This is a genomic window from Natronincola ferrireducens, assembly GCF_900100845.1.
In the GTDB taxonomy this organism is placed as follows: Bacteria; Bacillota; Clostridia; order Peptostreptococcales; family Natronincolaceae; genus Natronincola_B; species Natronincola_B ferrireducens.
On record NZ_FNFP01000002.1, the window covers coordinates 346,029 to 550,443 of the forward strand.

Genomic DNA, 204,415 nt, shown 5'->3' on the forward strand with positions numbered 1-204,415 from the left:
ATAGAAAAAAGTAGCAGCATAGGGTCACAACAAAGATTTTTATAATTTTATTCATCCACATCACATCCTAGGGTACTATGTTAATAATCAGGTCCATCAATGATACTAAGATTGGAACTGCCATAACCATAATTAAGATTTTCCCTGCAAACTCTATTTTTGATGCAATCAAACCTTCTCCTGCATCCTTGCAAACCTGGGCTCCGAATTCAGCTATATATGCAATTCCAACAATTTTTAGTATCGTAGATAAATAAATATCATCGATGTTGATTTTATTTGCCATTTGATTAAGAATTTCAATCACCGATTGCAGTTTCGTTGCCACCATGATGAAGATAATAATTCCAGTGGCTAAGGCTATGTACATACCAATTTCTGGTTTTTGATTTTTTACAACAACTGATAAGACTGCAGCCACTAGGCCTAAAGCTACAATTTGAAAAATATCCATTTTATCACACCCTTAATACAGTTGGAACATAGTTTTAACTGTATCAAACAAATCACTTACTAGACTAATCACTATCATCAAAACTACAATTATTCCAGCTAATGTCGTCATCATTGCCTGTTCCTCTCTGCCAGCCCTCAATAATACTTGATTCAGTACAGAAACTAAGATTCCGATAGCTGCAATTTTAAAAATTAAATCAACACTTATAATCATTTATTTTTCCCCCTTAAAGTTAGATTAGAAGAATACAATCACAATAGTAACCCCCAGCAAAAACCCTAAGTTTCTATAAAGCTTGACACTTTTACCTTGGTCTACAATAGCCATTTCATAATTTCTTTTTATTTCTTCCTTTGTCAATCTTATGTGCTTTACTTGGTCATTACTATCGGATATACCTAAGTTGTTTCCTAAAGCCAACAGTACTTCAATATCCTCTTTATGAAAAGCAGTTTTTGTCGTCTCCTGCTCTATAGCTATTCTCCAAGCTTCAGAAAATATATAACCTTCTTTTTTATACAATATTTCAGCTGTAGCTTCTAATATATTGCCAATTTCTCCTTTACTCTTTTTAGCCACCTTTCCCAGCAACTGAGGTAAGGGTGTAGCACTATATATAATCTCTGTTTCAAGCATTTGTAGCGTTGATAACATACTTGCTAAGAGCTTGGTTCTTTCTATAAAACCATTGGCATAGATATTACCTATTAAAGAACTAGATGCTATAATAATTAAAGAAAAAATTAATCGTAATACCATATCATCCTACCACCTTATTTTCTATAGGTTTTCCAAGCAAATCTTCAAAGGAATGACCATCTAATACCTTTTCTATTGTCCCCACACCTTTTCTATTAGACATGAGGATCAATCTTTCAAAAACCCCTTCCTTTACCAGCTGGCCTATTACTTTCCTCGATAGGATATCCTCTAAGGAGCTTCCATGAACGGTTGTAATTAACTTTATTCCCGCCAGTAGAGCTTCTTGAATTGCCCTGCTATCCTCCTCCTTGCCAATTTCATCGGTTGCTATTACTTCTGGAGACATGGCCCTGATTAACATCATCATTCCTTGAGGCTTTGGACAAGCATCTAGGATATCTGTTCTATTCCCTAAATCGTTTTGAGGTATCCCTTGGAAGCAGGCGGCTATCTCAGAACGCTCATCTACCAGACCTACCTTCAACCCCTTTAATTTTAAAGTAGTAACCCCATTACTTAAATTTTTGATAATATCCCTCAAAAGTGTTGTTTTTCCACATTGGGGTGGGGATATAATAAGAGTATTCATAAACTCCCCTTTAGAATTGATAAGAAACCTTAGAACAGAAGAAGCCACACCCAGTTTCTCCCTTGAAATCCTTATGTTCAACCCTGTTATGTCTTTAATGGTTTTGATACCATAGTTGTCATAAAGAACCTTCCCTACCACACCTACTCTATGTCCTCCTTCAATAGTAATGTACCCCCGTTTCAACTCCTCCTCCACTGAATAGACAGAATAATTCGTAATGAATTGTAAGGTGTTTTCAATATTTCTTCTTGTTATTTTATGGCTGCCCTTTATCTCTTTTAATAACTGTCCATTTCTATTTATAAAAAAATCTTCGTTATTTCCATAAATCATGAGAGGTCGATCCACTCTTAACCTTATTTCCTCCAATGTATCCTTTACATCCTGTGGAATCCTGCCAATAATCTCTCTGATTTCAGGACACAAATAACCTTCTAGGTTTGCAACAGCGTTTTTATACATATAAGCTTTGTGTTGAGTATTTATTATCACAACATGTCCCCCCTTATATATAATAGATATTTACATTGTAGGGTAATTATTCTTAAAACAAAAAAAAAAGAAAAACCAAAGCCATAAACTTTGGTTTTTCAATCATATTTAATATTTATTGATTTTATTCGTGGTGATGACCGCATCCATTATGGCCACAGCCACAGTCTGTATCTATCTTAATTACCTCATTACATTTAGGACACACTACTTCTGGATCTTCATCATAAAATAAGTCTTCATCTACATAGATTTCTTCATCACAGTTAGGACAATTGACCTCCATAAAATCTATATCATCATCTTCTTCTTCTTCAAACAATTCATCTTCTACATCAGCTAAGTCTTCATCTAAAGCTTCTACATACTCTGTCAAATCCTCTTGATCTTCATTCATCATGACAATTGCTTCGGCAAAATCGTCTAAAGCATCTATAATATGTAGTAAAACCTTACCCTCCTTAGAAGACTCTTCAATACTTAACCCTTCAGCTAATCCCTTCAAATATGCTACCTTTTCAAATAAATGGTTCATCATAATTCCTCCTTTGACTTGTATTAAATCTATTATTTAGTGTTTACCAAAATATGCTTATTTATACCCTAGACATATATTCTCCTGTTCTAGTATCTATTCGAACAATATCACCTTCATTGACAAATAGAGGTACGTGAACAACTGCTCCAGTTTCTAATGTTGCAGATTTAGTAACATTAGAAGCTGTATCACCCTTCACTCCAGGATCTGCCTCTGTTACCTTTAACTCAACAAAGTTTGGAGGATCCACCTGAAAGGCTTTTCCTTGATAAAATTTTATTGTAGCATTATCATTTTCCTTTAAAAACTTAATAGCATCCTCTACTTCATCAAAAGTTAAAGGTATTTGCTCATAGCTTTCATTATCCATGAAGTAGTAGAACTCTCCATCACTGTAAAGATACTGCATCTCTTTAGTTTCTATATGAGCCCTAGGAAACTTATCAGAAGGGTTGAAGGCCTCTTCACGGGTAGCTCCTGTTTTTAAGTTTTTATATTTTGTTCTAACAAAGGCTGCACCTTTACCAGGCTTTACGTGTTGAAAGTCCAAAATTACAAAAGGCTGTCCATTCATTTCAAAAGTTACACCTTTTCTAAAATCTCCTGCTGAAATCATAAAATCCCTCCATCATTATTTAACTATATTTTAATTTCAAGCAACTCTTTAGAAGTTTTTGATAAAACGTGATATCCATCATCCGTCACTACAACTAAGTCCTCGATTCTTACACCACCAAACCCAGGGATATAGATACCTGGTTCTATAGTGATCACCATACCTGGTTTCATTGGAACATCTCCCATAGTATTAACATGGGGTAGCTCATGGATCTCTAACCCCACACCATGACCCAAGCCATGACCAAAATAATCGCCATAGCCCTTTTCTTTAATAACATTTCTAGCTATTTCATCTAACTCTTTTCCTGTAATGCCTGGCTTCACCTGTTGTAGAGCTGTTTTTTGAGCCTTTAGTACAACCTCATAAATTTCCTTTTGTCTATCATTAGCTTCTCCAATAACAACTGTTCTAGTCATATCAGAGCAATACCCATTATAAATACAACCATAGTCTAATGTAACAAAATCTCCTTTTTCAAGGACCTTATTTGATGCTACCCCATGGGGTAAAGAAGATCTTATCCCCGAAGCTACAATAAAGCTAAAACTAGCTCCAGCAGCACCATGTCTTCGCATGAAAAATTCCAGTTCTAAGGCTATATCTGCCTCAACTGTACCAGGCTTTAGAAAATCTAAAATATATTGGAAGGCTTCATCGGCTATAGAAGCGGCTCTTTCAATATACTTAAGCTCTTCTTGACATTTAATAGAACGTATTTTTGTCAAGGCTCCTTTAAGAGGCACCAATTCAAGGTCAGCTAGATGTTCCTGTAAGTCTAAAGTATGTCCATAGGTAAAGAACTCTTCTTCTACACCTAATGCTTTTATATGTAGATTTTTAATCACATTGACAAGGGGTTCATATCTGGTGTTCTCAACAATATCATAACCCTTACACTGCTCATTTGCCTGTTGAATATAACGAAAATCCGTAATAAACTTTGCCTCTGTTTTGGTAATGATAATAAAACCAGTCGTTCCAGTAAACCCTGAAAAATACCTTCTATTTTCAGGCTTATAGATTAACACACCATCTAAGTTCTTGTCATATAATATATCCCTAACCTTACTTATCTTAGTATTCATTTTCAACCCCCCCTATTATACAATATCAAGATCTATTATGTTGGATTAATGCATACAACCCTAAGATATAACTATAATAACCAAAACCACTGATTTGTCCAATACAGACAGAAGCCGTAACCGACTTTGCTCTAAATTCTTCCCTACTATGAATATTACTAAGATGTACTTCTACAGTAGGAATAGCTACAGCTTTTATAGCATCATGAATTGCAATACTATAATGACTATAGGCGGCTGGGTTGATAATAATACCATCAACATCCCTATTGCCATGAAGAAAATCAATGATCTCCCCTTCGTTATTACTTTGAAGTATGTCCAACTTTACATTATGTTTTGCAGCTTCTGCCAATAATATTTCATTTATCTGCTGCAACGTCATTGTACCATAAATCCCTGGCTCTCGCATACCAAGGAGGTTTAAATTAGGCCCATGGACTACTAAATACTTTTCCACAACTGCTAAACACTTCCTTTACATAAAATTCTATACTATCATACCATATTTTAAAAAATTTGAATAGTTTTTTGACTTTATTTTGACCCATTAGATGAAAAGCTAGTCTACTCTCTAATGTCTAGGATGCTTTTTTACTTTATCAATAGCTTGTATAATGGCATTGGTTACGTCTGCTTCAAATTGTATAGATAAAGCATTTATCTTGGAATAAACCTCTCCAAACTCTGTAGCTATATATTTAGGAGGCAGCATATTTAAGGCTATTGCCTTTATATCAGCTACACACCTTTCGCAGCTACATGACTCCTCCTGGCACTTCAAAATATTTGGCAATAGATTATTGACTACCACTTCCATATAATTTTTTATCTTCATAATAACCCTCCTTTTATTTGCTTGTATCTTCATATCCTCCGTAGGTTTGATAGGATGAAATCATTTCTAGGGAAACAACCTCAACCTGAGGAAGATTATACCTATCCTTGACCTTGTTGTATGCTATAGGGAGTCTAGCCTCACCTCTAATAAATTTTCTAGCCTGATTATACACACCTACTACCTCAATTACAATAGTATTATGGTTGGAATCATACGTAAAGCTCCTTTTATAATAGTGATATGGGGAATAATTATGAAAGGGGTTTTCCACTATTTTGTTATAGAAAGCTAGGTTAACTAACATTCTATCCTGTAGATAGTCCCCCAATTGAGGGGGTTGATATTCATTGGGATGAACTTCTTCTTCCTTCATTTTATTAATAAAATCCATCTTATATTCCTTTAAATCCTCTAGATACTCAACAACAACATCGTCAACTAAAATCAAAATCTCATGGTAAGCCTCCTCCATTGCCGACTCAGCGAGAAAATAAGCCTTTATACTATGACTACTTGAGGCTACCCTTTGATAATCATTGGCAACAAGGGTTACTGCAGAAATCATTAAAGTAAAAATGATCAATCCAATAATAAAAACATTTACTACGATAGATCCTCTTTTATTTGTTAATCCCTTTTCCATGCTTTCTCTACCTATAATCCAAACTTAGTCGTAGTTTCACAGAATAATCTATCTTATGGGCAATTACTTCTATTTCCAACAACTCCCCTTCAACTATCTCTCTAACAAGGATGTCTCTGATACCATCTACTAATACATTATTTTCATTCTTCTTATTCACCCTTAATTCACCTCTATCCCTATAGAAATATAGCAGTGTATTAAAGCTATTTCGTCTTCTCCCACTTAAATCAATCCAAACCTTCTTTCCTTCAAAATCTCTACCTTCAATGGTCTGATTGTTACTATGATAAGTAATTTGATATTGGTCACATTCCCTTATCCTTTTTTCTATATAATTCAATGCAAATTGAACCTTTTGCTTAGCTGCTATCTCATCCACCTGTCTACTATAGCTACCTATACTATAAATAAATATTGTGGTTAAGGCCATCATCACGATAGAAATCAATGTAATAGAAACCACTATTTCTATTAATGTAACTCCTCTGTTATCATGGAGATATTGATTCAATCTAAAGCCACCTCCCTGTAGCTCTATTAATCCTTTAATCTTCCTTCAATTCTATTGAAAGCTCCTTATAGCCATTTAAATATAGGTTAATATCTCCCTTAGCATTTATATAGCTACAGAGGCTATAGCTTAGATGATGGATTTCATCCCTTACATGTAAATCAATTTGATAAAGGGGGACTTCTTTATCTAGAAAATGAATCCTCAGCTGTACCTGGTAATTGTCAACATAAAAAATCGTATCCTTATCTAAAAATTCATGAAAAATATCTCCCTCTGTTCTGTTATTTAGGGTTTTCAGTTCTTCCAAAATACTTTGGGCCATCCTGCTGATATTATAGACCTCCGTAGTCATCAAGGTCACCCTATTAACATGAAACATCAAAGAAAAAGTGATCTGTGCAATAAGACCTAATATTAATAGAGCTATTAATACTTCTACTAGGGTCATACCCCTTCTATCCATGGTAACGCCTCAATCCCCTTATTTTTGCTGTATGATTTTTGCTTTTCCTGTACCTATATCCACCTGAATCCTCATCTTCTCTTTTTTACTATTGGTAAAAACAAACTGTCCATAGGCCGTCACCCCATCACGATTATAGGTAATTCTTTCATGGGACTCAGGGGATATGGTTACTCTTTGACTTAGTTCCTTCACCAATACAACTCTACCAAATAAAACCTGCTCTCGAACCCTTAGCTTATTACCAATTAGTTCAACACAATACTCTCTAGACTCATCTATACTCAACTGCTGAGCAAGATGAAGGGCAGACTTTACTTCATTTGCCGTAGTCCTTAATAGAAACCTATCATATACATTTCGATTTATTAAAGGAACTAAAGCTATTAATATCCCCATCATCATTAAAACCAATAACAGCTCTATTAGGGTAAAACCCTTCTTATTTTTCATTACTCTAATCCTCCACCTAGAGGGATATGCTATTTTATAAATATTATAATATTTTATAATATTCTATAATATTCTTTTAAAATCCCTATTTTCCTCCCTTATTTGTGGTAAATTTATAAATATTTGTAAAAATATGTATAAATTTAAAAAGGATAATCAATTTTCTCTTAGGAGAAATCGATTATCCTTTTAAATTTTATCATAATGTATTAAAGGTGATACAACAAATATATGGCTTCAGCCTTTGTTATATAGTGACCTATATTATCTACCCCTATTGAGTGGATTCCTTTTTCCCTTAGAATTTCTTCACCAATCTGTTTCCACTGAAATCCGGGGTCCTCTAAAACCTTTCTCATTACAATTTCAACCTCTTGATAGGTAATTGGTGCCTGAGGTCTTAAAGTTTTGTCGGCATATCCTACAATAAAGCCACTATAAAACCCTTTATAGATAGCCTTTGCAATAGCATTTTCATAGTTACCAAGGTTTTCATAATCCTCAAACTTACTTAAATCCACACTTTCTTCTGGGTCTGTCCATTTAAAGACCTTATCCAAAAGTAGAAGAAACTCTCCCCTTGTCATACTGTCATCTGGGTAGTAACAATCGTCCCTATCTCCACGGATATAGTACATAGCTCCAAAGGCATCTATTTCCTCCTCTGCCCAATGGCCTTGGATATCCTCAAAGGCCTTATACCTTCTATCAATTAATAATAGAGACTCCCCAGCCTTATATATGTAATTTGCAGAACCGCCTCTTTCAGAAGAACCAGCCCTAAAAGGATTTGCCTTTTTATAATTTTGATCCAAGTACCAGTCATAAAGACCTTCAGCTTCAACATCATCAGGCAAATGATAAAAATCTAAACCAATGGTTCCAGTCAGTAATCCCTCATCTTTACTGGAGATATTGATATTATTAAAGATAATCTTTTTTTGAAAATCCCACATCTTTTTTAACAGACCATTTAAGGCTTGATAATCACCTTCATAGGCTATATTTAACCCCATAGCATCCAAAGAAGCCTCTCCTAAGGTTTCAACCCTAGGCTGGGAGAATGCCAAGGAGGATACTTGAAGTTCAGGAGCATCTAAAAAATCCTGCATCAAAAGAATTATTTCCTCCTGCTGGATGTTAGGAAAATAATTAATAGAAGCCGTCTTAACTTTTTGATTGAGTTCTTCGATTGTTTTATCCAGCTGTTCCTCTAAATTAACAGCAATATAATATTCAGCTAATTTCTCTTCTGCTTCTTCCTTTTCATATTTTGCATCCTGAAGCTTTGCCAATTGAGGGGTTAGAAGAAAATAGTAATATGCTCCTAGAAATACCACTGCCATCAGAAAAAAAACAGCCCGTTTCTCTCTCTTCGTCAGCTTCATCTTAATTCACATCCTTTACTTTGAATTGAATAGCAAAGTTATAGATGCCTTCATTTATAGTAATAGAAGGTATAAATATTTCATCAAAGGCTTGGGTTAGACGGAGATTATATTCAAATTCAGCAATGGAACCCTTATCCTTGGCGGAACCCTGTATGGTCATGGAATTTGGCGTAATACTCATAGATTGAAAAAATAGGTTTTCAGGTATCGTTCCAAAAACTCCATAAACCAATAGCTCATTAATAATATCTAAGTTTTCAATTCCCTGATCTATATTAGCCAATAGTTGTAGCTGGTTTTCCAGTGTATCTACCCTAGACTCCTTATACTCTATCCTTTGCATCTGCTCTATAACCTCAGGTCTTGCTAAAATAGCATTAATAGAAGCTATCTCCTTCTCCATATTATTTATCCTTATGAAGTTAATAGCTGGAAAGGATATAACTACCAACACCAATAGCAGTAATATACTATAGAAGACCTTTTGTTTTTTTTCTATTCCCCTTTGTTTTGCTACATAGGGTTCAAAAAAATTTAAATCCCTCATTCCTTTTTCCCCCCTATCTTCTTATCAAAGCCCCAATGTTATTGACATAGGAGGCTATATTGATATTGGTTCCGTTGTTTTCTCTATTTAGATTGCTGATAGCATTTATTTTGTAAGTAGGTATGTTGAAGGTCCCCTCCAGATAGCTAGGCATTCCTCCCAATTCACCACTACCACCATAGATATAGATTTCATCTATAACGTTTCCTGTATTTCTTGTAGTGTAGTATTTAAATACCTTTTCTATCTCACCAACCCAGTTATCAATGCTGGTTTTTACAATGTTCATCAGTCGAGAAGTAGAAGAAAAATCCTCTGTTTCCTTTTCTAAATAACCATTGGCTATTTCTTCTCCCACCCCTTCACTACCAGCAGCAGTAAAGTGATGATCACCTTCATTGATATCCTTAATTTCTTTCTTCCTGAGTCCAGCTTCTTGTAAGGAGAGATCAAGAAAATTGCAAATATTTGCATCAATATCCTTTCCCCCCACCTTTAACAAGCGATTAAACTTAAAGATACCCTTTTCAATCATGATAATATTAATCTGGGTGTGACCTAAATCAATAATTGCTATGGTTTTATTAGAAAAATCATTAACCCCATTAATCTTCACCGACCCAGCAAAAACCTTGTCTACCCCATTGGAGTGAATGTCTAAAGCTATGGGCTTTAACCCTAAGGACTCTATCAAATGAAGATAATCCCCTGCTATTTTCTTAGGAAGAGCCGTCACCAGTACCTTTGTTTTTTCCAGTTCACCGTCCTTAAAGGTTTCCAATAGCTTATATTGAATGATGTATTGATCTATTTCGATAGGAAGGTATTGTTCAATTTCAAATTCCAGCATACCCTTCATTTGCTCATACTTTACAGCCGGCATATCTATTTCCCTCGTTATGATAGAGGTACTCTCTAGGGTACATACTGTTTTGGTGGCCTTGATTCTATGGTTATGTAAAGCTCCAGCAATAGCCTCCTTTAGAGGGAGCATGTCAATTATTTCTCCATCATAAAAGGTATCAATAGGCGTTTCAATCGTTACCACTTTATTGATGGTAACGGTGTTTTTTTCATACTTTCCTACAACCATTTTTATACTGTGGCTACCGATATCAATGGAAAGCATTTCTTTTTCCCACATTTTGAAAACATTCTTTTCCAAGTCTTTTCCTCCTTTATAGGTTATTGAAAAATCGTTCTATATACCACGTTAAAATTTCCCGTTGCCAACAGATGGTGATAAAGGCGGCTAGAGCAATAAAAGGACCAAAGGGAACAGCCTCCTTTCTACTCTTTTTCTTAAAAGCCAGCAGTAAAACCGAAAGGCCTCCCCCTATGAGAAATGACAAAAGCATCATCAGTAGGGTGGTTTTCCATCCCAGCCAAAAACCCAGCACCCCCATCAACTTGATATCACCACCACCCATGCCACCATTAGAAATAATAGCAATCAGAAGAAAAAATCCTCCTCCCATTAAGAGTCCCCCTATGCTGTTAAGGAGGGGGAAGGAAGTATCATAAAGCAACATATGAACTGCTTTATAAACCAACCCTATAAGGAAGATCAAAATCACCATACCATCAGGAATAATCTGATGATAGTAATCTATCATGCTAATAGCAAGCAATATACTAGCCAGGGCTCCATAGGCCATAAATTGCAGGGATAGTCCAAATTGTATATATAATAAAACATAAAGGACACTATTAAACAACTCAATAAAGGGATAGCGGGGAGAAATTTCCTCTCGACAGTAACAACATTTCCCCCTGCAGACCATATAGCTTAATACCGGTATTAAATCCTTCGGCTTCAGAGAAGTGCTACAGCTGGGGCAATGGGATGAGGGATAGACGATGGACTCCTCCCTAGGAATACGGTAAATGCAGACATTGAGAAAAGAACCGATTAGGAGACCAACCATTATTATAATTATAATCACAATATCCTTTCCTTTCTTTAGTATTAATTGGTTTAATGTGATTTACAGACATTAATACAAAATAGTATACATAAATTTAAAAACAGTCCAACACAACAACCATAATCTTACATATATTACAATATTATACCATATTTTCACATATCGTATAATGTTGTAATAATATTTCGCTTGACAAATTAAGCCTTGTTTAGACATATACCCCCCAGTCTTAGTAAGGCTTAGTAAAAATTGTTTCTTGTTGAAATTCAACGTTTTTTAAATAGGCTATCTAGCATCACTGGTAAAAATAATCCCTATACATCCTCGGATTTCATAGAAAAACCACGATTTTTTTCCTCTATTTTTCACTAACTATGTACCAATATCCTTAAAACCCTTTCTTGTTGTACATAATTAGTGAAAAATATCCTTCATCCCCACCTATTGTTATGATATACTTGGAAATAAAAAGGGGGGTTATCCTGTGAAAAAAGAACTGCTTATTGATATTTTTAAATATCACTTTCTTGAAAAATTATCTTATCGTGAGATTGCAGCTAAGTTGAATATCGATAGAAGAACAGTAAGTAGGTATGTCCATATCATGGAAAAAAATATACAGTCCTTAAAGGATAACCCATCCCCTACAGGAAAGTCTGGTGATAAGACTACCCATGCCTATATTTTTCATGATTGGGAGGATTATATGGAAGACATCATTGCCTATAAAGCTACTAGAAAAAAGAAGGCATTAACTCCTACTACTAAAAAAGCCATTTATAGATTAACAGAAGTCCTTAATACCACTAGTCCTCAAAGAATTTATGATTTTATCTATGAAAATTATGAAGAGTTTCAAGGCACGATTGTGGATGGTCTTACCTATTCCTCTATTTGGCGAGCTTTGCAGGAGAAACAGAATGAAGATGAGTCAACCCCTAAGGATTGACCCTGAATTATTAAGAGATAAAATATAAAGCTACCCATCTAACATGCAGTACCATTATCCAAAGCTTTACAGCCGTTAATCCCATGAGGGCTTTAGATAACCACGGTATTTTAGACCTGACTTTGTATAAAAAAATCATCGCTATTCCTACATATAATACCACACCGATTATGGATAGGATCATGGATAAATGAATAAAGTAATCCATGATAGGGTTTGCCTCTTCTATAATCCCCAGTTGTAATCCTATCGACGTAAAAGCTATGTCAAAAACCGTTAGTAAAAATATACCATAGTAGATAAAACGATTTTTTTTCATAATCATACAACTCCTTATTATAAGTATATGCAACAAAAACTTGTGTGTTGTATGATAGTATTTGAAGTATTCTATTAATCCTCTCTGGTACTTAATGGCATTGTAGGGTCAGCTTCCCTATAGAAGGGTTTTTCTTGTTTTGATTACAGTCACCTAATCTACCGCGGGAATACCTACTACAGCATGGGCAGCAACATAGATATCGCCATTAAATTTATATTCTTCCCCTACCTTAAAGCCCAATTGACCAGGAGCATTGGTTAAGCGACCCCGACGGTCTGAAGGAAGCTCTTGGTTCCCAATCCATAGATGGGTTTCTTGAAGTGCATAACCACTAAATATATCATAATTTACAATCACTGTACCAGCTTTATAATCAACTATAACATTTCCAACATGAATTCCATTATCAAGATTATTTTGACCAGCACCAGCCCACAATTTCAATACATATTCACCTTCACTAATAGGTCCATTGGTCCATCCCCAGTTGTTTGCATTTAAGCCCTCAATAGATGTAAACTTTCTTGCAATATTCCCACCATAAGCCCAAGCTGTCTCTTCATAGAACATAGGCTTTTCACAATAGTAGAAAGTAATATGACTCCAGCCTGAGCCAGTATTGTTAGGATTATTAGCTGGTTGTTTTAACCCACAGTCATTGTAAACTCCCTGAGGATATTTAGGATAATAACTGTATAAGTTACCACCTTGATTTCCACCTTTTACATATACATGAAATACTGGCATAGTTGATGCCCAAGCAAATGTATCTCCATTATTTGTGATTGTTACTTGAAACTTTGAATTAAGATCTGTACTTGCAGTATCATCATCTCCGACTTTATATATGCCGTCTACTAATTCGTTTTCATCTAAATCTATTTTAAAAGCTTTTAATATACAGCCTTCTGGAGCCTCAAGGCTACTAGGAATTGGATTTGGTCCTAATATAGGGATGCTGTCATAGCTCCCCGTAGTAGGGTTGACTTTTGGACTAGTACAATCTTCAGTGCCTGCAAAAACAAATTGAACTAGTGAGAAAATAAGCATAACAGCTAGTAAAATGCTGAATAATCTCTTTTTCATAATATTCCCCTCTTTCATCTCATATAGATTCATTGTTTTATACCTTTATTAGCATATTAGCAAAACAGTTTAGATTTGATTTATCATCTGTATTAGAATAACGATTCTATAATCAGCAACCAGACTATCATAGTGGCAAAGGTATCGTTATCATACCATCTGCACCTTAGACTCTAGGCTTTGCGTCCTGTTCTTTTGAGCAGTTTGCCCTTCCTTAGGTCAGTATATCTATAAATGTATGAAAAACTAATTTAAAGCTATACCTATAGATTAACTTTACTTTTATGTCACGAGTTAGTTAATCCATACTTAATCATAAGCACTCCTCCCCTCCCCTCCCATTGATAATTTATTTACAAGAGGTCGGTTACACTACCAGCTCCATGTGACCTAAGTGTCCAAATAAAGGTCATACTTCATAGCTCCCTATTGCTTGGTAAGTAATAAATATCTTGTTATTCTATATCCTTAGGTATAAATGATACTAGCCAAAAGTAGTATAAATGTTATTCTAATGTAGTATATTCTTTGGACATTAATAATATTATAATTAGCCAAAAGTCCTATGCAAATAAATTTCGCTAGTCATTTCTGGGCAAATAATTGTTGTTATTTCAATATTTTAAAGCGTTTTTATTTATTGTTATGGTTTTATAAGAAACCCTGTTGTTCCTAGTTAAAGCTTGTAAATTATTAGCTTAAAGAAATAGTTTTTTTACTTCTTCTGCAGGGTCTATTTGTATCATTAATAGTGTCCTCCTTTATTAATAATGTTATCATTTATGATAACATTATATATGATAAATTTCATTTCCCACACTTTCAAATGATCACTTTCTTTCTAAGAAATGTTTTATCCTGAATCTTTTGGAACTTCTGACAATCTCTTTTAAGTTGAGTTCACCAAAAATTTTCTAGTGGGATTTACCTCTTTTTTCAACAAGATCGTCCCTTGTGTACATTCTTACCGAAAAATTTTGTCTGTCTTACCCCCCATTTTGGGGCATAAAAAATCCTAGGTATACTTTCCTGTCCCTAGGGGGACAAAGAGGTGTTCTTTTGGTAATCTCTAGGCTAAGTAATAGTTTTTCAGTTTTGAGTGATAGGTATTTTATTATGTTAACTGTTTTTTAAAAATTTATTTGCCATGTAATTGATGATTGCCTCCTTTAGTAATTTCTTAGGTGTAATGCCCTCAGGAATGATTAGGGAAACCGATTAGTCACTGTTTAGCAGAATTAGTGTGTTGGTGTAGTTTTCTCCACCATCCACATCCCCGTACTCTCCATACTCACTGTCTAAGATTTCTACCAGTTCTCTGACTACCTCTACTACCTTGTGTGGTAGTTCTGTTAGTCTTTTAGCTTCTTCTACATGGGCTATTTTTATCATTGATATTGTCCTCCTTTATTAATTTTATTATCATTTATCATAAGATTGGATATGATATATGTCTTTCTCCTTTGATTTTTTCCACACAAAAAGAGCCGACCTGTTAAGATTGACTTTTTTTGTTCAATAAGTTAGTAATTTAAGTGCCTGACACCCTTTTCTTCTATCTTTAATAGACTTTTTTTAGACGATAGAATGGTAAACTTATTAAATACAATTTAAAAAGATGGAGAGTGAGATAATTGAGTCATAAGGATATCATCAAACAATTAAACTATACACTGGGACTTTCTCGAAATATAGTAGGCATTAAATTTATTTTTACAAAAGAAGAATTTGATAGCTTAGATATAAAACAAGTAAACTATAAAATGTCTTATTGTAATACTGTAAAACTTGCTTCAAAAGGTAAGTCTTTCAAAGCAAATTCAGATAATTTTTTATGTAAAGCATCTTCCAGGGCCTTAGGGCTAATGGATGTAGATAATGAAGTAGTATCGGGGAGGCTTTATCATTCATTCAATATGTACAGAAGTGTTGGAATTGCAAAAAATGTGCAAAGAAATGTAACGTATGTTGATCATAAAATCTATGGTGTTGTAGTAGGACCTTTGAAAGAGATAGAAATAAAACCTGATGTGATTATCATGATTACCAATCCTTATCAAGCTATGAGGATAGTACAGGGATACTCATATGATTGTGGAATTCCTACAAATATTAAATTCACTGGTAATCAAGGGGTATGTTCAGAATGTACAGCCACGCCCTATGAAAATAATGATATAAATGTATCATTATTATGTGCAAATACGAGATTCGCAGCCAAATGGGATGATAATGAAATGGGAATAGGTATGCCCTATCACATATTTGAGACTATTGCTAATGGAATTATAAAAACATTAAATCCAAGTGAACCTAATATCAAAAAGAGAAAAATAATAGAACAAATTGGAATAGAAAACATAGCCATTCCAATAGAGCTTGGAACAAGCTATTATAAAAGTGGTAAATAATCAACTTTAAAGACCTATATAGGTCTTTTTTATTTAATAGGAAAGTCCTACTTTTCCTATTAAATAAAAAGAGCCAATCATTAAGATTGACTCAGTAGTTTTGTTTAGTAATTTCAGTTATTGAGTTGCTAAAATAAAGCTCTTTAGATTGTGGGTGTAGTTTTATAATCACAGTATGTTTTCTGTAATTCTACTTCTTTGATAAGTTATCAATAGGTTGTCACAGGTATTACTTTTAAGTACGAGTAAGTATTACCTACGGTTCCAATGATATTAGTAGTATTTTGAGGAAATATCTCCTTTTGTATCGTATGACCATCAGAAGCCTCCATCTTTACTCTGACATTTTTTCCTGATATAGAAAACTCTACTGATAAATCAGAAAGGTTTGAATTTCTAATTTTGGAAACAACCATACCCTCTTTTGACACTAAATTGCCTACAGAATCATCAGTATTAACAAATATCATTTTTCCATCAGATACATCAGCTTCTTCACTTCCGAGAAGTTCTATCCTTGTTGCAGTTCCTATTTGTTTTTCTAGATACTCAAGCATAAATCTAAACTCATTCTGAGTATTTACTCGGGTATCAACTAGCCGATAAGTTTGACTGTTGAAATGAAAAAGAGAATAGGTCAATGTCATAATTATCGATATAAGTGCTAAGACTATAATCAATTCTACAAGGGTGATGCCCTTATTAGAATTATATTTAATTTTTGTTATTATTGAACATATACTTTTCAAGTTTGATACACCCCTCTATCCATATACAGCAACGTTATAAATATTATCCACTCTAATCAGCTGTGCGGTTATATGCTCTATATACATAAATTTCTGTTTCCACGACTTCATCATTAACTGTTTCCTCTTTTTTAATGACTATTTTGTCAACATCAACTTCAGTTTCATGTATAGAAGTACCAAATTTCACTGTCAATTTGTCATCTACTCTATTATAATCAGTGATAGAGTGGGGAAAATCATTAGCAATTAGTTCATCGATTTCAGCTTGATTATAACCAGATATAGCACTTTCTGCAATAGTTGCAGCATCAGAGACATTTTTTGTTCTGCCACCAGAACGTACAGCCAACAGCACACTACTAGTGTAAACCGTTCCTATCACTACAACGATTATTCCAAGTAATGCTAATCCGACAATAATTTCAACTAAAGTCAAACCCGATTCACTTTTCTTAGGATTATTCATATTATCACTCCTAATAACTCATTTGCCAAGCTGTTATTGAGGCAACCAAAACACCTTCATTGAATCAGGTTTTGGCACTGCTACAGTAACAGAATGGTGCACAATTTGTATTGGGGTAGTTGTATCAACCCTGTTATAACCTGTGGAACCTTCTCCCCCACTACCGCCTGAGCCAGAGCTCGGGTCAATGTGAACAATTCCAATATTATTGCCACCTGATATATTTCCAGCGACAATACTACCATGAACTACAGGTTCACTGTTTTTAGTGTTTTGAAATTGAAAACTTGAATAGGGAGCATACAAGTAGCCATATAATTTGATGGAGTTTCTAACAATAATTTTATTATTTTCAACATCTCGATCATCTTCAGGTTGATCAATAATTATATAAGTTAGGGGAATTGCTCCACCAGACATATTGTCTTGAGTAAATGTAGGTTTGTTACCACTGGAAAAGGTAATACCTCCATCACTTTTACTATTATCATAGATATAAAGATAAAACTTACCTGATCCCGTTACATGAAAGCTATTGTTATTACCAAACTCAAGTCTATTAAGCATTAGGATTACATCACCTTCTGTAGTATCAACCGTAAAATGTTTGTTATGTCCTAATGCAATACTTCCATAATATCCACTATCTATCGCTCTTATTGTTGGTGGCAAGTCTGTAGTCTTTAAATCTTCAAAACGAGAATCTGTTGATATATCAACAGGTAACAATTCTTTTGGTTCTATAGGATCTGTTGGCTCGCTTTGTGAAAAATCTCCTAATTTGTTATTTCCAATATTAATTATGCCTTCATATCGTCCACTGGCTTTAGTACCATTTGACTTCGTTAAGTCAACATTGTTTCCAAGATTTACATTATTATGAGAGTAAAATGCATCTCCAAAGGATGCAGGATGATTTGCTGGAAGTTCATATTCTTCCCATGTTGATGTGGTTTCTTCAGAATTAATAAGTATCGAATAGGTTTCGTTATCTGTATCAAAATTTAGTTTTAGTGCGGCTCTAGCAGTATTCCCATTTACAGTTGCAGAAGCCTGAAGTTTATAACCACCAGAGACAGGAATAACATTAACAACTATATCACCTGTGTCAGCTCCAACTATTCCTTCAACAGTATGTGTTGTGCCACCCACTGGCAATACATGATTCCTTATAAAATCTAACCCTAAGTTGTACTCATATTGTGCATTTTGTAGATCCAGCACTGCTTGATTTAATGCTTCAAGATATTCAGCCATTTCATCTGGATCTCCACTGTCTATCTCATCAATGGCTTTACTTTTGGCCTCAACTACTGAGATTCTATCACTAATCTTTTCTTGAACTTCAATTTCTATCGCTGCCCTTACAGCATCCACTGCAGACCTAGCTACATAATAGGCTTTTGTTTGGTTTTCATCTATGATACCATGTTTTGATTCAAAATTCACTGCCGTTATTGTCACGGTAGTTAAGATAATTACAATTGCAAATAAAATTACTACAAGTGGCATTACAATGCCTTTCTTATTTCTTAAATAGTTAAACATATAGCTCATCCTCCTTGACGGAATTTTAATAAAATTTACTAACTGACTATCGATATCCTAATAAATCACACAAAGTTCTTTAATACTTCATCATTTTTCTTCAGTATACTTTAAATAAATTTATTAAAAAAGCTATGCTTTTGTTTTCTAGTTTGCAAATTTTTCAACATTATGTTTAAAACGAAGAATTAATCAAGCTATTAATCTATTATATGTTCTTTAGATTTAAAACTATTCAATAATTGATAATACTATTGAAAAGGTAAATTCACTACCCATTCAACCTTCTTCTAAACTACAACTTTAATCTGAAATTTATATTTATTTACAATACTATGTCTATAAATTTTCAATAATTAAGGCATTTAAATATTTTAAAAAGAAAATTCTTAAATGGAGGTCAATCATTTCAACTGACCCCCATTTTGTTAGGTGTTTAATTTAGATGTTCAGCACCTTTATTTCTTCAACAAAGAATCGAACACACTACAACCCTTCCCTTGACAGGGTACATTCCCTTGATTTGTATTGAACCACAGGAACCGTGACCTTGGTTGTATGATTAAACATATCTACTTGCCCGCTATTTTTACCCATCATAGTCTGAAACCTCCTAAATTTCAACGGTTTATATGCTTATATTATATCATATAATTTAAGCATTTGGTTGAATTTATTGGAAATAGCAAGGGTTTGAAGGGATAAATTTGCCTAAACCCTTACTATTGTTTGTTTATTCAAATCAATGAATTTTTATTAAATCACTAGAATTTTTCGGAGCTTTCCCTGGCACTAATCAGTTTCTGCCGTCCCCTTGGTTGTACCTTTGGTTGTTCTATTCAGTTCTAGTATTAGCACCAGCAAGTACCTTATCTTCTCCACTTTCAGTGTTACGATAAATTCCTACTCTAATTTCGTCAGGAGCACCTTCTACTGTAGTAACATCAACGACAGCTTCCAGTGGCTTATTATTTTTATCTTTAGGCCATTCATCTAAATATACATCTAGGCCATCAATGTGTTCCAACTTAGTATGAGTACCATTGGTTAATTCGATATCATTATTATCAGCTAAAGCTATTGTTATCGCATTATACAATGTTCGAGCATTTCCCGCATCTGCACTTTCTTTAGCTCTTTCTGTAAAACCCATCAATCTCGGAACCGCAATCAGAGCCAGTATACCCAAAATCGCAATAACAACAATCAGTTCAATTAGAGTGAAGCCTTTTCTGTTTTTCATTCTTTTGGTAAACATTTGAATCATTTTTGTTTCCTCCTTTTTCTTCTTTTAATTTTATTTTTTTATATACAAACCTCTATTCCCCTATCCCCTTATAATTTTACACGCCTTAGTCACTATTCACCGCCACTAGGGTGATAATGGGATGTAGGAATACAGGTTGCTATCATTAGGCTTTTTTACTGTACAGTCTGGAGCATATCAAACATCGGTAGTACCATAGCGATTACGATAAATCCGATGATGACTGCCATAACTACAATCATAATGGGCTCCAATAGGGTAGTCATCTTTCCTATGGCAAAGTCCACTTCTTCGTCATAGAAATTAGCGGTTTTATCCAGAATATCATCTAGAGTTCCTGACTCTTCACCGATACGGATCATATTGTCCAGCATAGGAGGGAAAAGTCCCGTTCTTTTAATAGGTGTGGCTATATCTACACCCTTTCGAACATCCTCTCTAGCCTTCATGATCCCCTCTGCAGCATATTTGTTACCTACAGCATTGGCCACATTTTCCAGAGACTGTAGTAAAGGTATCCCACTGGCAAGTAACGTGGACAGCGTTCTTGAAAACCTTGCTGTCACAATTTTTTGGTTTAATTGCTTGACTATAGGAAGACTAAACTTTAGCCTATCAAACCTTAGTCCCCCATCCTCCGTGGTGATGTATCGTTTTATTCCGTAGAAGAGAACTATCGCCCCTATTAAGATAATGTACCAGAAGGTCCTAAGTCCTGCACTGATGGCTAGGAGAATCTTGGTTGGTAGGGGTAAGGGTACACCACTGCCTTCAAACATCCCTAAAAAGGTTGGCATAACAAAGGTCAATAAAAAGATAACGACTGCCACAGAGACAAAGGTTAGGATAATTGGATAAATCATGGCACTTTTAATTTTGTTGTTGATTTTGTTTTCCTTCTCGTAATGGGTAGCTAGTCTATCCATGATGATATCTAAACTGCCACTTGTCTCTCCAGCTGCCACCATGTAGGTCATCAGCTGAGGAAAGACTGTTGAGTGCTTCTTTAGCGCCTCAGAAAAGGTTAACCCTTTTTGAACCTCCTCATAGACCTCTGCTACTATTTTTTTGAGTTTTTTGTTCTCCACCTGCTGTCTCAGAATATCTAGGCATTGGATGATGGTGACACCGGCATTTAGCATGGCATAGAACTGTCGGCAAAAGACAGATAAGTCCTTGGTTTTTACACTGCTAAAGATTTGCATGTCCCGAATATCCTTGGATTCAGCTTCTTTAATAGAGATGGGATAATTTTGGTTTTGCTTTAGCATCATCACGACTTCGTTTTTGGTTTTAGCTGTATAGGAGCCTTCAATGTTTTCACCATTGGTGGTGACGGCTTTGTATTCATATACCGGCATATATTCCCCTCATTTCCTGTAGGATTATTATCGCTTTAAAATACCAGCTGTTTTTTTACATAATCTATATCCAAGGCATATTGCAATGCTGTTTCCTTTGAAATGATCAGACGTTTATATAAATCAATCAGGCAAGAATCCATCGTCTGCATTCCAAACTTCATTCCAGTTTGAATGGAGGTTTGGATTTGATGGGTTTTCCCCTCCCGCACGAGATTTCGAATAGCATTGTTGGCTACCATTACCTCAAATGCAGCTACACGCCCACTTTCATCCTTCTTTGCCATCAATTGCTGTGATACAATTCCCTCCAGCACCGATGCCAGCTGGATTCGTATCTGTTGCTGCTGATAGGGAGGAAATACATCTATAATTCTATCGATGGTCTTGGCTGCCCCTAGGGTGTGGAGGGTTGACAGAACTAAATGTCCCGTTTCTGCTGCTGTTATGGCGATAGCTATGGTTTCTAGGTCCCTCATCTCACCAACTAAAATAACATCAGGGTCCTGTCTCAAGGCGGATCTTAAACCATTGGCAAAGCTAAAGGTATCTGCTCCGATCTCCCTTTGGTTGATGATACTTTTGTTGTGTTTATGTAGATATTCTATAGGGTCTTCTAGGGTTAGAATATGGCATTTTCTCTCTGCATTAATCAAGTCCAGCATAGAAGCTAGGGTTGTGGATTTTCCGCTTCCAGTTGGCCCTGTTACTAATATAAGTCCTCTATTTTTTCTGGATAAATCCTTTAGGACTGGAGGTAATCCCAGTTCCTCCATGGAGGGGATCTGGGAGTGGACCACCCTCATGGCGATAGAATAGCTTCCCCTTTGTTTATAGGCATTTACTCTAAATCTACCCCTACCTTGGGTAGAATAGGAGAGGTCTAATTCTCCCTTTTCATCTAATAGGTTTTGCTGCTTTTCTGTGAGAATTTGTTTTGACAGTTTTTCTGTATCCTCTGGACTTAGTCTAGTTTCCCCCATAGCTACTAATCGTCCGTTTAGTCTAATGGTTGGTGGAACTGCTACAGTAATATGTAGGTCTGAAGCCTTCAGCTGTAGGGTTTTATCCAATAATTCAAAAATATCCATTCCCTTATCCTCCTAATCTAGACTGTAGGTTACCTTAATAAGCTCGTCCATAGTGGTAACCCCTTTTAACACAAGGTTAGTGGCATTTTGTCTTAAGGTAACCATTCCTTGCTCTACTGCTTTTCTTTTTAATGCCTCCACCGTCTGTCTAGTATCAATTAAGGACTTGATGGCATTGTTAATAGGCATAATTTCATGTATAGAGGTCCTTCCCTTATAGCCTGTATGATTGCAAAAATTACATCCTGTTCCTTTATAAAGGATTGGATCGTGATTTAAGTCCAGTAATTTTCTTTCATTATAGCTACCCTCATAGGAAATTTTACAGTTTTCACAAATTTTTTTAACCAATCGTTGAGCAATGACCCCTACGACAGAGCTGGAGATTAAAAAGGGCTCGATTCCCATGTCTACTAATCTGGTGACGGTGGAGGCAGTATCATTGGTATGGAGGGTGCTTAATACTAAATGACCTGTTATAGCAGCCCTTACTGCAATTTGAGCGGTCTCAGCATCTCTAATCTCACCAATCATAACGATATCTGGGTCTTGTCTTAGTATCGCCCTTAAGCCATTGGCAAAGGTAAGACCTGCCTTGACATTTACCTGGGACTGATTGATGCCCTCCAGACGATATTCAACAGGGTCCTCCACAGTGATAATATTTTTATCAATTTTGTTTAGCTCCTTAAGTACAGCATAAAGGGTGGTGGTTTTTCCACTGCCGGTGGGACCTGTAACCAATATAATGCCGTGGGGGTTTTGAATGATTTTATCAAAAACCTCTAGATTTTCGTCTATGAAGCCTAATTGACTTTTGGATAGTACAACTCCGCTTCTATCTAACAAACGAATAACGATTTTTTCTCCATATACTGTTGGCAATACGGAAATCCGCATATCAATGTCTTTACCGTCTACATTGGTTTCTACCCTACCGTCTTGAGGAATTCTCTTTTCTGCTATATCCATTTTGCCCATGATTTTTATTCTTGTAACAATAGCAGAATGGCTTGTCTTTGCAAGGGTCATAATTTCCTGTAGATCTCCATCTATTCTAAAACGAATTCTTAAGCTCTTTTCCCCTGGCTCTATATGAACATCGCTGGCTGTTAGTTTAATGGCCTGGCGGATAATGGAGTTCACCAGCTTGACTACAGGGGCATTGTTGATTTGGTTGAGGGTTTTTTCATCCAAATCCTCTATAGACTCTGTGCTAAAATTTTCTTGAAATTCCTCTAGGGCTTGTTCGGCACTTTCCTTTTCGTAGTAAACCCCAATGGCATTAAGAATATCGTCCTTGGTGGCAATGACGGGCTCTACCTCAAGACCTGTTGCTATTTTAATATCATCTAAGGCAAAGATATTTAGTGGATCTACCATGGCTACCACTAGCTTTCCCCTATCCTTTTTAATAGGTATAAGGGTATGACGTCTTGCTAATTTTTCATGAATCAATCTAGGTATCTCCGGATCAATATAATAACTATCTAGAACTACATGGGGTATACCTAATTGAAATTCTAATACTTCTATAATCTCTTTTTCGCTAATGACCTTCTCTTTAATCAGTATTTCTCCTAGCTTTTCTCCTGTGGTTTTTTGCAGCTTCAAGGCTTCCTCCAGCTGCTGCTGGGTAATAAAGTGGGCATCTACTAATAGATCTCCTAGCTTTTTGTTTTTTACGCTCATTGTATACAGCTCCCTATAGGTATGTACTCATTATATAAATTATAGAGACATCACATCCCACTTGAAAACATGGTTCGTTTGCCCTATTGACATCATTTGCATGATATTTCTAGTATAAATTAAATATTCTGAAATAAATGTCGAAAAAATATGTCGTTTATAATTTTTTTTCTACAGCAAATTTCAGCATTTAACTGTTAGCTTTTTATATATTTCCAATAAAAAAGGCTAACAATATATTTTACATTGTTAGCCGGTTACGCCACTATATCCCTACAGCTTAAGGCGTCCATCTATATCTGCAGTTCATCCATTCTAAAGATTGCTTAATGACTGTCCCTATATTTATTTACTTTATTATACATTAAGGTTTTGTTGTTTGTCAATTATTTCCATTAAGTATAGGTGTTTTACATAGATGAATAACCTGTTACGGATGGAGGGATTGGTCTATAGATCAGCAGTGGATGAGGGTGTTGTTTCTAATCATGATATATTTTTGATTTTAAAAATCCTTTTAAATCTTGAAAATCTAATTTTGCATCAGTCCAAATCTCGAAGGCCAAGATTCCTTGATCTATCAGCATATCTAAGCCATGATGTATTTTGCAATTGTTTTCCTTTGCTTTTTTCAGGAGTTTGGTTTCAAAGGGTTGATAGATAATATCACTGACGATTAAATGACTATGGAGTTTTAATTGATCTTCAAAAGGTATATGATCTACATTAGGCACCATGCCTATTGGGGTACAATTAATGAGAATATCGATTTCTTCTGTATGTAATTCTTCAGGGGTTATGGCCTCATGGTTAATGGTTGCAGATTTTTTGATGGTATTGAGGACATTGATGACTTCAATGGCTTTATTGATACTTCTATTGCAGATCTTAATAGAACAATCAAAATGAATGGCCAGAGCTACTGCTATACTTTTGGCAGCACCTCCAGCCCCTAATAGTACTATTCTTTTATCATGAAGGTCTATACCCTTTCTCTTTAATCCATTTACGAAGCCTAGACCATCGGTGTTATATCCAATCAATTTTCCATTTTCATTTTTTACTGTGTTGACGGCTCCAATTAGCTGGGCTTCCTCTGTTATGTCATCTAAAAATTCCATGATTTTTATTTTATGGGGATAGGTTACATTACATCCTATATAACCTAACGCCTTAATTCCCTCTATAGCTTCCCTTAATTTTTTTTCTTCCACCTTATGATTTACATAAACACAGTTCATATTTAACTGCTGGAAGCCATAATTATGTATGATTGGTGAAAAACTATGATCTACTGGATTCCCTAATAAACATATGGTTTTTGTTTTTCCATTAATGGTATTCATTTTATTAATCCCCCCTATGATCTTTTAAAACCACCCTTAATACATGTCTTTCTATTTTTCTTACAAAGGTTGTCCACCAAAATTCTTTACTTTCAATAGGTACCACTAGAACGGTAATGAGACCCATTCGGTTCCCCCCTAAAACATCTGTAAAGATTTGATCTCCTATGACAGCTGTGTTATGAATTTGTGTTCCCATTTGTTCCATAGCCTTCTTAAAGGCTCCCCTTCTAGGCTTTACCGCCCTATGTATGGCTGGCAACTTCAATTCTTCGTTAAAGGTTACTACTCTATCCTCCGTATTATTGGAGACAAGGCATACTTCAAATCCCTCTTTTTTTAAATTTAATAGCCATTCCTTTGATTTTTCACTGGCATATTTTACATCCCATGCCACTAGCGTATTGTCAATATCAATGATTAATCCCTTGATGTTTTTTGCCTTTAATTTTTCTAGGTCTAGATGTAGTATAGATTCTACATATAAGTCTGGTGTCAAAAGCTTCATTAAATATCACCTCATTGTATTTTCATCATTTCCTTACATGATTATCTTTATAGTTATTATTTGAGAAAACTACAAAATTTAAACCAACTTATTGAGGAACTCAGGTCATATAGAGAATTTCACAATATTTTATAACTCTAGATTCCTTCTATTATAGCATATATTTTATGGAAAATATTTCACCGTTGTAAATAATTTACCATGGGGAAAGTTATTATTTTTATTATATTGCCGTGGGAATAAGTAAATTTCAACATTTTTAGCTTTTTTTTGCTTTGTTTTTCCAGTAAATCTATATTTATTATCATTTCGACAGTAAATTTTCCCAAAAAAATATCTAGACTTATAAATCTGTCTAGATGTTATAATTCCTCATTTATTAATTATGGTCAAAGGCTTTATACAGTTTTTTTATGGCTCTTTTTTCAATTCTTGAAACATAGGATCTGGATATCCCTAGCATCTTTGCTATTTCTCGCTGGGTTTTACTACCTCCATTACATATGCCGTATCTAAGCTCTAAAACCATCAGTTCCCGCTTTTTTAATACACTGGCCATTTTTTTATAGAGCTTTTTAATCTGTATTTTAAGTTCTACCTCGTTCAACACCTCATCGGGCTCTGTCCCCAAAATATCAATTAAGGAAATTTCATTGCCCTCTCGATCTACACCAATAGGATCCTGTAGGGATACTTCTGTTTTTACTTTTTTATTGGCTCGGATCGTCATGAGGATCTCATTTTCTATACATCGTGCAGCATAAGTAGCTAGTCTAGTTCCTTTGTTTCTGTTAAAGGTGGTAATCCCTTTAATTAATCCAATTGTTCCTATGGAAATTAAATCATCGGTATCACATCCGATATTCCCATACTTTTTTGCAATATGGGCTACTAATCGAAGATTTCTTTCTACAAGTATATTTCTAGCTTCCTCATCTCCTACCTCAAATCGTTCTAGGTACATTTCTTCCTCCTCCGGCGTCAGCGGTTGAGGAAAAGAAATGTTGCTGGATATATAAGACACACCTAATAGAAATGGTTTTATCATATTTGTAGCTATCTCTGTCAATAAAACCAACATATCTATCATCCCCCTTTAAAACCTATACAATAGGTCACTTTAAATAATATGTTTTAAAATGCCTATATGTGCATGTACGTTGATAAATTGGGGATGTCTGTGTCGGTCTTTTTTAAATTTTTAGTTCTGTTAAAGGCTATTGTTAGTTTTTACATTCTATGAATTCTTGAATTCTGTCGTAGTTTTATTTATACAATATCAACATCTATGTTTAACATGGCCTAATATTTTGCCATTAGTAGCCTACTGCCATCATTTTTTCTAGTATTTTCTGGAAGACAGGAACTGCCACTGCTCCTCCTGAGCCCCCCTCTTGTATAAGAACAGTTATAGCGTATTCAGGGTGAGTTGCAGGATAGTAGCCTGTAAACCATGCATGTAATACTGTATTGCCCCTTTTAGCTGCTTGAGCTGTTCCAGTTTTCCCAGCAGTAGTTTTAGCCAACTGACCTATATTTTTTCCAGTTCCCTCCATCATTACAGTCTCCATTAGCTTTTGTAATTGTTTAGCATTTTTTTGTGATAATACCCTATAACTATCTTTTGTATCAAAGGTTTCAAGGATTTCATAGTTATTTAAAATATCCTTTAATATATGGAGGTTTTTTTTCATACCGTTGTTTGCTATGATTTGTGTCATTTGATTTACTTGGAGGGGGGTAACCTCGATGGTTCCTTGTCCTATAGCTATGTTGCCAATAGCAGGTCCTAGTAAGTGATCTCCACTAGGTAAATTCCCTATTTCTTCTTCCTGCAATCCTATATCTATTTTTTCACCAAATCCAAATCTTTTAGCAGCTTCTATAATGCTTTCTGCCCCAAGCTTCTGACCTAATTGTATAAAAACGGAATTGCAGGATTCTGCAAAGGCCTTCTCAAATGTAATTTCACCATTACCATCTCTATTGTGGGCATTACATCGAATTTCTATATTCCCAATCTGTTCCGACCCTGTGCAATAAAAAGTCTCTTCTAATGCAACCATTTCCTTTTCTATCGCTGCCGCTGCTACAACAATTTTAAATATAGACCCTGGTGGAAAGGTCATTTGTATTCCTTTATTAAATAACTCATCTCCACTGCTCTCAATATGCTTAGCTATCGTATTGGGATTATAATTGGGCCTGCTAACCATAGCCAATATTTCCCCAGTTTCAACATTAGATATAATAATGGCTCCCTCTTTATGCTCTTGATCCATTACCTCCTCAGCAATTTTTTGTAGGAGATAGTCAATGGTTAATCTTATATCCTTTTGTCCTAAGGGCGAACTGACAACAGAAAATCCTTCTCCAGGCAAAAAACGTTTTCTTCCATCTAATGTAGCTGCTAAAATTTGGGTAGGGGTTCCCATTAATAGATGATCTAGAGACTTTTCAAGACCTGCCATTCCTTTCTTGTCTACTTGATTTATATAGCCGATGACATGGGTCAATACAGGATAATTTTCATAACGCTGTCTTTTGTCAACAATAAATAATCCCCTCGTATTTAAAATTCTTCTATCCTGCCAATCTATTTCTTCAGTAATTGGTATTTCGATGGGGTAACTGGCATAACCGATTCTATAACCAAGATGAACTGGATTTTCCCCAGTAATTTGGCTCAAAAAATCTAAACCCTCCTCATTTACAACAAATAATTGAGGAAAGATAACTGCAATTTTTTTGTTGTTTCTATCGGTTAAGGGAATAAAATTACGATCAAAAAGGATACCTCTGCCGCTGTTTATAGGAATATTTAATTGTCTCTGTCGATTAACTTCTTTTACATAAAAATCATGTCTCAGAACCTGTATGTAAAATAGTCTGCCTATCAGTAATAGAACAATGATAGAATAGAGAGCTCCAATAAACAATAATCTTTTTATGTAAACTTTTTCTGTCTGGTTTCTTTTTTCTTTCCTCATAAAAAACTCCCCTGCATATTTTTTAGTAGTATCACCAAATATACAGGAGATTAAACGATTACTTACTTTTACTTCTTTCATTAACAATAGATTGAATTTTTGTCACAATAATATCGATTGCTACTTGATTAAAACCACCCTCAGGAATAATGATGTCAGCATATTTTTTATTGGGCTCAACAAATTGAAGGTGGGCTGGTCTTACAGTTGTTAAGTATTGATCGATTACTGATTCTAAGGTTCTGCCCCTATCTTTTATATCTCTAACAATTCTTCTTATAATTCTTACATCAGCATCGGTATCTACAAATATTTTGATATCCAGCATACTTCTTAGTTTTGGATCTTCTAATAGCATAATTCCTTCCAATATAATAATATCCTTTGGCTCCACTAATTCTGTTTCTTTCTTTCGGGTATGCTGTTCAAAATCATAAATGGGTTTGTCTATGGATTGGTTTTTTAGTAATCTAGTTAGATGTTGAATAAGAAGTTCTGTATCAAAGGCTAAAGGATGATCATAATTTGTTGTTACTCTTTCCTCAAATGTTAGGTTGGATTGATCTTTATAATAGGAATCCTGCTGAATAATGGCAATATTTTTTTCTGGCTGACTTTTAAATATGGCTCTGGCAACAGTACTTTTTCCCGACCCTGTCCCCCCAGTAATCCCAATAAGAATCGGTCTATTCACTTTCCTCTTCCTCTCTTTCTTTTCTAAGTATATAATAGGGCTCTAGCTTCTCTTGTACTTTAAATTTAACGATTTGCTTAGGATGGGGTGCTACTTCTATTTTATTGCCTTCCTGATCCCACATCTCTTCAATGGTCATATGAATGACTTTTTCATGGGGACCTATAATTTCAATTTTATCCCCTGCAAAAAACCGATTTCTTTGCTGTATAGTAGCTATTTGGTTTTTTTCGTCATAGTCCTGTACAATCCCTATAAAATTATACCCTCTTACATAGGATTTGTCACCATAAATATGTTCTTCATGTCCGGGCTTGTCTAGATAAAACCCAGTTGTAAAGTCACGGTGACTGGCTTTTTTTATTTCCTCTAGCAATTGTTGGGAACATTGCCATCCTTCAGGATTTTTATAATAGCTGTCAATCGCCAAGCGATAAGCCCTCACGATTGTAGCTACATAATAGGTGGTCTTCATTCTACCTTCTATTTTTAAGCTGTTAATTCCAGATTTGATGATTTCAGGAATATATTCAATCATACATAGGTCTTTGGAGTTCATAATGTAGGTGCCATGTTCACCCTCTATAATAGGCATATATTCTCCAGGTCTTTTTTCCTCCACCAAATAGTAATTCCATCTACATGGATGGGCGCACTCTCCACGGTTAGCATCCCTCCCAGCCATATAATTACTTAATAAACATCTTCCAGAGTAGGATATACACATGGCTCCATGGATAAAGGCCTCTAATTCTAAGTCCTCAGGAATATTTCTCCGTATTTCTTCTATTTCATCAAAGGATAGCTCCCTTGCCAGTACAACCCGTGAGGCCCCTAAGCTATGCCAAAAATTTACCGTACTATAGTTGGTGTTGTTTGCTTGGGTGCTTATGTGGATTTCCATATTAGGGACAGTTTCCTTGACAATGGCGAAGGTCCCAGGGTCTGATACGATTACAGCATCCACCCCTATCGTTTCTATTTCCTTTAAATACTTAGGAAGCTCCTTTAAATCATCGTTATGGGGTATGATATTGGCGGTGACGAAAACCTTTACACCTCTTTGATGGGCAAAATCAATACCCTCCTTTAATTCTTCTAGGGTAAAGTTTTTCGCTGAAGCCCTTAACCCAAAGATTTGCCCTCCTACATATACAGCATCAGCACCGTAGATAACCGCCGCCTTTAATCGTTCTAAATCTCCTGCAGGAGCTAATAATTCAACCTTTTTCATCGTTATTCCTCCAACCTTCTATAACTTATGGCTACACCATCACCAATAGGGATAATGGTGGTGTCTAATTGAGGGTGATTGCATATATAATGTAGATAATCCCTCATTCTATTAACAATTGTCCTTTTCCTTCTTATAACTAGGTCATCATTGGCGACCATACCTTTAAATAATATATTATCAGAAACTAAGATGCCACCAACCTTTAGTGAATCTATACAATTGTTCAGCATTTCCTTATAATGTCCTTTAGCACCATCTAAAAAAATGAGATCATATTTACTGTCTAGGAAGTTTAAAACCTCCTGAGCATCTCCCTGTATCACTTGAATATTGTTAGTGAAATCAGCCTTTTTTATATTGTTTCTAGCCTTCTCTACCCTTTCACTATCCCGTTCTATTGTTGTAACATGACAATCCTCTCCTGCCGCTTGACAAAGGAGGATGGTGGAGTAGCCTATAGCGGTTCCAACCTCTAATATTTTTTTGCTTCTAGAGGTTTTAGTAATTACCTTTAATAGGGCTGCTACTTCCTTGTGCACAATAGGAATATGGTTTTCGATAGCATAGTGCTGTATTTCCTTTAATAACCCCTTATCTTCTGGCAATAACTCTCTAATATATTCTTCTACATATTCTTCTGTAATATTACTCACTTCTTTACAACTCCTTTGTTAACAAATAACATTTTAAAATCTATTGTTGTTTTAGGGTTTTTGCTTTCTATGTCAATGGCAGCTTGTCCATTTATTTTCTAATCTATTATATGATCCTCAACAAAAATTTACAAGGTAGCCCTAAAAGCTACCTTTTGTCATTTATTGTTCAAAACCGCTCATATCTAAATTTAGAGCTTCACCTAATATTTTGTAGATATCCCCCATCATTTGGGTTAATCTATACTCTGCACCTAACAATTCACTAATTAGAGGGTTTTCTACTAATTTATTGTATAGGCTTTGCAATTCTTGAATTTTATATTCCTCCACCTGCTGACCCAACATCTGCATTTTTTGAACTTCCAATTGATGCTTACGAAAACCATCCAGCATATTTTTAGATTGTGGATCTGATTTTACCTTTTCCTCCAGTGCTTTATATTGTTGATATTCGCTGCTTTCTTTTAAGGATCTTGCCAATTGGTGGGCATAATCATAGACATTCATACAATAATAACCTCCTATTTATTTTATATATTTAGCAACAGTATATACTTATGTTCATCTAGTTGATTCTATTTCTAAAGGCTATGTTAAAGATAGATATTGATATTATATAAATAAAACTATGACAGAATTCAAGAATTTATAGAATGGGAAAATCAACAATAGCCTTTAACAGAGCTTTTCTAAAAAAATCATAGGATCTAAGGTTTGCTATTTCAGTACTACCATTAAAGTAGGTACTAAAACAGGTACCATAGAAGATAGTATGACTCCTGTAATAAAGGATATAACAGCTATATTGCCGTCGGTGGATCTTGAAATAACCGGCAGGGCTGTATCCATAGCGGTGGCCCCTGCAGGTGCTATAGATTCCAGTTTGCCTATGTATTTTGCTACAAAGGGGATGGTTATTAAAGCAATGACTTCTCTGGTAACATTTGTAATAAAGGCCAATGCTCCTAACTCAGAACTATGCTTTGATAATTCAATAGCCGATAAGGAATACCATCCAAAGCCTGCGCCAATTGCCCCAGCTTCATTAATTGGAAGTTTAATCAATAAACCACCAGCAATGGCTCCAAGAATACTTCCCATAGCAATCATTAAAGGTATCAATAATATTTTGAAGCCTAAGTTTTTTATCTTTTTTAAAATATTTCCTTGTTTACCAATATCTATTCCAACAAAGAAAAGTACTAAACATAGCCCTATATCAATTATGATTCCCATATGGTCTCCTATACTCGGAGGAAATACAAAAAATCCTCCTGCAATTCCCAGTGCCACTGCTACCATAATTTTAACCGTCATTTTTTATCCCTTCTTTCCCCTTAAGTACTTTTCCTGTCACAAGCTTTACTGCTAAAATGCTAAAAACAATTGAAAAAGTTGCTAATACAATGGATTGATAGCCTATCACACCAAAATATTTTATAACGTCCTGATCTATACCTATATTAATCCCCATAATAAATAATAACAACAGTAAAGCATAGGTTTGGATATCCTCGATTTTTTCCATAAAAAAATTGCTTAATATATTTTTATAGCCAATGATGGCGCCTAAAACTAATATTAGCAAATAAAGTAAAATGTTCATTACTTCACCCCCTCTTAATAGAGTATACTACATCTAGATGGCTTTTTCCTACTGTCTTTTATATTTTGATGAAAATTTAACCCCGTCATCTGTGGTTAAGATGACGGGGTGTTGTTTATACCTCCATAATAACAGGTAAAATCATAGGTCTTCTCTTGGTTTTTGCATAAAGGAAATCTTTTAAAGCGTCTCTTATGGAGCTTTTTAGAATAGACCATTCTTTAATGTTTTGTTGTTCGCAATGCTCTAGAGCTCCCCTAACGATTTGTTTTGCTTCATCGATTAAGTCTTCTGATTCCCTTACATATACAAATCCTCTAGATATAATATCTGGACCTGCAGCAACCTTTCCGCCTTCTCTTGTAATGGTAACAACTACCACCATTAATCCATCTTCAGCAAGATGTTTTCGATCTCTTAAAACAATATTGCCTACATCTCCAACCCCTAATCCGTCTACTAAGACTGGTCCAGCAGGGACATTGCCTGCTAGCTTTCCATAGTCCTTGGTAATCTCTACTACATTACCATTTTGTATGGTAAATATATTTTCTTTAGGCATACCTAAGTTTTCAGCTAATTTTGCATGTTGTTTTAGATGTCTAAATTCACCATGGACTGGAATAAAATATTTGGGACTTGCTAGTTTATGCATTAATTTAAGTTCTTCTTGACAAGCATGGCCTGATACGTGTACATCTGCTAAGCTTTCATAAATGACATCAGCACCTTTTTCAAATAATTGGTTAATTACTCTGCTGACTGTTTTTTCATTTCCAGGTATGGGGGTAGCTGAAATAATTACAGTATCTCCAGCCCGAATATCCAGTTTTCGATGGTCTGAGGTTGCCATTCTAGAGAGTCCAGCCATAGTTTCTCCTTGACTTCCTGTTGTGATGATGACAATTTCATGGTCTTCATATTGATCTATATGATTTACGTCGATAATTAAACCATCGGGTATAATTAAATTCCCTAATTCTTCAGCCACTGCAACCACATTTACCATACTTCTTCCAGATACAACGATTTTTCTATTATGCTTATGGGCGGCATTAACAATTTGCTGTACCCGATGAACATTGGAGGCAAAGGTGGCCACGATAATTCTACTTCTGGTATTATTAAAAATATTTTCAAAGGTGGCTCCTACACTTCTTTCAGACATGGTTGTACCGGGTCTTTCTACATTGGTGCTATCAGCTAACATTAATAGAACGCCTTTTTTTCCTAGCTCTGCTATTCTTTGAAGATCAATCATCTGTTCATCTATAGGTGTATAGTCTATTTTAAAGTCCCCTGTATGGAGAATTACACCTAAGGATGTATGAATAGCCAAGGCACACGCATCAGGAATACTATGACTGCTTCGTATAAATTCTACTTCAAAGCCTTGGATTTGTACTGTTTCTCCTGGTTCAACTCTTTGTAAATGAACATCTGATAATAGTTTATGTTCTCTTAATTTGTTTTCTACTAGTCCTAATGTCAATCGAGTTCCGTATACAGGCACATTTATCTTTTTTAGAACATAGGGTAATGCTCCTATATGGTCCTCATGTCCATGGGTTAAAACAATGGCCTTTATTTTATCTTTGTTTTTCATGACATAGGTTATATCGGGTATAACGATATCAATCCCCAACATTTCATCCTCTGGAAAACTTAATCCACAATCGATTATAATCATTTCATCTTTATATTCAATGATTGTCATATTTTTTCCAATTTCCTTTAGCCCACCTAAAGGTATTACTCTAATTTTTGTAGGTTTTCTTCCCAAAATAAGTCACTCCTTTTTCATTTCTACATAATTTATCTTTTTTATATCATGCCCGTCCATAAACAATTTTGTTATAGGTGAACAACATATCTGTTTATTATAAAACCCACTCTTTTTTAATTCTAGGCTATGTTAAGGATAGATGTTGCTATTGTATAAATAAAACTATGACAGAATTAAAAAATTCATAGGATGAGAAAATCAACAATAGCGCTTAACAGAACCTAATTTTATATTAATATTTGATATATGTATTTTGTCCTAAAGAATGTAGTTTTAAAAGTCTAGTAAAAAATATTATAACATAGATAAAGTCTTGCAGAAATCTGCAAGACTACTTACACTTAGAACAAATGCCGAAAAATTTTACTTTGTGGTCATTTATTTGAAAATCATGGCTTCTTTCGATTTCTTCTTCTAAATGTTCTAATAGGTCAATTTCTACTTCTGTCACGCCACCACAATTTTGACATATTAAATGGTGGTGCTGATGGTCATCTTCATGGGTGTTGAATTCATATCTACTACAGCCATCATCTAAATTTATTTTTAATATTACTTGCATTTCATCAAGTAATTGCAATGTTCTATATACAGTGGCCAAACCAATATCTGGACATTTTTCCTTTACAAGGTCATATATTTCTTCAGTATTTAAATGTTTACCTCGATTATCTATAATGACGTCTAGTGTTGCTCTCCTTTGAGGTGTCAATTTATACCCTTTTTCTTTTAGTTTTTCCTTCAATGATTCCATTAGGTTTTCCATTTTGTCACCTTCGTTTCTCAAATAATAACACTTTTCATGTATAAGTATAGTATAAAACCTTATTGTTGTCAATCATTTCTATTTTTAACTGAAATTTATTTTGTACCCAGTATTTTTCTATAGAATAATTTCTAATTGGTTTTTTAACCTTAGGCTGTTTGGTGTTACATGACAGGTATAAGCATAAAATTCTACGTCTACTTTTTTTGCCAATAATACTGCCTTATAAAAGGCTTCATCCATCTCTTGATTAGGGGTAAACTTATTGGCATCATCTCTTTGAATAATAAAAAATACTGCTGTCCGAAATCCCTGTTTTTTTGCTTCTATTAGCTCTAATATATGTTTTGTTCCCCGGTCAGTTGGAGCATCAGGGAAAGAGGCTAAGTGATTTTCCTTCACCAAAGTAACACATTTTGCTTCCACTAGAACGGATTCTTTTTTGTTAGAAAGATAAAAATCAAACTTACTGTTACCAAAGGTAACCTCTCTTCTTATATCATCATATTGCTGAAAACCCTCTATATCTTTATTTAAAAAGGCCTTATGTAGAAGATTATTTGGAAGCTTAGAGTCAATATTGATTAAAGTATTGTCTTTATAAACCATCAGTAGATCGTATTGGGTTTTTCTATGGGGTTCATTCACTTTCCTAAGGATTATGTTGGCACCGTTAGTTAAAAAGTCCTTCATCCTACCTGTATTAGGAATATGGGTGATTTCCAGCTTATCATCAATTAATACTTCCCCAATAAATCGATTGAGTCTCCGTTGAAATACACCCTCTACTTTGTTACCTTCAATATTTATTTTCATAATTTTCACCTTCATTAGTTATACTAAAGCTATCTACAGTTGTTAATATTTATGTTAAAACTTTTTCTATCTTTTGTAATAATTATTACCATTTTGAGAGGGGGTAATGATTTTGAAATCCAATTATAATTTGTTTTTAAATTTGGTTCATGGTATGTTTTTAGGGTTTGTTATAGGGATGACTTTATCAGTCATAACACTTGAATTCTTACCCAAAATAGCGGCTTATATTCATCCAGCTTATATTTATCCAATATTTTCTGTTATTGGAGGGGTAGTTGGTTATCTAAAGGGTATCAACAATTATGATAAATTGCTGTCTCCTCTGTTTTCTACCGTCGGAACTATAGTTATACCTATCGTAGCCATAACCTTATTATACTACCTATTGGGGTTTGACCGATTATTAGCTCTACCTCCATTCCTCTTTAAATCTGGAATAGGATTGAGGTTTATGGATACCCGTTTAAGTGCTTATATCATGACTTTTCTAATAACCTTAGGATTTGTAGCTGCTGTAGTCTCTAGTTTTTATATTAATAAAAGAAATAGATGGACCTATTAACTGTCCATCTATTTTTTATGACTATTCTTCCTCTTCTTCGTCTTCGTCTACGATTGCTTCATAGGCTGCTACAACATTTTCGTACTCTTCATCATCTTCAATAGCCACCAATGAGTATTCTTCTTCTCCTTCGTGGATTACTTTAAAGATATAAGCGTCCTCTTCTTCATCAGCACCCACAGGTATTAGTATGGCATATTCTTTTCCCTCTACATCTAAGGTCATAAGAACTTCAAAATTCTCCTCTTTTCCATCCTCATCTACTAACGTTATAATATTTTCATTTTCTTCCATTATAAATCCTCCTTTATTTATATTAACAATGTACAGTTGTATTATATACTAAAATTTGAGAAAAAACACGTTTTTTTATCTATTTATACTATCTAAATAATTTTGCAAAATATAAGTAGCAGCTACTTTGTCAATGACAGTTTTCCTTTTTTTTCTGCTCATATCTGCTTGGATCAGAGATTTTTCTGCAGCAACTGTGGTAAGTCTCTCATCCCAGAAAATTATTTCTTTATCTGTACGTTTTTTTAGTCTTTCTGTAAACTCCAATACCTTTTCACTTTGGGGGCCTAGGGTCCCATTCATATTTTTAGGTAATCCCACAACAATTTTTTCTACTTCATTTGCTTTAATGATTTCTTCTAGTCGCTGTAGATCCTTTTTTAGATTTGTTCGCTCAACCGTCTCTAATCCTTGAGCTGTCCATCCCATTAAATCACTTAAGGCAACGCCTATTCTTTTGTCTCCTACATCTAGTCCCATAAATCTTTTCAACTTTAATAACCTCCTATATGACTTTGATACAGAAATGGGGACAACTTTTTGAGCAATAGCCACATAAAACACATTTTTCATGGTCTACTATCAACCTATCCGCTTCAATTTTTAAAGCATTATGGCTACAAATCTCTGTGCATTTTCCACATCCTTCACACCAATAATCTATTTTTAATTTTCTTTTTTTGCCCTTTATTTTTTCTAATAATTGTTTATCTATGGATTTGCCTTGAAAAATTGCAATATTTGCATCGATCTCATCCTTTGATTGCATACCTACAGCTATAGCATGTAGGCAATCTAATCCAAGGACAAAGTCAAAGCACTCTTTAAAGCTTTTTAATAAATTGCCTCCCCCCAAGGGCTTCATACCATATATACCCTTCCCCATTTGATAGGCTTCGGTTAATACCTTTAGCATTTCTTCTATCGTGCCGTCCTGTATGCCAAGGCCAGCAATATTGACAATGGGATGAAGAATTTCTATCTCCTTGATTTTTAAAGAAGCTTCTACAGCTGCAACTGTATGGGTGGATATCCCAACAGCTCTAATATAGCCTTTTTCCTTCATTTTAATAAAGTATTCTAGTGCTTCAGCATGACCCCTTAGGGTATGCTGACTTTCCTGTTCATGGAGAAGAAATAAATCCACGTAATCCGTTCCCATTTCCTTTAGTGCCTTTTTAAGACTGTTTTCAGCTGTTTCTTGGGAATAGGCATAGGATTTCGTTGCAATAACAATCTCCTCCCTCTCCCAACCCTTTAATGCATTTTTGATATGGGGGTAGGTTTCATAAAGTTCTGCAGTGTCAAGGAAATTAATTCCCCTCTCAAATCCATGTAATAATAAGTTTCCACCTTCTTGAGGAGACTTATCGGCTTGTAGGGGGCCCATTGTTAGACTTCCAAAACAAAGCTTAGAGACTTCTATGGAGGTCTGGCCCAAAATTACTTTTTCCAAATTATTCACCCTTACATCTTTTTTGTCTATAGAAAGAATCCATAATTAAATATAGTATTGTAGTTGATAAAAAGATAATAGTTGTAGCAGCAGAAACAACCCCAGAGTCATTAACAGCAAAGGATACCCCACAGGCAACAATGATACCTCCCCAGCCTATGGTCATATTAGGATAAGTGGAGGTTATCTTCTTAATAATTCCTGCAGGTCTGTAGAATAATATCCCTACTATAGCTATAGTCATTAGAAGAACTCTACTCCAAACCGTTACCCCCATTACCCGTATATTCATTGCTATTTTTCTGGTGATGATTTGGTATATGACTATGGGTCCGTTGTCAACAATCTGTTGAATAGCAGATGCTAAGTGGCTGTGGTTTTCCATAAAAAACAAATCTATTACCGCCATCACAACCACCACTGATATAACACCAATAAGTATATATATAAGCCTTTTTATATTTATTTTCTTTTGTAATAGTCTAATGGAGGTAAACAAAAACGCAAATACAGCAGTAATGGTTCCTCCTACATTTGCCCCCATTGTAGGAAATGCTATAACAATGGTTGTTAGAAGATAAAATAGAATAACAAAGTATTTATTCATATTGTATCTATCTAAAAGAGTGGTGGTAAAGATTAAAACCGCCCCTATTAATACCCCCATATATTCATTACCTATGCCATAGTATCGGGCTCCTATAATAGGATCGTACCCTAAAATGGAGTTCTTAATTAGATTTTGTCCCAATCCAATATCTAGGATCAATCCTGCCGACACTAATAAAGAGGCATATAGTATGATATTTAGAGGTTCCTTTCTCCCTAAATAGTATAGCACAATAATCAATATGCCAGTAATAATAATCAAAAATATGTAATTAAGCGTTATCGTTAAAACCCCTAATAAAGGTAAAATTAACAAGGTGAAGGGTGCCACAATCGTTCCCAATAAGCAAAATGCTACAGGATTGTACCATTTTGCTGGTATTCTTTTTCTAAATACAATTGTAAGTAACGCTGCAACAGAAGCCAACATTTGGTACACAGCAAAGCTATACAAAATTCTGTAGCGTTGTAGAGAAGTATTAACAACTCTTCTGTTTAAATACTGAATGTAGGATATCCCATCATCAGCGGCTACAGTGGTGACACCTCTACCAATCATACCGATGGGCTCTATATCAAAATAACCTAATACAGTTGGGGCTATATCCACATTTCCAATTATCCCCATTCTCCGAGTGGTTCCCGACCATAGAAGGCCACCGGGGGCTCCTTCCTCATAAATGACTACAGGGGTCAATCTCTCACCTCTGGCGGCAGCATCATCAGAAGGATAGGGTGTTACCAGCATAAGGACTGTAGGATCACCCTCAATATGCTGTAACAGTTTATCAATAAAACCATCGATATTGTCTAATGCATTGTTTTTATGCTCTATGTACATACTGTTGGTGACGTTGGTCCTGTAGCTTTCTAGTCTGTTAATATCTCCTGTTTCGATGACAAAGAAGTTCCCCTCATTATAAGCTCCTATAAAAGCCTCCAGTAATTTATCATAGTTTGTCTTCATGCCAAAGGGACTATTTATATCCTTCTGGATTAGATCACCATCTACTTGTCCTCCATGAATATAGCCTCTACTATCCATAGGGATGAAGCCAGCTGCCCTTGATAGGTAATCCTCTGTATCGCTATTACCCAATATAATGGTTTTATAGCCCTGCTGTGTTAGCATCTCTCCTAAGGCTCCTGGCATTGCACCATATTCTCCCCTTAAATTTTGTTGAAGGAGGCTGTGAATATTATAGTTGATAATACCCTTTTCTGCCACCCCCCCCTCCATACGTCTTTCATATATGGCTTTGGTATTTTTATCTAAAGGATAAAATAGTGCCGTAGAATGGGAGGCTTCTGCCCTTATCCCAGCACCTAGGGTTGCATAGGATTTAAATTCACTATTTTTCCCTGAAGCTCTAGTGTTCATTAAAGTCACAGCACCTTCATCCATTAAAGCCTTAACCCTAGGCATCCTCTGGAGATCATCAAAGTTTACACGATTTATGATGACCATAATCACTTTAGGTGTCTCAGGCTTTTCTAAAGCATAAATTGAAGGGGTGAAAAGATTTATCATACTGGCTACTATTATTAATGTTAAAAACCATTTTTTATTGATTTTCAAGCTTATTCGCTCCTATTTTTTTCTAAGTATGTTTTTAGTAATTCCTCTAATAATTCATCTCTTTCAATTTTTCTAATGATACTTCTAGCCTCATTATAGTTTGTAATATAGGTTGGATCTCCTGATAGGATATATCCTATCATCTGATTAATTGGATTATACCCTTTTTCCTCTAGGGACTTATGAACTTCTATAATAATATCCTTTACTTGTTTTTCTTTATCCTTCTCTAAGTTAAACTTCATTGTTAAGTTGAATTTATCTCCCATAATTAATCCCCTCTCTCTTTATAATTAATTACATTTTACCATATTATACCCTTTGTCTCCAATTACATTTGAAAAATGTCATTAAAACGCAAAATAATAGGGCATGAAAATCCATGCCCTATTATTTTATCCATTTAATTGTTTTTTTAATAACTCTTCTGCTTTTTCCAATGCTTCTTGAATTTTTTCTGGGTTTTTTCCTCCAGCCTGGGCCATATCTGGTCTTCCACCACCGCCGCCGCCAGTAACTTTAGCAGCTTCCTTCACTAGATTTCCAGCATGTATGCCCTTTGCTACTAGGTCTTTTGTAGCTGTTGCAATAAAGTTTACCTTTCCATCGGCTTCAGATGCCAATAGAATAACCCCTGACTGTAGTTTATCCTTTAAGGTGTCTCCCATTTTTCTGAGGTCATCCATTCCCTGAACCTCCACTTTTTCAATGATGACCTTTACATCATCGATAACTTTAGCCTTGTCAACAATTTCATCTACTGCTCCTGTGGCTAATTTTGCTTTTAATCTGTTGATTTCTCGGTCTTTTTCCTTACCTTCCCCAATAAGTGCTTCTAGTCGAGGGATGACACTGCTTACCTGTGTTTTTAATAACTCTGCAGTCATATCAACAGTTTTTTGCTGACTTTTTGCATATTTATAGGCTTCAGCTCCAGTAACAGCTTCTATTCTTCTAACTCCAGAGGCAACGCCGCCTTCATTAAGGATAAGAAAAATTCCAATTTCGCTACTGTTTTTCAAATGGGTCCCACCACATAGCTCTGTACTATAATCTCCTACCTTTATGACCCTCACTACTTCCCCGTATTTTTCACCAAATAGTGCTTCAGCTCCCATTTGTTTTGCTTGATTGGGGGTGGTTTCAAAGGATGTTACTTGTAATCCTTGAAAAATTTGATGATTTACCTTTTCCTCTATGGCTGCTATTTCTTCTGTAGTAAGACCTTCAAAGTGAGTAAAGTCAAACCTTAATCTTTCTGGAGTAACTAGGGAGCCCGCCTGCTGTACATGCTCTCCAACTACTTCTTTTAGTGCCCTATGAAGAAGATGGGTAGCGGTGTGGTTTCTAGCAGTATTTTTTCTTATGGTTTCATCTACTTGGGATGTAACTACATCTCCAACATTTATCCTTCCTTTATTTACTTTAATTGTTTGATGGATTCTATTGTTAATTCCTTTTTTTGTATCTAAAACCATGCCCTCAAAGGTTTCGTTGTAGATAATACCTACATCCCCCACCTGTCCACCACCTTCTCCATAGAAGGTGGTTTCATCTAATATAATGATTATCTCATCATTTTCATGGGCCGATGCCACTACCTGATTGTCCTTTACAATAGCTAAAACCTTGCCTTTGTTTGTCAGAGCTTCATAGCCTTTAAATTCTGTTGCTATATCTTTGCTAAGACTGGTAAATACATCCTCTTTCCATCCCTCTGTATCTTCTCCACCCCTTGCTTTTCTAGCTCTCTCTCTTTGTCTTGTCATTTCCTCTTCAAAGCCTTGAATATCTACTTTTAATCCTTTTTCCTCCACAATTTCTTTTGTCAAATCCAATGGGAATCCATAGGTGTCATATAGCTTAAAGGCATATTCTCCCTTTAATGTATCTTCTTTAGCCTCTTCTATTTCCTTCATGTAGCTGCTTAAAATATCTAATCCTTGTTGTATGGTTTCTTGGAAGCGTTCTTCTTCCACCTGAATGACTCTTTTAATATATTCTTCTTTTTCCTTCAGCTCCGTATAGGTTTCACCATACATTTTTATAACTGCGTCCACTAGATTGTGTAAAAAGCTTTTGTCTATCCCTAATATTTTACCATGACGGGCAGCTCTTCTTAAAAGTCTTCTTAAAACATAGCCTCTACCCTCATTGCTGGGGAGAATACCGTCACTAACCATGAAGGTGACAGATCGTATATGATCAGTAATAATTCGTAGAGATATGTTTTTCTCGTTATTTTCATTATACTTCGTATTGGTTAATTGACAGGCATTATTTAAAATATATTTCATGGTATCTACTTCAAAGATAGAATCTACGTCCTGCATGATGCAAGCAACCCTTTCTAAGCCCATACCTGTATCGATATTGGGATTAGGCAATAGATTATAGTTGCCTTCTTCATCCTTATCAAATTGAGTAAATACATGGTTCCAGAACTCCACATATCGATCACACTCGCATCCAGGCTTACAATCTTCAGCACCACATCCGTATTTTTCTCCACGGTCAAAATAAATCTCAGAGCAAGGACCACAGGGACCTACGCCTATCTCCCAAAAGTTGTCCTCTTTCCCCAAACGAACAATTTTGTCGGTGGAAAGACCAATCTTTTTGTGCCATATGTCAAAGGCTTCCTCATCCTCATAATAAATAGAAGCCCATAGTTTATCAACAGGCATTTTCAGATGCTCAGTGACGAACTCCCATCCCCATAGGATAGATTCTTCTTTAAAATAATCTCCAAAGGAGAAATTTCCCAGCATTTCAAAGAAGGTTGCATGTCTTGCTGTCTTTCCTACATTTTCTATATCTCCTGTTCTTATACATTTTTGACAGGTTACCATTCTTTTACTTGGGGGAGTTTCAGTTCCTGCAAAGTATGGTTTTAGAGGAGCCATACCAGCATTGATTAACAATAGACTTTTATCATTTTGTGGGACTAAGGGATAGCTGGGTCTTGCTAAATGCTCCTTTGTCTTAAAAAAGTCTAAAAATAATTTTCTAATTTCATTTAATCCTTTCTTTTCCATACATATCCTCCTTAAAATATCTTTTATCTATGTAAAAATAAAAAAACCCCCATCCTTACAAAACTATAGTAGGGACGAGGGTATTCTCGCGGTACCACCCTAATTACCGTAAATACGGTCACTCAGAGAAAAAAGTCAAAAGATAACGGATTATCCGATAATCTCTAATCTAACGAATAGTTATTTCAAGATTATAGCTCAGAGACTGCTTCATATACCCTATCTAGAGGTTTTCCAGCCAAGAACCTCCTCTCTATCAGAATCAAGTACTATTACTATTTCTCATCATAGCTTGTAGTTATTTTTAATTTATTATTTGCATTATATAGAATAACCTATATCTTGTCAATATATAACTAAAATTTTGCAACGTAGCTTATGAAATGCTTGCCTAAAACCTTAATGGTGGCAGCAGCAGGAACAGCTATTAAAAGTCCAATAACACCAAAGAACTTTCCTCCAATAATTAGGGCTAAAATCACATATACAGGATGGATTCCTACACTTTTCCCAACTACCTTTGGGGCAATAATCCCACTTTCAATTTGTTGAATGACTGTAAAGACAATTATCACCCAAAGGGCTTTGATGGGGCCATCCATTAGGGCAAATAGTACTCCTGGTACAATCCCTATGACAGGCCCAAAATAGGGAATGATATTGGCTGTTCCTGCTATTAATCCTACTAACACTGCAAATTCAACCCTTAATATGAGTAGAGATATAGTAGTCAATAGGCCTACAAAGGCTGCAACCGTCAATTGTCCTCTAATAAACCCCCCCAACACTTTATCTATATCCTCTGCTATTTTAATGACTTGATGTCTGCAGGATTTGGGAATTAGGAGGACAATACTTCTTTTGAATTTATCAACATCCTTTAAAAAATAAAAGGCTAATATGGGGATCAACACCAGGCCAATTACTTTAGAAAATACATTTAGTAGTATGTTGGTGATGGCGGTAACTGCTCCAAAGATGATAGCCTCTATTCTATCGATATTTAGTCGCAATAGTCCTTTAATTCCATCTAATTCTGGTGGAAGATTTTGTAGGTTACGATCATATTTTAAATAGACATCATATAGATAATCATAGATATCATTACTATATTGGGGCATTAGTTCAATCAATCTTTTTACTTCCTCTGTGATTCTTGGAATTAAAGTGAAGGAAAGTATTAGTATAATGCACATAATTGTTAAATATAACAGTAATACCCCCCATATTCTAGGGATGCCTTTGGTATATAAAAAGTGTACAATGGGATTTAGGATATAAGCTAGTACTATGGCAAAAACAAAAGGCCCTAATATTTGAAAAAGTAATCCCCTTATCCTAAACATAAAAATCATTAACAATAAAACAATAAAGATAAAAATAAATTGATAAATTTGTTTTTTCCCTACATTGACTTTATTGTCTTTTTCAACATACTGATTACCGATATGGATGAGATAATAAATAATAAAACATAGTAATAAAAAAAGGGCTAACTGGGTTAAAAAAGTAAAAAACTCGGTAAAACCAGCACCTTCTACCATAATTTTTATATTTCTTGATATAGTTTCAATTGCAGTAGTTTCCATTTTTTGATCCCCCATAATTGTAAATACTGTATACTTCTATTATACTCATAATTCCCCAATTATAAAAATAATTATAGAAATATTTTGTAAATTTTTTGTGTTTTTTCAAAAAAAGTCTAAAAGCAGCTTTTAGCTGCTTTTAGACTAAAAAATATTCATGCCACTCATAAGATTAACTGCCGTTGAAGCTATTTTTCTTCCTCGCTTCATCATTCTTTTTTGCTCTCTAGTACTCATATTTGAAAAAGCATACATACCTACTGTTGCTCCTATTACACCGCCAGTAATTAAACCCATCATTGTATCTCTTTTCATTTAATCACTCCTTTTGTTATGGAAGAGTTTAAAAGAGTTTTGGAGATAAAAAATTATCTCTATCATAGTTTTTGTTAAATGCTTTATTTTATCCCCAGCAATTTTTTCAAGCCTCCACCTTGGGATGAGATGGTTTCTAAATGGGTATTTCCTATGACAATATAGTCCCGTTGAAAATCTATATGGTTTACCAAGGGTAATATTGAATGTCCCTCTATTAAATCATCAATAACTCCTTCACTAATAATAAACGCCAGTATTTTTCCACTGTTTTTTTCAATAATTGTATCCCTTATAGTCCCCACTAAATTTTTTTGTTCATCATAAATATGAAAGCCTATTACCTTTATTGGTTTTTCCACTGCGCTATTAATTTCTGGTGCTTCATGGGGGAAAATAATATCTTTTTCTGCAACAATAATAATTTCTTCGTGGTTAATATCCTTTATTTTTTGGAAGGGAATAATACGATTATTTTTTTTTTGAGAATTTTTCATTTTAATAGAGAAAGCTATTACCTTTAATGGATTTTTCCCATATATGATATCTTTTGTATAGGTAAGTTTTATTTTTTTATCCTCTTTTAAAATAGGTACACCTATTAATTCACTTCCTCGAATCATTTCCATCCCTCTTTTTGGATAAGACATTTTTAACTGTACTATATTTTTGCTTTCTAGGTCTAAAAAAATACAGTCAATGGTTGGATGATTGGCTATAGTTTTCTATTTTTTAAATTTTTATAATAATAGCACGCTACTGTTTATTAGCATACTATATAAGTGAGAAAAGGAAGGAGGTGAGAAAGTCCAATGTATAACAGATGATAAATGTAAGTTTATGGTTATTCTGTTGCCTTTGTTATGATGCCTCCGCCTATAACAATTTCTCCATCGTATAAAACCACTGCTTGTCCTGGTGTTATAGCCCTTTGAGGTTCATTAAAAACCAACTTCATCTTATTGTCGTTATAGGGATAAACAATCGCCCCTTGGGCTTTAGCGTTGTAACGGACTTTTCCTTCCACCGTCATAGGAGCTTGTAGTTTATCAAAAGTTATAAAGTTTACTTCTTCAGCAATTAGTTCCTTTCCAAAAACCTCGTGCTTGTCTCCTAATACTACTTGGTTTTTTTCTGGTATAATATCAATTACAAAGGCGGGTTTGCCTAGAGCAATACCTAAACCCTTTCTTTGTCCTATGGTATAATAGATGATTCCCTTATGTCTTCCTAAAACATTTCCCTCTTTATCTATAAAATCACCTTCATGAATTTTCTTAGGACTGTTTTCCTTCACGAAATTCCCATAGTTATTATCTGGTACAAAGCATATTTCTTGGCTATCTGGTTTCATTGCCACTGGAAGTTCCAATTCTTCAGCCATTTTTCTTATTTCATCTTTATTGTAATAGCCTAAGGGCATTAAAGTATGTTTTAATTGTTCTTGAGTCATATTGTATAGGGCATAGGTTTGATCTTTTTCATCGGTAACAGATTTTTTTAGTAAATACCTTTGTACTCTATCATCATACTCTATTTTGGCATAATGACCAGTAGCTACATAATAACAACCCAATTGATGGGCTCTTCTTAAAAATTCTTCGAATTTAATATGTTTATTACAGGCAATACAAGGGTTTGGTGTTCTACCTTTTGTATATTCATCTATAAAGTAATTAATCACTTTTTCTTTGAATATCTCCTTAAAATTCATAACATAGAAGGGAATATCCAGCTTAGCTGCCACCCGTCTGGCATCCTCCACTGCCGATAAAGAACAGCAGCCTATGTCTGATTTTATTACCTCTTCATTATCCTGCCATATTTGCATGGTAACCCCTATTACCTCATATCCCTGTTTTTTTAAAAGGTAGGCGGCTACGGAGCTATCCACCCCTCCACTCATTCCTAAAAGAACTTTATTGTTTTTTTCCAAAATTTCCACCTCTTTATTGTTTGACAATAACAAACCCGAGAAAGCTCTCGGGTTGTTTTTTTAACAGTGTTCTCCTTCATGCTCTTCATGATGATGATCGTGATCTTCATTAGGATCAAAGCCCTCTAGTTCATCAAAATGTAGGTTGTGTTTTTGAGCATAATCATATATTGCAGATTTTACTGCCTGCTCTGCCAATACAGAACAATGCATTTTTACTGGAGGTAATCCATCCAATGCATCAGCTACAGCTCTATTGCTTAATGCTAATGCTTCCTTGATGGTTTTTCCCTTGATCATTTCTGTAGCCATGCTGGAGGTAGCAATCGCAGAGCCACAGCCAAAGGTTTTGAACTTTACATCTACTATTGTATCTCCCTCTATTTTTAAATACATTTTCATAATATCGCCACATTTAGGATTCCCTACCTGCCCTACTGCATCAGCATTTTCTATCATCCCAACATTTCTTGGGTTCATAAAATGCTCCATTACTTTATCACTATACATTTTTTGCTTCCTCCTTTATGTTTTCATACAAGGGTGACATTTGTCTTAATCGTTCTACAATTGGTGGTAATTTCTCTATAACATAATCAATTTCCTCTTGGGTTGTAGGATCTCCTAACGATAGTCTTAACGACCCATGGGCTATTTCATGGGTAAGTCCTATAGCCATTAGCACATGGGAGGGATCTAGGGACCCTGATGTGCAGGCTGAACCACTGGAGCCAGCAATCCCAACCATGTCCAAGCTCAGTAGTAGGGATTCTCCTTCAATAAACTCAAAGGAAATATTTACATTCCCTGGAAGTCTTTTGGTTGGATGTCCATTTAATCTGGTATAGGGTATTTTGGCCATTAGTTTATTAATTAATTGGTCTCTAAAATTCAATAATTGTTTATTATGACCTTCAAGATTCTCATGGGCCAGTTCCGCTGCCTTACCAAAACCTACAATGGCTGGAAGGTTTTCTGTTCCTGCTCTTCTTTTCTTTTCCTGTCCTCCACCATGAACCAATGGATGGAGTCTAACTCCCCTTCTGATATATAAAGCTCCTACCCCCTTTGGTCCATAAAGCTTATGGGCTGAAATAGATAATAAATCTACACCTAGCTCTTCTGTATCAATAGGTATGTTGCCATAGGCCTGTACCGCATCTGTATGAAATAAAATATTATTTTCTTTAGCTATGTCAGCAATTTCTTTTATCGGCTGTATCGTACCAATTTCATTGTTGGCATACATAATGGTAATTAATATGGTAGTATCCTTAATAGCCTTTTTTAATTCGTCTAGGCTAATCAAACCATATTCATCTACCTCTAAATAAGTAATTTCAAATCCTTCTTTTTCTAAATATTCACAGGTATGGAGCACTGCATGATGTTCAATCTTAGATGTGATAATGTGGTTTCCTTTATTTTTTAAACCATAAGCTACACCCTTTATAGCCCAGTTATCAGCCTCAGAACCACCACCTGTAAAGTATATTTCCTCTGTCTTTGCTCCTAGTGATTTAGCTACTCTGTCTCTAGCTATATCGAGGGCCTTTTTACTCTCTCTGCCAAAAGAATGAACACTTGATGGATTCCCAAAATGTTGCTGGAAATACGGTAGCATTTCTTCTAAAACATCTTTATTTACTGGGGTTGTAGCTGCGTAGTCTAAGTATACTTTCATGTAATCCTCTCCTTAATCCTAAGTTTTAATCCTGCTTATTGATTTGAACTTATATATAAAACATATAATTATCCTTATGCTTTATTTTATTATAATCCTGTAGCATATCCTCTAGTGTAATTGAATCTATCACATTATTGAAATTGTCTCGAATTTTCTCCCAAACCATCTTGGTAACACAATGTTTAGATCTCTCACAGGCCTTTGGGTCCTCCTCCATTACACATTCTGAGGGAGCTAGAGGCCCTTCTAATGTTCTGATGATATCTCCTACAGTAATATCTTTAGGATCACTGGCCAGCATATATCCACCCTGTGCACCTCTTACACTTTTAACTAATCCTGCTTTTCTCAACGTGGCAACCAATTGTTCTAAGTAATGATCTGAAATTTCTTGTTTTTCTGCGATGTTTTTCAAAGCAATCGGCCCATCTCCATAATATAAAGCCAATTCAAACATTGCCTTCAGGCCATATCTTCCTTTTGTTGAAAGCTTCAAGCGATCCTACCTCCTTTAATCCCAAGTAAAATGATTGGAATTTAATTTAATTATAGTATACCCTAGTATTTCTGTCAAGATTCTTTTGATGGATTATTATTTTGTAACAATTTTATAAAATCTTTCATAATATATAGGATACATGTAATAGGGAGGTTTTGTATTATGATTGATTTGATACTTTTTATGCTGATTATAACGTTAACAGCATTATTTATTTTTGTAGTAGCACCTATTTTTACTAAAGTAATCACTAAAAAGGATATAGATAGAATTCAATTAATTATTCATAGAACTGTTCTGTATGTAGAACAAATGCTCCCCCTAGGAAGTCCTCAAGATAAGAAGAATCTAGCACTAGATTATTCCTTTAAAATTTTTGATTTTTTAGAAATACCAGTTGATGAGAATATTGTAGAGGTGTTTATAGAATCGGAGATTTACTTATTAAAGCTGAAGAATAATCATATTGAAGGGATAGATTTAATCCCAAAAAAATAGAGTACTAAATACTCTACTTCGATAGGTAAGTCCTTAAAGCCTCCTCCCATGGAGGTAATTTTATATGAGAATTATTTTTCAAACTAGAATTTCTAGGTCTTGATATATTTTTTTCAACATCTGTTAAAGATATAGGTGCTACTTTGGCATCTATATTTTTAATTTTAAATGTTTCCTGCGCAAGATCATACCAAGAACAATGGCCTTCATTAACAAAATGGTATATGCCATAATTTCCCTTATTTATGATTAATTTTTCAATAGCTTTAGCTAAATCCTCTGTATAAGTAATACTACTTATCTGATCGATTACTACCTTTAAAATTGTATTTTTACTAACCAAATTTAGTGTAGTTTTAATAAAATTTTTTCCCTTATGACCAAATAAAGCAGCCGTTCTAATAATATAATATTTTTCCATATATTGCTGTATATATAACTCACCCTCATACTTGGTTTTCCCATAATAATTGATAGGATTTGGTGTATCATCTTCATTGTAGGGACTTCCTTTTTCACCATCAAAAACATAATCTGTACTAATATAGATTAATTTGCTATTAATTGCTTCTGCAATTTTAGCTATGTTTTCTGTGCCTTTTGCATTTACCCTATACGCAATTTCGGGCCTTTTTTCACAGGCTTCTATATCTGTATAAGCAGCAGCATGAATAATACTATCTGGCTTTATGTGATGAAGTATTTCATAGGTTTTATCTAGATTGTTTATATCAATAGTTCTTTTGTCAAAGGTAAAAATATGGTGTTCCTTGAATCGATTGAGTAATTCATCACCCAATTGACCTGAGCTCCCTAAAATACATATTTTCATTTTTCTATGCCCCCCTACTGGTTATTAAAATCATTATATGTGTATGTATTTTTTTTTAGAAATAATTTATAGAGTTAATAGGATTATTTACAACTAATTGGCAGTTGGATTTTTTATCGGTTTAACTTTATCTAATACCTATTGCTTTCAACAATTCTTCATATAATGTATAATTATTCTTTTATGTTTTTATTCCTTTTGAAAAATAAGTATTTTACTAGAGTTCCATATATTTCATATGTAACTTTATTCCAATTTGATTGAAAATAAATGCATTCTATTGTATTATAGGTTGAGTAGGTTAACATAATATCAAAGGAGTGGTAAACTATGGATAATAGGTTAAAGAAAAAATTAATGGTCCCAGTTATTACAACTGCGCTATTATTGTCAACAGTGGTGTCAGCAAGTGCTTATTCTGAGAATACAGGTATAGAAAACATAAGATTGTCATGTAATATTCAAGCAACTACTACATTTAGCAATGGATCTACATCCAGCTTTTCAAGATTTTTACAAACCTTTAAAAACAATGGATCAAATCCTATAAGAATTACTTTTAAGAATGACACTGCACAACCAGAAAATACTGAACAGCAAGAAGTACCACAAGAACCTCAGCAACAACCACAAGAGCCTCAGCAACAACCACAAGAGCCTCAGCAACAACCACAGGAGCCTCAGCAACAACCACAGGAACCTCAGCAACAACCACAGGAACCTCAACAACAACCACAGGAACCTCAACAACAACCACAGGAACCTCAACAACAACCACAACCGGTAAAGCCTGAAAACCCATCTAATGCAAGACACGCTTTAACATCTGCCGAGATTCAAATGGTCGAGTATGTAAACCAAGCAAGAACTGAAGCAGGACTTAACCCATTGACTATTGATGTAGACTTGTCTTATGTTGCAAGGGTTAAATCAAAGGATATGCAAGATAACAACTACTTCTCACATCATTCACCAACCTATGGTTCACCATTTGATATGATGAGAAGTTTTGGAATTCAATATAAAGCTGCTGGTGAAAATATTGCTATCAATTCTAGTGTGAGAGGTGCCCATAACGCCTTTATGAATTCAGAAGGTCATAGAAATAACATTCTAAACCCTAGATTTACTCATATTGGAATAGGTATTGAAAATAGACATTATACACAAATGTTTATTACAAAATAATAAGCATATTATATTATGTAGACTAAAAAACTGCCTCCAGCAGTTTTTTAGTCTTTTTTAGTGTTATAATATATTATTTGTTAATTCAAATTGTTTGGGAAAAAATTCTGGGAAGGGACTTAAATCAAAATCTTCACAAATATCGTTCATTACAAACTCTTCACAATCAGGTGGTTCTGGACAAAATCCAAATTCAGGTATTAATAATTGTACTCTCCCTATTACCTTGACAATCATAAATACGCCAATTGCAAATAATAAATGTCCATCTTCTTCCCTTGGTACAGCTAGGGTTCGCGATGCTGTTTCGATATCAATTTTGAATGTAAATTCATCTCTTGCTTCTGGTATATATACAACAATATCTTTTGATATATCTGGCAATCTTCCCACTATATTAATGGTTGCTCCTGTCCTAATACTCTTTACCCTCAAATCAAAGGTAAGTTTAGCTGTAAATCTTACACGGCTAAAGTTAGGTCTATTATGTATTGGGCTAATCACTAATGTCTCATCAATAATTTCTCCTGGATGAAAGGTAATGTCTACAAACTCAAACTCTTCTTTTTGTTGTAGGGGTATCTTTATCAATTCAAAACATTCCCTTTCCTTGTAGTGGGCATAGACTTTATCAGCTATTATGCTCACTGGTTGAAAATCAGGTACATATGTACTGTCCTTTGAATTATTTTCCATGGCTTATCTCCCCTCCCCTTTTAAAACCCTAGCTATTTTTCTATATAATATCAGCATATGCAATTACTAAAATAGTGTTACAAAATACATCCAATAAATATTGACAGTTTCTACTTTGTTAATATGAAATTTTGTTACTCTAGTATTTACTATGAAAAGAAGATGATAAGGGGGAATGTATGGAATTTATGTAACTCATAGGGTTATGAAGACATATAGTATATAAATAGAATTTTGAAAAGTAAGTACTATTGTTAACAATTACTTTATATCTAAGCTATGTTAAATATTTCTGTTGATTTCCAACTAAATAACAATCATAAGACCTTCTGAAGGTAGTGAAGGATCTTATCAGAAGTTTTTATAAAATATCAATAGTTATCTTTAACAGAGTCTATATCTAAGATAGTATTGATGCAAAATCTGTTTGCTTTAGAGCTTAGTATTTTATGCTTTAGATTTGTTTTGCTTTGTATCAAAGGAAAATATCTCAGGTAAGCTATAGGTTCGTTAATTACTTACCACCAAAACAGTCTCAAATCATATAATGAACTGAGAACAAAAGTTAGGAGGAGATATATATGAAAGCAGTTATTCTATGTGGTGGAAAAGGTTTAAGGCTGGGTGGAGATTCTAGCTTCCCTTGTAAACCTTTGGCTAAGGTCGGTGAAATGCCTATATTATGGCATATCATAAAAATATATATGCATTATGGAATTAATGAATTTATTTTTTGTTTGGGACACAATGGTGAAGCTATAAAAGAATATTTTTTGAACTTTGATTGGAAAAATAACGATTTTAAGCTGAGGATTGGTAGCAATTTAAAAGAAATAAAATTTTTTAATGAACTTGACAATTTGAATATTACCTTTATCGATACTGGTTTAGATACTATGACTGGTGGCAGAATTAAGAGAATACAAAAATATATAGATGAAGATGAATTTATGTTAACCTATGGTGATGGTGTTTCTGATATCAATTTAAATCAACTCATTAAATTTCATCGACAAAAACAAAAAATTGCTACTGTTACTGGGGTCAAACATAGATCCTCCTATGGCATTATAGATGTAAAGGATGGAATCGCTACTAGTTTTAAAGAAAAGCCTTTACAGGATGGTTGGATAAACGGAGGCTTTTTTATTTTAAGAAAAGAAGTTTTTGATTATATTGATAATGATGAGACAATTTGGGAGAATGAGCCCTTAAGAAATCTCGTCCAGGATAATCAACTGGCTGTCTATCAACATGAAGGATTTTGGCAATCTATTGATACAATTAAAGATTTGCAAATAATCAATGAACAATGGGTTAATAACGATAGACAGTGGGTTAAATGGTAAAAAATGGAGGTGGGTTCTGTGGGTGGTGCTTTTACCAATAAAAAAGTGTTAATTACTGGAGCCAATGGATTTATAGGCTCCCATCTAGTTAGAAGAATGATTAGTGAAAATGCTGAAGTTCATATTATAGTAAGAGAAGGATCAGATGTATGGAGGATTGAGGATCTAATAAAAGACATTATAATCTATAGGGCTGATACAAGGGATTCAAAAAAAATAAATATTTGTATAAATAAAGTAAAACCTGATTATGTTTTTAATATGGCGGCTTATGGTGTTGATTCACGTCAAAAAGATTATTTTATTGCTGCTAATACGAATATTATAGGTACAATGAATATCCTAAATTCTTTGATTTCTGTGGGATGCAAAAAGTTCTTAAATATAGGTACTTGTATGGAGTATGGCGATAAAAAAGAAGTAATTAAAGAGGATTGTCATTTAGAACCCTTCAATATATATGGAAGTACTAAAGCAGCTGCTACTATGCTATCCCACCAAATTGCTGGGGAGAATGATATCGATATTGTTACTCTAAGGGCTTTTGGTGTTTTTGGAGAAAACGAAGGAAGTCACAAATTTTTTCCCCATATTATCTTGTCAATTTTAAACAATGCAGATGTAAATTTAACTGGTTGTGAACAATATAGAGACTATTGTTATATTGAGAATATCATCGATGGTTTTGTTTTGGCTGCTGAAAATGATGCTATTAAAAATGAGATATTTAATATAGGTACTGGTAGGATTCACCCATTAAAGTACTATGTTGATAAGGTTTGTGCAAAAATGAAGGCTATAAAGAAGCCTAATTACGGAGTTATACCCTACAGAACAGGAGAAGTTTGGAAGCCACATCCTGACATTAGCAAAATAGAAAAGCTATTAAAGTGGACGCCTAAAATAGCTTTTGAGGAAGGTCTAGATAGAACAATACAATGGTATGAAAGAAACAAGCATAAATATAAGTGAACGGGAGGAAAAGTCATATGTTGAAGGTTAGTTCCATTATTTCAGAAGATATTCAGATCATCTATAATGATTTGAAAGACTCTTTAACGGAAATTGAAGGAAGTACATGGTTGATTAGTGGAGGAGGAGGATTTCTTGGTAGTTACTTCCTTGATTTGTTAAATTATTGTAATGAAAAGGTATTTCATAATCCATGTAAGGTTATTTGTATAGAGAATTTTCTTTCAGGTACCCCTGAAAGAATTAAACATTTACAAAACAATCAACATATTCAAATCATAAAAACTGATATTGTAAAACCAATTGAAGTATATGGTGATATAGATTATATAGTCCATGCAGCAAGTATTGCATCCCCAAGCTTTTATCGCAAATATCCTATTGAAACCATTGAGGCAAATGTACTGGGGTTAAAAAACTTATTAGACTAAGGAAAAAACAAAAATATTAAAAGCTTCTTATCTTTCTCCACAAGTGAAATTTATGGAGATCCTACCCAAGAAAATATTCCCACACCAGAAGAGTACAATGGCAATGTATCCTGTACAGGACCCCGAGCTTGTTATGATGAATCCAAAAGACTTGGAGAAACCTTAGCTATTAACTATTATCAACAATATGGTTTGCCTGTTAAAATAGTTAGACCCTTTAATGTATATGGGCCAGGATTAAAGCTGGATGACAAAAGAGTTGTACCAGATTTTTGTAGGGATGCTCTATACTCAAAAAAGATAACCCTGTTGAGTGATGGAATACCAACAAGAAGCTTTTGTTATGTAAGGGATGCTTTAAGTGGATTTATGGCTACTCTTCTTTCCAACCATCATCGAGAAGCTTTTAATATAGGAAATGATGAAATAGAAATTAGTATGATAGATTTGGCAAAATTAATAGCCCAAAATGTAGGTGATGTTGAGATTGAGCATAAGCAAAGTAATGAAGTGGATTATCTCATAGATAATCCCCAAAGAAGATGTCCTGATTTGACCAAAGCTAGAACCCTGTTGGATTACAACCCAAAGGTAAATTTAGAAGAAGGCTTGGCAAGAACGCTAAAATGGTATAAGGAAGCCTATGGCTTGTAGAGGAGGAAGGGTTCATGAAAATTTCTATAATCGGTACAGGTTATGTAGGTTTGGTGACTGGAGTATGTTTAGCCTCTAAAGGCCATGAAGTTATCTGTATCGATAAAAAGCAAGAAGTAGTTGATAAAATTAATAATATGGACTCACCTATTTATGAGCAAGGATTGGAAGAGCTTATGATCAAAGGAATAACAGCAGGAAATCTCGTTGCCACAACAGACTTAGAAAGCTCGGTGGTTAATTCAGAAATTTCTATTATAGCAGTGGGTACCCCGATTGATAATGATGAAATAGATTTAAGCTATATTAAGAAAGCTGCCCAAGATATTGGAGAAATATTGAGGGATAAAAATCACTACCATGTAGTTTGTGTAAAAAGTACGGTTATTCCAACAACAACTGATACTTTAGTTAAAGATATATTAGAGGGTGCATCGGGAAAAAAGATAGGAGAAATTGGTCTTGCTATGAATCCTGAGTTTTTAAGGGAAGGAAAAGCTGTGGAGGACTTTATGTATCCTGATAGAATTGTAATTGGTGCTTATGACCATCGTAGCTTTGAAGCAATGAAACATGTTTATGACGGTTTTTTCCATGCTCCTATCATTCATGTTAATTTGAGAACAGCTGAAATGATAAAATATACAGCTAATGCCCTTCTAGCAACTTTGATTTCTTTCTCAAATGAAATTGCATCTATATGTGAAAAAACTAAGAATATAGATATTACAGAAGTATTGGAATCTGTTACCCTTGATAAACGCTTTAACCCTAGAATTGATAATAAACTAGTTAATCCAGAGATGAATAATTACCTAAGAGCAGGTTGCGGCTTTGGAGGAAGTTGTTTTCCCAAGGATGTAAAGGCTCTAATCTCCTATAGTCAAGATATTGGTTATCAGCCACGGATTATTGATGCCACCATAAAAGTAAACAATGAACAGCCTATTAAAATAATCAATAGATTACAAGAAAGCTTACAAACATTAAAGGATAAAAAAATTGCCCTATTAGGTCTTGCCTTTAAGCCTGACACAGATGATATACGGGAGTCACCAAGCATCACTATAATCAACCGCTTGTTAGAAAAAGGGGCGCTTGTTTATGGTGTGGACCCAATAGCTGTTGAGAATATGAAAAAAAATATTCCTGAGGATAGGAAATCAATGTTCTACTCTACAGACTATAAATCTGCATTAACAGATGCTGATGCTGCTATTTTAGTAACATCATGGTCTGAGTTTATTGATATTCCTCCAGAAGATTTTAGTCAGTTAATGAAAAGACCTATCCTATTAGATGGTCGTAGAGGGCTAAATAAAAGAGCATTAGAAGATGCTGGTGTTGTGTATATTGGTATAGGATTAGCCTAGTCCTTAAAAAAATTCTTAGGAAAGAAGTGAATTCTATGGAGAGATTGTGTGATTTAATCAACATTGATCCTTATGAAGATCAAAGAGGAATGCTTAAAAAAATAATCATGAAAAGTCAGTTGCAGGATAGTGGTGAGGTGGGAGAAGTATATTTGCTTTATTCTAACCCCAATAGTGTTAGGGGCAATCATTATCACAAAAAAACCTTTGAGTATTTTACAATTGTTAGTGGGAAAGCAAAGGTGGCTTTGAAGGATTTGTCTAATGGGGTTCGGGAAGAATTTTATTTGTCTTCTAATGATAACATTGTTTTAAAGATACCTCCCTATATGGTTCATGCATTTAAAAATGAAGATCATCAACAATTAATTATTCTTGCTGTATCATCAAAAGAGTATAGTCAATCCAACCCTGACACATACGTTAAGGAAATTCTTTGACTATATCCTAAATAAATAAAAAGTTGTAGATAATTTTTCTGTGATATTAATTTAAATCTACGGCTTTTTTATTTATCCTTATATATGGAAATGAACAACTACCCATGCTTCACATATACTGTAGGATATAGATATAAAATTTAACGGAAAAGGAGTGTTAAAGTGAGACATTATTACTGTTCAACCTTTAGTAAGGACTATATTTATAAAGGATTATTATTATACAATTCTCTTTTGAAATGTGACAAAGATTTTCACTTCTTTATCATCTGTTTGCATGATGAAGTGAAGGTGCTATTAGATAAAATGAATCTAGAAAAGGCAACCCCCATAGCCTTATCAAGCATTGAGCAGGAAGACAAACACCTATTAAAAGTCAAAAGCTCCCGTAATGATAAGGAGTATATTTGGACTTCAAAGGCTTCTGCTATGCTTTATTTATTAAGGAACTATAAAGTTGATCACATCCTTTGGTTAGATGGTGACACATACTTTTACTCAAATCCTGAACCAATATTCGAGGAATGGGGTAGTTATTCAGTTATGCTAACAAAGGAAAAATGGAAAGTCACCAGCAGTAATGGTAACCAATCGAAGGGTTTATACAACACAGGATTTATGGGATTTAAAAATGATAAGCAAGCTTTACAATGTCTTAAATGGTTTAGAAAAGAATTAATTAATTGGTGCTATGATGAAGTAGAAAATGGTCTTTGGAGTGACCAGTTTTATGTCAATAACTGGAGGAAGAAGTTTCAAAATGTAGGGGTCATTAAAAACATAGGGGTGAATTTAACACCTTCCAAAATCCAAAGAAGCAAAGTTGAGAAAATTAATAACGAAATTTATGTTAATAATAAAAGATTGATTTTTTATCATAGCTTTGGATTTAGATACTATGATGGTAATGAATTTGATTTATATAGTTATATCTATACATTGAATCTTTCTAATGATGTACTAAAATGGATATATCTACCCTATATATACGAAGCTAAAGAAATTGTGAAACAGATAAATAGTATAGAAAATAACTTCTATAAAGAAGATAGACCTAAAGATAAATTTATAAGAAATTATTTTAATGTTAAACTTAATGAAGAAAATAATAGGGATTGTTATCAACTATGTACCATAATGACAAAAGATTATTTGGTACAGGGAATAGCATTATACAATTCATTGAAAAGGCATACGTCAAAATTTCACCTTTGGATCTGTTGTGTTGATAAGACTGTATACGAGCTTCTGAATAAAATGAATCTTGAAAATGTGACTCTTATCAGTTTAGAAAATATCAAAGATGAAAAATTAAATAATATTAAAAAACAAAGAAAAATCCATGAGTTTTGCTGGACTTTAAAAGCTCCATTTATTTCCTATTTGATGAAACACAACTACAATTTAAATTCAATTTTATATATTGATGCCGATGTGTTTTTCTTTGAAGATATAAAGATGATATATGAAGATTGGGGAAATGAATCGATATACTTAACCCCCCTCATGCTTAGACCTAAGCACGAGAAAAGGAAGGGCAAATACTCTGCTGGCTTAATAGGGTTTAAACGTGATGAATACGCAATGAAGTGCTTAAGGTGGTGGAAGCGTAAATGTATAAGTTGGTGTTATGATAGGTTTGAAAAAGATAAATGGAGTGATCAAAAATACCTAGATCATTGGCCTAATATAACGTCAAAAATTAAAATATCTGAAAATCTAGGAATAAATGCTGGTCCATGGTATATCAGAAGGGGTTACCAAGTTTTTGCTAAGGATAATAGAATATTTTTCAATGGTTATCAGTTAATATGTTATCATTTTAGTGGTTTGAGAATTTTTAATAAAAAAGAATATGAACTCTCTAATCGAACAAAGCTACCTGAAAGGTTACAGCTTATATATGCTATCTACGTCGATGAGCTGGCACATATAATTACTGAAATTAAAAAAATCGATGAAAACTTTATAAGTACAATTTCTTCTACTCCAAATTACGATAAACTGTATAATTATTTTACCTTAAATCAATCAACACAATGGCTGAAAAATTTAATGGATGGGATGTAAAGTGATGGATTTGCGAAGTAAAATGGAGCAATATGAAATTCTAAAGAAACATCCCCTACTATATGAATATCTACCCCATACTAATTGGTATAACCCCAAGATTCTTATGGATATGCTAAATAAATATTCAACTATATATTTAAAACCAAATAACAAGAGTCGAGGAATTGGTATAATACGTGTTAAGGTTGTTAGTAATAATGGATATGAAGTTTCTTTTGAAAAAACGTCAAAGAAAATAAATAGAAAAAATTTAGTATTGGAACTAGAACAAATAATGATTGACACAAAAAAATATATTGTTCAGCAAGGAATAGATTTGGCAACTTATCATGACCATTCATTCGATATGAGGATTGTGTTGCAAAAAGTATATAAAACCTGGCGTGTTACCTTGACCTCAGCGAAAGTAGCTTCTTCTGCAGATGCCATAATAACTAATGTGGCTCAAGGAGCTACAGACTATTTATTACACGATATCCTGCAAGAGTATGATCAAAAACAAAACCCTATGACCACATTTCGGGAGATAATCGATTTAGCCCATCAAATTGCTAATGTTTTAGGAAATAGACTACCTATAATGATTACTGGCTTAGATTTAGCTCTAGATAAATCTAATAAACTATGGTTTATAGAATCTAATGCAAAACCTGCCTGTGATAAATGTAAACTTGTGAATGATGGGTTATCAGTGGCAAAATACGAAGAAGCTAGAGAAATAATAAAAAATAGTAGGAAAATGAATAAAACTAAGGGCCAAAATAGGACGAAATACAAATTTTAAGTTTATCTATATAAGGACCACCAGTAAAATTGGTGGTCCTTATATAGAAGTGATTAGACTCTTCACTATGCTCAGAGTGATCATCCCTCACTATCTTATCATGGTTTTATTTATACAATATCAACATCTATCTTTAACATAGCCAATATTTTAATCAAAATTCTGTTAAAGCCTTAGCGTACTCAAAGGGTGTAGGAAGTATTGCTGGCAGAATCAGTGCCTCGTCTTCTGTTCTTTTTGCCTTTTTCAATCTAGCATAATTTAGCTGAACTTCAAGCAACCAAATCTTGAGGTCTTTATCTATTATTAAATCTATAGCAGCATCACCAATATGATAGTTATTATTCTCTATGATCTCTAGGGCTTTAGTACAGAGCTGAGCTATTTCATTTATTATTAAATCCACTTTATTAACATCTAAGTGGAATATTTCTTTCAATGCTCTTTCACCTGGAATTACCTTTTCTCTATTTCTTGAATTAGAGATTATACTTCCTTTGTTTGCAATTTTGGTCTCCATTCCTGAATATTTCCACTCTTTAGTATGATCTTTTTGAATGTACACTCTAAAATCTACTTTGTTGTTACCATCTTGAAAAGGGATTGCTTCTTGAATTAAATATATTGTGTTTTTATTCAACTTCTTCTGCAAAATCTTCTCTAAATCTATTTTAGTTTTTATAGTAAGTCTTCTACTAAATTCATCCTTCAATATATACCAATTTTTAAACTTCTTTAAGTACAATATCCCCCTTCCCCTGGATTTATTGAAGGGTTTTAAATAAACTTCATTATATAATTTTAATGTCTCAAATAATTTTTCTATGTCTGTATACGTTATGGTTTTTGGTAAATGATCTATTAGCTCAGTATCCTTTGATAGCATCTGCCACATACTAAGCTTATCTATATTATAGGGATAATTAAATATTTTATCTCCCATATGTTTTCTTAAATGTTCAAAGGTACCCCTTTTTATATATTTTCGAACATAAACTGCTCTCGGATAAGGAAAGACTCCTTTCACAAAAGTTTTGGTTCTCTCATTGTAATAATAACCTTGAATCGTTTTACTCCTCTTATTAATTGCTTTCTCTTGAAAAATAAATATAAGTCCTTTGATTTTATCGTAGTTTCCAAAGCACAAAGTAGTACTGTCCTGCATTCTATAATTAGAGGCTATAAGGTAACCAATTACTGGACCCAAAACCAAGTGATTTTCTTGAAAGTAAGATTCATAGGGCAAGTTGGGAATATATATTTCCTCAGTTAGCTTTTGGGGAATAATGATGGTTAATGGCTCTATATGATTGTTAACGCTAATTATAAGTTCTTTTTCTAATAAGCCAAAATGCAATATTATTTTGTCACATTTTATATTATTCTTTTTTAAGCTTTGGGCATTAATATAAATTGTATTTTTAGCTATTTTGTTATCTATTACAATTGAATACATAAATTCCCCCCTTATTATTTGAACCTATAATCTTTACTTATTCCATAAAAACTATGCTCCCTCTATTCTTTACTTTGGGTACATAAGATTATAAATGTTATTTATTTCTCCAATGTTTTTATTAATTTTTCTCTTTTTAGAAGATATTTCTTTATCCCCTCGATTTTCTTTTTTATTTTGAGTTATATATTCAGGTATCAGTTTTGGAGGTAATACTACGTCTGAACTATGGGGTCTTGGTCTTTGAAACTGATGAACAGGTCCTGCTTTTGAATATTTAGCAATGAAAGGCAACTCATGGTATAAGTATGCTTGTTCAGAATCTTTTCTTGTAGTTAAAGACAAATGTATTTTTTTAGATTTGTTTGCTTGCCCCTTAGATTTCTTACTTTTGTTCTTGGATTTTGTTGAGTTTTGTTGCTCTTCAACAGCTTTTTCTTCTGTAGCATTGTTTATTTTCTCTAGCTTCTCTTCTGCTTCTTTATAGGATTGTTTTAACTGATTTAATTCATCTTTACAGGATTTTAATTTACAAGCAATTTCCTCCAACTCTTGCTGCTCCTTAGTTAATATATCTTTACAAAGTTTTTTTTCTTTTAGGCTATCTAAAAACCTTAATGTATCGCTTTTCTCTTCATTAGATGGTTTATAGCCAAGTTCCTCCATAATACTTTTCACTAAAACATCTCCAAAACCAGTTAAAAAGCTTTCAAACCCAGTAGGTAGTGCTATTTCTAAAACCAGTGTTGGAATGTCATTGCCGAATATATAGGTCCAGTGTTTAGGGGCACATATTTTGTTCCAGCTATTAGCTATTCTATAAGTAACCTTTTTTTCTAAGAGGTTTAATTGTTTAACAAGATGTTTTGTTACAGAAATGCTTGTTTTTTGAAGATTAAATGGTAGATATACTGTTAAATCAGTTTGTTGTTCTACAACAGAAACAGCAATAACAATTTGCACATCAAGATATTCCCAAGCAGCCTTGTTTGTGAAATTTTTATCAAGTATTACTGCCGCCCCTTCTCCTATAAGTGGAACTTTTACAGATTCCATCAATGTTTTTAGTTCTTCCTGTTGGGTTAGAGATTTTAATATTAATGTTTTATTCAGTAAAGCTGGGAACAAAATTATGTTTTCATTGTCTACACTATATTTTATGCCCTCTGAGTTACAGGAAACAATTATCAAATCTTTATCAGCATCATTAAACTCTAAAATTTTCTTTTCGTTCCATACTATACTACCCATGAATTCCCCACCTTTTAAAAATATTATTATATATAATATGCTGTTAATAAAAATTTGTGTTAATTGTTTTATATAAGGATGAACTTAGTTATCTTATTGTCAACACTTTTTATCATAGGATTTTCCCAATAGTTATAGGGTTTTAAAGCACAAAAGCCTTCCAAAGTGTGTAACTTTTAATTGTTAATTTAATATACTGAAAGTATATATAATTTAACAGAAAGAGGTGAAGAAAATATGAAGCCAAAGCAAAGAATGTATATTGATGCAAGACATGAAAAATTTCAGCTTGGAAACGCAAAACAAGTAACATATGTGATAGAAGAAATAGATGAGGATTCTACCAAGCAAAAAATTTATGAGGCTATTGGTCCTTACACCTTAAAGATAGAGGTTGTTCCTAATAATAAAAAAGTAATGATAACCTATTATGAAAGTATTATTAGTCCTACTTATATGGATTATCAACTTCAATTAAAGAACTTGGTTTTTAAAAGAGAAAATGACTAAAGAAATAACTATAAACAGTGACATTATTTAAGGGGGTATATTAATTGTCTATTTATGATAAAATTCGACAGTTGGAAAATGAAAGAAGTATAACGATTCGATTGCTGGTTCCAGATATGACGACAATGGAGGATTATAGTATTATTGCTGCAGAATTGAGGAAGTACAATGGAATTCAAGCCATAGGGCCCTATACCAATAATAATATTCTTAAAATCAGCTATTCTCCATCTAGCCTTAGTTTAGATACTATTGACTATGTAATTAGTAGATTAGGTTATAGTCAAAACATAAAAAAGAAAGGGTTTTATCAAGCTGAACCTAAAAGAAAGGGAGGCTGATGTGCTAATAAACATAGCAGGTAGGTGACCTGTATATAGTTATATTTGTTAGGGGGTTTAGTATGAGTCAATATAAAGATAAGTTCAAAAATATAGGTGAAATACAGAAGGAAAAAACGTCTATGTCATCAGTTCCACCTAAGTATAAAGACTTAATAAAAAAACATGAAATATATACTGCTTCCAATGCTGTAATTACCATGCATATGACTATTACAAATCTTAATACCCAAGAAGATTATCAAAATATAGCAACAGCTTTGAAGGATATTAGAGGTGTAGAAGGTATAGGGAGTTTTCAACAAAAAAAACTTTCTGTAACCTATAATCAACATGAAACTAGTTTAGAACATATTGTCTACCACATATCAAATCTAGGTTATAGGTATATTAATCGTTTTTGAAAAAAATGCTAAGCCTGGATGGCTTACTAAACAAAAAATTAATATATTTATCAATTTGTAACACATAGGTATAGTGTTTAATAGAATATATTAGAAGTTAAAATACGTTTAACTTTATTAATAGAAACAATAAAGGAGGAAGATATACTATGTCAGAAGTTAATAATGAGCAAGTTCAAGCTGGAATCCCTACTAAACCTGCTCCGGTTCAACCTGGCCAATGCCCTATTAACCCACGAACAGGACGCCCAGAATGTCCACCACCTGATAGAATCGAATGTATTGTTGTAGATAAGGTATATGACAGTTGTTTCCAAGTGGATAATCGAAGCAGAGAAATATTTACAGATGAATTAGAATTTGGAACAGGACTTGAAGCAGGTGACACAGTTTCATGTAATTTAACTGAAGGAGCAGAAATTACATGTACAGAAATCAGTCGTACTCCTGTAGGAGATGGTTTCTTTACAATAACACTTTTAGTAAGTGTTCCCGTTACCGTCACTAATCCTGAAGCAGCAAAGGGTGAATGTAATCAATTAACAAGAATCTTTACCTTTACTAAAACAGTAACATTGTGTGCTCCTGAAGGTGTCGATTTAGACTGTACAGAGAGTGTTTTGTTATCCTGTCACTGTGTAGTAACAAATGCAAATGAATTTGAAGAAGAGGGAGAAGCTGAATATGCCATTACTTGTGAAATTCAAGTATGTTTGGTTATAAAATCTATTCTTAGGGTACAACTATTAGTTCCTAGCTACGGTTTCTGTGTGCCAGCACCATGCGTTACATTACCAGGTGTTTGTCCTCCTCTTCCACCAGAACAGTGCTTCTAATGAATTGTAAAGAGAGTCATCTAGGATGGCTCTTTTTCTATTGGTGGAAAATTCAAATAGGACAGGTTAAGTTGCATAAATTTTTTGTACATGTCATAGTATGAAATAAGTAATGATTGTGATATAATTTTAAAACTAAAAAGGAAGTGAAGCATATGCACCTAGCATTTCCACAATATTATGTCATAAAGACTGGTGAAAACTTAACCTATTATTTCTTTTCGAACAATGATAATGAGCTTTGTTATCACCTTTTTAACGAGGACAATATGTTAATAAAAAAGAAAACTCTAGTAAATGAAATCATAATAGACTTTTCTGTAGCTATTAACCCTATAAATGAAATCCATGTAATCTGTCTTACAAAGGTAGGCAATTTGCTATATTATATTGGTTCAGATGATGGATGGAATCATAGGCTTCTTTCTAAGTTAGATATAAAGTCTAATATCTATAGATACTTATCCTTATTTATTCAAAAAGATTATGTTCATATTCTTTGCGTCAAAACAAATCTTCTTAATGCCATTGTTTCCTCTATAGAACACATGTATTGGGATGATAAAAATCTCCAGCGTTCCACTGTTACCAGTTATTTGCCCGGTAAGCACCCCAGTCCTTATCAAGTACAAATAGATCCATTAAATAATATCCATATTGTTTATAAGGTTTTTTATAAAAATAATCATCAGCTTTATTATAGTAAATTTAATTTTTTAACTAAAAAATGGATTCCAGGAGAAATAATTACTGATTTAAAGGAGGATCACTCCCATCCCTATATGTTAATTGATAATAAAGAGAATTTGCATTTGGTATGGTGTACTATAGAAGAAAATAATTTTATTCTAAAATATCGCAAAAAAGCTAACATACTCAGTCAAAAATCTAAATGGTCAAATATCCAAAGCCTTTCCAATAAAAATGCTAACCATATATCACCTATTATTATTCAACAGGGAAGTTTTTTAAAGGTTTTAAGTCGTCAGAACTATCATATTAGTGAAATAGTTTCTCAGGACTATGGCAATAGTTGGACCTCTGTCAGTAAGAGTAAGCTGTATAGGACAAAAAAACCTCTTCTGATTCGGTATTTAAGTAATTTTCAAGGAGAAAAAACCATATACTGCCTTCAACATGTATATGGAGAGATTACAGATCATATCCTATTATTTGGTACAAAGCTCTATAAATTAAAGGAGAAAAACACTGGTGATCTTAGGCAGGTATCTCCTACAGCTATAGAGGTTGGAAATTTCTCTTCAACCCCTTCTATGGTTATAGAAAAAGATGGTGGAGAATTGCCACCATCTGAAGATAGTAGTATTATAAATGATAATCATCTAAATAAGTCTAATGCCGACAGTGATTTGCAACAGTTATTACATAATATAGAAAAACATATTGCCCTATTGATGATGGAACTAGAAAAATTACAAGAAATTAAAGGATTATTACAAAATAAATCCTCTGCTGAGGATGACTCTAGCACTGTAATTGACTGTCATAGCTCTAATGTTCTACTGGATAGTTTTGGTTCATTAGAAAAAAATTTTTCTGCTATTGAAAAGACTCAATCTACACTAGAGAAGGATTTTGAAGTTTTTGGAGAAAAATTAGATTCCTTAGATGAAGAAATTACACTATATAGAGAAGAACTTTTACATTTGCATGAGGGTATAAAGGAAATAACCTATAATACTGGATTTTTTAACAGAATAAAAAATCTATTTAGTTAAGATCTAATTGTTTCAAAACCCTATTTCTATCTACTCGTTTAGCTTCATAGATACTGATAATATCTTTTTTCAGTTTTTCTGCTTCTCTTGATAGAATGTGATAATCTTCCAATTCATCAAAACGTATAGAATAACTGCATCCTGCATTAAGCACACAAGGTGTAGATACTAATTGGAACTGCTTGTATCTCATTCTTTTGAGGTGCTGATATAATTGTACTGCATAATTTCTAGAATCAAATACAGCAATATAGTATATATTTTGAACATATTTTGCTCCCATTGTGGTTCCCCCTATAGTAAATTTTTGTATAGTTAAATATATGTTTTTACTATATTAGTTGTTCCTAGATATTCGGGAAGAACACTTGGTTTTAAAACACCGATGGACTATTTGCCATCGGTGTTTTGGAGAGTTTGAATATAATATTTTATCTTTTCTTCATAACCATTATCGGTGGGTTTATAATAAGACTTACCCTCTAATTGGCTGGGCATATATTGTTGTTTCACATAATTTCTATCATAGTTATGGGGATATAGATAGTCGATGCCGTGACCAAAATCTTGAGCACCCTTATAATGGGTATCCTTCAAGTGATTTGGTACCATTGTCTGAATATTTTCCACATCCTTTAGGGCTTTGTCTATAGCAATATAGGCTGCATTACTTTTGGGAGCTGTAGCCAGATAAACAGTGGCTTGAGCTAGAGGAATCCGTCCTTCCGGCATCCCAATAATTTTTAAAGCTTCATGGGCTGCTATAGCCACTTGTAATCCACTGGGATCTGCATTACCTATATCTTCTGAGGCGGCAATAATTAATCGTCTTGCAATAAACTCTGGGTCTTCTCCCGCATAAATCATTTTTGCTAGATAATGAATAGCGGCATCAGGGTCACTTCCTCGAATACTTTTTATGAAGGCAGAAATTACATCATAGTGTTGATCTCCATCTTTATCATACTGAAGGGTCCTTTTTTGGATAGATTCTTCCGCTACTTCTAAATCAATCACTATTTTTCCATCTTTGTCCAGTGGTGTACTTAACACTGCTATTTCTAAAGCGTTTAATCCCCTTCTAGCATCTCCTCCTGCGGTTTCAGCCATATGGCGAAGAGCATCTTCAGCAATCTCTATGGCAAAGTTCCCCAATCCTCTTTCTTTGTCCTTTAGGGATTTTTGTAAAATAACTAGAATATCTTCTTGATGCAATAGCTCTAATTTCAGTACAGTAGTTCTAGATAATAGGGCTTTATTTACTTGAAAATAAGGATTTTCTGTGGTTGCACCAATTAAAGTCAGTAGCCCCTTCTCCACATGAGGTAAAAGGGCATCCTGTTGATTCTTAGAAAAACGATGTATTTCATCAATAAATAAGATGGAACTTTTTTGTTGAATACTTAATAATTCATCGGCTTCCTCTACAACACCGCGGATGTCCTTAACGCCAGAGGTAACAGCATTTAACTGAAAAAAATGGGCAGCCACTTCGTTGGCAATTGCTTTAGCTATGGTGGTTTTACCGGTGCCGGGAGGACCATACAAAATTATAGATGGTATTCTCTGGGATTGAATACACCTGTACAGAAACTTTTTATCTCCCAATATATGTCCTTGACCTAAGATTTCCTTAATAGATCGTGGCCTCATTCTATCAGCCAAAGGGGCTGTAGTAGCTAGTGTATTTTCCTTTATTAACTGAAATATATCCATTTCCTATCATCCTTACTCAATAATTTGTTTAATTATAGTAATGGCATCATGAACATCCTGCTTGGTAACGTCTTTATGAGTGACAAATCTTATAACATATTGGTTCCGAGGGTTAGTTAATAACCCTCTTTCCTCAAACCTAGGAATTAACTGAGATGTAGTAAAGCCACTTTCTGTAAAGTCAACATTAATGATATTGGTATGTACCTTATCAATGTCAATGGAAATGCCAGGTATCTCCCTTAGCTTTTGAGCTAGTAGTTTAGCATGTTGATGATCAACATCTAATCTTCCTGTCATTTCCTCTAAAGCATGAATACCAGCAGCAGCTATGACCCCAGCCTGTCTCATGCCTCCACCAAGCATTTTTCTATATTTTCTAGCCCTTTGAATAAAGCCTTTGGTCCCCACCAGTAGACTGCCTATAGGGGCACAGAGACCTTTTGAAATGCAAAACATTACTGAATCCACATATTGAACAATTTCTCTAGCTTCTACTTTAAGGTAGGAGGCAGCATTAAATAATCTTGCCCCATCTAAATGGACAGGTAAATTGTTTTCTTTCGCTACTTTATAAATTTGTTTCATATTTTCTAATGGTATTGCCATACCCCCAGACATATTGTGGGTATTCTCTAAGCATATTAAACCTGTTTCAGGAAAATGTATATCTTCTTTTCTAATGACATCTTCCACTACATGGGGGTTCATTACACCATTGGTCCCTCTAATAGTTCTTGCCTGTACCCCTCCTACCCTGGCTATACCTGCAACCTCATATAGATAAATATGAGAGCTTTCCTCTAATATAATTTCCTGTCCTGGGATTGTGTGGGTCATAACAGCCAATAAGTTACCCATTGTTCCTGTTGGTACAAATAGTGCTGCTTCTTTTCCTAATATTTCTGCAGCTATTGCCTCCAATTTATTTACAGTTGCATCATCACCATAGACATCATCCCCTAGCTCAGCCTGCACCATTTTTTCCAGCATTTCCTCTGTAGGTAATGTCACCGTATCGCTTCTAAAATCAAGTTTTTTCATATCCATTTTCACTCCTTTATTTTTGCCTTGATACTATTATAAGTTATTCACTAGCTTTTTCCAATGGAATAAAAAAATCTGATGCCCTAAGACATCAGATTTTTTTATATTTTATTATTCATCATTACCTAAAGCTTCTGCCTCAAAGGTTTCATAGCTTCCTCTAGGTGGTCGGCAGGGGGGCTTTGGTGGGTGGGGTATAAATTGTTCGGTGATTTGTGGTGGGAATAGTGGTGGGAATTCTTCTACAATTGGTCTTGGAGTTGGCTCTGGCTCACAGAACCCTGTACTCAATACGCAAAGCTGTACTGGAACTTTTATTTTCTTGTCGCAGGTTACCGCTAAGGCGATTATTAGATTCACAAACAGTTCTCCAGTTACAGGATTAAAGATAATATCTCTTTGTATATTTTGTGTAGCTAATCTAGCAACAAATGCAACGTTACAAAACTCTGTAAATTGTGGTAAGAAGGCTGAATCAAAGACAGATGGCATACATAATTCAAAGAAAGTTGATAAAGTTTGATTTATAGGAACTCTTGTCTTTAAAGTAGCTACTCTAGTTACTCCCTGACCATCTAGATACTCTACATCCACTTCTAAGAATACGCTACCTGTAATTCTGATTTCTTGGGAACCAAATATTGGTGTACCTAAACCTACTTGGTCACAATCAGTGGTATCGGTGTAAATTAAATACTGTAACAAACCTGCAGGACCAGGAACAACTACTGGCTTACCCCTTTCATCTAGTACAAATTGTGCTCCAGATAGATGTGTTGTAGGTGTAATTTGTGTGTTTCTAGGATCATTAATATTCTTTGGGTTAAAAAACTTTCTAGCTCTAATATCCAGCACTCTTGTAATTCTTGATTTTGGGCCGCATCTTGATGTTGGAAGGGCTCCAAGTGGTACTTTAGAAGCAGGCTGTAAGCCTGTTAGATTGAAAACCACTGAATCATATACTTTATCGATAAATATACATTCTCCTACTACATCATCAAGTTTTCTTGGATCAAATACGCAACCAACGTCAGCTATACAACACTGATCAGTTATTAGAGCTGCTTCTACATTTTCATTAACTCTGTCACTCATTATTTATTCAACTCCTTTTTATTAATTATAATTAAGATAATTATCTTATCTCCTTACTGTACAATATGATAATCATTAGTTATACGTGCTACTGTAACAACAATTTCTTTAGAGCAGTACAGATGAAAATCATATAGATTTTTACATCTCTCTACTGTAAAATATGAATTTACAGGTCTTTAGGTGCTATTATATGTAATTTTTATTTTACCTTCGCATATATTTTAATAGAATTCATTACGAATAAAATTTTATTGTTGAATAGGATGTGATTATATGGGTTTATTAAAGGATTTTGAATTTGTTATTAGAGATACTAGGGGAAAGATTTATAATTTTTATTTAAATGAAAACAAACAAATTGAATATATTGTAACGAATAATGAGAATCAATGGGCAAAAAAAGATGTGCTATTGAAAAAAGCTATGGTCAGTTTTTCTATAGACATCGATGAAAAGGATGAAATTCATGTTGTAAGTTTTTCTTCAGAGGGTATTCTTTATTATCATCTGTTTCAGAAAAACAAGTGGCATCATCAAAAAATCGTTGATTATAGCAAGGGTTCTGGTGTTGTATATTATCCCTCTATAAAACAGTTACAGGATAAATTACATATATTCTATTATTTTGTAGAGAAAAACAATGAAAATCTTTGTAATATGGTTCATTTAACAAAATATCAGGAAAAATGGACAAAGGAAGATGTATTGGATAGTTCCTATAAAAAACTAATTAACCCTTTTAAAATTCTTACTCATGGTGAGAGTATCTATGTCTTATATGCGTCTATACATCAAAACTTTAATCAGGTGTATGTAGTTTCTTATAATAATATTTCTAACCAGTGGAGTGAACCTCTGCAAATTACTAATTCTCCTATCGATAAGCTGTATTTGTATGGTTTATTAGACGCTGAGAAAAACCTCCATATAACATGGAGTACTCATTTGGAGGAAGGTCTAACAGTAGAATATATTAAGTATCCTCTAGAAGAAATTAATGAACCTCCTATGATTTCATCTTTATCTGAAAAACTAAATTGCTCTTTTCCATTGCTACTTATCTATAATAATGCTTTATGGTGTGTATGGACACAAATGAACAAGTTATATGCTTGTTACTCAACAGATCATGGGGATTCTTGGTCTCCTCCCATGGTACGACCAGAGAGTCAAGGTATAAATTTTAAAAAATATTATTATAAAAGTAATTATGATGAAGAGGTCAAGGGTATGTTGTCTGATACTTTGTACGGAACTTTGTATCCTAAAATCCAATTTATAGGTTTTGGAGGTGAAATAACATGATGAAATACCATCAAATGGGAAATAACTTTATTCCCAAAGAACAAAAAGTTATTGCTTCATCGGACATTAAGTTACTGGAAGAACGAAATCAAATTTTACAGGATGAAAATCATAAACTTTTAGAAGTGATAGAAGAATACAAGCAACAAATCCATGATGTAACCCAGGAATACAAAGGACAAATTGGAGATATAGAAGAACAATTGCTCCATAAGGAAGGTCTAGTTATAGAGTCTGAAAAGACAATTGTTTCTTTGGAAAACGATATGAAGAAATACAGAGATTTAGAAAAGGATCTACATCATATTGATGGGCTAAAGATAAAAATCAATGGTCTTAATAGTGAAATCGACACATTGGCTAAGGAAAATATCACCCTTAAGGAAGAATTAGCATCTTATCAGCAGCAGGTCCAAATACTTTATATCATTTTATTAATTTTAGCAATTTTATAGTCTATAGTAAAACCCCTCGTAAAAGGGGTTTTATGATGAAATGATTTTTCTATACCAGCAAATCCTTCTGCTGTCATGATATTCTATATATTGATTAATAACACTTTCAATCTCTATAGGAATATCTATAATTATGGGATTGGATAGAGCATTGATGGCAAGTTCCTTTATTAGTATATGATATGCCTCCATTAGTACTTTCTTATCATACAGGTCAATGGGTCCTAGGAGTACTGTGGTGTAATAATATGTTTTGTCCTCCAATCTTTTATGTTCTTCTAATAGGTATACTTGAGTTTGATGATTGTATTGAAATTTTTTTAATTCTATAGATCCTTTGTTTTCTAGCCAATAATCATATAGATAGGCTAGAGGGTAACTACGGTTAACGGATAATACGTTTTTTAAATCTTTAATAGCTAATAAATCTATAACTTCTTCTTTGTGGGATGAAACAATGTCATATTGAATTTTCTTTTGTATTGTGCCCTTCACTTGGTTAACATTTGTAAGTTCAATAAATCCTAGTTTTTTAAAAGTTTCTCCCTTTATACTACAGCTATTTGAAGATATGTCCATATTATAAATCTTTTTCTTTTTAAGAATCAATTGCAAAAAAGAAAAAATAATTTTAAAATTTTTTAATGTATAGTAGTTTTTATTCAAATTTAAACAATAGATAAAACCGTATTCCCCATAGGGTATAGGTTCATGGTGAAAATCTAAACCAACATAACCAACAATCTTTTCTTGGTCTATAATGAGATAAAAATAATCATCCTGAAAGTGTTTCTTTTTATGAAAATCTTTTATTATTGTCTTTATACTATCCGGTAGATTATTATTAAGGTTTTTATAAGGAATACATTTTAAAACTTTATTTATGTCTTTATCAGTAGAGATATGGGACTTCTGTATCTTCATAATTAGTTTTTGTAAATCAATGGTAATGATTTTTTTTAACTGCTGAACTTGAGTTTTTGTATATTCTTTTTCCATTAATAATTCGATAATATAATGTTCTAGTGTAATATTTCTATCCTTACACTGGTTTTCTAACTTTTCATAAAGAATTTCTGGTAGTTTAATTTCTATTGTCTTATCCACTTATTCATCATCTCCCTCCCCTCTACTAGCATATTTTCACTTTGTTTTTTTATTACAAAAAAAGATTGTAACCATTAAAGGCTACAATCTCTTAAAACAAAAGCTATCTTATAATATTTTTATGAACATATTCACTGGTGGTTAGGGCCAACATAGCGCCATAGGTCACATGAAATTTCACTTCATCTCCTACTTTTAAGTCCTTCTGACAATCGGTTATATCAACCATTAAATGATCACTACTACTGCCTAATATTTCAATAGATTTGTCTACTGGAATAATTTTATGGGTGCCAAAGTCCTGTTTACCTACTGCTAGAATAGCTCTTTTTCTTATTCCCTTATCTACAAAAACCGGTATATTTCCAAAGGCATCTCTACCGATTTCTCCAACAGGTATTGAAGGCTTTTCTTTGATTTCTATAATCTCAGCTACTAAGGTAAAGATATCCTGATAATTATCAGCAATAATTTGTCCATAGGCACTTTCCGTTCCCAGCAAAATAGCTTCACCCAAACGTAAATTGTTGATGCCTTCTACTATTTTTCCTTCTTCAACTAAATAAACACTGCTGGAATTTCCACCACTAATAATTTGTAGTTTTGTATCTAATGCTTTTTCTATATATTTAGCAAATTCTACTAGTTTTCCTAGATTTTCTTGGTTAGGAATAACACCACCATAGCAGGTTAGGTTTGTACCTACCCCCACTACCTCGATATTCTCTAAGGTCTTTAGTTCTTCACATACTGTGTCAATCTCTTGATCATCAAAGATGCCTTCCCTTAAATCTCCAAGATCTATCATCAAGATGATTTTATGGGTTTTGCCAGCTTTTGATGCCCATTGATCAAGGATCTTTATGGTTTTGATCTCTGAATTCATGCTAATGTCCGCATAGCTGACTACAGCCTCTGCTTGACTTATCATAGGAAGTCTAAGGAGCATTTTTTCTATAGGGAAATCCTTTAGCTTCATGAGATTTTCTATCCTAGAGTCGGCAAAGTACTTTACTCCACCTTCAAGTATCGCCTCTGCTACCTGTGGTACAGCACAAAATCCTTTAGTAACAGCAGCAATAGTAATACCCTGCTCTTTATACTTTTTTACCATTCGATTTGCATTGTGCTTTAGTTTGTTGTAATCAATATCTATTCTTGGGTTCATGATATCACCCCCTTAATTTATTCCCATACTTTGTTTCATCAAGCTTAGGGCTGCTTCAGGATGTCTTTTGGACAATACCCCTAAGGAAGCCATAATATAATGATTATCAATCAAAATCCTAACCTCCTCTGTTGGTAACAGAAGATTTCGGTTATTTTTCTTCAGGGCAGTTCTTAGTATTTCTATGGAATTAGGTAGTCTTGTTAAAGCCCCTCCAGTACCTACAACGTATTTGATATTTGAAAGGTCTTTTCCTTCAGCTACGGTTGTTTTCCCTCCTGGGCCGTAAAGGTGTCTTAACTTTCCTGCATGTCTTTCAAGGGCTACCAGTACAGCCTCAAGGGTTAACCTTCCTACAAATTTTATTTCCTCTGGTGTCTTTGGTATTGGTGGATGATTCTCCATCAATTTTTCTATATTTAACTGTAATTCTTGCTGAAGCTTTTCTTCACCAATTTTTTCTACAATATTTCTCATATTCACATAGACACCTAAATCCCCTTCTACAGTTCTTTTAGCCAGCGGTTCAGGATTCAATAGAATTCGGTTGATCTCCTCACTACCTTCAGTAACAGAGTGAAGATCTGTTGTAGCTCCACCAACATCAAATGTAATTAAATCCCCTAATGCTTCTTCAAGAAGCTTAGATGCCTCCATCACAGCTCCAGGAGTAGGAATAATTGGACCATTTACCATTTCCCTAACCTTCTTCATGCCAGGGGCATGGATAATATGCTCTTCAAAAGCATCTTGAATGATTTTTCTAGTTGGTTCAATATTTAACTGATCAATCTTAGGATAAACATTTTCTACAATATATAATTTGTTGCCTGTCTCATAAAATATGTCTTTAATTTCTTCTTGGTTTTCTATATTACCAGCATAGATAATAGGAACCTTAATGCCAGCTTCCGCTATTTTTTCAGCATTGTAGATAGCTGTATCCCTTTCCCCGTAGTCAACGCCTCCAGCAATTAATATGATGTTGGGATTGATCTCAATAGTTTTTTTAATATCCGTCCGCTTTAATTTGCCGGCGGTAATTTGATGAATGATGGCTCCTGCTCCTAAGGCTGCTTCCTTAGCGGCCCTTACAGTCATATCATAAACTAATCCATGAACTGTCATTTTTAGTCCTCCAGCAGCACTACTGGTTGCCACCATCTCATCGTATTCAATCTTGTCTACACCTAGATTATTCCTTAAACTCTCCACAGCACCCTGGAGACCGATATTCACATCTCCCTCTATCACGGTTGTAGGGGCTTGCCCCTGCCCAATAAATTTGGGGCAGGGGCTATGAATGTCTTGAAAAGCATTAACAACGGTAGTTGTACTACCAATCTCTGCTACAAGTACATTAACCTTCATTTTGGATTTCCCTTCTTCTTTTTACTAGGAAGGTTGCCACATGAATACCTTTGCTTCCTCTTCCAAAACCAGCATCTATTCCTTGTTTAACCGCTGTTTCAGGACTAACCTGTGTGCCGCCGCAAAGAATCATAATTTTATCACGGATTCCTTTTTCTACACAAAGCTCATGAATACGTTTCATATTTTTATAATGAATATCATCATGGCTAATAATGGTGGATGCTAGAATAGCATCCGCATTTAATTCAATGGCTGCATCAACTAGTTTTTCAATAGCAACAGATGTACCTAAATAATGACATTCGATTCCATATTTCTCTATACCACCATGTTTAATATCAATGATTTCTCTAAGTCCTACCGAATGTTCATCCTCTCCAACTGTTCCTGCAACAATTTTCATCGGTTGTTTTTCAATATCTTCTCTTACCTCATCCTCTGACATAATTTCTGGTTCTGGAGGAATAACCAAATCCTTTGTATCAATGGTAAATCCTACTCTTCCTTTAAGCTCAATTCTAGTTCCTTCAGAAGGATGCATTTCTTCCTTATGAATAACCTCTACATCCTCTAAACCCATCTTTTTAGCCATTTCTATAGCTGTAAACTCGGCTACACGCTTAGGTAATGGAAGGAAAAGGTTTAGCATAATATAGCCATCTCCCATCCATTCTACTTCCGGTTTAACCTTTGTGCTTTCTCTTAAATCCTTTGTTTCATCTAATCTTACATCTACATTGTCGGTTTCATCCAGTTCATCAATGAAGATAATCTTTTCTGGTTTTTCATAGGTAGATCCGTCAATTAACTGGCTTGGATTATCCACCATGCTATCATCATACTGAGCTACGTTGTTATAACCAAAATGGGCAGTTACTGGTGCAAAGTAGTCTTCGTCTCTTTCATAAACAGTTCCAACACCAATACCACCATCTATTTTTCTTGCAATACCATCACCGTTTCTTTCAGGGTAGTAACCGGAATCTACAAAGAAACCGTCTTCAACAGCTTTGAAGTAACCTCCAACCTCTAATACTTCCTCCATAAATAGAACGGCTCTTTCCTTTAATTCTCTTGCTTTTTCTCTTAAAACACCTTCATTTTTTAATTCTATCATATCCATTAAGCCGTCCATACCTACTAGAGCCTGCTTTGCAGTGTCACAGGCCTCCATATTGTAAATATGCCATGGTACATTTCGTCCTTCATCAGGGGTAATGGTGGACTGTATGTCAGCCCTTGTTAATCTAGACATTAGTAGGTTTAATACATGGGTTACAGTAGCTTCCCTTGTGGAGGATTCCATGTATTTGGTATTCATTTGTGCTCTCATTTTATATTCTTTAAACAGTTCTCTTAATGCTACTGCATAGGGTAAATCTAATGTCATACATGGAGCAGGAGGTGCAGTAGGAGGTACAGTGGATAGGCATATATTTTCCTTCTTCATCCCTACTTTTACTGAATAGATGGAGTTTAATGCATGCTGTACCATTAATTCTGGCATTACCTTCCATGCTTCTCTAGCTGTAGCATTGGCATTATGGGCACCATCTATTTGGGCTATGTCGGCCCATACCATTGATTTTTTTGCTTCCGCTGCGTCTACAAAGGAACGAATCATGTTGATATTTCTATATAAAACGTTGTATTGAGGATCTTGGTGGGCCCCGTTTACACCTTCTTCTGCAAACATAACCGCAATTTCAGGTCCTGCAACACCACTAATATAGGAATGATAGTTAATTGGTCTGCCAACTTCTTCTTCTATCAAATCTAGAGCTTTTCTTTGGGCCCTTACTTGTTTTCTTGTTACTGGAATACCACCTATACCTTGAGGTGTTCCTTCAATCAGACCGTCAAAGTGGCTTTGTCCAGCTGTTCTTATAACCATGATATGGTCAGCGCCGTGCCAAGCTGCCATACGCATACGACGAATATCATCTTCAAATCTTCCTGAAGCAATTTCTGTTGTGATGACTGAATCAGGTTGTGGATCAATATCATTAAAATATTTAGCTGAAGGCAGTGGAGTACTCTGTTCTAAGGGTGTAGAACAGTTTTTATAGATAAAGGGTCCCATTTTTAGGTTTTCTTCCCTCTTACGCCATGTCCAGCCCCTACGTTTTGGTGTGTATTGATCTAGATCTTTTAGGATATTTTTAATATCTAGTTTTTCATTTGGTTTTAAAGCCATTATTCTACACCTCCCTTAAAGATCCCCATAACTTCATCCCAAAGCTTTCCTTCAGCTAATTGTAATCCTGCTTCTCTTACATCCATTCCCTTTTCCTTAGCAACTCTATATACGATATGACCTGCACCCTTACCCATTAATCCTCTATCCATAACACCTTCTGCAATAGCCTTAGCTTCTATACTAGAAAAACCCATACGAAGTAATACCGATCTTTCAATGGATGGTGTAGTATGTTTTTTAGCTAAATCAATCATTGGATCTACAATTTTTTCTGCCAATTGCCAAAATCTTTGTTCCAAAGCTTCGTCACTTAAATCCTTTAAGTGTTGTCTTCTTACTTGAAAATCGTCGGCTCTTTTCATGGTTTCCACCTCCAGTTTTTTATTGAATGACTATACCTAACTGTTTTAGTATACGCTCTACAAAGTCTGTAGTTGCTTTACAATCTATTGCTAAAAATTTTATGTCTTCCTTTGTAATACTTTCAATTTTATTAAATTCTATACAATTTTTAATATAGGAGGTCTTTAACTTATCCATATCCACAGCTCTCGCCTTAATCATGGAAGGATGGGATGGCAGTATAATGTTTTCTCCCTGAATCTCTTCATCAGGATTTCCAAACAGAATTTTGATACCGTTGTCCCTTGCAAAGGTTAACTGGGGTTGAATATGCTTTCCTGCCCCTGTATATTCCGTTTCTTGCACAACGATAATCTGATCCTGATCCATTTCTTGAGCCATAGCAAAGGCTGCTGCTAAGGAGGTATTGCCTGCTGGTCCTCTTTCAAGACCTTCAAGTTGAGCTAAGGCTTCAGTTATATAGAAGACTTCTCCTTGGTTTACAAGAACATAACGATCCATATATCTTAGTGGTCTTGCAGCAGACCTTGGAACATCTGAACGATCTGGCCATGTTGAAAAAGGTATGCCGAAGCCCGTATGCCCGGTTGTAAAGGATTTCTTATTAAAATGGGTGTCACTGGCCATGTGGAGACCCTTAAGGTTTACGCTGGCCCCTACAATTTGAACATCTTCTGCTCCAGCCTTCTTTAATCCCCTAGCTGTTCCTGTTAAGTTACCACCACCGGCATTGGTACATACCACTACATCAGGATCTTTACCTTCTCTTTCTCGAAATTGCATAGATAGCTCATAGCCTAAGGTTTCTACCCCTGCAATACCAAAGGGAGTATATAAAGAAGCATTAAAGTATCCTGTTTCCTCTAATAGTTTTAGGAAACTGTAGAATAGCTCTGGTCCTACTGTTAATTGGATAACCTCTGCTCCAAAGGCTTCACACTTTCTTGCCTTTTCAATAATTTCTGGCTGTCCTTTCCCAGTGCTGTCATAGCATTCCTGAATAATAATACACTTTAGTCCCCTCATAGCGGCTTGACTGGCTACAGCTGCCCCATAGTTACCGCTGGTGGCAGCTATAACCCCCTTATAGCCTAGTCTTTTGGCATGGTATACAGCGTTGGCAGCTCTTCTTGCTTTAAAGCTTCCTGAAGGGTTAGAGGCTTCATCCTTAATAAATATTCTTGCACCCTTCCCCTCTGGTGCTAATTTTCTTGCTAAAGCTGTTAGATTTTTAAGTTCAAGAAGAGGAGTATTACCTACACCTGTTTCCCCTTGAATCTGTTGCATCTCCTGTAGTGTGTATCCGGTTTCTCTCATCATTCTTTCATAGTCAAAAGAAATCCTGCCGGACTCAAAGACAGCGTAATCAATACCTACTGCCTTCTTCATAATTTCACTTCGTCGCGCCATTACTGCCTCATAGCTATAATCTTTATTCATGATCCCCACCTCCCCATAGGATTTCTTTTAATTGAATACCTATTTGCAGAAGTTCAGGAATGAACTTACCAAAGTCATGCTCGTAATATGGGTTGGCCTCTACTAAAGTTCCTACTGCTGTTCTATTTGTAATGGTCTTTACTTCTACTGTATCACCTATGTTAGCGTCTTCAAGCAAAAATCCTTTTGTCCACATCTCTAATGGCACTTTCTTTGTATCCTCTGGTATTTGAGGTGCTCTTTTTTCTGGTTTTAGTAAAATATCATGAATTTTAACCCATGTACCTTTTTCTACTCTCATTTTTATCCCCTACCTTTGTACTAAATCTCTCATGTCACCCATAATAGCTCTTGGTACTGGTAAATCTATCATTGTCTTTAAGCCAGGCAATGCATTAATTACATGGGGAATCATATTGACACACATAGCTATTGTTCCTAAACCCCCCTCAACTTCAGGCTTAATAGACATATTTACTTCTGGAGTACCCTTAATAGTTATATAGTCACCTGTAAATGTTCCTTCCATTTCAGGTTCGATTTGTTGTGGATGAATCATATTTATTTTTATTTGACCATTGACATAGCCTTGTCCCGTCATATTTACTCCTGCTACATTACCGGCGGCAGCAAAGCCATAGGGTGCCTTTCTGTCAACAGTAGTAACGATTGGTTTCATTTGTGTTTCAATTTTTTCAATTGGCCAGCCAATAGCATCTCCAATCATCCTAATTGATTCTGCAAATCCAACGTGTCCTGCTAATGTTTTATCTTCTACACCTTTATTAAATTCTTCAACAGTTATACCTACACCTTGTTCCTCCATAACTGCACGACCAAAGGGTGATAGAGAATTGACTCTTTTTGCTTCAATATGTTCAACATCCAGCATACAACCTGTTAAGGTAACTACCAATAGATCCATAATTAAGCCCGGGTTAATACCTGTACCTAAAATACTGACACCATTTTCTTTTGCTAATCTATCCATTTCCTTAGTCAACTCCGGTTCTTGGGCTTGTGGATAAGCCATCTCTTCAGCTGTAGAAATTACATTAATTTTATTTTTTACAATAAGTTTAATTTTTTCAAAAGCTGTTTTGGTGAAGGAGTCTGTTGCCAACAGTGCTATATCCACTGCTCCTTCCTTAGCCACATCTTCAATCCTATTAGAAATAATGACGGGCTTACGTTCTCCTCTTTCTATGCCAAGAACTTCATACATATCCTTACCAACTCTAGCTTTGTTTCTATCACAAACACCTACGATTTCTACCCCTTTTTTGTTTAAAAGCATCTTTGCCATACCACTTCCCATAGCACCGAATCCCCAGATAATGACTCTAATATTTTCCATCTAAATCCCTCCATATTGTTAAAATTGATTTTACCTATTAATTATATATTGCAAGATACTTGCCAAAATTATAAAATTTTCTTAAAAATCCTTCGGTCTATATTTACATATATTGTTCTATTATATAGATTGCCTTCAAAACCGTTATCATTAACGTTAATTAGCTTTATCTACTATGTGAAATCATGTATAACTAATATAGATTTTTATTTCATCCTAGTATTTAAAAAGCAATATACTAAGGACCCTCTATATATAAAAGAGCAAAATTATTTGCATATTTCCGCAAATAATTTTGCTCTTTTAGTCTTGGTTTGCATCAATTCCATATTTTTTTAGCTTATGCTGGAGGGTTTGTCTCTTAATACCTAGTTTATTTGCTGCTTGAGTAATATTGCCATTGTAATAGGCCATTGTGCTGATGATATACTGTTCTTCTATTGAATGAAGTACTTCTGGCAGTGATTTATTAGTCTCTAAGGATACAAGGGTATCCTGTTGATTATTTTTACCCTTATGAATAACAATATATTCCGGAAAAAAATCTCTACTTAGTATATGTTCATCTTGGATAAAGTTCATTGCTCCTTCAATCAGGTTTTCTAGTTCCCTGACATTTCCAGGCCATTCATAGCAAAGAAAGTCTTCTTTTACCTCTTCCGATAGCATCCATACTTGTTTATGGAGTTGGCTATTATATTTTTTAATGAAATAGTCTGTTAAAATTTCAATATCTTCTTTTCTTTCCCACAGGCTAGGTATATTAATACTAACTACCCTTAATCTATAATATAAATCCCTTCGAAATCCCCCTTTTTCTACCATATCTATTAGTTTTTTATTTGTTGTAGCAATAATCCTGACATCTATAGGAATATCCTTTAAGCCCCCTATTCTCCTCACATACCCTTCCTGTAATACCCTCAATAGTTTTGCCTGTAGCTGTAAATCCATAGAGTTAATCTCATCTAGTAATATGGTTCCTCCCGAAGCCTGTTCAAAAATTCCTGGTCTGTCGATAGCGCCTGTAAAACTTCCCTTTGTAGTTCCAAATAAGATTCCCTCTAATAAGCTTTCCGGTAATGCAGCACAGTTTTGTGCTATAAAGGGTTTATTATGTCGCTGGCTATGATAATGAATACTTTGAGCAAATAATTCTTTCCCTGTTCCTGTTTCTCCATAAATTAAGATGGTAGAGGAGGAATTAGCAGCTCTCCTGGCTAGTTGCACTGCCTTGATAAAGACTGGACTTTTTCCTATCAAATCTTCGAAGGTATAATTTTTTATTTTATTCATTTTTAAGAGGGGTCTAGATAATTCTTGATGTAATCGCATAATTTCATCAGATAAATTTTTAAATTTAGTAATATTCTTTGCTATTTCTAGAGCTCCTATTTTTTCATTTTCATAATAAAGGGGTATAGTGGTGCTAATGGTGCTAATTTGTTTGCGTTGATTATTTAGATAAGACTGGCTTTTGTTTATAATAGGCTTTTCAGTTTTTAATACCTTTAATAATGTACTGGTTTCTTGGTTAAGACTGGGAAATACATCTAAAAGACTTTCACCTAAAACCTCCTCTATAGGCATTCCTTCTAGCTCTGCCATGGCTTCATTGTATACAATAGTAACACCTTCATTATTAATAACATGTATACCTTCATCAATGGACCGCAAAATTTTTTGCAGTATTACCATAAGCATTCTTTTTGTAATTATATTAACCCCCACCTTTCCTTTGACCTTTATTTAATTATATCAATTTCATAGGCAAACCTCCATATTCCCACAGAAAAAGAGGAAGGGATTCTTCCTCTTTTTCTATTTTAAAAATTAATTAGTCGTATAGTTTAAACTCACTACAAAGCTCTGTAACCATTTGAGAAACTTCTTTAATCTTATCAGGATTGGAGATAATAGTGTCCATCATTTCTGCAATTTTAATCATGTCTTTTTCCTCCATTCCCCTTGTTGTTACAGCTGGTGTGCCAATTCTTATTCCACTGGTAACGAAGGGACTTTCAGGATCAAATGGTATAGTATTCTTATTTACTGTTATGCCTACCTCATCCAACAGCTTTTCTGCATCTTTTCCTGTAATATTTTTATTTCTCAGGTCAATCAATAAAAGGTGATTGTCAGTACCTCCTGATACTAAATTAAAGCCTCTTTTTTCTAGTTCTTCTCCTAATATTTTAGCATTTTGAACAACCTTTTGTTGATAGGCTTTAAATTCATCCGTCAGTGCTTCCTTAAAAGCCACTGCTTTAGCTGCAATAACGTGCATTAAGGGTCCTCCTTGTATACCAGGAAAAATTGCTTTATCAATCATTTTCCCATATTTTTCTTTACAAAGGATAGCTCCCCCCCTTGGTCCCCTCAGGGTTTTATGGGTTGTTGTCGTTACGAAATCCGCATAATCACAAGGATTCTCATGGAGATTAGCTGCTACTAGTCCAGCAATATGAGCCATATCTACCATAAGATATGCGCCTATCTCATCTGCAATTTCTTTGAATTTTTTAAAATTTATTTTTCTAGGATATGCACTAGCACCTGCCACAATCAGCTTTGGTTTTTCTTCCTGAGCAATCCTTCTGACTTCTTCATAATCAATTAATTGATTATGTTGGTCTACTCCATAATCTACAAAATTATAATATACTCCTGAAATATTTACTGGACTTCCATGGGTTAGATGTCCCCCATGGGACAAATTCATTCCTAATACTTTATCTCCAGGTTTTAAAATAGCAAAATATACTCCTAAATTTGCATTTGCTCCTGAATGGGGTTGTACATTGGCATATTCCGCACTAAATAATTGTTTTAGTCTATCTCTAGCTAAATTCTCTGCTACGTCTACTTCCTCGCAGCCTCCATAGTATCTTTTCCCTGGATATCCTTCTGCATACTTATTTGTTAAGTAACTGCCCATCGTCTCCATTACTGCAGTAGAAGCAAAGTTCTCCGAAGCAATTAGTTCAATATTTCCTTCTTGTCGTTTTTTTTCTTTTTCAATAACTTCTAGGATTTCTGGATCTATCTTTTTTAAAATGTCAAAGTTCATATGCAATTCTCCCTTCATTTGTAAGATTTTTTTTCTAATTTTATTATAGATTTATTAAACATATTTTACAATATTTTGCTAATAATCACATACTTATATTAGCATAACCTGTTAAAGTAGTTTTTAATATATTTTTATCAATAAATTTATTACTATAGTATAAAATATTTGGTATAATGATAGTATTTTGTAGATAAGATAACTAATCCCATAATATTCTAATAAAGATTAGCTATAAAATAATCTAGAAAGGAAAATGTATAATGAACTTCAAGGGATTTTTATTATACAAGGTGACATTATGATTTATACAAATAGAAAAAAGATTCTTGTATTAGCCCTTTATGCAGGAGAAATTATTTTAAAAAATGGTGGTGAAACCTATCGAGTTGAGGATACTATAATGAGAATATGTAAATCTAGGGGTTTCTCTTATGTTGATTCCTATGTAACACCTACAGGTATTTTTGTTTCTGTTGACAATAAAAGCGAAAACCAAGATGAAATTTTATCTTATGTTAAGCGAATCAAGTCCAGAACCATTAATTTAAATAAGGTTGCCAAAGTCAATGATTTTTCTAGAAGATTTGTTGAAACTGATATAGGCGTGGAGGAGGGTATAAAAATTTTAAAGAGCATCGATTATTTACTACCTTATCCTTACTATATCCATGCCATATTTGGGGGTCTTGCAAGTGGTTTTTTTGCACTACTGTTTGGGGCAAATTTTTTAGAGTTTCTTAGTGCTTTTCTCACTAGTATTTTAGTAACCTATACATTAAAATTTTTAGATAGCATTGAATTTCCCCCATTTCTTACACATATTTCTGCAGGTGCTGTAGCTGCTATTATGGCTATTTTATTATCTTTGCTACACCCCCTTATTAATATCGACAAGGTTATTATTGGAGCCATCATGGTGATGGTGCCTGGTGTAGCAATAACAAATGCTGTCCGAGACTCTATTGCCGGTGATTTGGTGGCAGGTTTATCTAGAGCTGCAGAAGCTCTAATTATTGCAACTTCTATTGCCTTTGGTGTAGGATTTATTCTAAGACTTTGGTTATTTATCACAGGAGGTACTTTATTATGATGTATATTAATAATTTTATCTATGCTTTTATTTGTACAGTAGGGTTTGCTATTCTCTTTAATGTGCCAAAAACTTCCTTAATCAAATCTGGCTTTGGGGGAGCCTTGGGATGGACTGTTTTTCTATTTATAAATAATTATTTTGAATCTATTGTTGTTTCTACCTTTATTGCTTCTTTTATTATAGCTTTGATAGGAGAATTTTTTGCAATTGTAGATAAAATGCCTCTTACGGTTTATATTATACCTGGTATTGTCCCTTTGGTTCCTGGATTTGGACTTTACTATACAATGCTCTCCATTTTAGAAAAAAACTATGAATTGGCTATCAATTATGGAAGTGAATCTATGTTAATTGCTATTGCTATAGGTGGAGCTTTAACAATCGTCTTATCCTTAAGCTCTTATCGAAAACAGAAAAAGAAGATCTAAAAATTTAGATCTTCTCTTGATTCACTCTTTATAGGTGACTGACACCCATTAACAGATTAGTCATCTACTTTTCGGTCATCTCATTATTAACAATAGCTGTAATGACAGGAATATATTTCGTATTAGATTTCCTGTCTTTTTCCTTTTTCTTAATACCAACAAAGGTTAATGCCATAAATATAAAGCCCATTAAAGCAGGATAAATGTCGTTTTCTCCACTTCCTAAAGCAGTTAATAGGGTACTAGTCAGTACAACACCTATAATTAATGCCGTCAAAGGGATAATATATACAATAAAGGCAGCTGCTAGAAGGTTTTGTTCTTCCATACTTACTTCTACTCTTTGTCCAACCTGTGCATTTGCTTTATTTATTGCTTCTATCTCCATTTTCATATCTTCTTTCCCCATCTTGCAAGCGTTACAACTACCACAACTTGAATGTCGCTCCATTAAGATCTTTGCCATTCCATCATTTACACTAGTAATTACACCACATTGTTTCACGCTATAGCCTCCCTTAAGAAGTATCTTCTACTAACTATATTCCCAATTTATCAAATCTCTAACAACCACTGAAGCAATAATTAACCCTACAGCAGAAGGTACAAAGGCCATACTACCAGGGATTTGATGTCTAACAGTACAGGTTCTATCTTTGTTAGGACAAATACAGTCGGTTTTGCAGTCATTATCAATTATTAGAGGAGTGATTGGTTTTTCTTGTGAGTAGACTACCTTTAAATCCTTAATACCTCTTTTTCTTAACTCTTTACGCATGACCTTTGCTAAGGGACATATAGAGGTTTTATAAATATCTTCTATAATAAATTTTGTAGGATCTAATTTATTGCCTGCTCCCATACTACTAATGATAGGGATATTTCTTTCTTTACAACGGACAACTAAGTCTAGTTTTGCTGTAACCATATCAATTGCATCAATTACATAATCATAATCCTGACACAACAATCTTTCTGCGGTTTCGCTGTTATAAAGCTCCTTATAGGTTATAACCTCTGCTTTAGGATTGATATCCTGAATCCTTTCCTTCATTACTTCTACCTTTGCCTTTCCCACTGTTGATCGGGTGGCATGAATCTGTCTATTTATATTAGTTAAGCATATATCATCATCATCGACTAAAACAAATTTTCCAACTCCAGTTCGAGCTAAAGCTTCTACTGCAAAGGTGCCTACCCCACCTATGCCAAAAACTGCAACCCTGCTTTCCTTTAATTTATTTAATCCTTCAGTACCAATTAATAATTCTGATCTTGAAAAAGGATGTAATGCCATTTCTTTCCTCCTAGTCTTTAGGTTTTCACACTTTATAGATGATGTATTTTCCAATTTAATCATCTTTTTACTTGGTGGTCTATATAATTTATAATATTACGAACTAAACTCTATATTATATAAATTATTTTTTCCTGTCAACCTTCTCTATAAAAAGCAAAAGAATCCCTATACCTTTAGGAATTCTTTACCAACAAATGTTACCCACCATGCCGTGATTCGATTGTTTTGAAACCTGCTAAGCAGGTGGGTGTTCAGTTATTTATTTCATAAGTCCTTACTAAAAAAAGGCATTTATTACGTAAATAAACAAGAATCTCCCAATGTAATTGTGTTGGCTCAAAACGTTATCGAATTCACGCACACAGCAGGTATTTAATATTATAATAGCATATTTTTTAGAATATTTCAATTAACGATTGGTTTATTAGTATAATTTTCATTTGCTTCAACTATATGGATTATACTTTAATTTTTATTAGTCACAAGTATTAATACTTATAACTATAGTTATAGTATGTACTATTTTGTGTGAAAATATGATAGTATATTTGTATTTTTATTATATAAAAAGAACCCTATTATTAGGATTCTTTTGTGGTAATTGATTGGATATTTAGTTCCTTGAGTTGTTTTTCGTCTGCATAGGATGGGGCATTGGTTAGTGGACAGGTTGCATTTTGAGTCTTTGGAAAAGCAATAACTTGGCGTATGTTATCTTCTTTAAGTAGAAGCATTACTAGTCTATCTAGGCCAAAGGCTATACCGCCATGGGGTGGTGTGCCATATTTAAAGGCTTCTAATAAAAAGCCAAACTTTTCCCATGCTTCTTCTTGACTAAATCCTAAAACTTCAAACATTTTTTGTTGAAGCTGAGAGGAGAAAATTCTAATACTTCCCCCACCTATTTCATGTCCATTTAGTACAATATCATAGGCCTTTGCCCTCACCTTTTCTGGTGTTGTTTCCAGCATATCAATATCTTCATCCATAGGGGCAGTAAATGGATGATGCTTTGCAACATATCTATTATCTTCCTCATCATATTCTAATAAAGGGAATTCAGTTACCCATAGGAGCTTATATTCATTGCGGTCTAATAAATCTAATCGTTTTGCCGCCTCTAGTCTTAAATGTCCTAATGCATCATATACAACCTGAAGTTTATCTGCAACAAATAATAATAGATCCCCAGCTTGTCCATTGGTTAATTGTAGTATATCCTTTAATTCTGCCTCAGAAAAGAACTTAGCGATAGGAGATGTTATCCCTTCATCAGTAACTTTCATCCAAGCTAGTCCCTTAGCACCATAGGTTTTCGCAATTTCCTCAAGGCTAGTAATGTCTTTTCTGCTAAATTTATCTCCATAGCCATTGATGTTGATTGTTTTAACAAAACCACCATGCTGAAGGGTTTCTGTAAACACTTTAAAGCCAGAATCCTTTACTGCTTGAGAAACATCCACTAATTCAAATCCAAATCTAGTATCTGGTTTATCAGAACCATAGCGTTCCATAGCTTCTTCATAGCTCAATCTTTCTATTGGTAATTGAATATCAATATCTAATGCATCTTTAAAAACTTTTTTTAACAATCTTTCATTCACAGCTAGAACGTCTTCTATATCAACAAAGGACATTTCACAATCTATTTGTGTAAATTCTGGTTGTCGGTCTGCCCTTAAATCCTCATCTCTAAAGCATTTAACAATTTGAAAATATTTTTCCATACCAGAAACCATTAACAATTGTTTAAATAATTGAGGGGATTGGGGTAAAGCGAAGAACTTACCAGGATTAACTCTACTTGGAACTAAATAATCTCTAGCGCCTTCTGGTGTTGTTTTGGTTAACATGGGTGTTTCAACTTCTATAAATCCCTCTTGGGATAAAAAATTTCTCACGATATTAGCTACCTTAGATCGAAAAATTAGGTTGTATTGCATAGAGGATTTTCTTAAATCTAAGTATCTATATTTTAATCTTAGGTTTTCTGAAACATCATCATCATCCTTAATATATATAGGTGTTGTCTCAGCTGTGTTTAAGATTTGTAAAGATTCTGCAAATATTTCTATCTCTCCAGTAGGTATATTGGGATTGATGGATTGTCTTTTATAGATCTTTCCCCTTACAGCAATTACATATTCACTTCCCAATTCCTCAGCCATTTCAAAAGCCTCTAATGATATATCTTTGTCAAACACAATTTGTACTAAACCTGACCTGTCTCTTAGGTCAACGAAAATAAGACCTCCTAGGTCTCTTCTTTTTTGAACCCATCCATTTAAAGATACCTGTTCCCCTATGTTTTGAACCTTTAAGGTTCCACATTCATGGGTTCTTTTTATTAGAATTGATGTCATTCTCCCATCTCCTTATCGAAAAACTTTTTATAATTATGAGAATTACCCTAGTTAAGTGGTTTTTTCTTACGCTCAATCATTTCCTCTGCACGATTTAAATACTGCTCTAAATTTTTGACGTTTGGAACCCGTTCAAGACGGTTTTCTTTAGGAAATACAATTTTCGACACTGCACCTGCACCCATAGCTATAATCGTTTGCTTTTCTTCCATAATTTGTATGTTGTAAATGCATTCGTAGCCGGGTTTAGCATAACCTATATTCTCTAAATTGCCCACCATATGTTTTTGTCTATACATATAGTAAGGTTTTAAGCCCATTTCTCTTGCATATTCTGCAGTAATCTCTAACATTTTCATGATATGATCTTCTTCAATTTTTGTATGATACTGGTCCTCCTTCAGCTTTGATGCATTTTTAATTGCTAAGGTGTGAACAGTTAAGTTGTTGGGAGACAACTTCTTTATCTCCTCCATAGTATGACAAACCATATCTGGATTTTCTCCTGGCAATCCAATAATAATATCCATATTTATATTTTCGAAGCCCACATCTTTAGCTAGTTGATAGGCCTCAACAATTTCTTTTGCAGAGTGTTTTCTACCTATCTTTTGCAGAGTACAATCGTTCATTGTTTGAGGATTGATACTTATTCTTGTAACTCCGCTGTTTTTTAAGAAAACTAGCTTTTTTTTATCAATAGTATCAGGTCGTCCCGCTTCTACAGTAAATTCCTTAAGATTTTTCAGATCAAATGATGCAAAAATTGTATGAAAAAGTTGAAAAAATTCTTCAACCTTTAATGTTGTAGGCGTTCCCCCTCCAATATAAAGGGTTTCCACTTCTTTGCCCATTTTACTTAACATTTCTCCTACCCCTACTATTTCTTGACATAGTGCTTCCACGTATTGGGGAACATATTCTTCAAACTTATTTAGTGGATTTGAAGGAAAGGAGCAATAAACACATCTTGTAGGACAAAAAGGTATGCTTATATATAGGCTTACTTTGTTTTCATCTATTGGATAAACATACTGATGTTCTGTTTTTGCTATCCCTAATAAAAGCAGTGCCTTTTCCTCGACAATAAAATATTCTTCGGTTAAAACCCCAAGAATTTCTTCATCACTTAAATCCTTTTCCATTAATTCGTGGACAATTTTTGTTGGTCTTATGCCCGTTAAAAATCCCCAAGGTAGGTTTTTATCTTTTTCTTTAGTGAGGAGTTGAAACATACTGGATTTAATTGCCTGTTTCGCTTTTTTTCGTGTGTCCAGTATATTATTTTCTAATAAAAAACTAGTTTCTATTTTTTGTTTCTTGCCGCGAAAATTTCCTTCAGTTATGACAGTTCCTCTATTTTCTTCAGTAAGAAATTTGCTTATAATTGTATTTTTTGCAGTTTGTATCATAGTTTCATGAAAAGATTTTTGCAAAGGCTGAATAATTTCAATATCCTCAACTGTATAAAATAGTTTTAATAATTCTTTAACCTCATATTGATAGTCATGACCTATTAGTAGGACTGTAATCATTCTTCTTAACTCCTATTGATAATCTTTTTGCAGCTCCTGCTTGAGTTTGTTTACTTCTTTGCTACTAATGCCTAGTTCTCTAGCCAGCTCCTGTTCTGATAATCCTTGATAATTCATTTCAAGAAAATCCTCAAGTTCAATATTTATGTAGTTTCGGTCCTTTATGCCGTACTTATAATCCTTTTCTTTTCCCATAAAGCAACCTCCTAGAAAATTATTTTAGGTTAGTATTACCTTTATTTTCTAGGAGTATACTTTATCACTTTATCCTTCGGTGTATTGCTAAAAGCTCCGCTTCTTAAGGGGAAGATTAAGCACTACATCCTGGAATTAAATTCCACTACAATTCAGATGCCGTAAAAACTCCCTCTTGATAACCAAACTAAGTGACCACCACCAAAGTTAGAAACCAAACTTTCGGTTGTCTACTTATGAATTAAGTCTCATTTTATAAAGGGATTGGTAGTTTTTTCTATTCCTATTTTACTAGCTGGTCCATGCCCAGGTAAAACAGTAGTATCGTCCTGTAGAATCATTAGTTTTTCTTTGATTGACTGAATGATTTGTTGATGATTACCACCATCTAAATCTGTTCTACCAATGGAATTGGCAAATAAAGTATCTCCAGTCAACAAAATGTTGTCTACATGTATACATATTCCACCTCTAGTATGTCCTGGAGTGTGGATGGTTTTTAAAGTAAGGTCTCCTAATTTTAACACATCTCCATCCTCTAAAAAAGCATCTGCCTCCATTTCAATTTCAGGGCCCCCCATTAAAGCTGAAAAGTTTTTGTTTTTATCCTGTAATAAATATAAATCATCTCTATGGATATAGATGGGAGCATTGGTCTTTTGTTTTAATTCCCTTAATCCACCAATATGATCCCCATGTCCGTGGGTTAATATGATATACTTTAATTGTAATTCGTTGTCTTTAAGTATCTTTACAATTTTATCAGCATCTCCACCGGGGTCTATAACAGCTGCTTCATTTGTTTTATCATCTGCTAAAATATAACAGTTTGCTCCATAAACTCCAACTTCTGTTCTTTCTAAAAACATACTTTATCCCTCCTCTTAAAAAAGTTTTTTGCTATCAAGTAGCATCGTTACTGGCCCGTCATTAATAGAATGTACCATCATATGGGCTTGAAAAACTCCAGTAGCTACTTCTATACCAAGGCTTCTAGCATAGTCTACAAACTCATTATATAAGCCTTCTGCTATTTCAGGTCTTGCTGCTTCTATAAAGCTAGGTCTCCTGCCCTTTCTACAATCACCCATAAGAGTAAACTGAGATACCACCAATAGTTTTCCCCCAGTATCTATAATCGATAGGTTCATTTTTTCATTTTCATCTTCAAATATCCTTAGGTTTCCAATTTTTTCTACCATATATTTTATATCTTCTGATGTATCATCATGACCTACGCCTAGATAAACTAGTAATCCCTGTTTAACTTCCCCTGTTGTTTCGTTATCCACCATCACTTTACCATCACGGATTCTCTGTACAACTGCCCTCATAGTCTCCTCCTTAGTTACGTTATTACTCTGAAAACATCTAATACGCCCTTTACTCGTTTAAACTTTTCCATTAATTTGTTTAAATCTTCAATGCTATTTACCTCTAAAATAAGATTCAATAGAGCTATTTTCTCTTTATTGGTTCGAGCATTTAATACATGTACGGTTACTTTTGTTTCTGATAAAATTTGTGTTAGTTCCGATAAAAGTCCCTTGCGATCTGTTGCCTTTATTTGGATCTCTACTTGGAAGGCAATAGATTTACTGGTATCCCATTCCACATCAATAAATCTTTCTGTAGTTTCGCTATTGTCATATAGATTAGGACAATCTTTTCTATGAATTGAAACGCCTCTACCTCTAGTAATATATCCAATAATTTCATCCCCTGGAACTGGATTGCAGCATCGAGAAAAACGAACCATAATGTTGTCTATTCCTTTAACAGTAACTCCTTGACTTTGTTTGGATTTATTGCGACCATCAGTAGTTCTATTAGAAGCAACAATATCCTTCTCTTGAACTTCTAAGGGCTGAGGATTTTCTTTCTTAATATATTCTTTTATTTTGGGAATTACTTGGGTAAGGGTAATACCACCATATCCTATAGCTGCATACAAATCCTCTTCATTGTTTAAGCTTAATTTCTTTGCAATTGTATTTAACAGCTTCATCTGCAATGCTTCAGTGCTATTTAAACCCTGCCGTTTAACTTCTTTTTCTAGAATTTCCTTACCTCTACTAACGTTTTCTTCTCTACGTTCTTTTTTAAACCATTGTTTGATTTTTGTTTTTGCTTGGGAGCTTTTTACAATTTTTAGCCAATCCCTGCTGGGACCATTGCTGTGACCAGAAGTTAAGATTTCTACAATATTTCCATTTTTAAGTTTATAATCAATTGGTACCATTCGCCCATCTACTTTTGCACCAACACATTTATTGCCTACATCAGAATGTATTTTATATGCAAAATCTACAGGCGTTGCCCCTGTAGGTAAATTAATTACCTTTCCTTTTGGGGTAAAGACAAATACTTCATTGGTAAAAAGATCTACTTTTAAAGACTCCATAAATTCTTTTGGATCCTTTGTCTCCTTTTCCCATTCCAACATCTGTCTTAGCCATGCTAGTTTATCATCAATTTCTATTTTTTCATTGGTTATTTGATTTTCTTTGTACTTCCAGTGGGCTGCAATACCGTATTCAGCAATTTGATGCATTTCATAGGTTCTAATTTGTATCTCAAAAGGTTCCCCTTTAGGCCCAATAACAGTTGTGTGAAGGGATTGATACATATTGGGCTTAGGCATAGCTATATAGTCTTTAAATCTTCCAGGAATGGGTTTCCACATTGTATGGACAACCCCCAATACGCCATAACAATCCTTTACATTATCTACCAATATTCTTATCGCCAAAAAATCAAATATTTCATCAAAGGATTTTCCTTGATAGGTCATTTTACGATAGATACTGTAAAAGTGTTTTGGTCTTCCAGATATTTCATTTTCAATCTCAAACTCGCCTAGATTTATTTTGAGCTGTTTAATAACATTATTGATAAAGTCTTCCCTATCTTTACGTTTTTTTGCAACCTTTTCTACTAATTCGTAATAGCCTTCAGGATCAATATATCTTAAGCAAAGATCCTCCAGTTCCCATTTAATTCTTGATATACCTAGTCGATGGGCAATTGGGGCAAAAATTTCTAGGGTTTCTAAAGCCTTTTCCTTCTTTTTTTCATCTGTTTGATATTTCAAGGTTCGCATATTATGCAATCTATCAGCTAATTTTATAAGAATAACCCTAATATCCTTAGCCATTGCCACAAACATTTTTCGGAGATTTTCTGCTTGTCTTTCTTCTTTTGATTCAAAAGAAAGCCTGGTTAACTTTGTAACCCCTTCCACCAATTCTGCTATCTCTTCGCCAAATGCTTCTTTTATTTTATTATAATCATAGCTTGTATCTTCAATTACATCATGAAGTAAACCTGCTGCAATAGTTGTACTATCCATTTGTAGTTCAACCAAGATTTTTGCTACTTCTAGAGGATGAATAAAGTACCTTTCCCCTGACCTTCTATACTGTCCTGCATGGGAGGCTTCAGAAAAGTTATAAGCTTTAATAATTAGCTCAACATCACATTGAGGGCTATATTCTTCAATCATTGCTATTAAGTTTTCCAACATATTTATATCACCCTCTTCAGTAATATTGTAATTTATCCTTCAGTGTAGTACTCAGACTCCCCAAAACCATTATTTTGCTTTTCTTTTTATTCATCGTAGGTTACTAAAGCTTTTATATTATAATTTGTTAGGAGGTCTCTTCCCTTTAAGAAAGCAAGCTCAATTAAAAAGTTCATGGATACAACTTCTCCTCCCAATTCTTCAATTAATTTGGCAGTCGCTAGTACAGTTCCTCCCGTTGCCAATAAATCATCTAATATAGCTACCTTTTGTCCTGGTTGAATAGCATCTCTATGGATTTCTAATGCATCTGTACCATATTCCAGCTGATATTCATGTCGTATTGTTTCAGCTGGCAGTTTTCCAGGTTTTCTTACCGGTACAAATCCCGCACCTATTTTATAAGCTACTGGAGCACCAGCTAAAAAACCTCTAGATTCTGGACCAACTACAATATCCACATTTAATCCCTCTAATTGTTGGGATAGCTGGTCTATCATATACTTAAATGCTTGTGGATCCTTTAATAAAGTAGTGATATCCTTAAAATTAATTCCCTCTTTTGGAAAGTCTTGTATTTCTCTTATTTTTTTAGCTAAATCCATTACTTTTTCCTCCTTGTATAAAACCTATCCATTTATTTTTAAAATCTATAAAGTCTTTATACAGATTGTTATAATGTCTAAAAGCGTCGAGCTTTTCTATATCCACTTTTTGTGTAACCTTTAGTATTTCAATATAATATTGTTCATCATAAACGTCACATTTAATCAAGTTTCCTTCAATAAAAATATGTATTGCATTTTCAAGGATTTTGGGGTTGATAGCTATGGAAAGTTCTTCATTAATCTTTTCCAGTATTTCTTCTAATTTAGCTTTTTTAAAATGGTAAAATTCTTTTAAAAATTTATATAGTAGGATTAATATGTTTCTTGTGGGTACGATGCTTTTAAGAATTTCTTCATTGTTTTTTTCATCACCTTTTTCATAAAGAAAGGTAATGGGTGCATGCTGGTTTCTATCTATAAGATAGTAATAATCTTTTTCCATAAAAAACATATCGTATACAATAATACTATTATATAGTTTAAATGAAATTTTATCAATATTAGGATTAATAAGAATATGTATTTCCTTATTTTGTGGTTCAAAAGGAATTTCATTGTAAAAAAATTTAACTCTTTTTCTGGTGTTTTTTTCTTGAATCTCAGTAAGGGTTATTAAATGATTAGCCTGGTGAAAAGTGTTGACTAAAATCAATACTTTATCCTGATTCTGTAGTTCCTTAATTATAAATACTTGCTTTTCTTGCGTAGCTTTTACGGGAATGTCCTCTAATTCCCTGTTAGTTATATAATTGTTTTCATTACAAGGTAACTGTAGGGATTTATAATAGCTCTCGATAAATTTTTCGGATACATAACTACCTTTTATTATTTTTAAATCTTTTATATTTAGTTGGATCTTTTTTGTTCCATTAAATTCATTATATTCTGGAGAAAAAATTATACCTACTGTATCATCTCCTGTTAGGACTTTTGCATAGTTTCCTAAATTAAAACCTATGGTATCAAATGTTTTGTTGTCTTCCTGTAGGGACATTTTCAAGTGTTTTCCGTCCACTCCAACAGATTTAATTCCCTTTGGCTTAAGATTTGTGTGGATAAATCTTGGAGCCATATTGGCTAAGCCATAGGGTTCTAATGTTTCTAATTCGCTGATTAACTGGTGATTGATGCTTTCTAGGTTTAACATATCATCGCAGAAAATCTTAGGAACAAGATCATCTTCTAACAGTATTTGGTCAGCAAGTTTATTAATTTCTGTACGAAAGGCTTCTATATTGTCTGTCACTAAAGATAATCCTGCAGCCTGTTCATGTCCACCAAACTTTATAAAAAGATCTTTACATTGGTTTAAAGCATCAAATAAATTAAATCCAGTAATACTTCTTGCTGAACCTTTAGCAGTATCATTTTCTATAGCTAAGATAATTGTTGGCTTGTAATATTTTTCTACGATTCTTGAAGCTACAATGCCAATCACCCCATGATGCCAGTTTTCTTTATAAAGAACTAATACTTTTTCCTCCCGATATTTTGGATTTTCTTCTATCATTTTTATAGCTTCATCCAATATCTCTGCCTCTACTTGTTGTCTGTTGTAATTTTCTTCGTCCAGCATCTTTGCTAGTTTTTTTGCTTCTTCCCTATTTTCTGTTGTAAATAGTCTAACACCTATATCAGCAGAGCCTATTCGACCAGCTGCATTGATTCTAGGGGCTAACCCAAACCCAATATGACTAGCATTTAATTTTTTATCCTTTAAATTGGATATTTCTATTAGAGCTTGTAAACCAATATTGTTGGTTTCCCTCATATAATTAAGACCATTCTTTACAATAATACGGTTTTCATCTAGTAACGGTACAATATCAGCTATGGTGGCGATGGTAGTAATGTCTAAATATTGATAAATTGTGGTTTTGAAAATTTCTTTTGGAGTTAGGGCTTGAATAAGTTTAAAGGCCACGCCACAACCACAGATCATATCATAGGGATAGTGACAATCCTCCTGTTTAGGATTAATAATTGCATAAGCCTTAGGAATAATTCCATGGCACTGGTGATGATCTGTAATAATCATATCTATTCCCAAAGAATTAGCCAGCTCCACCTCTTTAATTGAAGTTATACCACAGTCAACAGTAATAATTAAATCCCCTTTTTTATCGGCAATCTCTTTGATGGCTTGGGGATTAATTCCGTAACCCTCCTCCATTCTATCGGGAATATAGTAGTTTACAGAATATCCTATAGAATAAAAGTATTTTAGCATAATTGAGACGCTAGCCACTCCATCCACATCGTAATCGCCGTATATCCAAATGGCTTGATTATTCTCTACAGCATATTGAATACGTTTTACTGCCTTATCCATATCTTTTAGCAAATATGGATCATATAATTCTTCTAAACTAGGGTGTAAAAAAACCTTTGCTTTACCTAAATTTTTAATGCCTCTGTTTAATAAAAGCTTTGCTGTTGTTGGTTGAATATTTAATCCTTCTACTAAAAGGTCTATTTCCTCTATCTGTTTTTGACTATATAACCAGTTTCTTTTTTCTATTTCCATTGGGCTTCACCTACTAAGTTCAATTTTAAAATGCTTATGTTCTCATTTATTATTTTTATATAATATAGAATTTGGCAAAAATATATTTCTTCTTGATTTCATTTTTTTCGAAGACCACTTAATAGTATTGAAATAATAATTCCTACACCTAAAATGCTTGCTAACAAATATCCGATAATTCCAAAAACCGATACGCCCCACATCATAGGTCCACTAGCATTTTGAATAATGAGAGAGGAGCCCACAATCAAGGCTGAGCTAATTAGACTCAAGGATAATTTGTTGGTCATTTTGCTTAGTTCTCCCTGAAGCTTCTCTATTCCTATTTGTTCCAGCTGAAATTTAATGTCATTGTTTTCTATCTTTTTTAATAGGGTTCTTATTTGCTTTGGCAAGTATTTTATGCTATCCAGTATTTCCTCGGAATAGTCCTTAAATTCACCAGCTAAATTTTTAGGATTATACCGATGGAAATATATTTCCTTTACAAAATCCTTAGCTATGTTGGAAAGGCTAAATTGAGGGTTTAAAAATTTCACGCTTCCTTCTAAGGTAACCATCGCTTTTAACAATACAATAAATTGAGAAGGAAGCTTAATTTTATTGGTATAGGCTACCTCCATTAGTTTTTTTAAAGCCTCTCCTAGGTTTAATTTATTTAAAGGAACATTATAATATAAATTAATTAAAAAAGAAATATCTTCTTTTAATCTTCTTGGATTTGTTTGGGAATCTAAAGCATCTATTTCTATTAATATATTGACTATTTTATCAACATCCCGTCTAGCCGATGCAGTAAATAGGTTGGAGATAAAATTCATAGTACCTTTGTCCAAATAACCTGTGATCCCAAAATCCACAAAGGCTATTTTAGAGGGCCCTACAACAAAAATATTGCCGGGATGGGGGTCACCATGAAAAAATCCATAGATGAAAACTTGTTTTAGAAAGCAGTTGGCACTTATGGTTGCTACTTCCTTTAAATCCCATTTCTTTTCCTTTAAACCCTGCTTGTCTATAATTTTAATACCGTAAACCCTTTCCATCGTTAATACTTTTTTAGATGTGTAATCCCAATAAACTTGTGGTATGTAAATACTGGTATCCTTTTTGAAATAAGCATGGAATTTTTCTGCATTTCTTCCTTCTAAGGAATAGTCTAATTCTTTGGTAATACTTCGGCTAAATTCTTCAACGATCTCTAGTAGATTGTAGGGTTTTTCCTTATCCATATGTTCATCTAAAAGCTTTGCTAGAGTAAATAATATATCTAGGTCTCCTTTAATAATTCTTTGAATAGAGGGTCTCTGGATTTTAACAACAACATTTTCTCCTGTATTTAAAACTGCCTCATAGACTTGACCAATGGATGCTGAGGCAATGGGCTCCCTGTTAAATTCTTTAAAGCAATCTTCTATCCTTAGTTTCATTTCTACTTCAAAAACTTTTTTTGCTTCTTCAAAGGGAAAGGGTTTTACATCATCCTGTAGCTTTGCTAACTGGCTCACCACTTCTTCGGGAAAAATATCCCTTCTTGTGCTTATAATCTGCCCTAGTTTAATAAAGGTAGGACCCAATTCTTCACAGGCCATTCTTAGCTTTTGGCCATGACTCAAATATTCTTTCTGCTGTTTGGGTTTCAATATTAATTTAGGTATATAGCCCTTTTCATTTAGTTTCTGAGCTGCAAATGTAAATCCGTATTTCATCAATACTTCGCCAATTTTTTTATATCGCTTGAGATTTCTATATTTTGTTCCAATTCCAGACATACCATCAACTCCACAAAATTCATTATACTTATTTAATCTAAAAATATTGAAAAATGGTAAAAAAATGGTAATAATACTATTTAGTTGTATTATTACCATTTTTAAAAAACTTATCTTCTTTTCTAATTGTATAGTTATTGTGTATATAGGATATTCATTATAGCTTTACTGTTAACTTGAAGGATAGGAGGTTTTCCTGTTTTGCATTTCTTTAAGCATAACCCAAACTGGTGATGCAATAAAAATAGATGAATAAGTACCACTAAGGACTCCAGCAATTAATGGCAATGCAAATACCTTCACTTGGTCTACTCCGAATAAATACAGTGCTACAATTGTCACCAATGTAGTCAATGATGTATTAATAGAACGAGTAATTGTTTGAGCAATACTGTCATTTGCTACCTGTTGGAAATTAGACTTTTTAATAAATTTCACATTTTCTCTTATTCTATCAAATACTACAATCGTATCATTGATGGAGTACCCTAGTATCGTTAGCATAGCAGCTACAAAAGGGCTGTTGATAGGTATTCTAAAGATAGAATACACTGCTAATACCACTAAAAGGTCATGCAATAGAGCTGTAATCGCAGCTATACCAAATCTCAATTCAAACCTAAAGGTAATATAAATTAACATACCAATAGCTGATATAATCATAGATAAAAACGCTTTGTTTTGAATTTCTCTTCCCACTGTAGGTCCAAATTGATTGGCTATTAAAGGTTCATCTGTTTGTAGATTATATTTTTCTTTAAATTGGTTAAATATTTCAGCTCGAGTACGACTATCTAAGTCTTCTGTAGTTCTAAATTGAACAATAGTTCTATCAGGACCTATGAAGCTGATACTAGCATTAGGATCAAATTGATTAGTGATTTCTCTTATCTCTGCTACTTCCACCTGTTGCTCTAGTTCTATTTCCATTTGGGTTCCCCCAGTAAAATCAATACCTAAGTTGAAGCCCCTTACTAAAGATAGGGCTAAGCCTATAATGATAATAACAGTTGATATGGAAAACCATATTTTTCTATTTTCTATAATCTTCATTTTCTTTCCCCCCTTATGCTCCAAATAGCTTGCTATTTTTTGTTAAGTTCATTCCAATAATTAGTTTTAGTAAAAATCTGGTAATAACAATAGCAGTAAACATACTTACTACAATCCCTATAATTAGAGTAATAGCAAATCCTCTAATAGGGCCTGTCCCAAATTGATACAATACAATTCCTGCAATAAGGGTAGTAATGTTTGAGTCTAAAATTGCTCTTAAAGCCCGCTTAAACCCAGCATCTATGGCTGAACGGACTGTTTTTCCGGCTCTCAACTCTTCTTTAAGTCTTTCAAATATAATAACATTAGCGTCTACCGCCATACCAACTGATAGTATTAAAGCCGCAATACCTGGTAATGTCAAAGTGGCATTTAAAGCAACCAATACTCCTAAAACTAATAGAATAAATATTATTAATGCTATACTCGCTATAAATCCGGGAATTCTATAGTAGATTAACATAAATAATAATACAAGAATAATACCAATTTTAGCAGCGTATATACTTCTCTGCAATGCATTTACACCAAGAGTAGCTGTAATTGTTGAGGTTTCTACCTCTGTTAAATTCACAGGCAAAGCACCACCACGAATTAAGGCAGCTAGTTGGGATGCTGATTCAACGGTGAAGTTACCGCTGATATGGCCTCGTCCATTTGGTATAGTATTATTTACAATAGGACTAGAAATAATTTCATCATCTAAAATAATAAAAATAGGTTCTCCAATATGCTGTGCTGTAGCTTCGGCAAAATTTTTAGTACCTTCACTATCCAATTCGAATTCAACAACAGGGTGAGCTTCTCCACTTATAAAAGTAGCTTCTGCTTTTTTTACGTTTCCTCCTGTTACTACAACTTCTCCCTCAGGAGTGATGAATTGTAATTGGGCAGTCTTTCCAATCATATCCAATGCTTCTTGGGCATTTTCAACTCCTGGCAGCTCAATTCGAATTCTTTTTTCTCCCTCTCTAACAATGGATGGTTCTGTAAGGCCCATAGCATCTACCCTACGTCTAAACACTTCTATTGTTTGGTTAATGGTTTGGTCCAGTTCTCTTCCAGTTTCATCGGTCTCAGCCTCATAAACTACATAAACGCCACCCTTTAAATCTAGACCTTGGTTGATGGCTTCTTGTACAGGTCTTATCCTTACTTCTCCTACCTGAATACCATTAAATGCAGTATAGGTTGTTAAAACTACTAATGCTATGATGACAAAAAATAGCAATGCATTTTTTAATTTCACTTATTATTCCTCCTAACTTTTACATAAGTACCATAAACTTAATTATATATGGTTAAAGTTTATACGTCAATGAATGGGTATCCATTGACATAATAGTGTAATATTATTCTTTGTGCTTTTCTCCATATCTAATATAGGACTCAGCTGATGTTCGTATACCTATTTTTTCTTCCTCTGTTAATTCTCTTACAACCTTTGCTGGAGAGCCTATAGCTAATACTCCCGATGGAATTTTCTTTCCAGGAGGTACTAGGCTACCTGCTCCTATTATTGTTTCCTCTCCAATTTCTGCCCCATCCAATATAATAGTACCCATACCAATTAAAACATTGTTTCCTATCCTGCAGGCATGGATAATAGCACTATGTCCTATAGTAATATTATCTCCTATAATTGTAGGATAAAGGTGACTGATGTGGACAACGGAGCCATCTTGAATATTAGTGCTTTTTCCTATTTTTATATAATTGTCATCTCCCCTGAGGACAGCCTTGTACCAGATACTAGAACCTTCTCCAATAGTTACATCACCAATTATATCTGCTGTTTCTGCTATGAAGCAACTTTCATGGATACTTGGTTTCTTCTCCTTTAAAGCCTTAATCATTTTTACTCCTCCTCCATTAATTTGGCTTGTATTGTTAAAGCACATTCTATACGCTTTTTTTCCATTTCACAGCCAATATTATAGGGCACATAAATATCTTGATTAAAATTATAGGCATTTGCATGACATCCACCACTGCAGTAAAATTTAGCCCAGCACTCCCTACAGGCTTCCTTATTATAAACATGGGCATTTGAAAAATCATCGTACTTAGACTTATCTAATGTATTATCGAGAACGCTACCTAGCTTAAAGCTTTCATTGCCAACAAATTGATGACAAGGATAAAGCTCTCCTTGGGGGGTAACAGCTAAATATTCCGCTCCTGCACCACAGCCTAGTAGTCTTTTAATCACACAGGGGCCTTGGTTTAGATCAATCATAAAATGGAAAAAATTTAAATCTTTGCCTATTTTTTTTCTTTTTATGCATTCTTCGGCTAAATCCTCGTATTCCTTCATAACCCGAGGTAGATCCTCTTCTGTGATTGCATAATCCTGGTCTACTGTAGCCACTACTGGCTCTACAGAAACATGCTTAAAACCTAAATCAGCTAAATGTAAAACATCCTTTGCAAAATCCAAATTGTGTTTAGTAAAAGTTCCTCTGACATAATAGTTTTCATGATTTCTTTTTTCAGCCATCTCTAATAATTTAGGTATAATAATATTATAGGTGCCTTCACCTGTAACAGTATATCGCATATGATCATTTACTTCTTTTCTACCATCTATGCTTAAGACTACATTGTACATATTCTTATTAATGTAATCCATGTTATCTTTGTTAAGCAAAACGCCGTTAGTGGTTATTGTAAATCTTATATTTTTATTATATTCTACTTCCTTCTCACGACCGTAGTCTACAATTTCTTTAATGACATCAAAGTTCATTAAAGGTTCTCCACCAAAAAAATCCACTTCTAAATTTCTTCTATTCCCAGAGTTTTGTAACAAAAAATCAATTGCTTTTTTGCCTACATGTGAGGTCATTAAACTTCTATCCCCTTTAAAATCACCTTGAGATGCAAAACAATATTTACAACGTATATTACAGTCATGGGCTATATGTAAGCATAGGGCTTTTACCACTGTTTTTTTATTTTTAAAAGCTTCGTGCTGTAGATAATTTTCTTTAGAAAATAGTAGACCATTGTCTATTAGGGTATTTATTTCCTTTATACCCTCTATAATTTGCTCTCTACTATACTTGTCCTCTAATAAATCAATGACTTTATCTTCAGGTGTTTGGGGATAATGATCTAATATATCATAAACTAATTGATCAATTACATGAACACCACCGCTATTAACATCTAACAAAATATTTATATTACCTTGTGAAAATTTATGAATCATTCTAATAAGGTGCTCCTTTCTTAGTAATACTATCCATATCTATTTTATATAATTGATTGATAGTATTCAAGAAAAAACAGCAGTGATTAAATACTGCTGCCTTCCTTTATGTATTTGACTTTAATATTATTGATTTTCACATTGTTGATTTGCAACTGTACATGAGGTTTTGCAAGCTGATTGACAGGAGGTTTGACACTCACCACAACCGCCCTTTGCTGCACTTTGAGACAAATTAGCGCTACTTAATGTTTTAATATGCTTCATCTTTCAGACTCCTTTCAAATATAATGTCCGATAAAATTATATCATAATGCTTAGGAAAAAAAAACAATTTATTTTAGATTTATTCCTATCATTCCCCCTATAACCCCTGTGACAATGCCGATTATCACTCTATAATAAACACTAGTATCTATTATATAGTCTGTTATGAAGACTTTGCTAAAAATAATGAGAATAAGAATATAGATTAGACCAATTACAGCCCCTTGAAGCCAACCCCTTTTTTTAGTATGAACTGCTGTATAAATCGATGCATAGGCTATGCTTAATATCATAATAACAGAAGTTAATATAGGAATAATCCCTTCGCCTAAGCTTGTATAGGTAATTAATATACCACTAAGTAAAAACAATATTAAGGATAAAACATATCCTCTAATTAATCCTTTCCCATAAACCCATATATTAAAAGTATCTCCTGTACCCCTGGTAATACTACCCTTCATCATTACACCTCCATCATCATTTTATTAATAAATATGCAGGTGTAGAGTAAATATTCCCTCTTAACTATAAATAATTGTCAAAAATAGGCAAAACAGTGGATCAACCACTGTTTACATTTAGTACAATTATTTATTTGCCTTTGCTTTCATTCATAACATTCCCTACAGCCCATTTAGCAACTGTAAGCTTTGTTTTATCCGCCCCTACTTCAATAGTAATAACATCTTCTTTAATCTTTAAGATACTGCCATAGATTCCACCAATTGTAACAATTTCATCTCCAACTTTAAGGTTGTTACGCATTTCTTTTGTCTTCTTTTCCCTCTTTTGTTGTGGACGAATAATCAAAAAGTAGAAAATAGCTAAGAACCCTAAAGGTATAATCAAACCGGTAAAGTTTTGCATATCTTTCCCCCTCTCCTCTTACTAAGATTACATATTCAACATTTGTCTTAGATTTCCTCTTTTTTGTTTAAATTAATTTTAGTTATCTAAATGGTTTTAAGTGTTTTTATACTGTTAATTTCCCCCAAAACCTCCATCCTATACGTCATAGCCATATTTAACAAAGAAGTTTTTACGGTAATCCAACAGTCTATCCTCCTTAATCGCCTGTCGAATTTCCTCCATAAGCTTCAGTAGGAAATATAGGTTGTGATGGGACATTAATCGAAGTCCTAGGACTTCATTGGCTTTAAATAAATGACGCAAATAAGCCTTTGAGTAGTTTTTACATGTATAACAGTCACACTCTGGATCAAGTCCCGTAAAATCTTCGGTGTGTTTTGCATTTTTAATAACTACTTTTCCATGACTTGTCATAGCGGTTCCATTTCGAGCAATTCTAGTGGGCAGGACACAATCAAACATATCAATTCCTCTTATAACTCCCTCTATCAAACAATCAGGGCTCCCTACCCCCATCAAATATCTAGGTTTATTTTTAGGCATGAAGGGTGTCGTATATTCTAACACTTCATACATTAAAGGCTTTGGTTCTCCTACGCTTAAGCCCCCTACAGCATATCCAGGGAAATCTAGCTCTAATAATTCTTCAGCACTTTGCTTTCTTAAATCTCCATACATACCACCTTGAATAATACCAAAAAGGCTTTGATTCTCTATGTTTTTGTGGGCATCCTTACATCTTTTAGCCCATCTAGTTGTCCGTTCCAATGAATTTTTTACATACTCTCTATCGGCAGGATAAGGAGCACATTCATCGAAAACCATCATGATATCAGAACCTAAGGCATTTTGTATTTCTACAGCCTTTTCAGGGCTAATAAAGTGCTTGGACCCGTCTAAATGGGATCTGAACTCCACTCCTTCCTCGGATATCTTTCTAAGATCTCCTAAACTAAATACTTGGAAGCCTCCACTATCGGTGAGAATTGGTTTGTCCCAATTCATAAACCTATGAAGTCCCCCAGCTTTTTTTACTAATTCATGTCCCGGTCTTAGATATAAATGATAGGTGTTGCTAAGGATAATCTGTGATTTAATGTCCTTGAGTTCTTCTGGTGTCATGGTTTTGACAGTGGCTTGAGTGCCCACTGGCATGAAGATAGGTGTTTCAATTACTCCACGAGCTGTGTGAATCTTACCTAATCTAGCACCACTCTGCTTGCACTCCTTAATTAATTCGTAGGTTAATGCCATAAAATTTCCTGCCTTTCTATTTAATAAACATTGCATCCCCAAAGCTAAAGAAGCGATATTTTTCCTTTACTGCTGTTGTGTAGGCATGCATTGTTTGATTTTTTTCTGCTAAAGCACTGACTAACATGATTAAAGTTGACTCTGGTAAATGAAAATTGGTAATAAGGTTATCTACAACTTTAAATTTATAGCCAGGATAAATAAAGATATCGGTCCAACCACTACCTTCCTTCATTTCTCCTGTAGCATTTGCCGCAGATTCTAAGGTTCTACAGCTAGTAGTCCCTACGGCTATTACTTTGCCACCCTGAATTTTCGTCTCATTAATGATCTTGGCAGCTTCTTCACTAATCATATAATACTCAGAATGCATTTTGTGACTTTCTATATCTTCTACCTTTACAGGTCTAAAGGTTCCTAAACCTACATGAAGGGTAATATAGGCTATTTTTACACCCTTTTTTTCAATTTGTTCCAGTAGTTCCTCTGTAAAATGTAGTCCAGCTGTAGGAGCAGCAGCTGAACCTTTGTTTTTAGAATATACCGTCTGGTAGCGTTCATTATCCTCTAGCGTTTCGGTGATATAGGGAGGCAGTGGCATTTTCCCCAACTGATCTAGAATATCTTCAAAAATTCCATCGTAATCAAACTCTACAATCCTAGAACCCTCTTCTCCAATGGCAATTACTTTCCCTTTAAGTACTCCACCGCCAAAGTTAAATGTAGTACCTATCTTAGCCTTTTTCCCAGGTTTCACTAAGGTCTCCCATGTATCTAGCTTTATTCTCTTTAACAATAAAAATTCTATTTTGCCACCAGTCCCTTCCTTCTCTCCAATTAACCTAGCGGGAAGAACTCTAGTATTATTTAACACAAGACAATCTCCAGCCTTTAAAAAATCAATTATATTATAAAAGAAAGTATGGGTGATTTCACCTGTTGTTTTATCTAATATCATTAATCGAGACTGGTCTCTTTTATCCAGTGGTTTTTGAGCAATTAATTCTTGGGGTAAATCAAAATAAAAGTCTTTTGTCCTCATCAATATTATTCCACCTTTGTACCTTTATAATAATGGGTAAGTATATCTAAATAGCTATAGCCTTCCTCTGCCATCTTTTTTGCTCCCCATTGACTCATACCTAAACCATGTCCAAAACCTTTCCCAACAAACTCAAATACATCCGAAGAAGTTACAGAGGAAACTTGAGAATTTTGTTCTGTACTTCTATAGTTTTTGCCATTATATATTTTTATATTAGAAGTATTTACAATTTGTGTAATTCCAGTTGATGAAACAATAGACTTGTTTGATAAATCAATAGAGTTAATTACACCATTGCTACTGATTACAGCTAGGTCTCCGCTGGTATTTTCACTTTTCCCTCCACCATTTACAGTAAACCATGTGCTTTTTAATTGTGTGTATCCACCTAAAACTCTTCTAGTATGTTCTTTTATCAAAACATAATTTCCTTGTGTTCCATAAATTATTAGTTCTTGGACCCTGCCATATTGAGATACGTTAGTAACTTTTATATCAATAATTTCACCTATATGAACATTTTCATTGCTTAGGAAGTTTCTAATTTGATCTTTTGTAAAGACCACTGTCCATTGGGAGTTTGGGGCTCCTAGAGAAAAGTCATCCTTAACACCTCTAATGTAGGGTGTAACTGCTGACCATACATTTTCACTATTTTCCGTATGGCCCCCACTATTAGAATGATAATAGGCATTGGCTATTTGTCCATTATAGGTTAGAATCCTTGAATGGGTTTCATCTACTGCTCTATTGCTATTTATATGCTCTAAAGCCCCCTGGCCGTTACTATGTCCACCATATACCTGAGATGTTGTGGTATTGCATAAATCAAAACCAAGGTTTCTAAATCTATTTATATTTGATACAGCATAGCTTCTAGCAACCACAGCTTGAGCTTTTAAAGCTTCTAAAGACCATAAAGCTGGCATTTCTCTTGGTACAACACCATATAGGTACTCCTGCAGCGGTAATTTGTTGACAATAGACATATTGCCATTGTTTAATTGGGTATTAGTCAAGCGTTTTGCTGTAATAGCACCCCGATAATATCTACCTTCAACATTTATTAAAGGTACATCTTGCTTAACATGGGCTTCACGGAAATAAATGTTCTCTTGACTATCGAACATAAGTAATGGTTGTCCTGTTGTATCCATTACTTGAACTCTAGTTAGTGATGGAGAAATAACCTTTGTAGTTTGATTAGTGATGTTTTGTATTTCACTGGCATTGGTCTGGGCCTGTTGTTGATCTATGTATAACCCTATAAATACCTTCCAACCACCTTCATAAACTAAATAGGGTTTATCCTTTAAACCGTTAAGGGATTTTATAAAAATAGATGCATCATTTTGACTATTGAATACCTCTCCAATTTGGACATGAAAGGGTCCCTGAAGGTTTGTTATATTGTCGATAGCTCCTGTATATTCTACGAAGGTTCTACCGGAACCCCTATAGTAGGTGTCCTTTCTTAATATAATTTCATTGTGGTCTGCCAGGTTTAGTAGGGTTATAAATTGGTTCTCAGGAAACCTGCCCACTTCAAATCCATGAACAGACTTTAAAAGAAGAGTTGATTTAGCAGTACTATTAAAGAATAAACCTACTTCTATATGTATAGGTATTTTAGATTTATCAAAGGCTAAAGTAGTTTGAATACTGGCTAATATCATAATGGTTATTAATAATAGTGTCAAAAGCAGCTTTCCTTTTCTCATGAAAAATTCATCCCCCTTGTTCAAAAACTTCTACAATTATCTCCTATCGTGTTTATTTCGACAAATGTTAGCATAATTCCTGTTGTGTGTATATCTGTAAAGAATTTGTAATATTACATCATCGTAAGGGGTTCTATCTTCTGAACAACAAATTTAAAATAACTGTTAATAGGATGCTAATAATAATACTGGTTACGAAAGGAAAATAAAAGGTGAAATTACCCCTCTGCAAAAAAATATCTCCAGGTAATTTTCCTAAACCAAATTTGCTTCCTATCAAGAGTAATCCCCCCAATAATAATATCACCATTCCAATAGTGATTAAAATTCTTCCCAAGGATTCCATTTTACAACTACTCCTTTTTATATGGAATATTAAAATGCTTATAAGCCTTGTCAGTTACTACTCTACCTCTAGGTGTTCTATTCATAAATCCTATTTGTAATAAATAGGGTTCATAAACATCTTCTATGGTATTTTTCTCTTCTCCAGTTGAAGCCGCTAAGGTATCTATACCTACAGGTCCGCCATTGAAGTTTTCAATAATTATTTCAATCACTTTCTTGTCTACACTATCTAGGCCTAGTTCATCGATTTCCAGCAATGTTAATGCTTGTTTGGCCACCGTTTCTGTTATTTTGCCATTAGCTCTAACTTCAGCATAGTCCCGTACCCGCTTCAACAGTCTGTTGGCAATTCGAGGGGTTCCTCTGGATCGGGATGCTATTTCTACTGCTCCCTCCACTTCAATGTCTACATTTAAAATATGTGCCGAACGTTTTACAATAGATGTCAATTGTTCAATATTATATAAATCTAATTTGCATATGACGCCAAATCGATCCCGTAAAGGTGATGTTAGCAAACCGGCCCTTGTTGTTGCTCCTATTAGAGTAAATTTACACAAATCCAAGCGAATAGATCTAGCACTGGGACCCTTACCTATAATAATATCTAAAGCGAAATCCTCCATAGCGGGGTATAATATTTCTTCCACACTTCTATTAAGTCGGTGTATTTCATCTATAAATAACACATCGTTTTCCGAAAGGTTCGTTAGTATAGCCGCTAAATCCCCTGGTCTTTCAATGGCAGGACCTGAGGTTATTCGTATGTTGACATTCATTTCATTGGCAATAATATTAGATAAGGTTGTTTTACCTAGTCCTGGGGGACCGTATAAAAGCACATGATCTAATGCTTCTTTTCTAGCAGTGGCCGCCTCAATAAATATCTTTAGCTTTTCTTTTACCTTATCCTGACCTATATAATTTTCCAGTTGTTTAGGCCTTAAACCATTCTCCACCTGATGGTCTTCACTACGTATATTACTTGTTACAATTCTTTCATCATTTTCTGAAAACATTCTTCCATCTCCATTCCTATCTCATTAGCAGCTTTAGGGCTTGTTTAATCATATCCTCCGTCGATAAGTTCTTATCTTTCATGGAATGCAGAACTTTTTCAACCTCCTGCTTACTATAGCCTAAGGCTCCTAAAGCCTCCACAACCTCATAGTGGCTTGCCATATCAATTGACATGTCCTCCTTTTCCATAACAAGGCTGTACTGACTAACTTTATCCTTTAATTCTACAATAATTCTCTCAGCAGTCTTTTTTCCTATGCCTGGGGCCTTAGAAATACTGTTTATATCCTTAGCTAAAATATGGGTTGCTAGTTTTTTAGGAGTATGGGTGGATAGTATGGATACTGCTGCTTTTGGACCTACTTTAGAAACTGATATTAGCTGTTGAAACATATGTAACTCATCTTTTGTAGTAAACCCATATAAGCTCATCTCATCTTCTTTTACTACAAGATAGGTAAAAATTGTAACCGTATCTCCTTTTTGTATACTACTTCCACTATTTAAAGAACTATGGATACGATAACCTATTCCTCCTACTTCAATAATGATTTTATCTAATAATACATCGCTTACTGTTCCCTTTATATATTCATACAATTTAATCCCTCCAAAGTCCTATCTTTATTTTAACCTAAACAAATCTTTAAAATTTCCTGAATGGGCGTGACAAACAGCTACAGCTAATGCATCAGCTACATCATCTGGCTTAGGAATTTTATCTAAATTTAGTATGGTTTTTATCATTTGTTGAACCTGGTGCTTTTCAGCCCTGCCATATCCTACAACCCCTTGTTTAACCTGTAGAGGTGTATATTCAAATATTTCTTTTTCATTGTTTGCGGCTGCCAGTACTGCAACTCCCCGGGCGTGGCCCACTAATAATGCCGTTTTAGCATTGGTATTAAAAAACAACTCCTCCACTGCTATAGCTTCTGGTTTGTATTTTTCTATTAGTTCATTTAATTCTCTATAAATTTTCTTTAAACGTTCTGGTGTAGGGGTTTTGCTGTCTGTTGTAATTGCCCCATAGGAAATGACTTCAAAGCGATTACCTATATAGCTGATAATACCATAGCCCATAATTGCGATTCCTGGGTCGATGCCTAATATAATCATAATTCATTCCTCCAGTCCTACGAAACAAGTTTCACTCTTTTACTCTTTAATTTTTGTCAATAAGTTGTTTGCTATTTCATAGTGTAACACATTATGTAGTAAAAATCGACATTTAGAAGAACAAAAATCACTAGGACTATACTAAAAAAACGACATAATCCTATATTATAATGGACTACATCGTTTTTATGGGTAAGAAGCTTTCTAGTTTTGTTGTATTGAGGAGATTTCCTATAAATTAAATCTCATTTTGCATTTATCAACTACTATAGTCTTCCAATAATTGATAAACCTCAGCTCTAGTTTTTCTAAAAATACCTCTTTTAAGCTTTTCTTGATCTACATGGGGGAGGACGGCAATAGAAATAGGTGTTTTTTCTATTAATATTCTATCTCCCCTCTCATCAATACGATAAATAGCGATATAGCCGTCACTTTCTGTAACAAGATAGGTGTTAAAATACTTAGGGCTTATAGCATCTTTTGTTTGGAATACCACTACTTCATCAGCCGAGAAATTTTCTACATCAAATAATAGATTATTTATTGTTAAATACTCCTGAAATCCTGTTTTATTTAATCCAATCATGGATTCAATGGGTAATAAAGTCTCTTCTAATGTGCTTTGACAAACAGTATAAAAGGTTTTATAAATTATTTTTGTCTCTTCCCCAATATTGTCCTCATAATGAGTTACAGGCCTTTCATCTTCTACCATGTCTATTGTATTTAGGTCCGGCTCTATGTCGTTAAGGTCTACTTCAGTTTCTAGATTTCCCTCTTCAGTAATTGGTGGTGGTTGATTTCCTGGAGGTGTTATTCGATAATATCCTATGAAAAATCCTGCAAAAATAAAACTAAAGGCTAGCAAAATAAAAATCATTTTAAAGGGAAATTTTTTTCTTCTTGTAAACATAAAATAACCTCCTTCTCTATCTAGGAGGTTATTTTATCCAATTTTTTTAAAATTATACTTTTACCAGTTAACTTGATAATTTTCATGTATGATTCTTTTTATACTGATACATACTAATAAAGAAATTTATTTATAATATAGCGAGGAGTTGAGGAATTGGACAGATTAGCTCTTATTCTAGTTATAATAGGCGCCCTAAACTGGGGACTTATAGGCTTATTTCAGTTTGATTTGGTAGCCTCTTTATTTGGTGGCCAATCTGCTTTATTAAGTCGGGCTGTCTATACATTAGTTGGAATTGCAGGTGCCTATTGTATTAGTCTATTGTTTAGAGAACGAACAACAACAAAAGAATAGTCATAAAATTTTAAAAGGAAATATTTGAAGTTGGCAAACCCACAAGCAAAAACTTGTGGGTTTGTCAATAATCTGAAGATAATACTTTTTTAGTACTGTCTTTTTTTTAAAAAACATGAAAATATTATATATTGTCCACCTACTAAAAGAGTTTAAGAGCATTGAACATTAGAATATTTTTTGTTAATATATAGAAAAATGGAGGTGGATTTATGAGCCAATTAGATTTTATTTATAAAAGACATAGTGTAAGAAAATTTAAGGATGTTATCATACCCCAAGAAGATATTTTAGAAATTATTAAAGCTGCTACATATGCTCCTTCTGGTAAGAACATGCAAAATTGGCATTTTGTTGTAGTAAAAAATTCAACCAAAATCCAAGAGGTGGCAAAAATTATTTATGATAAAACCCATGAAATTGCCAGCTATACAGATGATGAGGATTCAAAAAAGAATCTTCTAAAATTTATACATTATCATACCTTTTTTAAGGATGCTCCTGTGTTAATCTTAATATTTGCTGGTCCTTACGTCAGTGCAGCCTACGATATTTTAAAGGCTGTAGGCAAAGAAGTTGAAGCTAATGGGATTGCCATGGCTAACTCAGGAATCCAAAATATAGGTGCAGCTATGGAAAATTTATTACTGGCAGCAGCTAACAAGGGCTATGGTACTTGCTGGATGACAGGACCAAACTATGCTGCTAAAGAAATCCAAACTGCAGTGAATTTTAAAAAAGAAGGTTATTATCTAGCAGCTATGACACCTCTAGGAGTTCCAGAGGAAAGTGAGCTTACTAGTCCCCCAAGAAAACCTTTAGATGAAGTGTTAACGATAATAGAATAAGCGTAGCCTTTGGCTACGCTTTATTGCATTTCCCACAATATCCATATATCTCTAGTTTGTGATCTGTAGGTATAAAGTCGGATATCTGATTTATGGATTTATTTATTTCTTCCATGGGACAATATGTAGTGGTTTCAGTGCAACCACACTTTAAACAAATTAAATGATGATGATGATCATCTAGGTTTAGTTCATAACTATTTACACCATTATCTAAGTTAACACGTTTTATCAAGTCAGTATTCAACAGTACCTCTAAATTTCTATAAACAGTTGAAAAATTTAAAGAATGGTTATTTTTGCTGACAAGCTCATAAACCTCCGCAGCTGTTAATAGATGTTTTTGTGAGTTTAAAAACACATTTAAAATTGCTTTTCTCTGGGTGGTTATCTTGTAACCCTTTTTCTTAAGTAATATTTCTAATGCTTCCCTCAATAAAATCCTCTCCTAGAATTACTGGGGTATATAATTGGCGGGAGTACGTGGGAATCGAACCCACCCAAGAGGCTACTAACCCCTCGAACTGGTTTTGAAGACCAGAGGGCACACCAGCACCCATCTACTCCCATTATAAAAATAAGTGTTAATTATGTTATGACTAGTGTATTATAGCACATTATTTTTAATATGACAAGGATACTATTAACAAAATTTCCCACATGGGAATTTTTAACACTGTCCTTTTATTAATACAATGTCCTTCTATCCTCTAATCGTTTTGTGACCCTATTGTTATCAAAATATTCAAGTAATGCAACAGCATATTTTCTACTGGTATTTAATAAATCCCTAAACTCTGCTAAGGATATACTTCCATGCTTCTCAATATATTGAATTAATAGATCTTTTGATTTTTGATAAGCTTTCTCATGTAACACAATATCACTGCTGATTTTCATCAATTCCTTCGCCATCATAGACTCTAACACCTGTTCTATTTCCTGTTTTTTAAATTCCATAGACTTTATTACATCCTCTAACCTAGGGGTAGCGAAGGGTTCTTTCAAATAATTTTCTTCTAGTATAGATTTAATTTGAATCTGTGCTTTATTAAAGGAAATTTCAAAATCATATAAAGCAATATACTTTCCTAAAACCTTGATGATTTCATCCTTCTCAAGTAACGCTAATAAAGCATCTCCAGATTTACCAGCATTGTTAGGTATTAATTTTCCTTTGAACTCTTCTTTCATCATTCCTTGCCTCAAGGGGTTACTTTTATGATATTCCTTTAATAACCCTAAGGCTTTTTCTTTTATTTCTGTATAATAGCTTTGATGTAATACATTTGTATTATTTAGGAGCAACACTCTATTCACTGCTACTAGATGGGTAACTAGCTTTTTCACTTCATCGATTTGTTGAACCGTTGTCTTTGCAAGATAAGCAGCATCTGGAAACTGATTGCTATATCTTTCTATATGTTTCTCTAAAATATCCTCAGGGGTTCCTTTTTCTTTAATAGCTAACTCTTGTATAACTCTTTTATCAAACCTTTTATGTTTTTGAGGGTTATTGTCAATAACAATGGCACCGCCAATTGTTTCTATAGGGGAATAAAATCTCACTACAATATGATCTCCTTTTTTTACAGCAATAGATTCCTCCAGTCTAAGCTGCACAAAATCACTTTCTCCAGGGGAAAGTTCTTGCTTTTCCAGCAGCATAATTCTTCCAAAGATTTCTGTTGAACCATGATATAATCTAACCCTGTCTCTATTTTGTATGACTCTTGAAACATCCTTTAATGTCTTTATTCTTACGTCTATCATCATGGTGGTTTCCATAGAATTGACTTGAGCTAGAACGTATCCCCTCTCAATATCTTCTTTTTTTATATTGGCTAGATTAATGGCCACCCTCTGACCAGCATAAGCAGTCTCTACAGAGTTGCCATGGACTTGTATGTTTCTAATCCTAACTTTAATTTTTTGAGGTAATATTTCTAAAGTATCTTCAACAGTTATTTTGCCTTCTACCAAAGTTCCTGTAACAACTGTACCAAAACCTGTAATGGTAAATACCCTATCGATAGGCATTCTTACAGGTGCATTTATATTTCTACTTTCTGTTTCATCGGTTAACTGATCAATGATAGTTATCAGTTCTTTAATACCTGTCCCCCCAACAGAATCCACCACCATCATTTTTGCATTTTCTAAAAAAGTGGATTTTACCTTTTGTCTTATATCTTCTTTAATTAATTGTAACCACTCTTCATCTACTAAACTTTCCTTAGTAATAACGATAATACCTTTTTTGATATTTAACAGAGATAAGATGTCTAAATGTTCTTTTGTTTGAGGCATGACCCCTTCATCAGCAGCAACTACTAGTAGAACAATGTCCATACCCCCTACACCAGCTAGCATATGTTTAATAAATTTCTCGTGTCCAGGCACATCTATAATTCCTGCTCTTCTGCCACTGGGTAAATCAAAGTGAGTGAATCCTAATTCAATAGAAATACCCCTTTTCTTTTCTTCTTTTAATCTATCGGTACTGCGACCTGTTAAAGCCTTTATCAGTGTTGTCTTTCCGTGGTCGATATGTCCTGCTGTCCCTATAACTATATTTTTCAATTAAGACCACCCCTTTATTTCGTAGTAATATCTCTAAGTCCTTCGTTAATAATATGATAGTCTGCTTCTTTAAGGGTCCGTAAATCTAGCACTATCTGATCATCTTGAATTCTTGTGATAATGGGTATAGTATAAGTTCTTAGCTTTTCTTCAAGCTTTGATACACTCATACTATTAGGCTTTACAGTAATTACCTTGGTAGGAAGCTTTGCTAATGGTAAAGAGCCACCCCCTACCTGTGAAAAATCATCCTTAATTTCTAATTGGAAATTCGAATTATTTGTCAATAGAATATCGTAAAGCTTTTGGGCTTCATCCTGTAGAAAGTCCAGTGATTTTGTTAGCATTTTTAAGGTTGGTATGCTACTAATCATTTTTTCTTCATCCAATAAATACAGTTTTAATGTAGCTTCTAACGCTACCATTGTTAACTTGTCTATTCTAAATGCTCTTGTTAATGGATTTTTTTTCATTTCATCAATCCATTTTTTCTTTCCCACGATAATACCTGCTTGCGGTCCACCCAAGAGCTTATCTCCACTGAAGGTAACAATATCTACCCCTGAGGCTACACTTTCTTGAACAGTTGGTTCATAGGTTAATCCATATTTTTGTAAATCTACTAAAACACCACTTCCCAGATCTTCAATAACAGGTATGCCACTTTTATTGCCTAATGCTACTAAGTCCTTTAAGGCTACCTCTTTTGTGAAACCTAAAATTTTGTAATTGCTTGTATGAACCTTTAATAAAGCCGATGTATCTTCCCCTATTGCTTTTTCATAATCCCATAGATGAGTTTTATTGGTGGTTCCAACATCTACAAGCTTTGCTCCACTTTGTTCCATAACATCAGGAACTCTAAAGGCCCCCCCTATTTCAACTAGTTCTCCTCTTGAAACTACCACCTCTCTGTCTTTGGCCATCGTACTTAACACCAGCATAACTGCTGCAGCATTGTTATTAACCACCAATGCTTCTTCAGCACCAGTTATATGTTTTATGATATCTACAACATGGCTATAACGACTACCTCTTTTGCCAGTTGCTATATCTAACTCTAGGTTTGAATAGCTAGATGCTACTGTCCATACTTGATCTTTTATTTCATCACTTAAAAGGGATCTTCCTAAATTTGTATGTAAAACAACACCAGTTCCATTGATTACTTGTCTTAAATTCATTGCCATAAATTTTTTGCTTTCTATAACAATATTTTTAATTAATTTGTTGATATCTATATAAATCTTAGCTAGGTCATCATCCTTCATATTTAAGATTTCCGTTCTATAACTTTGTAAAGAGCTTCTAGTATTGTTTACTACAACTGTTCTTGGAATCTCCTCAATAAGTTTTTGTATATCTTCATGATTCAATAATTGATCTACCGAGGGTAAGCTACTCAATATGGATTTCTTTTTCATCTTTTATCTCTCCTCAAAAGCCAATATTTTCTAAAGTATAACATATTCTTTATTATAATATACTCCCCCTAAAAACTCCAATTTTGTTAATGGGTGCACAATATTCTAAATTGTCTTAATATTTGTTCCATTGTTTAAATAAATATGTTACAATTTAATTGAATTTAATTGTTAATATAATGATAGTAGTTGTTCTATTTTTTAAGCAGTATTAAATATAATATTAAATATAATAGGATTATCATTAATTTGTTTTTATTACATAGATTATCTTTTATATTTTAATATATTAAAAATAAATTGGAGGTGATGATTAAAAGTTTAAGTTTGATACATTAAATCCTTAATAAATTATTAAGAAAAGGGGGTTTTTTATGTTAGGTTTCGTAAACACTATTGAAAGCATTAACAGCACTATTAATGGTCTTGTATGGGGTCCTTATATGTTGGTCCTTCTTGTAGGTACTGGAATTTATTTCTCTTTTAAAACAAATTTCCTTCAAATTCGTAAATTCGGCTTTACAATGAAAGAAACTTTAATGAAAATCTTTGAAAAACCTGAAGCATCTGAAACAGAAGGAGATATTACTCCTTTTCAGGCTTTAGCAACTGCGCTGGCAGCTACTATTGGTACTGGTAATATTGCAGGGGTTGCTACAGCTATTGCCCTTGGTGGACCTGGTGCCATCTTCTGGATGTGGATTTCTGCCTTCTTTGGTATGATGACGAAATTTGCAGAGGTTGTACTGGCTATCAAATACCGCGAAAAAAATGCAGAGGACAGCTGGGTTGGTGGACCTATGTACTACATTGAAAAAGGTCTTGGTCTTAAATGGTTAGCTGTAATTTTCTCAATATTCGGTGCTTTAGCTGCCTTTGGTATTGGAAACATGGTTCAGTCTAACTCCGTTGCTGCAGCTTTAGAAGGATATGGTATTGCTCCAATGGTTACAGGGATTGTTTTAGCCCTGGCGGCAGGATTAGTTATCCTTGGTGGATTAAAGAGAATTGCTTCTGTTACTGAAAGAATTGTACCATTTATGGCAGTATTTTATATTATTGGTGCAGTTATCATCTTAATTACTCACATATCAAATGTTCCAGCTGCTTTTGGTCTTATCTTTAAACATGCCTTTACACCCGCTTCTGCTGTTGGTGGATTTGCTGGTGCTGTGGTAATGGATGCTATGCGTAGAGGGGTTGCCCGGGGAGTATTCTCCAACGAAGCTGGTTTGGGTAGTGCTCCGATCGCCCATGCTGCTGCAAGAACCGATCATCCTGTAAGACAAGGTCTTTGGGGTATTTTTGAGGTGTTTGCTGATACAATCGTAATCTGTACCTTAACAGCATTAACTATTTTATCTACTGGCGTATGGGACAGTGGTATAACCGGTGCAGCGTTAACAACTGAGGCCTTTAATAAAGGTTTACCTGGTCCTGGTGGTGTTATCGTTGCTATAGGTATATTATTCTTCGCCTTCTCTACAATTCTAAGCTGGGCTTACTATGGCGAGAAGTGTGCTGAGCATATCTTCGGTTCAGGTGTCAACAAATTTTACAGAATTATATGGTTACCATTAATCTTAGTTGGTGCAGTAGGTAGCTTAGACCTTATTTGGGATATAGCCGATACATTAAATGGTTTAATGGCAATCCCTAACTTAATTGGTCTATTGGGATTAAGTGGAGTAGTTTTCTCGTTAACTAAAGAATTTTTTACAGAAAAATTAGGTAAATAAGCCAACAAAATATTTTCAAATAAAACAGGGAGTTTATTAGACTCCCTGTTTTTAATCCTTTTATTTTAAATAAATTGTATGTTGATCCTTCTTTACAATTTTCCCTACTATTGAAAATTGATTTTTCCCTATTTCTTTTAAATTAGCTAAGGCCTTATCAGCATCGTCAGGATGGATGGCAAGCAATAGTCCCCCTGATGTTTGGGGATCATAAAGAATATCCTCTACTGCTTCTTTTATATTATTTATAGCTTTTATTTCTTTTTCAATGTGTCTTTTATTGGAATACATCCCCCCTGGAATAACACCCATTTCAGCAAACTCTAATGCTCCCTCCAACAATGGAATTTCTTGACTAAATATTTCTAAAGATACATTGCTTCCTTTTGCCATTTCATAGGCATGACCTAAAAAACCAAATCCAGTAATGTCGGTACAGGCAGAAATTCTTAAGTCCTTTACTGCTTCCATTGCATATTTATTTAGGGTAATCATGGTTATAACCGCTGCTTCATATTCCTTAGAATTAGCTAAATCAGCTTTAATAGCTGTGTTTAATATGCCAGTACCTAAGGGCTTGGTTAAAATCAAATAATCTCCTTCCCTTCCAGTACTATTGGCTAAAACCTTGTCAGGGTGTATGATACCTGTAACTGAAAGTCCATATTTAGGTTCATCATCTTCAACTGTATGTCCCCCCACCAGTAGAGCACCCGCCTCCAGTATTTTATCTGCTCCTCCCTTTAATATTTCCTTTAAGACATCAGGAGATAGACAATTAGGAAAGCATACGATGTTCATGGCTGTAAGGGGTTCCCCCCCCATAGCATAGACATCACTTAAAGAGTTAGCTGCTGCAATCTGTCCATAGACGTAGGGATCATCCACTACAGGTGTAAAAAAATCTAGTGTTTGTACAAGAGCCATTTCTTCATTTATTTTATAAACAGCCGCATCGTCTGAAGTATCTAATGTAATTAATAATTTATCACTCTTCATTTTCGGTAAGTGACACAGTACCTGTGTCAGGACATCAGGTCCTATTTTAGCCGCTCATCCAGCACTAGTAGTTAATTTGGTTAATCGTTTTGAGGTTGACAAAGCTTATCCTCCCTTCATAATATCTCGAAAGTTTACATAATTATTTTACTGTAATCTTTTCTTTTATATCATTAAATTTTTTTTCTCCTATACCACTAACATTTTGTATTTCTTCAATTGTTGTAAATATTCCTTTTTCATTTCTATAGGCGATAATCCTTTCAGCCAATGTAGTTCCAATACCCGTTAAGCTTTCTAGTTCTGTTTTATCTGCATTATTGATATTAATTAATCCTCCGATGTTGCTAGGGAGATTGTTGGGTTTGACAGAGGAATTCTCATATTCTTCCTCCTCCCCAGGTATGTAAATAAATTCTTCGTCTTGTATTTTTTTAGCTAAGTTTATTTGTTTTCTATTGGCAGTATCTTTTAAACCACCTGCTGCTTCGACAGCATTATAAACCCTTGATTCTTCATCTAGTTGATAAATTCCTGGGTTTACCACTTCTCCTTCAACATGCACCATAATTATTTTTTTGGAAATTCTAGTATCTATTACTTTCTCCTGTAAAGATAAATTATCTTCATAGTTTGTCTCACTTAAAATGTATATTTCCTTCTTATCTTTTATATAATTTTTATAAGAAACTCCTACTAAAATAATAGCAATAAATACAATAACAATATTTTTTTGTCTACTGCTAAAGTTAATCATCAACCCTTCTCTCCCCCTTTATACCATATTACATTGGTTTTCACAATAGATTTCTATTATAGTATTTATTCTTGAAGGAAATTTAAATTTTAAAAATATTCATCATATTGTAATTTAAAGATTATTTCTATAAAATAACTAGATTTTCCTTTATTTTTCCTTTATATTGTATAAATTAATTCTTAAAATTTTTTTCTATATCTGTTATACTATATTAGAGTATATATTATATTTGTATAAATAAAGGCTGGTGCTTAAAATGTTAAAGAGATTGGGTATTCTATATGTTACATTATTTTTATTTGTTTTTATAGGAAGTACTTCTAATGTATACGGTGCTCCCAATATTACTGCTCCCAATGGGGTATTAATGGATTATGCCACTGGGAAGGTATTGTTTGACCATAATGCTCATGAGGTTACCTATCCAGCCAGCACCACAAAAGTAATGACAGCTATTTTAGTCTTAGAAAATTTGGATTTAGATGAAGTGATAACAATCGAGGATGACTTATATGTAGATGGTTCCAGTATGTATCTCTTAAAAGGAGAATCCTTTACTGTCTATGAACTGTTACAGGCATTGATGATTCGCTCTGCTAATGATGTAGCAGAGGTGTTTGCAGTTCGTATCTCGGGATCTGTAGAAGAATTCGCTAAGCTTATGAACGAAAGGGCTAAGGAGTTGGGAGCGTTAAATACTCATTTTACCAATCCCCATGGTCTTCCTGATAAAAATCATGTGACTACTGCCTATGATTTAGCCCTTATTGGAAGACATGCCATGTCTATTGATATTTTTAGAGATATTGCTTCTACTGTGAGATTAAATTTTGAACCTACAGAGTTTACACCAGAAACCCGTTATTACAGAAATACAAATCGTTTTCTATGGGGTACTGGTGGTGGTAATCAGATTTTATATAATGGCAGATATACAAACATTAAATATGACATTATTGATGGTGTGAAAACTGGATATACTGGTGATGCACAAAGCTGTCTAATCACTTCTGCTAATAAAGACGATCATCGTCTTATTGCGGTGGTTTTGGGTGCTCAAGGACTTAATGTATATGGTGATTCAAGGGTATTGATAGATTTTGGTTATGATAACTTTCAATTAGTTTCCTTAATAGAAGAAAATCAATTGAAGTTAGAGTCTCCTATTAAGAATGGAACAGAGGATACAATAGCACTTTATACAGAATCCCCATTGAATGTTGTTCTACCTAGTAGCTTCGATCCTTCTAAAATAACTGAAGAAGTAATTGTAGATGAAAGTTTAAAGGCTCCTATTTTATCCGGGGACATTTTAGGAAAGGTTATCTATTCTATTGAAGGTAAATTGCTGGGAGAGGTAAATTTAATTGCCCAGGACACCATAGATACAAAGCCTTTTTTTAAAAAAATCATTCTACCTCGTAATCTTATTGTTATATTAATTGTATTGTTTCTATTATGGCAGGGATTTGTTATATATGTACGCCTTAAAAAAAGAAGAAAAAGAGTTTATTTTGGTGGGGGATATGCCACTACCTATAAGATTGGTAAAAGCTTATTAAAAAAGAAGTAAGGGATACTTACTTCTTTTTTTGATTTCCAAATATTTGTTCATGAAGTTTTTTTCCAGTAGGTGTAGCTGCCAATCCTCCCATGGCTGTTTCCCTAAGCTCATCTGGTAAACATCTACCTACACGATACATAGTATCAACAACTTCGTCGAAGGGAATAATGCTTTTTACTCCTGCCAATGCCATTTCTGCAGATATAAGAGCATTTGCAGCACCTATAGCATTTCTTTTTTCACAGGGGGCTTCAACTAAACCTGCAATAGGGTCACATACTAAACCAAGAATGTTTTTAATACACATGGCAGCAGCATCTAGAGCCATTTCTGGCGTTCCCCCAACTAATTCCACAACAGCTGCTGCTGCCATGGCAGCAGCAGAGCCTGTTTCAGCCTGGCATCCTCCTTCGGCCCCTGCAACTGTAGCATTTCTAGAAATAATCATCCCTATAGCACTGGCTGTCATTAATCCCTGTAATAAAGCTTCATCATTAAGTTCAAATTCTTCTCCAACAGTAATCAAGGTGCCTGGTAATATTCCACATGAACCCGCTGTTGGTGCAGCTACAATCCTTCCCATGGCAGCATTTATTTCTAGGACAGCCATTGCCCTGCTTATAGCTTTACTCATAATAAGTCCACAAACAGATTTTTCCTTTTTACTTCTATCATTAATCTTCTTTGCATCTCCACCAATAAGACCACTAACAGACTTTACTTCTTGTGTTATTCCTCTATGGGCAGCTTCCTTCATAATTTGTAAGCTTGACATCATTTTGTCTATTATTTGTCTTTCTGTTAAATCAGAAGTGTTTTGCTCCCTCATCATCATAATTTCTGATATATTTTTGTTAGATTGCTTACATAAATCTAATAGCTCAGCTCCTGTTGTAAAGTTCATTGTTATCACCAATCCTTTAGCTTTTTATACTAACTAAATATGCATTTGCAACCTCATCAACACATTTAATATCCTTAACTGCTTTTTCTTCAATAGCATCATCGGTTTCTATAATCATAAAAGCCTTCTGTCCCTTACCATGTCGATAAACCCTCATAAATGCAATATTGACATGGTATTCCGCTAGTATAGAGGATACTTTAGCTATAACCCCTGGTTTATCTATATGGGAAATAATTAGCGTAACATATTCCCCGGTAAATTCCAGTTCTAATCCATTTATCTCAGTAACAACAATGTTGCCCCCACCTATAGATGAGCCTAAAATTTCAATACAATTGTCATCCTTTTTTTGAATAATAATTTTAGCAGTGTTAGGATGTACATCTCCTAAATCTTTCTCTATAAATTCAAAAGAAATACCTTCCTTTTCAGCTAATTGAAAAGCGTATTTAATTCTTTCATCATCAGGGTCAAATCCTAATATCCCTCCCAATAGAGCCTTATCCGTACCATGACCTCTATAGGTTTTTCCAAAGGAGCCATGTAATAGAAAGGTCACTTCTTTTATACTTCCCCCTGCAATTTTATGAGCTACCTTGCCTAACCTACAAGCTCCAGCTGTGTGGGAGCTAGAAGGGCCAATCATATTAGGTCCTACAATATCAAACATGCTAAAATCCTTCATAGTATAAACCTCCTGTATCTCGTTAAAGTTATTATATGCCCTTCACTAACTTTTTAAAGCAAAATTTTTTATAAAATAAGCTATGTCAAACATAGATGTTGATATTGTGCAAATAAAGCTATGACAAGATATTAAGTGATTGTCACTCTGAGGATAGCGAAGAGTCTTAGATCCTTCGGTTCCCTCAGGATGACAGAATTCAAGAATTCATAGAATGTAAAAATCAACCATAGCGTTTAACAGAGCCATAAAATAAAATAGTGGTCATATAATTTGACCACTATCATACTTTACTATTCTACTACAACTATAGCTTCAATTTCAACACCAACATCTTTAGGCAGCCTCGCCACTTCTACACAAGCCCTAGCTGGTTTGTTTTCAGTGAAATAGGTGCTGTAAACTTCATTAATGTCAGTAAAATCATTCATGTCCTTTATGAAAACAGTTGTTTTTACAACATGATTAAAGGTTGCACCAGCCTCTTCTAAAATAGCCTTTAGATTTTCTAAGACTTGTTTTGTTTGTTGTTTAATATCTCCTTCAACAATCTCCATAGTTTCTGGATTCATAGGTATCTGTCCAGATACGAATAGGAAGCCATTAACCTTTGCTGCTTGTGAATAAGGTCCAATAGCTGCTGGTGCTTTTTTAGTATTAATTGCTTTATACATTTGTAAAACCTCCTAATTTATATTTATCCACTTACTCTTATTTCATCTAAATAGTTGTAAATGGTATATCTTGAAACACATAGAATTTTGGCAACATAATCAATTGCCCCCTTAATAAGGAATGCCCCTTGCTCATCTAATTTCTTAACAATATTTACCTTTTCTTCCTTGTTCATATAGGAAACTGGTTTTCCATAGGAATCTAAGGTTTCCGCTACAATGTTTATTAACACGTCATTTACATTGTTGTTAGGGAACTCTCCTAGATTTTCTTCTCCTTTAATATCTGTTTTTAATAGATCCTCTAATGCTTTTTGGGCCACTACAAATTCAGAAATATCAATATTAATACATAGACAGCCTATTATTTGATCCTCTTGATCTCTAATAAACATGGTGGATGATTTTAGTACTCTCCCGTCAGAGCTTTTGTTCCTATAGTTCAATATGTTGTCAGCATCGTTTCCTTTTCTAATAGCTTGAATACCGACATCAAGCATTGGACTCCCCATAGATCTTCCTGTTACATGTCCATTATAAATTGCTACAATAGACTTTTGGGAATTTTTTAGTTCATGAAGCACAACCTCACAATTTTGACCAAGGGTCTTTGCAATTCCCTCCACCATAGGAATCATACTATTTAATATGGGGTGCAAGTTTTTATCCATCATCTCCACCTCTGCTTTCCTTACTTTACTACAATATTTACTAATTTTTTGGGGACTGCTATTACCTTCTTTACTTCTTTTCCCTCAATAAATCGTTGCACCTTTTCGTTTTCTAGTGCTATTCTTTCTAAACCTTCTTTATCTAAATTAGATGGTATCATTATTTTTTCTTTAACTTTACCATTAATTTGCAACACGATTTCTACTTCATCCCTTACGATGGCTTTGGGATCATACTTAGGCCACTGAGACAAATAAACACTGGTGGTATTTCCCATTTTGTGCCAAAGTTCTTCCGTCATATGGGGTGCAAAAGGAGATAAAAGGCTAATTACTGTCTCAATCCCCTGTTTGAATAGCAAACCATTAATAGTACTTTTATCAATTTCTTTATACTTATACAAATCATTTACTAACTCCATAATTCCACTTACGGCGGTGTTAAAGTTAAATCTTTCTTCTATATCTTCTGTTACTTTTTTGATAGTTTTGTGTATCATGTATTGAAGATCTTTATCTTGCTTTGTCATCTCACGGGAGGGTAAGTTTAATTTGTTGTTCTCTAATGCTTCCTCAACAAGACGCCATACACGGTTTAAAAATCTAAAACATCCCTCTACCCCTTGATCGCTCCATTCCAAGTCTCTCTCTGGTGGTGCAGCGAAAAGTACAAACAATCTAGCAGTATCAGCACCATACTTTTCAATAATTTCTTCTGGACTCACTGTATTTCCTTTTGATTTAGACATTTTAGCACCATCTTTTAGTACCATACCTTGAGTTAATAGATTTTTAAAGGGTTCTTTTATATCTATTAAGCCTAAATCTTTTATAACTTTTGTGAAAAATCTTGAATATAGTAGGTGTAGAATAGCATGTTCTACCCCTCCAATATATTGATCAACAGGCATCCAGTAGTCTCCAGCCTCTTTTGCAAAAGGTAGATTTTCATTATGAGCATCAGCATATCTTAAAAAGTACCAAGAAGAATCTACAAAGGTATCCATTGTATCAGTTTCCCTTTTAGCTGTTTCGCCACATTGGGGACAAGGTGTATAAATAAAGCTTTCACTTGTTGTTAAAGGTGACAGTCCTGCTCCTGTAAATTTAACATCTAATGGTAATTCAACAGGGAGGTTTTCTTCTTTAACTGGAACAATGCCACATCTGTCACAATAAACGATAGGAATTGGTGTGCCCCAATATCTTTGTCTAGACAATAACCAGTCCCTCAAACGATAGTTGATGGTCTTTTTGCCGGTTTCTCCTTTTTCTAATGCTTCACAAACTTTATTAAATGCTTCAGCACTTCTTAATCCATTGAATTCTCCAGAGTTTATCATAATCCCTTCTTCATCATAGGCTTCAGTATCTATTGTAAAGGTATCTCCTGATTCTTCAGGTCTTATGACAGGAAGTACTTCTATATTATATTTTCTAGCAAAATCTAAATCCCTTTGATCATGGGCTGGAACAGCCATAATGGCACCTGTCCCATAGTCTACTAAAACATAATTTGCAATGAATATAGGGATTTTTTGTCCAGACAACGGATTAATACAGTATCTTCCAATAAACAATCCTTCTTTTTCTGTATCAGTAGATGTTCTCTCTATATCAGACATATGCTGTAGCTTAGTGATAAAAGCCTTCACTTTTTCTTGGTACTCTGTATCTTTAACTAATTCCGTAACATATGGATGTTCCGGTGCTAATACCATATAGGTTGCACCAAAAATTGTATCAGGGCGAGTAGTAAATACCTTTAAGCTTTTTTCAAAGTCTTGAATTTCAAATTCGATCTCTGCTCCTTCACTTTTTCCTATCCAATTTTCTTGCATAATCTTAACCTTGTTGGGCCATCCTTCTAACAGGTTAATATCCGCTAAGAGATCTTCTGCATAATCAGTTATTTTAAAGTACCACTGATTTAACATCTTCTTTCCTACGGCACTGTCGCATCTCTCACATTGTCCATTGACAACTTGTTCATTAGCTAATACTGTTTCACAGGAAGGACACCAGTTTACTCTAGATTCTTTTTTGTAGGCTAATCCTTTATGGTAGAATTGTAAAAACAACCATTGTGTCCATTTATAATAATCAGGTTTACAGGTGGTTACTTCCCTATCCCAATCATAGCTTAATCCTAAGGTATCTAACTGTTCTTTCATATCCTGAATATTTTGGGTTGTCCAAACATCAGGGTGTATTCCATGTTTTATAGCAGCATTTTCAGCAGGTAACCCAAAGGCATCCCATCCCATAGGATGTAAGACATTGAAACCCTGCATTTTTTTATAACGTGCCACTACATCTCCTATGGAATAGTTCCTAACATGACCCATATGAATTTTACCAGATGGATATGGGAACATCTCTAATACGTAATATTTAGGATGTTCTTCATTATAGTTAGCAAAAACTTTTTCATTTTCCCAATTTTCTTGCCATTTTTTCTCGATTTTTTTGAAATCATAAGTAGTCATTTATTTAACTTTCCTCCTTCTAACTTTTAGGTTTAAAAAACAAAAACTCTCATGTCTATAGGGACGGAAATAAATCCGCGGTACCACCCTATTTGACAGAAAGTCCTCTTTCTTGGTTGATAAAGGATGCCATCCTGTATAGCTGATTACAAATAAGGTAAGTTCAACAATCTTGTTTATTGGTTTCCACCAACCACCAACTCTCTAAAAAACAAGATACTGTCTACTACTCCTTAATACTATTTCCATAAATTAAGTTTTTCATCGTGTCATTTATTGCTTTAAGCCAATCTATATTGTATCATTATATATTATCATCAATTATTTTGTCAATATTTATAATTGTTGCATCTTTCCAAATCCCCTCTATGTTATAGAACTCTCTATCTTCTTTATGAAAGACATGAACAACCACATCTCTATAATCTAATAATACCCACTTTCCTGTATCATATCCTTCCTTATGGGAAATAGAAATACCTTCTTCCATAAGCTTACCTTCTACTTCATCAACAATAGCTTTTACTTGTCTGGTAGAGGATGTACTAGTAATGACAAAATAATCACATAGAGTAGATACTCCATTTAGATCCAGCACTACAATATCCTGTCCCAGTTTATCATCAATTGATTCAACAATTTTAGCGACTAAACGAATAATATCGTTGTTCATTTAATTCCTCCTAACTTTTGTTTATATAAATAATTTTGCAAGTATTGTTAAATACATAGTATATATGATTACAATGCTGAAGCCAATACCACGGGTAATTGCACGTTTAAATATTCCACTGAACACTAAAATCATCATCATTAGTAAAGCTACTGGAATATCCAAATAAAGGGTTTGAGGAATATTATGTATTGTTGCCCCTACCATAATATTTTGATAACTAATTACCATTCCTTTTTCTCCTATTTTAGAGGATACCCCAAGAACCATTACTATGTCAAGTATATTGGCTCCTAAAATATTGCCTACAGATATTTCTTTATGTCCTTTTATTACTGATGTTACAGCAGTAGTTAATTCAGGTAGGGATGTACCTAGAGCTATTAGTGTTAAACTTATTACTTGTTGAGGTACACCAATTAACTTTGCAATAGCCACGCCATTGTTAACCAAAAGTCTTGCTCCAAAGGTAATAAAAAGAGCTCCAAGGATGAATTTCCCTATATTTATTATTTTGCTATCTTTACTTATACTTATAAAGTCATATTCTTGAATACTATCTTTATCATAGTCTTTAAATTCTAATATATTCATAACAACGTATATAATAAACAATATAATAAATAAATTACCCTCCGAAGGAGTAATAATAGTATCTTTTGCTACCAACAGGAGTGCCAAACCACAAATAAGCATATAAAATCCTTTAATAGCGAATTTTTTCGTGTCAAGTTTTATAGGTGATACCAATGCAGTAAATCCTAGTATAAGACCGATATTACAAACCATAGATCCTACCACATTCCCTATTGCAACATCATAATATTCTTGATATGTGGCGATAGAAGAAACTAGTAGTTCAGGTAAGGTAGTTGCTACACTTACAATAGTAGCCCCAATTAATACATTAGGAACTCCCGTCACTTTAGCTGTCCATACAGCTGATTCCACAAACCAGTCTCCACCTTTGATGATGATAATAACGCCTAAAATAAAAAGTAAGAAAACCCCTAAGTTTTCCATATTGTCCCCCCTATTGCCTTGCTACATCTATTTTTTATAGAAATCTATATCGTTATAATATATTTATAATCTTTTAATATATGTCTATTTTCTATGAAGAAAATATGTGTTCTATCATTATTGATCACCTAAATCCTTCCCTATCACTATCTTAATATCTATATCTTCATACTTTCCCTCAGCTTCAATAAGTTCTTTTATGTTTAATATTTTAGCAATCTTCTTAGCAGCTTTTTTGCTTTGGGGACTATGCTCTATAAAAGATTGTAAAACATCTTTTCTTTCATAATTTCCTATAGAAGAAACATGAAGGTCAGAAGCTTCTAGAGATGCAGCAAATTTTGTTGCTACACCATTAATTCCACATCCATTTAAAACTTCTATTTTACTAGTTTCTACTGACTTTCGAGGGGTTAAGTAATTTTCTTTCATATGTTGAAGTTCTTTATCATCTGCTACATAATAGGAAACACCCTTAATCATGGCAGGACTACCGGGCAAGGTCATCTTTGTCAATTCCTGTTGAGTTCCTAAAATACTCCCTATACCTAAATAAAGCATCCTTGTCTTAGGTATATTAGTATCTATATTGCTATAAAAAATTGTTGTAAGTTTAGGAGCCTTGAAAATAATTGTTGGAGATTTAACCTTTTTTATTATTGCATTAGCAAATTGTTGTTGTGCATCAATTCTTCCTAAGTCTTGGTTGGCATAGCCACTTCTAAACCTTAGGAAATGAAGTGAATCCCTTCCATTTAAAGTCTGTAAGCCCTTTTTAATGTCAATCTGTAATGGAGGATTATCAAAAGCATCAGTATACTTCATATCCATAGGTACATCGATTTCTATACCTCCTAAAGCATTTACTAGTTCTTCAACAGCTTTATAATTTATTCTTGCATAATAATGTATTGGTATATCTAAAAATCCTTCTACAGTATCAATCAGTAGCTCTATACCGCCATAGGCATGGGCATGATTAATTTTTTCGGGATATTTTCTCCCTGGTATTTCAACTCTTGTATCTCTTGGAATAGATATTAATATAGGGTCTTTGCCTGATACCCCCATATTTAGAAGCATAATAGTATCGGATCTTGTCCCCTTACTTTGGGAGGATTGTGTAGCATCGATACCAAATATTAAAATGTTTATTCTTTTATTTGATTTTGATAACAAGGAAAAGGAATCCACAGTGGTAGTTATTGTAAAAATGCTTATTATGATGATAACTAAAGTAATAATCGTAATAAAACTCCTCGGTTTTTTCTTCCTTTTTGCCATAACCCACCTCTTATCTTAAGTATATAAATTACTTCTTAGATGATTATTTTTCAAACTTTAACAGCATCTCATTTCGAGCATGTAAAGTATTAGGATGTAAAAGCTTTTCTATACTGAGGACGTAAACAATTGTATTATTCAACGCTCTTAAAACCGCCTTATCTAAATCTTCCTCTGCAATTTTCCTCAGTTCTTCTACACCTGGATAATTTCTACCTTTTTCTATAAAATCTGCCAAATATATTATTTTCTCCAGCTTGCTCATATTTTTTCGTCCAGTTGTATGATGTTTTATAGCGTTCAAAATGTCTATATTATCAATATGAAATTTTTTTTCAGCTATAGATGCTGCAACTTTACCATGGAGGAGCTGATAAGCCTCTAACATAATAGGATCTACTGATAAGTTATGTGTATTTATATAGTCCATTAACTGCTGTCTTGAAAAGTCCTTTGCATAATCATGTAGTAATGCTGCCACTGTAGCATGGAATATATCACCATCATATTTTTGCGCTAAAATAATAGATGCATCAACCACTCCCATGGTATGTAAATATCTTTTAGGATTGATAGTATTTTGTAAGGAATCTTTTATTTTGGTAATAATGTTGTTATCCATAAATCCACTCCTAGATTTTATGTTTTTATTGTCCATTTTCATATAGTCGATGTTTCTTTATATATGCTTCTACCTCTGGGGGGATTAAATATTTAATAGTTTTTTCTCTTTGATAACGTTCTCTAATATCACTAGAGGAAATCTGCAAAATGGGTATAGGCAGCTTAATAATATTAGCTTGGTATTTTTTTCTAAAATAGTTAATTTTTAGTTCTATATCTTCGTCATTATCTCCTAACCTCGTTGCAACTACAATATTAATCAAAGCAAATAATTGTTGATAGTTCTTCCAGGTTTCTATTTCCATAAAAGTATCACTGCCAGTAATAAAATAAAATTCCGTGTCCTGTCCATAAATCTTCAATAATTCTTGAACAGTATGTACTGTATAGGAATATCCCTCACGATTTATTTCTATATCGGAAAGAAAAAATTTTTCATGATGGTTTATAGCCAGAGCTGTCATATGAAGCCTATGATGTGCATCTACTATAGCTGCTTGTTTTTTATGGGGTGGTGTTCCAGTGGGTATAAATATCACTTTATCCAGGCCTACCTCAATTAGAGTAGTTTCAGCAATAAATAGATGTCCTAAGTGAATAGGATTAAAGGTTCCCCCCATAATACCAATTTTGTTTTTTCTAGATTCATAATTAGCCTGTAATCTGCTATCTATTATTTCCCTTTCCATTGTAATACCCCTTTTCTATTTGCCCTCTATGTTTAATTATATCATGCCCTAGCTATATACTTATAGTACTGTAGTGGATCTTACTATAAACAATGAAATTTAAAAAGTTCTTTTCTATAGGTGGTTCTATATTGTAATGCCTATAAAAAGTTAAGGCACCTTCTTTATAAGCTTAGGTGCCCTTCAGTCTATGACTTCTTAGGTAGTTCTATTTTGGGATTATTTTTTGATAGTCTATAGATAGTAAACTTATTGCCAATAGCCTGTACAAATTCAGCATTTAATGCCTCGGCTACTTGATTTGCAGCTTGTTTTGTATCTAATAGACTGGTTTCCAAAATATTGATTTTTATAAGTTCCCTAGCTTCCAGTGCATTATCTAGTTCTGATAACAAAATATCAGTAATACCAAACTTCCCAATTTGGAATATTGGCTTTATCCCATGGGCTAAACCCTTGAGATAAGTTCTTTGCTTTCCTGTTAACATGTATTTACTCCTCTTTTCTAAATTTCAACTTCTTTTCTAAGCTTCCTTCTATGAATTTCATACTCTTTTTTTCCTTTTTTCCAACCGGTTCTAGCCTTATCAATTACTTGTATTGGTGTATCTATAACAAAGTCGTTTTTGGCAAAACAATAGTAGGTTTTTGCATTCAACTTGCAATTTTCACAGTGTATGCAGTTCATGTTAATCGATAAACCCCCATCTCTTAATCATAATACTCAAACTCTACATCATCAATTTTTACAGTATCTCCATCTTTAATTCCCAAAGTCTTTAATTCATCTATAACTCCTCGCTTTCTCAATACCTTTTGAAAGTAGCTTAATGACTCCATACTATCAAAGTTTGTAGAATGAATTAATCTTTCAACAAATTTCCCCTCAATGATAAAGATACCATCTTCTTTGCCAACTGTAAATTGAAATTTATCTTCTTTTTCATATTTATATATTTTTTCTTCCTCATTTATTTCTTCTTCTCTATAGGTTTCCTCTGCTTCCTTTAACTTTTTAGATACATATGTAAATAATTCTTCTAAACCCCTATTGGTTGCAGCAGATATTGGAAACACTTCAACACCTGTATTTTTTAGTTGTTCTTTAAAGCTTTTAAAATTTTCTTCCCCTTGTGGAATATCTACTTTATTGGCAGCAACTATTTGAGGTTTTTTACTTAATTGAGGACTGTATAATTTTAATTCTTCATTGATTTTATTGAAGTCCTCCATTGGGTCTCTATCTTCTAATGCTGCTACATCGATGACATGTATTAATAGCTTTGTCCTCTCAACATGCCGTAAAAATTCATGACCTAAACCAGTTCCTTCATGGGCCCCTTCAATTAACCCTGGAATATCTGCCAAAACAAAGCTGTCTCCATACTTTGTTTTTACAACTCCTAAATTAGGTGTAATAGTGGTAAAATGATAATTACCAATCTTAGGATTAGCACTGGTTACAACAGATAATATTGTTGATTTTCCCACATTAGGAAATCCTATTAACCCAACATCAGCAATCAATTTTAGTTCTAAAACCACAGTTATCTCATCACCATATTCTCCTGCAATAGCAAATCCAGGGGCTTGTCTTGTAGAACTTTTAAAATGAACGTTCCCTTTCCCACCTTTACCACCTTTGGCTACAATTTTCTTATCTCCACCCTTTACCAAATCAGCAATGAGTAATCCAGTTTTTTCCTCGCGAACTATTGTCCCAGGAGGTACTTTTAAAACTAAATCTTCTCCATCTTTTCCGTACATATTTTTCTTTTTACCATCTTCGCCATTGGAGGCTACATAGTGCTTTTTATATCTAAAGTCCATCAAGGTTCTCATACCCTCATCTACTTCAAATATAATGTCCCCTCCTTTACCACCATCTCCACCAGAAGGTCCACCAGCGGGAACATAAATCTCCCGTCTAAAGGCAACAGCACCGTCTCCACCTTTTCCAGCTTTTAAATTTATCTTTGCTTTATCAACAAACATAGCTTTGTTCACCCTTATTATTTTAATATTATAATACTGTATTCTATTGTTTGTGAAAAATATCTTTTGACTTAATATATTATTCCAACAAATCTTATAAATTAAACGAAAAACCGCCGTTTTTTGGCGGTTTTTAATTAGTTACTAGCATAAATGCTAACTTGTTTTTTGTCTTTACCTTTTCTTTCGAACTTAACAACACCATCTATTAATGCAAATAATGTGTCGTCTCCACCTTTTCCTACGTTGATTCCTGGATGGATTTTAGTTCCTCTTTGTCTTACTAAAATATTTCCAGCTAATACTGATTGTCCATCAGCTCTTTTAACACCTAGTCTTTTAGCTTTACTGTCTCTGCCGTTCTTGGAGCTACCTACCCCTTTTTTACTAGCGAATAATTGAAGATCAATTCTAAACATGACTTACACCTCCTTGTCATGAACCTCTATATATTGATAATAACTTTTTTCAATATTTTTAAATCCAATTATCATTGTCTCAAGCAATATATTAATTTCATGTCTTTTTTCTTTTGATAAACCATCAGGTATGCAACAATATAAGTATCCATTTTTCATATCATAGGTTACATTTATTTCTAATACTTCATATATCCCCAGTAGGATTGTTTGGCTTAACATAGAAACTGCTGCACAAACGATATCCTTTCCTGGTTCATCAGCATAAGCATGACCTGAAATATCAAACTCAACTACGTCATTGTTTTTATTACGCTTAACACTTACTTTTATCATAAGTTATACCTTAAGCATTAATTTTTTCAATAACTAATTTTGTGTAGGGTTGTCTGTGACCTTGTTTCTTTCTGAAGTCCTTTTTAGCCTTATACTTAAAAATGATGATTTTTTTACCTTTACCTTGTTCAAGTACTTTAGCTTCAACTTTTGCACCATCTACTAATGGACTACCTACAGTTAGACTACCTTCTTTAGAAACTGCTAATACATTTTCAAGGGTTACTACATCGCCTTCAGTTGCATCTAATTTTTCAACAAACAATGTATCTCCTTCTTGCACTCTGTATTGTTTTCCACCTGTCTCAATAATTGCGTACATATTTACACCTCCTCAAACCAGTCTCGCCGAATGCAAGGTACTTTCGTTTACAACCCCATTCGAGCGGCTACTTCCAAGTATATATATTATCATAGTCCGTTAGCTGTGTCAAGCATTACACCTGCATTTCACCTGCCATCTTTTCAATTACTTCTAGTCTTCCTATGGCTTTTACATTTAAATCATTATGATGGACTTCCTTATTAGGAATTACCCATACTTTTATACTGTGCATCTCTTCTATTTCTTTAATAACAAATGAGCTGTTAGAAATTTGATCAAATGCTTCAGGACTTACTTGAAAGATAATTGCCTCTGCATTGGTATGGATATGTATTCTTTTAACTTCCTTTTCTATTTTATATAATAAAACATCTTCATTAAAGACCCTTCCCGTACCTTCGCAATAGGGACATTTTTTCTGTAAAAGTGATTCAAGCTTCTGCCTAACTTTCTTTCTTGTAATTTCTACTAAACCTAAAGAAGTAATGCCTAAAACCTTGGTTTTTGTTCGGTCTTTGTTTAATGCTTGTTGTAGTACATCTAATACTTGCTGAATGTAATCTTGATTGGTCATATCAATAAAATCTACAATAATAATACCTCCGATGTCTCTTAACCTTAACTGCTTTCCTATTTCTTTTGCAGCTTCGATGTTGGTATTATATACAGTATTTTCTAGATCTGTAGTTCCTACATATTTACCGGTATTAACATCAATCACTGTCAAAGCTTCTGTGGAATCAATAACAATATATCCTCCACTCTTTAACCATATTTTTCTGGCAATTCCGTTTTTAAGTTGAGTTTCAATATTATAGGTTTGAAAAATCTCCATATCATCTTTGTATAGTTTTATCCTGTTCTTTAAAGAAGGCGATATTAAATCTATTAAATCCAGTGCATTTCTATACTCTTCTTCATCATTCACAACAAATTGATCAATATCTTTATTAAATATATCTCGAATTGTTCTGTCTACTAAATCGAAGTCTGTATAAATCATACGGGGAGCAAAGCCTAACTTTTTTTCTTTTTCTATCTTTTGCCATAGCTTTAATAAAAACTTAATGTCATCCTGAAAGGTATCCTTACTTTTACCAGCCGCCACTGTTCTAACAATAACACCCATATTTTGTGGTTTTATTTCTTCAACCTCTTTCCTTAATCTATCCCGTTCTTCTTCTTCAGTAATTCTTCTAGAAACCCCAAGATAATCGGTATAGGGCATTAAGACTAAACATCTTCCTGGCAAGGTTATATGGGTAGTCACCCTAGCACCTTTTGAGCCGATAGGTTCTTTAATAACTTGTACAATAATTTCCTGCCCTTCCTTGACAATATCTCTAATAGATACATTTCTATATTTTTCATTTTCATCGTCATATGCCTGTGGTATAGCATCCTTAACATAGAGAAAACTATTTTTTTCTAGACCAATATCTACAAAAGCAGCCTGCATACCAGGCAAAACATTGGTTACCCTTCCTTTATAAATGTTACCTACTATCCTCTTATTATTTTTTCTCTCTATATATATTTCAACTAGCTCTTTATTTTCTAAAAGTGCTAGGCGAGTCTCATTAATACCCTTGTCTACAATTATTTCATTCATATAACCAACTCCTAGAGAGTTATTTTCACTAAAAAAAGTCTCTGTATTCCTACAAGCTTAAATTTCTATATCATCTAGAGGTGTCAAGTGTGCTGGGTTTATTTTTGTTAATAAATCATGCCGGTGTATTCTTACTTTATCCTTATTAATATCTAACTTTGTCATTTCATCCAGCTTATTTATTACGGTTTCAGGCTTTAAATTTCCTGTGCTTCCAGTTGCTAGTATCATTTTTATAATTGCAATATTTTCTTTAACCTCTATTACTTCTATATCATGGATATAGTCTCGAATATTTATTCTTTGTACTTGACTTTTATTTGATTTTTTATAATTATTTTTACGTTTTTTCTCTTTTATATCTATAATTTCTTCTAAATTTAAAAACCCTTTTAATTCCTCTTTTAATACCTCTTCTGTTGTTTGGTTTGAAAAAATTACTTTAACACTATAGATAGAATATTTAATGATGGACATCAATGAATCTGCATTTTTAGGGATGTACTGACTTTTAATAATCCTTAACCCCTCAGGTAAAACCTTGTTTAGTTTGTTTGCAAAATCCTCTAGATCCATAGGTTCTGTAATTTCTATATCTATATATTCTCCCTCACTAGCCACCCCAATAGCTAAAGCAGTAGCAAAGGACATGATTGGGTGGGGGTTGTAGCCTTGTGTATAAGATATAGCTATATTAGCTCTCCTAAAAGCCCTTTCAAACAAACGAATCAAATCCAAGTGAGAAATAAAAACCATATCTCCTTTTTTGTAAAATCTTGATCTTATCCTATGCATTAACAAATTCCTCCTACAAAATCTTGATTGATGCCACATCCTGAACAGCTGGTTCTACAATCCTGCGTTAATTCACCATTTTTAGCTTTTTCATTCTCCTTCATAAGAAACGCTTTAGTTACTCCTACATCTATATGATCCCACGGTAGAATTTCATCATAGTCCCTCTGTCTATTGGCATAAAAGGCAGGATCGATATCGACCTTTTTAAAGATCTCCATCCACTTATTATAATCAAAATGCTCCATCCATCCATCAAACCTACAGCCCTCCTCCACAGCTAATGCTATAACCCTGGACAATCTTCTATCACCCCTAGCAAAGACTGCTTCTAAAAAGCTGGTTTTTGCATCATGATAATTATAGGTTATGTTTTTCCGATGTATTTGTTCTCTTAGAAATTTCTGTCTCTTATCAATTTCTTCTAGTGTAATCTGAGGTTCCCATTGAAATGGTGTAAATGGCTTTGGAACAAAGGTCGAGGTGCTAACAGTAACATTTAAACCCCTCCCCCTTTGGTCTTTAGGGGTTTCATAATATAGGTCTACTACTTTATAGGCCAAGTCCTTAATCCCGGTTAAATCTTCTAGTGTCTCTGTTGGTAATCCTAGCATAAAATACAGCTTTACACTGCTCCATCCTGACTGAAAGGCTTGACCAGCGGCCGTCATTAAATCCTCTTCTACCAGCCCTTTATTAATAACATCTCTTAATCGTTGGCTTCCAGCTTCCGGTGCAAAGGTTAGGCCTGTTTTTCTTACTTTTTGTATCTCTTTAATGAGTTGTAGAGAAAAGCTATCTAATCTTAAGGATGGTAAGGATATACCTATTTTATCACTACTATACTTTTCTATTAAATGAGTTACAAAATCATGTAAGCTTGAATAATCACTGGTGCTTAAGGAAGCTAATGAAATTTCTTCATAACCAGTTGAGGTTAATAGGTTTTCTGCTAAATTCCTTAAACGTTCTACTGACCGTTCACGGATCGGTCTATAAACCATACCAGCTTGACAAAATCTACATCCTCTTGTACAGCCTCTGAATATTTCTAGCACTACCCGATCATGTACCACGTTTAAGTAAGGTACTATCATTGTTTCTGGATAAAATACATCATCTAGGTTTTTGATGATTCTTTTCTTTATTTTTGAAGGTATCCCTTGAATCTTAGGGATAAAGGATTGAATCCTCCCATCTTCTTTATAGGTCACTTCATATAGACTAGGTACATATACCCCAGATATTTTAGCAACTTCTTCTAAGAAGTTTGCTTTTACATAACCTTCCTTTTTAAATTTTCTATAAATATCTAATACTTCTATTTGTACTTCTTCCCCTTCTCCTAGCACTATAATGTCAGCAAAATCTGCAATAGGTTCAGGGTTGTAGGCACAAGGTCCTCCTAGTATAACAAGAGGATGGTCTTCAGTACGGTCTTTACTAAATACTGGAACTCCTGCTAAATGTAGCATATTTAAAATGTTACTGTAGCTTAGTTCATATTGTAGGGTAAAGCCTAAAAAATCAAAACCTTTAATAGGTTGTCTACTTTCTAGAGCAAAAAGAGGAATGTTGTTACTTCTCATTTCCTCTTCCATATCTACTGCAGGTGCAAAAACTCTTTCACAATAAACATCGTCTATTGTATTTAATAGATGATACATAATTTGCATACCTAAGTGACTCATGCCAACCTCATAAATATCTGGGAAACAAAATCCATAGCGTATTGTTCCATTATCAATTGATTTATGTATACTATTTAACTCGTTTCCTAAGTATCTTGCAGGTTTTTCAACTTTGTACAGTAAATCTTCAATATTAACAGCATTCATATATGGTCCTCCAATTCTTTTTCCTTCATATGTATATTCCTTTATAAGTATATGATAACATAACTGATTTGAAAATATGTTATTATATATTGATTATTTTTTTAATATTTCTAAAAGATTGGCTAAAGTTAATTTGTAATTATATTGAATGATGGCATCTAATATTTCACTTTCTGAAATGTTTCCTAACACCTTGCCTTTTGTATTAATTACTGTGACAAAGTGATATTTACTTGTTGAAAATTCCTGTAAAACTTTTCTTAAATCAATAGATTCCAAGGCAGTTAAGTATTTAACATCCATAATCCCCTTATCCAGCAGTTGCTTTTTCTTAGTGACTATTTGATAAATAAAAGTATAGCCAATTTTTTCTGCTTCATTATGGGCTTTAAAGTATAAGAAAATAGCTATGCCAGTTAAAAAAAAGTTTTCTGTGTTTTTTGTGCCTAGATAAATACTGATAATAAATAGAGAACTTGCTATTATTTTACTAAGTTTTATCATAAATTTCGTTGCCTTTTTAAACCCTATTTTGTTACTAAGATATGCCCTTAGTATTCTTCCACCATCCAGGGGTAAAATTGGAAGCATATTAAATAACCCAATAGTAAGATTTATAAAGATAAAAAATAATAATATATCTACTTGGGTTGTTATATAGGATTGTATCATAATTGCTATTAATAATAAAACAAAGTTTACAATGGGACCAACGATAGAAATAACCATTTCTTTGAAAGGGTCTAAATCCAAATAATTCTCTGCTCTAGCCACCCCTCCAAAGGGAAATAGTTCAATTTCTGTAACATTTACGCCATAATATATAGCTACAAAAGAATGAGCTAATTCATGGGTTACAATAACCAACATGACAAGGATTAGCTCATGAAAATATTCATAATAAATGCTAAAAACCCAAATAGGTATTAGCAAATAATTTATTTTTATTACAATCCCAAACAATTTAAATAGTCTCATTTTAAATGCCTGCCTTTATAGTCTACATACTTTGAATTCCAAGATTAATAAATAGCAAAGGGTCCACCGGTTGTTTGTTTTGCCACACTTCAAATCGTAATTTTCCTGCACTTGTACCTATTATTTCTCCAATGACAACCTTCTGATTTTTACTTACTATTCTCTGGTCTAAATTTTTATACACAGATAACAATTCTCCCTTATGTTTAATAATGATATAATTACCACTTGACTGGTTTTCGCCAATCTCTAACACCACACCCTCCTGTGTGGCAATAACCTCATCCCCTATTTCTCCTTGTATTACAATACCTCTAGTTTTTACTGTTCTTCCCTCTACTTCTTCTTCAAAAAAAGAGATGATCTCCCCCTTCATTGGTGATACAAATTGAGTTTGAGATGTTCCTCCGAAGTTGAAGACTGGGATAATATCATCACTTTTTCTAATTAACTGTAATGCCGAATCCTTTGCCCAGTGATAATTGTCAACTAAGTTAAATTGTTTATTTATTCTATAATCCACTTTAGTAATAATGTAATTGGTTGCTCTTGTATTAATATTTTTTATAATTATGATCACCAGCAATATCGTGAGACATATAATCAGTTTTATGAAAGTTTTTTTAAACCACAGCCCATAATCTATGTCCCATAGACCTACAGGATTTTTGTTTGTTCTATTGTGGAAAATTCCTATGGGTTGGACTTGGTTATTACTTTTTCTTGTATTCATCTTCATTCCCTCCTTTGTGTAGACTTTGTGTAGATTTAGTATAAATATATTGCTATGTTCTTTAATTTATTACAGCCTCTAAAAGTTATTATAGAAATGTGGACAAATAAAAAAGACCATTTATTTTAATAAATAAACAGTCTCTGTAAAACTATATTGTTTACCTTTTATTAACAAATTTTCTCCATTCTAAATCTCCACGTTCTAGAGATCGAATTAAAATTTCTGCAGTAGCAATATTTGTAGCAACAGGAATCATATGTACATCACATAGTCTTATAAGAGCTTGAATGTCTGGCTCATGGGGTTGAGCAGTTAAAGGATCTCTAAAAAAGATAATAATATCCATTCTATTATTAGCGATTTCTGCACCTATTTGTTGGTCTCCTCCCATAGGACCTGACTGAAATCTGTGGACTTCTAGTGAGGTAGCCTCCATAATTTTTTTCCCAGTTGTCCCAGTAGCAAATAGATTATAATCCTTTAATATATACTCATAGGCTGTTGCAAAATTTACCATCATTTCTTTTTTCATGTCATGGGCTATAAGTGCTATATTCATAAGCTTCCTCCTAAATCTATTATCCCCGACTTTTTTCTTTCATTTTTTTAATTGGAATGTTTGCTATTAATGCTGGCATCATGGTGTCATCATTATCTCTTTTTGTTTTTGTCAATGTAACCTCAAATCCTTCTTCATCAATCTCAACATAGTCAGATATAATTTTAATAATATCTCCCTTGACCATATCCAGAAAGTGAGGAGAGCAATTCGTTCTATCGTGCACCAATACTAGCTTTAACCGTTCTTTAGCAACATTTTTGCTTGTTCCATTGTCTTTGTTAAAAAACTTTAAAAAATCCATTGTTTTCCTCCTTTCTATATATTATTTTGCTAAGCCAAAAATCTTTCTTATCTTTGCAACAAATCCTTCAGTAGCCTCCATACTCATATAGGGCACTTGTTCACCAGTAATACGTTTAGCTATATTTCTATAGGCTTGTCCAGCCATGGAAGTATTATCAGTAACTGCTGGTTCGCCTTTATTAGTAGCTATGACAATAGCTTCATCATCAGGAATTACCCCTAATAAGTCAATTGCTAAAATATCAATCATATCTTCGATATTCATCATATCTCCTTTTTTTACCATATCTATCCTAATACGGTTAATAATTAAAAGGGGATCCCTTAATTCTGAAGCCTCTAGAAGGCCTATAATTCTATCGGCATCTCTAACAGCTGATATTTCTGGTGTTGTAACAACAATTGCCCTACTAGCACCAGCTATGGCATTTCTAAATCCTTGCTCAATCCCAGCTGGACAATCTACTAATACATAATCAAAGCCCTCCATCTCTATTAAGTTATTGGTTAACTTCTGCATTTGTTCAGGAGAGATTGCATTTTTATCCTTAGTTTGTGCAGCAGGTAATAAGTGTAATCCCTCATATCGTTTATCTTTGATAAGAGCTTGTCTTAATCTGCACGTCCCTTCTACAACATCTACTAAATCATAAACAATACGGTTTTCTAACCCCATTACAACATCTAAGTTCCTCAAACCTATATCAGCATCAATAACAGCTACTTTGTATCCCAATTGGGATAAGCCTGTACCTAAATTGGCTGTAGTTGTTGTTTTGCCAACGCCACCTTTCCCTGATGTAATGACAATTACTTCTCCCATTATTAATTACCCCCTATTTGTTTACTTTATTGTTTAAGTAAGGTTCAATATATATACTATTTTCTTTAATACGTGCTAATTCTGGATTCTTTGGTTTTTCGTATTTACCATCAGGAGCTCTGGTTATAATGTTTGCAATTCTTAATTGAGTGGGGTCTAAGTATATAGCTGCTACACAAGCCTCCTCATTGCCATTAGAACCCGCATGGGCTATTCCCCTAAGGCTTCCCATAACAATAATATTGCCTTTAGCAGTAACCTGGGCACCAGGATTAACATCCCCTATAATCACTAAATTTCCTTCATAATCAATTTTTTGTCCTGATCTTAAGGTCCCTTTTATAAACTTCGTTTTTCCTTCCATTATACCCTCAAAAACTTCATTGCTTGTTTTATTACTACTGTCCACCTCTTTTTCCTTGACGACATCCATCTTATATCTAGTAGTCATAATATTTTCTAGTTCTTCTTTTTCTTCAGTTGTTAAGAGTTCACAACGAATTTCAAAGATTTTAGCACCCTTAAAAAAAGTTTGTGCCTTTTCCAGCTTATTTATTAGATGCTGTCGAATTGTTTCAAAATCATAATTTGGTTTGATACAAACAAAAAGTCCCTGTTTTGTTCCTTTAAATTCAATTGCGTTTTCTTCAGCCATGGAATACTACCTCCACTAGTGAATTAATTTCTTATTACCTTTTATATCATTTAAATAATAAATTCTCCACAACTATCTTAAATCCTTCTTAATATTAACAAAAAAAGTTAGGGACTATAGTAGGAAAAGCGACAAATAATAACAGTTAATTGGGTACTTTTAAAAAAACAGGTTAACTGCTAGGGAGTTAACCTGTTTTCTATCATTATTCCATCTTGCTCTACTACTGTATTTAATCCCATGTATTCAGCAACTATTTCTCTAAATATGGGGGCACCATATCCTCCAGATCCCCCTTGGAAAATAAGGACTGATATAGCTATCTGGGGATCGTCATAGGGAGCAAAGCCTGTATACCATGCATAGTTGTCGTAATCCCTTTTAAATTGATCCAAATTAGCTCTAGGATTAAGGGCTTTAATGGCTTCTCTCATAACAAAGCTTTCGTCCTCATATCTGGGATTGTCTTTGTTTTCTTCCATCAATTGAGCCATTTTATGCTCTACTGCTGCTTCTGATACCCCCCAAGCTCTTAAATGCTGCTTTAAATATTGTATTTCATCAACAGGAGGGATTTTACCTGATCTTTGGGCTGTTCCTGTCTTCCCAGCTACATCAATAGGGAAGTCTCTAAAATAACTTCTAGCCGACCCTGTTTTGTTAACTAAATACATACCATAGTTCACTTCATCTAAGTTTTTATAGTCTTTTAATTCAATACGCTCTACTAGCTCTGGAGGAAACTCTGTTATACTTTCCCCGTCATAGCTTTGGGTCTTTCTTACTAAGCTTAAATTATACCTATAGCCTCCGTTAGCTAATATAGCCATATAATTCGCCATCTGGAGGGGGGTGTAGGAATGCTCTCCTTGGCCAATAGCGAAGTTCATGGTGTCAGCTACACTCCATCTAGCTTGAGTAAAGTAGCTGTATTTACAAATATCTGTGTAAATATTGGCCCTATCTTCCTTGATGCCTAAATCCACCATTCTTCTATAAACCTCACCTCTAGAAGGATTTTCCTCTGCCCAACTGACAATTTGTTCAATAGTTTCTTTCAATACTTCTTCTGTCGCCTCCACTTTGGTATCATCAAGATCATCCAACTTCATCTGTCTTTCGAGGTGCCGTCTTAGCATAGCTTTAATTGTTCTGGTTTTATTTTCTATGCTAGGGACACCCCCAGATCTTTCCCTAGGCACTTGAATTTCTATTCCGGTTCTATCATTTAATCCAAACATTTTTGTGTATTTTGTGAGAATATCGGTATTCATTTTAATCGGTAAGTATCTTCCAGATCCATAATCATATCCATTGGCTACTGAGTAGAAATAATAATTATTAGAATCAGCAATAGCTTCATGGAGACCTTGATAACCCATTGTTCGACGACTTTGATTCCATAACCAGTTACCAAAGCTATGACCTCCTACTTGAATAAAACCCCTATCTAATATTCTATAGTTTGGACTTAAACCCTGTTCTATACCAGCTAAACCTACAATCATTTTAAAGGTTGAACCAGGTTGTATAGCTGTGCTTGTTGCAATATTAGTAAGAGGTCTTGGAGCTAAGGGGTCCCTTTCATTTTCTGGCATAAGACTATTCCAGTCTGCACTACTTATCCCTGTGGCAAACAGGTTGGGATCATAGGCAGGATAATTAGCCATAGCTAAAACCTCTCCAGTTTTTATATCAGTAACAACTACAGAACCTGAGGTGGCATTATCCAGAGGTCCCCATCTGCTGACGAGGCGATCGGTTCCCCAACGACCTTCATAGGTACCTCCAGCTTGAAGGGTTTTTAGAACCTCCTCTAGGGTTTCCTCTGCCACTCTTTGTAAATTGGCATCAAGGGTTAAATAAACCCCATCTCCAGGAATAGGATCTTCTATTTCCAATACTTTTATAAGCCTTCCCCTGGAGTCCACAACAACCCTTTGAGAGCCGTCCTGACCCTTTAGAGTTTCTTCAAAGCTATGTTCTATTCCAGTTTTACCAATAATATCACTTGGAAGATAGCCCAGTTCTCTAACATATTTATCAATTTCGTTTTGTTGTGATATTTTTCCTAAATTACCCAATACATGAGCAGCCCTTTGGTCTTCTGGGTAATACCGTACGGGCTCAACAGCTATATTTACCCCAGGAAGACTCATGATTTTTTCTTCGATTTCTGTTACTGAAGCCTCTGAAAGGTCTTGGGCAATTCTTACAGGCTGGTATTGTAGATAGCCCTGTTTTCTAAGGAGTTCTCTAACAACCATAATCTTTCTAGCCTCTACATCAGAATATTCCTCAGGAATCTTGTAGACGTTATTTCTAACAATTTGAAAAGCCTCGTAGGCTGAGAGTTCCTTATCTGTAATGTTATAGCTTTGCAACCATTGTTCCTTACGCATTTCCTCAATGAACTGAAATGGTTGTCTGCTTATGGTAATAGGTACAGTGCCCATTGCTCTAATTAACTGTTGTTGAACTTCTCCCGGGTCAGTTTCTTCTATACCATATCTTCTTCGTAGCATTTCAAAAGCTTCTTGTGCAGTTCCTGCTTTTAACAGATCATTTCTTTCCTTCCAATTCTGAATTTCTAAATCATAGGTAAAAACATACTCTCCTTCTTCACTAAAGATGATAGGAAATTCATCATTGTATTTATCTTCATTCTTTTCCAATATATTTATAAGTTTAAGTGATACTTCATTTATTTTCTCATCAATTACTTCATTTTTCATGATTTGGACAGTAAAGCTTGGTCGGTTTCCTGCTAATAGTCTACCGTAACGGTCTCTTATCTCTCCCCTAGCAGCTGGCAATGGTATAGTTTTGATAATTCTGTTCTCGGCCTGCTCCCTATATTCCTCACCCTGAACAATCATAATAGTAGCTAATCTAAATAGAATAACTACAAAAACCAAAATGTATGTTAATATAATAACATTGTATCTGTTTTTTAGCTTTTTAAAAATCATATCGCATCACCATTCTAATATCTTCTAGTTGGTCGAAATATTTTTGATACATAAGCATATACAAAAAGGGAGATAATAGCATTATAAAGGATTTCAATAATAAGGCTTATCTTAAAAATATTTAAAAATTGTAAATTAAATCCTAAAAAATAAATAAAAAATAAGCTAACACCATAATAAAACATGGTTGCCAATGATGTAAATAGAAAAGGAATAATATAATTTTCTTTAAATATGTTTTTGTTTGTAAGGGATATAAAATATCCTATAAGCATATAAACCAGTGCATTTATTCCTATCACTTTTCCAAACAAAATATCTTGTAAAATACCCATAATAAAACCTATTAATGCACTTTTATCTTTTGCTATATTAATAGCAAAGCATACCACTAATATAAGGGCAGTATTAGGAATAACATTATATATTTTAATAAATTGCAGTACTGTTGATTGTAAAAACAAATTTAATACGATAATCAATCCAATAGTTAATACCTTCACTTTATTTAACCCCTTTTATTCGTCCCCTATTATCCTTGGAGCTATAACTAATACCTTATTCATTTTCTTAAAGTTAACAACAGGCTCTACAGTAATGGTTTTTAATAATTGATCAGGAGATTTTCCAACTTCAACAACTTCTCCTATCATAATGCCTCTGGGATATATACCCAAACCAGAAGTGATAATTTTATCTCCTACCACTACTTCTACCATTGGGTCAAATAAATATCCAGTTAATTCATTGGTAATACTCCCTGATACGATTCCTTGATAACTTCTGTCCCTTAAAACCTGAAAGCTTACTGAGCTATTGTTGTCAATAATAGATATAACCTTGGACCAGTTTCCTCCTACTTCATAAACCCTACCAATTAAACCATTGGATGCCAAAACAATACTGTCTTTTTGTATGCCGTGATTTTCTCCTACATCAATGGTAAATATGTCAAACCAATTTCCAGGGGATTTTGCCACAACATTGGCAGTTGTAACCCCGTCAGTTATCTCATATTCCATATAATTTAAAGCAAATTTTAATCCTCTTAACTCCTCTAGTTCGTCTCGAGACATTCTTAGGTCTATGACTTCCTGTTGTAATACCTCTATCTCTTTCTTCAATAGATCATTTTCCCTCTTAATTTTTGAAAAATTGAAAATTGAGGACAAACCATCCCCAACAGTATTGGCTCCAACAGTCACTACCCTCTGAGCAGGGCTAAGGATATTCCCCACCCACTTCTCTACTACAGATAACTCATCCCGCTGTTTAGAGGTAAATCCTATGATTATAATGAGAATGATAGCGACAATTGTCACTATCATTGCTACTTTATCTTTAAAGGTTTTTCTTTCCATCTACCCCACCATCTTTATCTAATTTTTCTTTGGGCTGCTCTAAACTGATCAATATCGTCAGTCATTTTTCCAGTTCCTAGAGCAACACAATCCAGTGGTTCTTCTGCTATTTGTACTGGCATTCCAGTTTCTTTTCTAATTAACTCGTCTAATCCATCCAGCAACGCTCCTCCACCGGTTAGCATAATTCCCATTTCCATAATATCAGCTGCCAGCTCTGGTGGTGTTTTCTCTAAAGTGTATTTTATAGCATCAATAATTTGATTAATAGGCTCCTTCAAAGCTTCTAATATCTCACTAGAAGTAATTTCTAATGTTTTAGGTAATCCTGATACTAAATCTCTACCTCTGATCAGCATTTTTTCTGCTACCTCTTTAGGGAAAGCTGAGCCTATAGTTATCTTAACTTCTTCAGCAGTTCTTTCACCAATCATTAAATTGTACTGACGTTTGATATATTGAACAATAGACTCATCCAGCTCATCTCCCCCTACTCTTATGGACTTAGCAGTAACAATTCCACCTAGAGAGATAATCGCCACTTCTGTTGTTCCACCTCCTATATCAACAACCATGCTTCCCGTTGGTTCTTGAACAGGTAGACCTGCACCAAAGGCTGCTGCCATTGGCTCTTCAATTAAATAGGCTTCTCTTGCTCCGGCTTGACGAGTGGCTTCTTCAACAGCTCTTTTTTCAACCTCTGTTACTCCTGAAGGTACACATACAACAACTGTTGGTGAAATTAAAGTTTTTCTTGAATAAACTTTTCTTATAAAATATTTTAACATACTTTGGGTAATATCAAAATCTGCAATTACACCATCCTTCATAGGGCGTATTGCTATAATATTACCAGGAGTCCTACCTATCATTCTTTTAGCTTCTTCTCCAACTGCTAAAACAGTTTTTGTATCATTTTGTATTGCTACTACAGAAGGCTCCCTTAGAACAATACCTTTTCCCTTTACATATACTAATGTGTTAGCTGTTCCTAAATCAATACCCATATCTTTAGAAAATAGTTTATAAATCCCCATAAATACTGCTCCTTCCTAAATTGTTCATCTACATCATATTTTTTTCTTTTAAACTAGTATAAACATTATCACCAATAATGATGTGATCTAAAACATCAATACCAATAAGTTTTCCAGCTTCCACCAATCTTTGTGTTATCTTGATATCCTCACGACTTGGTTGAGGATCACCACTAGGATGATTATGAACCAATACAATAGCAGAACTGCTACGTTTTATGGCTCTTATAAATACTTCTCTAGGATGTACAATGGAGCTATTTAAACTTCCTACCGAAATGTTTTCTACTGCAATTACCTCATTTTTGGTATTTAAAAGTACTAGATTAAAAAATTCTTTTTTTAAATAACGCATTTCCTCCATTAGTAAATGACTAATATCATCAGGTCCTTTTATTTTATAATTATTTGCTTTTGCAGTTAAAGCTATACGTTTACCAAACTCTACAGCTGCAATTATTTGTGCTGATTTTGCTAATCCTACTCCTTTTATTTGACTCAATTCTTCAATTGTACAGTCGGTAAAAAAACGTAATCCATCTTTTGTAGCTGCTATTATGCTTTGAGCTAAATCAATAGCAGACATTTCTCTTGTTCCGGTTGATAATAAAATTGCTAGAAGTTCTGTATTGGACAAAGTGTCAACGCCATAGTTTAAAAGTTTTTCTCTAGGTCTTTCACAAGCTGGCATTTTTTTAATTGTAGTATATAAACTACCTCTATCCATACCACTTCACCCCAATTAAGAAAGATATTTTAAAAGATGAATATTGAAATAATGGTTTAGCATTTCTCCTAACTTGTATATAGGCAATCCTACAACATTATAATAATCTCCATCAATTTTTCTAACAAACAAAGATGCTTTCCCTTGTATGCCATATCCACCAGCCTTATCCATAGGTTCTCCAGTGGCTATATATTGATTTATCTCTATATCCTCTAATTGTCTAAAGCATACTTTTGTAATCTCATAATCCCTTATTTCTTTTTTAGTATGGCAATCTATTAAAGCAAGACCTGTAACCACCTCATGCTGATTACCCGATAACTGTTTAAGCATCCTAAAGGCCTCCAATTGATCTTGAGGCTTTCCAAGGATTTGATTGTTAACAACAACCGTGTCAGCCCCTATAACAATGACCTTGTCATTTATTTTGTCAGCAACATTTTTAGCCTTTTGATAGGCTAATTCAGTTGCAAGGTGATAGGGATCCATGTCTTGATTAAGCTTTTCTTCAATATCACTGGTTATAATTTGAAATTGAACACCTAGATTTTCTAATATTTCTTTTCGTCTTGGGGAATTCGAGGCTAATACTATTTTATACATAATTTCACCTACAATTTATTAAATATAATTACTGACAGCAACAGACCAATTAAACTAGACACATTAATATCCATTAATAATGTAAGCTTAAGGTAAATAACACCTAAATTAATTTCAAAGTTGTTTAATCCTAATGCTTCAGGTCCATAGGACAGTATAGGTAGAGTATTGCCTAAAGTAGATGCAATTAAGCCTCCTAATACAACACCAGTAATAATAAGCAGTATCAATATCCAAGGATTACGATATTTGCTCATATTTCTCCCCCTTATGTTAATTTTAAAATAAAAATTAACTGATTTTATCTTTCAAGATGAATTTTGGCTTTTGATAGTGTGAAATTAGCCGTTATTCCTATAAAAATTCCTGTAAATATACTGGCCAACATCATAATCGGTAAATATACATAAATTCTTGGGTTGTTTATAATTAGAGCAGCAACAGTTAACTGAGCAACATTGTGTCCCAATGCTCCAAAAACACTGACCCCTACTAGACTAAAATACTTGTTAAACATTTTGTATACTATCCACATTAATAAAGTACTAATAAGAGCTCCTGCCATGCTATACATCATGGAGGTGACAGCCCCCGTGGCTATGCCGGCAATAAATGATCTTAATAGGTTTACTGCTAAAGCATATTTAATACCATATATTACCAATGTAATTAGTCCGATAATGTTAGCTAAACCTAGCTTTGCTCCTGGTGCTATGCCTATAAAAGGATTGGGTATAAAACCTTCAACAATATGAAGGGCCAAGCCTAGGGAAGTTAGCATAGCTAAATGCACTAATTTTTTTGTATTCATTATTAACCACACTTTCTTATATTCAGCTTAATTTGTTCATTAGCCCATTAAAAGTTTATCATTAAAGACTTTAAGTTACAAGTAGAAAAAATTTGATATTTTTTCAAAAAAGTTTAACCCTCCAGCACTTTTGTACTAGAGGGCGTTATTAATTCATTTTAATAGACTTTTTAGGACATTTTCCTTCACAGACTCCACAGCCTATACATTTATCTGCTAATACTTTATGCTTTCCTTTTAATTCACCTTCAATAGCCTCTACAGGACACTGTTTTTTGCAAATAGTACATCCTATACAGGTTTCTTCATCGATAACTGCCTTCTTTCTTTTTTCTAAATTCCCTTCAATAGCATTTGTTGGGCATTTTTCTACACAAACAAAGCATTGTGTGCATTTTGCATAGTCGATGAAGGCCAAATTATTTTTAAAGTCAATAGCACCAAAAGGACAGGCTTTTACACATATTTGACATCCAATACATCCAACTTCACATTTTTTTCTTACAATTTTACCACTTTCTTTATTATTACATGTGATAACAACGCTTTGGTCATAAGGAACCATATCTATTACATCTTTAGGACATACTTCAATACATTTGCCACAGGCGGTACATTTTTCAGGAATAATTCTTGCAATTCTTCCTTCAACTATCTCTATAGCATCAAATTGACAGGCCTTTACACAGGTTCCAAAACCTAGACAAGAATAATTGCAAGATTTCTCTCCGCCTCCACCGACCATAGAAGCAGCTACACAATCATTGATACCATGGTATTCAAATTTATCTCTACACTTCTCCTTATCACCATTACAGATAACCTTAGCAACTTTTCTAGCACTGGTATCTACTTCTACACCCATGATTTCTGCTAAGGCCTTTGCACAATCAGGACCTCCTACTGGACATCCATCTACAGGTGCTTTCCCTTCAGCTACTAGTTTAGCAAAGCTATCACATCCAGGTACGCCACAACCTCCACAGTTAGCTCCTGGTAAAGCATCTCTAATGGCAAGGGCCTTTGGATCTATTTCAACAGCAAACTTTTGCGATGCATAGGCAAGCCCAGCACCGAAAACTAAGCCTAGGCCACCTAAGCTAACAATGGGGTAAATAATGCTTTGAAAGTTCATAATATCCCTCCTTTATACAAGTCCAGCAAATCCTAAAAAGGCCATTGACATCAAACTTGCCGTAATAAGTGCAATGGGAAAACCTTTAAAAGACTTAGGTACATGAGCTAATTCTAATCTTTCACGTATTGCAGCAAATAAAACAATGGCTAACGAAAACCCTACAGCTGCTCCTATAGCATGCACAATTGTTTCAATTAAGTTATAATCCTGTGAAATATTTAAGATAGTTAATCCTAAAACTGCACAGTTAGTAGTAATTAAAGGTAAAAATACTCCTAATGATTGATAAAGTGTAGGACTACTCTTTTGAATAATCATCTCTACCAGCTGAACTAAAGAAGCAATAACTAGAATAAAAGCTATCGTTTGCATATATTGTATTTCTAGGTTGTCTAAGATAAATATTTGTACCAAATATGTTATAACAGATGCTAAAGCCATAACAAAGGTAACCGCCATGCCCATGCCAAAGGCTGTTTCTACTTGTTTTGAAACACCTAAGAAAGGACATATTCCTAAAAATCTAGATAATATAAAGTTGTTTACTAAAATGGCACTAACTAAAATAACAAATAATGACGAAACTGACAAATCCTACACCCCCCTATAATTTATTTAAGTCTTTTGAAGTAAGTTTATTAAATATTGCTAAAAGTATACCTAATGCTAGGAATGCTCCTGGAGGCATTGTCATAAATCTTGCTGGTTCAAAGCTACTCCAGGTAGCAACTTGACCAAATATTGTTCCAGCACCTAGCCACTCCCTTACAATTCCTAATACTACCAATGCCCCTGTAAAACCTAAGCCCATTCCCACACCGTCTATCACTGAGCCAAATGTAGAGCTTTTAGAAGCAAAGGATTCTGCTCGAGCTAAAATTAAACAGTTTACAACAATCAATGGAATAAATATTCCCAGTGCTGCATTTAATGCTGGTAAGTAAGCCCTCATTAGCATTCCAACCATCGTTACAAATGTAGCAATAACAACAATAAAGGATGGAATTCTAATCTTACTAGGAATGAAATTCTTTAATAATGAAATAACTGTATTTGAACCTACTAAAACTGCTGTCGTGGCTAAACCCATACCTAATCCATTTAATGCAGAGTTGGTTACGGCTAAAGTAGGACACATTCCTAATACCTGTACAAAAACTGGGTTGTCAAAGACAAGTCCCTTCATAAATATTCTATTTGGTTTCACAGTAGTTCACCTCCGATAATTTAGCGGTTTTTTAACAGTTCCTCAAACAAACTGCGGACAGCGTTAACTCCTTCAACAACAGCCTCTGAAGAAACGGTGGCACCAGAAATTGCTTCAATATATTGAGCCCCACTTTCTCCACCCTTCGTCACAATGAATTCGTCATCTGTAGGTTTATCAAGAAACTGATTAGTAAAGGATGCATCAGCAATTTTGGAGCCTAGACCTGGTGTTTCAGTATTATCTCCTATTTTAACACCAGTAATTCTTCCCTCACTGGATATACCAACAAGCATTTCTATTCTACCGTCATAACCCTGAGGATTAACTTTTACTGTATAACCTACAGTTTCACCAGCTGTTAACCCTTCGAATACTTCTAAGATAAGTCTTCTATCCAACAGCTCTTCATCCTCTAGGACATTAAAATCTTCTGCCTCGGGTAATAGAGCTACTAAGGCTTGTCTTGTCTCCTCAAGGGCCCTTTCTTGAATAATTCCCTGTGTTACATCATTGGTAACTCCTAATATTAAACCAGCAATTGAAGTAATTATTAATAGTATTAAACCTAATTTTATAATTTCACGCATTTTTTATTTCACCTCCCCAAATACTCTAGGGGTTGTATATCTATCAATTAACGGTGATGCTACATTCATAAGGAGTATAGAAAAGGCTACACCCTCTGGATAAGCACCATACAATCTAATTAATGCAGTTAACAATCCACATCCAAAAGCAAAATACATTCTTCCTTTTGGTGTAACTGGAGATGAAGAGTAGTCAGTAGCCATATAGATGGCGCCAATCATTAATCCTCCAGAAAACACATGGTACAGCATATAGGTAATATCAAAGTTACCAAAGAGTAAAGTGAAAATAGCTACCGTTCCTACATAAATTCCCGGTACTTTCCAAGAAATAACCCCTTTATAAACCAGATAAATTCCACCTAGTATTAAAAGAATAGCGGATGTTTCCCCCATACTGCCACTAGTGTTACCTATAATCGTATTAAATAATGGCGGTACATTGGCAGGTACTGTGTTTCCTGTTGCCTTAATAAGAGCTAGAGGTGTTGCAGTAGTCATTGCATCTACTCCTGGTGTAATCCAATCCGTCATACGGTCTGTCCATGATAGGGTTAAAAATATTCTCCCTGCAAGGGCTGGGTTCATAAAGTTATGGCCAATACCCCCAAATGCTTGTTTTACAATGGCTATAGCAAAAAAAGAACCAATTACTGGCATCCACCAAGCCGCTGAAGCAGGAATATTTAATGCTAATAATAGGCCTGTTACAACGGCACTAAAGTCATTAATTGTCACAGGGCGACCCATCCATTTTTGAACACCTGCTTCCGTAACAACAGCTGTTAATACTGCTAATAATATCAGAATAGCAGCATTTGTTTTAAAATAATAGATAGCTGCTACTGTAGCTGGTAATAAAGCAATCACTACATCTAACATAATTCTCTCGGTTGTATCATCATCCAATATATGTGGAGAAGAAGATACAATTAGCTTTTCATCCATTGATTTCCCTCCCATTTATTTGTTTTTCTTTTGTTCTCTTTTTTTAGCGATAATTTGATTTTTAGCTACTCTTATAGATGGTAGCAATGGTCTTCTTGAAGGACAAACATAAGAGCATGATCCACATTCAATACAATCTAATGCCCTATAGTTTTCTGCATGTTCTATTCTATTGGCCAATGAATTTTCACTAATATACACTGGTTGAAGGTTGGCAGGACATATTTCAACACATCTTGCACATCGTATGCAGTTAGAAGGGTTAGGTAGTTGGGCCCCTTCCTTATCAAAAACTAATACACCAGATGTTCCTTTTACAGCAGGTATTTCATCAGTGTGTTGAGCACTGCCCATCATAGGTCCACCTAAAATAAGCTTTCCTGGCGTTGTAGCATATCCTCCACACTGTTGAATTAATTCTTTAATTGGAGTACCTATTTTCACACTTAAATTTTTAGGATTTTTTACAGCAGTTCCAGTGATAGTTGTAATTCTATCAATTAAAGGCATTCCCGTTTTAATGGTTTTAGCTATTTGTGCAGCTGTTCCCACATTGCTTACAATAACCCCTACTTCCATTGGTAAACCACCAGAAGGAACTTCTTTATTTGTAATAGCATATATTAACTGTTTTTCCCCACCTTGAGGATATTTTGTCTGTAATGCTACCACTTTTATATTTGATTCCTTTTCTATAGCCTTTAACATCTTTTCAATAGCATCAGGCTTATTGTTTTCAATGCCTATATAGGCATTTTTTACCCCTACTGCCTTCATCATCGCTTTTAATCCATATACAATTTCTTCGGAACTCTCCAGCATTAAACGGTGGTCAGCAGTTAAGTAGGGTTCGCATTCTGCCCCATTCAATATAATTGTATCTATTTTCTTTTCTGGAGGAGGTGATAATTTTACATGGGTTGGAAAAGTAGCACCACCCATCCCAACAATACCAGCTTCCTTTATAATTTCAGTAATTTCTTTTGGTTCCAGACCCTCAATATCACCTTTTGGTTGAATAGATGGATCTATTTCATTTTTCCCATCTGATTCAATGGTTATTGCTAAACCTTCGTTTCCTGTTGCAATAGGAACATCGCTAATTGCTTTAACAGTCCCAGATACACTGGAGTGTACAGGTGCCGATACAAAACCTTGAGCCTCACCAATTTTTTGTCCAACCTTTACTTCATCTCCCACTTTTACAATAGGTTCACAGGGTGCACCTATATGTTGTTGCATAGGTATAACCACCACAGATGGCTCAGCTGCTTTTTCAATATTCAATCTAGCAGTTGATTCCTTAGCTTCTGGTGGATGAATACCTCCCCTAAAAGTTAAAAACTTCATTTGTATTTTCACCCCTTATTTGATTTTATGAAATAGGTATTATAAATTTATAAATCTAGATACAATTGTATCTAGTAAAATTGTATACTGTATATCTTAAACATTATATTTATAGGATAATAATTATTATCCTATAATATCCTTCTTATGCTACATTTTATTCCTTTCTATTGAAGGTAATTTGATTTATTTGTGGTTTACTGTTTGGAATAAAGGAGATTTTAACGTTATCAAGAGGACTGTAAGGTTTGTGAACGCACGTTCCTAGATTTTGTTAAAAACTTGATTATTGTAATCGTAATTTAACAAGAACTATTATACAATAAATTCTTTATAATTGCCATGCTATTATAAAAGTTTAAGTTTTAACAATGTTTAGCAACTCTTTTTTTATGTATTCTCTCATCCACTCAATCACTCTAATATCACTAATAGGCAGTCCTTTAAGGATTTTCTTAACTTCTCGTGTATTTAAGCAAAAACTATTATTATTATAGTAATGGGTATATATATAATCCATATCATTTTCTGTCATTAATAAAGTTGCAATTGTATCTTCTATACTCCCTAAGGGCGCTCTATCAATATGACTGTATTGGAAGGTAGCTTCTAGCCTAGTACCCTTTCCTTTTTCCGAATCAATTTTAAAGCTTCCATTACACTGTACTGCGGCAGCTTTAAATAAGGATATACCTAACCCTACTTTCCTTGTGGTTCTTGTAGTAAAAAAGGGGTCCTCTACCTTTTTTAAGGTATCTTCATCCATTCCAACGCCATTGTCAATAATTTTAATAGTCATTAAGTCTTCAATAATATCCTCACAAACTGTAATTTCTACTAAGCTAGCCTCTGCTTTAATAGAATTTTGTACGAGGTCTAATATATGTAGCGCTAATTCCTTCAAACTTTTTCCCCCTTATCAAAATGTTTATCCTATTAAAAAGATTATAGTCTACTTAATAGGATAAAGGGCAGCTAAAATATCTTGAATTTTTTTACTGGATGTTTTAATAAAAAATTCTCTTTCTAATATTTCTCCTAGGGCGTGGGCATCGGAGCTAATAATCTTATTATACTTAGCAAGGTATGGATGTCGTTTAGTTAAATTGGTGTAATCACAATTTTTCGTAATTTCCACTGTTTTTAAACAAAAGTCTGGGGAAATGAATCCTAAGTTAGAAAGAATACTAAAGCTATTTCTATCAATATGAGCTGGTATTGGAATACCCCCTAACCCCTTTATTTCCCTAATAATTTCTTTAAGAGGTAAGTTAATTGCATTAATAAGTAAATAATTGTAATCCTCTACAATATTATCGTCCTCATCGTATATATATTGATTTCCAAATAATTTTGGGCTGTTGGGCGCTTTGGGTAGTGTATCATCTAGTATCAGTTGAAATTCAAGGGCAGCACTTATATTTTGAAATAGTGCCAGTAGGTGAACCTCTTCTTTTGTAGTTATTTCTATACCTGGAATACATATAATATTGTGCTTTTTAGCTACATTCACAAAACTTCTGAGGTTTTTAGTAGAGTTATGGTCTGTAATAGCTATAGCATCTAATCCTTTTAAAACAGCCATTTGTATGATGTTATTTGGAGTCATATCATTACTTGAGCAAGGAGATAAACCACTGTGTATATGAAGATCAACTGCTATTGTCATTTTATTTCTATTAATTTAGCAATCTCTGTAGCTAGTTGATATGCACTGTAATCACATCTTAACAGTGGTATACCTTCTTCATCAGCTTTGTTTTTTGTTACCTCTTCTATTTCTGCACTTTCTACTATAATAACGCAGGCAGCTTCTCCTAACGCTGCAACGGCAATAACATTAATATTTGTCTGGATTGTAATCCAGGCTTCCCCATACTTCAAATGAGCCATAACCCAGCTCAATAAATCTCCTATATAAACACCACTTATCTCATTATCTAAACCCTGCTGTCCCCCTACTAGTTCTAACGATAGCTTTTCCATTAATTGTTTAACAGTAATCATACTTCATCTCCTTTATTTTGACTCTGTTGACAATTGTTATAAATAACCACATATAGTTTTGTATACTGACCTATTACGGATTCAATTTTAAATTCATCAGAGCATCTTTTGATATTTGGTAGACCCATTCCAGCACCAAATCCCAACTCCCTTATTTTTTCTGAAGCTGTTGAATAACCAGCCTTCATAGCCAACTCTATATTTTCAATGCCAGGTCCACGGTCTACTGCAGTAATTACTATTTTTTCAGGTTCAATATCCACTTCTATATATCCGCCTTCTGAGTGTATAATGATATTCATTTCAGCTTCGTAGGTGGCTATTGCAATTTTTCTAAGCTTTTCAGAATTAATTCCCAGTTGTCTTAATGTTTTTTTTATATTGCTAGATGCTTGTCCTGCTCTTATAAAGTCATCTTTTTCTACTGGATAGTTTAACTTAATAACCCTCACACCCTCCTAGCAGTATTGAATTTACTGGCTTTTATTTATGTACAATATTAGCTCCCTTTAAACCTTTAGAATATAATATGCCAGAGCTAACATACATAATATTCTGTGTTGACATAATAACAATTCCATTTTCTTTTGCCAATTGTATTGTATGCTCGTCAGGTTTTTTTCCCCGTACAAAGACTACAGCGGCAATGTCCATCATTTCAGCAGTTCGAATTGTATGAGAATTTACCAAGCCTGTTAATAGCAAGGTTTTATCATCAACAAACGCTAGAACATCACTCATCAAATCACATGCAAATGCAGTTTTCACTTCTTTGTCTAAAAATTCATCCCCCGATAAAATCTCCGCTCCTAATAATTCTTTAACTTCTTTTAATGTCATTTAATCACCTCCATTTAAGTTTATCATTTGATAGTTTCTAAAATTCTAAATATACTGTCTAAAAACAAGCTGTGTACCCTATACAGATTTTCTTCATCCTCTAGCAATTCTTGAGAACGTTTAATATTGCTTTCTTGATGATACAGCATTTTATCAATAACTTTTTTTTCGGGTATACCTTCAGGCAACTCCTTATCTTGGATGGATTCGGCTAACCTTTTTACTATTTTTTCCTGTTCTAGTAATAGTTCTTTATAGCTCCTCAATTCACCTTCTTTTTCAATAAAATTATACCATTCTTTTGACTGTTTATCCATTATTTCAATTAAACTATTTAACTCTTTAACAATGCCATCCCCCAACTGCTGCTGAGTCTTTGGATAGGTTAATTTCTTAGATGCCGAATGTACTTCACTTATATAGGCATCTGGATAAAATTCCTTTACTTTAGGTAATTGTCCTTCTACAAATTCTCTTTCTGTTAATCCTAGAGTATAGACCTTGTAAACATTATCCATCTTATAAATTAAATGAGAGAGTTTGTTTTCATTTAATTCAGCTATAAAATCTTCTATGTTACTAGTATCAGATACACTGGCTACCTGTATCATATAAATAGAAAGGGGAGATAAATCTTTATAAATCATATCTTCCTCCCCATTGTTTTTAACTTGATTTCCTGACTCTTCTATCTCTTCATCTTCTTCAATAAATATCACTTCTTCTTCATCATTGATAATTCCTTGTAATTCCTCTTCTTCTAATGTCATATCAGAATATAAAACTGGCATCACTAATCTTTCTGTTATTCTAGAACCAATAAATATTGCACTTAAAGGAATAATTACCAAAAACAATATAATTAAACCATAATTATAGTTTCTTTTAGTTCTCCTAACAGCAAACCTTTTTCCCCTCATAATAATTCCTCCAATTCCTAATGTTTATTAATCTTTACATCTGTTTAATGATTTTAAATTTAAATCTTCTTAACTTATAATATTTCTTGAACCCTTGTCTTATTATATATATAATAAGGGTTAATAAAATTATTCCATAATTGTAAGTAATTCTATGATGAAAAATATTGTCCAACAATTTTTAAAAGAAAAAATTTCTCTAGAAATCCTTCAAAATCGTTGGACAAGTCTGGTTATAGTACTGCAGAAAAAACCTCAAAAACCAACGAAACAGGCATAAAAGCCTGTTTCGTTGGTTTATTTCAATGTTATAATCTCACTGCAGTTGAATATCTATTTTTATAGGTGTTCTCATTTAAAGAAGAAATAATAACCCTCATGTTACCGCCAGAGGATGCATGAATAAATTCATTGTTACCAACATAAATCCCAACATGATTGATTGTTTTACTGCTTCCATTATTAAAAAACACCAAATCTCCTATCTGAAGCTGATTTCTACTTACCTGTGTTCCTACATTTGCTTGACTCCTAGAAGTTCTTGGTAAATTAATTCCTTTTTGTTGTAAATACTCCTTATAGTATGTATTAAATATATAGTATGTAAAGCCTGAACAGTCAAAGCTGTTAGGTCCATTACCAGCGTACCTATAGGGACGTCCTATATATTTTTCTGTTATAGATTTTATATTGCTTAAAGTATTAGTTCTAGAGCCAGAACGACTTACTTGTGTTGATACATTGATTTGTAACTCAATCATATCACTTTTTATCCATCCTTCTGTAAAATCCTCTGTCAAAATATGATACCAACCATCTTTATAGTCCTTTATATAAATAGTATGGTTTTTATTTAGTGTTATAGTAATGGGTGCCCCTGAGCTTGCTTCTGCTCTTACAGAGCTATCGTCATTAAGTACAATAGCTTGAGGATAATTGGGTACTAGCTTTACATAATTAGCATTGACAAAACCTTTTACCCCGTTATTTAGTTGAACTTGATACCATTCTTTCTCTTCTTGAATGATAATTGTCTCTGTTCCATTGGGTACCTTCGAAATAATGCTATTATTTGTTGACGGTCCAGATCTAACATTCAGTATACTGGCCGTAGTGACTCCTTTTTTTATTGTGTTCTTCTTATCATTTAATAAAACAATGTCTTTATACATCCAACCTTCGGTAGAATTGTCCTCTAGTTTTACAAAATACCAATCCTCCTGTTGTTTATGTATACTTACTTCTGTTCCAATCTTCAAGGTCTCTGTTATCTTTCCTGCAAAGTCTGGTGATTTTCTTAAGATACCTTGGCTAGCAATGATTGTAGCTGAAGGATTTTCTGCAGCTGCAAAAGAGGTTGACAATAAACTGAACATCAATATAACTATTAACATCTGTAGGTTTCTTGTTTTTAACTTTGTCATAAATTTCACCACCCAATACTTACTAAACTTTTATCATTAATAAGTATTTTCTATTTATTTGTTAAAACTCCTCTTTTTTCGAAAAAATTCTTGTTATTATGAAAACTTTTTTTGCATAGACTATTAAAATTATATTGTTACTATGATATAAAATTTAAAGGGGCAAAGAAAACACTTTGCCCTTTAGGAATTGGTTATATTAATACCATAAAATATTTCTGTCATTTCTTTATTTAGATTTTGAAGAATTTCATTTCTTCCTTCCTCGTCCAAATCTTTTTCCTTCATTTCAAATAGATAATTGTCTAGATCAATATCTTTGATCTTCATTTTTGTATGAAATATATTAGATTGATAGATATTCATATCAATCAGACTATATTTATCAATTGTTTCCTGTTGAATAAAATCCTGTATAGAACTTATCTCGTGATCTATAAAATACTTAGATCCTTTTATGTCTCTAGTAAATCCCCTGACTCTATAGTCAATTGTAATGATATCTGAGTCAAAACAACCTATCAAATAATTTAAAGCCTTTAAGGGGGAAATGGTTCCACAGGTAGACACATCTATATCTACTCTAAAGGTGCTAATATTATTTTCAGGGTGACTTTCAGGATATGTGTGAACAGTTACATGACTTTTATCTAAATGGCCTACTATATTTTCTCTAATTGGCGTTATAACTCCTCTATTGCATGATGGATCCAGTACATACAAAGGTACTTCTTCCTCTGAAATTAGTAGGGTTACACTTGCCCCTTGGGGATCGTAATCCTGCTTGGCCACATTTAAAACGCTAGCTCCTATAGTTTTTGTAACGTTTTCTAGTATTTTAGTCAGCCTCTCAGAGTTATATTGTTCATCAATATACTCGATATATTTTTTACGATCTTCCACTGTTTTAGTATAACAAATATCATAAATATTAAAACTTAAAGATTTTGTTAAATTGTTGAACCCATATAATTTTAATTTGTTTTTAGTTAATTTTGCCAACCTCATTCCCCATTTCTATTTATTTCTCTCACAAAATTATACAGCTTATATTTTTATTGTCAAGTCTGAGTTTGGTAGTACATAAAATTTAATATTTACTCGTATATTAGATTTTGCATTTAAAAGATAAATATTCGTAAAAATAGCATCGTTATATATTGTGGATATAAATAATACACCTTCCTATATGGATGTTGTCTCCAACATCCATATAGGAAGGTGTTGTGCTTGTACATTGATATTGCCCGATTTTAAGCTTCCTTCCAATTGTGGTGGACCGCTTGAACATCATCGTTATCCTCAAGCATATCAATCATTTTTTCCATTTTCTTGATATCTTCTCCCTCTAGCACTGCTTCTGTTTGAGGGATATAAACTACATCAGCTTCAATAAATTGATAACCTTCTTCTAAAAGACTATCCTTCACTGTAGGAAAGTCTTCTGGCAAAGTAATAATTTCGTAGGCTTCGTCTTCTACTAAAAAATCCTCCGCTCCTGCCTCAAGAACTGTCATCATTAGTGTTTCTTCGTCTATTTCTTCATTTTTCTCTATAATAATCTGTCCTTTTCTATCAAATAGAAAGGATACACAGCCAGTAGTTCCTAGGTTGCCACCGTTTTTGTCAAAGGCATGTCTTACTTCACCAGCGGTTCTATTTCTATTGTCAGTTAAAGCCTCTACAATAACAGCCACACCGTTAGGTCCATAGCCCTCATAATTGATTTTTTCGTATTGGTCTCCTCCAGCGTCTCCTGCAGCTTTTTTAATGGCTCTATCTATATTATCATTTGGCATATTGCCTGCTTTAGCCTTATCTATAGCACTCTTTAAACTAGCATTATATTCTGGATCAGTACCACCTTCCCTTGCTGCAACAGTGATTAATCTAGCTAGTTTTGTATATATTTTTGCTCGTTTGGAATCTTGCTTTGCTTTTCGGTCTTTAATATTACCAATTCGACCCATACTATAATCCTCTCCTTATCCTTATTAACTTTTTACAAATAAATTTTATCATAAGGTATCATAGGAATCAATTTATATATTCATCTTAGGAAAGGATGGCATTTGTCTTTTGTGTTGAGAAATTCTATGAAGTCTCTCTATTACACTTTTGTCCCCTTGGCTTATGGGTTTGCCTGCCAAGTAATTATCAATACTATTATAGGTGACACCCATTTCTATTTCATCTGTCTGCCCCTCCCATAAACCTGCAGAAGGAGCCTTGTCTAAAATATTTTGTGGTATTTCCAGTATTTTAGCCCATTCATAAACTTCTTGTTTTTTTAAGGAGGCTATGGGTAATAAATCTACACCACCATCGCCATATTTAGTAAAATACCCTGTGTATATTTCAGCAGCATTATCTGTGCCTACTACAAGATAGTTTAAATTGTTGGCTATTGCATAAAGGGTACTCATTCTAAGTCGAGCTCTTAAATTTGCATCCATTATTCTCAAGTTTTTTTCATCATATAGATTTTCATTTTTAAGCTCATCAATAACTTTTTTTATTAACTCATCATGCTGAAGGGTGAGGTCGATGGTAAAATGGGAAATTCCACATTTTTCACATACTAAAATACCATCCTCTATATCCTTAGCACTACTTTTTACTGGTAGTATAACCCCAAGGGAATTATCAGGAAAGGCTTTTTTAATTAAATTTGCTACTACTGCAGAATCTATACCTCCAGATATTCCAACGATTAATCCCCTAGTTCCAGAATCATCCACCTGTTGTCTTAGCCAATCCACCACTAATTGAATTTTTTGTTGTATTTCTTTTTCCATCTTAACTATTCTCCTCTCTACTTAACATAAAAGAATCTTTGATTCTGGTTTGAAATTTTACAAATAAACAACTATGAAGCATCGGTACTTTTAATGAGCTTGCTGACACTGTCTTTTTTAGATGCTAAACTATGATGAATAGTTTTATTCTATATGGTTAAATTAATTTTATTCAAGGGGCTTTTTATTGCCACCTTATTTATTGAGGTGAGTCATATAATGAAAAATCTTTATTGGCTAAAAATTATTTTAGTAGGATTTGTAGCAGGTATTGTTAATGGTTTGTTTGGAGCAGGTGGCGGTACTATTGTTGTTCCTGCTTTAAATTTTGTTTTTGGCGTTCCTCAGCATAAATCCCATGCCACCGCTATATCTATTATCCTCCCTTTTGCTATTATTAGTAGCTTTATATACTATAGGAATGGTTTCACTGCATTCGATGTTACTTTTAAAGTGGCTTTAGGAGGAATCGTGGGAGCCTACATTGGCTCAAGAGCTTTAAGTCACTTTTCCGACAGTTATTTAAGAAAAATATTTGGAGTGTTTATGATCTTAGCAGCATTGAGGATGGTGTTTTAATGGCAATATTTATATTAGGTTTATTAGCAGGGATTATTGGAGGAATGGGAATAGGTGGGGGAACCATTCTTATTCCTGGTTTAATCTTTTTAACAAACTTTAAACAACAAACTATACAAAGTATTAACCTGCTTTCTTTTATCCCTGTAGCGATTGTAGCTTTGTACATTCATATAAAAAACAAAGACATCCTATTTAGGCTTAGTTTGCCAATAATATTTTTTGGTCTTATAGGGGCTTGGGCAGGTTCTAAATTGGCTTTAACATTGCCTTCTTCTACACTAAGGCGTATGTTCGGTATATTTCTTCTGGTTATGGGTATCTATGAAATCATATGCAAAGACAAGGTCAAAGTCAAAAAAAAGTAGGATAAAAAAATTTATCCTATTCTCCTAAAGCTACTAGTACACAATCATAATATACAATATTTAGATTAAAGTCCTCTGCTTTATCAATAGTTTCTTCATCAAAGGTTCCAGGTTGGAACCAAACATAGTCTATTCCTAGGTCTTTAATCTCATCTAATATTAATTTGCTTACTTTAGGCCCCACCACCATATTTACACATTCTAGATTTTGTGGTAAATCCTTCAAAGACTGATAGATTTTATCTCCCTCTATTTCTTCATATTTAGGATTTATACCATATACAGTGTAGCCATGGGCCTTTAATTTCTTATAAATCTTGTAACCAAACTTTTCTGTATCGGGTGTAGCGCCGACAACAGCCCAAACCTTCCTGTGGAGCATTTCCTTTTTATTTTTTTCAATTGTATCCATAATCTCATCCTCCTACTTTGTTTAATAATGGTATTATAGTTTTTTTACCCATATATTAAGTAGTTATTCTAATTTAAATAATTATTTTTCCATCTAACTCTGTTAGGTACTTCTCTTGTTTTTCCGTTATGTCACACCTAGCATTTGTCCATTCAGTAGCTTGCTTTTTAAATTTATCTACTTCATCCCATTTAATATACACAAAAAAATGAACAGCATCATCATATTCTATATCCTTCAGTAGATATTTGTTTTGTAATATTTCATTTTGTACTTTTCCCAGTAATGTATAGTCGATCTTTATATGTAATAGCCTATAGGCTCTTTTAATAATAATTCTAGAAGTTTCTAATGCAATTTTAGCACCTTTCGTATAAGCTCTAACCAGACCTCCAGTCCCTAATTTCACACCACCAAAATATCGTGTTACAACTACTACTGTATTCCTAAGATTTTCTTTTTTTATCAGTTCTAAAACTGGAATTCCGGCTGTTCCCGAAGGTTCCCCATCATCACTATAACGCTGTATTTCATTGTTTTGTCCTAAAACATATGCTGGAACATTATGGGTTGCATCCTTATGTTTTTTTTTGATTTCTTCAATAAATCCAATTGCTTCCTCCTCTGATACTACGGGCTTGGCATATCCTATAAATCTAGATTTATCAATAATTATTTCGTTAACTCCAAATTGGTATAGAGTGCGATATTCCTTTAGCATTGTTCCTCATTCCTTTATTATAGCTTAATTATACCATTCATTATTATACCACATTTTTGATATTTTTTCATAAAAAGAAGCAGCTTTGATGCTTTTGCTGCTTCTCTACTTTATAAATTAGACGGCTACCTTCTCTTTTTTCTCCTTCATCATTTCCTTATACTTTTTATAGGATAAATTAACCAAGGATTTATCCTGACTGTAGGTAATCATTTCAATTGCTTCGTCTATACAGTAAAATCCTCCTTCTTTAAAGTTCATGTTTTTATTTAGTTGAAATTCTTTTCCTTTTGTCGCCATAATATACCAAGTAATTTGATTGCAAACTGGTTGTTTTCTGGAAATAGAAAAAAATTCGTAACATGTCTCCCCTGCTGTGGATAGAATTTCAGCATCAATACCGGTTTCTATCTTAACACGACTTAATGCCGCATCAATGGAAGTTTCATCATTACGAATTTTTCCTTTAGGCAATACCCATTCATTTTTTTCGTTCTTTAGGAGAAAAACTTGATTTGCATAGAAGACGACTCCGCCTGCACAATTTCTAAAAATCATGGTTAAAACCTCCCTTAACTGTAGTTACTTATTATCATACACCAAATCTAAAATTTTTACAATGTTTTTTCAGAATATTAAATCAAGTTTTGCAAAATAGTTATTCTTATGCTATATAGTATGCTCAATAATTTTTAAAAAATTACAATAATTTCTAAATCATTTTCATTTTGATTTATTTAGGATTATGATCATATTATAAAGAGTCACCCAGTTATAATTTTTTATTAATGTCTATAGATTCTGTTCCCCAATAGAATTACTATAGATAGCAGCCTCCCTTTTTTCAAAAAAGAGAGGCTGCTATCTATAGTAATTGAAATTTTTTATATTTATGATAATTAATATCTTCTATTTTTACCTTTAAAACTATACCTGTCTCTATATATTCTGAAGATACTATCTCTGCATCCTCATGAAGCTGTGAAGCTATATTACCTTGATTATAGGGGATTAAAAACTTTGTTTCAATAAATTTCTTTCCTATTCCCTTATCAATCATCTGTATTAAGTGCTCTAAGTTCTTCCCGGTAATAGCAGAAACAAAAACTGAATTTTCATCTTTGGGTATGTCAATGTCATATGCTAGTTTGTCACATTTATTAAATACATTAATAACTTTTTTATTCTCAACACCCAATTCCTTCAGTACCTTTAATGTTGTTGATTTTTGTAATTCATAATTTTCATTAGAAGCATCGATGATATGTAATAAGAGGTCAGCGTATTTCACCTCTTCTAATGTAGCCTTAAAAGCCTCTACTAAATCATGGGGCAATTTGCTTACAAAGCCAACTGTGTCCGTTAAAAGAAATTCTATATTATTGGATAAAGATATCTTTCTTAAAGATATATCTAGTGTAGCAAAAAGCTGATCTTTTGTGTATACTTCTCTTTTTTCATCATAATTTTCACTTTTCCGCAATAAAACATTCATTAGGGTAGACTTTCCTGCGTTAGTATATCCTACTAATGCAACAATAGGCAACTCTGATTTTAATCTTTGATTTCTTTGGACTTCTCTATTTTTTTTAACTTCTTTAAGTTGAGACCTTATATCATCAATTCTTCTTAAAATATGTCTTCTGTCGGTTTCTAGCTTCATTTCTCCTGGCCCTCTAGTGCCTATACCTCCACCTTGCCGAGACAACTGCTTTCCTAGGCCTGACAACCTTGGTAACCGATACTTTAATTGAGCTAGTTCTACTTGCAGTTTTCCTTCTTTTGTTTGGGCTCTTTGAGCAAATATGTCTAGAATTAAAGTAGTGCGGTCGATAACATCAATTCCAATCATCGTTTCTAAATTTCTTATTTGGGCTCCTGATAATTCATCATTAAAAATAACTACATTTACATCATGATTCCTGCATATCTCTGCTATTTCTTCAACTTTTCCTTTCCCAATATAATGGGCAGGATGAATGGCCTGTTTATTTTGTACTGTTGTAGCCACAACCTCTGCTCCCGCAGCTTTTGCTAATTCCTCTAGTTCCTCCATAGATTCATCTAGCATTTCATTTTCTGCTTTCCTAGTAATATTCATACCTACAAGTACTGCTCTAATTGTTGGTGTTTCTAGTTCTTCTATTTTCATCCTTTTCTTCACTCCTGTAGTTTATCCTGTATTTACCTTTATATATCATAACTGAAATATCATGGCTATTTCAATAGCTTATCTTTTTATTCCCCATAAAGTGGTGTAATATTTAAAAATTGATCTTTAGGAACATGAATATAGTTCATTGGTACCCTACCTACAATAACAGTTTCAGCCACGGGAATATAGGTAGTTACTTCAATAGTATTGGAACTAAAGGGTATAATTACCCGGACTTTCGTATTTACAATTAAAAATATACGGTGTCTTGTTTGGTTAATACCAGATTGCTCAAATTCTGTACCAAAGTTTACGTCCACCATACCTAAGGGAGTTACAGTCAATTTTATTTTAGGACCATACTGTGCTAACAATTGGCTTCCTAGGGCATTTCCTAGGGGAATACGTTCAGCTGTTGTTTGGATTTGCTTTAAATGTTCTTGAATGGTTAATGCTACATCAGAAGCTATCTTATTCATCATCATAGTATTAGCTTGCATTAGAGTAATATTGCCCTCATCATCTTCTTTAACAGTTATTAAATCCTCATATTTAATCTCTTGTTTAACCACTACACTAACAGACTGGTTAATAGCTTTAGTAGTTATTTCCTGAGCCTTCAGTTCACCTATTGCTTGTACAGTAGGCATAATCTTATTATCAATATATAGAAATGTACCAGTTGCTACCATCATTACAAAAACTAGGAATATATATGCTTTGTACTTTAAATGTCTTTTTCTCTTTTTTATGTACAAAAAAATCATCCCCTTCTATATATTATATGTGGGATTTCAGCTTTTGTGAAAATTTATTGGAAAGTATTTTGACTTTCTTATATAAATTATGTATAGTAGGATAGATACTTTAACAGCTTGTATGTTTTATGATATAATATTATAGTCATCTTCATCTTTATAATAGGATTTGGTTATAGCATAAGAGCATATGAATTTTTTTATTGGTTAATAATGATAAAGAGAATGTTTGTAATGTTACTTTTATTGATGAATTATTATTTATTATTTTTTAGCAGCCTTTTAACTTTAAGCACGGAGGTATAAATATGTCACAAAAAAAACAACCAGAAAAACCAAATAAATCAAGAAAAAAAACAAAAAGTAGTACAAGGAAAAAGATTATTTTAAGTATCATTATAACTCTTCTGGTAATCGGCTTTATTACTGCTGGTGCTGTAGTAGGGATAGTAGCCGGTATTATCAAAGATACAGAACCCATTGATGCCTCTAATATTTATGATTTGCTGGATGAGAGTTCCTTTATATTGGATGCAGAAGGACAGGTTCTTGAAAAGGTTCAAGCCAATGGTTACAGAGATATTGTGGAATATAACCAAATTCCACAGCACTTAATTGATGCCTTTATCGCTATTGAAGACGAACGTTTTTGGACTCATAATGGCCTTGATTTTCGTCGTATTTTTGGTGCTGCCTGGACAAATATCCGTACTGGATCAAGACAAGGGGCTAGTACTATTAATCAGCAATTGGCAAAAAATTTGTATTTAACCCATGAGCAAACTTATACCAGAAAAATTCAAGATATGTATTATGCTATCCAATTAGAGGAACAGCTTTCAAAGCAACAGATCCTAGAAGCCTATTTAAACACTATTTATTTAGGTAGTGGAGCCAATGGTGTTCAAGCAGCTGCACAAATTTATTTTTCCAAGGATGTATCAGAGTTAACTATTGCTGAATCCGCCATTATTGCAGGGATTGCTAGGAACCCTCGTCGTTATTCACCAATCTTAAGTTTAGAGAAGGATCAAGTTGATGAAGATAAGCATTATGTTTTAGATGATAGGGATCCTCTAATTACTATTATCTATCAAGATAGCTTCCAGCCTAGACAAAGACTTGTTTTAAATAACATGAAAAGATTAGGAATGATTAATGAGGATGAATACCAAAAGGCTTTAGATGAAGATATTAAATCCAACTTAAAACCTAATCGTATGGTTGCAGAGGAATTTTCTTCATATTTTGGTGATTTAGTAAAAGATGATGTTATAAAAGCTTTTATGGATAATGGTTACTCTAGAGAAGAGGCCAGCACCTTACTTTCTTCTGGAGGTCTTAGAATATACAGTACAATGGATTCAAGAATACAAAAGATTTTAGATGAAGAATATGCAAAGCAAGAAAATTTCAAAAACCCTAGAACTGGACAAAACTTACTAGAGGTTGGGGAGGATGGTAATGTTCAGCCTCAATCTGCCATGGTGATTATGGACCATACTACAGGAGAGATCAAAGGTCTTATAGGTGGAAGAGGGTTTACTGGTCGTAAGATTTATAATAGAGCTGTAAATCCTAGACAACCTGGCTCCTCCATCAAACCCATCGCTGTATATACTCCAGCAATTGATAATGGGTTTACAGCAGGAACAGTAATTGATGATATTCCAATTTATTTTAATAAACAAGAACCAACAAGACGTTGGCCTACTAATGTTAATAGTAACCAGTATAGGGGCTTAATTACAATAAGAGAAGCCATTCGTCATTCTAGTAATGTTGGTGCCGCCGCAACACTACGTCAGCTAGGAAATTACAATGATAATACAGCCTTTAACATTATGCTTGACTATATGGACAAATTTGGTATATCTACTGTTGTAAGGCCTGAAAACAGCATTAGAGGAAACTCTGATTACACCTATTCCTCTGCCCTAGGGGGTATGACTAAAGGTGTATCTCCATTAGAGATGACAGCAGCCTTTGGGACATTGGCTAACCAGGGGGTTTATACAAAACCTATTACTTTCACAAAAGTTACAGACCGACATGGAAATCTAATTCTTGAAAAAAATTCACAGAAAAATCGTGTTGTAGCTCCTGAAACAGCCTATTTGATGACAGATATGTTAGTAACTGCCGTTAACAGTGGTACCGGAACAAGAGCTAGATTGAAGAATACACAAATTCCTGTAGCAGGAAAAACCGGGACAACCAATGAAAGACTAGATGCTTGGTTTGTAGGTTATACCCCCTATTATACAGCTGCTACTTGGATAGGTTATGATACCAATCAAAAATCTCTTCCTGATGGTGGTGGTGCACTGGCAGCCCCTGTATGGAAAAGTGTAATGGATCGAATCCACGAAGGCATGAGTGCTAAAAGCTTTGAAAATCCAGGTAATCTTGTTAGAGTAAATATCTGTAACGTATCTGGGAAGTTACCTAATGAGTATTGTTCATTAGATCCCCGTGGTAGCAGAGTGATATCTGAACTCTTTATCAGTGGAACACAGCCTACTGAATCCTGCGATGTCCATGTACTGGCGGATATTCATGTCCCTACAGGGAAATTAGCTACTGAACATACACCACCTTGGGAAATAGAGTCAAGAGTCTTTATACAAAGACCTGTTCCCTACTATCCCGAGGAGCACAGTGGTTACAAGCCCGATGATTATATTTATGAATTGCCAAAAGAATATTATGACCCACTTAAGGATGGTGGTGGTGTCCCCCCTTTTGGGGACGACTCTACAGATGGTTCAATAGATGATGATGGGTGGTTTGATGATTTATGGCCAGATGATGATGATGAAGATCCCATAGATGATATTATTGATTCTGTAGATAATAACTAAACAAATAAATTAAGAGCAGAGAAAAAATTCTCTGCTCTTAATTTATTTATCATGCTTATCTTTAGTTCTTAGAAATGCTGGTCTGCTACTGACATCTGGAATAGGCTGTCTAAACAATATGGTTCTTAAGGCCTTTCCATCAAATGGTATGAGGGGCCATAGGTATTTAGTATCTCCATAGCCTTTAGTGCTGAACAATGTAATTAACATAATTAAAATACCAATTACAAAGCCGTATATTTTCCCAACTCCTGTTAATATGATTAATAACAGCCTAAATAATCTAACTGCATAAGAAAATTCTATACTGGGGGTTGCAAACATCCCTATACCTGCCACCGCCATATACAGGACTGTTTCTGGTACAAACCACCCTACATCAACAGCAAATTCACTTAAAAGGAGGGCCCCAATAATACCTAATGATGTAGATAATGTATTAGGTGTATGTATTGATGCAATCCTTAACATGTCTAACCCAATTTCAAGAATTAGAAATTGTATATATAAGGGTATATTTGCATCTTCCTTTGGACCAATAAATTGAATAGCCTCAGGCAGCTTTTGATTATAGAATACCCCCAATAACCATAGTGGTGGTAAAACAAAGGAAAAGAAAATACCTAGTAGTCTTACCCACCTAATATAAGTCCCTACAGATGGCGCTTGGTAATAATCTTCTGCATGCTGGGTAAAATGGAAAATCGTTACAGGTAATATCATAACACTGGGGGAAGTGTCCACAATAATAATGATATGTCCTTCTAACAAATGGGCTGCAGCAACATCAGGCCTTTCTGTAAACTTTGCCTTAGGAAAGGGATTCCATCCCCCACCTAGTATGAATTCCTGTAGGGATTTTTCTGCCATAGTCAATGCATCGATATTAATTTCATCTATTTGATTTTTCAATTTTTCAACTAAATCCTTATTGGCTATATCTTTAATATATCCAATTACTATATCACTTTTTGAACGGGTTCCTACTTTTGTAATTTCAAAGCAGAGCTTTGGATCCCTAATTCTCCTTCTAATAAGGGCTGTATTAAATATAATTGTTTCTACAAATCCATCCCTTGACCCTCTAGTTACCCTTTCTAAATCCGGTTCCTCAGGACCTCTTATGGGATATTCTCTAACATCTATAATAATAGCTTCCTTTTCTCCATCAATAAGCAAGGCTAAGGCTCCAGATAATATCCAATCCTGTATAGTTTCTACTTCATCCTCTGTTTCTACTTCTAAATAGGCTATTTTGCTTTTTATTAATTTTTCTAGGGTATTGATAGCAATGTCTTCCTTCTTTAAATTTTGAAGGGTCCCCATAATCCATACCATGACATCATCCTTAGCAAAACCATCAATAAAAAGCATTAAAGCATCCTTGTTGGCAACCTTTATCTCTCTATCAACAATATCAAAGGATTGACCAATCCCTAAGTTATCTGTAAATATCTGTTTGTTTTCCTTGAGTTTTTGAGCTATTTTCATAACCTGCTCCACTCCTATTTAATATTTCTTCCAGTGCCTTTGTAATAATAGGGGCTCCTTTTCTTGGATCATCCTTGCCCTTCATCTTACCAATATCACCAACTCCAACTACTATAGGAACGCTGCACTGCTCTACAATATCTACTGTATCCCCATACAATACCTTATCTGAAGTAGGATTCCCATCTTTGTCTACTGCTTTATCAATAATATTTCCATGATTATCTATAGAAAAGTCAGGATGTACACCCTCCACATCCTTGGTATTTGATGCTACAACCACCACTCCTAATACTTGTATTTTATCATTCTCAATAAGCTTACATAATATCTCCTCACCTACTCCCATATTTTCGTTTCCTTCATCATCCACCATCACAACTACAGGATCATGGACTGCCTCCTCTATGAACTTTATAATCTCTTTATCATTAATGGGAGTAGGATTGCCTCCAGACTTTGAAATGCATCTACCGCCAATATTTCTGACGGCCACTTCAATTGCTTTTTTTGCACATCTATCTCCATCTGTAACTAATATAACTTTTCTTTTTTCCTCCATTTTATGCTCCTTTATGGTTTGGTTTTAGGATCAAATATAATTGACATAATATAACCAAATACGATGGCCGCTGTAATTCCTCCAGCTGTAGCCTGTACTCCCCCTATAAAAGCTCCCATTAAGCCATTTTCCTTAACACCATTCATGGCCCCTTTGGCTAATGAATATCCAAATCCTGGTAAAGGTATAGTTGCCCCTGCACCACCTATTCTTACTAAAGGTTCATAAACTCCTAAAGCTGTTAGAATTACCCCAGCTGTTACAAATATAACCAGTACGTGGGCGGGGGTTAATCTAGTTGCATCCATCAATAGCTGACCTAATAAACAAATGAAGCCTCCCACTATAAAAGCATTAATATAACCCATCTCGTGCTACACCTCCTAGCCATCTAATCCACCTTCTATTGTGACTGCATGGGCAATACTAGGAATCGATTCCCCCTGCTGAATACTAGTAGGAGATAGTAAGGCACCTGTGGAAACCAATAGAATTTTATTAAACCTTTTCTCCTTTAACATTTTATATAGGTATCCAGAAAATACTACAGCTGAACATCCACATCCACTGCCCCCCGCATGGGTATCTTGTTTATCATGGTCGAATATTTCAACACCACAATCCTTTAGCTTTTTTTCAACATTGATGCCCTCTTTTCTCAATAAATCTCCGGCAATATTTCTACCTATTTTTCCTAAGTCTCCGGTTATAATCAAATCATATTCATCAGGAGAATTACCTATATCTTCAAAATGAGCTCTAATTGTATCTACTGCTGCTGGTGCCATTGCTGCCCCCATATTGTTGGCATCAATGATACCATAATCCAATACCTTCCCTGTCGTAATATGGGTTATGTAGGGCCCTTTACCCCTCTGGGCTATAACAGCAGCTCCTGCACCTGTTACAGTCCATTGGGTAGTAAGTGGCCTCTGATTCCCTAACTCTAAAGGAAATCTAAATTGTCTTTCAGCCGAAGAAAAATGGCTAGATGTGGTAGCTATTATATGATGACCATATCCACCATCAATCATCATGGCTGCTAGGCTTAACGCTTGAGCCATAGTAGAGCAAGCGCCAAATAATCCAAAATAGGGTATTTGTAAATCCCTAGCTGCAAAGGTTGAAGACATTAACTGATTTAGTAGATCACCAGCAAACAAGTAGTCAATATCTTCCAATGTAAGTCTTGCCTCCATAACAGCAGATTTTACAGCTTCCTTTAACATTTTGCTTTCCGCCTTCTCCCAACTATCTTCTCCATATAAATCATCTTGTAGTATATGGTGGAAATAATTAGACAGCGGTCCCTCTCCTTCCTTGGGACCAACAATAGAGTAGGTAGCAAGTATGGAGGGTGGGTTCAATAATTTAACTGTCTGTCTACCAATTTTTTTCTTTGTCATTGTTTCTTTCCCCTATAATCTTATGAAATAATAAATTATTCCTACGATAACAGATGTTGTAATACCATATACCAATACAGGGCCTGCTAAAACAAACATTTTTGCTGCTACCCCAAATACATACCCTTCTCTCTTAAATTCCATGGCTGGAGCTACAATGGAATTAGCAAAACCTGTAATAGGAACAATAGAACCTGCACCAGCTCTTTTCCCAATTTGATCATACACCCCTAAGCCCGTCAATAATGCTCCAATAAAAATCATAATTAATATAGTAGTATTGGTTGCATCTAAATGATTCATATCAAAAATACTTTCAATTCTACTGTGTATAAACTGTCCTATGACACATATACTTCCACCTATAGTAAAGGACCATATACAATTTTTTGCATAATTGGGCTTTGGGGATTTCTCTGCTACATAGTTTTGATAATCCCTATTATCTTTTAATAGTTTTTTTGACATTATGTCACCTCTAGGAATAAATGAATTCTATATTTAATCATCGTATTTCACTGACTTTTTTTTTCCCTTTTAATTTTTCTACGTGTATTTCAAAGGTCTTATCTTCAAATTGATGGATAGATTGCTTTTCCTCTATATTTTGCAGGATTAAAGGATTAATCTCTGGACTATCTCTGTACTGATTTAAAGTATTCATAAGATATCTTCTCCTTTATTGTTACTAATGGATAATTAACCAATGTATAAATGATCCTAGCATTTTTCCTGAAATTAAAGCATAGACCACATATATAACATATTCTTCTATTTGAAACCGTCTTACAACTACTGGGATAACATTCATTACTTCTGCTAAAGCTGATGCCAAAAGACCTATGAAGATACCCATAAATAAACCTATTATGGTAACGAAAATAATATTTGTATTGAAAGCATTTGTTGTTAAAGAAAAAAGAGATGCTATTGTAGCACTAATTATAATAGTATTTTCATAAATCCATATGTTTTTATAGGTTTTTGTTAATTGAGCTATCCTAGGAATAATGTCCAGTAGCGTAAGAAGAGCAACGATACCACTTCCTACTATAATGCCATTTGATAAACCAATTAATGGAATAATTATTTTCACCATGATAATCCCTTCTATTTATTATGTTTCTCACTATTATTTTTTATGTACTGATCTAGATTTTCTTGATATAGATGTACCTCTACTTCTAAAGGACTAGGCTCATTGTTAATTTTCTTTTTAAAAAAATGATTAAAAAATACAGACATCCCAATCCCAATTCCTAGAGAATAAGGTATTTGTAATAATAAAAGATTATCTGTTTCTTCTCCTGTTATAATTCTATAAATGGTTTTTTGGGTTTGAAGCATATCTACATCTGAATGAAAATTAATAATAGCTGTCATTGACCCTACAAATAGTAAAAAGCATACTAAAGCTACTCTTAAGGTTTTTTTTCTATCTTTAGCTACCATTTCATTATTTTCAATTGTAACTAATATATTCGGTTCTCCTATTACAGTAATAGCTGATGTTGGATAATATTTTTTAATTAAAGCAATGATCGATAATATACCTATTAAATGGTTGTTTTTATTGTGTAAATCTTCTATTTCATATTTAATATCTTCTATTTTTTTCTTTGTAATCGTATCCTCTATATAGACATCTACTAAATCCTTTAAAAAAATAGTCTTAGAGGCATTTATTTTTATTTTCCCTTTTGTATGTATATATATTTGATTGTGGGATTGATTTGTCATTTTATATCTCCACACTTTTAAAGAAGGTCTTATTCAAAACTAAATCCGCCCTATCTGGCTCTTGCTGTATTCTCCTATTATTTAAATAATACCAAGAGCTTAATGCAATAATTATAACACCTCCAATAATAGCTATTGCTTTATATTTTTTAATGCAATTTATCATTATATCACCCTCCTTAAATTTATTATGGGCTAAAAATGATTTTTAATTCTTATGATAGCTACGGCAAATTTTCACTAATTAGTGGATTGTCTTAATCATCACAAAAAAAAGAAGACTTTTCTTAAGTCTTCTTCATCAACTCCTTCATACACTGCAAAACCTTTTTTTCTATTCTTGAAACCTGTACTTGGGATATTCCTAAGATTTCTGCTATCTCTGTTTGGGTCTTATCTTTAAAATAACGTAGCATAATAATTTGACGCTCTCTAGCTTCTAATTTAGCTAAGGTATCCTGTAGTAATAACTTGTCAATAAGATCTGCATCATTTAAGGATTCGTCTTTGCTAATCTTGTCTATTAAGTATATGGGGGCTCCATCGTCGTGGTGGATAATATCATATAGATACTCTGGATGGGCATTAGAGTCTAGTGCCATAACGATTTCTTCTTTATCAATATTTAATTCAATAGCAAGCTCTTGCAACGTTGCTTCTCGCCCCAACTCCTTAAACAGCTTTTCTTTGGCTATTTTTACTTTAGAAGCTGTCTGCTTCAAATTTCTAGAAACCTTAATAATACCATCATCCCTTAGAAATCGTTTTATTTCTCCAACAATCATTGGAACAGCATAGGTTGAAAATTTTACATCATAACTAGAGTCAAATTTCTTAATAGCCTTTATTAATCCTATACAACCCAACTGAAATAAATCTTCCTTTTCATAGCCCCTATTAGCAAAACGATTAATCATACTTCTAACTAATCCAAGATTATGACTTACTAAAGTTTCTTGTGCCTGCATATCTCCTTTTTGGGCTTTTTTTATGAGCTCCATTGTTTCCTCATGCCCTAGTATTTCGTTGTACTCCCCTGAAAACGCTGGTATATTCATCTTATCTACCCCTTAATCTTCACTCAGGCTTTTAAACTTCTTCATCATAGTTATTTTTGTTCCCTTTCCAATCTCAGAATATACATCTATATAGTCCATGAAAGTTTCCATAACCGTAAAACCCATTCCAGAACGTTCCAGATCAGGCTTAGAAGTATATAATGGTTCTCTAGCCCTTTCTATATCTTCTATACCTATACCTTCATCTTCTACTATAATTTCCAATTCATCAGCATTTATTCTACATGTTATTGTTACTAAACCACTTTTATTTTCATATCCATGGATAATTGAATTGGTGACGGCTTCTGAAACAGCTGTTTTTATATCTGAAATTTCTTCAATAGTGGGGTCTAGTTGTGAAGCGAAGGCAGCTACAACAATCCTAGCAAAAGCTTCATTTTGAGACTTGTTATCAAACTCTAATTTCATATAGTTTTTGTATTCCATTCCATTACACTCCTTTACACACTTTTGAGAGCATCAGTTTTGTTTTTATATTTACCAATAATACGATACAAACCAGCCAAGCTAAATATTTTATCTATTTTTTCAGATACTTCCACTACTGCTACCTTTCCCCCAAGCTTATTGATATTTTTGTATCGACCAATAATAACCCCTATGCCTGAGCTATCCATAAATTTTAGCTCCTTTAAATCAAAAATTAAATTCTTTGAGCGTTTATTTATAATCATTTCATCTAGCTCTGTTCTTATTTGTTGTGCAACATGGTGGTCCAACTCTCCTTTTAGCTTTACAATTAGAGTGTTTTCTATAATTTCATAGTATAATTGCAAAATACTTCCCTCCCTATGGCTTTATAAATACTAGTTCGAGACATACTTAAACAACTCCTTCAGTGAAAAATAACTACTTTTGTAGATTTTTGAAATTTTATGTTGAAATAACTTTACAAAAGAAAATATGATCTTGTTTATTAAAAATACTGTATACAATATACTGTATCATGTGTTATAATTTAATTAACATTATATTTCTTAAAAAAGGAGTGGGGATTATGAATAATACTTATAAATTTAAAACTGCTAAGTGGACTGAAGGGATAGATGTAAGGAGCTTTATACAGGCCAACTATTCTCCCTATTATGGTAATCATGATTTTTTAGTAGAACCTACTGATGAAACTAAGAAGCTTTGGGATGAAGTGCTAAGACTCATGGAGCTAGAACGAAAAAACAATGGTACCCTTGATATAGATACTGATACGATTTCCACTATTATATCCCATCAACCAGGTTATATTGACAAAGATAGAGAAAAAATCGTTGGGCTGCAAACCGATATGCCTCTTAAAAGAGCTGTTATGCCCTATGGTGGCATTCGGATGGTGGAGAGCGCGTGTAAAGCCTATGGTTACGAACTAAATCAACAAATAAAAGATATCTTCCGTAATTACAGGAAAACCCATAATGATGGTGTTTTTGATGCTTATACTGAAGAAATGTTGGCTGCTAGAAAAGCCGGTATTATAACAGGTCTGCCAGATGCCTATGGTCGAGGTAGAATTATAGGAGATTATAGGAGGGTTGCCCTTTATGGTGTTGATAGATTGATAGAGGATAAGGTGCAACAGAAAAAATCATTAGAACTTGATTCTATAGATGAAGCTGCAATCCGATTAAGAGAAGAAATACAGGAGCAAATTAAAGCATTACAAGAATTAAAGGACATGGCTAAATCCTACGGATTTGATATATCCAATGGAGCTGCTAATGCCTTTGAAGCAGTTCAATGGCTATACTTTGCATATTTAGCTGCTGTAAAAGAGCAAAATGGTGCAGCTATGAGCTTAGGTAGAGTTTCAACCTTCTTAGATATTTATATCGAAAGAGATATTGCTGAGGGTAGATTAACCGAAGAGGAAGCCCAAGAGTTAGTTGATCATTTCGTTATGAAGCTAAGAATGGTAAGGTTTTTAAGAACACCAGATTATAATGAACTCTTTAGCGGTGATCCTACTTGGATTACAGAATGTATAGGAGGTATGGGTTTAGATGGAAGACCTCTTGTTACAAAAACTTCCTTTAGAATCCTTCATACTCTATATAATTTAGGTGCTGCACCAGAGCCTAACTTAACCGTTCTATGGTCAGACCAGCTTCCAGAAAACTTTAAAAATTACTGTTCAAAGGTATCCATCGACACTAGCTCCCTACAATATGAAAGTGATGATTTAATGCGTCCCTATTGGGGAGATGATTATGGTATTGCCTGCTGTGTATCAGCTATGCCCATTGGAAAGCAAATGCAATTCTTTGGAGCCAGATGCAACTTAGCTAAAGCTTTACTTTATGCTATTAACGGTGGTAGAGACGAGATGACAGGTCTTCAAATAGGGCCTAAATTTGAATCCATCACTTCTGAATATTTAGATTATGATGAGGTAATGGATAAATTTAATACATTTATTGATTGGATTGCCAAGCTCTATGTAAATACCTTAAACGTAATTCATTATATGCATGATAAATACGCCTATGAGAAAATACAAATGGCTCTCCATGATCGTGATGTGATTAGAACAATGGCTTGCGGCATTGCAGGTTTATCTGTGTGCACAGACGCCTTAAGTGCTATTAAATATAGTAAAGTAAAGACTGTTAGAAATGAGGCTGGCCTTGTAGTTGATTATGAAATCCAAGGGGATTTCCCTAAGTACGGCAATAATGAGGATGTAGTGGATAAGATAGCCGTAACCCTTGTAAAACGGTTTATGGATGCCATCAGAAAAAACAAAACCTATAGAAATGCCATCCCAACCCAATCAGTATTAACCATAACCTCTAACGTTGTATATGGTAAGAAAACCGGGAGTACACCAGATGGAAGACAAAAAGGCGAACCCTTTGCTCCAGGTGCTAATCCTATGCATGGTAGGGATACAAAGGGAGCCTTAGCATCTTTGGCATCTGTTGCTAAACTCCCCTACGAAGATGCTCAAGACGGTATTTCCTACACCTTTTCTGTTGTGCCAAAGGCCTTAGGAAAAACATTAGAGGATAGAGTGAAGATTTTGACCTCTTTACTTGACGGTTATTTTTCTCAAGGAGGACACCATATTAATATTAACGTATTTGATAGAGAAACGTTAATTGATGCTATGGAGCATCCAGAAAAGTATCCTCAACTAACTATTCGTGTTTCTGGGTATGCTGTTAACTTTATTAAATTAACTAAAGAACAACAAATGGACGTTATTGATAGAACCTTCCATGGAACTATCCACTAAAAAATCATCTTTGTTGTAGTGTTAATATCTCCCCTTCTACAGGAAAAGGAGAACAAGTGCTATAGGAAATAACTTAAACTTTGATTCAGAGGGATTAAAACCTCCCTCTGAATTAAATCTCATTATATTTTAAGGTAGGTGTCATCTATGTCTATAAAGGGTCGAATTCATTCTGTTGAAACCTTTGGTACCGTTGATGGACCAGGTATTCGCTATATTGTTTTTTTTCAAGGTTGTCCTTTAAAGTGTAAATTTTGTCATAATAGGGATACGTGGAATTTACAAGGAGGCAAAGAAACAACTGTTGAAGCTGTAGTAGAAGATATTAAAAAATATATTCCTTTTATGAATGCCTCTGGGGGTGGTGTTACCATCAGTGGCGGTGAGCCTACCCTACAAATGGAGTTTTTGTTGAGCTTACTGAAGGAGTTAAAGAAATATGACATTCATGTTGCTTTAGATACTTCGGGTTTTATAAAGCTTCAACCGGAATTAGAGGAAATATTAAAGTATATTGACCTAGTTCTTTTAGATATAAAGCATATGTCTCCAAAAAAACATAAAGATTTGACCGGGGTTGCTAATGATCGTATCTTATCTTTTGCAAAATATATCGATGCTAAAGGAATAGATATTTGGATCAGACATGTTGTTATCCCTACTTTGACCAATGGAATAGAGGATATTGAACTAATGGCACAGTTTATTCTTTCTCTAAATTCAGTAAAAAAGGTGGAACTTCTACCTTATCACTCTATGGGAAAATTCAAATGGAAAACTATTGAAGGTTTTTATCCTTTAGAAAACATTCCAGACGCTACAGAGGGTGACCTTTTAAAAGCAAAGCATTCATTTGCTCAATACGGGTTGAATATTTCATCAGAATCTAAACTTGCATAGTAAAACAGAAATCCTTTAGTGTTTTAAATCATTGCTAAAAAATGATTTATAAACGTTAAAGGATTTTTTATGACAATGGGACAGGGATTTCTAGATAAGAATTCTTTTGTAATTGTATCACCTTTACATTCTGTTATATTATCAGCTATACTAGTAATATAACAAAACACTGTAATTTACTAAACTAAAGGAGGTTTTACATAATGGAATTTACTATTGGTGTAGTTACCGCCAGTGACAAGGGCTCCATTGGCCAGCGACAGGATACAAGTGGTCCTTTAATCGCTGAAATTTTACAGGATTTAGGAGGGATTTTAAAGGAATATGTAATTGTTCCTGACGAAAGACAAAAAATTGCTGATACCCTTCAATATATGTGTGATGTTACAAAGCTAGATGTTATTTTTACTACTGGAGGTACGGGCTTTTCTCCTAGAGATGTTACACCTGAAGCAACTCTTGATGTTATCGAAAGACTGGTTCCAGGTATCCCTGAAGCTATCCGGATGAAAAGCCTTTCTATCACTCCTAAGGCTATGTTATCCCGTGGTGTAGCTGGTATTCGAAAACAAACCCTCATTATTAATTTGCCTGGTAGCCCTAAAGGGGTTCGAGAAAGCTTAGAGGTAATCTTACCAGCTCTTTCCCATGGTATTGGTATATTAAAAGGTATTGAAGGAGAGTGTGGTAATCATAAAAAATAAGCACAAAAGTGTGCTTATTTTTATTCCTCTCTTATAAAATCTCCAGATTTTCCACCTGTTTTCTTTACTAATTTTACTTCTGTTATTTTCATGGCCCTGTCAACTGCTTTGCACATATCATAAATAGTTAGAGCTGCTACTGAAACCGCCGTCAAAGCTTCAATTTCAACTCCCGTCTTACCCGTTGTTCGAACAGTGGCTTTAATATCTATTTTACTGTTTTCTTCATCGATGTTAAAATGGATATCTGCTCCAGTTAAGGTTATATTATGGCACATGGGAATAAGGGCACTAGTATTTTTGGCTGCCATAATACCAGCTACTTGAGAGACTGCTAAAACATCTCCTTTACTAATGGTTTGATCTATTATTTTCCTTAAGGTTTCTGGCATCATATAAATACTTCCACTAGCTACCGCTTCCCGCTTTGTGTTTAATTTATTCCCTACCTCCACCATTTTTGCTCGTCCTTCTTCATTAAAGTGAGTAAACCTATTCATTATTTTTTCCTCCCCTTTAAGTTATTTAATCCTCTACTTGAATAATTTCTTCTTCCATATTTTCAATGGCTTCGTCGATTAGTTCTTCTACATTAAGTAATCCTTCAGAATGTAAAATTCTTTCTAATCTAGGTTGCGTAATCGGATGCTTTGGTAAAAAAACTGTACAACAGTCTTCAAAAGGAAGTATAGAGGTTTCATAGGTGCCAATTTTTTTGGCTAAATCCATAATATCTACTTTATCCATAGCAATTAAAGGCCTAAATACTGGCATTTCTACTGCTGCATTTGTTACATGTAAGCTTTTCACCGTTTGACTAGCCACCTGTCCGATGCTTTCACCTGTTACTAATGCATCACAACCTGATTGTTGGGCTATTTTTTCAGCAATCTTCATCATGAAACGTCTTGATAAAATAGTCATTTCTTCTTCAGGACACTTTTCATTGATTTCCTTTTGGATGGGTAATAGATTTATAGACCGTAATTTAAAATTTCCACAATATGAAGCAATAAGCTTTGCCAAATCCACTACTTTTTCTTTGGCTCTCTCGCTTGTAAAAGGATAACTATGAAAATGAATAGCTTCGATTTCCACACCACGCTTCCCTACAAGCCATCCAGCTACGGGACTATCAATTCCACCTGAAAGCAATAACAGTGCCTTCCCATTGGTTCCTAAAGGCAGACCTCCAAAACCCTCTATTTTTTTGCTAAAGACAAAGCCCCAATTTCTTACCTCTATATGAATGCTAACATCTGGGTTATGTACATCTACTGCCAATTGGTCAACATTACTTAGAATAAATCCTCCTATTTCTCTACTAAGTTCTGGGGACTTCATAGGAAAGTTTTTATCTCCTCTTTTGCTCTCCACTTTAAAGGTTTTTATATCTCCGTCTTCCATTCTTAGCTTCATTTCTTCTAGGGCTACCCTTTTCATTATATCCATATCCATGGGAAATCTTTTAGCAGGACTTATTGAAACAACACCAAAAACCCTCTTTACCCTGTCAATAATTTCATTTTCATTATACTCTTCTACATCAACATAAATTCTACTGTGTTCCTTATAGACCTTCAAATTTCCCAAATCTTTTAGGGCTTGTCGAATATGCTTTACAAGTTTGTCTTCAAAAAATCTTTTGTTTAATCCTTTTAGTATGATTTCTCCATACCGGATAATAATTACCTTATCCAATGATTTCTCACCTCTTAATAATTTTCCTTAAACTAGTTAAGTGTTTTTTTATTTTGTCTACTGCATAAGCTATTTCTTCTTCTGTATTGGTGTAGCTTAAACTAATTCTTATAGCACTATCTATATAAGCTTCCTTCATGCCCATAGCCTCTAGAACATGACTATAGCCTCTTTTCTTAGCTGAACAGGCAGATCCTGAAGATACATATATACCATCTCCCTCTAAGCTATGGAGCATAATTTCACTTCTAATCCCCAGTAAGGAAACATTGATAATATGAGGAGCATATTCCTCATTTTCTTTACTGGTAATAGAAATATCCTCTAGCTCTTGTTCCATTAACTTTAGCAGATAACTTTTAACATGCTTTATTTTATGTATATTTTTTTCTTGGTTTTCTATCATCAACTCTACAGCTTTACCTAATCCTAGTATACCAGGAACATTTTCAGTTCCACTTCTTAATGAAGCCTCTTGTCCCCCACCAATTAAGAAGGGTTTTATCTTTACATTGTTTTTTATGTAGAGGGCTCCAATCCCCTTAGGTCCATGAAATTTATGTCCACTTATGGAGAAACTATCCACAGATAAATCTCTGAGGGCAAATTTAATTTTTCCAAAGGACTGTACACCATCAACATGGAATAAAGCTTTGGGATTCTTTTTCTTTATGATTTTGCCCACTTCATTAATAGGTTGTATACTGCCAATTTCATTATTCACATGCATAATACTGACTAAAACTGTATCTGAAGAAATCACCCTTTCTATTTCTTCAAGAGAAATGAAACCATTTTCATCCACATCTAAGTACGTTACCCTATATCCTTCGTCTTCTAATTCATTGTAAAGTGCTAAAACAGATTTGTGTTCTATCTTTGATGTAATAAGATGATTGCCATTTCTTTTATTAGCCTTGATTAACCCTCTGATGGCTAAGTTGTTAGCCTCTGTTCCTCCTGAAGTGAAAATCACTTCCTTTTCGCTACACCCTAAAGCTTTTGCTACCGATTTTCTAGCTTTTTTTATTTCTCTTTCTATTTCTACACCTTTTCTATGTAAAGAAGATGGGTTCCCATACATCTCTTTAAGAGATTTTAACATAGCCTCTACCACCTCATCTGCAGGCTTAGTAGTGGCAGCATTGTCTAAATAAATTTCCATAATTCAACACCCTCACTATTTTATGCTTTGGTGTATTGCTAGGACCCCTGTTTTTGGTGAATAAACTAAACGACTGCCTCCAAATCATAGCTTTGGGCCTTCTCCTTATTTAATCCAGAGATCAAGCACTACATCCTCAAAGTAAACTCCACTACAATTCAGTGGGATCAAAATTTACTCCGAATTAGGTTTCATTTTATTACAGCTACTATAATATATAAATAATATTTATTTGTAAAGTTTAACTCCACTAATGTTAGTGTTTCCTAATCTATTTGAGGCATACACCACCATTTAGGAAAGGAAAAGATTATCTTAAACTATCATGAAACCTACTATCCTTTATATAACAAATGAATACTGTGACAGCTTTTAGTATCCTAAGGATTCTCCAATAATATATACCTTTAAATCTACAGCCATAGGCTTATGATTGATAATTACTGTTACATTACACATTCTTTCTTCACTTAAACAATCATTACAGCTTCCTGTAATACTACAGGGAGTTTTCAAACCTAATCGTTTGGCATTGGGAGGACAGGCTTCTTTCTTTATTCTATCCATAGCACTAACTAAATCATGGCATATTTTGTTAACTCCACATAGGACAATTACTTTTTTAGGACCATAATACATACCACTGACTCTATTTCCCATACCATCTATATTCACTAACTCTCCATTTTCCGTTAAAGCATTGGTACTAGTTAAATAAACATCTGCATTGGCTGCTTGTCTTCTGGTTTCATCTCTTTCTTCTGGTTCTACAAGCCAATGCCAATATACATTTTTGTCTTTATTGGCTAAGGTTTCATGAAGCTTCATTTCCATAATTGTCATAGAACCACCGATACCTATATTTTTAAAATTTTTGGTTTCTCTAAGTATTTCTTTCTCAGCTTCTTCTCTAGTGCTAAAATACTTAGCAGGAATTTTTCTCTTCTCCAAATTATTTATTACTATTTTTATACGTTCATTCATTTCCATCCCACCTTTTTTTATTTTATCCTTTGGTGTACTTGTACTGCTAAGACTTCCTCTCCTTATAGATAAACAAACTAAGCGACTAACATAAAATTAAAGTTTTTGATTATCTCCTTATGAATTAAGTCTCATTTTATATCTTTCTATATTATATACTATATCGATAGTTCATCCAAATACTTAAGAAATTTATTTAAACAAAAAGTAATTCCTAAATATTTTTCGATGATTTTCGACAAAACGTTGCGTGTTTTGTCGAAATTTGTTATAATCTATATGTGGTTATCCCCCTGATAACCTCGTAAATATAATCTCTATTCCCAATACCCCTTTTAAACAAACTATATTTTTATTTCATCCGGGTTTTTTTACCCGGACTTTTTTTATGTATAGGCCATGTTAAAGATAGATGTTGATATTGTATAAATAAAACTATGACAACATATTGAGGGATTGTCGCTCTCAGCATAGCAAAGAATCTTAGATTGTTCGGTTCCCCTCAGGATGACAGAATTTAAAAATTCATAGAATGTGAAAATCAACAGTAGCGTTTAACAGAGTCTATGTATAAGAAATAATAAATCTTACCACAATCTAAATAGAAGTTCTCTATTTTCCTGTATTTTCACAACCTAAGTTTATATCTATTTCTTTGAAATGAATAAATTAATTTGTTAATATATAGTTAAGTATATCATTTTTATTAGGAGGTTATTTATGAGTAAACCAAAAGTTGCTATTATTTTTACTGGTGGCACTATTTCAATGTCTGTAGATCCCAGAGTTGGTGCAGCAATTCCTTCCCTCTCTAATGAAGAAATCATGTCTCTAGTAACCAACATAGACAAATTTGCTGAAATTGAAGCTATTAATTTTTCAAAGCTACCAGGTCCCCATATTGATCCTACTATGATGATGGAACTACAAAGCCTTGTTGTTAAAACAATACATAGACCAGATATAGCCGGTGTTATTATTACCCACGGAACTGATACCCTTGAAGAAACTGCTTATTTATTAGATTTAACAATCAAATGTTCCAAACCTATTGTAGTTGCTGGTGCAATGCGAAACAGTTCCGAACTTGGTTATGATGGACCAAGTAATTTAGCAGCAGCAGTGTGTACTGCTATCTCCCCCCATGCAATGAATAAAGGTGTTTTAGTTGTAATGAATAATGGAGTTAATGCAGCCAGCGAAGTTACCAAAACAAACACATTAAGCTTAGATACTTTTAAATCCTTAGAGTTTGGTGCCCTCGGCATAGTGGATAACGATAAAGTTATTTTTCATAGAGAGATAATTGATAGACAACATATCCCTGCCAAATCTATTGAGTTAAATGTAGATTTAATTAAGTGCGTTGCGGGTATGGACTCTCGATTACTAAAATACTGTATCGATTCAGGGGCTAAAGGTATCGTCATCGAAGCCCTAGGAAGAGGTAATGTCCCACCTAAAATGATAGAGGGTATAAAGTATGCTATAAATCATAATGTTGCTGTTATGATGGTTTCTAGATGTCCTACAGGTCGTGTTTTAGATACCTATGGTTATGACGGTGGTGGACGACAACTAAGGAATTTAGGAGTTATTTTAGGAGGGGATTTGCCAGGCCAAAAAGCCCGAATTAAGTTAATGTTAGCCTTAAGTATAACTACTGATTTAACTGCTCTAAAGGAAATCATTGAGTATAGTCAGTATCAATAGCTTTATTTCCCTGATATCTAGTCACTGCTATTTAAAATACTTTATTAACCTATGTGTTAATAAAGTATTTCTTATTTTATTAACATAAAAGAAGGATTTTTTTGAAATTTATAGAAAATTTAAACATATTTGTTTTATATGCTATCGCCGTTTAGCAAACCAACATCTTTTATTAACAAAGGGAGGCGTATATTATTAAACATATAGAACCATTATTAGATTTATTACCTATAGGTATTATAATCTTTAATGCTCAGGGAGAACTCTATTATTCAAACAAAAAGGCTCTAAAGCTTCAACATGACTTTTTAGAAATTAGTAATAGTACTATACTATCGGTTATTCTTAAGTCCATCGATTTAAATGTTTTTGAAGTAATTTCTTTGGAGCCTGAAAAAAAATTTATGGGAAATGTTTTTATTCTAGAAAAAAACAAAAATAATCCTATCTATGGCGGTTTTTTATACCATTGTGATGAAATTCATGGGATTATCCCTAGTAATCATTTTGAAGATTTTGATTCCATATTGGATTCTATTCAAGATGCTATTACTATTGATGATAAGCACGGTAATACATTATGGGCAAACAAAGCCTGTGAACAGCTATACGAAATACAAAGAGAGGAATTAATAGGAAAAAATGTTGAAGTATTAGAAAAAATGGGTATCTTTTCTCATTCTGTAGTTAAAGAAGTCCTTAAAAAGAAAGAACAGATTTCTATCCTTCATAGTAATAAAAAGGGTAAAAAGATACTAATTACTGGTAATCCTATTTTAGATCAAGAGGGTAATATTTATAAAATTATTAGTACTTCCAGGGACATTACAGAGCTTATTGTTTTAAAAAATGAATTAGAGGATATCCAAAATCAATTAGAAGAGCTACGGGAAAAACAACAAATTGTGATAAATAATTTTATTATAGAAAGCCAAATAATGAAGGATATATTACAATTGGCCAAAAGATTAGCACAAGTAGACTCTACTGTACTAATTACTGGAGAATCTGGCGTAGGAAAGGGAGAAATCGCTAAATTTATTCATGAATCAGGTTCTCGAAAGGATCATTCTCTCATCAAAGTTAATTGCGGTGCTATTCCAGAATTATTGTTGGAATCAGAGCTATTTGGATATGAATATGGTGCCTTTACTGGTTCTAAAAAACAAGGAAAAAAAGGTTTATTTGAATTAGCCCATAGGGGTACAATCTTTTTAGATGAGATTGGGGAATTGCCTTTAAGTCTTCAAGTCAAAATATTGCAGGTCATCCAAGATAAAGAAATACAACGGGTTGGTGGATTAACATCGATTCCAATTGATGCACGAATTATAGCTGCTACTAATAAGGATTTGCAAAGCATGGTAAACGAAAAAAAGTTTAGAGAGGATCTTTTTTATCGTTTAAATGTTGTTCCTATACATATACCCTCCCTCAGGGAAAGACCTGAGGATATTTTTCCATTAATAAGACATTTTTTACGGAAATATAATAAAAAATTTAATATGTCAAAACGATTAGACTCTAGTACTGTAGCTATTTTAATGAAGTATACATGGCCTGGAAATGTTAGGGAATTAGAAAATATTATTGAACGAGTAATTATTACTACACAACAGGATAATATATCCCCCCAAAACTTACCTAATTATATTATAAATGAAAGTGAGAATTCATCTGATATTAAAATTTCCTCTGCAACAAAAAATCTTAAAGATACTATTGAAGAAATAGAAAAGCAAATTATTCACAAAGCAGTGACAAAATATAAAACCACTAGAGAAGTTGCTAAAGTCCTAGGCGTTAGTCAACCTACTATCGTTAGAAAAATGAATAAGTATAAGATTGCTGAAGTTATTCTACAGGATTATGATACATCTTCTAGTTAATAGTAAATCATACTTAATATGGACTTATGGATTATTAGCTTCCTATCAATCCATAAGTCCATATTAACAGCCTCTTTAGACATTATACTTTATAACCGTTTATTGAATTTTATATCATGTTAATCTCTTACATTCTCTCATTTAAGTGTTTAATAATAATCTTATGGAATTTTTTATACTTTGTTATTCTAGGACAATTTTTTTTCATCTCTTCTACAAATCTTGATGGCTGAAGCTTTTTATCTTTTTTATACAAAGGAGAGCTAATATACAATAATTCCTTAGCCCTTGTCATCCCAACATAAAACAATCGTCTTTCTTCTTCAATAAGATGATTATCTTCAAGGCTTTTGGTATGGGGAATAACATCCTCTAAAACAGATACAATGATTACAGCTCTAAACTCTAATCCTTTGGCTCCATGCATCGTCAACAGTTGAACTTTATTTTGATTTGTTTTATCATCCTCTTTTACTTTAAAAGTGTTTTTAAAGTCTATCACATGTTGAAGGAATTGTTGGGGGTTAGAACGTTTTTTTGTTATGTCTTCTAGTTCATCTAATATTTCAAATAGCTTAGCCCCTCCAATACTTTTATCCCTACAATAGTCTTCTATATATTGGTCATAGCCTACTACCTCTCGTATATAACTAAAAGCCTCGTAGGTGCTAAACCCTCTTATCCGTTTTAAGTCCAACTCTAAATTCTCAAGATACTTCTTTTGATAAGTCTTTAGATCTCCTTTCAATTTTAAAGATGTAATTAAATCTTTATGATGATCCATGACTTGTGACAGAGCTTTTCTAGTTATGTATCTTGTTGGTTTATTGATAATACGTCTTACAGCCTCTTTATCTACTGTGTTATGGGCAGCAATCAGGTAGCTAATTATATCCTTTGCTACCCAATGATCGTATAGATTATATACATGATCTCTAGTAATATACGGAATATTATGGTCCAATAAGGTATCAATTATTGAAGTTGCTGTTATATTGGTTCTATAGATAATAGCAATTTCTTCATAGTTGTATCCCATCTTAATTAGTTGATGAATAATATCGGTAACCCTTTCATTTTCTTCCTCTTTATCTTTAGGGGTAATATAATTTATATCCACTCCCGGTTCTAGCATGGGAAGGATATTCTTTTTTACACGATAGATGTTGTTTTCTATTAAGCTGTTGGCGGTATCGATAATCTTTTCTTGTGAACGATAGTTTCTATTTAGTATGACTTTTTTAGTGTCGGGGTATATCTTGTCAAAATCTAATATAAATCGAGGTTTAGCGCCTCTGAAACTATATATGGATTGGTCATCATCTCCCACCACAAATAGGTTATTGCTTGGCTTAGTAAGAAGCTGAATAATTGCAAATTGAATACTATTTATATCTTGAAACTCATCTATCAAGATATAGGTAAAGGATTTTCTTAGTTTTTGTAGGATTGCAGGGTTATTGTATAACAATGAATAGCATTCTGTTAGCATATCGTCAAAATCAATTTTTTTACAGTCTTTTTTATAATTTTCATAGGCTGTAAGTACTCTTTGAAAATCCTTTAGGCCAATAGATTGAGGTTGAAATTCATTGTCCTCTAGGAGTTGATTTTTATACAGGGATATATCTAATAATACATCTTTTACAAATTCTTCATCCTCATAATTGTCTAATTGTAAAGTTTTTATTATATTCTTACCAACTAGATATCGTTCTCCCTCATTTAATACATTTTCTAACCTATAAGGATAATAGCTTTTTATAATTCTAAAAAAAATCGAATGAAAGGTCCCAAAATTCACATTACCATCCTTTTTAGGGATAGTTGTTATCATCTGCTGAAATCTCATCTTCATTTCTTCTGCAGCAGCTTTAGTAAAGGTAATCACTAGAATATTATTTGGATTTACCTTATGATGCTGAATTAAGTGGACAATTCTATAGGCAATAACCGTTGTTTTTCCTGATCCAGGACCGGCATAAACCATACAGGGGCCTTCGTAGTGTTGTACTGCTTCTATTTGCTCTTCATTCAATTTATTAAATATACTATCCATAACTCACCTCTTTACTAGCAATATATATAGGTATTATATCAAATTCCCTATTAAAGCTATAGATATAATACCTATATAATATATCTAACTCCATTCTATTTAAATATATCTACAAAAATTTAAAAACTAGTACATGTGTACTAGTTTTATGGAATTGGTGCCCAGAGGCGGAATCGAACCACCGACACGGGGATTTTCAGTCCCCTGCTCTACCGACTGAGCTATCTGGGCAAATTGGTGGGCTCAAGTGGACTCGAACCACCGACCTCACGCTTATCAGGCGTGCGCTCTAACCAGCTGAGCTATGAGCCCTTATGAATTTTTAAATGGTCCGGGTGGAGAGATTCGAACTCCCGACCCCATGGTCCCAAACCATGTGCGCTACCAAACTGCGCTACACCCGGATGATGGCAGGGGCGACAGGATTTGAACCCACGACATTCGGTTTTGGAGACCGACGTTCTACCAACTGAACTACACCCCTATTCAGTTTATTTTATCATGGTGGAATCTAAGATGAAATATGGTGGGCCTTCAGGGACTCGAACCCCGGACCTGCCGGTTATGAGCCGGACGCTCTGACCAACTGAGCTAAAGGCCCTTATTTATAAAATAAGGTGTTTATTAAGTTAAATGGTCCGGGTGGAGAGATTCGAACTCCCGACCCCATGGTCCCAAACCATGTGCGCTACCAAACTGCGCTACACCCGGATGATGGCGGAGAAGGCGGGATTCGAACCCGCGCGCCGCTTACACGACCTAACGGTTTAGCAAACCGTCCTCTTCAGCCTACTTGAGTACTTCTCCTAATAGCATAAAAATTAATTTTATGGCGGAGAGGGTGGGATTCGAACCCACGGCCCCTTTCGGAGTCACTGGTTTTCAAGACCAGCTCCTTAAACCGCTCGGACACCTCTCCATAAGTGGTGACCCATCCGCGACTCGAACGCGGGACACCCTGATTAAAAGTCAGGTGCTCTACCGACTGAGCTAATGGGTCTTATATTATTAAATTAGTGGAGCGGGTGAAGGGAATCGAACCCTCGCGGTCAGCTTGGAAGGCTGAAGTTCTACCACTGAACTACACCCGCATACATATGGTGCCGAAGACCGGAATCGAACCGGTACGATCTTGAAGGACCGCAGGATTTTAAGTCCTGTGCGTCTGCCAGTTCCGCCACTTCGGCACTGTTGCTGGCTCCAGAGAGAGGACTCGAACCTCCAACCTACCGGTTAACAGCCGGGTGCTCCACCATTGAGCTACTCTGGAAGGTTAATTTAAGCGATAAGCATATTATAATAATAATTGTGCTATGTTGTCAAGTAGGATTTTAAAATAAATTATTGCCAGCTATTTTAACCCTTCACAACTGTTACACTTAATTTAACGACATATTCTATTATACACTTTTAAATAAATTTGTCAACATATACAAGCCTATTTTTTATATATAATTTTATGTAATTTTTTACATATTATACTTTTAGTGTATATTTATTGATGCTTAAATATTTTCTTTATATTATGCATCATTTTTACAATTGTATATGCCTATTATTTACTCTTATATTATTGTGGCTATATGAAGAAAACTATATTTGAAAAGACTTTTATTGATAAAGCTTAATTGTAATTGTACTTAATTGGAGATTAAATAAAGGATGGTGACATATAATGAGTACCTCTGTAAATCCTGGACTTAAATTTGTTACAAAGGCTTTCCAGTTTGAAAAACAATTTGCAGCTAACAACTATTTTGGCGAAGATAAAGATAATCTCTTTAAATATAGGGAAGGTAGTATACCTATTATTGTTTCAGCACCCCATGCTGTAAAGCAAATAAGAAGTTTTAAAGTAAAAAAGCCTGATATTTTCACAGGAAGTATAGCTCTATTATTAGGGGATATTACTAATTGTCATGTGATTTATCGTACCTTCACTGGGGGAGGTGATTCTAATAACGATATAAACTGTCCATATAAAAATTTTCTTTTGAAAAAAATTAAAGAGCATTCTCTTGCTTGTTTAATAGATCTCCATGGTTTAGATAAAAAAAGAAATCTCACAGTTGACGTAGGCACCCTTAATGGCTTATCTATTGGTAAAGAAATTGAAAGTATTATTGTTAATAGCTTTAAAAGCCAAAATATCATGAATGTACGATTTAACCATTATTTTAACGCAGATAAAGCTGGAACAGTAGTAAAAACTATATGGGATGATATAGGAATTCCTTCTTTCCAATTAGAGATTAACGGACTATATAGAGATGTTAGTAAGGAAGAAAATTGGGATCGATTTTCTAGAATAGTAAAAAGTCTACATTTAATGATTTTTAAAATATATCAAATGATGGTATTAGATAAAAATCTAAATACTATAAGGTCTTCGCCCCAAGTAGCTGCTAGAAAGCACTAGGAGTTCAGTATAGATACAATATCAGCTATGAGTTTGTAACTCATAGCTGATATTGTATCTAAAAAAATTCCCTGTTTAGATAGTAAAGACATATTTTTACCTAAGATATTTTTATGCTTATATTTATCTAACAGCATTGATGAATTTCACTTGAAAATCTAAATCTTTTTGTACGATAAGGTTGAAACAACCGTAATCCTGAGATAGTTTAAACAGATTGTGCAATGGCATCTTTAAAATGAGGCGTTGAACTGTTTTGAGACTTGGTATAGTTTCAAGTAGCTTCTCCTTTTTCATCTGTTCATGGATTTTGAGAGCTTCATATCGGCCCTTACTTTCCATATAGATTCTAGGGATATGTTCTTTAATTAGTTTATTTTTAATGATTCTAGACGATTCCTTTGGCTTTTGAAGGTATGATTAGTTGTATTGTAGAGATCAACTAGCATTTTGTTAAAATCATCGTCATATCGGTTATCGTTTTGTTTCATGTGGATACTTCTTTTCAGACATAAATATTATATCCTAATTTTCGTGTCTATACTTTTATACTAACACCAAATCTATAATGTTAATAAATATAGGATTAATTATGTAACTTTATTTAGATGTTTTAATGTAGATAATCAGTATTCTATTAATTTAATAAGGAATTCTAAGAAAACGACGAGAAACATTTATACATGTCCAGTTAGGCTATAGCACTCCACACATCTTAATCTTTATTAACTAAACACTAACATCCATAACCAAGATATGGGCATAACAAACAGTAATGCAGGAAGTAGACTAGACAAATTCATCGATTTAATTTCTGCTATTCTAAGTCCTGTAACAAAAGCAATTACTCCTCCACATGCCATAAAATCAGCTACCATGTAAGGTGTTACATATGGTGTAATGAATCTTGATAATAAAAATAAACTAATGTAGATTAGAAATTGAGGAATAGCTATTAGACAAATTGATATTCCCAATGTAGAAGCAAATATTGCTGAAGCAAATAAATCTAAAACAGATTTTGCAACTAGAATTGAAGCATCATTAGTCATCGCTTCAGTCATAGCACCCATTAGGCCTGTACTACCAGTACAAATTAGAATCAAAATACTTATAAATTTTTCTGTAGATTGATTTCGATTTATCCCATTTTTATTAACATAATGTTCTTCAACTGATTTCAGTTTAACAGAAAGTGATTTTAGTTTATCTTCAAAACGAAATCCTTCACCAACAATAGCACCTAATATTAATGCCAACATAACAGCTGATAACGAATTTATTTTACCCATAAGTGTAATTCCTATGGTAATTGAAGTAATTCCAAATAATTTAGACAAGAAATCACATATTCGCTGTGGAATATATTTTCCTAAAATACTTCCTAAAATTCCACCCAATGCCACGATTGCACAATTTATTATAATTCCATAGGGCATAATATAACACTCCTTATTAATGCATTAGATACCATTAAAGTAAACTACTTCCAACATTTTGCTGCAATAAATTATAGAAATAAAAAACAACATAAATTCTAATACTTGTGTAAAAAAGGCTCCAACACCATACACAAGGATGATTTAAACTTATACCTATCACAAGTATTGGCAATAACCAAGAAGTTGTAAATTTCATAGAAGCTCTAAATTTAAAGTTATCAAAACCTTAGTTAAGTCATTTGCCCAATCTAATGACAGGCATTGTTAATATCGATGGTAAAAGAAGTATTTCAAATATCTCTAATAAAATTCTACACACTAAGAATCGTAGCTGTATTACTAAGTTCTTAAACAATGGGCCTTGGAATGAAGGCCCATTAAATGATGTAAGAATAAAGAATAAAGTATATATTAGACTGCTTTTCCATATATAAAATAAGTTAGGTTTAAGGTAGTATGGAATGAGTAAACTTAAGAGCTTAAAAAATTTTCGTCTATAGTTTACTTGGCATATATCTATATTCAAGTTTATCGCTTTAGAAAAAGCCAAGAACAAAATTATGCTATCCTAAGGGATGCTATTACTATATAATTTTTACACAACTGAAATAATTAAATTAATTTTATTGCATAGTTCGCGATTATTACTGAAGCAATTGTTACAGTTGCTATTCCAGCAGTTACAATTTTAGGAACTAAGTAATTTCTTAGGGCTGTGTACTCCTCAGCTGTCTTTCCATAAGCTTTAGCTACATCTTCAGATATAAATAATGTTGTTGGAAAACCATACATACAAGTTAAACTTAATGCAATAGCTAAATAGGTATTGACTTTTGTTATCTTAGCTAACATAACAGACATTATACCTGTACAAACACTTCCAATACCTAATACTACAGCTAAAGGAACAATCATTCCCAGTACATCTTGGGGGGTTATATTTGCAAAGCTTCTAAATAACCCAGCTAAAATTAGTACCATAAAAAGGCCTGAACAACCTGTTTTATTTAAAGAATTTTCATCTAAGAATCCAATTGCAGTAAGAATAATTCCCATAAATAAAGACATTACCATATAATGAATTATTCCATTTGTCAAACCAACTAGCACATTTGCAATTGTAGCTGCAATACCAAGTTTAGCCAATATAACAACACTGGTACTCATCTCAGGTGGTAAATTTAATAATTTCTTTCTTATATTATCTGTTTTTTCTGCCGTAGCTGCATATTGCTCAATAAGTGCATATTGCTCAATATTTCCACGATCTTTTAAAAAGTCAACAGAAGCTTTACGCATCATAATTGTAGATAACGGTAGACCCACAAAGGTTTGTACAGTCAATAACATGCTGCACAGTGCTGCAAGATATTGCATGCCATTTGCGTTAAAATGTTCACTCATAATAATTACAGCAGATATAGATCCTGAGAAAATAGGAGCTCCTGCTATCGCTTGCTCAGGCTCTATAATCATTCCACCAATAATAATTATACCAATAACACCTGTGATAACTGATGTAACAGCAATTAGAATCGTTTTCCACTGTCTTGCAAGTTCTTTAAAGTCTATAGTAGTACCTACACCAGCAATTAATATACCACTAATTACTGAACCTATTTTATCTATACCTGCATCTGTTACTAAAGTTTTAGGAAAACCTAACCAGTAATAGAAAAGTAATAATATAGCCCCAACAAGAGCTTGAGATAACATGGCATTTGTTTTAGAGGAACAAAGTTCACCAATTGCAAATATAACCAATATAATTGTAAATGCATAAATAGCTGTCAAAATAATCACTCCTTCTTATAATTTTATTGAAATTATTATTGTTTATTTTTTAACCAGTTAAATGCACATTCTGCAAATAATGCTGCCCCCATGTGTAGTACCTCTTCATTGTATACTACCTTAGAATTATGATTATGACTTGCCTGTGTTCCTTCTGGCTTGCATCCAATTATAAAGAAAATACTTGGTACAAGCTCTGAAATAAAACCAAAGTCATCAGATACCTGCAGTCTATAATTTGGATCTGTAGTAAAATCAATACCTAAGTTTGATATATATTCCCCCATATCCTCAACTAATTTATGATCATTAATAGCAGATGGACAACTTTCTACTACCTCAAACTTGGCAGTAGCATTAAAAGCTTTAGCTGTTAATTCAACAAGCTTATTGCAATGTTCAATAATTTTTTTTCTAAGCTCAGGATTATAAGTTCGCAACGTTCCCCTTAAAACCGCTTGATCTGGCACTATATTACTTGTATATCCTGATTTTACTTCGCAAATATTGAGAACTACTGCTTCATTAGTAGGGACTTCTTTGACTTGTAAAGATTGTAATGCTAATATAATGTGGGCAGCAACGTTGATGGGATCTATTCCCAAATGTGGTTGACTAGCATGGCAACTTTGTCCCTGTACTGTTATTTCGAGAATATCTGTTGATGATAAGAAGGCTCCCTTTGCAAAGTTTAAATGATTTAATGGTAATAAAGGTTGTACATGTACCCCCATTGCTGCGTCAACCTTTGGTGATTCTAAGATGCCTGCTTTAATCATATCTATGGCACCTGTAAGAGACTCTTCTCCAGGTTGAAACATAAGCTTGATAGTACCTTGTATTTCGTCTTCTCTTTCTTTAAGCAATTTTGCAGCTCCAATAAGAAATGCTGTGTGTAAATCATGTCCACATGTATGTGCATGACCTGAATGTAGGGAAGTAAATTCAAGGCCACTTTCTTCTTGCATAGGCAACGCATCCATATCGGCACGTAACAATATTGTTTTTCCTGGGTTTTTACCACCAATTGTGGCTGTTATGCCACATTTGCATATTTCTTCAGGCTTACACCCTAACTCTATCAATTTTTCTTTTACAAACTTAGTTGTTTTAGGTAATTCTGTTCCTAATTCAGGATTTTGATGAAGATATCGTCTAATTTCAAGTAAATAGTCTTCAATCTCTTTTGATTGTTCTATAAAACTTTTAATGTTTTACACCTCCAATACAATATTTGTTGAATTTAAACTCAACCTACTTTTATAATGCAAGATAACGTAATCCCCACAATGTTATCTTACCATTGTGGGGATTACGTTGTACAATATTTAAAATTTATAATTATATAAATTTTATTTATATTACCGCTATAATTGTTTTTTTACATACTGAATAAATTCTTTTGCGTCTTTAGATAATTTTTGATTTTTATGACTTATAATACCAACAGTATATGTACAAGCAGGATTAAATGGTATCATCACATAAGGTAATTTGCCCTCAAAGCCTACATGATATTGATTGCAATTAAACCAACTATCATAATATGTTAACCCAATCCCATCACTATTAGCAATATGTTCAAAGTAAGACTCTAATTGTAATGCTGTGAATTTGGGATTTATTGAAATTATGCAATCTTCATAAGCATCTTGTAATACATTAAAAATAAAACTATCCTTAGGATTATTTAAGGACAAGGAGATTAATGGTTGCTTCTCAAATTCTTTAAGTAATATATATTCATGGTTGCTTAGTGGATTTTCTTTATTTACACATACACAAACTTCACCTTCAAAAAGTGGATATGTCTGCCAACGTTTTTTTATTTCTTTAGTCAAAACTACAATTCCAAGGTCAAGCATTCCATCTTCAATCTGCCTTAAGATTGATGGGGTTGAACTTTCATTGGAAATAATTTTTATATGTGTATTCATGCTTCTAAATTTATTTACTATACTAAATAAAGCAGAACGCATTTGAATAGAATAGCCAATTTTAAGTATAATATTTTTTGTTGTAGCTAAATCATGTATTTCATTAGTAACTTCTTGTAATGCATTAAGAATATACTGTGCTTTTTTATATAAAACCTCCCCTTCGGGTGTCAACAAAAGACCATCTCGGTCACGTTTAATAAGTTGAGTATTTAAATTTTCTTCTAAATTTTGTATAGCCATCGTAACTGATGGTTGTGTTACATGCAGTTCCTTGGAAGCTTTAGTAAAGCTTCCAAGTCTGCATACAGCCTCATAGTAACTTAATTTACGAAAATCCATATATATCCCTCAATTCTTTTTGCTATTAGATTTTAATGTTATGGTAGATTTAACATAAAATATGACTAAATGTTATAATTAATTGAGTAAATTTCCATTCCCTACTCATTATTTTTACTAAATTTCAATAGCTGTAAAAAGGGGGGGTGACCCTAGAAAGGAGATTTATTATAAGTTCACTCTAATTTTATCAAAAAACTACTAAATTTAAAAGGAATAAAAATAAATAAAATATCTCACAGTGATACTTTTATAAACATTCACCTGACTATTAACCTCAAAGAGTACATTTGCCCTGCTTGTAGTGTCCATACGTTTAGAATGCATGATTACAGAAACCAAGCCATTAAAGATCTAGCTTTTAAAATTATGTTAACCAGCGCAAAAAATAACTAAATCCCTATAGTTTTAATAACTATAGGGATTTAACTGGTGCGCTGTGAGGGATTCGAACCCCCGACCTTCTGATTCGTAGTCAGACACTCTATCCAACTGAGCTAACAGCGCGTATTTAATTGGAGGCGGCACCCAGATTTGAACTGGGGAATAAAGGTTTTGCAGACCTCTGCCTTACCACTTGGCTATGCCGCCATGAAATAAATGGTGACCCATCCGCGACTCGAACGCGGGACACCCTGATTAAAAGTCAGGTGCTCTACCGACTGAGCTAATGGGTCAAGCTGTTTTATTTAAGAACAAAATGGCTGGGATAGCAGGACTCGAACCTGCGAATGACGGAGTCAAAGTCCGTTGCCTTACCGACTTGGCTATATCCCAATGTCAATAATTTGTAATGGGGTGGATGATGGGATTCGAACCCACGAGTGCAGGAGCCACAATCCTGTGTCTTAACCACTTGACTACACCCACCATATAATTAATATATACACAAAATAAAATGGAGCGGAAGACGGGACTCGAACCCGCGACCCTCGCCTTGGCAAGGCGATGCTCTACCACTGAGCCACTTCCGCGAATTGGTGCGGGTGGAGGGACTTGAACCCCCACGGTCGCCCGCTAGATCCTAAGTCTAGTGCGTCTGCCAATTCCGCCACACCCGCGTGATTTTGAGGTTAAGTTCTAAGTTGAGGTTAAGATTTGAGTCATTCTCTGTAAGTTAAAAACTCCTAAAGATTTTACTTGTTTTCTTGACCCTGGTCTTAGGCTTCACCTGTTTTTCACTCCCAACCCTCGAACCCGCAACCTGCTGATTACAAATCAGCTGCTCTGCCAATTGAGCTACACCAGCATATTACCCACTTCGTCGGAAGTAATACTGTATAATTACAATCTTCCTGCCCTGTTTTTAGGTTTTGAATCTCATCTGCATTTTTTATTCCCATAACAGAATTATGGATAAATGGCGACCTGGAAGGGACTCGAACCCTCGACCTCCAGCGTGACAGGCTGGCATTCTAACCAACTGAACTACCAGGCCGCGTTTATTGGTGGGCGCAACAGGACTTGAACCTGTGACCCCCTGCTTGTAAGGCAGGTGCTCTCCCAGCTGAGCTATGCGCCCAATTAATTTGGTGACCCCTAGGGGAATCGAACCCCTGTTACCGCCGTGAAAGGGCGGTGTCTTAACCGCTTGACCAAGGGGCCAAAATGGTAGCGGGGACAGGACTTGAACCTATGACCTTCGGGTTATGAGCCCGACGAGCTACCAACTGCTCCACCCCGCGTTATTAGATGTTTTATATGGCTCCAGAGAGAGGACTCGAACCTCCAACCTACCGGTTAACAGCCGGGTGCTCCACCATTGAGCTACTCTGGAACATTCACGTCGCAACGACCTACTCTCCCGGGCAGTCTCCCGCCAAGTACCATCAGCGCTGAAGGGCTTAACTTCTGTGTTCGGTATGGGAACAGGTGTGACCCCTTCGCTATTGTCACGACATTTCTTGAAGGTAATGTAAAATGTAAAATTAAAGTCAAATCCTTTGTTTCCTAAGGTCTTTATGCTTTTCATCTTCCATTTTCAATTTTTCATTT

General features: G+C 34.1%; 212 protein-coding genes, 25 tRNA genes, 1 rRNA gene, 1 other RNA gene, 2 pseudogenes, 2 riboswitches and 2 other annotated features (1 of these 245 running past the window's edge). Of the genes and pseudogenes, 34 read left to right on the forward strand and 207 right to left on the reverse strand.

Going from position 1 to position 204,415, the window contains the following annotated elements; genetic code table 11:
• The 18 genes from spoIIIAE to BLS22_RS07255 form a co-directional block, all read right to left on the reverse strand.
• A protein-coding gene (spoIIIAE, locus tag BLS22_RS07170) for a stage III sporulation protein AE (protein WP_090552812.1) crosses the window boundary here: on the reverse strand, positions 1–55 show its 5' portion. 1,127 nt of this gene lie to the left of the window's left edge; the window shows 55 of its 1,182 coding nt (coding positions 1–55); the start codon lies at positions 53–55; its stop codon lies off the left edge, out of view.
• Between the two features lie 12 nt (positions 56–67).
• The gene (gene spoIIIAD / locus BLS22_RS07175; protein ID WP_090552815.1) at positions 68–454 is read right to left on the reverse strand and encodes a stage III sporulation protein AD; all 387 of its coding nucleotides are present in this window, start codon (positions 452–454) and stop codon (positions 68–70) included.
• Between the two features lie 12 nt (positions 455–466).
• Positions 467–670, reverse strand: coding sequence for a stage III sporulation protein AC (spoIIIAC, locus tag BLS22_RS07180; RefSeq protein WP_330386489.1), 204 nt, complete (start codon positions 668–670; stop codon positions 467–469).
• A 24-nt stretch (positions 671–694) separates the two neighbouring features.
• Positions 695–1,216, reverse strand: coding sequence for a stage III sporulation protein SpoIIIAB (gene spoIIIAB / locus BLS22_RS07185; RefSeq protein ID WP_090552818.1), 522 nt, complete (start codon positions 1,214–1,216; stop codon positions 695–697).
• Position 1,217: 1 nt separating this feature from the next.
• Complete coding sequence (gene spoIIIAA / locus BLS22_RS07190) at positions 1,218–2,243, reverse strand: stage III sporulation protein AA (protein WP_244269491.1); 1,026 nt, start codon at positions 2,241–2,243, stop codon at positions 1,218–1,220.
• Positions 2,244–2,367: 124 nt separating this feature from the next.
• Entirely contained in the window at positions 2,368–2,778 is a 411-nt protein-coding gene (locus tag BLS22_RS07195; RefSeq protein ID WP_090552821.1) for a CD1247 N-terminal domain-containing protein, read from the reverse strand.
• A gap of 61 nt (positions 2,779–2,839) precedes the next feature.
• The gene (gene efp / locus BLS22_RS07200; RefSeq protein ID WP_090552823.1) at positions 2,840–3,397 is read right to left on the reverse strand and encodes an elongation factor P; all 558 of its coding nucleotides are present in this window, start codon (positions 3,395–3,397) and stop codon (positions 2,840–2,842) included.
• A 23-nt stretch (positions 3,398–3,420) separates the two neighbouring features.
• Positions 3,421–4,488 (reverse strand): M24 family metallopeptidase, encoded by a 1,068-nt coding sequence (locus tag BLS22_RS07205; RefSeq protein WP_090552826.1) that lies wholly within the window; start codon positions 4,486–4,488, stop codon positions 3,421–3,423.
• 25 nt (positions 4,489–4,513) lie between these two features.
• Positions 4,514–4,948, reverse strand: a complete 435-nt coding sequence (gene aroQ / locus BLS22_RS07210; protein WP_090552829.1) for a type II 3-dehydroquinate dehydratase — start codon at positions 4,946–4,948, stop codon at positions 4,514–4,516.
• A 114-nt stretch (positions 4,949–5,062) separates the two neighbouring features.
• Positions 5,063–5,326: a late competence development ComFB family protein gene (locus tag BLS22_RS07215; RefSeq protein WP_176762089.1), complete on the reverse strand. Its 264-nt coding sequence runs from the start codon at positions 5,324–5,326 to the stop codon at positions 5,063–5,065.
• Positions 5,327–5,339: 13 nt separating this feature from the next.
• Positions 5,340–5,972 (reverse strand): hypothetical protein, encoded by a 633-nt coding sequence (locus BLS22_RS07220; protein WP_090552831.1) that lies wholly within the window; start codon positions 5,970–5,972, stop codon positions 5,340–5,342.
• 7 nt (positions 5,973–5,979) lie between these two features.
• On the reverse strand, positions 5,980–6,486 hold the full coding sequence (locus BLS22_RS07225; protein WP_176762090.1) for a PilW family protein: 507 nt from the start codon (positions 6,484–6,486) through the stop codon (positions 5,980–5,982).
• A 34-nt stretch (positions 6,487–6,520) separates the two neighbouring features.
• Complete coding sequence (locus BLS22_RS07230) at positions 6,521–6,952, reverse strand: prepilin-type N-terminal cleavage/methylation domain-containing protein (protein WP_090552836.1); 432 nt, start codon at positions 6,950–6,952, stop codon at positions 6,521–6,523.
• Between the two features lie 18 nt (positions 6,953–6,970).
• Positions 6,971–7,405 (reverse strand): prepilin-type N-terminal cleavage/methylation domain-containing protein, encoded by a 435-nt coding sequence (locus BLS22_RS07235; protein ID WP_090552840.1) that lies wholly within the window; start codon positions 7,403–7,405, stop codon positions 6,971–6,973.
• 209 nt (positions 7,406–7,614) lie between these two features.
• Positions 7,615–8,793: an S-layer homology domain-containing protein gene (locus BLS22_RS07240; RefSeq protein WP_090552843.1), complete on the reverse strand. Its 1,179-nt coding sequence runs from the start codon at positions 8,791–8,793 to the stop codon at positions 7,615–7,617.
• 1 nt (position 8,794) lies between these two features.
• The gene (locus BLS22_RS07245; RefSeq protein ID WP_090552846.1) at positions 8,795–9,343 is read right to left on the reverse strand and encodes a PilN domain-containing protein; all 549 of its coding nucleotides are present in this window, start codon (positions 9,341–9,343) and stop codon (positions 8,795–8,797) included.
• 13 nt (positions 9,344–9,356) lie between these two features.
• Positions 9,357–10,508 (reverse strand): type IV pilus assembly protein PilM, encoded by a 1,152-nt coding sequence (pilM, locus tag BLS22_RS07250; RefSeq protein WP_090552849.1) that lies wholly within the window; start codon positions 10,506–10,508, stop codon positions 9,357–9,359.
• A 13-nt stretch (positions 10,509–10,521) separates the two neighbouring features.
• A complete protein-coding gene (locus tag BLS22_RS07255; RefSeq protein ID WP_244269492.1) occupies positions 10,522–11,289 on the reverse strand; it encodes a prepilin peptidase in 768 nt (255 codons plus the stop codon).
• Between the two features lie 466 nt (positions 11,290–11,755).
• On the opposite strand from BLS22_RS07255, the gene BLS22_RS07260 reads away from it, so the two are divergent.
• Positions 11,756–12,220, forward strand: coding sequence for a sigma factor-like helix-turn-helix DNA-binding protein (locus BLS22_RS07260; protein ID WP_090552851.1), 465 nt, complete (start codon positions 11,756–11,758; stop codon positions 12,218–12,220).
• 10 nt (positions 12,221–12,230) lie between these two features.
• Here BLS22_RS07260 and BLS22_RS07265 read toward each other — a convergent pair whose 3' ends face one another.
• From BLS22_RS07265 to BLS22_RS15080, 3 genes are all read right to left on the reverse strand, one after another.
• Entirely contained in the window at positions 12,231–12,539 is a 309-nt protein-coding gene (locus tag BLS22_RS07265) for a DUF5658 family protein (protein WP_090552854.1), read from the reverse strand.
• 153 nt (positions 12,540–12,692) lie between these two features.
• Positions 12,693–13,628 carry a hypothetical protein gene (locus tag BLS22_RS07270; protein ID WP_090552856.1) on the reverse strand — a complete coding sequence of 312 codons (936 nt, stop codon included), beginning with the start codon at positions 13,626–13,628 and terminating at the stop codon, positions 12,693–12,695.
• Between the two features lie 111 nt (positions 13,629–13,739).
• Positions 13,740–13,847: riboswitch (cyclic di-GMP riboswitch) on the reverse strand.
• 133 nt (positions 13,848–13,980) lie between these two features.
• A riboswitch (cyclic di-GMP riboswitch) is annotated at positions 13,981–14,064 on the reverse strand.
• Positions 14,065–14,846: 782 nt separating this feature from the next.
• Positions 14,847–15,020 carry a hypothetical protein gene (locus BLS22_RS15080; RefSeq protein WP_176762091.1) on the reverse strand — a complete coding sequence of 58 codons (174 nt, stop codon included), beginning with the start codon at positions 15,018–15,020 and terminating at the stop codon, positions 14,847–14,849.
• A gap of 242 nt (positions 15,021–15,262) precedes the next feature.
• On the opposite strand from BLS22_RS15080, the gene BLS22_RS07275 reads away from it, so the two are divergent.
• Complete coding sequence (locus BLS22_RS07275; RefSeq protein ID WP_090552859.1) at positions 15,263–16,039, forward strand: DUF169 domain-containing protein; 777 nt, start codon at positions 15,263–15,265, stop codon at positions 16,037–16,039.
• 209 nt (positions 16,040–16,248) lie between these two features.
• On the opposite strand, the gene BLS22_RS15360 is transcribed toward BLS22_RS07275, so the two are convergent.
• The 21 genes and pseudogenes from BLS22_RS15360 to sfsA all read right to left on the reverse strand — a co-directional run bounded on the left by BLS22_RS15360 (position 16,249) and on the right by sfsA (position 36,621).
• Positions 16,249–16,596 carry a hypothetical protein gene (locus tag BLS22_RS15360; protein WP_244269493.1) on the reverse strand — a complete coding sequence of 116 codons (348 nt, stop codon included), beginning with the start codon at positions 16,594–16,596 and terminating at the stop codon, positions 16,249–16,251.
• Between the two features lie 81 nt (positions 16,597–16,677).
• A pseudogene (locus BLS22_RS15610) lies at positions 16,678–16,788 on the reverse strand (pilus assembly FimT family protein); the annotation flags it as partial.
• Positions 16,789–16,840: 52 nt separating this feature from the next.
• Positions 16,841–17,257, reverse strand: coding sequence for a type II secretion system protein (locus BLS22_RS07285; RefSeq protein WP_090552865.1), 417 nt, complete (start codon positions 17,255–17,257; stop codon positions 16,841–16,843).
• Between the two features lie 33 nt (positions 17,258–17,290).
• Positions 17,291–18,805: a DUF7305 domain-containing protein gene (locus BLS22_RS07290; RefSeq protein WP_090552868.1), complete on the reverse strand. Its 1,515-nt coding sequence runs from the start codon at positions 18,803–18,805 to the stop codon at positions 17,291–17,293.
• Between the two features lie 835 nt (positions 18,806–19,640).
• Positions 19,641–20,072 carry a type II secretion system protein gene (locus BLS22_RS15490; protein ID WP_090552871.1) on the reverse strand — a complete coding sequence of 144 codons (432 nt, stop codon included), beginning with the start codon at positions 20,070–20,072 and terminating at the stop codon, positions 19,641–19,643.
• A gap of 155 nt (positions 20,073–20,227) precedes the next feature.
• Complete coding sequence (locus tag BLS22_RS07300; protein ID WP_090552874.1) at positions 20,228–21,433, reverse strand: type II secretion system F family protein; 1,206 nt, start codon at positions 21,431–21,433, stop codon at positions 20,228–20,230.
• Positions 21,434–21,468: 35 nt separating this feature from the next.
• Positions 21,469–22,524, reverse strand: a complete 1,056-nt coding sequence (locus tag BLS22_RS07305; protein ID WP_090552876.1) for a type IV pilus twitching motility protein PilT — start codon at positions 22,522–22,524, stop codon at positions 21,469–21,471.
• A 12-nt stretch (positions 22,525–22,536) separates the two neighbouring features.
• Positions 22,537–24,216, reverse strand: a complete 1,680-nt coding sequence (gene gspE, locus BLS22_RS07310; protein WP_090552878.1) for a type II secretion system ATPase GspE — start codon at positions 24,214–24,216, stop codon at positions 22,537–22,539.
• Positions 24,217–24,698: 482 nt separating this feature from the next.
• The gene (gene aroE / locus BLS22_RS07315) at positions 24,699–25,562 is read right to left on the reverse strand and encodes a shikimate dehydrogenase (protein ID WP_090552880.1); all 864 of its coding nucleotides are present in this window, start codon (positions 25,560–25,562) and stop codon (positions 24,699–24,701) included.
• 4 nt (positions 25,563–25,566) lie between these two features.
• Complete coding sequence (locus tag BLS22_RS07320) at positions 25,567–26,070, reverse strand: YqeG family HAD IIIA-type phosphatase (RefSeq protein ID WP_090552883.1); 504 nt, start codon at positions 26,068–26,070, stop codon at positions 25,567–25,569.
• Between the two features lie 379 nt (positions 26,071–26,449).
• Positions 26,450–27,151: an RNA polymerase sporulation sigma factor SigK gene (gene sigK / locus BLS22_RS07325; protein ID WP_330386490.1), complete on the reverse strand. Its 702-nt coding sequence runs from the start codon at positions 27,149–27,151 to the stop codon at positions 26,450–26,452.
• A 235-nt stretch (positions 27,152–27,386) separates the two neighbouring features.
• Positions 27,387–29,060 (reverse strand): peptidoglycan D,D-transpeptidase FtsI family protein, encoded by a 1,674-nt coding sequence (locus BLS22_RS07330; RefSeq protein ID WP_176762092.1) that lies wholly within the window; start codon positions 29,058–29,060, stop codon positions 27,387–27,389.
• 58 nt (positions 29,061–29,118) lie between these two features.
• Positions 29,119–29,754: a uridine kinase gene (udk, locus tag BLS22_RS07335; RefSeq protein ID WP_090552892.1), complete on the reverse strand. Its 636-nt coding sequence runs from the start codon at positions 29,752–29,754 to the stop codon at positions 29,119–29,121.
• Positions 29,747–30,988 carry a peptidase U32 family protein gene (locus tag BLS22_RS07340; RefSeq protein WP_090552895.1) on the reverse strand — a complete coding sequence of 414 codons (1,242 nt, stop codon included), beginning with the start codon at positions 30,986–30,988 and terminating at the stop codon, positions 29,747–29,749. Before BLS22_RS07340 ends, udk begins: the two co-directional genes overlap by 8 nt.
• 2 nt (positions 30,989–30,990) lie before the next feature.
• Complete coding sequence (locus tag BLS22_RS07345; RefSeq protein ID WP_090552898.1) at positions 30,991–31,644, reverse strand: O-methyltransferase; 654 nt, start codon at positions 31,642–31,644, stop codon at positions 30,991–30,993.
• Positions 31,645–31,806: 162 nt separating this feature from the next.
• Positions 31,807–32,154, reverse strand: coding sequence for a YlbF/YmcA family competence regulator (locus BLS22_RS07350; protein ID WP_090552901.1), 348 nt, complete (start codon positions 32,152–32,154; stop codon positions 31,807–31,809).
• A 210-nt stretch (positions 32,155–32,364) separates the two neighbouring features.
• Positions 32,365–32,964, reverse strand: coding sequence for a LysO family transporter (locus BLS22_RS07355; protein WP_090552903.1), 600 nt, complete (start codon positions 32,962–32,964; stop codon positions 32,365–32,367).
• Positions 32,954–33,253, reverse strand: coding sequence for a LysO family transporter (locus BLS22_RS07360; RefSeq protein ID WP_090552906.1), 300 nt, complete (start codon positions 33,251–33,253; stop codon positions 32,954–32,956). The genes BLS22_RS07355 and BLS22_RS07360 overlap by 11 nt, the downstream gene beginning before the upstream one ends.
• A 115-nt stretch (positions 33,254–33,368) precedes the next feature.
• Positions 33,369–35,039 (reverse strand): ribonuclease J, encoded by a 1,671-nt coding sequence (locus BLS22_RS07365; RefSeq protein ID WP_408633668.1) that lies wholly within the window; start codon positions 35,037–35,039, stop codon positions 33,369–33,371.
• A 331-nt stretch (positions 35,040–35,370) separates the two neighbouring features.
• Positions 35,371–35,805 carry a Fur family transcriptional regulator gene (locus BLS22_RS07370; RefSeq protein ID WP_090552911.1) on the reverse strand — a complete coding sequence of 145 codons (435 nt, stop codon included), beginning with the start codon at positions 35,803–35,805 and terminating at the stop codon, positions 35,371–35,373.
• 117 nt (positions 35,806–35,922) lie between these two features.
• Entirely contained in the window at positions 35,923–36,621 is a 699-nt protein-coding gene (gene sfsA, locus BLS22_RS07375; protein ID WP_090552914.1) for a DNA/RNA nuclease SfsA, read from the reverse strand.
• Positions 36,622–36,733: 112 nt separating this feature from the next.
• On the opposite strand from sfsA, the gene BLS22_RS07380 reads away from it, so the two are divergent.
• A complete protein-coding gene (locus BLS22_RS07380) occupies positions 36,734–37,186 on the forward strand; it encodes a hypothetical protein (protein ID WP_090552917.1) in 453 nt (150 codons plus the stop codon).
• Positions 37,187–37,207: 21 nt separating this feature from the next.
• Here BLS22_RS07380 and BLS22_RS07385 read toward each other — a convergent pair whose 3' ends face one another.
• From BLS22_RS07385 to BLS22_RS07440, 13 genes are all read right to left on the reverse strand, one after another.
• The gene (locus BLS22_RS07385) at positions 37,208–37,480 is read right to left on the reverse strand and encodes a DUF1292 domain-containing protein (RefSeq protein ID WP_090552920.1); all 273 of its coding nucleotides are present in this window, start codon (positions 37,478–37,480) and stop codon (positions 37,208–37,210) included.
• A gap of 75 nt (positions 37,481–37,555) precedes the next feature.
• Positions 37,556–37,960 carry a Holliday junction resolvase RuvX gene (ruvX, locus tag BLS22_RS07390; RefSeq protein ID WP_244269506.1) on the reverse strand — a complete coding sequence of 135 codons (405 nt, stop codon included), beginning with the start codon at positions 37,958–37,960 and terminating at the stop codon, positions 37,556–37,558.
• Positions 37,961–37,985: 25 nt separating this feature from the next.
• Positions 37,986–38,936, reverse strand: coding sequence for an aldo/keto reductase (locus BLS22_RS07395; RefSeq protein ID WP_090552925.1), 951 nt, complete (start codon positions 38,934–38,936; stop codon positions 37,986–37,988).
• Between the two features lies 1 nt (position 38,937).
• Positions 38,938–41,124 (reverse strand): hypothetical protein, encoded by a 2,187-nt coding sequence (locus BLS22_RS07400; RefSeq protein ID WP_090552928.1) that lies wholly within the window; start codon positions 41,122–41,124, stop codon positions 38,938–38,940.
• A gap of 2 nt (positions 41,125–41,126) precedes the next feature.
• Positions 41,127–41,393 carry an IreB family regulatory phosphoprotein gene (locus BLS22_RS07405; protein WP_090552931.1) on the reverse strand — a complete coding sequence of 89 codons (267 nt, stop codon included), beginning with the start codon at positions 41,391–41,393 and terminating at the stop codon, positions 41,127–41,129.
• A gap of 126 nt (positions 41,394–41,519) precedes the next feature.
• The gene (gene alaS, locus BLS22_RS07410; RefSeq protein WP_090552934.1) at positions 41,520–44,162 is read right to left on the reverse strand and encodes an alanine--tRNA ligase; all 2,643 of its coding nucleotides are present in this window, start codon (positions 44,160–44,162) and stop codon (positions 41,520–41,522) included.
• Positions 44,163–44,229: 67 nt separating this feature from the next.
• Positions 44,230–44,460: a binding site (T-box leader), on the reverse strand.
• Between the two features lie 58 nt (positions 44,461–44,518).
• Positions 44,519–45,751, reverse strand: a complete 1,233-nt coding sequence (locus BLS22_RS07415) for an AI-2E family transporter (protein ID WP_090552937.1) — start codon at positions 45,749–45,751, stop codon at positions 44,519–44,521.
• A 144-nt stretch (positions 45,752–45,895) separates the two neighbouring features.
• Positions 45,896–46,066 carry a hypothetical protein gene (locus BLS22_RS15085; RefSeq protein ID WP_176762093.1) on the reverse strand — a complete coding sequence of 57 codons (171 nt, stop codon included), beginning with the start codon at positions 46,064–46,066 and terminating at the stop codon, positions 45,896–45,898.
• A gap of 83 nt (positions 46,067–46,149) precedes the next feature.
• The gene (locus BLS22_RS07420; protein WP_176762094.1) at positions 46,150–46,689 is read right to left on the reverse strand and encodes a PRC-barrel domain-containing protein; all 540 of its coding nucleotides are present in this window, start codon (positions 46,687–46,689) and stop codon (positions 46,150–46,152) included.
• A 221-nt stretch (positions 46,690–46,910) separates the two neighbouring features.
• The gene (gene mnmA, locus BLS22_RS07425) at positions 46,911–48,002 is read right to left on the reverse strand and encodes a tRNA 2-thiouridine(34) synthase MnmA (protein ID WP_090552942.1); all 1,092 of its coding nucleotides are present in this window, start codon (positions 48,000–48,002) and stop codon (positions 46,911–46,913) included.
• Between the two features lie 60 nt (positions 48,003–48,062).
• Positions 48,063–48,512, reverse strand: coding sequence for a Fe-S cluster assembly scaffold protein NifU (gene nifU, locus BLS22_RS07430; RefSeq protein ID WP_090552945.1), 450 nt, complete (start codon positions 48,510–48,512; stop codon positions 48,063–48,065).
• The gene (gene nifS / locus BLS22_RS07435; RefSeq protein ID WP_090552947.1) at positions 48,505–49,686 is read right to left on the reverse strand and encodes a cysteine desulfurase NifS; all 1,182 of its coding nucleotides are present in this window, start codon (positions 49,684–49,686) and stop codon (positions 48,505–48,507) included. The genes nifU and nifS overlap by 8 nt, the downstream gene beginning before the upstream one ends.
• 49 nt (positions 49,687–49,735) lie before the next feature.
• A complete protein-coding gene (locus tag BLS22_RS07440) occupies positions 49,736–50,185 on the reverse strand; it encodes an RrF2 family transcriptional regulator (RefSeq protein WP_090552950.1) in 450 nt (149 codons plus the stop codon).
• A gap of 165 nt (positions 50,186–50,350) precedes the next feature.
• Between BLS22_RS07440 and BLS22_RS07445 the strand changes: the two genes are divergently transcribed.
• On the forward strand, positions 50,351–50,686 hold the full coding sequence (locus tag BLS22_RS07445; protein WP_090552952.1) for a phage holin, LLH family: 336 nt from the start codon (positions 50,351–50,353) through the stop codon (positions 50,684–50,686).
• Between the two features lie 13 nt (positions 50,687–50,699).
• Here BLS22_RS07445 and rfbD read toward each other — a convergent pair whose 3' ends face one another.
• Complete coding sequence (gene rfbD, locus BLS22_RS07450; RefSeq protein WP_090552955.1) at positions 50,700–51,518, reverse strand: dTDP-4-dehydrorhamnose reductase; 819 nt, start codon at positions 51,516–51,518, stop codon at positions 50,700–50,702.
• Positions 51,519–51,848: 330 nt separating this feature from the next.
• Between rfbD and BLS22_RS15090 the strand changes: the two genes are divergently transcribed.
• Positions 51,849–52,706 (forward strand): CAP domain-containing protein, encoded by an 858-nt coding sequence (locus tag BLS22_RS15090; protein ID WP_090552958.1) that lies wholly within the window; start codon positions 51,849–51,851, stop codon positions 52,704–52,706.
• Positions 52,707–52,769: 63 nt separating this feature from the next.
• Here BLS22_RS15090 and BLS22_RS07460 read toward each other — a convergent pair whose 3' ends face one another.
• On the reverse strand, positions 52,770–53,402 hold the full coding sequence (locus BLS22_RS07460) for a hypothetical protein (protein WP_090552961.1): 633 nt from the start codon (positions 53,400–53,402) through the stop codon (positions 52,770–52,772).
• Between the two features lie 581 nt (positions 53,403–53,983).
• On the opposite strand from BLS22_RS07460, the gene rfbF reads away from it, so the two are divergent.
• The 7 genes and pseudogenes from rfbF to BLS22_RS07495 all read left to right on the forward strand — a co-directional run bounded on the left by rfbF (position 53,984) and on the right by BLS22_RS07495 (position 61,478).
• The gene (rfbF, locus tag BLS22_RS07465) at positions 53,984–54,751 is read left to right on the forward strand and encodes a glucose-1-phosphate cytidylyltransferase (protein WP_090552964.1); all 768 of its coding nucleotides are present in this window, start codon (positions 53,984–53,986) and stop codon (positions 54,749–54,751) included.
• Between the two features lie 18 nt (positions 54,752–54,769).
• Complete coding sequence (locus BLS22_RS07470; RefSeq protein ID WP_143011264.1) at positions 54,770–55,723, forward strand: NAD-dependent epimerase/dehydratase family protein; 954 nt, start codon at positions 54,770–54,772, stop codon at positions 55,721–55,723.
• Positions 55,724–55,740: 17 nt separating this feature from the next.
• A pseudogene (locus BLS22_RS15370) lies at positions 55,741–56,808 on the forward strand (NAD-dependent epimerase/dehydratase family protein).
• A gap of 14 nt (positions 56,809–56,822) precedes the next feature.
• Positions 56,823–58,181, forward strand: coding sequence for a UDP-glucose dehydrogenase family protein (locus BLS22_RS07480; protein WP_090552968.1), 1,359 nt, complete (start codon positions 56,823–56,825; stop codon positions 58,179–58,181).
• A 35-nt stretch (positions 58,182–58,216) separates the two neighbouring features.
• The gene (locus BLS22_RS07485; RefSeq protein WP_090552971.1) at positions 58,217–58,621 is read left to right on the forward strand and encodes a polysaccharide biosynthesis C-terminal domain-containing protein; all 405 of its coding nucleotides are present in this window, start codon (positions 58,217–58,219) and stop codon (positions 58,619–58,621) included.
• Between the two features lie 306 nt (positions 58,622–58,927).
• A complete protein-coding gene (locus BLS22_RS07490; protein ID WP_143011265.1) occupies positions 58,928–60,691 on the forward strand; it encodes a glycosyltransferase in 1,764 nt (587 codons plus the stop codon).
• Between the two features lie 4 nt (positions 60,692–60,695).
• A complete protein-coding gene (locus BLS22_RS07495; protein WP_176762095.1) occupies positions 60,696–61,478 on the forward strand; it encodes a YheC/YheD family protein in 783 nt (260 codons plus the stop codon).
• A gap of 154 nt (positions 61,479–61,632) precedes the next feature.
• On the opposite strand, the gene BLS22_RS07500 is transcribed toward BLS22_RS07495, so the two are convergent.
• Positions 61,633–62,934 (reverse strand): YheC/YheD family endospore coat-associated protein, encoded by a 1,302-nt coding sequence (locus BLS22_RS07500; protein WP_090552978.1) that lies wholly within the window; start codon positions 62,932–62,934, stop codon positions 61,633–61,635.
• Positions 62,935–63,003: 69 nt separating this feature from the next.
• A complete protein-coding gene (locus BLS22_RS07505) occupies positions 63,004–64,185 on the reverse strand; it encodes a hypothetical protein (protein WP_090552981.1) in 1,182 nt (393 codons plus the stop codon).
• Positions 64,186–64,422: 237 nt separating this feature from the next.
• Here BLS22_RS07505 and BLS22_RS07510 point away from each other — a divergent pair, with 237 nt between their 5' ends.
• The 5 genes from BLS22_RS07510 (at position 64,423) to BLS22_RS07530 (ending at position 68,015) form a co-directional block, all read left to right on the forward strand.
• Complete coding sequence (locus BLS22_RS07510) at positions 64,423–64,695, forward strand: hypothetical protein (protein ID WP_090552984.1); 273 nt, start codon at positions 64,423–64,425, stop codon at positions 64,693–64,695.
• Positions 64,696–64,739: 44 nt separating this feature from the next.
• On the forward strand, positions 64,740–65,036 hold the full coding sequence (locus tag BLS22_RS07515; RefSeq protein ID WP_090552987.1) for a hypothetical protein: 297 nt from the start codon (positions 64,740–64,742) through the stop codon (positions 65,034–65,036).
• Between the two features lie 62 nt (positions 65,037–65,098).
• Positions 65,099–65,440, forward strand: coding sequence for a hypothetical protein (locus BLS22_RS07520; RefSeq protein ID WP_090552990.1), 342 nt, complete (start codon positions 65,099–65,101; stop codon positions 65,438–65,440).
• Positions 65,441–65,589: 149 nt separating this feature from the next.
• Positions 65,590–66,276: a hypothetical protein gene (locus BLS22_RS07525; RefSeq protein WP_090552992.1), complete on the forward strand. Its 687-nt coding sequence runs from the start codon at positions 65,590–65,592 to the stop codon at positions 66,274–66,276.
• A 269-nt stretch (positions 66,277–66,545) separates the two neighbouring features.
• On the forward strand, positions 66,546–68,015 hold the full coding sequence (locus BLS22_RS07530) for a hypothetical protein (protein ID WP_143011266.1): 1,470 nt from the start codon (positions 66,546–66,548) through the stop codon (positions 68,013–68,015).
• Here BLS22_RS07530 and BLS22_RS07535 read toward each other — a convergent pair.
• From BLS22_RS07535 to BLS22_RS07550, 4 genes are all read right to left on the reverse strand, one after another.
• Entirely contained in the window at positions 68,008–68,298 is a 291-nt protein-coding gene (locus tag BLS22_RS07535) for a putative Se/S carrier protein (protein ID WP_090553000.1), read from the reverse strand. The two genes, BLS22_RS07530 and BLS22_RS07535, sit on opposite strands and share 8 nt — an antisense overlap.
• A 107-nt stretch (positions 68,299–68,405) precedes the next feature.
• Positions 68,406–69,731: a replication-associated recombination protein A gene (locus BLS22_RS07540; protein ID WP_090553002.1), complete on the reverse strand. Its 1,326-nt coding sequence runs from the start codon at positions 69,729–69,731 to the stop codon at positions 68,406–68,408.
• Positions 69,732–69,743: 12 nt separating this feature from the next.
• Positions 69,744–70,775 (reverse strand): low-specificity L-threonine aldolase, encoded by a 1,032-nt coding sequence (ltaE, locus tag BLS22_RS07545; protein ID WP_090553288.1) that lies wholly within the window; start codon positions 70,773–70,775, stop codon positions 69,744–69,746.
• 114 nt (positions 70,776–70,889) lie between these two features.
• Positions 70,890–71,873 carry a hypothetical protein gene (locus BLS22_RS07550; RefSeq protein WP_244269494.1) on the reverse strand — a complete coding sequence of 328 codons (984 nt, stop codon included), beginning with the start codon at positions 71,871–71,873 and terminating at the stop codon, positions 70,890–70,892.
• A 276-nt stretch (positions 71,874–72,149) separates the two neighbouring features.
• On the opposite strand from BLS22_RS07550, the gene BLS22_RS07555 reads away from it, so the two are divergent.
• Together BLS22_RS07555 and BLS22_RS07560 are read left to right on the forward strand one after the other, a co-directional pair.
• Positions 72,150–73,181, forward strand: coding sequence for a hypothetical protein (locus BLS22_RS07555; protein ID WP_090553004.1), 1,032 nt, complete (start codon positions 72,150–72,152; stop codon positions 73,179–73,181).
• Positions 73,178–73,636: a hypothetical protein gene (locus BLS22_RS07560; protein ID WP_090553006.1), complete on the forward strand. Its 459-nt coding sequence runs from the start codon at positions 73,178–73,180 to the stop codon at positions 73,634–73,636. Before BLS22_RS07555 ends, BLS22_RS07560 begins: the two co-directional genes overlap by 4 nt.
• A gap of 30 nt (positions 73,637–73,666) precedes the next feature.
• Here the strand turns inward: BLS22_RS07560 and BLS22_RS07565 are convergent, their stop codons facing one another.
• The 10 genes from BLS22_RS07565 to BLS22_RS07610 form a co-directional block, all read right to left on the reverse strand.
• Positions 73,667–74,743 carry a hypothetical protein gene (locus tag BLS22_RS07565; protein WP_090553010.1) on the reverse strand — a complete coding sequence of 359 codons (1,077 nt, stop codon included), beginning with the start codon at positions 74,741–74,743 and terminating at the stop codon, positions 73,667–73,669.
• Positions 74,744–74,846: 103 nt separating this feature from the next.
• Positions 74,847–75,911: an ornithine racemase Orr gene (orr, locus tag BLS22_RS07570; protein ID WP_090553013.1), complete on the reverse strand. Its 1,065-nt coding sequence runs from the start codon at positions 75,909–75,911 to the stop codon at positions 74,847–74,849.
• Between the two features lie 12 nt (positions 75,912–75,923).
• Positions 75,924–77,282 (reverse strand): GlmL-related ornithine degradation protein, encoded by a 1,359-nt coding sequence (locus BLS22_RS07575; protein ID WP_090553015.1) that lies wholly within the window; start codon positions 77,280–77,282, stop codon positions 75,924–75,926.
• Entirely contained in the window at positions 77,272–79,482 is a 2,211-nt protein-coding gene (oraE, locus tag BLS22_RS07580; RefSeq protein ID WP_090553018.1) for a D-ornithine 4,5-aminomutase subunit OraE, read from the reverse strand. Before oraE ends, BLS22_RS07575 begins: the two co-directional genes overlap by 11 nt.
• Positions 79,482–79,847, reverse strand: a complete 366-nt coding sequence (locus BLS22_RS07585) for an ornithine aminomutase subunit alpha (protein ID WP_090553020.1) — start codon at positions 79,845–79,847, stop codon at positions 79,482–79,484. Before BLS22_RS07585 ends, oraE begins: the two co-directional genes overlap by 1 nt.
• A 19-nt stretch (positions 79,848–79,866) precedes the next feature.
• Positions 79,867–81,288, reverse strand: coding sequence for a 2-amino-4-oxopentanoate thiolase subunit OrtB (gene ortB / locus BLS22_RS07590; RefSeq protein WP_090553023.1), 1,422 nt, complete (start codon positions 81,286–81,288; stop codon positions 79,867–79,869).
• Positions 81,281–81,589, reverse strand: coding sequence for a 2-amino-4-oxopentanoate thiolase subunit OrtA (ortA, locus tag BLS22_RS07595; RefSeq protein ID WP_090553025.1), 309 nt, complete (start codon positions 81,587–81,589; stop codon positions 81,281–81,283). The genes ortB and ortA overlap by 8 nt, the downstream gene beginning before the upstream one ends.
• 9 nt (positions 81,590–81,598) lie before the next feature.
• Complete coding sequence (ord, locus tag BLS22_RS07600) at positions 81,599–82,645, reverse strand: 2,4-diaminopentanoate dehydrogenase (protein WP_090553028.1); 1,047 nt, start codon at positions 82,643–82,645, stop codon at positions 81,599–81,601.
• Positions 82,646–82,948: 303 nt separating this feature from the next.
• Positions 82,949–84,343 carry a sigma-54 interaction domain-containing protein gene (locus BLS22_RS07605; protein ID WP_244269495.1) on the reverse strand — a complete coding sequence of 465 codons (1,395 nt, stop codon included), beginning with the start codon at positions 84,341–84,343 and terminating at the stop codon, positions 82,949–82,951.
• Positions 84,344–84,482: 139 nt separating this feature from the next.
• Complete coding sequence (locus BLS22_RS07610) at positions 84,483–85,715, reverse strand: serine hydroxymethyltransferase (protein WP_090553031.1); 1,233 nt, start codon at positions 85,713–85,715, stop codon at positions 84,483–84,485.
• A gap of 301 nt (positions 85,716–86,016) precedes the next feature.
• Between BLS22_RS07610 and BLS22_RS07615 the strand changes: the two genes are divergently transcribed.
• Positions 86,017–86,808 (forward strand): threonine/serine exporter family protein, encoded by a 792-nt coding sequence (locus BLS22_RS07615; RefSeq protein ID WP_090553290.1) that lies wholly within the window; start codon positions 86,017–86,019, stop codon positions 86,806–86,808.
• On the forward strand, positions 86,805–87,239 hold the full coding sequence (locus tag BLS22_RS07620) for a threonine/serine exporter family protein (RefSeq protein WP_090553034.1): 435 nt from the start codon (positions 86,805–86,807) through the stop codon (positions 87,237–87,239). Before BLS22_RS07615 ends, BLS22_RS07620 begins: the two co-directional genes overlap by 4 nt.
• A 64-nt stretch (positions 87,240–87,303) precedes the next feature.
• On the opposite strand, the gene BLS22_RS07625 is transcribed toward BLS22_RS07620, so the two are convergent.
• The 27 genes from BLS22_RS07625 to BLS22_RS07750 all read right to left on the reverse strand — a co-directional run bounded on the left by BLS22_RS07625 (position 87,304) and on the right by BLS22_RS07750 (position 113,898).
• On the reverse strand, positions 87,304–87,744 hold the full coding sequence (locus BLS22_RS07625) for a SoxR reducing system RseC family protein (RefSeq protein ID WP_090553037.1): 441 nt from the start codon (positions 87,742–87,744) through the stop codon (positions 87,304–87,306).
• A 30-nt stretch (positions 87,745–87,774) separates the two neighbouring features.
• The gene (locus BLS22_RS07630; protein WP_090553039.1) at positions 87,775–88,536 is read right to left on the reverse strand and encodes a tRNA threonylcarbamoyladenosine dehydratase; all 762 of its coding nucleotides are present in this window, start codon (positions 88,534–88,536) and stop codon (positions 87,775–87,777) included.
• A gap of 197 nt (positions 88,537–88,733) precedes the next feature.
• Positions 88,734–88,913: non-coding RNA, 6S RNA (ssrS, locus tag BLS22_RS07635), on the reverse strand.
• A gap of 207 nt (positions 88,914–89,120) precedes the next feature.
• A complete protein-coding gene (gene aspS, locus BLS22_RS07640) occupies positions 89,121–90,902 on the reverse strand; it encodes an aspartate--tRNA ligase (protein WP_090553041.1) in 1,782 nt (593 codons plus the stop codon).
• Between the two features lie 47 nt (positions 90,903–90,949).
• A complete protein-coding gene (gene hemZ / locus BLS22_RS07645; protein ID WP_090553044.1) occupies positions 90,950–92,437 on the reverse strand; it encodes a coproporphyrinogen dehydrogenase HemZ in 1,488 nt (495 codons plus the stop codon).
• Positions 92,438–92,449: 12 nt separating this feature from the next.
• Entirely contained in the window at positions 92,450–92,632 is a 183-nt protein-coding gene (locus tag BLS22_RS07650) for a hypothetical protein (protein WP_090553047.1), read from the reverse strand.
• Between the two features lie 248 nt (positions 92,633–92,880).
• Positions 92,881–93,501 carry an MBL fold metallo-hydrolase gene (locus BLS22_RS07655; RefSeq protein ID WP_090553050.1) on the reverse strand — a complete coding sequence of 207 codons (621 nt, stop codon included), beginning with the start codon at positions 93,499–93,501 and terminating at the stop codon, positions 92,881–92,883.
• Positions 93,502–93,516: 15 nt separating this feature from the next.
• On the reverse strand, positions 93,517–93,966 hold the full coding sequence (gene dtd, locus BLS22_RS07660; protein WP_090553052.1) for a D-aminoacyl-tRNA deacylase: 450 nt from the start codon (positions 93,964–93,966) through the stop codon (positions 93,517–93,519).
• 14 nt (positions 93,967–93,980) lie between these two features.
• Positions 93,981–96,158, reverse strand: a complete 2,178-nt coding sequence (locus BLS22_RS07665; protein ID WP_090553055.1) for a RelA/SpoT family protein — start codon at positions 96,156–96,158, stop codon at positions 93,981–93,983.
• Between the two features lie 86 nt (positions 96,159–96,244).
• Positions 96,245–96,763 (reverse strand): adenine phosphoribosyltransferase, encoded by a 519-nt coding sequence (locus BLS22_RS07670; protein WP_090553060.1) that lies wholly within the window; start codon positions 96,761–96,763, stop codon positions 96,245–96,247.
• The gene (gene recJ / locus BLS22_RS07675) at positions 96,750–99,293 is read right to left on the reverse strand and encodes a single-stranded-DNA-specific exonuclease RecJ (protein WP_090553063.1); all 2,544 of its coding nucleotides are present in this window, start codon (positions 99,291–99,293) and stop codon (positions 96,750–96,752) included. The genes BLS22_RS07670 and recJ overlap by 14 nt, the downstream gene beginning before the upstream one ends.
• Before the next feature lie 98 nt (positions 99,294–99,391).
• Positions 99,392–101,065 (reverse strand): ABC1 kinase family protein, encoded by a 1,674-nt coding sequence (locus BLS22_RS07680; protein ID WP_176762096.1) that lies wholly within the window; start codon positions 101,063–101,065, stop codon positions 99,392–99,394.
• A gap of 171 nt (positions 101,066–101,236) precedes the next feature.
• Positions 101,237–102,118 carry a protein translocase subunit SecF gene (gene secF, locus BLS22_RS15095; protein ID WP_176762097.1) on the reverse strand — a complete coding sequence of 294 codons (882 nt, stop codon included), beginning with the start codon at positions 102,116–102,118 and terminating at the stop codon, positions 101,237–101,239.
• A 13-nt stretch (positions 102,119–102,131) separates the two neighbouring features.
• Positions 102,132–103,370, reverse strand: a complete 1,239-nt coding sequence (secD, locus tag BLS22_RS15100; protein ID WP_176762098.1) for a protein translocase subunit SecD — start codon at positions 103,368–103,370, stop codon at positions 102,132–102,134.
• Positions 103,371–103,473: 103 nt separating this feature from the next.
• Positions 103,474–103,977: a gamma carbonic anhydrase family protein gene (locus BLS22_RS07690; RefSeq protein WP_090553069.1), complete on the reverse strand. Its 504-nt coding sequence runs from the start codon at positions 103,975–103,977 to the stop codon at positions 103,474–103,476.
• A gap of 2 nt (positions 103,978–103,979) precedes the next feature.
• Positions 103,980–105,335 carry a thioether cross-link-forming SCIFF peptide maturase gene (gene scfB / locus BLS22_RS07695; RefSeq protein WP_090553072.1) on the reverse strand — a complete coding sequence of 452 codons (1,356 nt, stop codon included), beginning with the start codon at positions 105,333–105,335 and terminating at the stop codon, positions 103,980–103,982.
• Between the two features lie 126 nt (positions 105,336–105,461).
• The gene (gene scfA, locus BLS22_RS07700; protein ID WP_090553074.1) at positions 105,462–105,602 is read right to left on the reverse strand and encodes a six-cysteine ranthipeptide SCIFF; all 141 of its coding nucleotides are present in this window, start codon (positions 105,600–105,602) and stop codon (positions 105,462–105,464) included.
• 68 nt (positions 105,603–105,670) lie between these two features.
• The gene (locus BLS22_RS07705) at positions 105,671–106,066 is read right to left on the reverse strand and encodes a TIGR04086 family membrane protein (RefSeq protein ID WP_244269496.1); all 396 of its coding nucleotides are present in this window, start codon (positions 106,064–106,066) and stop codon (positions 105,671–105,673) included.
• A 130-nt stretch (positions 106,067–106,196) separates the two neighbouring features.
• On the reverse strand, positions 106,197–106,472 hold the full coding sequence (gene yajC, locus BLS22_RS07710) for a preprotein translocase subunit YajC (RefSeq protein ID WP_090553080.1): 276 nt from the start codon (positions 106,470–106,472) through the stop codon (positions 106,197–106,199).
• A gap of 138 nt (positions 106,473–106,610) precedes the next feature.
• Positions 106,611–107,729: a tRNA guanosine(34) transglycosylase Tgt gene (gene tgt, locus BLS22_RS07715; protein WP_090553291.1), complete on the reverse strand. Its 1,119-nt coding sequence runs from the start codon at positions 107,727–107,729 to the stop codon at positions 106,611–106,613.
• A gap of 16 nt (positions 107,730–107,745) precedes the next feature.
• Positions 107,746–108,771, reverse strand: a complete 1,026-nt coding sequence (gene queA / locus BLS22_RS07720; protein WP_090553292.1) for a tRNA preQ1(34) S-adenosylmethionine ribosyltransferase-isomerase QueA — start codon at positions 108,769–108,771, stop codon at positions 107,746–107,748.
• Positions 108,772–108,776: 5 nt separating this feature from the next.
• The gene (locus BLS22_RS07725) at positions 108,777–110,495 is read right to left on the reverse strand and encodes a SpoIID/LytB domain-containing protein (protein ID WP_090553083.1); all 1,719 of its coding nucleotides are present in this window, start codon (positions 110,493–110,495) and stop codon (positions 108,777–108,779) included.
• 133 nt (positions 110,496–110,628) lie between these two features.
• Positions 110,629–110,841 carry a DUF2905 domain-containing protein gene (locus BLS22_RS07730; protein ID WP_090553085.1) on the reverse strand — a complete coding sequence of 71 codons (213 nt, stop codon included), beginning with the start codon at positions 110,839–110,841 and terminating at the stop codon, positions 110,629–110,631.
• Between the two features lie 7 nt (positions 110,842–110,848).
• Positions 110,849–111,862 carry a Holliday junction branch migration DNA helicase RuvB gene (ruvB, locus tag BLS22_RS07735; RefSeq protein ID WP_090553088.1) on the reverse strand — a complete coding sequence of 338 codons (1,014 nt, stop codon included), beginning with the start codon at positions 111,860–111,862 and terminating at the stop codon, positions 110,849–110,851.
• 16 nt (positions 111,863–111,878) lie between these two features.
• Positions 111,879–112,463 (reverse strand): Holliday junction branch migration protein RuvA, encoded by a 585-nt coding sequence (gene ruvA, locus BLS22_RS07740; protein WP_090553090.1) that lies wholly within the window; start codon positions 112,461–112,463, stop codon positions 111,879–111,881.
• A gap of 24 nt (positions 112,464–112,487) precedes the next feature.
• Positions 112,488–112,982 carry a crossover junction endodeoxyribonuclease RuvC gene (gene ruvC / locus BLS22_RS07745; protein ID WP_090553093.1) on the reverse strand — a complete coding sequence of 165 codons (495 nt, stop codon included), beginning with the start codon at positions 112,980–112,982 and terminating at the stop codon, positions 112,488–112,490.
• 259 nt (positions 112,983–113,241) lie between these two features.
• A complete protein-coding gene (locus BLS22_RS07750; protein ID WP_090553095.1) occupies positions 113,242–113,898 on the reverse strand; it encodes a BofC C-terminal domain-containing protein in 657 nt (218 codons plus the stop codon).
• Positions 113,899–114,054: 156 nt separating this feature from the next.
• Here BLS22_RS07750 and BLS22_RS07755 point away from each other — a divergent pair, with 156 nt between their 5' ends.
• The gene (locus tag BLS22_RS07755) at positions 114,055–114,255 is read left to right on the forward strand and encodes a DUF378 domain-containing protein (RefSeq protein WP_090553098.1); all 201 of its coding nucleotides are present in this window, start codon (positions 114,055–114,057) and stop codon (positions 114,253–114,255) included.
• 212 nt (positions 114,256–114,467) lie between these two features.
• Positions 114,468–115,103: a nitroreductase family protein gene (locus BLS22_RS07760; RefSeq protein WP_090553101.1), complete on the forward strand. Its 636-nt coding sequence runs from the start codon at positions 114,468–114,470 to the stop codon at positions 115,101–115,103.
• A 13-nt stretch (positions 115,104–115,116) separates the two neighbouring features.
• Here BLS22_RS07760 and BLS22_RS07765 read toward each other — a convergent pair whose 3' ends face one another.
• From BLS22_RS07765 to selA, 4 genes are all read right to left on the reverse strand, one after another.
• The gene (locus BLS22_RS07765; protein ID WP_176762099.1) at positions 115,117–115,539 is read right to left on the reverse strand and encodes a Fur family transcriptional regulator; all 423 of its coding nucleotides are present in this window, start codon (positions 115,537–115,539) and stop codon (positions 115,117–115,119) included.
• Positions 115,540–115,574: 35 nt separating this feature from the next.
• A tRNA-Sec gene (locus BLS22_RS07770) sits at positions 115,575–115,671 on the reverse strand.
• A gap of 119 nt (positions 115,672–115,790) precedes the next feature.
• Positions 115,791–117,686: a selenocysteine-specific translation elongation factor gene (gene selB, locus BLS22_RS07775; protein ID WP_090553106.1), complete on the reverse strand. Its 1,896-nt coding sequence runs from the start codon at positions 117,684–117,686 to the stop codon at positions 115,791–115,793.
• Positions 117,687–117,700: 14 nt separating this feature from the next.
• On the reverse strand, positions 117,701–119,110 hold the full coding sequence (gene selA, locus BLS22_RS07780) for an L-seryl-tRNA(Sec) selenium transferase (RefSeq protein WP_090553109.1): 1,410 nt from the start codon (positions 119,108–119,110) through the stop codon (positions 117,701–117,703).
• A 374-nt stretch (positions 119,111–119,484) separates the two neighbouring features.
• Here selA and BLS22_RS07785 point away from each other — a divergent pair, with 374 nt between their 5' ends.
• Entirely contained in the window at positions 119,485–120,849 is a 1,365-nt protein-coding gene (locus BLS22_RS07785; RefSeq protein ID WP_090553112.1) for an alanine/glycine:cation symporter family protein, read from the forward strand.
• A gap of 60 nt (positions 120,850–120,909) precedes the next feature.
• Here BLS22_RS07785 and selD read toward each other — a convergent pair whose 3' ends face one another.
• Both selD and BLS22_RS07795 read right to left on the reverse strand, forming a co-directional pair.
• Entirely contained in the window at positions 120,910–121,950 is a 1,041-nt protein-coding gene (gene selD, locus BLS22_RS07790) for a selenide, water dikinase SelD (RefSeq protein ID WP_090553114.1), read from the reverse strand.
• Between the two features lie 40 nt (positions 121,951–121,990).
• Positions 121,991–122,605, reverse strand: coding sequence for a helix-hairpin-helix domain-containing protein (locus BLS22_RS07795; protein WP_090553117.1), 615 nt, complete (start codon positions 122,603–122,605; stop codon positions 121,991–121,993).
• Between the two features lie 259 nt (positions 122,606–122,864).
• On the opposite strand from BLS22_RS07795, the gene BLS22_RS07800 reads away from it, so the two are divergent.
• A complete protein-coding gene (locus BLS22_RS07800) occupies positions 122,865–124,181 on the forward strand; it encodes a D-alanyl-D-alanine carboxypeptidase family protein (RefSeq protein ID WP_090553119.1) in 1,317 nt (438 codons plus the stop codon).
• Positions 124,182–124,188: 7 nt separating this feature from the next.
• On the opposite strand, the gene sdaAA is transcribed toward BLS22_RS07800, so the two are convergent.
• From sdaAA to nadE, 49 genes are all read right to left on the reverse strand, one after another.
• Entirely contained in the window at positions 124,189–125,076 is an 888-nt protein-coding gene (gene sdaAA, locus BLS22_RS07805) for an L-serine ammonia-lyase, iron-sulfur-dependent, subunit alpha (protein ID WP_090553122.1), read from the reverse strand.
• Between the two features lie 16 nt (positions 125,077–125,092).
• Positions 125,093–125,764, reverse strand: coding sequence for an L-serine ammonia-lyase, iron-sulfur-dependent subunit beta (sdaAB, locus tag BLS22_RS07810; protein WP_090553125.1), 672 nt, complete (start codon positions 125,762–125,764; stop codon positions 125,093–125,095).
• A 293-nt stretch (positions 125,765–126,057) separates the two neighbouring features.
• On the reverse strand, positions 126,058–126,438 hold the full coding sequence (locus tag BLS22_RS07815) for a RidA family protein (protein WP_090553127.1): 381 nt from the start codon (positions 126,436–126,438) through the stop codon (positions 126,058–126,060).
• Between the two features lie 23 nt (positions 126,439–126,461).
• Positions 126,462–127,109 carry a helix-turn-helix transcriptional regulator gene (locus BLS22_RS07820; protein WP_090553130.1) on the reverse strand — a complete coding sequence of 216 codons (648 nt, stop codon included), beginning with the start codon at positions 127,107–127,109 and terminating at the stop codon, positions 126,462–126,464.
• Positions 127,110–127,129: 20 nt separating this feature from the next.
• Positions 127,130–129,598, reverse strand: a complete 2,469-nt coding sequence (gene leuS / locus BLS22_RS07825) for a leucine--tRNA ligase (protein WP_090553132.1) — start codon at positions 129,596–129,598, stop codon at positions 127,130–127,132.
• 56 nt (positions 129,599–129,654) lie between these two features.
• Positions 129,655–129,842, reverse strand: a binding site (T-box leader).
• 60 nt (positions 129,843–129,902) lie between these two features.
• A complete protein-coding gene (gene rsfS, locus BLS22_RS07830) occupies positions 129,903–130,271 on the reverse strand; it encodes a ribosome silencing factor (RefSeq protein WP_090553135.1) in 369 nt (122 codons plus the stop codon).
• A gap of 21 nt (positions 130,272–130,292) precedes the next feature.
• Positions 130,293–131,294: a calcium/sodium antiporter gene (locus tag BLS22_RS07835; RefSeq protein ID WP_090553137.1), complete on the reverse strand. Its 1,002-nt coding sequence runs from the start codon at positions 131,292–131,294 to the stop codon at positions 130,293–130,295.
• A gap of 117 nt (positions 131,295–131,411) precedes the next feature.
• Positions 131,412–132,578 carry an LCP family protein gene (locus tag BLS22_RS07840; RefSeq protein ID WP_090553140.1) on the reverse strand — a complete coding sequence of 389 codons (1,167 nt, stop codon included), beginning with the start codon at positions 132,576–132,578 and terminating at the stop codon, positions 131,412–131,414.
• A gap of 43 nt (positions 132,579–132,621) precedes the next feature.
• Complete coding sequence (yqeK, locus tag BLS22_RS07845; protein WP_090553143.1) at positions 132,622–133,200, reverse strand: bis(5'-nucleosyl)-tetraphosphatase (symmetrical) YqeK; 579 nt, start codon at positions 133,198–133,200, stop codon at positions 132,622–132,624.
• A gap of 25 nt (positions 133,201–133,225) precedes the next feature.
• The gene (nadD, locus tag BLS22_RS07850) at positions 133,226–133,891 is read right to left on the reverse strand and encodes a nicotinate-nucleotide adenylyltransferase (protein ID WP_090553145.1); all 666 of its coding nucleotides are present in this window, start codon (positions 133,889–133,891) and stop codon (positions 133,226–133,228) included.
• A 188-nt stretch (positions 133,892–134,079) separates the two neighbouring features.
• Positions 134,080–134,379: a ribosome assembly RNA-binding protein YhbY gene (gene yhbY / locus BLS22_RS07855; RefSeq protein WP_090553148.1), complete on the reverse strand. Its 300-nt coding sequence runs from the start codon at positions 134,377–134,379 to the stop codon at positions 134,080–134,082.
• Positions 134,380–134,396: 17 nt separating this feature from the next.
• Positions 134,397–134,579 carry a hypothetical protein gene (locus BLS22_RS07860; protein ID WP_090553152.1) on the reverse strand — a complete coding sequence of 61 codons (183 nt, stop codon included), beginning with the start codon at positions 134,577–134,579 and terminating at the stop codon, positions 134,397–134,399.
• Positions 134,580–134,602: 23 nt separating this feature from the next.
• Positions 134,603–135,886 (reverse strand): GTPase ObgE, encoded by a 1,284-nt coding sequence (obgE, locus tag BLS22_RS07865; protein ID WP_090553155.1) that lies wholly within the window; start codon positions 135,884–135,886, stop codon positions 134,603–134,605.
• 137 nt (positions 135,887–136,023) lie between these two features.
• Positions 136,024–136,305, reverse strand: coding sequence for a 50S ribosomal protein L27 (gene rpmA, locus BLS22_RS07870; RefSeq protein WP_090553158.1), 282 nt, complete (start codon positions 136,303–136,305; stop codon positions 136,024–136,026).
• 3 nt (positions 136,306–136,308) lie between these two features.
• A complete protein-coding gene (locus BLS22_RS07875; RefSeq protein ID WP_090553161.1) occupies positions 136,309–136,641 on the reverse strand; it encodes a ribosomal-processing cysteine protease Prp in 333 nt (110 codons plus the stop codon).
• 10 nt (positions 136,642–136,651) lie between these two features.
• Complete coding sequence (rplU, locus tag BLS22_RS07880) at positions 136,652–136,963, reverse strand: 50S ribosomal protein L21 (RefSeq protein ID WP_090553164.1); 312 nt, start codon at positions 136,961–136,963, stop codon at positions 136,652–136,654.
• A gap of 115 nt (positions 136,964–137,078) precedes the next feature.
• Positions 137,079–138,578, reverse strand: coding sequence for an Rne/Rng family ribonuclease (locus BLS22_RS07885; protein WP_090553167.1), 1,500 nt, complete (start codon positions 138,576–138,578; stop codon positions 137,079–137,081).
• A gap of 57 nt (positions 138,579–138,635) precedes the next feature.
• Entirely contained in the window at positions 138,636–139,373 is a 738-nt protein-coding gene (locus BLS22_RS07890) for a TIGR03936 family radical SAM-associated protein (protein ID WP_176762100.1), read from the reverse strand.
• Positions 139,373–141,211: a TIGR03960 family B12-binding radical SAM protein gene (locus BLS22_RS07895; RefSeq protein ID WP_090553173.1), complete on the reverse strand. Its 1,839-nt coding sequence runs from the start codon at positions 141,209–141,211 to the stop codon at positions 139,373–139,375. Before BLS22_RS07895 ends, BLS22_RS07890 begins: the two co-directional genes overlap by 1 nt.
• A 93-nt stretch (positions 141,212–141,304) precedes the next feature.
• Complete coding sequence (locus tag BLS22_RS07900) at positions 141,305–142,189, reverse strand: M50 family metallopeptidase (RefSeq protein WP_090553175.1); 885 nt, start codon at positions 142,187–142,189, stop codon at positions 141,305–141,307.
• A gap of 22 nt (positions 142,190–142,211) precedes the next feature.
• A complete protein-coding gene (locus BLS22_RS07905) occupies positions 142,212–142,922 on the reverse strand; it encodes a murein hydrolase activator EnvC family protein (RefSeq protein WP_176762101.1) in 711 nt (236 codons plus the stop codon).
• Positions 142,923–143,082: 160 nt separating this feature from the next.
• A complete protein-coding gene (gene mgsA, locus BLS22_RS07910; RefSeq protein WP_090553181.1) occupies positions 143,083–143,484 on the reverse strand; it encodes a methylglyoxal synthase in 402 nt (133 codons plus the stop codon).
• A 19-nt stretch (positions 143,485–143,503) separates the two neighbouring features.
• Positions 143,504–143,788, reverse strand: a complete 285-nt coding sequence (gene minE, locus BLS22_RS07915; RefSeq protein ID WP_090553184.1) for a cell division topological specificity factor MinE — start codon at positions 143,786–143,788, stop codon at positions 143,504–143,506.
• Between the two features lie 21 nt (positions 143,789–143,809).
• Positions 143,810–144,613, reverse strand: a complete 804-nt coding sequence (minD, locus tag BLS22_RS07920; protein WP_090553187.1) for a septum site-determining protein MinD — start codon at positions 144,611–144,613, stop codon at positions 143,810–143,812.
• 13 nt (positions 144,614–144,626) lie between these two features.
• Positions 144,627–145,268, reverse strand: coding sequence for a septum site-determining protein MinC (gene minC / locus BLS22_RS07925; protein WP_090553190.1), 642 nt, complete (start codon positions 145,266–145,268; stop codon positions 144,627–144,629).
• Positions 145,269–145,447: 179 nt separating this feature from the next.
• Complete coding sequence (locus tag BLS22_RS07930) at positions 145,448–148,240, reverse strand: penicillin-binding transpeptidase domain-containing protein (RefSeq protein WP_090553193.1); 2,793 nt, start codon at positions 148,238–148,240, stop codon at positions 145,448–145,450.
• Positions 148,241–148,254: 14 nt separating this feature from the next.
• The gene (gene mreD, locus BLS22_RS07935) at positions 148,255–148,743 is read right to left on the reverse strand and encodes a rod shape-determining protein MreD (protein ID WP_090553195.1); all 489 of its coding nucleotides are present in this window, start codon (positions 148,741–148,743) and stop codon (positions 148,255–148,257) included.
• A gap of 15 nt (positions 148,744–148,758) precedes the next feature.
• On the reverse strand, positions 148,759–149,601 hold the full coding sequence (mreC, locus tag BLS22_RS07940) for a rod shape-determining protein MreC (RefSeq protein ID WP_090553198.1): 843 nt from the start codon (positions 149,599–149,601) through the stop codon (positions 148,759–148,761).
• A 14-nt stretch (positions 149,602–149,615) separates the two neighbouring features.
• Complete coding sequence (locus BLS22_RS07945) at positions 149,616–150,638, reverse strand: rod shape-determining protein (RefSeq protein WP_090553200.1); 1,023 nt, start codon at positions 150,636–150,638, stop codon at positions 149,616–149,618.
• A 28-nt stretch (positions 150,639–150,666) separates the two neighbouring features.
• On the reverse strand, positions 150,667–151,365 hold the full coding sequence (gene radC, locus BLS22_RS07950; protein WP_090553202.1) for a RadC family protein: 699 nt from the start codon (positions 151,363–151,365) through the stop codon (positions 150,667–150,669).
• 15 nt (positions 151,366–151,380) lie between these two features.
• Entirely contained in the window at positions 151,381–151,971 is a 591-nt protein-coding gene (locus BLS22_RS07955) for a Maf family protein (protein ID WP_090553204.1), read from the reverse strand.
• An 8-nt stretch (positions 151,972–151,979) separates the two neighbouring features.
• Complete coding sequence (locus tag BLS22_RS07960) at positions 151,980–152,228, reverse strand: DUF4321 domain-containing protein (RefSeq protein ID WP_090553207.1); 249 nt, start codon at positions 152,226–152,228, stop codon at positions 151,980–151,982.
• Between the two features lie 44 nt (positions 152,229–152,272).
• The gene (locus tag BLS22_RS07965) at positions 152,273–152,782 is read right to left on the reverse strand and encodes a Gx transporter family protein (RefSeq protein ID WP_090553209.1); all 510 of its coding nucleotides are present in this window, start codon (positions 152,780–152,782) and stop codon (positions 152,273–152,275) included.
• 148 nt (positions 152,783–152,930) lie between these two features.
• A complete protein-coding gene (locus BLS22_RS07970; RefSeq protein WP_090553212.1) occupies positions 152,931–153,917 on the reverse strand; it encodes an RnfABCDGE type electron transport complex subunit B in 987 nt (328 codons plus the stop codon).
• A 12-nt stretch (positions 153,918–153,929) separates the two neighbouring features.
• On the reverse strand, positions 153,930–154,511 hold the full coding sequence (rsxA, locus tag BLS22_RS07975; protein ID WP_090553215.1) for an electron transport complex subunit RsxA: 582 nt from the start codon (positions 154,509–154,511) through the stop codon (positions 153,930–153,932).
• 13 nt (positions 154,512–154,524) lie between these two features.
• Positions 154,525–155,106: an electron transport complex subunit RsxE gene (gene rsxE / locus BLS22_RS07980; RefSeq protein WP_408633669.1), complete on the reverse strand. Its 582-nt coding sequence runs from the start codon at positions 155,104–155,106 to the stop codon at positions 154,525–154,527.
• 41 nt (positions 155,107–155,147) lie between these two features.
• Complete coding sequence (locus BLS22_RS07985; RefSeq protein ID WP_090553220.1) at positions 155,148–155,717, reverse strand: RnfABCDGE type electron transport complex subunit G; 570 nt, start codon at positions 155,715–155,717, stop codon at positions 155,148–155,150.
• Between the two features lie 3 nt (positions 155,718–155,720).
• Positions 155,721–156,665: an RnfABCDGE type electron transport complex subunit D gene (locus BLS22_RS07990; RefSeq protein WP_090553221.1), complete on the reverse strand. Its 945-nt coding sequence runs from the start codon at positions 156,663–156,665 to the stop codon at positions 155,721–155,723.
• Positions 156,666–156,680: 15 nt separating this feature from the next.
• On the reverse strand, positions 156,681–158,015 hold the full coding sequence (gene rsxC, locus BLS22_RS07995; RefSeq protein ID WP_176762102.1) for an electron transport complex subunit RsxC: 1,335 nt from the start codon (positions 158,013–158,015) through the stop codon (positions 156,681–156,683).
• A gap of 358 nt (positions 158,016–158,373) precedes the next feature.
• Complete coding sequence (locus BLS22_RS08000; RefSeq protein ID WP_090553222.1) at positions 158,374–158,919, reverse strand: ATP-binding protein; 546 nt, start codon at positions 158,917–158,919, stop codon at positions 158,374–158,376.
• A gap of 48 nt (positions 158,920–158,967) precedes the next feature.
• A complete protein-coding gene (locus BLS22_RS08005; RefSeq protein ID WP_090553223.1) occupies positions 158,968–159,684 on the reverse strand; it encodes a PHP domain-containing protein in 717 nt (238 codons plus the stop codon).
• A complete protein-coding gene (locus tag BLS22_RS08010; protein ID WP_090553224.1) occupies positions 159,681–160,022 on the reverse strand; it encodes a DRTGG domain-containing protein in 342 nt (113 codons plus the stop codon). Before BLS22_RS08010 ends, BLS22_RS08005 begins: the two co-directional genes overlap by 4 nt.
• A complete protein-coding gene (locus BLS22_RS08015; protein WP_090553225.1) occupies positions 160,019–160,474 on the reverse strand; it encodes an ATP-binding protein in 456 nt (151 codons plus the stop codon). Before BLS22_RS08015 ends, BLS22_RS08010 begins: the two co-directional genes overlap by 4 nt.
• A gap of 31 nt (positions 160,475–160,505) precedes the next feature.
• Positions 160,506–160,862: a DRTGG domain-containing protein gene (locus BLS22_RS08020; protein WP_090553226.1), complete on the reverse strand. Its 357-nt coding sequence runs from the start codon at positions 160,860–160,862 to the stop codon at positions 160,506–160,508.
• A 23-nt stretch (positions 160,863–160,885) separates the two neighbouring features.
• Positions 160,886–161,782, reverse strand: a complete 897-nt coding sequence (locus tag BLS22_RS08025) for a hypothetical protein (protein ID WP_090553227.1) — start codon at positions 161,780–161,782, stop codon at positions 160,886–160,888.
• 308 nt (positions 161,783–162,090) lie between these two features.
• Positions 162,091–163,206 carry a C40 family peptidase gene (locus tag BLS22_RS08030; protein WP_090553228.1) on the reverse strand — a complete coding sequence of 372 codons (1,116 nt, stop codon included), beginning with the start codon at positions 163,204–163,206 and terminating at the stop codon, positions 162,091–162,093.
• A 183-nt stretch (positions 163,207–163,389) separates the two neighbouring features.
• A complete protein-coding gene (gene speD, locus BLS22_RS08035; protein ID WP_244269497.1) occupies positions 163,390–164,208 on the reverse strand; it encodes an adenosylmethionine decarboxylase in 819 nt (272 codons plus the stop codon).
• A 251-nt stretch (positions 164,209–164,459) separates the two neighbouring features.
• Positions 164,460–165,176 (reverse strand): YebC/PmpR family DNA-binding transcriptional regulator, encoded by a 717-nt coding sequence (locus tag BLS22_RS08040; protein ID WP_090553230.1) that lies wholly within the window; start codon positions 165,174–165,176, stop codon positions 164,460–164,462.
• Between the two features lie 72 nt (positions 165,177–165,248).
• Entirely contained in the window at positions 165,249–166,004 is a 756-nt protein-coding gene (gene nadE / locus BLS22_RS08045; protein ID WP_090553231.1) for an NAD(+) synthase, read from the reverse strand.
• A gap of 153 nt (positions 166,005–166,157) precedes the next feature.
• Here nadE and BLS22_RS08050 point away from each other — a divergent pair, with 153 nt between their 5' ends.
• Entirely contained in the window at positions 166,158–166,583 is a 426-nt protein-coding gene (locus tag BLS22_RS08050; RefSeq protein ID WP_330386492.1) for a sulfite exporter TauE/SafE family protein, read from the forward strand.
• Entirely contained in the window at positions 166,583–166,951 is a 369-nt protein-coding gene (locus BLS22_RS08055) for a sulfite exporter TauE/SafE family protein (protein ID WP_090553233.1), read from the forward strand. The genes BLS22_RS08050 and BLS22_RS08055 overlap by 1 nt, the downstream gene beginning before the upstream one ends.
• A gap of 16 nt (positions 166,952–166,967) precedes the next feature.
• On the opposite strand, the gene BLS22_RS08060 is transcribed toward BLS22_RS08055, so the two are convergent.
• The 5 genes from BLS22_RS08060 to yunB all read right to left on the reverse strand — a co-directional run bounded on the left by BLS22_RS08060 (position 166,968) and on the right by yunB (position 170,997).
• Entirely contained in the window at positions 166,968–167,363 is a 396-nt protein-coding gene (locus BLS22_RS08060; RefSeq protein ID WP_090553234.1) for a CoA-binding protein, read from the reverse strand.
• Positions 167,364–167,436: 73 nt separating this feature from the next.
• Positions 167,437–168,084: a YigZ family protein gene (locus tag BLS22_RS08065; protein ID WP_090553235.1), complete on the reverse strand. Its 648-nt coding sequence runs from the start codon at positions 168,082–168,084 to the stop codon at positions 167,437–167,439.
• Positions 168,085–168,201: 117 nt separating this feature from the next.
• Positions 168,202–168,642 carry an NUDIX hydrolase gene (locus tag BLS22_RS08070; RefSeq protein WP_090553236.1) on the reverse strand — a complete coding sequence of 147 codons (441 nt, stop codon included), beginning with the start codon at positions 168,640–168,642 and terminating at the stop codon, positions 168,202–168,204.
• 307 nt (positions 168,643–168,949) lie between these two features.
• Positions 168,950–170,236 (reverse strand): GTPase HflX, encoded by a 1,287-nt coding sequence (gene hflX, locus BLS22_RS08075; protein WP_090553237.1) that lies wholly within the window; start codon positions 170,234–170,236, stop codon positions 168,950–168,952.
• A gap of 86 nt (positions 170,237–170,322) precedes the next feature.
• Complete coding sequence (yunB, locus tag BLS22_RS08080; RefSeq protein WP_244269498.1) at positions 170,323–170,997, reverse strand: sporulation protein YunB; 675 nt, start codon at positions 170,995–170,997, stop codon at positions 170,323–170,325.
• Positions 170,998–171,305: 308 nt separating this feature from the next.
• Between yunB and BLS22_RS08085 the strand changes: the two genes are divergently transcribed.
• Entirely contained in the window at positions 171,306–173,861 is a 2,556-nt protein-coding gene (locus tag BLS22_RS08085) for a transglycosylase domain-containing protein (protein WP_090553238.1), read from the forward strand.
• Between the two features lie 42 nt (positions 173,862–173,903).
• Here the strand turns inward: BLS22_RS08085 and BLS22_RS08090 are convergent, their stop codons facing one another.
• The 12 genes from BLS22_RS08090 to spoIIAA form a co-directional block, all read right to left on the reverse strand.
• Positions 173,904–175,352 carry a spore germination protein gene (locus tag BLS22_RS08090; RefSeq protein ID WP_090553239.1) on the reverse strand — a complete coding sequence of 483 codons (1,449 nt, stop codon included), beginning with the start codon at positions 175,350–175,352 and terminating at the stop codon, positions 173,904–173,906.
• Positions 175,303–175,914: a stage V sporulation protein SpoVABEA gene (locus BLS22_RS08095; RefSeq protein WP_090553240.1), complete on the reverse strand. Its 612-nt coding sequence runs from the start codon at positions 175,912–175,914 to the stop codon at positions 175,303–175,305. Before BLS22_RS08095 ends, BLS22_RS08090 begins: the two co-directional genes overlap by 50 nt.
• 11 nt (positions 175,915–175,925) lie before the next feature.
• Positions 175,926–176,282: a stage V sporulation protein AE gene (spoVAE, locus tag BLS22_RS08100; protein WP_090553241.1), complete on the reverse strand. Its 357-nt coding sequence runs from the start codon at positions 176,280–176,282 to the stop codon at positions 175,926–175,928.
• Between the two features lie 15 nt (positions 176,283–176,297).
• Positions 176,298–177,320 (reverse strand): stage V sporulation protein AD, encoded by a 1,023-nt coding sequence (gene spoVAD / locus BLS22_RS08105; protein WP_090553242.1) that lies wholly within the window; start codon positions 177,318–177,320, stop codon positions 176,298–176,300.
• A gap of 12 nt (positions 177,321–177,332) precedes the next feature.
• Positions 177,333–177,788 carry a stage V sporulation protein AC gene (gene spoVAC, locus BLS22_RS08110; RefSeq protein ID WP_090553243.1) on the reverse strand — a complete coding sequence of 152 codons (456 nt, stop codon included), beginning with the start codon at positions 177,786–177,788 and terminating at the stop codon, positions 177,333–177,335.
• Positions 177,789–177,825: 37 nt separating this feature from the next.
• On the reverse strand, positions 177,826–177,984 hold the full coding sequence (locus BLS22_RS15105) for a hypothetical protein (protein ID WP_176762104.1): 159 nt from the start codon (positions 177,982–177,984) through the stop codon (positions 177,826–177,828).
• Positions 177,985–178,008: 24 nt separating this feature from the next.
• Entirely contained in the window at positions 178,009–178,419 is a 411-nt protein-coding gene (locus BLS22_RS08115; RefSeq protein WP_090553244.1) for a stage V sporulation protein AB, read from the reverse strand.
• Between the two features lie 11 nt (positions 178,420–178,430).
• Positions 178,431–179,060: a stage V sporulation protein AA gene (locus BLS22_RS15495; protein WP_090553245.1), complete on the reverse strand. Its 630-nt coding sequence runs from the start codon at positions 179,058–179,060 to the stop codon at positions 178,431–178,433.
• 1 nt (position 179,061) lies between these two features.
• The gene (locus BLS22_RS15110) at positions 179,062–179,226 is read right to left on the reverse strand and encodes a hypothetical protein (protein WP_176762105.1); all 165 of its coding nucleotides are present in this window, start codon (positions 179,224–179,226) and stop codon (positions 179,062–179,064) included.
• A gap of 121 nt (positions 179,227–179,347) precedes the next feature.
• On the reverse strand, positions 179,348–180,118 hold the full coding sequence (gene sigF, locus BLS22_RS08125) for an RNA polymerase sporulation sigma factor SigF (RefSeq protein ID WP_090553246.1): 771 nt from the start codon (positions 180,116–180,118) through the stop codon (positions 179,348–179,350).
• A 12-nt stretch (positions 180,119–180,130) separates the two neighbouring features.
• Positions 180,131–180,568 carry an anti-sigma F factor gene (gene spoIIAB / locus BLS22_RS08130; protein WP_090553247.1) on the reverse strand — a complete coding sequence of 146 codons (438 nt, stop codon included), beginning with the start codon at positions 180,566–180,568 and terminating at the stop codon, positions 180,131–180,133.
• A gap of 14 nt (positions 180,569–180,582) precedes the next feature.
• Entirely contained in the window at positions 180,583–180,918 is a 336-nt protein-coding gene (gene spoIIAA, locus BLS22_RS08135; RefSeq protein ID WP_090553248.1) for an anti-sigma F factor antagonist, read from the reverse strand.
• A 221-nt stretch (positions 180,919–181,139) separates the two neighbouring features.
• Between spoIIAA and pflB the strand changes: the two genes are divergently transcribed.
• The 3 genes from pflB to BLS22_RS08150 all read left to right on the forward strand — a co-directional run bounded on the left by pflB (position 181,140) and on the right by BLS22_RS08150 (position 184,975).
• A complete protein-coding gene (gene pflB / locus BLS22_RS08140) occupies positions 181,140–183,371 on the forward strand; it encodes a formate C-acetyltransferase (RefSeq protein WP_090553249.1) in 2,232 nt (743 codons plus the stop codon).
• Positions 183,372–183,518: 147 nt separating this feature from the next.
• On the forward strand, positions 183,519–184,271 hold the full coding sequence (gene pflA / locus BLS22_RS08145; protein ID WP_090553250.1) for a pyruvate formate-lyase-activating protein: 753 nt from the start codon (positions 183,519–183,521) through the stop codon (positions 184,269–184,271).
• 203 nt (positions 184,272–184,474) lie between these two features.
• Positions 184,475–184,975, forward strand: a complete 501-nt coding sequence (locus BLS22_RS08150; RefSeq protein WP_090553251.1) for a MogA/MoaB family molybdenum cofactor biosynthesis protein — start codon at positions 184,475–184,477, stop codon at positions 184,973–184,975.
• Positions 184,976–184,995: 20 nt separating this feature from the next.
• Here BLS22_RS08150 and moaC read toward each other — a convergent pair whose 3' ends face one another.
• The 4 genes from moaC to BLS22_RS08170 form a co-directional block, all read right to left on the reverse strand.
• Positions 184,996–185,475 (reverse strand): cyclic pyranopterin monophosphate synthase MoaC, encoded by a 480-nt coding sequence (moaC, locus tag BLS22_RS08155; protein WP_090553252.1) that lies wholly within the window; start codon positions 185,473–185,475, stop codon positions 184,996–184,998.
• A 25-nt stretch (positions 185,476–185,500) separates the two neighbouring features.
• Positions 185,501–186,676 carry a tRNA uracil 4-sulfurtransferase ThiI gene (gene thiI, locus BLS22_RS08160; RefSeq protein WP_090553253.1) on the reverse strand — a complete coding sequence of 392 codons (1,176 nt, stop codon included), beginning with the start codon at positions 186,674–186,676 and terminating at the stop codon, positions 185,501–185,503.
• 7 nt (positions 186,677–186,683) lie between these two features.
• Positions 186,684–187,841: a cysteine desulfurase family protein gene (locus BLS22_RS08165; RefSeq protein WP_090553254.1), complete on the reverse strand. Its 1,158-nt coding sequence runs from the start codon at positions 187,839–187,841 to the stop codon at positions 186,684–186,686.
• A 372-nt stretch (positions 187,842–188,213) separates the two neighbouring features.
• On the reverse strand, positions 188,214–188,825 hold the full coding sequence (locus tag BLS22_RS08170; RefSeq protein ID WP_090553255.1) for a lactate utilization protein: 612 nt from the start codon (positions 188,823–188,825) through the stop codon (positions 188,214–188,216).
• A 720-nt stretch (positions 188,826–189,545) separates the two neighbouring features.
• On the opposite strand from BLS22_RS08170, the gene BLS22_RS08175 reads away from it, so the two are divergent.
• Together BLS22_RS08175 and BLS22_RS08180 are read left to right on the forward strand one after the other, a co-directional pair.
• Positions 189,546–190,538, forward strand: coding sequence for an asparaginase (locus BLS22_RS08175; RefSeq protein ID WP_090553256.1), 993 nt, complete (start codon positions 189,546–189,548; stop codon positions 190,536–190,538).
• A 404-nt stretch (positions 190,539–190,942) separates the two neighbouring features.
• Positions 190,943–192,427, forward strand: a complete 1,485-nt coding sequence (locus BLS22_RS08180) for a sigma-54 interaction domain-containing protein (RefSeq protein WP_143011268.1) — start codon at positions 190,943–190,945, stop codon at positions 192,425–192,427.
• Between the two features lie 127 nt (positions 192,428–192,554).
• Here BLS22_RS08180 and BLS22_RS08185 read toward each other — a convergent pair whose 3' ends face one another.
• The 13 genes from BLS22_RS08185 to BLS22_RS08245 form a co-directional block, all read right to left on the reverse strand.
• Positions 192,555–194,486: an ATP-dependent helicase gene (locus BLS22_RS08185; RefSeq protein ID WP_090553258.1), complete on the reverse strand. Its 1,932-nt coding sequence runs from the start codon at positions 194,484–194,486 to the stop codon at positions 192,555–192,557.
• A 155-nt stretch (positions 194,487–194,641) separates the two neighbouring features.
• Positions 194,642–194,717, reverse strand: a tRNA-Phe gene (locus BLS22_RS08190).
• 4 nt (positions 194,718–194,721) lie between these two features.
• A tRNA-Ile gene (locus BLS22_RS08195) sits at positions 194,722–194,798 on the reverse strand.
• Positions 194,799–194,813: 15 nt separating this feature from the next.
• Positions 194,814–194,890, reverse strand: a tRNA-Pro gene (locus BLS22_RS08200).
• A 4-nt stretch (positions 194,891–194,894) separates the two neighbouring features.
• A tRNA-Trp gene (locus tag BLS22_RS08205) sits at positions 194,895–194,970 on the reverse strand.
• A 40-nt stretch (positions 194,971–195,010) separates the two neighbouring features.
• A tRNA-Ile gene (locus BLS22_RS08210) sits at positions 195,011–195,087 on the reverse strand.
• A gap of 33 nt (positions 195,088–195,120) precedes the next feature.
• Positions 195,121–195,197, reverse strand: a tRNA-Pro gene (locus tag BLS22_RS08215).
• A gap of 4 nt (positions 195,198–195,201) precedes the next feature.
• Positions 195,202–195,293 (reverse strand) — tRNA-Ser (locus BLS22_RS08220).
• A 23-nt stretch (positions 195,294–195,316) separates the two neighbouring features.
• Positions 195,317–195,405: transfer RNA gene (locus BLS22_RS08225), tRNA-Ser, on the reverse strand.
• Between the two features lie 5 nt (positions 195,406–195,410).
• Positions 195,411–195,486, reverse strand: a tRNA-Lys gene (locus BLS22_RS08230).
• Between the two features lie 17 nt (positions 195,487–195,503).
• A tRNA-Gly gene (locus tag BLS22_RS08235) sits at positions 195,504–195,577 on the reverse strand.
• A 7-nt stretch (positions 195,578–195,584) separates the two neighbouring features.
• Positions 195,585–195,673, reverse strand: a tRNA-Leu gene (locus tag BLS22_RS08240).
• Positions 195,674–195,681: 8 nt separating this feature from the next.
• A tRNA-Asn gene (locus BLS22_RS08245) sits at positions 195,682–195,756 on the reverse strand.
• A 405-nt stretch (positions 195,757–196,161) separates the two neighbouring features.
• Here BLS22_RS08245 and BLS22_RS08250 point away from each other — a divergent pair.
• Entirely contained in the window at positions 196,162–196,905 is a 744-nt protein-coding gene (locus tag BLS22_RS08250; protein WP_090553259.1) for a hypothetical protein, read from the forward strand.
• A gap of 368 nt (positions 196,906–197,273) precedes the next feature.
• On the opposite strand, the gene BLS22_RS15500 is transcribed toward BLS22_RS08250, so the two are convergent.
• The 18 genes from BLS22_RS15500 to rrf form a co-directional block, all read right to left on the reverse strand.
• On the reverse strand, positions 197,274–197,396 hold the full coding sequence (locus BLS22_RS15500; RefSeq protein WP_280139565.1) for a hypothetical protein: 123 nt from the start codon (positions 197,394–197,396) through the stop codon (positions 197,274–197,276).
• 234 nt (positions 197,397–197,630) lie between these two features.
• Complete coding sequence (locus BLS22_RS08255) at positions 197,631–198,344, reverse strand: DUF554 domain-containing protein (RefSeq protein WP_090553260.1); 714 nt, start codon at positions 198,342–198,344, stop codon at positions 197,631–197,633.
• Positions 198,345–198,959: 615 nt separating this feature from the next.
• A complete protein-coding gene (locus tag BLS22_RS08260) occupies positions 198,960–200,141 on the reverse strand; it encodes a hypothetical protein (RefSeq protein ID WP_090553261.1) in 1,182 nt (393 codons plus the stop codon).
• Positions 200,142–200,176: 35 nt separating this feature from the next.
• Entirely contained in the window at positions 200,177–201,352 is a 1,176-nt protein-coding gene (locus BLS22_RS08265; RefSeq protein WP_090553262.1) for a M20 metallopeptidase family protein, read from the reverse strand.
• A gap of 156 nt (positions 201,353–201,508) precedes the next feature.
• A complete protein-coding gene (locus BLS22_RS08270) occupies positions 201,509–202,420 on the reverse strand; it encodes a LysR family transcriptional regulator (RefSeq protein WP_090553263.1) in 912 nt (303 codons plus the stop codon).
• Between the two features lie 430 nt (positions 202,421–202,850).
• Positions 202,851–202,927 (reverse strand) — tRNA-Arg (locus BLS22_RS08275).
• Between the two features lie 9 nt (positions 202,928–202,936).
• Positions 202,937–203,011 (reverse strand) — tRNA-Cys (locus tag BLS22_RS08280).
• 10 nt (positions 203,012–203,021) lie between these two features.
• Positions 203,022–203,097: transfer RNA gene (locus BLS22_RS08285), tRNA-Lys, on the reverse strand.
• Positions 203,098–203,121: 24 nt separating this feature from the next.
• A tRNA-Gln gene (locus BLS22_RS08290) sits at positions 203,122–203,197 on the reverse strand.
• 17 nt (positions 203,198–203,214) lie between these two features.
• A tRNA-His gene (locus BLS22_RS08295) sits at positions 203,215–203,290 on the reverse strand.
• 29 nt (positions 203,291–203,319) lie between these two features.
• Positions 203,320–203,394: transfer RNA gene (locus BLS22_RS08300), tRNA-Gly, on the reverse strand.
• Between the two features lie 4 nt (positions 203,395–203,398).
• Positions 203,399–203,481 (reverse strand) — tRNA-Leu (locus BLS22_RS08305).
• 300 nt (positions 203,482–203,781) lie between these two features.
• A tRNA-Asp gene (locus BLS22_RS08310) sits at positions 203,782–203,858 on the reverse strand.
• An 8-nt stretch (positions 203,859–203,866) separates the two neighbouring features.
• Positions 203,867–203,942, reverse strand: a tRNA-Val gene (locus BLS22_RS08315).
• An 8-nt stretch (positions 203,943–203,950) separates the two neighbouring features.
• Positions 203,951–204,025, reverse strand: a tRNA-Glu gene (locus BLS22_RS08320).
• A 4-nt stretch (positions 204,026–204,029) separates the two neighbouring features.
• Positions 204,030–204,105: transfer RNA gene (locus BLS22_RS08325), tRNA-Met, on the reverse strand.
• A gap of 17 nt (positions 204,106–204,122) precedes the next feature.
• A tRNA-Asn gene (locus BLS22_RS08330) sits at positions 204,123–204,197 on the reverse strand.
• Positions 204,198–204,203: 6 nt separating this feature from the next.
• Positions 204,204–204,320 (reverse strand): 5S ribosomal RNA (gene rrf / locus BLS22_RS08335).
• Positions 204,321–204,415: the final 95 nt, after the last annotated feature.

Coding starts and splice junctions, on each gene's coding strand:
- spoIIIAD (WP_090552815.1), bottom strand. CDS start 454: ATGGATATTTTTCAAATTGTAGCTTTAGGCCTAGTGGCTGCAGTCTTA.
- spoIIIAC (WP_330386489.1), bottom strand. CDS start 670: ATGATTATAAGTGTTGATTTAATTTTTAAAATTGCAGCTATCGGAATC.
- spoIIIAB (WP_090552818.1), bottom strand. CDS start 1,216: ATGGTATTACGATTAATTTTTTCTTTAATTATTATAGCATCTAGTTCT.
- BLS22_RS07195 (WP_090552821.1), bottom strand. CDS start 2,778: ATGAACCATTTATTTGAAAAGGTAGCATATTTGAAGGGATTAGCTGAA.
- efp (WP_090552823.1), bottom strand. CDS start 3,397: ATGATTTCAGCAGGAGATTTTAGAAAAGGTGTAACTTTTGAAATGAAT.
- BLS22_RS07205 (WP_090552826.1), bottom strand. CDS start 4,488: ATGAATACTAAGATAAGTAAGGTTAGGGATATATTATATGACAAGAAC.
- BLS22_RS07215 (WP_176762089.1), bottom strand. CDS start 5,326: ATGAAGATAAAAAATTATATGGAAGTGGTAGTCAATAATCTATTGCCA.
- BLS22_RS07220 (WP_090552831.1), bottom strand. CDS start 5,972: ATGGAAAAGGGATTAACAAATAAAAGAGGATCTATCGTAGTAAATGTT.
- BLS22_RS07230 (WP_090552836.1), bottom strand. CDS start 6,952: ATGGATAGAAGGGGTATGACCCTAGTAGAAGTATTAATAGCTCTATTA.
- BLS22_RS07235 (WP_090552840.1), bottom strand. CDS start 7,405: ATGAAAAATAAGAAGGGTTTTACCCTAATAGAGCTGTTATTGGTTTTA.
- BLS22_RS07240 (WP_090552843.1), bottom strand. CDS start 8,793: ATGAAGCTGACGAAGAGAGAGAAACGGGCTGTTTTTTTTCTGATGGCA.
- BLS22_RS07245 (WP_090552846.1), bottom strand. CDS start 9,343: ATGAGGGATTTAAATTTTTTTGAACCCTATGTAGCAAAACAAAGGGGA.
- BLS22_RS07265 (WP_090552854.1), bottom strand. CDS start 12,539: ATGAAAAAAAATCGTTTTATCTACTATGGTATATTTTTACTAACGGTT.
- BLS22_RS07270 (WP_090552856.1), bottom strand. CDS start 13,628: ATGAAAAAGAGATTATTCAGCATTTTACTAGCTGTTATGCTTATTTTC.
- BLS22_RS15080 (WP_176762091.1), bottom strand. CDS start 15,020: ATGATAAAAATAGCCCATGTAGAAGAAGCTAAAAGACTAACAGAACTA.
- BLS22_RS15360 (WP_244269493.1), bottom strand. CDS start 16,596: ATGCTTGAGTATCTAGAAAAACAAATAGGAACTGCAACAAGGATAGAA.
- BLS22_RS07285 (WP_090552865.1), bottom strand. CDS start 17,257: ATGAATAATCCTAAGAAAAGTGAATCGGGTTTGACTTTAGTTGAAATT.
- BLS22_RS07290 (WP_090552868.1), bottom strand. CDS start 18,805: ATGTTTAACTATTTAAGAAATAAGAAAGGCATTGTAATGCCACTTGTA.
- BLS22_RS15490 (WP_090552871.1), bottom strand. CDS start 20,072: ATGATTCAAATGTTTACCAAAAGAATGAAAAACAGAAAAGGCTTCACT.
- BLS22_RS07300 (WP_090552874.1), bottom strand. CDS start 21,433: ATGCCGGTATATGAATACAAAGCCGTCACCACCAATGGTGAAAACATT.
- BLS22_RS07305 (WP_090552876.1), bottom strand. CDS start 22,524: ATGGATATTTTTGAATTATTGGATAAAACCCTACAGCTGAAGGCTTCA.
- gspE (WP_090552878.1), bottom strand. CDS start 24,216: ATGAGCGTAAAAAACAAAAAGCTAGGAGATCTATTAGTAGATGCCCAC.
- aroE (WP_090552880.1), bottom strand. CDS start 25,562: ATGAATACCATTAATGGAAAAACAAAAACCATATGTTTATTAGGGAAT.
- BLS22_RS07320 (WP_090552883.1), bottom strand. CDS start 26,070: ATGAAGCTTTTGACACCAGACTTATATGTAGAATCTATACTACATCTA.
- sigK (WP_330386490.1), bottom strand. CDS start 27,151: ATGTTGGTTTTATTGACAGAGATAGCTACAAATATGATAAAACCATTT.
- BLS22_RS07330 (WP_176762092.1), bottom strand. CDS start 29,060: ATGAGGAAAGAAAAAAGAAACCAGACAGAAAAAGTTTACATAAAAAGA.
- BLS22_RS07340 (WP_090552895.1), bottom strand. CDS start 30,988: ATGAAAAAGGTTGAATTATTAGCTCCTGCAGGAGATTTAGAACGATTA.
- BLS22_RS07350 (WP_090552901.1), bottom strand. CDS start 32,154: ATGAATGTCTATGATTATGCCCACCAATTGGCAAGATCCTTAAAAGAA.
- BLS22_RS07355 (WP_090552903.1), bottom strand. CDS start 32,964: ATGACGGTTAAAATTATGGTAGCAGTGGCACTGGGAATTGCAGGAGGA.
- BLS22_RS07360 (WP_090552906.1), bottom strand. CDS start 33,253: ATGAACATTTTACTTTATTTGCTAATATTAGTTTTAGGCGCCATCATT.
- BLS22_RS07370 (WP_090552911.1), bottom strand. CDS start 35,805: ATGGAAAACCTAATGGAATCATTGAAGGAAAAACTAAAAGAAAAAGGG.
- sfsA (WP_090552914.1), bottom strand. CDS start 36,621: ATGAAAATAAATATTGAAGGTAACAAAGTAGAGGGTGTATTTCAACGG.
- BLS22_RS07385 (WP_090552920.1), bottom strand. CDS start 37,480: ATGGAAGAAAATGAAAATATTATAACGTTAGTAGATGAGGATGGAAAA.
- ruvX (WP_244269506.1), bottom strand. CDS start 37,960: ATGGGACTAGATGTAGGAGACAAAAGAATAGGCGTTGCCTTAAGTGAT.
- BLS22_RS07405 (WP_090552931.1), bottom strand. CDS start 41,393: ATGGGAGATAAATTCAACTTAACAATGAAGTTTAACTTAGAGAAGGAT.
- alaS (WP_090552934.1), bottom strand. CDS start 44,162: ATGGAAAAGAAAGGATTAAATGAAATTAGAAAATTATTTTTAGACTTT.
- BLS22_RS07415 (WP_090552937.1), bottom strand. CDS start 45,751: ATGGAAACTACTGCAATTGAAACTATATCAAGAAATATAAAAATTATG.
- BLS22_RS15085 (WP_176762093.1), bottom strand. CDS start 46,066: ATGAAAAGAGATACAATGATGGGTTTAATTACTGGCGGTGTAATAGGA.
- BLS22_RS07420 (WP_176762094.1), bottom strand. CDS start 46,689: ATGATTCGAGGAAGTGAATTAATAGGTGTACCTATTTTAAAAGAGGAT.
- nifU (WP_090552945.1), bottom strand. CDS start 48,512: ATGTATAGTGATAAAGTAATGGAGCATTTTATGAACCCAAGAAATGTT.
- nifS (WP_090552947.1), bottom strand. CDS start 49,686: ATGAAAGTATACTTAGACTACGCAGCTACAACCCCAGTAAATAAAGAT.
- BLS22_RS07445 (WP_090552952.1), top strand. CDS start 50,351: ATGATTGATTTGATACTTTTTATGCTGATTATAACGTTAACAGCATTA.
- rfbD (WP_090552955.1), bottom strand. CDS start 51,518: ATGAAAATATGTATTTTAGGGAGCTCAGGTCAATTGGGTGATGAATTA.
- BLS22_RS15090 (WP_090552958.1), top strand. CDS start 51,849: ATGGATAATAGGTTAAAGAAAAAATTAATGGTCCCAGTTATTACAACT.
- BLS22_RS07460 (WP_090552961.1), bottom strand. CDS start 53,402: ATGGAAAATAATTCAAAGGACAGTACATATGTACCTGATTTTCAACCA.
- rfbF (WP_090552964.1), top strand. CDS start 53,984: ATGAAAGCAGTTATTCTATGTGGTGGAAAAGGTTTAAGGCTGGGTGGA.
- BLS22_RS07480 (WP_090552968.1), top strand. CDS start 56,823: ATGAAAATTTCTATAATCGGTACAGGTTATGTAGGTTTGGTGACTGGA.
- BLS22_RS07485 (WP_090552971.1), top strand. CDS start 58,217: ATGGAGAGATTGTGTGATTTAATCAACATTGATCCTTATGAAGATCAA.
- BLS22_RS07490 (WP_143011265.1), top strand. CDS start 58,928: ATGAATCTAGAAAAGGCAACCCCCATAGCCTTATCAAGCATTGAGCAG.
- BLS22_RS07495 (WP_176762095.1), top strand. CDS start 60,696: ATGGATTTGCGAAGTAAAATGGAGCAATATGAAATTCTAAAGAAACAT.
- BLS22_RS07500 (WP_090552978.1), bottom strand. CDS start 62,934: ATGTATTCAATTGTAATAGATAACAAAATAGCTAAAAATACAATTTAT.
- BLS22_RS07505 (WP_090552981.1), bottom strand. CDS start 64,185: ATGGGTAGTATAGTATGGAACGAAAAGAAAATTTTAGAGTTTAATGAT.
- BLS22_RS07510 (WP_090552984.1), top strand. CDS start 64,423: ATGAAGCCAAAGCAAAGAATGTATATTGATGCAAGACATGAAAAATTT.
- BLS22_RS07520 (WP_090552990.1), top strand. CDS start 65,099: ATGAGTCAATATAAAGATAAGTTCAAAAATATAGGTGAAATACAGAAG.
- BLS22_RS07525 (WP_090552992.1), top strand. CDS start 65,590: ATGTCAGAAGTTAATAATGAGCAAGTTCAAGCTGGAATCCCTACTAAA.
- BLS22_RS07530 (WP_143011266.1), top strand. CDS start 66,546: ATGTTAATAAAAAAGAAAACTCTAGTAAATGAAATCATAATAGACTTT.
- BLS22_RS07535 (WP_090553000.1), bottom strand. CDS start 68,298: ATGGGAGCAAAATATGTTCAAAATATATACTATATTGCTGTATTTGAT.
- BLS22_RS07540 (WP_090553002.1), bottom strand. CDS start 69,731: ATGGATATATTTCAGTTAATAAAGGAAAATACACTAGCTACTACAGCC.
- ltaE (WP_090553288.1), bottom strand. CDS start 70,775: ATGAAAAAACTTGATTTTAGAAGCGATACGGTGACATTACCTACAGAG.
- BLS22_RS07550 (WP_244269494.1), bottom strand. CDS start 71,873: ATGAGTGACAGAGTTAATGAAAATGTAGAAGCAGCTCTAATAACTGAT.
- BLS22_RS07555 (WP_090553004.1), top strand. CDS start 72,150: ATGGGTTTATTAAAGGATTTTGAATTTGTTATTAGAGATACTAGGGGA.
- BLS22_RS07560 (WP_090553006.1), top strand. CDS start 73,178: ATGATGAAATACCATCAAATGGGAAATAACTTTATTCCCAAAGAACAA.
- orr (WP_090553013.1), bottom strand. CDS start 75,911: ATGAACCCAAGAATAGATATTGATTACAACAAACTAAAGCACAATGCA.
- BLS22_RS07575 (WP_090553015.1), bottom strand. CDS start 77,282: ATGAAGGTTAATGTACTTGTAGCAGAGATTGGTAGTACAACTACCGTT.
- oraE (WP_090553018.1), bottom strand. CDS start 79,482: ATGGCTTTAAAACCAAATGAAAAACTAGATATTAAAAATATCCTAAAA.
- BLS22_RS07585 (WP_090553020.1), bottom strand. CDS start 79,847: ATGAAAAGAGCCGACGATTTTCAAGTAAGAAGACAACACTTAAAGGAT.
- ortB (WP_090553023.1), bottom strand. CDS start 81,288: ATGAATAAAGATTATAGCTATGAGGCAGTAATGGCGCGACGAAGTGAA.
- ortA (WP_090553025.1), bottom strand. CDS start 81,589: ATGAGAGTAGAAAAAGGTACATGGGTTAAAATTCATGATATTTTACTA.
- ord (WP_090553028.1), bottom strand. CDS start 82,645: ATGGAAAATATTAGAGTCATTATCTGGGGATTCGGTGCTATGGGAAGT.
- BLS22_RS07605 (WP_244269495.1), bottom strand. CDS start 84,343: ATGGTAATACTGCAAAAAATTTTGCGGTCCATTGATGAAGGTATACAT.
- BLS22_RS07610 (WP_090553031.1), bottom strand. CDS start 85,715: ATGAACTTTGACATTTTAAAAAAGATAGATCCAGAAATCCTAGAAGTT.
- BLS22_RS07615 (WP_090553290.1), top strand. CDS start 86,017: ATGATTTATACAAATAGAAAAAAGATTCTTGTATTAGCCCTTTATGCA.
- BLS22_RS07620 (WP_090553034.1), top strand. CDS start 86,805: ATGATGTATATTAATAATTTTATCTATGCTTTTATTTGTACAGTAGGG.
- BLS22_RS07630 (WP_090553039.1), bottom strand. CDS start 88,536: ATGGCATTACATCCTTTTTCAAGATCAGAATTATTAATTGGTACTGAA.
- aspS (WP_090553041.1), bottom strand. CDS start 90,902: ATGACATCAATTCTAATAAAAAGAACCCATGAATGTGGAACCTTAAAG.
- hemZ (WP_090553044.1), bottom strand. CDS start 92,437: ATGATTACAGTCCTACTAATAGGTCATGACTATCAATATGAGGTTAAA.
- BLS22_RS07650 (WP_090553047.1), bottom strand. CDS start 92,632: ATGGGAAAAGAAAAGGATTATAAGTACGGCATAAAGGACCGAAACTAC.
- BLS22_RS07655 (WP_090553050.1), bottom strand. CDS start 93,501: ATGTTTTTAGAAAGAACAGAAGTTGGAGTTTATGGAGCAAACTGTTAT.
- dtd (WP_090553052.1), bottom strand. CDS start 93,966: ATGAGGGCAGTTGTACAGAGAATCCGTGATGGTAAAGTGATGGTGGAT.
- BLS22_RS07665 (WP_090553055.1), bottom strand. CDS start 96,158: ATGTTGGAAAACTTAATAGCAATGATTGAAGAATATAGCCCTCAATGT.
- BLS22_RS07670 (WP_090553060.1), bottom strand. CDS start 96,763: ATGGATTTAGCTAAAAAAATAAGAGAAATACAAGACTTTCCAAAAGAG.
- recJ (WP_090553063.1), bottom strand. CDS start 99,293: ATGGAAATAGAAAAAAGAAACTGGTTATATAGTCAAAAACAGATAGAG.
- BLS22_RS07680 (WP_176762096.1), bottom strand. CDS start 101,065: ATGTCTGGAATTGGAACAAAATATAGAAATCTCAAGCGATATAAAAAA.
- secF (WP_176762097.1), bottom strand. CDS start 102,118: ATGAAGATTATAGAAAATAGAAAAATATGGTTTTCCATATCAACTGTT.
- BLS22_RS07690 (WP_090553069.1), bottom strand. CDS start 103,977: ATGATTAAGGCTTTAAAGGAGAAGAAACCAAGTATCCATGAAAGTTGC.
- scfB (WP_090553072.1), bottom strand. CDS start 105,335: ATGATTCATAAATTTTCACAAGGTAATATAAATATTTTGTTAGATGTT.
- scfA (WP_090553074.1), bottom strand. CDS start 105,602: ATGAAGCATATTAAAACATTAAGTAGCGCTAATTTGTCTCAAAGTGCA.
- BLS22_RS07705 (WP_244269496.1), bottom strand. CDS start 106,066: ATGAAGGGTAGTATTACCAGGGGTACAGGAGATACTTTTAATATATGG.
- yajC (WP_090553080.1), bottom strand. CDS start 106,472: ATGCAAAACTTTACCGGTTTGATTATACCTTTAGGGTTCTTAGCTATT.
- tgt (WP_090553291.1), bottom strand. CDS start 107,729: ATGGCATTAACCTACGAATTAATTAAGGAGTGCAAGCAGAGTGGTGCT.
- queA (WP_090553292.1), bottom strand. CDS start 108,771: ATGAGGACAAAAGACTTTTATTTTGATTTACCCCAAGAATTAATTGCT.
- BLS22_RS07725 (WP_090553083.1), bottom strand. CDS start 110,495: ATGAGAAAAGGAAAGCTGCTTTTGACACTATTATTAATAACCATTATG.
- BLS22_RS07730 (WP_090553085.1), bottom strand. CDS start 110,841: ATGGAATCCTTGGGAAGAATTTTAATCACTATTGGAATGGTGATATTA.
- ruvB (WP_090553088.1), bottom strand. CDS start 111,862: ATGTTTTCAGAAAATGATGAAAGAATTGTAACAAGTAATATACGTAGT.
- ruvC (WP_090553093.1), bottom strand. CDS start 112,982: ATGATTATATTAGGCATCGACCCAGGAATCGCAATTATGGGCTATGGT.
- BLS22_RS07750 (WP_090553095.1), bottom strand. CDS start 113,898: ATGTTTACAAGAAGAAAAAAATTTCCCTTTAAAATGATTTTTATTTTG.
- BLS22_RS07760 (WP_090553101.1), top strand. CDS start 114,468: ATGAGCCAATTAGATTTTATTTATAAAAGACATAGTGTAAGAAAATTT.
- selA (WP_090553109.1), bottom strand. CDS start 119,110: ATGAAAAAGAAATCCATATTGAGTAGCTTACCCTCGGTAGATCAATTA.
- BLS22_RS07785 (WP_090553112.1), top strand. CDS start 119,485: ATGTTAGGTTTCGTAAACACTATTGAAAGCATTAACAGCACTATTAAT.
- BLS22_RS07795 (WP_090553117.1), bottom strand. CDS start 122,605: ATGATTAACTTTAGCAGTAGACAAAAAAATATTGTTATTGTATTTATT.
- BLS22_RS07800 (WP_090553119.1), top strand. CDS start 122,865: ATGTTAAAGAGATTGGGTATTCTATATGTTACATTATTTTTATTTGTT.
- sdaAA (WP_090553122.1), bottom strand. CDS start 125,076: ATGAACTTTACAACAGGAGCTGAGCTATTAGATTTATGTAAGCAATCT.
- sdaAB (WP_090553125.1), bottom strand. CDS start 125,764: ATGAAGGATTTTAGCATGTTTGATATTGTAGGACCTAATATGATTGGC.
- BLS22_RS07815 (WP_090553127.1), bottom strand. CDS start 126,438: ATGTATAAAGCAATTAATACTAAAAAAGCACCAGCAGCTATTGGACCT.
- BLS22_RS07820 (WP_090553130.1), bottom strand. CDS start 127,109: ATGGATAAAAACTTGCACCCCATATTAAATAGTATGATTCCTATGGTG.
- leuS (WP_090553132.1), bottom strand. CDS start 129,598: ATGACTACTTATGATTTCAAAAAAATCGAGAAAAAATGGCAAGAAAAT.
- rsfS (WP_090553135.1), bottom strand. CDS start 130,271: ATGAACAACGATATTATTCGTTTAGTCGCTAAAATTGTTGAATCAATT.
- BLS22_RS07835 (WP_090553137.1), bottom strand. CDS start 131,294: ATGGAAAACTTAGGGGTTTTCTTACTTTTTATTTTAGGCGTTATTATC.
- BLS22_RS07840 (WP_090553140.1), bottom strand. CDS start 132,578: ATGGCAAAAAGGAAGAAAAAACCGAGGAGTTTTATTACGATTATTACT.
- yqeK (WP_090553143.1), bottom strand. CDS start 133,200: ATGGATAACAACATTATTACCAAAATAAAAGATTCCTTACAAAATACT.
- nadD (WP_090553145.1), bottom strand. CDS start 133,891: ATGGAAAGGGAAATAATAGATAGCAGATTACAGGCTAATTATGAATCT.
- yhbY (WP_090553148.1), bottom strand. CDS start 134,379: ATGTTAACAGGAAAGCAAAGAACTTATCTCAAGGGTTTAGCCCATGGG.
- BLS22_RS07860 (WP_090553152.1), bottom strand. CDS start 134,579: ATGAACTGCATACACTGTGAAAATTGCAAGTTGAATGCAAAAACCTAC.
- obgE (WP_090553155.1), bottom strand. CDS start 135,886: ATGTTTGTTGATAAAGCAAAGATAAATTTAAAAGCTGGAAAAGGTGGA.
- rpmA (WP_090553158.1), bottom strand. CDS start 136,305: ATGTTTAGAATTGATCTTCAATTATTCGCTAGTAAAAAAGGGGTAGGT.
- BLS22_RS07875 (WP_090553161.1), bottom strand. CDS start 136,641: ATGATAAAAGTAAGTGTTAAGCGTAATAAAAACAATGACGTAGTTGAG.
- rplU (WP_090553164.1), bottom strand. CDS start 136,963: ATGTACGCAATTATTGAGACAGGTGGAAAACAATACAGAGTGCAAGAA.
- BLS22_RS07885 (WP_090553167.1), bottom strand. CDS start 138,578: ATGAATGAAATAATTGTAGACAAGGGTATTAATGAGACTCGCCTAGCA.
- BLS22_RS07890 (WP_176762100.1), bottom strand. CDS start 139,373: ATGCATAGGATAAGATCAAGATTTTACAAAAAAGGAGATATGGTTTTT.
- BLS22_RS07895 (WP_090553173.1), bottom strand. CDS start 141,211: ATGAATGCTGTTAATATTGAAGATTTACTGTACAAAGTTGAAAAACCT.
- BLS22_RS07900 (WP_090553175.1), bottom strand. CDS start 142,189: ATGAGACTATTTAAATTGTTTGGGATTGTAATAAAAATAAATTATTTG.
- BLS22_RS07905 (WP_176762101.1), bottom strand. CDS start 142,922: ATGAATACAAGAAAAAGTAATAACCAAGTCCAACCCATAGGAATTTTC.
- mgsA (WP_090553181.1), bottom strand. CDS start 143,484: ATGAATATAGCACTTATAGCCCATGACATGAAAAAAGAAATGATGGTA.
- minE (WP_090553184.1), bottom strand. CDS start 143,788: ATGGATTTTTTAAAGTTTTTTAACAAAGACAATGGAACAAGCAAAAAT.
- minD (WP_090553187.1), bottom strand. CDS start 144,613: ATGGGAGAAGTAATTGTCATTACATCAGGGAAAGGTGGCGTTGGCAAA.
- minC (WP_090553190.1), bottom strand. CDS start 145,268: ATGGCTGAAGAAAACGCAATTGAATTTAAAGGAACAAAACAGGGACTT.
- BLS22_RS07930 (WP_090553193.1), bottom strand. CDS start 148,240: ATGATTTTTAAAAAGCTAAAAAACAGATACAATGTTATTATATTAACA.
- mreC (WP_090553198.1), bottom strand. CDS start 149,601: ATGGAAAGAAAAACCTTTAAAGATAAAGTAGCAATGATAGTGACAATT.
- BLS22_RS07945 (WP_090553200.1), bottom strand. CDS start 150,638: ATGGGGATTTATAAACTATTTTCTAAAGATATGGGTATTGATTTAGGA.
- radC (WP_090553202.1), bottom strand. CDS start 151,365: ATGGATAGAGGTAGTTTATATACTACAATTAAAAAAATGCCAGCTTGT.
- BLS22_RS07955 (WP_090553204.1), bottom strand. CDS start 151,971: ATGTATAAAATAGTATTAGCCTCGAATTCCCCAAGACGAAAAGAAATA.
- BLS22_RS07960 (WP_090553207.1), bottom strand. CDS start 152,228: ATGAGCAAATATCGTAATCCTTGGATATTGATACTGCTTATTATTACT.
- BLS22_RS07965 (WP_090553209.1), bottom strand. CDS start 152,782: ATGAATACAAAAAAATTAGTGCATTTAGCTATGCTAACTTCCCTAGGC.
- BLS22_RS07970 (WP_090553212.1), bottom strand. CDS start 153,917: ATGAACTTTCAAAGCATTATTTACCCCATTGTTAGCTTAGGTGGCCTA.
- rsxE (WP_408633669.1), bottom strand. CDS start 155,106: ATGAAGGGACTTGTCTTTGACAACCCAGTTTTTGTACAGGTATTAGGA.
- BLS22_RS07985 (WP_090553220.1), bottom strand. CDS start 155,717: ATGCGTGAAATTATAAAATTAGGTTTAATACTATTAATAATTACTTCA.
- BLS22_RS07990 (WP_090553221.1), bottom strand. CDS start 156,665: ATGGATGAAAAGCTAATTGTATCTTCTTCTCCACATATATTGGATGAT.
- rsxC (WP_176762102.1), bottom strand. CDS start 158,015: ATGAAGTTTTTAACTTTTAGGGGAGGTATTCATCCACCAGAAGCTAAG.
- BLS22_RS08005 (WP_090553223.1), bottom strand. CDS start 159,684: ATGACAATAGCAGTTGATCTTCATATACACAGTGGTTTATCTCCTTGC.
- BLS22_RS08010 (WP_090553224.1), bottom strand. CDS start 160,022: ATGATTACTGTTAAACAATTAATGGAAAAGCTATCGTTAGAACTAGTA.
- BLS22_RS08020 (WP_090553226.1), bottom strand. CDS start 160,862: ATGACATTAAAAGAAGTTAAAGAATTATTAGGAGCGGAGATTTTATCG.
- BLS22_RS08025 (WP_090553227.1), bottom strand. CDS start 161,782: ATGAGGGGAAAAAGGTTTGCTGTTAGGAGAACTAAAAGAAACTATAAT.
- BLS22_RS08030 (WP_090553228.1), bottom strand. CDS start 163,206: ATGACAAAGTTAAAAACAAGAAACCTACAGATGTTAATAGTTATATTG.
- BLS22_RS08040 (WP_090553230.1), bottom strand. CDS start 165,176: ATGGGTCGAATTGGTAATATTAAAGACCGAAAAGCAAAGCAAGATTCC.
- nadE (WP_090553231.1), bottom strand. CDS start 166,004: ATGGAAAAAGAAATACAACAAAAAATTCAATTAGTGGTGGATTGGCTA.
- BLS22_RS08050 (WP_330386492.1), top strand. CDS start 166,158: ATGGTTAAATTAATTTTATTCAAGGGGCTTTTTATTGCCACCTTATTT.
- BLS22_RS08055 (WP_090553233.1), top strand. CDS start 166,583: ATGGCAATATTTATATTAGGTTTATTAGCAGGGATTATTGGAGGAATG.
- BLS22_RS08060 (WP_090553234.1), bottom strand. CDS start 167,363: ATGGATACAATTGAAAAAAATAAAAAGGAAATGCTCCACAGGAAGGTT.
- BLS22_RS08065 (WP_090553235.1), bottom strand. CDS start 168,084: ATGCTAAAGGAATATCGCACTCTATACCAATTTGGAGTTAACGAAATA.
- BLS22_RS08070 (WP_090553236.1), bottom strand. CDS start 168,642: ATGATTTTTAGAAATTGTGCAGGCGGAGTCGTCTTCTATGCAAATCAA.
- hflX (WP_090553237.1), bottom strand. CDS start 170,236: ATGAAAATAGAAGAACTAGAAACACCAACAATTAGAGCAGTACTTGTA.
- BLS22_RS08085 (WP_090553238.1), top strand. CDS start 171,306: ATGTCACAAAAAAAACAACCAGAAAAACCAAATAAATCAAGAAAAAAA.
- BLS22_RS08090 (WP_090553239.1), bottom strand. CDS start 175,352: ATGAAAATAGCTCAAAAACTCAAGGAAAACAAACAGATATTTACAGAT.
- BLS22_RS08095 (WP_090553240.1), bottom strand. CDS start 175,914: ATGGAGGAAAAAAGAAAAGTTATATTAGTTACAGATGGAGATAGATGT.
- spoVAE (WP_090553241.1), bottom strand. CDS start 176,282: ATGGGTTATATTAATGCTTTTATAGTGGGAGGCTTCATTTGTTTATTA.
- spoVAD (WP_090553242.1), bottom strand. CDS start 177,320: ATGACAAAGAAAAAAATTGGTAGACAGACAGTTAAATTATTGAACCCA.
- spoVAC (WP_090553243.1), bottom strand. CDS start 177,788: ATGTCAAAAAAACTATTAAAAGATAATAGGGATTATCAAAACTATGTA.
- BLS22_RS15105 (WP_176762104.1), bottom strand. CDS start 177,984: ATGAATACTTTAAATCAGTACAGAGATAGTCCAGAGATTAATCCTTTA.
- BLS22_RS08115 (WP_090553244.1), bottom strand. CDS start 178,419: ATGGTGAAAATAATTATTCCATTAATTGGTTTATCAAATGGCATTATA.
- BLS22_RS15495 (WP_090553245.1), bottom strand. CDS start 179,060: ATGACAAATCAATCCCACAATCAAATATATATACATACAAAAGGGAAA.
- BLS22_RS15110 (WP_176762105.1), bottom strand. CDS start 179,226: ATGATAAATTGCATTAAAAAATATAAAGCAATAGCTATTATTGGAGGT.
- sigF (WP_090553246.1), bottom strand. CDS start 180,118: ATGAATATACCAGCGTTTTCAGGGGAGTACAACGAAATACTAGGGCAT.
- spoIIAB (WP_090553247.1), bottom strand. CDS start 180,568: ATGGAATACAAAAACTATATGAAATTAGAGTTTGATAACAAGTCTCAA.
- pflB (WP_090553249.1), top strand. CDS start 181,140: ATGAATAATACTTATAAATTTAAAACTGCTAAGTGGACTGAAGGGATA.
- pflA (WP_090553250.1), top strand. CDS start 183,519: ATGTCTATAAAGGGTCGAATTCATTCTGTTGAAACCTTTGGTACCGTT.
- BLS22_RS08150 (WP_090553251.1), top strand. CDS start 184,475: ATGGAATTTACTATTGGTGTAGTTACCGCCAGTGACAAGGGCTCCATT.
- moaC (WP_090553252.1), bottom strand. CDS start 185,475: ATGAATAGGTTTACTCACTTTAATGAAGAAGGACGAGCAAAAATGGTG.
- BLS22_RS08165 (WP_090553254.1), bottom strand. CDS start 187,841: ATGGAAATTTATTTAGACAATGCTGCCACTACTAAGCCTGCAGATGAG.
- BLS22_RS08170 (WP_090553255.1), bottom strand. CDS start 188,825: ATGAATGAACGTATAAAAATAGTAATAAATAATTTGGAGAAGAGAAAA.
- BLS22_RS08175 (WP_090553256.1), top strand. CDS start 189,546: ATGAGTAAACCAAAAGTTGCTATTATTTTTACTGGTGGCACTATTTCA.
- BLS22_RS08180 (WP_143011268.1), top strand. CDS start 190,943: ATGGGAAATGTTTTTATTCTAGAAAAAAACAAAAATAATCCTATCTAT.
- BLS22_RS08185 (WP_090553258.1), bottom strand. CDS start 194,486: ATGGATAGTATATTTAATAAATTGAATGAAGAGCAAATAGAAGCAGTA.
- BLS22_RS08250 (WP_090553259.1), top strand. CDS start 196,162: ATGAGTACCTCTGTAAATCCTGGACTTAAATTTGTTACAAAGGCTTTC.
- BLS22_RS15500 (WP_280139565.1), bottom strand. CDS start 197,396: ATGAAACAAAACGATAACCGATATGACGATGATTTTAACAAAATGCTA.
- BLS22_RS08255 (WP_090553260.1), bottom strand. CDS start 198,344: ATGCCCTATGGAATTATAATAAATTGTGCAATCGTGGCATTGGGTGGA.
- BLS22_RS08270 (WP_090553263.1), bottom strand. CDS start 202,420: ATGGATTTTCGTAAATTAAGTTACTATGAGGCTGTATGCAGACTTGGA.